174 protein-coding genes and 11 pseudogenes (1 of these 185 cut by a window edge) are annotated in these 230,686 nt (G+C 72.2%); 93 read left to right on the forward strand and 92 right to left on the reverse strand.

All coding sequences use genetic code 11. From position 1 onward, the window contains the following. Positions 1–514 precede the first annotated feature (514 nt). Positions 515–3,028 carry a DEAD/DEAH box helicase gene (locus QFZ75_RS40025; protein ID WP_307545586.1) on the forward strand — a complete coding sequence of 838 codons (2,514 nt, stop codon included), beginning with the start codon at positions 515–517 and terminating at the stop codon, positions 3,026–3,028. Positions 3,029–3,615: 587 nt separating this feature from the next. On the opposite strand, the gene QFZ75_RS40030 is transcribed toward QFZ75_RS40025, so the two are convergent. Further along, the gene (locus QFZ75_RS40030; RefSeq protein WP_307545588.1) at positions 3,616–4,080 is read right to left on the reverse strand and encodes a hypothetical protein; all 465 of its coding nucleotides are present in this window, start codon (positions 4,078–4,080) and stop codon (positions 3,616–3,618) included. 116 nt (positions 4,081–4,196) lie between these two features. Between QFZ75_RS40030 and QFZ75_RS40035 the strand changes: the two genes are divergently transcribed. Continuing rightward, positions 4,197–4,964 (forward strand): alpha/beta fold hydrolase, encoded by a 768-nt coding sequence (locus tag QFZ75_RS40035; protein WP_307545590.1) that lies wholly within the window; start codon positions 4,197–4,199, stop codon positions 4,962–4,964. Here QFZ75_RS40035 and QFZ75_RS40040 read toward each other — a convergent pair. Genes QFZ75_RS40040 through QFZ75_RS40065 form a run of 6 tightly spaced genes read right to left on the reverse strand, consistent with a single transcriptional unit; the run spans position 4,948 to position 11,599 of the window. Further along, positions 4,948–6,780 carry a hypothetical protein gene (locus QFZ75_RS40040; RefSeq protein WP_307545592.1) on the reverse strand — a complete coding sequence of 611 codons (1,833 nt, stop codon included), beginning with the start codon at positions 6,778–6,780 and terminating at the stop codon, positions 4,948–4,950. The genes QFZ75_RS40035 and QFZ75_RS40040 overlap by 17 nt on opposite strands. Next, positions 6,770–7,333: an SET domain-containing protein-lysine N-methyltransferase gene (locus tag QFZ75_RS40045; protein ID WP_307545594.1), complete on the reverse strand. Its 564-nt coding sequence runs from the start codon at positions 7,331–7,333 to the stop codon at positions 6,770–6,772. Before QFZ75_RS40045 ends, QFZ75_RS40040 begins: the two co-directional genes overlap by 11 nt. Further along, a complete protein-coding gene (locus tag QFZ75_RS40050) occupies positions 7,334–8,596 on the reverse strand; it encodes a peptide ligase PGM1-related protein (RefSeq protein ID WP_307545595.1) in 1,263 nt (420 codons plus the stop codon). Further along, the gene (locus QFZ75_RS40055) at positions 8,593–9,339 is read right to left on the reverse strand and encodes a class I SAM-dependent methyltransferase (RefSeq protein WP_307545597.1); all 747 of its coding nucleotides are present in this window, start codon (positions 9,337–9,339) and stop codon (positions 8,593–8,595) included. The genes QFZ75_RS40050 and QFZ75_RS40055 overlap by 4 nt, the downstream gene beginning before the upstream one ends. Beyond that, positions 9,336–10,508, reverse strand: coding sequence for a hypothetical protein (locus QFZ75_RS40060; protein WP_307545599.1), 1,173 nt, complete (start codon positions 10,506–10,508; stop codon positions 9,336–9,338). Before QFZ75_RS40060 ends, QFZ75_RS40055 begins: the two co-directional genes overlap by 4 nt. Further along, entirely contained in the window at positions 10,505–11,599 is a 1,095-nt protein-coding gene (locus QFZ75_RS40065) for a lysine-2,3-aminomutase-like protein (protein ID WP_307545601.1), read from the reverse strand. Before QFZ75_RS40065 ends, QFZ75_RS40060 begins: the two co-directional genes overlap by 4 nt. Positions 11,600–11,758: 159 nt before the next feature. Between QFZ75_RS40065 and QFZ75_RS40070 the strand changes: the two genes are divergently transcribed. From QFZ75_RS40070 to QFZ75_RS40085, 4 genes are read left to right on the forward strand one after another with little or no spacing between them, the layout of a single operon-like run. Continuing rightward, positions 11,759–14,743, forward strand: a complete 2,985-nt coding sequence (locus QFZ75_RS40070) for a CHAT domain-containing protein (protein WP_307545603.1) — start codon at positions 11,759–11,761, stop codon at positions 14,741–14,743. A 43-nt stretch (positions 14,744–14,786) separates the two neighbouring features. After that, positions 14,787–17,492 carry a helix-turn-helix transcriptional regulator gene (locus tag QFZ75_RS40075; protein WP_307545605.1) on the forward strand — a complete coding sequence of 902 codons (2,706 nt, stop codon included), beginning with the start codon at positions 14,787–14,789 and terminating at the stop codon, positions 17,490–17,492. Beyond that, positions 17,485–19,125 (forward strand): hypothetical protein, encoded by a 1,641-nt coding sequence (locus QFZ75_RS40080; RefSeq protein WP_307545607.1) that lies wholly within the window; start codon positions 17,485–17,487, stop codon positions 19,123–19,125. Before QFZ75_RS40075 ends, QFZ75_RS40080 begins: the two co-directional genes overlap by 8 nt. A 7-nt stretch (positions 19,126–19,132) precedes the next feature. After that, on the forward strand, positions 19,133–19,948 hold the full coding sequence (locus tag QFZ75_RS40085) for a hypothetical protein (RefSeq protein WP_307545609.1): 816 nt from the start codon (positions 19,133–19,135) through the stop codon (positions 19,946–19,948). A gap of 11 nt (positions 19,949–19,959) precedes the next feature. Here QFZ75_RS40085 and QFZ75_RS40090 read toward each other — a convergent pair whose 3' ends face one another. Beyond that, positions 19,960–20,880 carry a macrolide 2'-phosphotransferase gene (locus QFZ75_RS40090; RefSeq protein WP_307545611.1) on the reverse strand — a complete coding sequence of 307 codons (921 nt, stop codon included), beginning with the start codon at positions 20,878–20,880 and terminating at the stop codon, positions 19,960–19,962. A gap of 153 nt (positions 20,881–21,033) precedes the next feature. Here QFZ75_RS40090 and QFZ75_RS40095 point away from each other — a divergent pair, with 153 nt between their 5' ends. Beyond that, positions 21,034–21,870: a PHP domain-containing protein gene (locus QFZ75_RS40095; protein ID WP_307545613.1), complete on the forward strand. Its 837-nt coding sequence runs from the start codon at positions 21,034–21,036 to the stop codon at positions 21,868–21,870. 249 nt (positions 21,871–22,119) lie between these two features. Beyond that, the gene (locus QFZ75_RS40100; protein WP_307545615.1) at positions 22,120–22,572 is read left to right on the forward strand and encodes a GNAT family N-acetyltransferase; all 453 of its coding nucleotides are present in this window, start codon (positions 22,120–22,122) and stop codon (positions 22,570–22,572) included. Positions 22,573–22,600: 28 nt separating this feature from the next. Here QFZ75_RS40100 and QFZ75_RS40105 read toward each other — a convergent pair whose 3' ends face one another. The 3 genes and pseudogenes from QFZ75_RS40105 to QFZ75_RS40115 all read right to left on the reverse strand — a co-directional run bounded on the left by QFZ75_RS40105 (position 22,601) and on the right by QFZ75_RS40115 (position 25,245). After that, on the reverse strand, positions 22,601–23,773 hold the full coding sequence (locus QFZ75_RS40105; RefSeq protein ID WP_307545617.1) for an ISL3 family transposase: 1,173 nt from the start codon (positions 23,771–23,773) through the stop codon (positions 22,601–22,603). 226 nt (positions 23,774–23,999) lie between these two features. Next, positions 24,000–24,200: pseudogene (locus QFZ75_RS40110) on the reverse strand (ISL3 family transposase); the annotation flags it as partial. A gap of 304 nt (positions 24,201–24,504) precedes the next feature. After that, on the reverse strand, positions 24,505–25,245 hold the full coding sequence (locus QFZ75_RS40115; protein ID WP_307545619.1) for a class I SAM-dependent methyltransferase: 741 nt from the start codon (positions 25,243–25,245) through the stop codon (positions 24,505–24,507). Positions 25,246–25,336: 91 nt separating this feature from the next. Between QFZ75_RS40115 and QFZ75_RS40120 the strand changes: the two genes are divergently transcribed. The 4 genes from QFZ75_RS40120 (at position 25,337) to QFZ75_RS40135 (ending at position 27,009) form a co-directional block, all read left to right on the forward strand. Then, positions 25,337–25,672, forward strand: coding sequence for a helicase associated domain-containing protein (locus QFZ75_RS40120; RefSeq protein WP_307545621.1), 336 nt, complete (start codon positions 25,337–25,339; stop codon positions 25,670–25,672). A 184-nt stretch (positions 25,673–25,856) separates the two neighbouring features. Continuing rightward, entirely contained in the window at positions 25,857–26,207 is a 351-nt protein-coding gene (locus tag QFZ75_RS40125) for a helicase associated domain-containing protein (protein WP_307545623.1), read from the forward strand. A 57-nt stretch (positions 26,208–26,264) separates the two neighbouring features. Next, positions 26,265–26,741 (forward strand): hypothetical protein, encoded by a 477-nt coding sequence (locus QFZ75_RS40130; protein ID WP_307545625.1) that lies wholly within the window; start codon positions 26,265–26,267, stop codon positions 26,739–26,741. 85 nt (positions 26,742–26,826) lie between these two features. Continuing rightward, positions 26,827–27,009 carry a hypothetical protein gene (locus QFZ75_RS40135; RefSeq protein WP_307545627.1) on the forward strand — a complete coding sequence of 61 codons (183 nt, stop codon included), beginning with the start codon at positions 26,827–26,829 and terminating at the stop codon, positions 27,007–27,009. A gap of 106 nt (positions 27,010–27,115) precedes the next feature. On the opposite strand, the gene QFZ75_RS40140 is transcribed toward QFZ75_RS40135, so the two are convergent. From QFZ75_RS40140 to QFZ75_RS40155, 4 genes and pseudogenes are all read right to left on the reverse strand, one after another. Beyond that, complete coding sequence (locus QFZ75_RS40140) at positions 27,116–27,379, reverse strand: hypothetical protein (RefSeq protein ID WP_307545629.1); 264 nt, start codon at positions 27,377–27,379, stop codon at positions 27,116–27,118. Positions 27,380–27,473: 94 nt separating this feature from the next. Beyond that, on the reverse strand, positions 27,474–27,956 hold the full coding sequence (locus QFZ75_RS40145; RefSeq protein ID WP_307545631.1) for a hypothetical protein: 483 nt from the start codon (positions 27,954–27,956) through the stop codon (positions 27,474–27,476). A 605-nt stretch (positions 27,957–28,561) separates the two neighbouring features. Next, positions 28,562–29,956 carry a hypothetical protein gene (locus QFZ75_RS40150; RefSeq protein ID WP_307545633.1) on the reverse strand — a complete coding sequence of 465 codons (1,395 nt, stop codon included), beginning with the start codon at positions 29,954–29,956 and terminating at the stop codon, positions 28,562–28,564. 281 nt (positions 29,957–30,237) lie between these two features. Continuing rightward, positions 30,238–30,465 (reverse strand): annotated as a pseudogene (locus QFZ75_RS40155) (cation transporter); the annotation flags it as partial. Positions 30,466–30,662: 197 nt separating this feature from the next. On the opposite strand from QFZ75_RS40155, the gene QFZ75_RS40160 reads away from it, so the two are divergent. Beyond that, positions 30,663–31,571 (forward strand): replication-relaxation family protein, encoded by a 909-nt coding sequence (locus tag QFZ75_RS40160; protein ID WP_307545635.1) that lies wholly within the window; start codon positions 30,663–30,665, stop codon positions 31,569–31,571. A 572-nt stretch (positions 31,572–32,143) separates the two neighbouring features. Here QFZ75_RS40160 and QFZ75_RS40165 read toward each other — a convergent pair. After that, a complete protein-coding gene (locus tag QFZ75_RS40165) occupies positions 32,144–32,389 on the reverse strand; it encodes a hypothetical protein (RefSeq protein WP_307545637.1) in 246 nt (81 codons plus the stop codon). Positions 32,390–33,213: 824 nt separating this feature from the next. Between QFZ75_RS40165 and QFZ75_RS40170 the strand changes: the two genes are divergently transcribed. After that, positions 33,214–33,582, forward strand: coding sequence for a hypothetical protein (locus tag QFZ75_RS40170; RefSeq protein WP_307545639.1), 369 nt, complete (start codon positions 33,214–33,216; stop codon positions 33,580–33,582). A gap of 231 nt (positions 33,583–33,813) precedes the next feature. Then, complete coding sequence (locus QFZ75_RS40175; RefSeq protein WP_307545642.1) at positions 33,814–34,239, forward strand: DUF6233 domain-containing protein; 426 nt, start codon at positions 33,814–33,816, stop codon at positions 34,237–34,239. 150 nt (positions 34,240–34,389) lie between these two features. Here QFZ75_RS40175 and QFZ75_RS40180 read toward each other — a convergent pair whose 3' ends face one another. Further along, positions 34,390–34,668 carry a DUF6158 family protein gene (locus tag QFZ75_RS40180; RefSeq protein WP_307545643.1) on the reverse strand — a complete coding sequence of 93 codons (279 nt, stop codon included), beginning with the start codon at positions 34,666–34,668 and terminating at the stop codon, positions 34,390–34,392. A gap of 402 nt (positions 34,669–35,070) precedes the next feature. Here QFZ75_RS40180 and QFZ75_RS40185 point away from each other — a divergent pair, with 402 nt between their 5' ends. Next, positions 35,071–35,409, forward strand: coding sequence for an ANTAR domain-containing protein (locus QFZ75_RS40185; RefSeq protein ID WP_307545645.1), 339 nt, complete (start codon positions 35,071–35,073; stop codon positions 35,407–35,409). Positions 35,410–35,830: 421 nt separating this feature from the next. Here QFZ75_RS40185 and QFZ75_RS40190 read toward each other — a convergent pair whose 3' ends face one another. Further along, complete coding sequence (locus tag QFZ75_RS40190) at positions 35,831–36,307, reverse strand: ATP-binding protein (protein ID WP_307545647.1); 477 nt, start codon at positions 36,305–36,307, stop codon at positions 35,831–35,833. Positions 36,308–36,484: 177 nt separating this feature from the next. On the opposite strand from QFZ75_RS40190, the gene QFZ75_RS40195 reads away from it, so the two are divergent. Both QFZ75_RS40195 and QFZ75_RS40200 read left to right on the forward strand, forming a co-directional pair. Beyond that, the gene (locus tag QFZ75_RS40195) at positions 36,485–36,850 is read left to right on the forward strand and encodes an STAS domain-containing protein (RefSeq protein WP_307545649.1); all 366 of its coding nucleotides are present in this window, start codon (positions 36,485–36,487) and stop codon (positions 36,848–36,850) included. A gap of 225 nt (positions 36,851–37,075) precedes the next feature. After that, a complete protein-coding gene (locus QFZ75_RS40200; RefSeq protein ID WP_307545651.1) occupies positions 37,076–37,705 on the forward strand; it encodes a hypothetical protein in 630 nt (209 codons plus the stop codon). 696 nt (positions 37,706–38,401) lie between these two features. On the opposite strand, the gene QFZ75_RS40205 is transcribed toward QFZ75_RS40200, so the two are convergent. The 3 genes and pseudogenes from QFZ75_RS40205 to QFZ75_RS40215 form a co-directional block, all read right to left on the reverse strand. Then, entirely contained in the window at positions 38,402–38,740 is a 339-nt protein-coding gene (locus tag QFZ75_RS40205; protein WP_307545653.1) for a MerR family transcriptional regulator, read from the reverse strand. A gap of 1,000 nt (positions 38,741–39,740) precedes the next feature. After that, a pseudogene (locus QFZ75_RS40210) lies at positions 39,741–39,902 on the reverse strand (cation transporter); the annotation flags it as partial. A 275-nt stretch (positions 39,903–40,177) separates the two neighbouring features. Beyond that, on the reverse strand, positions 40,178–41,857 hold the full coding sequence (locus QFZ75_RS40215) for a CocE/NonD family hydrolase (RefSeq protein ID WP_307545655.1): 1,680 nt from the start codon (positions 41,855–41,857) through the stop codon (positions 40,178–40,180). 395 nt (positions 41,858–42,252) lie between these two features. Here QFZ75_RS40215 and QFZ75_RS40220 point away from each other — a divergent pair, with 395 nt between their 5' ends. Both QFZ75_RS40220 and QFZ75_RS40225 read left to right on the forward strand, forming a co-directional pair. Beyond that, positions 42,253–42,495: a DUF6233 domain-containing protein gene (locus QFZ75_RS40220; protein ID WP_307545937.1), complete on the forward strand. Its 243-nt coding sequence runs from the start codon at positions 42,253–42,255 to the stop codon at positions 42,493–42,495. A 47-nt stretch (positions 42,496–42,542) separates the two neighbouring features. Further along, a complete protein-coding gene (locus QFZ75_RS40225; RefSeq protein WP_307545657.1) occupies positions 42,543–42,749 on the forward strand; it encodes a hypothetical protein in 207 nt (68 codons plus the stop codon). Positions 42,750–42,767: 18 nt separating this feature from the next. On the opposite strand, the gene QFZ75_RS40230 is transcribed toward QFZ75_RS40225, so the two are convergent. Next, positions 42,768–43,430: a hypothetical protein gene (locus tag QFZ75_RS40230; protein WP_307545659.1), complete on the reverse strand. Its 663-nt coding sequence runs from the start codon at positions 43,428–43,430 to the stop codon at positions 42,768–42,770. A gap of 343 nt (positions 43,431–43,773) precedes the next feature. Between QFZ75_RS40230 and QFZ75_RS40235 the strand changes: the two genes are divergently transcribed. Then, a complete protein-coding gene (locus tag QFZ75_RS40235; RefSeq protein ID WP_307545661.1) occupies positions 43,774–44,013 on the forward strand; it encodes a hypothetical protein in 240 nt (79 codons plus the stop codon). A 53-nt stretch (positions 44,014–44,066) separates the two neighbouring features. Continuing rightward, positions 44,067–46,112 (forward strand): pentapeptide repeat-containing protein, encoded by a 2,046-nt coding sequence (locus QFZ75_RS40240; protein WP_373466088.1) that lies wholly within the window; start codon positions 44,067–44,069, stop codon positions 46,110–46,112. Between the two features lie 393 nt (positions 46,113–46,505). Here QFZ75_RS40240 and QFZ75_RS40245 read toward each other — a convergent pair whose 3' ends face one another. Beyond that, complete coding sequence (locus tag QFZ75_RS40245; RefSeq protein WP_307545665.1) at positions 46,506–47,288, reverse strand: GAF and ANTAR domain-containing protein; 783 nt, start codon at positions 47,286–47,288, stop codon at positions 46,506–46,508. 225 nt (positions 47,289–47,513) lie between these two features. On the opposite strand from QFZ75_RS40245, the gene QFZ75_RS40250 reads away from it, so the two are divergent. The 7 genes and pseudogenes from QFZ75_RS40250 (at position 47,514) to QFZ75_RS40280 (ending at position 53,679) form a co-directional block, all read left to right on the forward strand. Further along, the gene (locus QFZ75_RS40250; protein ID WP_307545667.1) at positions 47,514–47,951 is read left to right on the forward strand and encodes an STAS domain-containing protein; all 438 of its coding nucleotides are present in this window, start codon (positions 47,514–47,516) and stop codon (positions 47,949–47,951) included. Between the two features lie 290 nt (positions 47,952–48,241). Further along, on the forward strand, positions 48,242–49,030 hold the full coding sequence (locus QFZ75_RS40255) for an MEDS domain-containing protein (RefSeq protein WP_307545669.1): 789 nt from the start codon (positions 48,242–48,244) through the stop codon (positions 49,028–49,030). Continuing rightward, positions 49,027–49,995, forward strand: a complete 969-nt coding sequence (locus QFZ75_RS40260; RefSeq protein ID WP_307545671.1) for a sensor histidine kinase — start codon at positions 49,027–49,029, stop codon at positions 49,993–49,995. Before QFZ75_RS40255 ends, QFZ75_RS40260 begins: the two co-directional genes overlap by 4 nt. A 300-nt stretch (positions 49,996–50,295) precedes the next feature. Continuing rightward, entirely contained in the window at positions 50,296–50,424 is a 129-nt protein-coding gene (locus QFZ75_RS40265; protein WP_307545673.1) for a hypothetical protein, read from the forward strand. Positions 50,425–50,544: 120 nt separating this feature from the next. Further along, on the forward strand, positions 50,545–52,287 hold the full coding sequence (locus QFZ75_RS40270; RefSeq protein WP_307545675.1) for an endo-1,4-beta-xylanase: 1,743 nt from the start codon (positions 50,545–50,547) through the stop codon (positions 52,285–52,287). 347 nt (positions 52,288–52,634) lie between these two features. Further along, positions 52,635–53,012: a hypothetical protein gene (locus tag QFZ75_RS40275; RefSeq protein WP_307545677.1), complete on the forward strand. Its 378-nt coding sequence runs from the start codon at positions 52,635–52,637 to the stop codon at positions 53,010–53,012. Then, positions 53,009–53,679: pseudogene (locus tag QFZ75_RS40280) on the forward strand (nucleotidyl transferase AbiEii/AbiGii toxin family protein). The gene QFZ75_RS40275 and the pseudogene QFZ75_RS40280 overlap by 4 nt, the downstream one beginning before the upstream one ends. A 250-nt stretch (positions 53,680–53,929) precedes the next feature. Here QFZ75_RS40280 and QFZ75_RS40285 read toward each other — a convergent pair. Together QFZ75_RS40285 and QFZ75_RS40290 are read right to left on the reverse strand one after the other, a co-directional pair. Continuing rightward, positions 53,930–54,196, reverse strand: coding sequence for a hypothetical protein (locus QFZ75_RS40285; protein ID WP_307545679.1), 267 nt, complete (start codon positions 54,194–54,196; stop codon positions 53,930–53,932). A 3-nt stretch (positions 54,197–54,199) separates the two neighbouring features. Continuing rightward, a complete protein-coding gene (locus QFZ75_RS40290; RefSeq protein ID WP_307545681.1) occupies positions 54,200–54,763 on the reverse strand; it encodes a hypothetical protein in 564 nt (187 codons plus the stop codon). Between the two features lie 289 nt (positions 54,764–55,052). Here QFZ75_RS40290 and QFZ75_RS40295 point away from each other — a divergent pair, with 289 nt between their 5' ends. Then, complete coding sequence (locus tag QFZ75_RS40295; RefSeq protein ID WP_307545945.1) at positions 55,053–55,331, forward strand: hypothetical protein; 279 nt, start codon at positions 55,053–55,055, stop codon at positions 55,329–55,331. A gap of 188 nt (positions 55,332–55,519) precedes the next feature. On the opposite strand, the pseudogene QFZ75_RS40300 reads toward QFZ75_RS40295, so the two are convergent. From QFZ75_RS40300 to QFZ75_RS40310, 3 genes and pseudogenes are all read right to left on the reverse strand, one after another. Next, positions 55,520–55,992, reverse strand: a pseudogene (locus tag QFZ75_RS40300) (isochorismatase family protein); the annotation flags it as partial. Beyond that, a pseudogene (locus QFZ75_RS40305) lies at positions 55,953–56,219 on the reverse strand (hypothetical protein); the annotation flags it as partial. The pseudogenes QFZ75_RS40300 and QFZ75_RS40305, both read right to left, overlap by 40 nt. Positions 56,220–56,516: 297 nt before the next feature. Further along, the gene (locus QFZ75_RS40310; RefSeq protein WP_307545682.1) at positions 56,517–56,915 is read right to left on the reverse strand and encodes a peptidase inhibitor family I36 protein; all 399 of its coding nucleotides are present in this window, start codon (positions 56,913–56,915) and stop codon (positions 56,517–56,519) included. An 886-nt stretch (positions 56,916–57,801) separates the two neighbouring features. Here QFZ75_RS40310 and QFZ75_RS40315 point away from each other — a divergent pair. Beyond that, positions 57,802–57,996 carry a hypothetical protein gene (locus tag QFZ75_RS40315; protein ID WP_307545685.1) on the forward strand — a complete coding sequence of 65 codons (195 nt, stop codon included), beginning with the start codon at positions 57,802–57,804 and terminating at the stop codon, positions 57,994–57,996. 112 nt (positions 57,997–58,108) lie between these two features. Further along, complete coding sequence (locus QFZ75_RS40320) at positions 58,109–58,870, forward strand: ZIP family metal transporter (RefSeq protein ID WP_307545687.1); 762 nt, start codon at positions 58,109–58,111, stop codon at positions 58,868–58,870. Between the two features lie 672 nt (positions 58,871–59,542). Here the strand turns inward: QFZ75_RS40320 and QFZ75_RS40325 are convergent. After that, on the reverse strand, positions 59,543–59,983 hold the full coding sequence (locus QFZ75_RS40325; RefSeq protein WP_307545689.1) for a hypothetical protein: 441 nt from the start codon (positions 59,981–59,983) through the stop codon (positions 59,543–59,545). Positions 59,984–60,934: 951 nt separating this feature from the next. Here QFZ75_RS40325 and QFZ75_RS40330 point away from each other — a divergent pair. Continuing rightward, positions 60,935–61,077 (forward strand): annotated as a pseudogene (locus QFZ75_RS40330) (transposase); the annotation flags it as partial. 87 nt (positions 61,078–61,164) lie between these two features. On the opposite strand, the gene QFZ75_RS40335 reads toward QFZ75_RS40330, so the two are convergent. Beyond that, positions 61,165–61,320: a hypothetical protein gene (locus QFZ75_RS40335; protein ID WP_189594521.1), complete on the reverse strand. Its 156-nt coding sequence runs from the start codon at positions 61,318–61,320 to the stop codon at positions 61,165–61,167. Positions 61,321–61,882: 562 nt separating this feature from the next. After that, positions 61,883–63,037, reverse strand: coding sequence for a glycosyltransferase (locus QFZ75_RS40340; protein WP_307545692.1), 1,155 nt, complete (start codon positions 63,035–63,037; stop codon positions 61,883–61,885). 480 nt (positions 63,038–63,517) lie between these two features. Here QFZ75_RS40340 and QFZ75_RS40345 point away from each other — a divergent pair, with 480 nt between their 5' ends. After that, positions 63,518–64,087, forward strand: coding sequence for a DUF6059 family protein (locus QFZ75_RS40345; RefSeq protein ID WP_307545695.1), 570 nt, complete (start codon positions 63,518–63,520; stop codon positions 64,085–64,087). A gap of 477 nt (positions 64,088–64,564) precedes the next feature. Further along, positions 64,565–66,589 (forward strand): AfsR/SARP family transcriptional regulator, encoded by a 2,025-nt coding sequence (locus tag QFZ75_RS40350; protein WP_307545939.1) that lies wholly within the window; start codon positions 64,565–64,567, stop codon positions 66,587–66,589. 429 nt (positions 66,590–67,018) lie between these two features. Here the strand turns inward: QFZ75_RS40350 and QFZ75_RS40355 are convergent, their stop codons facing one another. The 6 genes from QFZ75_RS40355 to QFZ75_RS40380 all read right to left on the reverse strand — a co-directional run bounded on the left by QFZ75_RS40355 (position 67,019) and on the right by QFZ75_RS40380 (position 70,797). Then, entirely contained in the window at positions 67,019–67,852 is an 834-nt protein-coding gene (locus QFZ75_RS40355) for an SDR family NAD(P)-dependent oxidoreductase (protein ID WP_307545697.1), read from the reverse strand. Between the two features lie 104 nt (positions 67,853–67,956). Beyond that, on the reverse strand, positions 67,957–68,412 hold the full coding sequence (locus QFZ75_RS40360) for a DUF1772 domain-containing protein (protein WP_307545699.1): 456 nt from the start codon (positions 68,410–68,412) through the stop codon (positions 67,957–67,959). A gap of 5 nt (positions 68,413–68,417) precedes the next feature. Continuing rightward, positions 68,418–68,807 (reverse strand): SchA/CurD-like domain-containing protein, encoded by a 390-nt coding sequence (locus tag QFZ75_RS40365; protein ID WP_307545700.1) that lies wholly within the window; start codon positions 68,805–68,807, stop codon positions 68,418–68,420. Positions 68,808–68,818: 11 nt separating this feature from the next. Continuing rightward, complete coding sequence (locus QFZ75_RS40370; RefSeq protein WP_307545701.1) at positions 68,819–69,076, reverse strand: acyl carrier protein; 258 nt, start codon at positions 69,074–69,076, stop codon at positions 68,819–68,821. A 221-nt stretch (positions 69,077–69,297) separates the two neighbouring features. Further along, positions 69,298–70,071 carry a thioesterase II family protein gene (locus tag QFZ75_RS40375; RefSeq protein WP_307545703.1) on the reverse strand — a complete coding sequence of 258 codons (774 nt, stop codon included), beginning with the start codon at positions 70,069–70,071 and terminating at the stop codon, positions 69,298–69,300. 354 nt (positions 70,072–70,425) lie between these two features. Then, positions 70,426–70,797, reverse strand: coding sequence for a SchA/CurD-like domain-containing protein (locus tag QFZ75_RS40380; RefSeq protein ID WP_307545705.1), 372 nt, complete (start codon positions 70,795–70,797; stop codon positions 70,426–70,428). A 195-nt stretch (positions 70,798–70,992) separates the two neighbouring features. On the opposite strand from QFZ75_RS40380, the gene QFZ75_RS40385 reads away from it, so the two are divergent. The 11 genes from QFZ75_RS40385 (at position 70,993) to QFZ75_RS40435 (ending at position 78,463) form a co-directional block, all read left to right on the forward strand. After that, the gene (locus QFZ75_RS40385; RefSeq protein ID WP_307545707.1) at positions 70,993–71,328 is read left to right on the forward strand and encodes a TcmI family type II polyketide cyclase; all 336 of its coding nucleotides are present in this window, start codon (positions 70,993–70,995) and stop codon (positions 71,326–71,328) included. Continuing rightward, on the forward strand, positions 71,325–71,762 hold the full coding sequence (locus QFZ75_RS40390) for a cupin domain-containing protein (protein WP_307545708.1): 438 nt from the start codon (positions 71,325–71,327) through the stop codon (positions 71,760–71,762). The genes QFZ75_RS40385 and QFZ75_RS40390 overlap by 4 nt, the downstream gene beginning before the upstream one ends. Beyond that, positions 71,759–73,042, forward strand: a complete 1,284-nt coding sequence (locus tag QFZ75_RS40395; protein WP_307545710.1) for a beta-ketoacyl synthase — start codon at positions 71,759–71,761, stop codon at positions 73,040–73,042. The genes QFZ75_RS40390 and QFZ75_RS40395 overlap by 4 nt, the downstream gene beginning before the upstream one ends. 143 nt (positions 73,043–73,185) lie before the next feature. Continuing rightward, positions 73,186–74,415: a ketosynthase chain-length factor gene (locus QFZ75_RS40400; protein ID WP_307545712.1), complete on the forward strand. Its 1,230-nt coding sequence runs from the start codon at positions 73,186–73,188 to the stop codon at positions 74,413–74,415. Positions 74,416–74,463: 48 nt separating this feature from the next. Further along, entirely contained in the window at positions 74,464–74,952 is a 489-nt protein-coding gene (locus QFZ75_RS40405) for an SRPBCC family protein (RefSeq protein ID WP_307545714.1), read from the forward strand. A gap of 3 nt (positions 74,953–74,955) precedes the next feature. Further along, positions 74,956–75,417 (forward strand): anthrone oxygenase family protein, encoded by a 462-nt coding sequence (locus tag QFZ75_RS40410; RefSeq protein ID WP_307545716.1) that lies wholly within the window; start codon positions 74,956–74,958, stop codon positions 75,415–75,417. A 32-nt stretch (positions 75,418–75,449) separates the two neighbouring features. Beyond that, positions 75,450–76,211, forward strand: a complete 762-nt coding sequence (locus tag QFZ75_RS40415; protein ID WP_307545718.1) for an SDR family NAD(P)-dependent oxidoreductase — start codon at positions 75,450–75,452, stop codon at positions 76,209–76,211. Then, the gene (locus QFZ75_RS40420) at positions 76,211–76,528 is read left to right on the forward strand and encodes an antibiotic biosynthesis monooxygenase (protein WP_307545720.1); all 318 of its coding nucleotides are present in this window, start codon (positions 76,211–76,213) and stop codon (positions 76,526–76,528) included. Before QFZ75_RS40415 ends, QFZ75_RS40420 begins: the two co-directional genes overlap by 1 nt. A 7-nt stretch (positions 76,529–76,535) precedes the next feature. Then, positions 76,536–76,832, forward strand: a complete 297-nt coding sequence (locus QFZ75_RS40425; protein WP_307545722.1) for an antibiotic biosynthesis monooxygenase — start codon at positions 76,536–76,538, stop codon at positions 76,830–76,832. Positions 76,833–76,852: 20 nt separating this feature from the next. Beyond that, the gene (locus QFZ75_RS40430; protein ID WP_307545724.1) at positions 76,853–77,590 is read left to right on the forward strand and encodes an SDR family NAD(P)-dependent oxidoreductase; all 738 of its coding nucleotides are present in this window, start codon (positions 76,853–76,855) and stop codon (positions 77,588–77,590) included. A gap of 6 nt (positions 77,591–77,596) precedes the next feature. Next, positions 77,597–78,463 carry an LLM class flavin-dependent oxidoreductase gene (locus QFZ75_RS40435; RefSeq protein ID WP_307545726.1) on the forward strand — a complete coding sequence of 289 codons (867 nt, stop codon included), beginning with the start codon at positions 77,597–77,599 and terminating at the stop codon, positions 78,461–78,463. 125 nt (positions 78,464–78,588) lie between these two features. Here the strand turns inward: QFZ75_RS40435 and QFZ75_RS40440 are convergent, their stop codons facing one another. After that, positions 78,589–80,226, reverse strand: a complete 1,638-nt coding sequence (locus tag QFZ75_RS40440) for an FAD-dependent monooxygenase (RefSeq protein WP_307545727.1) — start codon at positions 80,224–80,226, stop codon at positions 78,589–78,591. A gap of 221 nt (positions 80,227–80,447) precedes the next feature. Here QFZ75_RS40440 and QFZ75_RS40445 point away from each other — a divergent pair, with 221 nt between their 5' ends. Further along, on the forward strand, positions 80,448–81,461 hold the full coding sequence (locus tag QFZ75_RS40445) for a methyltransferase (RefSeq protein ID WP_307545729.1): 1,014 nt from the start codon (positions 80,448–80,450) through the stop codon (positions 81,459–81,461). 105 nt (positions 81,462–81,566) lie between these two features. Here the strand turns inward: QFZ75_RS40445 and QFZ75_RS40450 are convergent, their stop codons facing one another. Further along, complete coding sequence (locus tag QFZ75_RS40450) at positions 81,567–82,424, reverse strand: LLM class flavin-dependent oxidoreductase (RefSeq protein ID WP_307545731.1); 858 nt, start codon at positions 82,422–82,424, stop codon at positions 81,567–81,569. A 48-nt stretch (positions 82,425–82,472) separates the two neighbouring features. Beyond that, positions 82,473–83,228, reverse strand: coding sequence for an SDR family NAD(P)-dependent oxidoreductase (locus tag QFZ75_RS40455; protein WP_307545733.1), 756 nt, complete (start codon positions 83,226–83,228; stop codon positions 82,473–82,475). A gap of 163 nt (positions 83,229–83,391) precedes the next feature. Here QFZ75_RS40455 and asnB point away from each other — a divergent pair, with 163 nt between their 5' ends. Both asnB and QFZ75_RS40465 read left to right on the forward strand, forming a co-directional pair. Then, positions 83,392–85,251, forward strand: coding sequence for an asparagine synthase (glutamine-hydrolyzing) (asnB, locus tag QFZ75_RS40460; protein WP_307545735.1), 1,860 nt, complete (start codon positions 83,392–83,394; stop codon positions 85,249–85,251). Positions 85,252–85,261: 10 nt separating this feature from the next. Then, positions 85,262–86,473, forward strand: coding sequence for a cytochrome P450 (locus tag QFZ75_RS40465; protein WP_307545738.1), 1,212 nt, complete (start codon positions 85,262–85,264; stop codon positions 86,471–86,473). A gap of 80 nt (positions 86,474–86,553) precedes the next feature. Here the strand turns inward: QFZ75_RS40465 and QFZ75_RS40470 are convergent, their stop codons facing one another. Continuing rightward, positions 86,554–87,597: a methyltransferase gene (locus QFZ75_RS40470; RefSeq protein WP_307545740.1), complete on the reverse strand. Its 1,044-nt coding sequence runs from the start codon at positions 87,595–87,597 to the stop codon at positions 86,554–86,556. A 60-nt stretch (positions 87,598–87,657) separates the two neighbouring features. Continuing rightward, positions 87,658–88,857, reverse strand: coding sequence for a cytochrome P450 (locus tag QFZ75_RS40475; RefSeq protein WP_307545742.1), 1,200 nt, complete (start codon positions 88,855–88,857; stop codon positions 87,658–87,660). A gap of 363 nt (positions 88,858–89,220) precedes the next feature. On the opposite strand from QFZ75_RS40475, the gene QFZ75_RS40480 reads away from it, so the two are divergent. Further along, positions 89,221–89,904 carry an SDR family NAD(P)-dependent oxidoreductase gene (locus tag QFZ75_RS40480; protein ID WP_307545744.1) on the forward strand — a complete coding sequence of 228 codons (684 nt, stop codon included), beginning with the start codon at positions 89,221–89,223 and terminating at the stop codon, positions 89,902–89,904. A 249-nt stretch (positions 89,905–90,153) separates the two neighbouring features. Here QFZ75_RS40480 and QFZ75_RS40485 read toward each other — a convergent pair whose 3' ends face one another. After that, positions 90,154–90,786 carry a TetR/AcrR family transcriptional regulator gene (locus QFZ75_RS40485; protein WP_307545746.1) on the reverse strand — a complete coding sequence of 211 codons (633 nt, stop codon included), beginning with the start codon at positions 90,784–90,786 and terminating at the stop codon, positions 90,154–90,156. A 129-nt stretch (positions 90,787–90,915) separates the two neighbouring features. Here QFZ75_RS40485 and QFZ75_RS40490 point away from each other — a divergent pair, with 129 nt between their 5' ends. Next, entirely contained in the window at positions 90,916–92,346 is a 1,431-nt protein-coding gene (locus QFZ75_RS40490) for an MFS transporter (RefSeq protein WP_307545748.1), read from the forward strand. A 61-nt stretch (positions 92,347–92,407) separates the two neighbouring features. Here QFZ75_RS40490 and QFZ75_RS40495 read toward each other — a convergent pair whose 3' ends face one another. Beyond that, entirely contained in the window at positions 92,408–93,331 is a 924-nt protein-coding gene (locus QFZ75_RS40495) for an NAD(P)-dependent oxidoreductase (protein ID WP_307545750.1), read from the reverse strand. After that, a complete protein-coding gene (locus QFZ75_RS40500; RefSeq protein WP_307545752.1) occupies positions 93,324–93,674 on the reverse strand; it encodes an antibiotic biosynthesis monooxygenase in 351 nt (116 codons plus the stop codon). The genes QFZ75_RS40495 and QFZ75_RS40500 overlap by 8 nt, the downstream gene beginning before the upstream one ends. Before the next feature lie 142 nt (positions 93,675–93,816). On the opposite strand from QFZ75_RS40500, the gene QFZ75_RS40505 reads away from it, so the two are divergent. After that, complete coding sequence (locus tag QFZ75_RS40505) at positions 93,817–95,016, forward strand: NAD(P)/FAD-dependent oxidoreductase (protein WP_307545754.1); 1,200 nt, start codon at positions 93,817–93,819, stop codon at positions 95,014–95,016. Between the two features lie 65 nt (positions 95,017–95,081). Here the strand turns inward: QFZ75_RS40505 and QFZ75_RS40510 are convergent, their stop codons facing one another. Further along, positions 95,082–96,284, reverse strand: a complete 1,203-nt coding sequence (locus tag QFZ75_RS40510) for an NAD(P)/FAD-dependent oxidoreductase (RefSeq protein WP_307545755.1) — start codon at positions 96,282–96,284, stop codon at positions 95,082–95,084. Positions 96,285–96,319: 35 nt separating this feature from the next. Next, positions 96,320–97,918: a right-handed parallel beta-helix repeat-containing protein gene (locus tag QFZ75_RS40515; RefSeq protein ID WP_307545757.1), complete on the reverse strand. Its 1,599-nt coding sequence runs from the start codon at positions 97,916–97,918 to the stop codon at positions 96,320–96,322. 528 nt (positions 97,919–98,446) lie between these two features. On the opposite strand from QFZ75_RS40515, the gene QFZ75_RS40520 reads away from it, so the two are divergent. The 3 genes from QFZ75_RS40520 (at position 98,447) to QFZ75_RS40530 (ending at position 106,637) form a co-directional block, all read left to right on the forward strand. Then, positions 98,447–104,479, forward strand: coding sequence for a non-ribosomal peptide synthetase (locus tag QFZ75_RS40520; protein WP_307545758.1), 6,033 nt, complete (start codon positions 98,447–98,449; stop codon positions 104,477–104,479). A gap of 409 nt (positions 104,480–104,888) precedes the next feature. Further along, positions 104,889–106,445 (forward strand): acyl-CoA carboxylase subunit beta, encoded by a 1,557-nt coding sequence (locus QFZ75_RS40525; protein WP_307545760.1) that lies wholly within the window; start codon positions 104,889–104,891, stop codon positions 106,443–106,445. Between the two features lie 12 nt (positions 106,446–106,457). After that, positions 106,458–106,637: an acyl-CoA carboxylase epsilon subunit gene (locus QFZ75_RS40530; protein WP_307545762.1), complete on the forward strand. Its 180-nt coding sequence runs from the start codon at positions 106,458–106,460 to the stop codon at positions 106,635–106,637. A gap of 249 nt (positions 106,638–106,886) precedes the next feature. Here QFZ75_RS40530 and QFZ75_RS40535 read toward each other — a convergent pair whose 3' ends face one another. From QFZ75_RS40535 to QFZ75_RS40620, 18 genes are all read right to left on the reverse strand, one after another. Continuing rightward, positions 106,887–107,180 carry a DUF6059 family protein gene (locus QFZ75_RS40535; protein ID WP_307545764.1) on the reverse strand — a complete coding sequence of 98 codons (294 nt, stop codon included), beginning with the start codon at positions 107,178–107,180 and terminating at the stop codon, positions 106,887–106,889. A gap of 270 nt (positions 107,181–107,450) precedes the next feature. Continuing rightward, positions 107,451–107,597, reverse strand: a complete 147-nt coding sequence (locus QFZ75_RS40540) for a hypothetical protein (RefSeq protein ID WP_307545765.1) — start codon at positions 107,595–107,597, stop codon at positions 107,451–107,453. 86 nt (positions 107,598–107,683) lie between these two features. Then, complete coding sequence (locus QFZ75_RS40545; RefSeq protein ID WP_307545767.1) at positions 107,684–107,962, reverse strand: hypothetical protein; 279 nt, start codon at positions 107,960–107,962, stop codon at positions 107,684–107,686. 63 nt (positions 107,963–108,025) lie between these two features. Then, complete coding sequence (locus QFZ75_RS40550; RefSeq protein ID WP_307545769.1) at positions 108,026–109,813, reverse strand: ABC transporter ATP-binding protein; 1,788 nt, start codon at positions 109,811–109,813, stop codon at positions 108,026–108,028. Beyond that, positions 109,814–110,248 carry a lasso peptide biosynthesis B2 protein gene (locus QFZ75_RS40555; protein WP_307545771.1) on the reverse strand — a complete coding sequence of 145 codons (435 nt, stop codon included), beginning with the start codon at positions 110,246–110,248 and terminating at the stop codon, positions 109,814–109,816. Then, positions 110,245–110,499 carry a lasso peptide biosynthesis PqqD family chaperone gene (locus tag QFZ75_RS40560; RefSeq protein ID WP_307545773.1) on the reverse strand — a complete coding sequence of 85 codons (255 nt, stop codon included), beginning with the start codon at positions 110,497–110,499 and terminating at the stop codon, positions 110,245–110,247. Before QFZ75_RS40560 ends, QFZ75_RS40555 begins: the two co-directional genes overlap by 4 nt. A gap of 28 nt (positions 110,500–110,527) precedes the next feature. Next, positions 110,528–112,375 carry a lasso peptide isopeptide bond-forming cyclase gene (locus QFZ75_RS40565; RefSeq protein WP_307545775.1) on the reverse strand — a complete coding sequence of 616 codons (1,848 nt, stop codon included), beginning with the start codon at positions 112,373–112,375 and terminating at the stop codon, positions 110,528–110,530. A 35-nt stretch (positions 112,376–112,410) separates the two neighbouring features. Continuing rightward, entirely contained in the window at positions 112,411–112,521 is a 111-nt protein-coding gene (locus tag QFZ75_RS40570; protein WP_104532192.1) for a keywimysin-related RiPP, read from the reverse strand. Positions 112,522–113,181: 660 nt separating this feature from the next. Beyond that, positions 113,182–113,847, reverse strand: coding sequence for a hypothetical protein (locus tag QFZ75_RS40575; RefSeq protein ID WP_307545778.1), 666 nt, complete (start codon positions 113,845–113,847; stop codon positions 113,182–113,184). A 215-nt stretch (positions 113,848–114,062) separates the two neighbouring features. Then, positions 114,063–114,701 carry a GPP34 family phosphoprotein gene (locus QFZ75_RS40580; RefSeq protein WP_307545780.1) on the reverse strand — a complete coding sequence of 213 codons (639 nt, stop codon included), beginning with the start codon at positions 114,699–114,701 and terminating at the stop codon, positions 114,063–114,065. A 114-nt stretch (positions 114,702–114,815) separates the two neighbouring features. Continuing rightward, entirely contained in the window at positions 114,816–115,475 is a 660-nt protein-coding gene (locus tag QFZ75_RS40585; RefSeq protein ID WP_307545782.1) for a response regulator transcription factor, read from the reverse strand. After that, positions 115,472–116,638 (reverse strand): sensor histidine kinase, encoded by a 1,167-nt coding sequence (locus QFZ75_RS40590; RefSeq protein WP_307545783.1) that lies wholly within the window; start codon positions 116,636–116,638, stop codon positions 115,472–115,474. Before QFZ75_RS40590 ends, QFZ75_RS40585 begins: the two co-directional genes overlap by 4 nt. Positions 116,639–116,841: 203 nt before the next feature. Then, positions 116,842–117,726 carry a PfkB family carbohydrate kinase gene (locus QFZ75_RS40595; protein ID WP_307545785.1) on the reverse strand — a complete coding sequence of 295 codons (885 nt, stop codon included), beginning with the start codon at positions 117,724–117,726 and terminating at the stop codon, positions 116,842–116,844. A gap of 135 nt (positions 117,727–117,861) precedes the next feature. After that, positions 117,862–118,872, reverse strand: a complete 1,011-nt coding sequence (locus tag QFZ75_RS40600; protein WP_307545787.1) for an SIS domain-containing protein — start codon at positions 118,870–118,872, stop codon at positions 117,862–117,864. A gap of 102 nt (positions 118,873–118,974) precedes the next feature. Continuing rightward, the gene (locus QFZ75_RS40605; protein ID WP_307545789.1) at positions 118,975–119,811 is read right to left on the reverse strand and encodes an ABC transporter permease; all 837 of its coding nucleotides are present in this window, start codon (positions 119,809–119,811) and stop codon (positions 118,975–118,977) included. Beyond that, a complete protein-coding gene (locus tag QFZ75_RS40610; RefSeq protein ID WP_307545790.1) occupies positions 119,808–120,716 on the reverse strand; it encodes an ABC transporter permease in 909 nt (302 codons plus the stop codon). Before QFZ75_RS40610 ends, QFZ75_RS40605 begins: the two co-directional genes overlap by 4 nt. After that, a complete protein-coding gene (locus tag QFZ75_RS40615) occupies positions 120,680–121,951 on the reverse strand; it encodes a spermidine/putrescine ABC transporter substrate-binding protein (protein ID WP_307545793.1) in 1,272 nt (423 codons plus the stop codon). Before QFZ75_RS40615 ends, QFZ75_RS40610 begins: the two co-directional genes overlap by 37 nt. Positions 121,952–121,967: 16 nt before the next feature. Further along, complete coding sequence (locus QFZ75_RS40620) at positions 121,968–123,140, reverse strand: ABC transporter ATP-binding protein (protein ID WP_307545795.1); 1,173 nt, start codon at positions 123,138–123,140, stop codon at positions 121,968–121,970. 314 nt (positions 123,141–123,454) lie between these two features. Here QFZ75_RS40620 and QFZ75_RS40625 point away from each other — a divergent pair, with 314 nt between their 5' ends. Beyond that, positions 123,455–124,552, forward strand: a complete 1,098-nt coding sequence (locus QFZ75_RS40625; RefSeq protein ID WP_307545797.1) for a LacI family DNA-binding transcriptional regulator — start codon at positions 123,455–123,457, stop codon at positions 124,550–124,552. 72 nt (positions 124,553–124,624) lie between these two features. Here the strand turns inward: QFZ75_RS40625 and QFZ75_RS40630 are convergent, their stop codons facing one another. Then, positions 124,625–125,458: a helix-turn-helix transcriptional regulator gene (locus tag QFZ75_RS40630; protein WP_307545799.1), complete on the reverse strand. Its 834-nt coding sequence runs from the start codon at positions 125,456–125,458 to the stop codon at positions 124,625–124,627. Between the two features lie 117 nt (positions 125,459–125,575). Here QFZ75_RS40630 and QFZ75_RS40635 point away from each other — a divergent pair, with 117 nt between their 5' ends. Both QFZ75_RS40635 and QFZ75_RS40640 read left to right on the forward strand, forming a co-directional pair. Beyond that, positions 125,576–126,640, forward strand: coding sequence for an aldo/keto reductase (locus QFZ75_RS40635; RefSeq protein WP_307545801.1), 1,065 nt, complete (start codon positions 125,576–125,578; stop codon positions 126,638–126,640). 66 nt (positions 126,641–126,706) lie between these two features. Further along, positions 126,707–127,450, forward strand: a complete 744-nt coding sequence (locus QFZ75_RS40640; protein ID WP_307545803.1) for an SDR family oxidoreductase — start codon at positions 126,707–126,709, stop codon at positions 127,448–127,450. A 230-nt stretch (positions 127,451–127,680) separates the two neighbouring features. Here the strand turns inward: QFZ75_RS40640 and QFZ75_RS40645 are convergent, their stop codons facing one another. Next, positions 127,681–128,121: a VOC family protein gene (locus QFZ75_RS40645; RefSeq protein WP_307545805.1), complete on the reverse strand. Its 441-nt coding sequence runs from the start codon at positions 128,119–128,121 to the stop codon at positions 127,681–127,683. Between the two features lie 584 nt (positions 128,122–128,705). Here QFZ75_RS40645 and QFZ75_RS40650 point away from each other — a divergent pair. After that, entirely contained in the window at positions 128,706–129,911 is a 1,206-nt protein-coding gene (locus QFZ75_RS40650) for a PP2C family protein-serine/threonine phosphatase (RefSeq protein ID WP_307545807.1), read from the forward strand. 90 nt (positions 129,912–130,001) lie between these two features. On the opposite strand, the gene QFZ75_RS40655 is transcribed toward QFZ75_RS40650, so the two are convergent. The 3 genes from QFZ75_RS40655 to pgm form a co-directional block, all read right to left on the reverse strand. Continuing rightward, positions 130,002–130,349: an STAS domain-containing protein gene (locus QFZ75_RS40655; RefSeq protein WP_307545809.1), complete on the reverse strand. Its 348-nt coding sequence runs from the start codon at positions 130,347–130,349 to the stop codon at positions 130,002–130,004. 216 nt (positions 130,350–130,565) lie between these two features. Further along, the gene (locus QFZ75_RS40660) at positions 130,566–131,069 is read right to left on the reverse strand and encodes an ATP-binding protein (RefSeq protein ID WP_307545811.1); all 504 of its coding nucleotides are present in this window, start codon (positions 131,067–131,069) and stop codon (positions 130,566–130,568) included. Positions 131,070–131,465: 396 nt separating this feature from the next. After that, positions 131,466–133,106, reverse strand: coding sequence for a phosphoglucomutase (alpha-D-glucose-1,6-bisphosphate-dependent) (pgm, locus tag QFZ75_RS40665; protein WP_307545813.1), 1,641 nt, complete (start codon positions 133,104–133,106; stop codon positions 131,466–131,468). A 994-nt stretch (positions 133,107–134,100) separates the two neighbouring features. Between pgm and QFZ75_RS40670 the strand changes: the two genes are divergently transcribed. Further along, positions 134,101–137,415 carry a GH92 family glycosyl hydrolase gene (locus QFZ75_RS40670; protein WP_307545815.1) on the forward strand — a complete coding sequence of 1,105 codons (3,315 nt, stop codon included), beginning with the start codon at positions 134,101–134,103 and terminating at the stop codon, positions 137,413–137,415. Between the two features lie 152 nt (positions 137,416–137,567). Here the strand turns inward: QFZ75_RS40670 and QFZ75_RS40675 are convergent, their stop codons facing one another. After that, positions 137,568–138,449, reverse strand: a complete 882-nt coding sequence (locus QFZ75_RS40675) for an alpha/beta hydrolase (protein ID WP_307545817.1) — start codon at positions 138,447–138,449, stop codon at positions 137,568–137,570. A 179-nt stretch (positions 138,450–138,628) separates the two neighbouring features. Between QFZ75_RS40675 and QFZ75_RS40680 the strand changes: the two genes are divergently transcribed. Together QFZ75_RS40680 and QFZ75_RS40685 are read left to right on the forward strand one after the other, a co-directional pair. Then, positions 138,629–140,725 (forward strand): AfsR/SARP family transcriptional regulator, encoded by a 2,097-nt coding sequence (locus QFZ75_RS40680; RefSeq protein WP_307545819.1) that lies wholly within the window; start codon positions 138,629–138,631, stop codon positions 140,723–140,725. 137 nt (positions 140,726–140,862) lie between these two features. Further along, positions 140,863–141,186 (forward strand): hypothetical protein, encoded by a 324-nt coding sequence (locus QFZ75_RS40685; RefSeq protein ID WP_307545821.1) that lies wholly within the window; start codon positions 140,863–140,865, stop codon positions 141,184–141,186. A gap of 156 nt (positions 141,187–141,342) precedes the next feature. On the opposite strand, the gene QFZ75_RS40690 is transcribed toward QFZ75_RS40685, so the two are convergent. Further along, positions 141,343–141,792 (reverse strand): spore-associated protein, encoded by a 450-nt coding sequence (locus QFZ75_RS40690; protein ID WP_307545823.1) that lies wholly within the window; start codon positions 141,790–141,792, stop codon positions 141,343–141,345. A 720-nt stretch (positions 141,793–142,512) separates the two neighbouring features. On the opposite strand from QFZ75_RS40690, the gene QFZ75_RS40695 reads away from it, so the two are divergent. Further along, complete coding sequence (locus QFZ75_RS40695) at positions 142,513–142,755, forward strand: hypothetical protein (protein ID WP_307545825.1); 243 nt, start codon at positions 142,513–142,515, stop codon at positions 142,753–142,755. A 463-nt stretch (positions 142,756–143,218) separates the two neighbouring features. Continuing rightward, positions 143,219–143,746: a hypothetical protein gene (locus QFZ75_RS40700; RefSeq protein WP_307545827.1), complete on the forward strand. Its 528-nt coding sequence runs from the start codon at positions 143,219–143,221 to the stop codon at positions 143,744–143,746. A 30-nt stretch (positions 143,747–143,776) separates the two neighbouring features. Here the strand turns inward: QFZ75_RS40700 and QFZ75_RS40705 are convergent, their stop codons facing one another. After that, entirely contained in the window at positions 143,777–144,022 is a 246-nt protein-coding gene (locus QFZ75_RS40705) for a hypothetical protein (RefSeq protein ID WP_307545829.1), read from the reverse strand. A gap of 527 nt (positions 144,023–144,549) precedes the next feature. On the opposite strand from QFZ75_RS40705, the gene QFZ75_RS40710 reads away from it, so the two are divergent. Genes QFZ75_RS40710 through QFZ75_RS40730 form a run of 5 tightly spaced genes read left to right on the forward strand, consistent with a single transcriptional unit; the run spans position 144,550 to position 149,740 of the window. Next, positions 144,550–145,302: a hypothetical protein gene (locus tag QFZ75_RS40710; protein WP_307545831.1), complete on the forward strand. Its 753-nt coding sequence runs from the start codon at positions 144,550–144,552 to the stop codon at positions 145,300–145,302. Further along, entirely contained in the window at positions 145,289–146,989 is a 1,701-nt protein-coding gene (locus QFZ75_RS40715) for a GH3 auxin-responsive promoter family protein (RefSeq protein ID WP_307545833.1), read from the forward strand. The genes QFZ75_RS40710 and QFZ75_RS40715 overlap by 14 nt, the downstream gene beginning before the upstream one ends. After that, on the forward strand, positions 146,986–147,849 hold the full coding sequence (locus QFZ75_RS40720; protein ID WP_307545835.1) for an SAM-dependent methyltransferase: 864 nt from the start codon (positions 146,986–146,988) through the stop codon (positions 147,847–147,849). Before QFZ75_RS40715 ends, QFZ75_RS40720 begins: the two co-directional genes overlap by 4 nt. Then, positions 147,846–149,012 (forward strand): hypothetical protein, encoded by a 1,167-nt coding sequence (locus tag QFZ75_RS40725; RefSeq protein ID WP_307545837.1) that lies wholly within the window; start codon positions 147,846–147,848, stop codon positions 149,010–149,012. The genes QFZ75_RS40720 and QFZ75_RS40725 overlap by 4 nt, the downstream gene beginning before the upstream one ends. Further along, entirely contained in the window at positions 149,012–149,740 is a 729-nt protein-coding gene (locus QFZ75_RS40730) for a DUF6182 family protein (protein ID WP_307545839.1), read from the forward strand. The genes QFZ75_RS40725 and QFZ75_RS40730 overlap by 1 nt, the downstream gene beginning before the upstream one ends. Before the next feature lie 66 nt (positions 149,741–149,806). On the opposite strand, the gene QFZ75_RS40735 is transcribed toward QFZ75_RS40730, so the two are convergent. Next, positions 149,807–150,586 (reverse strand): DUF4097 family beta strand repeat-containing protein, encoded by a 780-nt coding sequence (locus QFZ75_RS40735; RefSeq protein ID WP_307545841.1) that lies wholly within the window; start codon positions 150,584–150,586, stop codon positions 149,807–149,809. Between the two features lie 7 nt (positions 150,587–150,593). Beyond that, a complete protein-coding gene (locus QFZ75_RS40740; protein ID WP_307545843.1) occupies positions 150,594–151,061 on the reverse strand; it encodes a hypothetical protein in 468 nt (155 codons plus the stop codon). Between the two features lie 697 nt (positions 151,062–151,758). Between QFZ75_RS40740 and QFZ75_RS40745 the strand changes: the two genes are divergently transcribed. From QFZ75_RS40745 to QFZ75_RS40815, 15 genes are all read left to right on the forward strand, one after another. Next, entirely contained in the window at positions 151,759–152,838 is a 1,080-nt protein-coding gene (locus QFZ75_RS40745; protein WP_307545844.1) for an acyl-CoA desaturase, read from the forward strand. Between the two features lie 202 nt (positions 152,839–153,040). Next, positions 153,041–153,187, forward strand: coding sequence for a mycofactocin precursor MftA (gene mftA, locus QFZ75_RS40750; protein ID WP_307545847.1), 147 nt, complete (start codon positions 153,041–153,043; stop codon positions 153,185–153,187). A gap of 29 nt (positions 153,188–153,216) precedes the next feature. Further along, positions 153,217–153,480, forward strand: coding sequence for a mycofactocin biosynthesis chaperone MftB (gene mftB, locus QFZ75_RS40755; protein WP_307545849.1), 264 nt, complete (start codon positions 153,217–153,219; stop codon positions 153,478–153,480). 31 nt (positions 153,481–153,511) lie between these two features. Further along, a complete protein-coding gene (mftC, locus tag QFZ75_RS40760; RefSeq protein ID WP_307545851.1) occupies positions 153,512–154,738 on the forward strand; it encodes a mycofactocin radical SAM maturase in 1,227 nt (408 codons plus the stop codon). Further along, on the forward strand, positions 154,735–156,693 hold the full coding sequence (locus QFZ75_RS40765) for a mycofactocin system FadH/OYE family oxidoreductase 1 (RefSeq protein WP_307545853.1): 1,959 nt from the start codon (positions 154,735–154,737) through the stop codon (positions 156,691–156,693). The genes mftC and QFZ75_RS40765 overlap by 4 nt, the downstream gene beginning before the upstream one ends. After that, positions 156,690–158,645 (forward strand): mycofactocin system FadH/OYE family oxidoreductase 2, encoded by a 1,956-nt coding sequence (locus tag QFZ75_RS40770; RefSeq protein ID WP_307545855.1) that lies wholly within the window; start codon positions 156,690–156,692, stop codon positions 158,643–158,645. The genes QFZ75_RS40765 and QFZ75_RS40770 overlap by 4 nt, the downstream gene beginning before the upstream one ends. Next, a complete protein-coding gene (locus QFZ75_RS40775) occupies positions 158,642–159,571 on the forward strand; it encodes a mycofactocin-associated electron transfer flavoprotein alpha subunit (RefSeq protein WP_307545857.1) in 930 nt (309 codons plus the stop codon). Before QFZ75_RS40770 ends, QFZ75_RS40775 begins: the two co-directional genes overlap by 4 nt. Beyond that, positions 159,571–160,881, forward strand: a complete 1,311-nt coding sequence (locus tag QFZ75_RS40780; RefSeq protein ID WP_307545859.1) for an FAD-dependent oxidoreductase — start codon at positions 159,571–159,573, stop codon at positions 160,879–160,881. Before QFZ75_RS40775 ends, QFZ75_RS40780 begins: the two co-directional genes overlap by 1 nt. Beyond that, the gene (locus QFZ75_RS40785; protein ID WP_307545861.1) at positions 160,878–161,174 is read left to right on the forward strand and encodes a ferredoxin family protein; all 297 of its coding nucleotides are present in this window, start codon (positions 160,878–160,880) and stop codon (positions 161,172–161,174) included. Before QFZ75_RS40780 ends, QFZ75_RS40785 begins: the two co-directional genes overlap by 4 nt. Before the next feature lie 5 nt (positions 161,175–161,179). Further along, complete coding sequence (locus tag QFZ75_RS40790) at positions 161,180–162,028, forward strand: mycofactocin-associated electron transfer flavoprotein beta subunit (RefSeq protein WP_307545863.1); 849 nt, start codon at positions 161,180–161,182, stop codon at positions 162,026–162,028. Next, complete coding sequence (locus tag QFZ75_RS40795; protein WP_307545865.1) at positions 162,025–162,774, forward strand: SDR family oxidoreductase; 750 nt, start codon at positions 162,025–162,027, stop codon at positions 162,772–162,774. Before QFZ75_RS40790 ends, QFZ75_RS40795 begins: the two co-directional genes overlap by 4 nt. 32 nt (positions 162,775–162,806) lie before the next feature. Next, positions 162,807–164,510: a mycofactocin biosynthesis glycosyltransferase MftF gene (mftF, locus tag QFZ75_RS40800; protein ID WP_307545867.1), complete on the forward strand. Its 1,704-nt coding sequence runs from the start codon at positions 162,807–162,809 to the stop codon at positions 164,508–164,510. Further along, positions 164,507–165,214: a mycofactocin biosynthesis peptidyl-dipeptidase MftE gene (mftE, locus tag QFZ75_RS40805; RefSeq protein ID WP_307545870.1), complete on the forward strand. Its 708-nt coding sequence runs from the start codon at positions 164,507–164,509 to the stop codon at positions 165,212–165,214. Before mftF ends, mftE begins: the two co-directional genes overlap by 4 nt. A 493-nt stretch (positions 165,215–165,707) precedes the next feature. Beyond that, positions 165,708–168,503, forward strand: a complete 2,796-nt coding sequence (locus tag QFZ75_RS40810; RefSeq protein WP_307545872.1) for an AAA family ATPase — start codon at positions 165,708–165,710, stop codon at positions 168,501–168,503. 285 nt (positions 168,504–168,788) lie between these two features. Beyond that, the gene (locus QFZ75_RS40815; RefSeq protein WP_307545874.1) at positions 168,789–169,058 is read left to right on the forward strand and encodes a PqqD family protein; all 270 of its coding nucleotides are present in this window, start codon (positions 168,789–168,791) and stop codon (positions 169,056–169,058) included. Positions 169,059–169,119: 61 nt separating this feature from the next. Here QFZ75_RS40815 and QFZ75_RS40820 read toward each other — a convergent pair whose 3' ends face one another. Then, positions 169,120–169,386 carry a PqqD family protein gene (locus tag QFZ75_RS40820; protein ID WP_307545875.1) on the reverse strand — a complete coding sequence of 89 codons (267 nt, stop codon included), beginning with the start codon at positions 169,384–169,386 and terminating at the stop codon, positions 169,120–169,122. A 370-nt stretch (positions 169,387–169,756) separates the two neighbouring features. After that, a complete protein-coding gene (locus QFZ75_RS40825) occupies positions 169,757–170,527 on the reverse strand; it encodes a thioesterase II family protein (protein WP_307545877.1) in 771 nt (256 codons plus the stop codon). Positions 170,528–171,088: 561 nt separating this feature from the next. Here QFZ75_RS40825 and QFZ75_RS40830 point away from each other — a divergent pair. The 5 genes from QFZ75_RS40830 to QFZ75_RS40850 all read left to right on the forward strand — a co-directional run bounded on the left by QFZ75_RS40830 (position 171,089) and on the right by QFZ75_RS40850 (position 178,225). Continuing rightward, positions 171,089–173,860 (forward strand): AAA family ATPase, encoded by a 2,772-nt coding sequence (locus QFZ75_RS40830; protein WP_307545879.1) that lies wholly within the window; start codon positions 171,089–171,091, stop codon positions 173,858–173,860. A 45-nt stretch (positions 173,861–173,905) separates the two neighbouring features. Further along, complete coding sequence (locus QFZ75_RS40835) at positions 173,906–174,697, forward strand: ABC transporter ATP-binding protein (RefSeq protein WP_307545881.1); 792 nt, start codon at positions 173,906–173,908, stop codon at positions 174,695–174,697. Positions 174,698–174,702: 5 nt separating this feature from the next. Further along, a complete protein-coding gene (locus QFZ75_RS40840; RefSeq protein ID WP_307545941.1) occupies positions 174,703–176,058 on the forward strand; it encodes an FtsX-like permease family protein in 1,356 nt (451 codons plus the stop codon). Between the two features lie 185 nt (positions 176,059–176,243). After that, the gene (locus tag QFZ75_RS40845; RefSeq protein ID WP_307545883.1) at positions 176,244–176,663 is read left to right on the forward strand and encodes an SRPBCC family protein; all 420 of its coding nucleotides are present in this window, start codon (positions 176,244–176,246) and stop codon (positions 176,661–176,663) included. Positions 176,664–176,779: 116 nt separating this feature from the next. After that, positions 176,780–178,225 carry an MFS transporter gene (locus QFZ75_RS40850; RefSeq protein ID WP_307545885.1) on the forward strand — a complete coding sequence of 482 codons (1,446 nt, stop codon included), beginning with the start codon at positions 176,780–176,782 and terminating at the stop codon, positions 178,223–178,225. A 263-nt stretch (positions 178,226–178,488) separates the two neighbouring features. On the opposite strand, the gene QFZ75_RS40855 is transcribed toward QFZ75_RS40850, so the two are convergent. Beyond that, a complete protein-coding gene (locus QFZ75_RS40855) occupies positions 178,489–179,007 on the reverse strand; it encodes a flavin reductase family protein (RefSeq protein ID WP_307545887.1) in 519 nt (172 codons plus the stop codon). Positions 179,008–179,137: 130 nt separating this feature from the next. Next, the gene (locus tag QFZ75_RS40860; protein ID WP_307545889.1) at positions 179,138–179,989 is read right to left on the reverse strand and encodes a mycofactocin-coupled SDR family oxidoreductase; all 852 of its coding nucleotides are present in this window, start codon (positions 179,987–179,989) and stop codon (positions 179,138–179,140) included. 686 nt (positions 179,990–180,675) lie between these two features. On the opposite strand from QFZ75_RS40860, the pseudogene QFZ75_RS41315 reads away from it, so the two are divergent. Next, positions 180,676–186,799, forward strand: a pseudogene (locus QFZ75_RS41315) (type I polyketide synthase). 145 nt (positions 186,800–186,944) lie between these two features. Here QFZ75_RS41315 and QFZ75_RS40875 read toward each other — a convergent pair. The 6 genes and pseudogenes from QFZ75_RS40875 to QFZ75_RS41320 all read right to left on the reverse strand — a co-directional run bounded on the left by QFZ75_RS40875 (position 186,945) and on the right by QFZ75_RS41320 (position 210,601). Then, the gene (locus tag QFZ75_RS40875) at positions 186,945–187,151 is read right to left on the reverse strand and encodes a ferredoxin (protein WP_307545896.1); all 207 of its coding nucleotides are present in this window, start codon (positions 187,149–187,151) and stop codon (positions 186,945–186,947) included. A gap of 101 nt (positions 187,152–187,252) precedes the next feature. After that, a complete protein-coding gene (locus QFZ75_RS40880) occupies positions 187,253–188,476 on the reverse strand; it encodes a cytochrome P450 (RefSeq protein ID WP_307545898.1) in 1,224 nt (407 codons plus the stop codon). Positions 188,477–188,656: 180 nt separating this feature from the next. After that, the gene (locus QFZ75_RS40885; RefSeq protein WP_307545900.1) at positions 188,657–189,280 is read right to left on the reverse strand and encodes an acyl carrier protein; all 624 of its coding nucleotides are present in this window, start codon (positions 189,278–189,280) and stop codon (positions 188,657–188,659) included. A 75-nt stretch (positions 189,281–189,355) separates the two neighbouring features. Then, positions 189,356–189,475, reverse strand: a pseudogene (locus tag QFZ75_RS40890) (KR domain-containing protein); the annotation flags it as partial. Between the two features lie 118 nt (positions 189,476–189,593). Next, positions 189,594–193,895, reverse strand: a pseudogene (locus QFZ75_RS40895) (type I polyketide synthase); the annotation flags it as partial. Between the two features lie 88 nt (positions 193,896–193,983). After that, positions 193,984–210,601 (reverse strand): annotated as a pseudogene (locus QFZ75_RS41320) (type I polyketide synthase). A 395-nt stretch (positions 210,602–210,996) separates the two neighbouring features. On the opposite strand from QFZ75_RS41320, the gene QFZ75_RS40910 reads away from it, so the two are divergent. Further along, a complete protein-coding gene (locus QFZ75_RS40910; protein ID WP_307545903.1) occupies positions 210,997–212,586 on the forward strand; it encodes an AMP-binding protein in 1,590 nt (529 codons plus the stop codon). A 199-nt stretch (positions 212,587–212,785) separates the two neighbouring features. Continuing rightward, entirely contained in the window at positions 212,786–213,400 is a 615-nt protein-coding gene (locus QFZ75_RS40915) for a TetR/AcrR family transcriptional regulator (protein ID WP_307545905.1), read from the forward strand. A 121-nt stretch (positions 213,401–213,521) separates the two neighbouring features. Here the strand turns inward: QFZ75_RS40915 and QFZ75_RS40920 are convergent, their stop codons facing one another. Next, positions 213,522–214,460: a gluconolaconase gene (locus QFZ75_RS40920; protein ID WP_307545907.1), complete on the reverse strand. Its 939-nt coding sequence runs from the start codon at positions 214,458–214,460 to the stop codon at positions 213,522–213,524. 74 nt (positions 214,461–214,534) lie between these two features. Continuing rightward, positions 214,535–216,094: an AMP-binding protein gene (locus tag QFZ75_RS40925; protein WP_307545909.1), complete on the reverse strand. Its 1,560-nt coding sequence runs from the start codon at positions 216,092–216,094 to the stop codon at positions 214,535–214,537. Between the two features lie 120 nt (positions 216,095–216,214). On the opposite strand from QFZ75_RS40925, the gene QFZ75_RS40930 reads away from it, so the two are divergent. Continuing rightward, positions 216,215–216,466: a phosphopantetheine-binding protein gene (locus QFZ75_RS40930; protein ID WP_307545911.1), complete on the forward strand. Its 252-nt coding sequence runs from the start codon at positions 216,215–216,217 to the stop codon at positions 216,464–216,466. Positions 216,467–216,529: 63 nt separating this feature from the next. Here the strand turns inward: QFZ75_RS40930 and QFZ75_RS40935 are convergent, their stop codons facing one another. The 5 genes from QFZ75_RS40935 to QFZ75_RS40955 all read right to left on the reverse strand — a co-directional run. Further along, positions 216,530–217,486 (reverse strand): ACP S-malonyltransferase, encoded by a 957-nt coding sequence (locus tag QFZ75_RS40935; RefSeq protein ID WP_307545913.1) that lies wholly within the window; start codon positions 217,484–217,486, stop codon positions 216,530–216,532. Between the two features lie 104 nt (positions 217,487–217,590). Beyond that, positions 217,591–218,847 carry a pyridoxal phosphate-dependent aminotransferase gene (locus QFZ75_RS40940; RefSeq protein WP_307545915.1) on the reverse strand — a complete coding sequence of 419 codons (1,257 nt, stop codon included), beginning with the start codon at positions 218,845–218,847 and terminating at the stop codon, positions 217,591–217,593. A gap of 30 nt (positions 218,848–218,877) precedes the next feature. Continuing rightward, positions 218,878–220,206, reverse strand: coding sequence for a KamA family radical SAM protein (locus QFZ75_RS40945; protein WP_307545917.1), 1,329 nt, complete (start codon positions 220,204–220,206; stop codon positions 218,878–218,880). 303 nt (positions 220,207–220,509) lie between these two features. Further along, the gene (locus QFZ75_RS40950) at positions 220,510–221,421 is read right to left on the reverse strand and encodes a proline iminopeptidase-family hydrolase (RefSeq protein WP_307545919.1); all 912 of its coding nucleotides are present in this window, start codon (positions 221,419–221,421) and stop codon (positions 220,510–220,512) included. Positions 221,422–221,726: 305 nt separating this feature from the next. Then, on the reverse strand, positions 221,727–230,686 hold the 3' portion of the coding sequence (locus QFZ75_RS40955; RefSeq protein ID WP_307545921.1) for a type I polyketide synthase. The gene runs 7,297 nt beyond the window's last position; only the last 8,960 of its 16,257 coding nucleotides appear in the window; its start codon lies beyond the right edge, outside the window; the stop codon is at positions 221,727–221,729.

Genomic DNA, 230,686 nt, shown 5'->3' on the forward strand with positions numbered 1-230,686 from the left:
GCGCGCGGTCTGCTCCGCAGACACGACGCGACGACGCTACGCGTCGTTACCATCGCTTCGCGATGGAGCATTGCGCTCCGCGCAATGCGGCGGAACTCCGTTCCGCCTGCCCGGAATCGCTCCGCGATCCGGGACGGATCCGGCTACGCCGGATCCTCACCCTGTACAGGCCTGCTCCGCAGTCCGGTACAGGGTGCTGCCACGCGCTCCGCACGCGGCCAGAAAAGCGGCTGGCTACGGGAAGGGCGGAGTGGCGCAAACCGCGACGCCGACTGTCCCGTCGGAATCGATCGCTGCCGGACAGGATTCGGACGCTTCCGATCGAAGCGTGTGCGTCACTTTCAAAGCTAGCTTGCTTCTGGGATAATGGCTGAGTACCTCCCCCTCACGGTGGGGTGCACATAAGTCACAGTTGAGGGATTCTGGAATTTCGTCATTTTTAGTCCTGGATGAAATCTGGGATAGCTTCAGACCATCCCTGTTCATACCGAGAATGTGAGGCATTGTGGCTCAGATGGAATTGCGTCCGCATCAGGTTGAGGCGGTCGATAACGTCGTCCGTATTCTCGGTGTGCCGCCCAGTGGCCGTATGCCTCCGGAGGGGTTGAGGACGCAGGTAATCGCCGCTACCGGCTCCGGGAAAACCCTGATCGCTGCGGAGTCCGCGCACCGGCTTTCGGCCCGTCGTGTGCTGGTCCTGGTGCCGACGTTGGATCTGCTGACGCAGATGGCCGGCGCCTGGCGCAGGGCGGGCCGATCGGGGGCGATGGTCGGGGTGTGCTCGCTGCGGGCGGAGGAGAGCCAGGGGCTGCCGTGCACGACGGATCCGGACGAGCTGGTGGCGTGGGTGTCGGGGGTGGAGACGGTCACGGTGTTCGCCACTTATGCGTCGGTCGGGCTCGGCATCCTGCAGCGTGCGCACGCGGCCGGTCTGGGGGTGTGGAGCCTGATGGTCGTGGATGAGGCGCACAGGACCAGTGGGGACGGGTTGAAGCCGTGGGCTGCGGTGCACGATCAGGCGCAGCTGCCTGCCGAGCGGCGGCTGTATATGACGGCGACGGCGCGGGTGTGGGAGGCGGGGGGTGAGCGGCCGCGGTTGGTGGCGTCGATGGAGAGTGACTCTCCTGTTTTTGGTCCGGTGGCGTTTCGTTTGACGTTGTCGGAGGCGGTGGGTCGGGGCATCGTTGCCCCGTACCAGGTGCTGTGCCTGGATATCCGCGATCTGGACCTCTACGCGGCGCTGACGACCGAAGCTACCGGTTCGGACGCGGTGCGCGGGGCGCGGCTGGCGGCCGTGCAGGCCGGGCTGATGCACGCGGCGGTGAAGGAGCGGTTTCGGCGGGTGCTGTCGTTCCACAGCCGGGTGAGCGAGGCCGAGGCCATGGCGGCGTCGGTGCCGGCGGTCGCCGCCCGGCTTGCTGCCGAGGATCCCGAGAGCTACCCGCCCGCGGCCCAGGTCTGGGCGCAGTGGCTGTACGGGGAGCACGCTCCCGGACACCGTCGCGCCGTGCTCGATGAGTTCGCCTCCGACTTTCTTGGAGGGCCCGAATTCAAGGGCGGAAATGTGCGTGCTGAATTGCGTGTGCTTTCTTCGGTTCGTATTCTCGGTGAGGGTGTTGATACCGCAGAATGCGACTCGGTGCTTTTTGCGGATGCGCGCGGTTCGATGGTGGATATTGTGCAGATGGTCGGGCGCGCTCTGCGGTTGAATCCGAATCATGGGAAACTCGCCACGCTGATCGTTCCCGTGTTTCTGGGACCGGATGAGGGTCCGGATGAATTGCTCACTTCGGCGGCTTACGACAGCCTTAGTAAGATCTTGACTGCTCTGCGAGCTCACGATTCAGAGATGATCGACGCCCTCGCGGATCCGCGTGTGCGCAACAGCCGACCGGTCGCTGGCGGCGAGGACGGTCTGCTGGGGGTCGAGAGCGAGGACCAGGGGGGCGTCGACGGGGAGGCGGCGCGGGTGTCGGAGCGGGCGGCGGGGGTGCTGCGGTTCAGTGAGGAGCGCGATCCGGCTCTGCTGACGAGGTTCGTGCAGCTGCGTGTCATCGATCCCGAGGGCGCGTACTGGCGGCGCGGCATCCAGGTCGCCACCCGGTGGCTGCGCGAGACCGGCAACACGGAGCTGCGGGTGCCGTACACCTACGTCACCCCGGAGGACTGGGGAGCAGCCGGCGCCCATCCACTGGGGGTATGGGTGGCAGATGCACGAAAGTACTACGCGGCCGGGACGCTGGAGGCGAAGCGGGTGACCGAGCTGGAGGAGCTCGGCATGGTGTGGTCGGCCCACGCTTCCGCGTGGGACGCCGGCCTTGAGGTCGCCCGCTCGTACGCCGCGGTGCACGGACACTTCCTCCCGCCCACCGGTGCGGTGTGGGGCAGTGGGGCCGACGGTGTCGGGGGCGGGGCCGGGTCAATGGCCATCGGAGTGTGGGCCAAGAACCAGCGCGCAGCAGCCCGCAAGGCCGCGGAGAACGCCGCACGGCGCGCAGCCGGGGAAACGGGCGTCCCCTACGCCGGGGAGCTCTCAGAGGCCCGCCAGGAGGTTCTGGCAGAGGTCGATCCCGGGTGGTGCCCGGCGTGGGACGTCTCGTGGCAGCGGGCGTACCGGCTCGCTCTCGCCCACGCGAAGGCCGGCGGCGCCTTCCCGGCCGGGGCGGGCGAGCTGGTCGTGCAGGGCGAGGACCTCGGAGCGTGGATCACCGCGCAGCGGGCCGGATGGGACGGCCTGGTGGCCGCGCAGCAGTACCTGCTAGAGACGCTCGGCATCGAACCGCCCGAAGAGGGCGAAGTGCTCGTGCCGGTGCGCCGGTCGCAGGATGAACGGTGGAACACCAACCTCGCCGCAGCCCGCCAGTTCCACGCACGCGAAGGGCATCTGCGGCCGGGACGTAAGCATGTCGAGGTCGTAGACGGTGAGCCGATCAAGCTCGGAGCGTTCCTCGACAACAGCCGGCGCCGAGCCGCCAAACTCAGCCCCGGGCGGCGAGCAGCACTCGATGAACTCGGCATGCGCTGGTAGGTGGTTTGGTGCGGTTGAAGGCTGCCCGCACCCGCGATGCGGCGAGCGCGGGCAACTCTGCACGGTGAAGGAACCATCCCCGCAGGCGAGGTGTTCGGCCGACTCGAGGTCGCCAGGACCATCCCCGCAGGCGCGGAGAGCAGCTAAGGCCGACGATCGCGTGCCGGGCCATCGCGGGACCATCCTCGCGGGCCGCAGGCCGCGGGAAGCAGGACGGGCCAGGCACCGGTACGTCCGACTCGGTGGGACCATCCCCACGGGCGCGGGGAGCAGGCTTTCGGCTTCCACCTCGTCGATCCCGTCAAACACCAGCGAGTCCCAGAACGGTGCATCGGTCTGCATGACCAGCACCATCACCGTCTACAACCGACCGCAGCAGCGACCGGCGCACACCTGAGGGAGCGTCAATTGTGCTCGTTGGATGACAAGGCGTACGCGGTCTCACATGAACCGCTTCCTCACAATCGAACATCGAGGTGACGCTCCGCGACTGCTCCCCAAGATCTGTGCCAGAAACCGAATTTGTACGCGGTTCGGGCCTGCTGCCCGCTGTACGAGCCCGGCTTCCGGCTCGGGCCCGCGGTCTGTCAGCCGTGGGTGAGGTCTTGGCGCATACTGTCGCGCAGCGCCGGGAAGACCGCGTACCACTGGTCGCGACGCTGCTGGTAGGCGCCCTCCGCGAAAATTGTGCCGCGTTCTATGGCGTCGCGGAAGTCACGGAGTTCATGGAAGGCGGCGGTCGAGGCGCGCGTGACCGATTCCGGTGCGGTGAGGCCGAGTTGGTAGCGCAGTTCGTAGCAGCCGCTGGAGCGGAAGGTCTCCTTGGCCATCCGGGCCCTTTCCTGCTCCGGCATGTCGTGGCACCAGGCGGTGTCGCGTAGCACGTTGTCAGTGCGGGACAGAGCGGAGAGGTATTCGGCGTACAACTGGCGTTTTACCTCCTGGTGCCTGGTTTGCTCCTCTCGCTGCCACCGCGCGTGGTCCGCGACGAGGTTCGACAGGACGGCGATCACCGCGCCAAGGGTGGTGGTGACGATGAGTGTCCAGCTCATGGCGGAACCAACTCCATTCGCGACAGGGGGCGTTGCGCGCGTTCGAGTGAGGACGCCGGGCCGGGTGACCGCCGGTCGTACCATGGAGTTGGACTCGGCCGGGGCGGGGCGTGCGGATGGGCTTCTTGGCCTACAACGGTGGATCGATCCACTACGAGAGCGTTGGCTCGGGCACTCCCGTGGTACTGATCCACGGGTTCACGTTCGATCACCGCATGTGGCGTCACCAAGTGCGGTCACTCCGCGAGGACTTCAGGGTCGTTACCTACGACTGCCGGGGGTTCGGCCGCTCGTCGACACCGGTCGGCCCGTACAGCCACCACGACGACCTGCGTCACCTGCTCCGCCATCTCGGGATCGCCCGCCCCCATGTGGTCGGCCTGTCGATGGGCGGCCGGATCGCACTGAACCACGCGCTGGCCCGACCGGACGCGCCGCGATCGCTGGTGCTGATCGGCACCGACGTCGGCGGATTCCCGTTCGGCTTCGACTGGGACGCGGGCCTGGCCGGGGTGAGTACGGCCGCCGCAAAGGCCATGTGGCTCCGGCACGGGCTGTTCGACCCGGTCCGCGCCCGTCCGGAGGCGTGGCGGCTGGTACAGGCGATGGTCGACGGCTACTCCGGGTGGCACTGGCGTAACGGAGACATGCGTGTACCTGCGGACACCGGTGCCCTCGCGCGCCTGGCGGAGATCCGTACGCCGGTCGACGTCGCCGTCGGCGCTCTGGATCTTGCGGACTTCCACGAGATCGCCGGCGTCCTGGCGGCGCGGATCCCGCACGCCCGGCACACCGTGCTGCCGGGCGTGGGGCACCTGGCCCCCCTGGAGGACCCGCCAGCGGTGAACGCGCTGCTGCGGCGCGCGTTCACCAGCTGCTCCTGACGTATGGCGCGGCAGCGAACACCTTCCACTCGTCGTCCTCGTACCACCGGCGGTCGAACGCGGTGATCACCGGATACGGGGCCGCGGGGTCCCGGGCTGCGCCGGTGGCGATCGCCCGCCAGAAGGCGTCTATCAGGGCGCTGTAGCGGACCGCCAGCCACAGGTCGGCGCGGACAAACGGTTCATCACTCATCCGGACCACGCGCAGGTCGTGGCTGCCGCGGTAGCCGTTGTCCCCCACTGCCAGGGGCTTCTGCCACAGTTGCGCCGCGGGGGCCCGCAGTGAGTGGCGGACGCCGGCCGCGACATGGCCGCCGTGCCAGAGGTCGGCCGATTCCGCCAGGTCGGGAAGGGTAGGCGGGAAGAAGTAGTGGCGCTGGGAGGGCACGTCGGCGCGGTCGAAATTGCCCGGTACGAAGTGCCAGCGGTTGTACTGCATGCGCTGGGCCACTCGCCACAGCAGCCGGCGCAGATCCGCATCCGGTATCGCGTGCAGCCGTTCGGGGTGGGGCAGCACGCAGCAGAAGAAGTCCGGCTTGCGCAGGGCGAGCGGCCCTGCCGTGTGGTCGGCCATTGCTCCGCCCAGCCGCCGCAGGTCCCGTATGGCGCTGGTCATCCCGTAGTCGGCGTTCAGGTCGCGGACGGCGCTGTGCACGAGGGTGGCCAGCAGCTCCTCCAGCAGCCGGACGCGCCCTCCGGGCGGGCCGGCCAGGACAGTGCCGACCATTCGCGTGACCAGTTCTGGTCCCGGTAGCGGCCCGCCGTGCGGGGCAGGGCTGGCCATGTCCGTCAGGCGTTCAGCGAGCGCGGCGAGTGTCGGCGGCGGCGTGTCGTGGCGGCGCTCTCGGCGGGGCAGCGCGACGACCACCTCCCGCTTGGCGAAGGTCGCGCCGATGATGCGGCGAAAGCGTATCCAGTCGGAGGCGTCGACTTCTGCGGCGAGGTCGCCGACCTCCTTCGCCAGCGGCAGGAAGGGGCGTGCGGGCAGGTCGGCAGGGATCTCCCGGCCCAGGGCGTGGGCGTATCCGCACCAGGTGGACACCAGCCAGGCTCGCAGTGCGGTTGCGCTGAGCCGGCGGCCGTTGAACTCCTCGAACCGGATCGAGCGGCCGGTGGCGAACAGCACGTGGACGGCCATGACGAACAGTCGTTCCTCGGGACTCCAGCACGACAGGGGCCTGTCGGCGAGGTCATCCAACGGACGGTCGCGGTGCAGGGTGCTGGTGCCAGCGTCGGAGCGGGAGAAGACCTGCCGCCCGATATGGACCAGCACGGTTTCGACGTGGTCGGTCCAGTCGGCGGCCTGGCGTACCCGGGCTGGGAGGCTGCCCGCTGCTTCCCAGTGGTGCAGGGCAGTGTCCAGTTGCGCCTGCTGATGGCCTTCCGCGATGCGCCAGGCGAGGTAGGTCTCCTCCGCGCGCTCCCATACGGGCGCGGGCAGCGGCAGCCGGGCGATCACGTCGCCGGTGTCCGGGGACGCCTTCTCGGGAAGGTCGAGCAGCGACAGCCTGCCTTGCGGCGAGTAGGCGACGAGCAGTTCACGCCGGCGCGAGGCGTCGGAGCGGGCGCCCTCGTTCGGGGCCGGTGGGCGCAGCCGCAGGGCCTCGTCGCCGATGATCTGCTCCAAGACGGAGCGTTCCATGACGGTGAGGCTCTCAACGGCGTCGCCGTAGGGCACCCGCCCGCCCAGCGTGAGCAGCCCGAGCAGCGTTACATAGGCCGGCCGGTCGGCGAGCACTCCCAGCCGCGCGCGGGCGAAGAGGTCGCGGGCTGACGTGCCGGGGCAGGCTGCCGCGTGAAAGGAGTCAGTGCACACGTATCCTCCCCATCGTCCGCGGCCGGCCGTTGACGTCGCCCGCCCGTACCGTCGTCTCCTGCGGGACCAGTGCAGCCGCCTCCAGGGCTGGCCGTATCCGGGCACTCCAGGTCCGGCTCAGTTCAGCCGAGGGTGCTTTGGCGCCGGCCTCCACCGTGCCGACGCAGCAGTCGGCGGCGCAGCGGCATGGGAAGTTCCACGCGCCGTCGTACCGGAATGTGCGGTAGTCGCAGGTCACTTCCTCGCCGCATCGGATGTCCCGCACGGCGATACCCACAGCGAGGCCCAGGTCGAGCACCGAGGCCTCGCAGGAGTGGTTGAGCAGGTACGCGCCGCGGCAGGGCGCGATGAGGCTGCCGTCGGCCCGCCGGTAGCCGTACTCTGCGAGCCAGTCGGTCACGGGGGCCGGTGTCTCCCGCTGCCGGCCGAAGGGGACGACCGGGCACTTGGGGCAGGGCCACCACAGGGCGGTGCCCTTGGGGATGTCACGTAGCGCGAAGACGCCGGCGCCGTCGATCGTGCTGAAACCGGGGTGCAGGGCAGAGTGCAGCACTTAGACCAACTCCAGCAGTCCGGCGAGCTCCCGCTCGGCATCGGCGACGGACCGAGCATCGGTGCCCAGGACGAAGTAGCGCCACTTGCCGTCCGTCCGGAGGGTGTCCACCGGGAGCACGACCCTGGCGTCGGCGGCCGGGTCGGCGAGGCCGGTCCGTTCGAGGGCGGCGACCGCGGCGGCGAAGTCCAGGCGCCGGATGCCGTGGCGGACGTCTGCGCGCCAGTGCGCCGGGCGGTGGCCCGGTGCGGGCGATGGCCGCAGGCGGCGGGCGAGTTCTTCGAGGTAGGTTCCCCCGGTCCTGCGGACGTTGGCCTCGGTGACGACGTAACCGCCGTCGAAGACACCGCAGTCAACGTCGAAGATGCCGCGGTAGCCGCGGGCGTGCAGCCACCTGCCGATCCGCCGGGTGGCCTCGGTCAACGTGCCCAGCAGCGGGCCGGAGGCGGCCGGTGTGCTCATGCCTTTCCAGGCGTTGTCCACGCTGCGCTGCTCGCAGCTGTAGAACTCGGCGACCCCGTGTTCCCCCACGCTCATCTCCACGCTGGGCATGCTGGTGAAGGGCAGGAACTCCTCGTACGTCCAGCCGCAGCGCGGTGCCCCGTGGGCCGCGACCTGCCGCTGTACCTGTTGCTCTGGTGTCCCGTCCCTGTCGGCGCGCACGATGAAGGTGCCGTGTCCGTTGGACGAGCGGTCGACCTTGACGATCGCGGCCCGGTGGCCGACGAGGAAGTCTGTGAGGGCGGCCACCAGTGCTCGCGGGCCGTCTGCGTGACCGCCGTCGGCGACGGGCAGGCCGAGGCCTGCTGCGATCTGCCGGAAGCCGTGCTTGGTGTTGGCGCGGCGCACGGCCGCCAGTGTCACGTCGTTGGGGACGGTGTCATACGGCTCCAGGCGCATGCCGGTGGCGCGGGCGAAGCGGGTCGTCCGCGCGTCCGCGACGAAGGGCGCAAGGACCGGGGAGGCGGTGACCCGGGCGGTCGCCCCGAGTTCCGCGACGACGTCGAGGGCGTGGACGCCGCGGATCGTGTCCGGGGCGACGACGTCCACCTGGCCGACGTCGAGGCCGAGGGTGCGGGCGACGTAGTCGCGGAAGTGCGGTGCGCAGGGCGCCAGGGCCACGACGCAGTCGCCAGGGGACGCCAGCCACAGTTTGCGCGGCGTGACGGCAGCCATCGCCCGTGCATAGGCGGGTGGCGCCGCGTCGATCATGACGTCGTTGACGACGTTGGCGAGAAGGGTCCGGCCGGGCGACGGCGTCATCGGGCGCCCCTGTCCCGGTGCCTGCCGGTCGCGGCGATCACCATGTGCCCGGCGAGCGCCCAGCACAAGTCGGTGTCGTCGAATCCGGCCTCGTCGAGCCAGCGCAGGTGCTGCGCCAGGGTGGCGGGCTTGTCGACCAGGTCGGGGTAGCGGAAGGTGTTCCACCGGGAGTCGCGGAAGGCGCCGGCGGCGGACGGGTCGCCGGGGGGCGCGGCCGCCTGCTGGTCGACCTCGTCGTCCCAGCGGCACGCCGTCCACGCTGCCGCGGCCGCAGTGGCGGGCCGAACCAGGTCGGCCAGGACCAGCCGGCCGCCCGCCACCAGCATGGTGTGCAGGTCGCGGTAGAGCTGCGGCTTGCCATCGTCGTCGAGGTGGTGGACGGTCAGCGACGACACGATCGCCGCGTACGTTCCGTGCCGCCAGCTGCGGTCCTGCAGGGACGCCTTGACGAGCCGGGCCCGGTCGCCGAAGGGGGCGAGCCGTTCGGCGGCGGCGGCCAGCATCGTGTCGGACCCGTCGAGGCCCGTCACGCGTGCCTCGGGGTGGTTCTGCAGCAGGGCGGCAGTCAGCCTGCCCTCGCCGCAGCCGAGGTCGAGGAGGTGCGGGGCATCGCGGTCGGGGAGCGGTGCGACGAGGCCGCAGACGGTGTCGATCTGCTCGGCGCGGCGGGGGACGAACACGTCGCCGTAGCGCAGGAAGAGCTGGTCGTCGGATTCGTCCCACCTCTGGGGTGCGGTGGTCATGCTTCCTCCGGTGAGTCGAGGATTTCCTGGCGACGCAGCCAGGCGGCGAGGGCCCGGCAGGACGCGGGCACGGTGTGGGCGGCGGGGCCGGGGCAGGTCGCCCGGGCGAGCCAGTCGCGGACGTCGGGCCCGTCGTGCGCGGTGGCCACCGCGCCGAGCGCGGCGACCAGCAAGTGCCCGCCGCCGACCGGCGTCCACAGCACCGGTGCCGCGCTGCGGCAGGTGAGCGGGCCAGCCGAACGAAGGCGGGCGGCGGGCGGTCGGGCCGGCGCCGGGCACATGCCGAGCGCGGACAGCCGGGCGAGCAGGTCGGCGGGACCGCCGTGGCCGCCTGTGTGGTGGCGGTACGCGGCGAGCCAGGGTGCGGGCACTTCGCCGTGCAGGTGCTCGCCCCACAGCCGCAGGGAACCGGCTTTGCCCGTCCGCTCGTACGCGGCGAGGTTGAGGGCCAGGGCGGGTCCGTGCGTCTCGCCAACGTGCCAGGTGCCGGCCGGCCAGGTGAAGCCGCCGCCCGCGTGGGCCGTCAAGGTCGTCGCGTCGGCCCGGGCCGACGCCGGGTCGAGGCCAGGCAGGTATTCCTCGGGCGTGCCGGCGCCGGGCGCGGTGTCGGCACGCACCGGAGTGGTGCCGGGCGGCCGGAGCGGGTCCGGCCACAGGTGCATGCTCTTGGCGCCCGCCAGGACGAGGTGGACGTTGGCGCAGCGCTCGCGGTGGATGCCGCCGGGCGTGGAGGGGTAGTCGCCGAGGAAGACCTCGGCCTCGACAGGGCCGCCGGGCATGCCAAGCGCCGCGAGGCGGGGGGCGAGTGCGCCCACCAGAGCATGGAAGATCGGGCGGTGGTGGCGCTGCACGTCCCGCGCGTAGGCGAGGCAGCCGCCGTCCGCGGCGCTCCGGCCGAGGGTGGCGAGCCAGTGCCACGGGCCGGTCTCGGCTGCGGCGCCGTGGTGCGGCCACCGTGCCGGTGACGTCTCGGGTGCGCCGGCGAGCAGGAGCTTGGCCTGCTGCCGGGACGGGTGTGCGGCCTCGTCGGTGAAGGCGGCGCGGGCCGCCTGCCACGCGGCCGCGACGGTGAGGCCGGGGATCGTCCAGCGGACCGGGGAACAGTGAGGTCCCTCGCGCTCCACCAGCAGGCCGCCCACCCGGTCGGGCCGGGCCGGGGGCGCGCTCACACGGCATCACCGGAGGGCTCGCCTGCGGTGGTGCGAGGGCTGAGGGACTCAACGGTCGGCGGGTAGATGTGCTGGTCTCCGCGCGGGTCGGTCACCAGGTATCCGTCGGGGTGCTCGTCGAGGTAGCCGCGACCGATGGGTACCTTGCCGTGCCCGCCGGGGATGTCCAGCACGTACGTCGGCTGGCACAGCCCGGACACCGCCCCGCGCAGGGTGCTCGTCAGCTCTTGGCCGGCCGCCACGGTGGTGCGGAAGTGGCTGGTTCCCGGGGCGAGGTCGCCGTGATGCAGGTAGTACGGCTTGACCCGGTGCCGTACCAGGGTGCGGAAGAGGTCCTCCAGCGCTTGCGCCGTGTCGTTGACGCCCTTGAGCAGGACGCTCTGGCTGAGCAGGGGGAAGCCCCGGTCGGTCAGGCGGTGGAGGGCCGACAGAGCACCCTCGCCGAGCTCCTGGCGGTGGTTGCAGTGGATGACGGTCCACACCGGGGTGTCCGCGGTCAGGGCGTCCAGCAGCTCGTCGGTGATGCGTTCGGGTGCGACCACCGGTACGCGCGTGTGGACGCGGACCACCCCGACGTGCGCGATGGCGTCGAGTTCGGCGACGATGCGGCGCAGCCGGGCCGGGGAGAGCATGAGCGGGTCTCCGCCGGTGAGGATGACCTCCCAGATCTGCGGGTCGTCCCTGATGTACCCGAGCGCCCGGCTCAGGTCCCCTTCCCCGAGGACGCCGTGCCCGGGACCCACCATCTCGCGCCGGAAGCAGAACCGGCAGTACACCGGGCACAGATGCAGTGGCTTGAGCAGTACCCGGTCGGGATAGCGGTGGGTGATCCCGGGCAGCGGCGTGAAAGGGCCATCGCCGATGGGATCGTCGCGCTCGTGCGGTTGCGTCTCCAACTCCCGCGGGTCGGGCACGAACTGCCGGGCGACCGGGTCGTCCGCGCCGCCGGTGATCTGCTCCCGCATGGTCGCCGTCACGCTGATCGCGTATCGGCTCGCGACCCGCTCGATCCCCGCCCGCTCGTCCTGTGCCGCCAACCCCGCCTGGACCAGGCCCTTCACGGTCCGGGTGGTACGTCGTTCGTCACGCATGGGATGACCTCCTGGACGAAAGGAACGTCGAGCCGGTACGCCACGAGGCAACCCCACGGCGCCGGGGCGCCGGAAGCGGTGACGGTAAAGGCCGGACAAGGTCGGACAGCCACGTCACACTCGGACGGCTAAGGTGAATCGGTAAGGAATGGGGGCTCATTGACCGGGAACGAAGGGGCGCAGACCGGCCCCGAACTGCGCCGGCGCGCACGTGAACTAGCCGCCACCGCGATCCGCGAGCGGCAGGTCGAACCGCTGACGGAAGCCGCGGCGCTGCTGATGCAGGCCGCCGCAGCCGACCCAGAGCAGCGCGGACGCTACGTGTCCGACCTCGGGGTCGTGCTGACCCACCACTTCGAGCTGACCGGTGTCCTCGGCGCCCTGCAGGGGGCACTGGACGCGCATCGCGCGGCAGTCAGGGAGAGTCCCGATAGTACGGTCGCGCTGTCCAACCTCGGCCTGTGCCTGACCCATTGGTTCGAACAGACGGGCGAGGTCGAGCGGCTCGGTGAAGCAGTGGACGTGCTGCGCCTGGCGGCGGGCAAGATCGACGAGGACAACTCCCACTACCCCGCGCACCAGTCCAACCTGGGCCTGGCGCTGACCCGCTGGAGCGAGCGCACGGAAGACGCCGACGCGGCGCTTGAGGCGGTAGCAGCCCACACCGCGGCCATCAAGGCTGGCCGCAGCACGCCCGCAGACGCCGCGGCACGGCTGGCGAACCTCGGCATGGCGCTGATGGTGCTCTACCGCGCCACCGGCGACCGGCCGCAGCTCACTGCGGCGGTAGAGGCCTACCGCAACGCGGTCAGGACCGTGCCGCCGGGCGACGCCAACGCACCAGGCTGCTACGCCGGTCTGGGTGACGCACTGTCGGCCACAGCCGACGCGGACGGCGACATCACGCTCTGCCTCGACGCGATCGAAGAGCTGCGGACGGTGGTCGAGGGGTTGCAGGACCACGACCCGGACGCGCCACTGTTCCTCAACCAGTTCGCCACGGCGCTGCGGGCCATCTTCACCAGGACCGGCGACACGCGCGCGCTGGACGAAGCCATCCAATGCCGGCGCGCGGCGCTCACCCGTACCCCTATCGGCCATCCCCACCGGCTGTTTTTGGCCTCCAACCTGGCGACGACGCTGCGTGCCCGCTTCGAGTACACCAAGGATCTCGCGGTGCTGCGCGAGGCCGTCACGCTGCTGGAGGGAGTGCTGGAGGACGCCGACGACGACCTTCCTGAACGGGTCAAGTGGGAAGCCGATCTCGGCAACTGTCTCTCCCGGCTCGGGGAGCACGAGCGGGACGTCGACCTCCTGGACCGGGCCGCGGCGGCCCTGCGAAACGCCGCTGGAAGCGTTTGCGCGCCGCACCCGGACATGGCGCTGCACGAGGCGAACCTGGGCGCGGCGCTGATCGGCCGGATCGAGATCGAGTGGGACCCGCATCTGCAGGAGGAAGCCGTCGAAGTGCTGAACCGCTCGCTGGAAAGGCCCGGCGGTGAGGACAGCCTGCACGCGAACGTCCACTTCAGCCTGGGGCTCGCCCACCGGGCGCGGTTCATCCGCGAGGGGGCGTCCGACGCATACCGCGACGCCGTAGGCGCCTTCACCGCCGCACAGGGGCCGGCGGCGCCCGGACGCACCCGGGCCGACGCCGCCCAGCACCTCGGCCGCCTCCACATGCTGGCCCGTGACTTCGACGCGGGACTCGCGGCCCTGTCCACAGCCCTGGAGCTGCTCGACCTGGTCGCCTGGCAGGGCCTGGAGCGAGACGACCAGGAAAGGCACCTGGTCCCTTTCACCGGGCTCGGCAGCGCCGCGGCGGCCTGCGCACTCGAAATCAGCGATCCGGAGCGGGCGCTGGCGGTCCTGGAGCAGGGCCGCGGGGTCCTGCTCGGCCAGACGCTGGCCGTGCGCACCGACCATGATGAGCTGCGGGCGCGCGAACCCGCCCTCGCCGCCGAACTCGCCGCATTACACGCCGAGATCGAGTCAGCCACGCAGCAACGCCAGCGCCGGGCGGTGCGGCGGGACAACCTGCTCGACCGCATCCGCAGCTGCCCCTGCTTCGAGCGCTTCCTGCTCGCGCCGGACCCCGCCGCCCTGCGCCCGCCCGCCGGCTCGGGGCCGGTGGTGACCCTGAACGTGTCCCTGCTGCGCTGCGACGCGCTGGTGACCACCGAACGGGGCACCGAGGCCGTCCCATTGCCCGGCCTGACCGCGGGGGACGCCGCCGAGCGCGCTGGCGCCTTCGTCAGCGCGGTCAACGCCAACGCCTGGGGCACCAACGACACCGTACGAGAGGTACTGGCCTGGCTGTGGGAGGCGGTGACCGAGCCGGTGTTCACCCACCTCGGCCTGCCGGCCTCCGACAGCCGGACGTTGCCGCATCTGTGGTGGGTGCCGACCGGGCCGCTGAGCGTCCTGCCCGTGCACGCCGCCGGCCTGCACACAGCGCCGGACGGCGACCGCCACAGCGCCCTGCACCGGGTGGCCAGCTCCTACGCGCCCACCCTCAGCTTCCTGCGCCATGTACGCGACCGGCCTGCCGGCCCGGACCAGGAATCCGCGCTCGTCGTCGCCATGGGCGGCGACACCGCCCCGCTGGCCATGGCGGAGGTGGAGGCGGACCTGGTGGCGGCCGATCTGGCGGCGGACTACCCGGGCCGAGTTGTCCATCTGGTCGGCGGGCAGGCCACGCGGCAGGCGGTGCTGGAGGGCCTGTCGTCCTCCGGCTGGGCGCACTTCGCCTGCCACTGCGTCAGCGACACCGAACGCCCCTCGGACAGCTGCCTGCGATTGTCCGACGGCGATCTACGGGTGCGGGACATCGCGGCGCTGCAACTCGCCGCCGGGGGCGTCGTGTACCTGTCGGCGTGCACGACAGCGCTGAGCGGTGGGCGGCTGCCCGATGAGACGATCCACATCTCCTCGGCGTTCCAGCTCGCCGGCTTCTCCACCGCCATCGGCACGCTCTGGCGCGTCCCCGACCTGGCCTCGCAGGAGACGGCACGCATCACCTACACCGCGCTGGCCCACCACCCGCCGGCCCGCGCGGTCAACCTTGCCGCCCGCGAAATGAGGCAGAACTATCTGAGGAACCCTTACGAATGGGCCGCGTTCGTCCACAGCGGGCCCGTCTGAGAGCCGTGCGCACTGCGGCCCCCGCCGCCACGAGGAGGCAGTCATGACCGACCGCCGCGGACCAGAGGACCCGACGCGTCCGGACCCGCGCCGCGTCGCGACCCGGCAGGACTTCGGCCGCGAACTGACGCTCACCCGCCAGGCCTCCGGGCTGAGCGTACGGCAGGTGGCCAAAGCGGCGGGCGTCCCCGTGAGCACCCTCGGCGGCTACTTCGCGGGCACCCACTTGCCCGCACTCCAACCACCCGACCTGCTGGACCGCATCCTGGTAGCGGCGAAGGTGACCGACCCCGCCGCCCTGGAGGACTGGCGGCGGGCGTATTGGCGGGTCCGGCACGGAGCAAGCCGCGCCCCGGCGGCCGAACCGCAGGCCCCCGACCGCGCCCCGCTGTACACGGCCGCAGGCGTGACGCCGGTGGCGGTGTCGATCCGGCCGCCGCTGGAGAGGCTCGGCGGCGAGCCGTCCGTACGCGGCCGAGACCGACTACTGGACGCACTGGCCCGGGCAGCCCTGACGTCCGGCCACGCCCATGAGGCGCCGCGGATCCATGTGCTGCACGGGCTCGGCGGGTGCGGCAAGAGCACCGTAGCCCTCGCCGCGGTCCGCCACGCCACCGCTTCCGGGATCCGCACCTGGTGGATACCGGCGGAGGACGCCGCCACGGTCACGGCGGGCATGCTCGCCCTCGCCGTCGAACTGGGCGCCTCACCCGACCGCTTACGGGTGGGCAGCCTGCCCGACATCGTGTGGAGGCTGCTGGACGAGCTGGACGAGCCGTGGCTGCTGGTGATGGACGACGTGGACGACCCGACTGCGGCACTGGCTGTCACCGGCAGCGGACTCACCGACGGCGCCGGGTGGCTGCGGCCGGCCCGCCGCACCACCGGAACCCTCCTGCTGACCACCCGCGATGGCAGCGCAACCACATGGGGCAGGCGGCGACCGGACTGGCTGCGGCTGCACCGGATAGGCGTCCTCGCCCCCGAGTACGGCGCCGACGTCCTGCTCGAACTCGCTGGCCCGCGCGCCGGCGACCCGGCCGAGGCGCGGGCGCTGTCGGCCCGGCTCGGCGGGCTGCCGCTGGCGCTCGCCTTCGCCGGCCGCTACCTCGCCGAGTCCCAGGACATCCCACCGGGCCTCGCCTCGCCCGGCCTCCCCCGAGACTTCCACGGCTACCGCGAGGCCCTCAACCGCGGCCTGCACGACGAGCTGTTCGCACTGCCGCCCGACGGCGCCCCCGCGGCCCGACGCGCCCACGCCGCCGTCGGCCGCGCCTGGGAACTGTCCCTCGATCTGCTGGCCGAGCGGGGTTTCGCGGGAGCACGCCCCCTGCTGCAGACCCTCTCCTGCCTGGGCCAGGCCCCCATCCCCTACGAACTGCTGCTGCGTGCCGACCTGCTGGCAGCCGCCCCACCGTTCGCGGGTGTCCAGGCCAGGGGCATCTGGGACTCGCTGCGCGCTCTGGACGGTCTCGGGCTGGTCACCCTGTCGCACTCCGGCACGGCGCAGACCCTCACGCTGCACCCCCTCGTACGGGACATGTCGCGCCGCCACCCGCAGGTGCTGGGACACCTCGACGACTACCTGGCGCTCACGACAGCGCTGCTGACGCCGGTGGTGGAGGGCGCCGACCCCAAGGCGCCAAGTACGTGGGAGCGGTGGCGGCTGCTGGCCGACCACTGCGCGGCGCCGCTGGACCTCATCGGCGACCGGCCCGGCGAGACCCCCGTACCCTTCCCCGCCGCACTGCGGTTGGCGAACCGCGCGGCGAACTACCTACGGGCCGCGGGGCACTTGGCCCAGGCCGAGGCCGCCGGGCTGCGGTCACTCGCCGCGACCCGGCACCGGCTGCCTGACGGCCACCCGCTAGTACTCGGCATCCGGCACGATCTGGCCAGGACGGCATACGATCAAGGGCGGCTGGCGGCAGCGGACACACTCTTCCGCGAGGTACTAGCCAGTCGGCTCGCCGTCCTGGGCCCGGAGCACCCCGACACCCTCACCACCCAGCACTACCTGGCCAGAACACTGCGCAACCGCGGCCTGCTCGACGAGGCGGAGGCCCTCTTCGCCGCCACCCTGCGGGCCAGGACCGCGCTCCTGGGCGAACGCCACCCCGACACACTGACCAGCAGGAACGGCGTGGCGGACATGCTGCGTGCCCGAGACCGCTTCGCCGAGGCCCTGACCGCGTACAAAAGCGTCCTCGCCCTGCGCACGCAGGTGCTGGGCGAACGGCACCCGGCGACGCTGGTGACCGGGCAGTACCTCGCCGAGGTGCGCCAGGAACTCGACCAGCCCGGCGCCACCGAGGCGGAGCTGCGCCGGCTGGCCGCCATCAACCAGGAGGTGCGCGGCGCCGACCACCCCCGCACCCTGGCCGTACGGCAGTCCTTGGTAGAGGCCCTGCACGACACAGGTCGCGCGTCCGAAGCGCAGGCGTTGGCGCTTCCGCTCGTGGCCGCCTGCCGTCGGCTGCTCGGCGAAGCGCACCCAGCGACGCTGCGCGCCCGCTACCGCCTGGCGCTCCTGTGCTCGGATCTCGGCGCGAGCGACGACGCCGAGCGGGAGCTGCAGGCGGTGGTGATCGACCGCCAGCGCGTCCTCGGACCGCACCACCCGCACACCCGCATGTCCCAGGCCACTCTCGCCGCCATCCGCCAGCAAGCGGAGGGGCGAGCCAGCGCCGGGCGAGGCGACCACACCCACCCTCACAGCGATCGGCGGACCGACAGCACCCATGTATGACAACGTCGACGAAGATCTCGCGCAGGGCATCGGCCCGGCCGCAGCCCAGGCTCTCAGCGAATACGCGGCGCTCCACCACCGCCACTACCGCCTCGTCCGCTGGCTAGTCAATGGCCGCAGCCGGGCACCGGTGGCGGTGGTGCGAGAGACCGACCGACACGAGGACAAGACAACCAAGCTGATCCTCAAAGTGCCCGCACAAGACGGCGAGAAACTGCGCCTCAACGAGTTCGCCCGCCACCGCGCTGCCATCAAGCAGGCCCCAGCCTTCGCCGCCGCGCACCTGTCGAAGACCGCACACCCCCCGATCCGGGTCGGTGACGGCTCGTGGATCACGTTCCAGCGAGTAGCTGGCCGCACCCTAGAGGACACCGAGGTGCTCACCGTCCTGCTCTTCCGGATGCTGGACCGGTCGAGCACGGCGGAGTCCGGCCCCGAGCCGGTGAGCTGCGACTCCCCCACGTTCACCAATGCCTGCGCCACCGTCGTCGCCGGAGTCCTCGGCGAGTGGGCCGAGCACCCCGACATGGACGAGCACGCGCCCATGATGTCAGTGGCGGATTTCCTGACGCTGCATCTGGCAGGCCAGTTCGAGCCCGGCGGCCGGCTCCACCCATATGCGCAGCTCCACCAGGGCGACATGCTGCACAGCGAGCCCGACGGGCGTCCCCTGCCCAACCCACTGGCCATCGCACAGGGCCGCTGCTTTTCCGACGTGGGACTGATCCAACCGCTGCTCGGCAAGACACACGGCGACCTGCACACCGACAACGCGCTGATCCGCGTAAGGCCCGCAATCGACAGTCGCGACTACCACCTGATCGACAACGCGCTATACGAGGAGCGCGGCCCACTCACCCGCGACCCCGTGCATCTGCTCTTCTACATCGTGGCCCGCACCATGGACGAGCTGTCACTCCCCCAGCAAAACGCACTCATCGACCTGCTGATCGCCCCGAGCAGCGGCCCCGGACACCGGCTGCCCGGCTGGCTCACCGACGTCGTCAAGGCGGTCGACGCCGCCTGCCTGGCATGGGTCGAAGACTCGGGGCTGGCGCCCGAGTGGCGTGCGCAGACTCTGCTGTCGCTGCTGGCGTGCGCGCTGATGTTCGTCGGGCGCAAGTCCATCCGCGAGGAGGACCGGAAGTGGTTTCTGCGGCTGGCTGGCCGCGCCGCAGAACGCTTCCAGCAGCTCAACCCCGCTGTCAGCCGCGACCCGGCCCAGACCGCTCCGGACCCGGCCTTGGCCGCCGGGCGGACCGGCTGGATCGGCCGCATGTGCCGCGACCTGCCAGAAGTCGCGGCGGTCGTTTCGCGTGCATCCGCTCGGGACAGGAGCCGGGAGAACGGCGCCGCGACGCTCGCCGACCAGGTCGAGGACCTGCGCACCGCCGCGCTTGGCGGCCTGGACCGCGCCGCGGACTACCGGGACCTCACCCGCCACATCGGTGGCCCCGACGACGACACCCGCTTCGGCACCGAAGGGCGTGACGGCACGCCGGTCACCGACGAGTGGTACGTGTGCCCTATGGACCTGTGCGACCGACGCGACGGCCGCGAGCCCGGCGAACCCCTGCCGGTCTGCCACCTGTCCCGAACCCAGCCGCAACGGCTGAAGCCCGAGCGCCGGTGAGCCGGCGATGCCCTTCTACGACCTCGACGACAACCGGTGGCCCGCGTTCCTAAGCTCGGGTGCGGCTTTGTGGGCGCTGGCCGCGGTGATCGCCGACCGCGCGGGCCTGGGCGGCCGGTGGTTCGGTACGCAGCTGTGGACGGCAGGCGGCCGAGCCTGGCCCACCGCCGGTCTGCAACTGGCCGGGGCGGTGGCGCTGGCCAGTCTGATGAGCGAGCCGCTGAGCGGATGGCTGGGCGAGCTCTGGCTCGGCCGCCGGCTCCGCGCGGCGCTGGGGCCGCTGCTCAAGCGCCGCCGCCGGCGGTGGGCTGCCGCGCACGCCGCCGGGAAGTCGGGCGGCAGCCCGCAGCACCGGCTGCACCACATCGCCCTGCGCAATCGCATCGCGCTGGCCCCGCCGCAGTCCGCGACCTGGATGGGCGACCGCGTCCAGGCGCTGGAGACCCGGGTATTCAGCGAGTATGGGCTGGACTTCCCCTCCGCCTGGCCGGGGCTGTGGCTGGTCGTCCCCGAGCCGTGCCGCGCCGAACTGCGCAGCGCGGCCACGGCATGGCGGCGGGCCACCCGCCGGGGCGCCTGGGCGCTGCTCTACGGAGTGCTCACGGTGGCGTGGTGGCCGCTGCTGCTGGTCGCGGGGATGGCACTGGTGTCGGCGCTGCGCTCGGCCCGCAGGGCGATGGAGGCGCTCACCGACCTCGCCGAGGCGGCCGTCGACCTCCACGCGCGCGACCTGGCGGGGCAGTTGGGCATTGACACGGCGGACGGACAGGTCGATCCGCCGACCGGGCGCCTTGTCACCATACGGCTGCGCAAGGGCGTGTGAGGCGCCCGCCCTCATCCGTGCGTGAGCACTCCGAGACGGGCCCGTGCCGCTTCGACGTACCGCTCCTGGTCGGATGTCAGGCCCAGCACACCGAGGGTCAGCGGCGCGAAGGCGATGCCCTCGCGGACGTGCCGTGCCAGCCCCGGCCAGGTCTGGCCGCCGTGCGCGGCGTACGCGGCGAGCAGGTCATCGAGCATCGACGGCTCGAACTTCCTGGCAGCCTCGACGAACTCCGTGCCCGGGTCGCCGACTTCGGCGTCGCTCCAGTCGAGGACCCCGACCAGGTTCCCGGTGTCGTCCACCAGGGTGTGCCCGGGGTGCAGGTCGCCGTGGACCAGCACGCTGCGCGGCGACCACAGGGCGTCGTCGTCGAGCCACCGTCGGCCGCGGCCCCACCAGGTGTCGTGCATGCCCAGTTCGGCGCGTCCGAGGACGAGTTGCTCTCCGAAGCGGGCCCGTACGCCATCGAGGCGGCGTACCGGGATGCCCGTCGCGGCAGCCTCCTCGACCGGTGTGGCGTGCAGGGCGGCCATGCACCGGCCGAGCGCCTCGACGTAGGACTGCGGCGGGTTCTGCCGGTCGATGCGCCAGTGCAGCCGGAAGGTCACTACGTCCTCACTCGCCGCGGGCTCACCCGCCAGTCGCGGATAGGCAACGAGTTCACGGTCCGCGATACGCCAGTGCGGGACGGCTACGGGGAGGCGGTCGCGGACGAGGGCGAGCAGCCGCGCCTCGACGTCCACCGCCGCGGCGACATCGGGGCGCCGCGGCACGCGCAGAATCCACCGGGCGCCCCCCGTGTCGACGCCGTGCAGTACACGGAAGTCCCAGCCCGTCTCGTCCAGTACAGCGGATTCGCGCCGGAGTTCGAGGCCCCGGTCCCGTGCCGTCGTCAGCAGCGCGTCTACGAGGCGCGCAGTCGTGTCGTCCACGGCACGGGATGCTAGGGGCGGCTGCCGCGTCCACCAAGGCCGCCGGGCGGAACTGCCCGTACGAGTCCTTCCGAGGTCACCTCGTACGACGCCGGACAACTCCGGGCCGGCATCGGCCTGGTGCGCCCGGCTCACGAGAGCGAGCATCACGGCATGCTTCCGGCTGACAATCACATTCATACCCAGTGGTCATGGGACGCGCTTGCCGGCTCCATGGAGGCCACCTGTCAACAGGCGCTATCGCTCGGCCTGCGCTCGCTCGCCTTCACCGAGCACACCGACTTCACGACCTGGACGATCCCAGCGACGGCCGTGGCGACCATGCCGGACGCCTTCCAGGCGATGGTCGGAGCGGACGGACTCTTCCGGACGCCGCCTTTCGACGTCGAGGGCTATCTGGGCTCGATCGCGCGGTGCCGGGCGCTGTTCCCCAGCCTGCACATCGTCACAGGTGTCGAACTCGGCGAGCCGCACTGGTACGCGAAGGCGGTGGGCGACCTGCTGGCCGCCGCGGACTTCGGTCGTGTCGTCGGGTCGCTGCACTCCTTGGAATCGGGCGGGCGGCTGCTGGCCGTGGATCGGCTCTTCGGACTGCGCCCACCCGCCGACATCGTCCGCGACTACCTCCGCGAGGTCACCCGCATGGTCCGGACGTCGGACGCGTTCGAGATCCTCGGGCACATCGACTACCCGCTGCGGTCCTGGCCTGCGGACGCCGGCCCCTGCCGGATCAGCATGTTCGAGGACGAGTTCCGCGCGGCGCTGAGAGCTCTCGCTGCTGGCGGACGGGTCCTCGAAGTCAACACCAGCAGGATGCCGTACGGCGCCATCATTCGATGGTGGTACGAATGCGGCGGTGGGGCGTTGAGTTTCGGCAGCGACGCGCACCAGCCGGGTGAGGTCGCGCGGAACTTCCGGGAGGCGGCGTTGCTTGCGGAGTCCGAGGGCTTCCGGCCCGGGCACATGGACCACGACTTCTGGACCCGGTGATCAATCCCAGTGATCAATCCCGCGTAGGGCAGCGCACTGGTCTGAGTGGCGAGCAGATCCTGGCCCAACTCGCCGATCGAGTATGCATGGAAGACGGGTTCTGGCACAGATCTTGGGGAGCCGTCGCAGAGCGTCATCCAGCGTTCGAACGAAAGGCGGCCGGGTCCAACAGCGATCGATCTTGACGTGCCCGACGTGTGTGATGGCGAGTTGACGATGAGAAGTGGCACCAGCGCATAGGGGATCGACATGTTCATAGCAGAAGAGGGCGTTTTCGATCCTGTTGAGGTGCTGAAGCTCTACGACGCGGTCGGTTGGGAGGGCTACACCAGCGATGTCGACAAGCTCTGTCGCGGTCTCGCGAACTCTCACCTCGTCATCACGGCACGAGACGGATCGGGATCCCTCCTGGGACTGGCCCGGACCATCTCCGACGACGAGCACATCTGTTACGTCCAGGACGTCGTGGTCAATCCGGCGAACCACAGGCAGGGGGTTGGCCGGGCACTGGTCGAGCACTTGATGCGGCGCTACTCCCACTGCCGATTCTTCCTCCTGTCCACAGACCACGAGGCGTCTCCAGAGGGCAGCCGCAACCACGCGTTCTACCGGAGCCTGGGCTTCCTGTCCTACGAGGAAAAGGGGATGGCAGGCTTCGGACTGCCAAGGAACCGCCCTGACCTGCGCGATACGGCTCCATAGGAAAAAGATCTTGAGGAGTTACGGAATGCTACTGGAGCAGGATCAGCTTGCGGAGTAGATCGAATCCGGCTCGGCCGTAGAGCTGTCGCTTGATCTTCTTGATGCGGTTGACGGCGCCTTCGATGCTGCCGGAGCTCCAGTCGAGGGTGAGCCCGGCGGTCACGGCGTCGAGGTCTCGGTGCAGGTGGAGTGCGAAGCCGGTGAGGCCGGGCAGCTGGCTGGCGTCGACTGCGTCGATCCAGGTGGGGAGCGTGACGCCGAGGCGGTCGGTGAGCATCTCGCCGAAGTCGCGGACGTGTCCGGCTGCCGTGTCCAGTTCGGGGCAGCGGGCCAGGATGTCTTTCAGACCGGCCCGGTCCTTCTCGGTCAGGGTCGCAGGATGTCGGGTGAGCCAGCCGGTCACCTGCTGCACGGTCGGCGGCCGCGGCGGTGCGGCGGCCGACGCCCCGCGCAAGGTGGCGATGTGGGCACGGACCATGCCGTAGGTGACGGGAGCATGCTCGGCGACCAGCTCGCTGTGCAGCCGGGTGACGCTGGTGCATCCCTCGGCGAATCGCCGTTCCACGTAGGGCTTGTACGGGTCCAGCCTGCTGGGTCGGGGCCGGTTCTCGCGGATGGTGTCCTGCCAGCGTGCGGCGCTCGCGTACCGGAGCACGGTGTTGAGGCCCCAGCCCAGGTGCCGGCAGATCGCCCGACGTGAGTGGCCTTGGGCGAGCATCTCGTGGACCAGGGCGTGTGCGGCCTTCTTCCGCTCGGCCCGTCGGCCGACGGGCTCCGCGTCGTCCTGCGGCCGGCTGGAAGCCCCTCTGCTGGCCTCCGGCAGCACGCTGCTGGACGACGGGTTGGGCAGGCAGTCGCGGTGGGCGGCGACGCAGGTCTCCACGGCCCGGCCGAGGCCCTGCCACAGATGGAACCGGTCAGCGACCTGCAGAGCATCGGGGGCGCCGCGCCGGGCGTCCTCGGCGTAGGCGCCCGCCCGGTCCCGGCAGATGATCTCCACACCGGGATGGCCGATCAGCCACGCGGCCAGCGGCCCGGCTTCCCGGGTGGGAAGCACATCGACCACGCGATGGTCTTCGACGCTGGTCAAGACGGTGGAGTAGGTCTGGCCGCGGCGGATTGCGAAGTCGTCCACGCCCAGCACCCGCGGCGTACTGAACCGCGGATCGGGCAATGCCATGACCCTGCGTAACAGGGTCATCCGTCCCGCGCCGAAGCCGAGCTGAGCCGCCAGCCGAGCCCCGCCCCGCCAGGGCGAGCCCTACCCGTTCCAGGACGTGGTTGAGCCGTGTGGTGAACCGTGAGTGCGGGACAGTCAGCCGGGAGAACGGCTCGGCGAACGTCCGGTGCTGGCAGTCCGCCGACCCGCAGATGAAACGCCTGACCGTCAGCAGGATTACAAAGCCCTGATCAGCGAGCCGAAGGTCCTTCAGCCTGCGCTGGTAACGATCGTGGACCCGGCCCGAGAAGAGGCCGCAGCCCGGACAGGCCGCCGAGGCCGCGCGGCCTCTCGCCACCACCTCGACCGTGCCGAACGCGGCCGTGACCGCGTCGACCTCCACCTCGTCGATCCCCTCGAACACCAGCGAGTCCCAGAACAGCGTGTCGGTCTGCATGCCCAGCACCATCACCGCCCACCGCCGACCAAGGCAGCGAACGGAATGCACCTGAGGGAGCGTCACTTCCGGTCGTCAGGGAACAAGGCGTACGCCGTCTCGCACGAGCCAGGACCTCGCAATCGAACAACGATGTCACGCTCTGCGACGGCTCCCCAAGATCTGTGCCAGAACCCAACCGTCACCTACGAAGCCAGCGCATCAAGGCGGCGCAGTTCCGCGGGAGAAGTCGCTGCGCGCTGATCACTTTTGGTGCACCGCCGTGACCGGCCCTTTCTCGCAGGCTTGAGTGTGCAGTCAGACGGCTCGCCTGGTTCTACAGGTCGGCCACAAGAAGCCGGTAACCGGCATCGAGGGCTTCGCGGTCGAGCAGGTCGGCATGGTGTTGGTGCCACCGGCCGGAGGACAGGTCGTCTGACAGCCGGGCCAAGCCCGGCTGGAGGACTTCGTCGCTGGTCTGGGCGAACAACGAGATACCGGCCCGCACTTTTGGGTCGAGGTATGCCTCGGGTCGGCGCCAGAAAGCGGCGAGGAATCCGTCGGTGCAATCGTGCGGGATGGGGACGGTTTCGATGCAGGCGCCTCCCAGGAGCCTGGCCAAACGGTTGACCGCGACGGCTCGTGTGTTGTCGAACGCGGCTGCTTCGGGCAGGTACTCCTCCAGCAGCCAGAACCTGTGGTTGATGTCGGGGTCGAAGGTGAGGACGACGATCCGCTGCCGGGCGATGCGGAGGAGTTCGCCGATGCCGGCTTCCAGGTCGCTCCAATGGTGCACGGTCAGGAGAGCCATCACCGCATCGGCCGAGTCGTCGGCGAGAGGGATCGACTCCGCGGAGGCTTCCAGGGCCGGTGCGGATCCGGCTGGGCGCTGGGCGATCATCACTGAGCTGGGTTCAACAGCCAGCACCGTGTGTGACGGTTCGTAGGAGCCGGTGCCGGCTCCTACGTTGATCACAGTGGTGGCACCATTGAGGGCTTGATGGATCCTGGCGGCGATTCGGAGGTCCGGTCGCCGGGTGTCAGCGTAGGTCACACCGATGCTGTTGTAAGTCGCCATACCGTACAATATGCGCTTCCTTCTGACACCGGGAAGAGTTCGCAGCGTTGTCAGTTCTCATCGACATTTTCGAGCTGTCTGATCGCCAACTGTGACTCGAAACCGTCGACAAACGTTGCCCGCTTCCGCTGACGAAACCACCCGCAAGTACTACACGGCCGGGACGCTGGAAGCCTCGCGCGTCATCGAGCTGGAGAAGTTGGGGATGGTGTGGTCCGTGCACGCTTCTGTGTGGGACGCCGGCCTCGAGGTCGCCCGCTCGTACGCCGCGGTGCACGGACACTGCCTGCCCGGCGCGTCCGTCGTCTGGGATTCGTTTCCGCTGGGGACCTGGATGAAAAATCAGCGTGCGGCGGCCCGGAAGGCCGCGGAGAACGCCGCGCGGGCAGGGAAAAACGGATGTCTCGTATGCCGGGCAGCTCTCTGAGGCCCGGCAGGAGGCTCTGGCAGAGGTGGATCCCGGGTGGTGTCCGATGGCGTGGGAGGTCGGCTGGCAGCGGGCGTATCGGCTCGCTCTCACGCACGCGAAGACCGGCGGTGTTTTCCCGGCCGGGGCGGGCGAGCTCATCGTGCAGGGCGAGGACCTCTGAGCGTGGATCACCACGCAGTGGGTGGGGTGGGACAAGTTGGTGCCCGCGCAGCAGTACCTGCTGGAGACCCTCGGCATCGAGGCGCCCGAAGAGGGTGAGGTGCTCGTGCCGGTACGCCGGTCGCAGGATGAGCGGTGGGACACCAACCTCGCCGCAGCCCGCCAGTTCCACGCCCGCGAAGGCCACCTCAGCGTTCCCCGCAAGCACGTCGGGGTGATCGACGTGGACGGCGGTGGGGAGGGTGTGCAGCAGGCGGTGAAGTTGGGGGCATGGCTCGACAACACCCGGCGTTGGGTGGGGAAGCTGGGTGCGCAGCGTCGTGCGCAGTTGGCCGGGTTCGGCCTGCAGTGGGCGCGGGAGGGGAGTGTGTGATGTGGAGTGCTGAGGACGTGGCCCGGGCCGCGGTGCGGCGCCAGGGCGAGGGCTTGAGTGTGGAGCAGGTCGCGGAAGGTCGCGGAAGCCGAGCGGCGTGAGCACGAGACCGGACAGCAGCTGGAGGACGTGCCCGCTTCTGGCCGTGGCCCGTACGAGGAGGATCCGCAGGATCTTGCCGAGCAGTGGGTGGCCCGGCATGCCGAGTGGCGGCGCGTCGCCGCCCTGATGGGCGAGCAGGGGTGGCCGCTCTACCGTCCCGAGCAGGATGTGCAGGGCAGTACGTGGGCGCGCGAGCGCGAGGACCGGCGCCAGGAGGCCCTCGCCCGTCAGGCCGCGTGGCAGAAGGAACGGCAGGATGCGCGCGATGAGCTGACGGCGCGGGTGTGGCTGTCGGCCGACGTGAGCCGCCGGCTGCGCGCCATCGCCGCCCGTACCGGCCTGCAGCCGGAGCAGGTCCTGGCCCAACTAGCCGACCGGGTCCGCATGGACGACACCGGCGCCCTGACGGTGAGCACCTTCACCCCGCACTGAGTGCCTCGGCTTGACAACGACATTGGGAAATTTCTGAACCTCCGGCCGCCGTCGGCTCGGTACGCTCGTACCGACGAGGGAGACGATGACGATCGTGACTGTCGAGCCCATCGCGGACCTGCGGGCCGCGCTCCAGCAGGCCGTGGCTGAACTGAGCTTCGAGGCGGGGCGGCAGGTGACCACCGACCCGGAGCGGGCGGAGCACCTGATGGCTGCCACCTCCGCCATGGAGGAGACCTTGCGGCGCACTGCCTCCGCCCGGCCGTAGCAGGTGAGCCGTGGGCCAAGTACGACAAACGCCGCTACGTCTACCTCGGCACCACGACCGTGGCAGCCATCGCCGTCTGGCTCCGAACCTGACGGCAAAACACACCTCAGTGGCCGCCCTCCGCCGGCCGCTGATGCCCGCACGGGACCAGGTCGCCGTTCTTGTCGAAGACTTCGGCGTCGCTGCCCGAATTCACCCACACCGTGATGCCCTGATCATGCACGACCACGTTGAACGGAGAGTGCTCCGGGTCCGTCTCGGTCACGACGGTGAACTCTTCGCCCGGGCCCATCCAGTGATCAGTTCCCCACGGTTCAACCCACAGACAGACCACGCTGTCGGTCTCGTTGCTCACGCTCGTCTTGGCCACGCTCGCACCCTAACCAGCAACATGATCGGCCGGACAGGTCCTAAGCGAAGGTGCCGATCGGGACCCTACCCACGGCACGGTGCAAGGTAGAAGGTCATTCCCAGAGCCTGAGTTCCCGGTTGGCCACGTTCAGGTGGCGGGTCTCCGGCGGGTAGCTGGTCGGGGCCTGAAGTCCGAGAGCCCAGAGTGTCACCGCGTACTCGTACCCGTGCCGGTGACGGTGGTAGTCGCCCGCGGCACCCTTGAGGAAGCGGCGGACGGCGGGGCTGTAGGGCTCCTGGTCGTCGCCGGTGTTCTTGAGCCGAAGGTCGGTGAGGAGCCGGTTGAGGGCCTCGTGCCAGCAGGTCAGTTTCTCGGCCCGTCGGCGGAAGGCGCCGGCGATGTCGTCGGGGTCGTCGGCGTCGGCGTCGGCGTCGGCGTCGGCGTCGGCGAGCAGGGTCTCCAGCTCGAAGTACGCGAGGTGGGGGACCTGGTCGTCGTACTCCTCGATGGCGTCGATCTCGGGGTGGGTGAAGGGCCGTACGTGGTATTGGCACAGGCTCATGGTGTTCTGCATCGACTCGCGGAAGTAGCGCATCAGTTGCTGGCCTCCATCTGGCGGGGAACACCTGCGCCCCGCTGTTCACTGTGGCCGGCCGCCGTTGCTCGCACCGGTCCTGGTGCGGGATGTGCAGTGCGGAGGCGGAAGCCGACGCACAGTTGATCAAGCGTGGGCACCGGTCCCTGGGGGCTTCTCCTTGCCTCTCACCCCTCCCGTCTCCCCTTTTCTCGGGAGGGGTGAGAGGCAAGGAGAAGTACATAGGGATGTCAGACCTCGGGTAAGGCCTGATCAGGCGGGTGGACCTGGCCGACACGTATCTGCACGTCTCGTGAGACGCATCAGATGGTGCGTCCGATACCGCGTCAGACAGGGCGTCACGTGGTGCGTCAGTTGTCGCCACCCTGTCCAGGTGATCATCCGTGCCGGTCCGTCGGCGCCCGGGTGCCGGTCCGTCAACGTCCCCGGCCGCCGCTTCTGCCGGGCGCCAGGCCCGGCAAGGGCCTGCTCGCGCGCGGCCCGGCCGACGCGCGCGAACCACCGGCCGGCGCCCCGATCCCCCGGCCGCGCACCCGGCCCCGCTTCTCTCCTGCCTTTTTCCTTCCTTTTTCCAGGTGGGTGAACGTGGGGCGCTGAGGGGGATGTCAGCACCCCGACCACGCCCGCACAGGCATGGTGACCTGCGCAAAGGCCCGGTCGGGAGGGGAGGTGGGATCAGTGGTTGCGGAATGGTTCCCAGGGGTCGGGGAGGGGGCGCTGGGGTCCTCGCCTTCGGTGGACAGGCCGACGTAGGTGCGTAGGGCGGGTCGGGTGCCGGGGAGGCCGTAGTGGGTGAACTGCTTGTGGAGGTCTGAGCCGAACGGTACGGGCTGGAAGTCCTCGGCGGTCAGCAGCTCGGCCAGGACCTTCAGCAGCTTCTGGCGTCCGGGGGAGAGTTCGGTGAACACCTTTGCGGTATCCGTGGGTTCGAACAGGGCTTCCAGCAGGTTCTCGGCGCGGGCTCCCAGCGGGTGGGGCACGGCTCCGGTCTTCTCGAGATGGGGCAGGGCGTGGACGATTCCCAGGAGGATCCCGTCCGGGTCCTCGGTGGCGCCCATCAGGTGCAGCAGGCTTCGGACGGTGTAGCTGTGCAGGTCACCGGCGTGGTGAGCGGTGGCGGATTCGGGGGCCGGTCCGGCGCCGAAGGCCGCCAGTTCTGCGGCGATGCGCTCGGCCGGCGGCAGGCCGGGCGCGGCGGCCGAATGCGTGACCAGTATGCGGGTCAGGGCGGTGGCGGCGGCCCAACGCGGCAAGGAGTGCTCGTGGTCGAGATGATGTCGGACCCGGCCCTCCGGGTCGTGGTCGGCGAGCAGCCCGACCGCGACGAGGACCGTGGCGACGCAGACCGGTTCCCGCTCGCCGTCGAGGCAGGCCAGCAACGGGTGCAGGGTGGCGTCGGCCTCCTCGGGGAACCAGCCGAGGAGGTACGCGGTCTTGGTGCGGATCTCCAGGTCCCGGTCGCCGAGCAGTTCGAGCAGGACAGGAAGCTGGGCGCGGACCGCGTCATAGGAGCGCAGTGCGCCTTCGCGGGCGTCGACGGGGTGCCCGGCCGCACAGTACGCCCGTCCCTCGCGCAAGTTCTTCAGCTGCTCCTCGTCGGTCTCGGCGGTGATCTGCTCGTCGTACCAGCGCAGATTTTCTTCGGGGCTGATGACTGCGGCCCGCCACGCGGCGGTGTTGATGCCGAGCGGGAGGTCGTACTCGTCGTGCCAGTCAACGGCCAGACGGGTCAGCAGCAGTGCGTCGGCCCGGGCGCCGGCCGGGCCTGCGACAGCGATTCGGGCGAGGAACGGTACGGCGTACGGAGAGGCCGAGTACCGGGTGCCCTGGTGAAAGATGTTGCTGAACAGGCTGCGGAAGGCGTTCTCCCGGGCCTCCTGGTCCGGCCCGCACACCGTCCGGAGCTGGCCAGGCACGTCCTCGGCGCTGCCGTAGGCGTGCCCCAGGACTGCCCAGTCGATATCGTCCAGCCCTGCCAGGAGATCATCGGATCGTTTCATGATCCGTATGCTCGCAGGACCGCTGACACCGATCCCGCAGACGAACTGTCTCCTTGAGCCCAGCGGCCAAACTCACCCGTCAATCGGTCAAGAGCGCCTGCCAAAGGACACACCGGCGCGAGCCCTGTCTCACAGCCTCACAGCTCAGCGCGCCTACCTGGGGAAATGCCCTGTGAGGCTTATAGACCTCACAGGGCGGAGCTGTGCGTGACACCGGTGTCGGCTGGACAGCAGCAGACCCCGACCATGTGCTCGTCGGGGTCTGCTGCTGCGGCTTCGGTTCAGCCGCAGCAGTCGCAGCCGGGGCGGCAACCGCATGCGTCGCTCTCCTTGGCACCGGTGGGCAGCACTGCTGCGGCCGGGGTCGCGCAGCAGCCTTTGCCCTGCCAGGCGTCGCGGCCTTCCTTGGCGGCGATGACGAGGGCGGCGATGGGGTCGGCCCAGGACCAGCCGAGGGTGGCGTTGAGGACCAGGCCCACCAGGAGGACGGCGGACAGGTAGGTGCACAGCTGTCTGCTGCCGGGGTGAGTGGAGACAGTTGTCGGACCGGTTGGCGGTGGGGTTGTGGGCCTGGTCGGGGGCGGTGTTGTCGGATCGTGACCGTGGTCGGGCCTTTTTGGTAAGAGAACCGGTCGGGGTCGGCTGCTGCCGTGGAACGAGGCGCAGCGCCCGCCCAAGAGGGTGCTGCTGTGTCACGAAGGCAGCGATGGTGAACATGGATGGGAGCGACGGGGACCGGCTGGCGTTGGCGGTGCTGGCGCAGTACCGCATCGCGACGACCGAGCAGGTGCATCTGCTGACCGCGCCGGGGGTGCGGATCGAGCAGACGCGGCGCCGGCTGATGAAGCTGCGGGGCGAGGGGCTGGTGGATCGGATCACGTTGGCGCGGGCGGGGCGGATGCGGGTGTGGGTGTGGTTCGCCACTGGGTACGGGGCGCGGATCGCGGCCACGTGGCCGGAGTTACGGAATCTGCCGACGCGGCGGTATGCCGGTGACCGGACCGCGGTGCGGCTGAAGACCGGGCACGGGCTGGCGGTGACCGAGGTCGGGCTGGCCTTCGTCCAGGACGCCCGACGCCGCGGGGAGATATGCCGGCCGCTGGACTGGATTCCCGAGGTCCACCATCCGCTCGGCAGCGGGGAAGCGGTAATCCCTGATGCGCTGGTGTACTACCGCACCCGCGAGGCCGGCGGGGCGATGGTGCGCGCGTTCGTGGAGGTCGACCGCGCCACCATGGGGCCTGAGCGCCTGGCCGCCAAGGTCGCCGCCTACGCCCGGCTCCACCGCTACGTCCCCGTGCCGGGCGGGCGCCACCGCGGCTACGGGACGCAACTGGCCACGCAGCAGGGGCCGGAGGCCTGGCGCAAGCGGTACCCGGTCTTCTCGCGGGTGCTGTTCGTCCTGGACCACGTCGGGCCCGCCGGCGTCGAGCACCGGGGGCGAGCCCTGCGGGCAACCACCCAGGAAACCGTCCCGGACCGCTTCCTGCGCAACGTTCCCGTCCTGTCGGTGCCCATGGCCGACCTGCTGCGCGAAGGGCCCTCAGCGCCCGTGTGGAGGCCCGCACACGACCCCGACCGGAAGGTGAGCTGGCTCAACCCCTGGAAGACCTGAGCCAGATACACCGTCCTACCCGTTAGGGGCCCACCGAGTAGGACGGTCGGCCCCTAACGGGCGTGGTCGCCCTGACCATGGCCATGACCGCAGCCCCGACCATGACCCCGACCACGGCAGGTCACGCCCATGGTCAGGGCTCAGCAGACGAGGGCACATGGTGGCTGCGGGCAGGCCGTGACCGGAGCGCACGCGACGTCGTTGGAGTCGACGAAGTGTGTTTCCCGTCCTCCGCGAAATATGTGAGCGAGCCCTCGGTGACGATGCCCCCCGGGCGTTCGCTGCTTCCACCACCCGGTCGCGTGCTGGCACAGCCGGCCAGCTACGACACCGCTCCGACCACGGCCCGCCGCAGTCGTACCCGCCAGGGCGACCGTGCAAGCCGCCCGGTTGCGCGGCCGCGCTGCATAAAATGTCCTGGCGGTAAACCCTTACCACCGGTCTTACCGGCCCCTTGCCGACGTTTATCACGACGCTCCCCACCGCAGGTCACAGCCTCGCGCCCGGGCGGGGCAGATTCGGCCCGGGTACGTGCAGGACAGAGCCTGACAGAGCCTGCACGTGCTCGCCACTCACCACCTGCGCGCACCGATTGCGCAGCCTGCACACTCGATGCGCAGCCGGTGCGCAATGTCCGAGAGCCGGTTGCGCACAGCGGGCCGGGTCTTGTGCAAACAGGCCGCCACCTGCACGGCAGGCCCGCAGGCGCGCCAGCCATACCCGTCACGCACCAGGACGCCGCGCCCTTCGAGGCGGCGTAGGTCGTAGGCGATCGTGCTCTTGCTGCGCAGCCCCATGACTACACCGACCTGCGCCACGGTCAGCTCTTCACCGTCAGGTCCTGGCGTCATCGGTGTGGCCGGGCGGTGGGGGGAGGGCCACGGTTTCTTCAACGACGGCGCGGGCCAGGACCGCAATACGGATCCGGTGCCGGCGGGCATGAGCGCGCAACTGCTGGAAGGCGGCATCGGGGGTGACAGGTGGGGCGCCAATCCGGTGACAGCCAGGGTGCTTTGCCCGATCGAAGTTGCAGGTCAGCGGACGCCGGGGGTGACAACTATCGTGCCCCGGCTCAGCGGGGTAGCGGACGACGTACTGGCAGTTTCCGTGCGACCTTGACCGGCTGGAAAGCCGATCACCTTCACTCACCGGTACGTCAGGACATTGGGCATGCACGGATATCGTTCGCCAGTACGTATGTGAACAGTGCGAGTTCGAGGGTGGGGACCTGAAGATGCGAAAGAGCGGGCGAAGACTGGTGCCGGCGGTGGCGCTCCTGTCGGCGATAGGACTGACCGCAGGGTGCGGGGACAGTGCCGAGCCCGTCGAAGCCGGGAGAAAGCCGGGACCAGCGACGAGCACGGCAGCGGGTAAGGCGGCGGAGCACTCCGAACCGCTGACCGCTGCCAAACTGAAGGCCGCGCTGCTCACCGCGGACCAGGCCGTCGGTTTCGAGATCACGGGTAGCAGTTCTCGGGACGGGGCTGAACCGGACTCCTCCCCCGACCTCAAGGAGACCGTCTCCCCGGAGGTCTGCCGGCATGTGAGGGAAGCCACCGGGGGTGATGGTCAGGAGGCTGCCGCAGCCTCGTCGATCATGTATCGGGTTGGGACCTCCATAGCTCCCAGGAGCACCACCCTGATGAGTTATCCGGAAAGGGCTGCACGGGCCCGCATGAAGCAGTTGCACGAGGCCGTCGGGGCATGCAGCCGGTTCAGCTTCAGCAACACGATCGGAAAGGCGTCCGTCACGACCGAGGCGCTGGACGTCCCGGCCCTCGGGGAGAACGCACTGCGCTACCGGACCCTGTCCCGGTTGGACAACGGAGGCTTCGCCTGGACCCTGGTGACCGCCGTACGGGTCGGAGGCGTCATCGCGACGATGCACGTCCTGGACACCACCGGGCCGGTGTCAGCCGAGAAGCTCGCCACGTTCAAGCCGGATCCGGGCCCCGACGAGACGGCCATCACCGCTCTCGTCGAGAACGTCACCACAGCCCAGAGCCCCTGAACTTGACCACGGCCCGCCGCACTCCTGGGCTCGTTGTACGCATCAACGTTCTCTCGGTCCGGCTCCAGCTACCCCCGGGCACGCTTTCTCGCCCGTAAGACACCTTCGCCTCGGCGGACTGGGAACTCTGACCAGCACGCCATCGTCCATGCCCGAAGCTGTGTCCCGCGCGTGCACGTAGTTGGCCTGTCTGGCCAACTACGCCGCTCAGTCACAATGGGGAGAGCGCATATGTTCGACCGTCTACCTGACGATCTGGCACGACTGATCACGTTGAGGACCTGGCACGCCATGTGGTTGGAACGCATCGACGCGAAGATCGCCGCTGTCCGCCAGCATGAAGCCGAACGGGAACGCGCCCGCCGCGCCCGGCCGCCCCGGCCGGAATGGGTCGTGGAACTCGGCATCGGGGATGGGCGCCCGCCCCTCGAGGTCCACGCCGGTCACTGCTACGCCATCGGCACACGCCGCCTGGCCGTCAGCCACAACGAAGCCCGCCAGCTCCTCGCCGACGGCGTGCGCGCCTGCAGCCACTGCACACCCGACACCACACTCGAGATCCCGTTGTCCAGCCGCCCGGCCCTTGCCACCACGGCACGCCGACGGTCCCTTGCTGGTCACCAACAGCAAGCCGGACGACCTGAAGGCGTTCCGTGAGACGTACCTGGAGGTATTCGGCCAGGAGAGCGCCTGACGGACCCGCCGGCCGGCCGGTCACCCACCCGGTGGGCCCGGGCCGGCCGCAGCGGCGAGCCGGGGCACTCGCCAGGCGCGTACCCCCGCTCGCCGCCAACCGGCCGCATTCACCTAAGAACGGGGAGTCGTCGACTCCCCGCTCACGCGTTCCCGCGCCCCCTCACGGGTGCGGCCCGCGGCGACCGGGCGGTCCGGGTTGCGCCGCAGGTACTCGCCCTCCAGCTGTGCCATGCGCTCGCCGTGGGCCCGCAGCGCGTCGTTCGAGGCGTAGAGCAGCGTGTCGTGACGCGTGCGGTGGATGGTCTCCAGCTCCTTCATGAGCTGCTGACCATCCAGCCGGGCGACGTCGACTCCGGTCGCGGTCAGGTCCCGCTCCTCATGTTCGTTCATGGCCCCCGGGTACCCACCCCACACGCACTCCCACCGAACGACATCAGAAGATCACCGGACTCCCGCCCTCCAGCCCGCCCGGCCAGACATCCGCAGGCGCCTGGCGGCCTGAGCACACGGGCACCGGACGTAGACCCGCCCGGCCTGCCGACCCCACTGCCCCGCAGCGGCGGGCTACCGCTGTGCCAGTGGCGCCTTGCCGACGCCCGCGAGAGCTGAGGGCCGGCCGTACGCTTCACCGACACCCGCCGCCAGGCAGGCTGACGGGCACCGGTCCACCCGCAGCCCGCCGGTGGAGCCGATCCTGAAGACCACCGCTCCTTGGTCCGGCAAGCGGTTGCACCCGCCGGATGCGGGACAGACGCTCAGCAGATGAGGAGGGCACAAGGAGGGGAGTCGCCGGTGACAGCCGACGCCATATCCGCTGCCGGTCTTTCAGCTGAGCCATCTGCACAGGAGCAGTTGGAGGAACTGCGCGAGGAGAACACGCAGCTTCAACGGGCGGTGCACGCACACGCGGTGGTGGACCAGGCCATCGGGGTCGTCGTCGCCGTGGGCCGGCTGACACCCGAGCAGGGCTGGCACGTCCTGCGGAAGGTCTCCCAGCACACCAACATCAAACTGCGGCACATCGCGGAACACCTCGTCGCATGGGCCCACACCCAGGAGCTGCCCGAGTGCATCAGCGCCCAGCTGCAGCACCAGCTGGAGAGCGCGCACATCCTGCACATCAAAGAATGAGCAGGACGGGACAGGACTGGTGCAGGAAGAAATGGTGACCCGGTCGGTCACGGCGGGGTTTGGACAAAAGCCCCGGCAGAGTCCTCCGGGCGCGCTCCGGGGGACTTTGTGTGCCACACCAGCCAGTGCTTGACGCCCTCGCACGGATGGCGGAGCAGAACGTATCCCCTGGATCAGAGCTGTCGTTGAGGGGGTAGCGCGCTCCGGCTCCGCCTCTTGGCCGGATGCGTTGTTGCCGAGGGCCCGGCGTAGCGCAGTCGCCGCCGGGCCCTCTCTCACCATTCGGCGCAGGCAGCGCGCCGTGGGCGAAGACGCCGACCATATCCGTCCCCTCGTGCGAGAGGGCCGGCACCTGAACGCAGCCGGCCCCGTGTCGGCTCGATCTTCGGGTGCGGCAGCTACGACTGTGCGCGACGCCCTCTCAGGCCAGGGCGCGCGCCGCAGCCTCGCCGGGCGGATCGGGCAGGGCGATGTGCGCCGTGATCCGTTTGCCCGCCGCATCCGGCCGCACCACGAGGTATGCGCTCACCGCTTTGACGATCTCCAGACCGTGCTGGCTGATCCGGCCCGGATCGGATCTCCGCGCCACCGGCAGGACGGACGCGCTGTCCCACAGGGTGACCTCCACCCGCTCCGGAGTGATCCCCAACTTCATCATCACCGGCCCCGGCGCATATTTGAGCGCGTTGGTGACCAGCTCGCTGACGACCAGTTGCGTGAGATCCCTGGCCCGCGCCGGCACCACTACAAGGTGTTCGGTGACCGCCCGGTCCAGAAAGGCAAGAGCGTGCCGGCGGGCCTGGGCGATGCAGCCGTTGCCCGCATCCAGCGCGTAACTGGCCTGCATCAGACCCGCTGACGGCGTCACCCGGCCAGCATGGTCGCCGTCGGAGTCCAACTGCCCTCGCCCCTCTTCACGTGGTCAACATTCCCGTGTACCCGCCATGTGGCCACCCGCACCGCCAAGAACGGCCATCACCCAGGACCGGTGTGTGGTGACTTTCCCGTAGGGCAGAATCGCCCTGCACCCCCGGCACTCTGAGCCGGTGCAACAGCCGAGGAGGCCGAAGAGGCGGTGACCACTATCCACCAGGCCAGCCCGCAAGACCGGCTCTCCATCGAATGTCACACCCATCACGGCATCCGCGTCGTGACCGTGCAAGGCGAGATCGACGCCGACGTCTGCCCGATGCTCGAAGCTGCCCTGCACACCGAGCCCAGCACATCCTCACCGCGCATCGTCCTTGACCTCAGCGGCGTGACCTTCATGGACTCCAGCGGCGTCAACCTCTTCGCCAACACCTACCAGACAGTCAACAAGGCCGGCGGATGGCTGCGCATCGCCGCCGCCATACCTGCCGTCGAACGCGTCCTGAACCTGGTCGGTCTCGACACCGTCATCGCCTGTCACCTCACCCTCGAAGATGCCCTCACCGGCTGACCACGGCCTCACCCCGACCGGCCAGGACCCTTCGGCGCCGTATGTGCTTGGTGCCGGACCTGAGCCGACCATGGGCGGGAGTGGGAGATCACCGGTCTTGAGCCCGGTGGCAGGACGGTGACAATCGGGACGGATCCGTAGCGGACGTACAGGGCAACGCTCACGGGTGGTGGCGGGTCGTACGGGGGGCAAGGGCACAAGCCCGCGCATTCAACGGGGGAACCAATGGGGGAAACCATGCAGATCCGTACCCGAGGCATCCGTACCACCGTGGCCGCGCTGGCGGCCGTGGCCGGTGTCGCCGCAGCCGTCGTCCCGGCCGCCGCCGCCACGCCGACTTCCGACACACCCCGGTTCCTGGAGCCGGCCGACCTGCCGCCCCACCCGTCCTCGCCGTGGTACGCCGCAGCGGTCACGGCCGGCCAGCCCGACCCGCTGCCGATGTGCGTGGGCGACGCGCTGCCGTCCACCACCACGCACCGGGAGTACTGGACGGAGTACGACACGAACGCCCAGCAGCTCACGGTCGAAGGGCGCAGCGAACAGTGGGCGAAGGACTTCGCGGCGCTGCTGCGCAAGGACCTGGCCGGCTGCGCGAAGAAGCTCATGCAGCAGGACCCGGACATCACGGCGACGCAGAAGTACTACGGCCGGCTGAACGTCGAGGAGGGCGCCGACGTCTACGGCATCCACACAGTCTCCGCCTGGGGCTCCTCCGACATCGGCCTCTTCTCGGTCGGCCGCGACGGCGCCACCGTGACGGTCGTGCGGTGGGGCCAGATGGGCACCTTCCAGCACGCCCAGGTGGCCGACTTCAAGGCCACGACCGTCACAGCGGTGAACAAACTGTACTGAGCGCCGGCCCTGAACCCTGAACCAGCAGGCCAAGGGCCATCAGCCCGACAGGGGACTTTGCGCAAGCGTTCGGGGAACGATCACAGCGACCGTTCCCCGAACGGAAGCCGGCGGGCTCACGGATGCGAGCGGCAGACGTGGCGTACGCCGTGGCGCTGCTCATCAGCAGCGCCACCCACAGGCCCCGGGGACTCCCGCAGTTTGATCAATCTCAAGTTGGCCGCGACCCACTTGGTCCGTGGGCCACCTGCTACCAGGCTACCGAACCCCTCGCTCCGTGGGTTCAGAAACTTCCCAATGTCGTTGTTAAGCCGAGGCACTTCAGCCCCTCGCCGTCAGGTCCTGGCGTCATCGGTGTTGCCGGGCGGTGGGGGGAGGGTCACGGTTTCTTCGACGACGGCGCGGGCCAGGTCCGCGATGCGGATCCGGTGCCGGAGGATCATGGCCACCACCGGGCCGTTGCCGCACTCGACGGCGTCGCACAGCGAACCGATGGTCAGCCCCGCTGCTTACAGGCCCGTGCGGCCGGCGACGCCTCCGTCCTGCCCATCGGTTCAGAGCAATCACCGCTGTGAAGCGTTTGCCCACCGCCTCCCGGCGTGCCCCATAGGCCCGTGACGGCCAAGTCGTCCCGGAACAACTGCCTCCCAGTCGGCAGCCGCGGACATCCTTGGCACGTTGCGGGCCGCAGCGTTTTCAAGCAGCGGCTGTCTGCTTCGCCGATTCGGTGGCGCGGCGGTAGGCGGCGTTGATGCGCTGGGCTTCTTCGAGCTGGTCCTCGAGGATGATGATGCGGCAGGCGGCCTCGACGGGGGTGCCGCGGTCGACGAGCTCGCGGGCGCGCGCGGCGATGCGCAGCTGGTAGCGGGAGTAGCGACGGTGTCCGCCGGCGGAGCGCAGCGGGGTGATCAGGCGGGCTTCGCCGATGGCGCGCAGAAAGCCCTGCGTGGTGCCGAGCATCTCGGCGGCCCGGCCCATCGTGTAAGCGGGATAGTCATCGTCATCAAGACGGGTGTACGCGTCGTCTGCTGTCACTTGCACCTCTCTGCACTGTTCGGGGAACACGCTTGAGGGGCCCCGGCGCCGTACGGCACCAGGGCCCCGAAGGAACTGCTACACCATCTGCCGGCCTCAGCGCTGCGCCGGCCCTCTGTGTCCGCAGACCCGACCGAAACACTGTCGGAACTGCTGGGATCGCGGTTGCTTGACCGGAGACCACCTCACTATCGATGTCCTGCGGTACCCGGACTCAGCTTTCCGCCCGGGCGATCCTGATGGCGTTCCGCTCCTCCGTTCATCCCTCTGGATCAATCACTTGCCAAACCGGTACTGCGTCCTGCTGGTACTTCCCTACTGCGTACTGCTGGTGATGCGAACTACTGGTGGCCTGGAAAAGCGCCACACTTCCGGCAGCCAGCCCCGTCGCCCGTCCTGCGTCTGCTCCGGCTTGGAACCCCACTGCCGAACCTCCCGGTACGCGCGCCCGCAGCCGGCGCCTTTACCGAGGTGCTGCTCTCCTACCGCACTGCTGGATCCTGCGAACTGCTGGTACTGCACTTGCGGGTACTGCAATCTGCGTCAACTACGGTCCTGCTCGCGGCGGCCCCTGATCACTGCGGGCCACCCGGTCCGGCCGTCAGCCCCGTCACCGTCCTGCAACCGCTCTGGCTCCGGAACTCCACCGCCGCACCGTCCTGCACACTGCAACTGCGTACTACTGCCCGGCAGTTCATTTCTGCCGGGCCCTTCTCGATCTCGGCTACAAGAGAAACCATACTCACAGCCACGACCCAATGTCTACTCTCGCCAACACAGATTTTCATGGTTGACGGTGAGGCGATCCCCTCGAAGCCACCACGGCAGCACGTCGGCCGCCTCTGAGTGCGTCCGGCACGGCAGGCACGATGCCGGACAGACCCGACACCCTCCACCGGCCCCGTGCAGAGACCCTCGCGCCCCGCGTTGCAGAAAGCGGGCCAGAGCCGCAGCCTCGGACGTGCATGTTCATGAGTTGCGGCGGCCGCAGAGCCGCTGATCATGTGCAGCAGTCGTGTCCAGGACGGCAACCGCACGCGTTGGCCTCGGCTTCGGCCGGTGTCGGGCCGGAGCCTGTCGCGGCGGTGACGGACGGTGCGCAGCAGCCTTTGCCCTGCCAGGCGTCGCGGCCTTCCTTGATGGCGATGGCGGCGATGACGAGCCCGATGCACGCCAAGATCTGCTCCTCGCTCTCCGTCAGATGCGCAGGCCGCCGGCTCACCACCGTGCAGCCCCCTGCGGTGTGCGCACCTGACGGCGCAGCTGCGCACGCGTGGCCGGTGCCGGCCCGGGCCCGGCCGGAACGGGTGCCTCACAGGCGCACCGACAGCAGCACCGGGCGGCGCCGGAGCTCCGCCGTCCCCGCGACGGGGATGGGGCACGGGTGCGGCGAGGGCGGCGTAGGTGGGTGTGAGTGCCTGCCGGGGCGTGCGGGTGTTACGTCAGGGTGGCGAGCGGGATGTCGATGTAGGACTCGTTGTCCTTGGGCGAGGTGATCTCGAGAGCGGCGGGGATGGTGTTGTCGTCCGCGAAGAACGGGTCGTAGCTGTCGATGATCAGCTGCAGCCGGCGTCCCTTGGCGAGGACGTAGTGGGCGGGCTGCAGGCGGAAGGTCACCGTGGCGGCCTGCAGGTCGGTCAGGGTGTAGGGGGCGTGGGTGATGATTGCGGCCCGGCCGGTGGACGGGTCGCAGTCCAGCAGGTAGGCGATGAAGGTTGCGTTTTTCGTCTGCGGCCTGACGGTGAGCCGGGCCTGCAGGTCGCCCTGGAGGCGCATCGGCTGCTCCAGCGGTGGCGTGGTCCACACGGCGGCGACGTCGCGCTTGATCTCGGCGGTCTTGTAGACGTGCGGGAGTCCCACGCGCTCGGCCAGGCCGGTCTTGACGAGATTGGGCGCGACGACGATGCCAGTGTCCGGGCCCGCGGCCTGCACGGAGCGGGTCCAGCCCGGCTGCGGCCGGCCCTGGGCCATCGGCGCGTCCTGCTGCCCGGCGGGCACGGCGCCGAGGTGGAAGCGCTGCTTGGGCAGGGCGTAGCTTGCCCAGTCGTCGTGGGGGAGGTCGGACAGCAGGTTGTGCATGTACTCCGAGCGGATGCCGAACTGTGGCGCGGCGCCGTCGCCGGCGCTGCCGCCGAGGTGGTGGTCCATCCAGCGGTAGGTCATCTCGGTGGGCTTGGAGATGCCGCCGAACAGGCCGGGCAGTTCGCCGTTGCCGTGGTCGCCGATCTGCACCAGGAGAGACTTGGGGCCGGTCAGGTTGGTGAAGAGGTCGACGACGGCGGGCACGGAGAAGATCGTCTCGTGCCAGTAGGTGGTCATCAGGATCGGCAGCTGGCGGTCGTTGTAGGCGTGCAGCTGCTGCGTCGGCGAGCGCAGGCTCGCGAACTGCACGACGGTGTCGTCGACGACACCGTCGCGGATCTTCTGGATGATCTCCTTGAACTCCGCCGAGCAGCGCTCCTCGTGGAACAGGGCCACGAGCGCCTCGAACGCCTTGATGTGCCGGGTGCCGTTCTCGAAGAGTGAGGCGAACAGGTCGCCCCAGGCGCTGGCGCCCGCCACGGCCTTGACCCGCGGGTCGCGCGCCGCCAGCAGCAGGCTGCACCCGGCGCCGTAGGAGGCGCCGAAGCACCCGATCCGCTCCGCGTCGACGCCTTCCACGCCGGTGAGGAAGTCGAGGATCTCGATGCCGTCGGCGACGTCCTGGGGACCGGCGACCTGGATCTCACCCTCGGATTTGGCCAGACCTCGCTGGCTGTAGGTCAGGACGGCATAGCCGCCCTGTGTCCAGCGCGGGATCGTGCCGAGGTAGGCCAGCCGGCCGAGGTCGTTCAACGGGGCGGGCATGACGATGGCGGGGCAGGTCTGCCCGGGCACGAGGTTGCGCGGCACGCTCAGCCCGGCGTCGATCCCGGTCCCGTCCGCCATGGTGATCCGGGCCTCGCGGTACTCGGCGATCTCCGCCTGCGCCTCGTAGGTGTCCGCAAGGCCCCACTGGTCGAGCGTGGCGATCCTGCGCGTCGACGGGTCGAGCAGCGCCTCGCGGATCGCCTCCAGCTTGGCGACGTCGTCAGGGCTGGCAGCGAACGGGTTCTCCGGGGATCCGTTGACCGGCATGGATGTGGCCGCCTTCCGTGGCAGGGACGCTGACGAGATGTCATAGAAATGCTCGCCCTTCCCTGATCACCCCTGAGGGCGTACCTCGCGCCGACCACTCAAACGAGTAGAGGGTGGCCTTCAAACCTCCCAGAGCAAACGAGGCGGGCCCCCGCCCCACATGACTCTGCCGGTCCCTCAGCCGGCCAACGCTCAACTCGACAGCCAAAACACCCAGCCACAGGAGCGCGAGTACGTTCGAGGACCTGCCTCCCGATCTGGCACCACTGACCACCTCGAGGACCTGGCACGCCGTGTGGCCCAAGCGCATCGACGCCCAAATCACCGCCGTGCAACGGCGCGACGCCGCGCAGGCGCGCGCCCATCGAGTCCGGCCGGCACAGCCGGAGCCGATCGTGGGACTGGGCATCGGTGCCGGGCTCCCGGCCGTTGAGATCCGCGCCGGCCACTGCTACGCCATCGGCACACGCCGCCAGGCCGTCCACCGCGGCGAAGCCCGCCGGCCCCTCGCCGACGGCGTACGCACCTGCAGCCACCGCACCCCGACACCACTCTGGAGATCCCGTTATCCAGCCACCCCGCCCCTGCCACCGCAGCGCGCTGACGGCCCCTCCACTCCTGAAGGCCTTCCACGCTGAACTGCGGTGATCCCCCACCCCCATCACCTCGGACAGGACAGCCAGCGGTGATCAGCACTCCCCCGCCGCCGATCAGCGAACCGGACCCTTCCTTCACCACCTCCAGCAGTTACGTCGGAGCGTGCGCCGGCTGCCAGCGGCCCATCCACCGCTACGGCAGCGGCGGACTGCCGCTGTGCCAGTGGTGCCTGGCCACCGCCCGCGAGAACTGGGGACCGGCCGTGCGCTTCACCAGCGCTCGCGCACAGAGCTGACACCTGCACGCGCAGCACTCACGAGCGGCCCGCGCCCGGGTGCCACTGGTCGACGAACGCTTCGAGCCGGCGGCGCTGGCGTTCTTCCTCCGTGATGCGGTCGGCGAGCACGGCTTCGTCGACGTACGGGGCGACGGCGGCCAGGACCAGGCGCTGGAGTTCCGCAGGGTCGAGCGCTTCCATCTCCCACTGCACCGGCCGCCGCTCGTCGAACCCGTACCGGCGGGCGAAGCCCGGCCACCGCGGGTCACCGGCCTTGCCCTCGACTGCGGGCAGGTCGTACGCGCGCACCTGCTCGTACGTGAACAGGATCCGTTCCACCCGGCTCCAGCAGTCTGTGCGGGTGACCCGGTCGCGCTCGATGTCCGCACCGGAGGCGTCGAAGTCCCCGACGGACAGCAGCACCGCCGGCCGCAGGTCACCGGCGGTGCGCTCGCGTACAACCTGCACATAGCTCTGGCTGCCGAAGCCCCGCACGATCAGCACCGGAATACCGGTGCGTTCGAGCCAGCCCGTCAGCTGCGCGGACAGATGCCGACAGGCGGGCGGGGTGTGCGGGAGCAGACCCTCGGCAACGAGCTGGTGGTAGGCCTGGCGCAGGGTGCAGCCGCCGACGTCGCCGTACCCGGACACGATGCCGGCCGCCCGTTCCACGATGTGCGCCCACCGGAGCCTGGCCACACCGGTACTTGTACCGCTTACGCAGCATCCCGTCAGGTCGTTTCGTCGCCGTACGCGTCCTGGCCAAGGCCGAAGTCGGAGAGCCGGCTGCGCAGCAGTACGCACATGGCCGCGGCCCGGGAACGAAGTCCCGGGCTGCGGCCGTGATGAAAAATGTGGTCATGGAGGGCGGTCGCCTACGCGGCGAAAGGCTCCATGAGGCTCTCATCTGCGACCACCGCAGCCTTGTGCTGCTGGTCATGGTCACCCCCGCCGACGCCCAGGACTCGCCGGCTGCACGAGAGTTGCTGTTCCGCCTTGCCCTGATACACCCCGAGATGAGCGAAGTACTTATCACCTGGGCGTGCATAACGCTCATGGGCAGAAGGAACGGCAGGATGCGCGTGATGAGCTGACGGCGCGGGTGTGGCTGAACGCTGATGTCAGTCGTCGGCTGCGTGCGATCGCTGCCCGTACCGGCCTGCAGCCGGAGCAGGTCCTGGCTCAGCTCGCCGACCGGGTCCGCATGGACGACACCGGCGCCCTGACGGTCGACACCTTCACTCCAAGCGGAGAACCCGTTCATGAACCGGTGTCACAGTGAAGCGGCCCGGGAAGTGCCGGCAACCGGCGCCTTGATACGTCCGTCCTTTGGGTATGACCATCCCGACACCTTCACTGCCTGTCCCCGGTCCACCGTCCTGGCCGCACTGCAGCCGGGGCGTGACGGAGCAGGATCCGGTCGGCTGCCGTGGCATTCACGTCCCCGGCCACAGCGTCTGCCTCGTTCACCTGGATCCCACCGAGCGCAGCGCCTACCTCGCCGGTCTGGCCCCTGGCGCGGACATCGACCACCGCGGCACCACGTTCACCCAGCCAATCCTGACTGACCTCCTCCACGCCCTCACCGACCCTGACACCGGCCGCCCTCGCATCGGACGGACTCAGTTCGAGTCGGCGACGTTCGAGGGCGATGCCCGATTCGGCTCGGTGACGTTCGAGGGCGACGCCGAGTTCGAGTTGGTGAGGTTCGAGGGCGTCGCCGGGTTCGGGTCGGCGACGTTCAAGGGCGTCGCCGGGTTCGACTCGGTGACGTTCGGGGGCGTCGCCCAGTTCGGGTCAGCGATGTTCGAAGGCGTCGCCGGGTTCTGGTTGGTGAGGTTCGAGGGCGACGCCCAGTTCGACTCGGTGACGTTCGAGGGCGACGCCTGGTTCAAGTCGGCGACGTTCGAGGGTGACGCCGGGTTCGAGTCGGTGGCGGTCAAGGGTGACGCCTGGTTCGGGTCGGCGACGTTCCAGGACGACGCCTGGTTCAAGTCGGCGACGTTCGGGGGCGACGCCTGGTTCGACTCGGCGACGGTCAGGGGCGTCGCCCAGTTCAAGTCGGCAGCGTTCAAGGGCGATGCCTGGTTCGAGTCGGCGACGTTCCAGGACGACGCCAGATTCGGGTCGGCGACGTTCGAAGGCGTCGCCCATTTCGGATGGGTGACGTTCGAAGGCGACGCCGAGTTCGGGCTGGTGAGGTTCGAGGACATCGCCGGGTTCGGGTCGGCAGCGTTCAAGGGCGACGCCGAGTTCGGGTCGGCGGTTTTCGAGCGTGCGGATGTCGTGGGGCCGTTGGTGTGTGTGGGGGATTTGGTTTTGTCGGGGGCGGTGTTCGGTGGTCCGGTGACGGTACTGGCTGCCGCAGGCCGGGTGGTTTGCAGGCGGACGCGTTGGTCGGCGACGGCGGAGTTGCGGTTGCGGTACGCGAGTGTGGACTTCGCGGGTGCGGTCTTCGAGTACCCCCTCACCATTGCCGCCGAGCCCGTCCCCCTCGTCCGATTCGACGGGAGCGCAGTGCCGGAACAGGCGTTCGCGTCCCTGCCCGGCGCGGGGATACGGCTGGTGTCGCTGCGCGGAGTGGACGCCGCGCATCTGGTCGTGTCCGACGTCGACCTGTCCGGGTGCCTGTTCACCGGAACCGTGCACCTGGACCAGCTGCGTATCGAGGGCCGGTGCCCCTTCGCCACGACGCCGGAGCGGACACACTGGCGGCACGGGCGCCCCGTGCGCTTCACCCGGCGTCGCACCCTGGCCGAAGAACACCACTGGCGCGCCGCCCAGCCCCGGGCCGTTTCCGGCTGGACAGGGGCGGGGCCGGACGGGACGCATGCGGGGCCTGCGCAGCTGGCGCCGGTGTACCGGGCGCTGCGCAAGGCGCTGGAGGACCAGAAGGACGAGCCGGGAGCGGCGGACTTCTACTACGGCGAGACAGAGATGCGCCGGCACGACCGTGAAGGCACCACGCTAGCCGAGCGGGGGCTGCTGCACGGGTACTGGCTGTTGTCCGGCTACGGACTGCGTGCCTCCCGGGCGCTGGGCTGGCTGGCGGCCGCCATGCTGGCCACGGTCCTGTTGCTGATGGGCTTCGGTCTCGCGCAGGAGGATCCCAGGCAGCAGGCGACCGGCGCTGTTCCCCCGGGCGGGGGGAGGGCCGTTTTCACCATCGACCAGGCCGATCCGGTCAACCCCACCGGCGACCGCTTCACCGGCGACCGTTTCGAGAAAGCCCTGAACACCACCCTCAACTCGGTGGTGTTCCGTTCCTCCGGCCAGGACCTGACCACGGCGGGCACCTACATCGAGATGGCCTCCCGCCTGACCGAACCAATCCTCCTGGGCCTTGCGGTCCTCGCCGTCCGCAACCGCGTCAAACGCTGACCACACCCCACCCGCCCGGCGTCAGCGCAAAGCACTGCCCCCGGGCGCGGGCAGCAGCCCACCACGAGCACGTTTTGAGGATCGTTCATGGCAGTGGCGGTCCTGCCGGGGGCCTGATCGTATGTCGCCATCTCGAGCGGCCTGGCCGTCGTCGCTGCCGCGCAGCTGCTTTCGTCCCATCGGCGGCCGAGCCGGTCATCCCGCGTACCGATGGCGCAGGCTGCGCAGTCGGTGCGCAGCGCACGAGGGCTGATTGCGCACAGCGGGCCGGGCATTGCGCACTCAACCGGCTGCCGGCGCGGCAGGCCGCTCTGGCGCAGGCGGCTGGCGGCCGTGTCCTTGTTGCGCAGTCCTGTCGCCGCACCGGTCTGCGCCGCGGTCGGCCCCTCACCGTCAGGTCCTGGCGTCATCGGTGTTGCCGGGCGGTGGGGGGAGGGTCACGGTTTCTTCGACGACGGCGCGGGCCAGGTCCGCGATGCGGATCCGGTGCCGGCGGGCGTAAGCGCGCAGCTGCTGGAAGGCGGCGTCGGGAGTGATCCGGTGGCGGGCGATGAGGAATCCTTTGGCCCGTTCGATGAAGACGCGGGTGTCCAGGGCCTGCTGGAGCTGGTCGTGCACGGCACGGTGCTGGTCCAGGGTGGTCTGCTGGAGCAGGGAGATGGCGGTCGCATCAGCCAGGGCCCGGGCCAGAGCCCGGTCGGGTTCGGGCAGGCTGCCCGGGGTGCGGCGGAAGAGGTTCAGCACGCCGATCGTCTGGCCGCGAAGGAGGATCGGCGCGGCGTGGACGGAGGTGTAGCCGGAGCGGCGGGCGCGGGCGCTGAAGCGAGGCCAGCGCGGTGTCGGAGCGGCGGCGAGCGGGTGGTCGACGGGGGTGGCGGTGTGGAAGGCGGTGAAGCAGGGGCCTTCGCTGGCGTCGAGTTCGAAGAGCTCCACCAGGCGCACGGCCTCAGACGTCGAGGCAGCCAGGCGCAGGGGGCCGGCGTGGGCGAAGAGCATCACGCCGGCGTCGTCGATGTCCAGAAGACTCATGCAGTGTTCGGCGACGCGGTAGAGGAAGTCGTCGGGGTCGAAGTCGGCCGCCAGGGTGTCGGCGAGGTCGATGAACGCGGCAGTGACCCTGGCCTCGCGCGAAGGCTCCTCCGCACCGCTGTGCCCAGACGGTGTCGACGGTGACATGAGGCGGCCTCCGGCGGGATGAGAATCCTGGACCGGAACCGGCAGCACGCTACGGGGACTGGGTGGAACACCACCCGGACACGGCCTGAAGCCTTGCAGCGTACTGCGCCTCACCGGTTGGAGTCCGGCTCGGCAGCCCGATTCTGACACCAGTTGAAGATGGGTATGGTCGGGTTGTCGGTATCCGCTTCGGCAGTGAGGCGGATCGTCAGGCACGGGGAATTCATGCCCGAACCTCTCGAGCTCCGCCTGCTGATCACACAGCATCAGCCGGCCGGGACTGTCGCCGCGGTCGCCCTCACCGGCGAACTGGACGCCTCCACCTCCAGCGACCTGGGCGAGACCGTCTCTCGCCTCGCTGCGCAGCCCGCCCGGCCACTGCGCCTGTGCCTGTGCCTGTGCCTGTGCCTGGATCTGACCGGCGTCACCCACTGTGACAGCGCCAGCCTTTACACCCTGCTCGGCATCTGCCAGGCCCTCGACCTGACCGGCATCACCGTCACCATCACCGCCGCCGGACCGGCCGTCCTGAGCGCCGTCGACCGCCACACCCTCGAGAAACGCCTCCCCCTCCAGGCAGTCCTGAAAAGAACCTGGCCTTCCGTTCAGGAACATGCCGGGACGGACCCCGTCGGGGACGGGCCGGACAACGCTCACCGCTGACGCTGACGATGCACGCAGCCGCCCCAGGATCACGCGGCCGATCGCGGTGCATCGGGGGGCGGATTGGTGGTGCAGCGATCACGGCGTTACGCGCAGGATCGCGACGCGGGCCGGTGACGGCCCGCGGTGGGCAGGAGCGCAGGAGCGCAGGAGCGCAGGAGCGCAGGCAGGTGGGACCGTATACCGGGCGATCTTCGTCCGGCTCGGCGATCGCCTGGGCGGCCCCTTATTCTGTATGCGTCAAGATGGTGGAAGGTCGGGAAGGGGACCGGGTGAGAGCGGCTCGGACGTTGGCTACGTTCGACGACGTCGAGCTGGGGGACCACGTCTGCTGGCGCTCGGACTCCGCGGCCGTGTCCCCTGCGGGTGTGCTCGCCTACGTGGCCGACGGCGCCCTGTACGGCGACAAGATCGTGGTGGTCGGCTCCGCCGGCGCCGTCTCCGGCCTTCCCCGTGCGGCAGTACCCACGGCCTCGGTGATCCTCGATCTGCCACGCACCGCGGACCCCGACTCCGTCCTGGCCGCGGTGCGCCGGGAGGCCCGCACCGCGGCCAGGGAGGGTTACCGCTCGGTGCGTGTCCTCACCGAACGGGTGCCGTCGGCGGCACCCGGCGCGACCGAGGAACTGGTGGCCCAGGAGCTTCGGCTCGATGAGTTCGCCTCGGAGAGCAACGCCATCGTGGTGTGCGCCTTCAGGCCGTCGCAGTGGAACGTGCCTACCCTGGACCATGTGGCAGGTGTGCACCCGCACGAGATGGGCATACGCGCTGAACGTCCGGCCTTCCGGATGTACAGCACGGGCGCCGACAGCTGGAGCGTTGACGGAGTGATCGACTCGGAGTGCGCGGACGCGTTCAACGCCGCCGTACGCGCGACGATCCGGTATTCCCCCAGGGTGAAGCTGCGCTTCGACACTCTGGACATGATCGACGCCGCCGGAATGCAGGCGCTCGTCGACGCCGCCCGTCACCTGCCGGACCGCCACATCCTGGTGGAAGGCGCCAACGAGACCGTGCGCCTGTGCTGGGAGCTCGCGGGCTACGCGGCCACGGATCTGCCGGTGGTGATGGCCGCATGAACGCCCTCCCACCCTCGACGGCGTCCGGCCGCAGCGAGCCTGCGTTCCGCCACGAGCTCTACCCCTACCGCAACAACGCGCAATTCCTGTCCGGGACCCTGGAGTACATCCACGAGGCACTGGAAGGCGGTGAAGCCGTCGTCGTCGCCGTCCCCTCCGACAAGGCATCCCTGCTGCGCGGCGAACTCGCCGACGAACCCGCCGTCACCTTCATCGACACCAGGACGCTCGGGCCCAACCCCGGCCGGCTCGTCAACGCCTGGACGACCTGGATGGAGGAGCAGGGCGCGGGCGACAGGCCGGTACGGGGCATCGGCGAGACAGCATGGCGCGAGGCCCGCAACGCCGCGCACCTGTCCGAGCTGCGCTATCACGAATGGCTCCTGAACCGGGCCTTCGCCCGCAGTTCCGCCTGGTCGATGCTGTGCCCCTACGACGACGCCGACGAGGACCCAAGCGCCCTGCAGTCCCTGTCCCGCTGCCACCCACTGATCCGCCAGGACGGCCACCACATCCGCAGCGAGGCATACCTCACCACCGGCGAATACCCCTTCGATGCCCTCAGCCCCGCGTGCGACCCCTTCCAGGAACTGCACTACACCCACGGTGACCTGACCGCGATCCGCTCGAAGGTCTCCCAGTGCGCCTCGGACGCAGGCGTCCCCCAGGACCAGCTCCAGAAACTGGCCGTCGCCGTCACAGAGATCGCCACCAACAGCATCCGGCACGGCGGCGGCCACGGCATCCTGCGCACCTGGACCCAGGACTCGACGTTTCTGTGCGAGTTCCGCGACACCGGCTACATCCCTGACGTGATGGCCGGCCGCACCCGCCCCGCTCCCGACCAGATCGGCGGCCGTGGCCTCTGGCTCGTCCACCAGCTCTGCGACCTGGTCGAGATCCGCTCCACCCCCGACCAGGGCACCATCATCCGCCTCCACACCGACCTTCCCCCGCCCAACTGACCTGGCGGACGGCGGCCACCAGCAGACCCTGCGTCCCCACGTCGAAATCTCCGCCGTGCAGTACGACTCGCCAGGCTTCGACAACCGCTCCGACCGCTCCGACACCGCCGCCCTCCGAGGCGACAACAACCGCCGCATCGACACCGAGTCCTGAGGTCGCGGTCACGGCGGCGGTCACCACCGCCGCTGAAAAAACTCGTTCAAATCACGCCCCCGTGATCGCTACCTGGGGCCACAGGACTCGTTCCTCCGGGGCCAACAGACACGTTCGAAGCCAGGCATGCGCTGGTAGGTGGTTTGGTGCGGGTGCGGCTGGCGGCCGATCCCAGCCGTCGGCTGCGCGCCATCGCCGCCCGTACCGGCCTGAACCCCGAGCAGTCCTGGCCCAACTGGCCGGACGGGTACGCATGGACGACACCGGCGCCCTGACCGTCACCACCTTCACCCTGCACGGACCGATCGTGGGCATCGGGACGGTGTCCTGTGTGATGAACTGTGGCCCGGTTTCGAGACGTTGATCTCGTCTCGGACAAGAGAGTGGGAGGGACCGTGGACCTTGGTGGGGGGATGTGGCAGCGACTGACCGCCGTGGTGCTCGTCATGGCGGTGGCGGCCGGGTGTACGGGGCAGGGCGAAGGCGCGGGCGGCGGAAACGACGAAGACCTGCTGCGGAACCACGACTGGACGCAGATGCCGGGCACCACCGCGCGGAACGACATCCTGCGGGTCAGCGCATTGGATCGGCACATCGTGGAGCAGGACTCCTCCGGCGGCCAGCCCAACCCCCCGCTGAACCTGGCCGGCCCGCATCTTAGGTCCGACGGCGACTTCACCGTCACCGCGCGCATGTCCGGTGTGGGTGACGATGACGGCGACTCATGGCTGCGGCTGTACGGACGGGTACCGGTCATCTACGACGAGTGGCGCCAGGAGCGGCCCTCACTCCGCGTCGGCGTGACCGCCGACGGACAAGTGAAGGTACAGATATGGGACGGCGAGGGCGATGAGCCGGCCATCTCCAAGGATTTCGACTGCGGCTGCTCCGGGACGGTGACGCTCGCCGTGTCGAGCATCGGTGACACCTTCCGCGTGAAAGCCGACGGGCGGCGGCTGGGAACCGTGCGGGACCCGGGGGTGTTCGCCGAAGGCACTGTCTGGTTCGGTCTGGAGGCGGACGCGGGCGAGGACGAGCGCCGCGAGGGATGGCGTCTGACGCAGCTGATCGCGCGGGCAGAGAGCGGCGACTCACTCCGCGTGATCAAGGCGCCGCAACTACGCCAGGAGCAGTCCGACGACTCGCTGCGTGCGCGGGCCGCAGACGTGGGGCGGCCGTTCGACGTCGGCGCCGCCCTGACCGAGAACCCGCTGCTCACCGACTCACGCTACCGGGCGCTCGCGGGGAGCCAGTTCTCCATGCTCACTCCGGAGAACGCGTTCAAGCCACAGTTCCTCCACCCACGCCGGGGCGTCTACGACTTCCGCGACGCGGACCTACTCGTACGCTTCGCCCGCGCAAACGACATGAAGGTGCACGCGCACACCCTCGTCTGGCACGAGGCTCTGCCCAACTGGATGCGGGAGAACGACGACCCCGAGGAGGTGCGCCGGACCATGCTCCGGCACATCGCCATGGTCGCCGGGCACTTCAAGGGAAAGGTCGCGGAATGGGATGTGGTCAACGAGCCCATGTCCGACGACGAGAAGAGCTACACCAATGGGGATCTCGGTCTGCGCTCCGAGCAGAGCCCGTGGTTCGAGGCCATGGGCGAGGAGTACATCGACGAGGCGTTCAGGGCCGCCCACCGGGCCGATCCGAAGGCACGGCTGTTCCTCAACGAGTACGGGGTCGAGGAGGAAGGCGAGCGGTGGGACGCCCTTTACGATCTGGTCACGCGGCTCAAGGAACGCGGCGTACCGATCGACGGCGTGGGTTTCCAGAACCATGAGTACGCACCCGGCGACCGCATCGACCCGGAGACCTTCCGCAGCCATGTGCGGGATCTGGCGGAACTCGGGGTTCAGGCGCGGGTGTCGGAGATGGACGTCCCCATAGGTGAGGACGAGGAGGACGGGCGGCAGACCCAGGCTGATGAGATGGCGGGCAAGTTGCGGGTCTGCCTGGAGGAGCCGAACTGCACATCGTTCTCCACATGGGGATTCACCGACCGGTACGGTTCCACCGCCGACACCGAGATCTATCCTCCGCGCACGGCCGATTCCCTGCCGTGGGACGCGGCCCTGCGGCCGAAGCCGGCGTACGAGCGCCTGCTCGAGGCCTTTATGAGCGGGTGAGGGCGGACGCCGTTGGGACCATCCCCGCGGGCGCGGGGATGGCTCCGAGAACAGGCGGTCGCCAAACGCGGGACCGCCCCGCTCCCCCGCACCCGCGGGGATGGTCCCGTGGCCGCACCGCCACCCCCTGCTCCCCGCATCCGCGGGGATGGTCCCCGGCTTGAGCAGCACTTCGGTGCAGGAGGCCAGCCGCTCTCGGCCCCCTACCGAACCGGAGAGCGAGGCAAAGTTCCGCACAACGGCAGGCGGCCCGTTCGGCCGGACCCGGCCGGTCGCCGCGACCTCGTTCTTCGCCAGGTCCCCACACCCTGCCCCGCGGCTGCCGCGACAGCCGTCATGATGAAGGCATGGCAGTCAGCAGGCAGTCCCCGTGGTCCGGTCCGGACCTGGCGGAGGATCTTGCGCTCTACCGGGAGAAGTTCCAGCGACGGCTGCCGGCCGCCCTGGAGGATCTGCAGGGTCCGGCGGTGGGCGTGGTCGAGCTGCCGATCCACGTGGCGTGGTCGGGGATGAGCGCCTACGACCTGGGCAAGCCGCGTCAGCGCATGGGGCTCTACCGCACCGTCCTGCACGAAGGCCTGCGCGAGGATCTGCCCCTCTACCTCAACCACCAGCTCCTGTTGCAGCTGTGGCCCACCCTGCGCTCCCTCGTGGGACGCACCGTGCGCACCGTGTGGGAGGACGCCTTCCCGCAACTGGCCGCCCGGGGCCGGTCGGTGGCGTGAGGGATCTGCCGGAGCTGCATGCGCGGCTGCTGGCCGACGTGATCGCCCTCGGCGCCCCCTACCCCCTGGTCCTCACCGGCGGCTACGCGGTTCGGGCGCACCGGCTGGTGTCCCGGCCCAGCCAGGACCTGGACGTCGCGACCGAGAACCCGGCGCCCATGGCCGAGATCGCGTCCGCCGTCGGGGACGGGCTGGTGCAGCGCGAGGGTGGCGGGTGCGGTCGCTGGAGACGGCGCCGCTGTCCGCCCGCTGCCCCGTGACCGACCGGGCCACGGGGCAGGAGTGCGAGGTCGACATCCTCAAAGAGATCTTCTGGAATCTCATAGCCCACACCGCCTACGGGCCCGTCCTCGCCGAAGAGGACGTGATCGGCACGAAGGTCCGTGCGCTGGCCGACCGCGGCGCACCGCGGGATCTGATCGACGTGTTCGCCGCCTCACTGCACTGGACCACCAGCGACCTCGAGGAGTTCGGCCGCCGCCACGCCCGCGGACGCTTCGAACGAGAAGACCCCCAGGCCAGCCTCGCCGGCGCCGAGTGGACCGACAACGACGCGATCGCCGCCCTGCGCGCCTGGGCCCTGCGGTGGGCCGACGGCCTCGCAGCCCTGACGTACACCGCACTCGGCTGCGCAACGCAGCGAGTCCCTCACCACGGACCGCGGTGAGGGACTCGCTGTATGTGTGAGCGCCGGGCAGGCCTTGCACCTGCATCTCCCCGCAGGAAGCGGGACGTCTTTCCTTGGACCACCAACGCGCGAACCAGCACCCGGAATTCAGGTGCAGTGCTCAAGATCAATGATAGCGGATCTTTTCCGGCGGGCGCGGCCGGGTAAGCGGCGCCCTCGATGACGGCGGTCAGTGCGGGTCAGGGCGGCACACATATGCAGGACGGTGTGCCGGGGCCGGGGTTTTCGCTCATGAGAGGTGCGGTGCGACCGGAGGGCGGACGCGGCGGCTGTCGGGCCGTTGGCCGATCTCGCGGTCGGCAGCTTCGCGGCGGGCGCGGGCGTTGCCCAGGGCGAGCAGCAGTGCGTCCTCCTCCAGACCGTCGCACTGGGCCTCGAGGGCGGATGCCTCGGTGGTGCGGGCCTGTTCGGCCTGTTCGCGGGCGTCGGGGTAGAGCCTCTTGCGGCGTGACGTTGCCGGGCAGCGGCAGCGGGATACGGATGGCTGTGATGTCACCGATCAAATCCATAAAGGGGCGGGTAAGCAGGTGCGCGGCCAAAAGCAGGCGTCGCTCTCGAACAGGTGGGCGGCGGCGCGTGCGGCGATGTCGTCGCCATGGGTCTGCCCCCAGGATGCGGGCGGCGCTGCGCCGGGCCAGCGCAGCCACACCTCGTCCGGGACGGCGGCGTCGGCGAAGTCCGCGGCGTCGGCGAGCGTGCCGGGCGACAGGTCGGCGTCCGGCATTGTGGTCCACCACCGTGCTGCCGCCTCCAGCGCGATACGGGCGGTCGGCTCCAGCGGGGCGTCGTCGGGGCCCGGCCGACGCGGAGTGTGAGCGGTGAGCGCGGCCAGGAGCCGACAGGCCGCGGCCGCGCCATCGGAGCTGGCGGCCAATTGTGTCCAAGCGACTACCGGATCGCCCAGCAGGTCACCGGCATGACCGGCGCCGGTCAACAGGCCGGGGGCCAGGGCGTGCAGCCGGGAGTGGGCTGCGGTGAACACGCCGGTGTGGCGGTGCCAGAGCGGCAGGTGCATGCCGGTCGCAGTGTCGACCGGCTCATCGCCGGCGTGCGCGACCAGCACGTCGGCGACCAGATCCAGGACGTCGCCGGGCAGTGCGGCGCCGGTGCGGGTCCGGGCGACGGCGTGCTCCGCACTACCCGGACAAGGTCACGTCCGGCCGGACCACCGCAGAGCATCACGCGTAGCTGGTCGGGTCCGGTGTGGGTGCCAGGAGGCCCGGTAACGGGCTGGCGGCGTCAGGGAGATGCCCGGCGTCGAAGTCCGGCATCGAAAGCCCTCTGTCCGTCCTGCTCGCAGCGGCCACGGCGAGCGTCCTGGCCGGTGCCCGCTCACTGACCGCGATCATGGAATGGGGCACAGATGTCCCGGCCTGGCCTGCCGGGCCCTCTGCTTCCCCGTCGACCGGCTGACCGGCACCGTGTCGGTCCCGCATCCCCCCACCCCGCACCGCCTCCTGGTCCAGTTCGACGACCACGCCCTGGACCGGGTGATCGGCGCGTTCCTCGCAGCCCGGGCCACGTCTGTCGAACCCGGGTTGCGGGCGATCGTCGTCGACGGCAGAGCACTGCGCGGCTTGCGCACCGCGGTCCTCACCACCAGCGCTCCGAGGAGATGCGCTGGTTCCTGAAAGTCGGTCCGTACGAAATCACCGGCTGAAGCGACTCGGAAGGCACGAACCTGAGCGCTTTCCCAGGCGGTCACCTGGTTCACACATCCAACGACCACACCGCCGGAGTGGCCCCTACCAGGGAAGCCCGTTGTCGTGTCGTGCCCGTCTCCTTGGCGGACAGTGGACCACTGGGGCGAGACCGGCACCTCACCGGAGATGGCAACGCCTGCACGGCGGAAGTCCTCCGGAGTCGACGCTGTGGTGTCCGGGGCGACGCCGACCGAGTAGTCCAGGAGTACCCGGGCCCGGAGCCCGGCCTTGACCGCGTCAAGGGCCGTCGCGCGGACGCAGTGGTCGGTGGCGATGCCTACTACGTCGGCCTCTTCCACCGCCCGCGAGCGCAGCCAGTCCGCCAGGGGTGTGCCGTGTTCGCCGGCGCCTTCGAAGCCGCTCTTGGAAGCGCTATGGGCACCCTTGAAGAAGACGGCATCCACCTTGCCCCCCGGCGGCTGTGGGAGCGAAGTTCGGACTGATCGTCAGTTCCCGCACCGCGCTCCACCAGATCGGCGGCAGCAGTCGCGATCCGCGTCCCGCCCGAGACCGGGACACTGCTTCCCTCACACGGGCTGAGCAGGCCGGTTATGCGGCTGGCTCGTACGTCACGGTCCGGTCCGGGCATTCGGCCGCCGCCTCGCGCAGCGCCGTCACCTCTGCCTCATCCGCTGTGAGGCTCCAGTCTGCCTCGTCCGCTGTGAGGCTCCAGCGGATCTTCGTTGCGACCCACTCCGCGACGTAGCGGCAGTGCACCTCGGCAGCCGGCGGCCACTGGGCGTGATCCTGGTCTGCCTTGGACCTGTTCGAGCGGGCCGTGACAGGAACCGGGCTGGTGGCCGCACCCTGGTCGTTGCACGTCCGTCCCGGTCTCCCAGCTCACCGACCCCGCCGTGCGCACTCTGCGCACCGCACTGAATGCCAACACCCCCCCAGGCTTTCCGGGCGGCGCCGACTCCGGACGCCACCATGTCCGACGACGGCTCCGAGCGCGACCTCGACGACCGGAACGAGCGGAAGATCTTCTCCTCCAACGAGCAGCTCGGCGCGGAAAGCGAGCATGACGGCGGCCCCCCCTTCCGGCGAAGGACCGGCTTGGCGAACTCGGGCAGGGCGCCTGTGCGCGGGCGCCCTGCGGTCCTGCCGGATTCCCTACTGAGGCCTGAAGGAACGGATCTGGTAGCTGCCCTGCAGGTTGCCGCCGGCGTCGGTGGGGGTGGACCCGACGCGTGCGTGGTAGTTGGTCTGCGTGTAGTACTGCACGCGGTGCCCTGTCCTGTTCCAGACGGAGCGGACGTTCTGTCCCCGCTGGATGAAGGAACAGTCGTCGGCGGTGTTCGCCTTACTGGCCTGCGACCACTGACAGCGGGTTCCCCCGCCGTTCCAGTCGCTGTAGATGCAGAAGTATCCGGGGGCGCAGTTGTAGGCCGCCCGGCTGCTGAGCACCGCGGGGGCCTCAGCCGCGGCGGGGGCGACGGCCGCGGCGGGTACCGCCCCGAAGGCCGTGACCAGGGCGGCTGCGGCGACGGCGAGCGAGTGGATCCGACGCATGGCAGGGTCTCCTTTTTCTCGTCGGCGGTGTGGAACAGCCACGCCGCCGTGGACGGACTGAGCCGCTCAGGTGGCAGCTCAGTCACCGGGCAGGCCAACGAGGCGCCCCCGATCAAGAAACGGGAGAGGGCCGGCTGTGGCTCTGCCCGCTGATTCTTCGTCCGGTATCCGCAGCACAGCGGATCCCGGCCCTTTTCCTGGATTCAGGTCACAGCACGGCGAGGTGGAAGGCGGTGGCCCTGCCGCCGCCGGTGGGGTTGTAGGTGGCAACCGAGATGCCGTTGCCGCCCGCGCAGCCGCCCGGGATGACCCGAACGGTGTGGAGCCCGGGGTGTCGCGAGGTGTTGCCGTGACGACGGCCCGGGACAGGTCGATGTCTTCGTTGCCGATCTCGACGCAGCAGCCGTGGCCCGAGGCGGTGACCGCACCCACCCCCTTGGAGTGCGTGAGCGTGCCGTCCGCCTCGACCGGCGCGCCGGCCTGCGCGTAGGGGGGCCTGGGAGGTACTCGCGTCCGGGGCCGCGACAGCCACCCCGGCCAGCACCGTCGCCACCACCGCGAGCTCCGCGCCCGTCAGCGCCGTGACGCGCCTGTTCCTGGTCTTGAACATGACGTTCCCCTATCTCCACCAGGATGCCGCCGACTCCCCGGACAGCGACACACACAACGCTATCCACGCCCTTCATACGCATTGCCAACTTTCTCGGGCAAACCACCAGTTGGAGGGGAATCGCAGCTCACCGACGAACGGTCCCTCCCCCAGCGCACGCCGGACCCACCCGCACGGAGCACGCCCCCGGCCATCAGCCCTTTTGCGCCCGGGATCCCACGCCGTCCCTGGCAGCAGTCGAGAACGACGACGAAGCGCCGGGCTGCGCGGTCCGTGATGATCTCGCGCAGCGCCTGGCAGGTGACGGTCACCGCCACCGAACTGCTGCGCTTCGGGCACTCCTGGGCCGCCGTCCACGCCATCCACGCCGCCCGCCCCTCCCCCGCCCACCCCACCGGGCGGTGCCTGCTCACCCTCACCCCCAAGGCGTATGCAGGCACCGGCGTCCAGGCCGTCCACCCCGGCCGGTAGCCACCGCGCCCGCGGCAGGAGACGGGGTGGAAGCATCTGTGTGCAGAATCATGAGGAGGGCTTTTGGCGCCACCGGCTGATGACCTGATCGGCGCCGGGTACCCATAGGCTCATGACAGAAGTGGTTCAGGCGGGTCTGTGGGGGCTGGTGGCAGGTTCTGCGCTGCTCCTCGGGGCAGTGGCGGGTTTCGGGCTGCGGGTGCCGCAGAAGGTGATCGCGGCAGTGATGGCCTTCGGAGCCGGCGTGCTGCTGTCGGCGGTCAGCTTCGAGCTGGTCGGGGAAGCCTACGAGCAGGCGGGACTGGCGCCGGCGGTCATCGGCACGCTGGCCGGCGCCGTGGCCTACACGGCGGGCAACATGTGGCTGGCCCACCGCGGCGCCCGCCACCGCAAGCGCTCCGGCCACCACCAGGACCAGAGACAGCCCTCCGAGGACCAGCAGAACGGTTCGGGACTCGCGCTGGCCTTCGGTGCCCTGCTCGACGGCGTTCCGGAGTCGGCGGTCATCGGCGTGAGCCTGCTCGACGGCGGGGCAGTGAGTCTGGTGACCGTGGCGGCGGTGTTCATCAGCAACGTTCCCGAAGGGCTGTCCAGCTCGGCGGGGATGAAGAAGGCAGGCCGCAGCAAGGCGTACGTCTTCGGGGTGTGGGGTGCCATCGCCGCGGCGAGCACTCTCTCGGCGGTCCTCGGCTACACCGTGGTCGGCGGTTTCTCCCCCGCCGTGATCGCCGCCGTGACCGCGGTGGCGGCCGGAGCGATCCTCGCGATGGTCGCCGACACGATGATCCCCGAGGCGTTCGAGGACGCCCACCTGGCCATCGGGCTGATCACGGTCAGCGGCTTCCTGGTCTCCTTCGCCCTCTCCCACACCTGACGGACCCGGTCACCGTCGCAGACGGGGACGGCCTCCCGCCCGCTGAGGGTCCAAGCAGACGCGGAGGGGGACGCGGCGTCGTCCGTGAGGGGTGCGGGCCAGGCGCCGGTGCCGTCCGGCGCGAGGAGCCAGGAGCGGCCCTCGGTGGCGTGGTAGTGGACGGTTACCGCCTCGGCGCTCGTGAGCGAGTCCGAGTTCATCACCGGCTCGGCGGTGCTCTGTCAGTGTGTGATCTTGTGGTTCTGTGCCTGCGTGAGCCCCCGGTGGGCTGTCTCCGGGGGCTCGACTGCAGGCGCGGCGGCCGGGGTCCTGGTCTTCGAAGGGCGCCTACCGGCAGGGGCGGCAAGGGTGCGAAGACAACCTGGTCCCGACAGTACGGCGGCACAACTGCGCTGCAGTTGTCCGCTGGGCACTCCGGCTGCGACCGCAGGGAAGGAAGGAGCAGGCCCGGCCGGGCCCGGCCGGCACCGGGGGTCGATCCGCCTCGCACTCGGTGACATCCACATCCACCCTGTTCCCGCATGGGCCGACAGCCTGTGCTCCAAGGCGCCCCGGCAACTGGACCGGGTCCGTTCGGCTCGGTCCTGGTGTCGGCGGGTTGTCGCTCGCCGCATGTACGGATGAGTGCCGGCGTGGCCGATTTGGTGGTCGGCCACGCCAACTGTCGTTGGGTCAGGGGCACAGGCCAACGTCGGAGTTGTAGTAGATGTCGATCGCGCCGCTCCAGGCCATGCACTGGCCGGCATGGGGGAGGTCCTTGTAGACGGGGCCGGCGAAGGTCGTGTAGGAGCCGGCGTCCCTGGCCGGGGTGGTGCTGGCCGGCCAGGTGTCCAGGGTGACCTCCATGAAGACGCGGGCGCCGGGCTTGTTGCGCACCGTAACGGCGCACCACTGCTCATCTGCCGCGCTGTAGGCCACGTACGTGGTCGCGGCCACGGTGGTCTGCGAGGAATTGACCGGAGTCTCCATGAAGACCTCGTACCCCGTGCCGCACGCCCCGTTGTACGCGCCGGCAGTGGCGGCCGAGGCCGGCGTGGTCGCGGCGAGCGTGCCGCCCAGGGCCAAAACGGCAAGGGCTCCGGCGGTGGCTGTCTTGCGGCGGATCGACTTCATGATGCTCCCCCTAGTGGTTCCATGACGGGACGGCCGGTCATCGCCGTCCACGCACAGTCAGACCAGGCAGACCTGCTGACAGTTGCAGACTTTTTTGTCGTGGTCCTGTCACCGGTGTCACAAGGACTGTTACGCCCATGTGCATGGCGTGCCCGTACGTATGGCCGTCGCCGGATTCATCTCTCACCACCGCCGGCGTCTTGAGCACCGGAGCCCTGCGCGCCCATCGGCTGACCGCCGAGCCCAGCCGCCGCCTGCGCGCCATCACCGCCCCCGCCGGCCTGAGTTGTGAGCAGGTCCTGGCCCAGGCCGTGCCTGTCAGGGCGGTCTTCTGTGCTTGCGGTCCCGTGCGGGTGCAGGGCACCGCCGTGCCGCCCGGCGTCGGTGATCGTCCGTCGGGGCCGGTCTCCGGGTTCCTCGGGCGACGGGGCTGGCCATTCCGTAGGTTCCGCGGCGGCGGGGACATGGACGACGCACGTGCTGACGTGGACGATCGAGCCGCGGATCGAGCTGGTGGATCGGGCCGGGCCGCTCCGCAGGGAACCGGCCGGGATCAGCCTGGGGTTGCCGGTCCGGAGCGGGTGCGGGAGCGGGTGGGCGGCCCCGGGCGGGGAGGGACAGGTCCCACCGGGCGATGGAGAGGCGGTAGCCGGACTCCGGAGCGCGCACGGTCTTCGGCTCGCTGATGACTGATGTCCGGGCAGTGGGGAAAGGGCGGCGGCACTCGTTGAAGTGGTGGATCACGTCACGGACGGTGCCCTCGTCGGCCTGGACCAGTTGCGCGATCGTGGGTGTCCTTGACGGCGGTGGTGACGATCTTTCCGGCATGTCGTGGGTCGAGCTCGACGATCTGCCCGTTCATCAATGAGGCGGTCGCTCGCGTGGACCTTGCGCCTGGCCCAGACGGCCCCGGCCGGCAGGGCGGTGGAGGCGGCGGGGATGCCGCCGTCCACCGTCCGCGACGGCACCGGCTTCACCACCGCCGCCCCCTGGCCTCCTACGCCGGCCTCGCCCCGGCCACGAAGTCATCCCAGACGTCGAGCCACGGCGAACACACACCCAGAGGCGGCAACCGGCAGCTCGAACGCGCGATCCGTCAGCTCCTCACGATGTTGGCCCTCCCCTTGAGGAGGAAGCCACGGACAGTGACTCGTCGCGGCCATCGGGTGAGGCGTCCCGACTCAGAAGAAGTGCTTGCGTCCACCGACCGCGCGGCCGGTCGCACCCAGGATCCACAGGATGGCGCCCACCAGAATGAGGATGCCGCCGATCGTTGTGAGCAGCCCCATGCCGACGAGCAAGCCGATGAGCAGCAGAATAAGACCAAGAATAATCATTTCAATTTCCTGTCGTCAGGTGCGACTCAGACGCGTGTGCGTATGAGCTTCACAGCGGCCCGAATTCCCCTTGCCCGGTAGGTCCTGGCTCCGAATTACGCCAGGACCTCGGTGCGATAGCCCTTGTGCCCGGCGACACGGCATCCACGCACGTCCTCGAAAATTTGTTGGGCACTGTTCTCGGATCTGCTGACATGCGTGCGGTGTCGGGTCAGGGTGGCAGCGCAGCACAGGGTGGAGCTCTCCCCTGTGCAGGCTGGCGGCGCCGGCTGCTGCTGCTGCGGCACTGTCGGTGCTGGCAGCGGCCCGCCCGGCGCGCGATCGAACGCGCCGACGACGCGGCCGAGTTGTGGAGGCAGGAGGTCCGGCCGCGGGTAGGAGCACCGCGACGGTGAACAGCGCCTGGGTGGTCTTCGAGGAGGAAGCTGGCCAGTCGATGATGCCGCCGCTTGCCGGGGCCTGAGGCCGCCAGGGCAGCACCCCGGTCGTCCGCGCGGGCGCCTGGCACATACCGTCGCGTCCCGTCCATTCCGTCGTCCCTTGTGTGTGGGGCGCGAAGCGGTCACGGGGCGGTGTCGTCTCGGGTGACCAGGATTTCCAGGTGTCGCACGAGTTGGGCCGGGGAGGGCTGTTCGCGCATCTCACGTCCCAGCCGCTGGGCCGCCTGGCGGTAGCGGTGGGCCCTCAGCATCTCGCCGAGCCGCTCCCGGACCGATTCCCTCGTCCATTCCGTCGCGGGGATCACCGCAGCGGCCCCGGTCTCGGCGAGCCGCCCGGCGTGCCGGATGTGATCGGGCAGGCGCGGCAGGAGAAGTTGCGGGAGGTCGTAGCGCAGGGCCGTGAGCAGCGATCCCGCGCCGCCGTGGGCAATCATCAGGTCGCATTCCGGGAGCAGCAGGTGCAGGGGGGTGTCCACCATGACGCGTACGTCCCTCGGGACCCGGCCCAGTGTGTCCCGCTGCCGCGCGCTCACCGCGGCGACCGGCTCCACGTCCAGGTCCGCGATGGTGCGGACGATCTCGCCGGTGAGGTCGTAGCCGGGGTCGAGGCGGCCCATGGTGTGGCCCCAGGTGACGCACACCCGCGGGGACTGCGAGCGGGGCGGCAGGGCGGGCAGCACCCCGGGACCGTTGTAGGGGACGGAGCCCATCGGCAGGCGCGGGGAGCCGGTAGCGCCCTGCAGGGCGCCGGGGCACGGATCCAGCGTCGCGACGCCGAAGGGGTTCACCCCGCTCACACCGGCCCTGCGGCAGAGCGGGGCCAGTGCCTCGCTCAGGAGGTCGCCGGCGGCACCGAGCAGGTCGGTCCCGTACAGGTGGCGAACGGCGGGGATGCCGGATGCGGCGGCAGCGAGCGGGCCGGCGAAGGTGGTCGGCTCGAACACGATCGCGTCGGCGTGCCAGCGGGCGGTCAGTTCGGTCAGGTCGTCGACCATGGCCTCCGCGAGGGAGGTGAACAGACCCAGCACCCGGGGCCCCCTGCCCGTACCGGAGGCCCGGGTGCCACCGGCCGTTCCCGCGATCTCGCGGAAGACCGCCACCGCGTCGACGTCGTGGCCGACCGGTGCCGCGTTCAGGCCGGTCCGCAGCGTGAGGTCGGTGAGCCGCGGTTGGCTCGCGACGAGCACGTCATGGCCGGAGGCACGACATGCCCAGGCGAGCGGGACCATCGCGTAGAGGTGGGAGGGCCAGGCCCAGGTGGTGAACAGGATCCGCATGCGCGGCACCCCATCATGGGGCGCTGCACGCATGCTCCACGACCGCTCGACGTCCCGGGGCGTTGACCGGAATTCGAGCGGTCACCCCAACAGTGACACCATGTCGTTCCATGTGATCGTTACCGGGGCGGGTACGGGTGGCGGATTTCCGGCCCCTTGGCTGAAACGGGCCGGGGTCCAGGCGACTGCCCACCCACATGACCGGATTCGTTCCGGCAGCTTCCACGGACACCGCACCGGTACCGGGAAGGTGAGGAACAGCGTCACGGCAGGTGCGCAATTCGCCGATGATGTCGGCTTCCGGGTGCGGCGACCGCGCCTTCCTGCTGCAGGTATCACCGATTTCGGTCTCCTTTCCATGACCGTGAGAGTTCCGGTCACCCCGGGGTGCGCGGACTGCGCCCGTGCGAGGCCTTGCATGGGATATCGATCCTCTTCGCCCTCGGGGGAGCTTTGGGAATTTTGCCGGGAATCCGGCATGTGGAGGAGTTCACGCGGCCGCAAGACGCCACGGTCGAGTACAGCACCGGCAACAGCACGGGGCCGGCCGGGAATGGGACCGGCTTGTTCCAGGGCAGCGCGCGCGACCGCGTCAACCGGAATCCCAGTGGCCGATTTCCGCCGGGCGCCGCGCAGCCGCGCGGCGCGGCGCGGGCGAAGTCCGTCGGCGTCCTCCCCACCCGTCGGGGAGCCGAGGATGCCGCGCTTTCTGCCGTCGCGCCGGGCGACCTGCCGCGGTGCGGAGGGGAGGGCGAAATGCGTCAGCGGCTCAGCCGGTGGTTGACAGCTCTTGCCAAGACGCTGCAGCAGGGCCTCATCGCCCTCGCGGAGTGGAACGGGTGCACACCGGCGTTCCGGCATCTGCTCGAGCAGGACACGAGCCAAGAGGAGCAGCTGCCGGATCCGGCCGCCACTCCCCCGGGGCATCCGGAGCGGCTGCTGCCGCACGTGCCGCCCACCGCGAAGGAAAGGCTGCTCTGGGAGGGGCTGGAACTCGATATCGGTCGCACCGAACAGGCACGCAATCAAGTGGAAGATCCCGGTCAGTGATCCGGGGGCGGTGAAATCCCTGGATCCTCCGGGCCGACCACGGACCCGCCCGGAGTAGTTGACATGTTCAAGTAATACACATGCGTAGCAAAAATCGAGTCCATATCGAGCCATGAGCTGTTGAATCGATCACATCTGATCAGCCAAGGTATACACGGGGGTGTTGCTGGTGCGTGGGACAGGTGCGCATCAGAAAAGCGTCAATTCCGGACCGAATCGATGGCCCCCACGAGCGCGGCCGTCGAGTGAACGTCCGTTGAAGGTCGTCGCCGACTCGAAGATTCCACCCTAGGGCGCCGACGGCGCGTGGGATCACTCATGTCCGGGGACAGCGGTGGTGAATCGCTGTGCGTGGTCTCGCGGCACCTTTTCGTGTGCCGCGCCGCCAGACAAGACGCTGCATGTCGCAGTGACGTAGTTGACCAGCCTGCACCCTAGGGGGAGGCTATGTTGGTATTCTCGATTCTTGGACCGTTGATGATTCGCAGCTGTGGGCGCGAAATCACCCCCACGGCGCCGAAGGTCCGGCAAATGATCTCATTACTCCTGGTAAGACGGAACCAGGTCGTGCAAGTGAGTGAGATCATCGACGAGTTATGGGCGAACAACCCACCGCCCAGTGCCATGACCACTCTGCAGACCTACATCTACAAACTCCGCAAGGACGTGCTGGAGCCGTCCGGGCTGGCCCAGCTAATCACCCAGCCCTCCGGATACCTGCTGGAGGTGGCGGACGACACCGTCGACGCCAGCTCCTTCGAACGCCTGACGGCGGAGGGCCGACAGGCGCTGGGGCGCAATGACTTCCGGCACGCCGCCGACCTGCTCAGCCGCGCCCTGGCGCACTGGCGGGGCCAGGCGCTGACCGGCGTCAGGGCGGGTGAGATCCTGTCCGGGCACGTCATCCGGCTGGAGGAGATCCGGCTGCGCGCACTGGAGATGCGCATCGACGCCGAAATGCGGCTCGGCCGCCACCAGGACCTGATCGGCGAACTCAAGCAGTTGGCACTCACCTACCCGCTGCACGAGGGCTTCCACCGGGACCTCATGACGGCCCTCGAACTGTCCGGCCGGCGCTTCGACGCCCTGGACGTCTTCCGCCAGCTGCGCACGACCCTCATCAACGAGCTGGGCCTTGAGCCCTCCGTCCAGCTCCAGGAGCTCCACCAGGGCCTGCTCAGCACGGGCGCGAGCGCGGCGGGACAGGGTGCGGGGCCGGGTGCGGGGCCGGGCTCCGCACCGGTGTTGGACCGTTCCGCGGGTCCGCAGCCGAGAGCTCTTGTCCGGCAGTTGGCGACCGCCCCCGGCACTCCCCGTCACGCGCCGCAGCCGGTCCCGCGCAAGGTGAACCGGGCCGACCAGCCCCTGGGGGGATGGCATACGCCCGAGCCGGTGCCCGCTCAACTCCCCGCCGACATCCCCGACTTCGTCGGCCGAGTCGAACTGGTGTTCCAGATCCGGCGTTGGCTTGCCATGGCGGTCGACAACTCCCACGGCCGGCCGGTCGCCCGCGCGCTCGCGGTCCTGGGGGCGGCCGGCCTCGGCAAGACGACGCTGACCGTCCACGCCGCGCACCTGGAGAAGTCCCGCTTCCCGGACGGGCAGTTCTTCGGCGACCTGCGCGGCAGTTCCCCGAAACCCGCCGATCCCGGTGAAGTGCTGCACGGTTTCCTCAACGCGGCCCGGATCCGCCCGCAGGACATCCCGCAGCGCATCGAGGACCGTTCGCGGCTGTTCCGCACCTGGTGCCGCGGGCGCAGGGTGCTCATCGTCCTGGACGACGCGCGCTCGTACGCGCAGGCCGCCCAGCTCATCCCGGCGACTCCGCACTCCGTGGTCCTCATCAGCAGCAGAGGGACGGCCGACGGTCATTCCGGTGTCATGGTCTCCGAGCTGAGACCGATGACCCCGGACGAGGGGCTGGCCCTGCTCAGCCAGGTGGTGGGCGCCGACCGGGTCGCTGCCGAGCCGGCGGCGGCACGGGCCGTTGTCGAGCTGTGCGGCCGTCTCCCGCTGGCGATCCGGTCGGTGGGCGCGAACCTGGCATCGATTCCCGGGTGCAGCATACGGAAGGTCGCGGCCCAGCTCGAAGCCGACGCCGTGCCGCTCGCCGAGTTCCAGCATGACGGACATGACCTCCGGGATCGCTACGAGGGCAGTTACCAGAGCCTCGAACCGAACGACCGCAGCACCCTGCGGCTGCTCAGCCTGCTGCCGCCCGGTCCCTTCTCCGGCGGCACGGCGGCGGACCTCCTGGGAGTCTCGCCGAACGACGTGACGCGCCGGCTGAACCGGCTGGTCGACTGTCGTCTCCTGAAGAGCACCACCGCGACCGGCGCGACCAGCGACGCCTGCTACGAGCTCGACCGGCTGTGCCGGCTCTACGCCCAGGAACGGCTGAGCACGGAGTACCTCCAGCCGCAGGTCCAGCGGGGTGGATCCGGCGCACGCACGCCGTTGCAGAACAGCGGCGGCCGCACTCCCTCGGCGGCGTCGGGATAGGCACAGACAGCCGGGGAGAAGGACCGTGGCTGCCACGGCCCGGACCACCGGCGTCGTCACGAGGCAGGAGGCCGAGCAGCCGGGCAGCGCGTGGGCGTGGTCAGGGCCGGTACAGCGGCGGCCGTGTGATCCGCCGTCGCAGGCCGGGGTCCGTGTCCTGGCGGCGATGTGCCTGTTCCCCGGGGCCGGCCGTCGTCTCGTCCGGGACGGGCCGGCCGCCGGGCCGTCCGGGCTGCCGGCCCGGCCGACGGCACCAGGGACGCGGTCCGGCCCCGGGCGGAGGGCGTCGTTCGACGGCAGCGGTTCGCCGGCAGGGCCCGGCTCCGGACGGAACCGGGCCCTGCCGGACAGGACTTCGCGTCACGGCTGTCCGACACCGAACCGCGGAACGCAATCGGCCCGGGCCCGGGCCCGGGCCCGGCGCCGGGGTCAGTCGTGCGCGGTGGCCAGCGACCGGTCCCGCCAGGGAGCGAGGGCAGCCGGGTCGTCGACGGCACGCCGTTCGATCACCTCGACGGCGTCCCGGCCCATCGGCAGCCGCGGCGGCATGGTGTCCGCGGTGGCGACCTCGTAGATGAGCCGGGCGCCCTTGACCGGATCGCCGAGCTGGGCGTGGTTGTTCTGCTCGATCCGTTCGCGGTAGGCGCGGCCGGCCGGGCCGTCCTCGTAGTCGGTGATCGTCTCGCGGGTCAGTTCCAGGGAGGACGGGTCGAGGAAGTCGGTGCGGAAGACGCCGGGTTCGACGATGGTGACCTGGATGCCGAGCGGGGCGACTTCGAGGGCGAGCGCCCCGGTGAGTCCTTCGAGCGCGTGCTTGGTCGCGTCGTAGACGGAGGACCCGGCATTGGGGCCGAGCCCTGTGCGGGAGCCGATGTTGACGATCCGGCCGGAGCGCTGGGCCCGCATGACGGGCAGGACCGCGCGGGTGAGGTTGACCACGGCCAGGACGTTGAGGTCGAACAGGGCGCGGACCTGTTCCTCGGTGGTCTCCTCCATGGGTCCGAGCAGCCCGCGGCCGGCGTTGTTGACCAACACGTCGATGGTGCCGAAGCGCTGTACCGCCGCGTCGACGGCGGGCTGGATCCTCGTGGTGTCGGTGACGTCGAGCGGCTGGGCGAGCAGCCGCGGGGACGTGCCGAGGCCGGCGGCGATCCGCTCGGGGTCGCGGGCGGTCGCCACGACATTGTGGCCCTCTTCCAGCGCGACCCCGGCGATCTGCGCGCCGAAGCCACGGGACGTTCCGGTGATGAACCAGGTGGACATGCGTCCTTGCCTTTCTCGGACTGCGGGAGGAACGCCGCTGCGGCCCCGGCGGGAAGCTGCGCGGTACCCGCGCGCGGTCGGTGGGTGCCCGGAGCACCGGATCGTCAATGCACGGTGGCGGCACCGGCGTTCACCAGCAGGGCGGCCACGGCCAGCGTGGTGCGCAGCAGGTGCCAGCGCCGCCACAGCGGCCGGGGGTCCATCCAGTCGGCAGGCAGCCGGCCGGGGTCCCTGATCGCCTTCACCTGCCGGTTCAGCGGCACGTTGCACAGGTGCGAGATGCCCGAGACACCCAGGAGCACCGCTGCCGCCGCCACGTACCAGCCACGGACGCCGGCCGGTCCGAGGCCGGCCAGCAGCGCGTCGGTGGCGGTGGTGGAGAGCACGATGATCGGCATCAGCGGGTCCCAGTAGCGCCCGAGCAGCTGGTGGGCGTAGACGTAGGTGCCGGGCTCCATGGCGACGAGGGCCGGCAGCGTGCTCACCGCCACCGCGAACAACACGCCGGCGGTCAGACCGCTGCCGAGGAGACTCAGCACGCGCAGCAGGTCGACAGCCACCGCGGTCACTCCTTGAGGGCGGCGGGGTGCGTGTCCACGGTCAGCTCGGCGATACAGCGCATCGTGGCGTCCTTGAAGTAGGCCGCGAAGCTCTCCGGTGCCGAGGTGTCACGCTCCTCGGCGAGGTAGGGCTGCAGCTTCTCCTCCAGCAGGTGGACACCCTTCTGGGCACCGATGTGCCGTCCGACGGCGGCGAAGTCGCCCTCGTAGTGGATGACGCGTACCAGCACGTCGTCCTTGATGAACACGGCGGTGCCCAGCAGGCGGCCCGTGCTCTCCCCCGGCGCGTCGCCGGGCAGGTCGGGTGTGTCCACTCGGCGGAAGTGCGCGAACAGCCCGGCGATCTCCTCCTGGTGTCCGGGTTTGATGCGGTAGGTGACGGCGGCATAGGGCATGAGTTGCCTCCTCAATCGCTCTGGCGGGGAACGGAGTTGATGACTTTCAGCAGCATCCGGGGGGTCTGTGCCTCGATCGCCGCGTCGTCGTCGATGACGATCGACCGTTCCCTGCTGATCACAGCGGTGACCTGGAGCAGGGCGAGGGAGTCGTAGCCCAGTTCGACGAAGGGGGTGTCCAGGGTGTCGCCGTCCAGGTCCGCTCCGTCGATGTCGCCCGCGCATTCGCGCAGCCTGGCCCGCAAGTCTTCGATGGTGAAGTCGGTCATGGCTGTTCCCTATCCGTTGGGTCCGAGTGGGGTGGCGAGCAGGTCAGCTCGCTTGGAGCAGGTCGAGGACGCGGATCCGGCCGCCGCAGCCGGCCGCGGCGCAGGACGAGCGGCGCCGGGCCCGGCGCCGCTCGATCGCGGCCGGCACCACCAGGACGCCCGGCCCGGGTCACGCACAAGGCCCAGCACCTCGATGTCCATCGTTCCCTCTCCGTTTCGTGTCAGGGAGCGGCCACCGGGTTCAGCCCCGCCAGCGTGCTGCGCAGCAGCCGCGGGAGGTCGGAGCCGCGGACGAAGAAATGGTCGCCGTCGATCTCGGCCGTCGCGAATTCCCCGTGGGTGTAGCGGCGCCATGCCTCCACCGCCCTCCGGGGGGCGATGGTGTCCTGCCTGCCGGCCACCGCGAATATCGGGCAGGGCAGGGTGCCGTGCGGGCCGGTCCGCAGGGCACGGGCCAGCGCCAGGTCGCCGCGGATCACTTCGAGGAGGGAGCGGAGCCACAGCGGGCGCCCGGCCACGCGGGCGTCGAGGCCCCCGGTGTGGCGCAGGAAGCGCATGATGTCCGCGTCACCGGGGCCGACGGTGTCGATGAGGGAGGTGCGCACGTGTGGCGCGCCGCAGCCGCCCACGGCGACCAGTTGCGGGGCGTCGCCGCCCCGTTGGAGGTGGTGGACGGCGAAGGCGTGGGCGACGAGCGCCCCGAGGCTGTGGCCGTAGAAGGCGTAGGGAGCGTCGAGGAACGGCGCGAGTTCGTCGTGGAGGTCCTCCAGCAGGCGGCCGGGGTCGGTGACGCACGGTTGGCGCAGCCGGCTCTCGCGGCCCGGGAGCCGCACCGGCACGACACTGATGTCGGGCGCGAACCCGTAGGCCCGCAGCCAGCCTGCGTAGGCGAGCGCGCCCGCCCCCGCGTGGGGGAAGCAGAACAGCCTCACTCTCGCCCGGCTCGCCGGCGTCACCGCGAGGTAGCCGAGGGCCTTGCGGGCCGCTGGCGCCATGTCTGTCTCCTTCCCCCGAACGCGCGCACAGGCGTCGCTCATGCCGCGTGACGTGATTCCCGTCAGATCGCGGAGCCGCGCCGACCGCATCGAAAAGATGCTCCACAGAGCTGCTGGAATCCAGCTCAACGCCGGATGGAGAGGGCGAGCGCGCCGGAACCGGAGGCGTCCGCCTCCGTCCGGGCCCGGACCTGCCGAGGTCGGCGGCCGGCCGTCGGACGCATCCCCTGGAGCCGCTGTGCAGCAACCGCCCGGCGAGGAAGCCGGCCTCGCAGGTCTTTTCCTTCAGCCGCTGAACAGGTCCGACGGCGCCGGCTCGTGCGTTCGAAGCAGCCGGTCCCGACACCGGCCGGCTCAGGCGCGGTCGTGTGTCGACATCTGGGCGATGCACGGCAGCAGGCTCCGGGTGAAGGTCGCCACGAAGCCCTCCGGGGTATCGGTGTCCCGCGGGCGCGTCAGATACGGCTTCAGCCTGCGTTCCACGTCCCGCACGCCCGGCTGTGCGGCCATGTGGCGGGCCACCGCCTCCAGATCTCCCTCGTACTCGATCACCCGCACCAGTGCGGCGCCGCGCAGGAAGACCGCGGTGGCGAGGATGCGGGTCGTCTCCTTCCCGTCCGGGTCGGGCACGGACGCCGAGGGGACGCGTCGGAAGGAGCCGAAGATCTCCTTGAGCTCCTCCTCGCAGCCGTCCTTGATGTCGTAGGTGAGGGCGGCGAGCGGCATGGCGGCCTCCAGGCTTCGTGGACCGGAACGGACCGCAGGATCCCACCGGGGCGTTGTGCCGTCCTCGAGTCCCGCTGAGCGCGGCCGCGGTACAGCTTGTTTCGAGGGGGGATCGAGCCTGCTGCCCAACCCTGCTGTCCTGCACCGCCGGTGACGCCGGCCGTGCTCCCACCCGTGCAGTCAAGGAGGTAGCCGGTGCATCGGACGCTCATCGTGGCTCGGATGGACCCGAAGGACTCCGAGTCCGTCGCCACGGTCTTCGAGGAGTCGGATTCCACCGATCTGCCGCACGTGATCGGTGTGGCGCGGCGGACCCTGTTCTCCTTCCACGATCTCTACTTCCACCTCGTCGAGGCGGACCAGGACATCTCACCCAATCTCTACCGGGCCCGCAGCCATCCCCTCTACCGGCGCATCAACACCGGCCTGGGGGAATGGATCTCGCCCTACGACCCGAACTGGCAGGAGCCCAAGGACGCCATGGCCTCGCCGTTCTACGTGTGGACCCCGGAGGGGGGACGGATCCGATGACGGCGCCCACCGACGCCCGGCGGCTGCGCGTCAACGAGGCCGACGCCAGGCCCAACCGCCGGCGCGGCGGGGACATCCGGGTCACCCTCTCCCCGGTGACGGTCGGTTCGACCTCCGGGTTCGGCGGCATCCTCAGCCTGGAGCCGGGCGAGTTCGTGACCGAGCACTACCACCCCTACTCCGAGGAGTTCCTGCACGTCGTCACCGGGGCCCTGGAGATCGCGGTGGACGGCACGAAGGTGTCCCTGGGGCCCGGTGACTCGCTGCTGGTCCCGATCGGCGCGCGGCACCGGCTGGTCAACACCGGTGCCGGCCGGGCGCGCTGTGTCTTCCATCTGTCCCCGCTGGCGCCACGGCCCGAGCTGGGCCATGTGGACACCGAGGACCCCGTGGACCGGACGGCGCCGCAGCCGCAGGTCGGGGGGACACCGTGACCGCTCAGGGCGCCGGCGGCGGGCGGGCGGTGATCACCGGGATCGGGATGGTCGCCCCCGGCGGCATCGGCCGCAAGGCCGCCTGGGAGTTGCTGGCGGCGGGCCGCACCGCCACCCGCCGGATCACCCTCTTCGACCCTGCCCCCTTCCGCTCCCAGGTCGCCGCCGAGGTCGACTTCGACCCGGTGGCGAACGGCCTGACGGTCCGCGAAGCGCGCCGCATGGACCGGGCCGCGCAGTTCGCCGTGGTCTGCGCCCGTGAGGCGCTGTCCGACAGCGGCGTCGACCTGCCCGGCACGGAGCCGGACCGCGTCGCCGTGTCCCTGGGCAGCGCGGTGGGCTGCACCATGGGCCTGGAGGAGGAGTACGCCGTGCTCAGCGACGGCGGCCGGCAGTGGCTGGTGGACCACCGCTACGGCGTCCCCCAGTTGTACGGCTACATGGCGCCCAGCACGCTGGCCGTCGAGGTGGCCCGCGAGGTCGGCGCCGAGGGTCCCGTCGCCCTGATCTCCACCGGCTGCACGTCCGGCCTGGACGCCATCGGCCACGGCGCGCGGCTCATCGAGGAGGGCGGCGCGGATGTCGTCGTCGCGGGCGCCACCGAGGCTCCGCTCTCCCCCATCACCTCCGCCTGTTTCGACGCCATCCGTGCCACGACCTCCAACAACGCCGACCCCGAGCACGCCTCCCGCCCTTTCGACCGGGAGCGGGACGGCTTCGTGCTCGGTGAGGGCGCCGCCGTGCTGGTGCTGGAGGACAAGAGGGCCGCCGAACGGCGCGGCGCCCATGTCTACGCCGAGATCGTCGGCTTCGCGGCCCGCAGCAACGCCTTCCACATGACCGGGCTGCGCCCGGACGGCCGCGAGATGGCCGAGGCCATCACCCGCGCACTGGAGCGTGCCCGGCTGGACGCGACCGCCGTGGACTACATCAACGCCCACGGCTCGGGGACCAAGCAGAACGACCGGCACGAGACCGCCGCCTTCAAACGGAGCCTCGGCGAGCACGCCCGGGCCGTCCCGGTCAGCTCCATCAAGTCGATGATCGGGCACTCGCTGGGCGCCATCGGCTCGCTGGAGGTCGCGGCGTGCGCCCTGGCCCTGGAACACCAGGTCGTGCCGCCGACCGCGAACCTGCTCACCCCCGACCCGCAGTGCGACCTGGACTACGTGCCCCGGGTCGCCCGGGAGCACCGGATGGACGTGGTGCTCAGCGTCGGCAGCGGCTTCGGCGGCTTCCAGAGCGCGATGGTGCTGGCCGGTCCCGGCGCCGTGCGGTGAAAGACGTCCCCCCTGTCCTGGGAGGCCGAGCCCGCGGGGATGCGTCCGGCGCCCGCGCGGCCACGGCCGGCCCCGCCGCACCCGTCCGGGAACCCCCGGCGTGGTTGTCCTGAAACCGCCTACCCACTTGTTAGGAGCGCGCGTTGAGCAGCGCCGCCACCGCACCGTTGATCACGGGGATCGGGATCACCGCGCCGACCGGCCTGGGGGCCGGCCGGCACTGGGAGTCGGTGCTCGCCGGTAAGTCCGGCATCGCCCGGATCAGCCACTTCGATCCGTCCGGCTACCCGGTTCGCTTCGCCGGGGAGGTGGACGCCTTCGAGACCGCCGGGAAGGTGCCCGGCCGGGTCGCGAAGGAGACCGACCGGTGGACCCACCTCGCCCTGGTCGCCGCCGACGAAGCCCTGGCCGACGCCGGCGCCGACCCGGCGGCGTTTCCCGAGTACGGCATGGCGGTGGTGACCTCGTCCTCCTCCGGCGGTACCGCGTTCGGCCAGCACGAGATGGAGAACCTCTACCTGCACGACTCCGGCTGGGTGAGCGCCTACCAGTCGATCGCCTGGTTCTACGCCGCCACCAGCGGGCAGATCTCCATCCGGCACGGTATGCGCGGCTCCTCCGGGGTGCTCTGCTGCGAGCAGGCCGGCGGGCTGGACGCCCTCGCCCAGGCGCGGCGCCTGCTGCGGGACGGCGCGGCCCTGGTGGTCAGCGGCGGCACCGACGCGTCGCTGTGCCCGTACGGCCTGACCGCGCAGCTGAGCACCGGCCTGCTGTCCACAGTGGCCGATCCCTACCGCGCCTACCTGCCCTTCGACGCGGCCGCCTGTGGCTTCCTGCCCGGCGAGGGCGGGGCGATCCTGACCCTGGAGGATCCGCGGGACGCCGCGGCCCGCGGGCACCGCGGTGGCTACGCCCAGGTGCTCGGTCACGCCGCGGGGTTCGATCCCGTGCCGGGGACCGGCCGTCCGCCCGCGCTGCGCCGCACCATCGAACGTGCCCTGACGGACGCCGGTCTGGCACCGCGGGACATCGACGCCGTGTTCGCCGACGCCGCCGGTGTACCCGAGCTGGACGCGATCGAGGCCCGGGCGCTGGGCGAGGTCTTCCGTCCGTACGGTGTGCCCGTGACCGCGCCCAAGGTCCTGACCGGGCGGCTGTACGGCGGTGGCGCGCCGTTGGACGTGGCCACCGCCGCGATCTCGCTGCGCGAACAGGTCCTGCCGCACACCCCGGCCCCGATCACCCCCGACCCCGCCCACCGCCTCGACCTGGTGCGGGACGAGCCGCGCCGGATCGCGCTGGGTGCCGTGCTCGTGCTCGCCCGTGGGCACGGCGGCTTCAACTCCGCGCTGGTGCTGGGCCGCTGGACGTGATCCGGGCCGTCCCGACAACCGCCGTCCCCGAACGAGAAAGGCAATGCCATGGCCGGTCACACCGACAACGCGGTCGTCATCGACGCGCCGATGGACCTCCTCTGGTCGATGACCAACGACGTCCCCTCCTGGCCGGAGCTGTTCAGCGAATACGCCGCCGCCGAGATCACCGCCCGGGACGGGGAGACGGTGACCTTCCGTCTCACCACACACCCCGACGAGGACGGAAACGTCTGGAGCTGGGTCTCGCGGCGCACCCCGGACCCCGAGACCCGCGTCGTGCGGGCGCAGCGCGTGGAGACCGGCCCGTTCGAATACATGAACATCCGCTGGGAGTACGCCCAGCAGCGGGACGGTGTCCGGATGCGCTGGATACAGGACTTCCACATGAAGCCGCAGGCGCCCGTCGACGACGCGGGCATGACCGCCTATCTGAACCGCAACACCGTGGTGCAGATGAAGCTGATCAGGACAAAGGTCGAGGCAGCCGCCCGGGCTCTGGCCGGTGCTGAGCCCGGTGCCCCGAACGGGCGGTGAGTCGTGGTCAGCTGGCTGCTGCCGCTGGTCCTGCTGCTCAACGGGCTGTCGGCCGGCGTGCTGCTCGGCACGCTGCTCGGCGGGTTCCCGCTGCTGGCATCGCTGCCGGAGGACCAGTACGTGCAGGCCCATGCCTTCTTCGCCGGGCGCTACGACCCCTGGATGCCGGCCTGTCTGATGGGTGCGCTGGCCGGCGACGTCCTGCTGGCCACCGATGTGCGCCGCGGCGTCGCCGCCGGGCTGCTGGCACTGGCCGCGCTGCTCTGCACCGCCACCCTGGTGATCTCGCTCACCCAGAACGTGCCCACCAACAGGTGGGTGCGCAGCGTCGACCCCGCCGACCTGCCGCACGACGTGGACATCCCCGCCCTGCGGGAGCGCTGGGGGCGATGGAACCGGCTGCGCGGAACCCTGACCATCCTCGCGCTGGCCGCCAACTGTACGGCCCTGGCCACCTTGCTGTGACCATCGCCCGGACCCCATTCGAGGAGCGACCCATGCAACCGAACGACCTTGGCCTGTCCGGTAAGAAAGCCGTCGTCACCGGGGGCGTGCGCGGCATCGGCCGCGGCATCGTCCTCGCCCTGGCCCGGGCGGGGGTGTCCGTGGCCACCAACCACCGCCAGGACAGCGCCTTCGCGGACAGCCTCCAGCACGAGCTGAAGGAGATCGGCGGTGACCACCTGCTGCGGCGGGCCGACCTGGCCGACGCGGACCAGGCCACCGCGTTCGTCCGGGAGGCCGGGGAGCACTACGGCCGCATCGACCTGATCGTCAACAACGCCGGTGCCATCAGCCACATCCCGTACGGCGACCTGCCGGTGGAGGAGTGGAAACGCATCATCGACATCAACCTCACCGGCCCTCATCTGATCATCCAGGGTGCGCTGGACCATCTCGGCGAGGGTTCCTCGGTGGTCAACATCGGTTCCAAGGCCGCCGAGGCCGGCGTGCCCAACCGCGCCCACTACACCGCCACCAAGTCCGCGCAACTGGGCCTGACGCGCTCGTTGTGCAAGGAACTGGGCCCGCGCGGCATCCGCGTCAACACCCTGCTCCTCGGCGTCATCCAGACCGAGGCCTTCGACGACAAGCCGGCCGAGCAGCGCGAGCAGGCCCTGGCGATGTACAGCCGCAAGACGGCGCTGGGCCGGCTGGGCCGGCCGGACGAGGTGGCCGGGGCCGTGCTGTGGCTGGCCAGTGACCTCTCCAGCTATGTCACCGGCGCCGCCATCGGCGTGGACGGGGGCATCTCCTGATGACCTTCCGGGTGATGCTGCGCATGGAGATCAGACCAGGCACGGAGGACGCCTTCGAACGGGAGTGGCACGAGGGCACCGCGGCCGTCACCGGTCATCCCGCCAACCTGGGTCAGTGGCTGGCGCGGAGCACCGCGGCGCCCTGCGCCTACTACATCGTCAGCGACTGGGTGGACGAGAGCGGCTTCCGCGCCTTCGAGTCCGGCACGGCGCATGTCGCGCACCGCGAGCGGCTGCACGTCTTCCGGGCCGGTGCCACCTTCGACACCATGCGCGTGGTGTCGCACATCCCGGGGAGGGCGTCCGATGCCGGGTGAGGTGCTGGTGATCATCCATCACCAGGCCCGCGACGAGGACGAATGGGCGGCCATCCAGCAGGCGTATCGGCAAGTCAGCAGTCGGCTGGCGGGCGTGCCCGGACTGCTCGGCAACGAGCTGATGCGCTCTGCCGCCGACCCCAGCTCCGTGGCCGTGGTCAGCCGCTGGCGTGATCTGGCGGCGTTCCAGGAGTGGGAGCAGGGCGGTGCGCACCGCGAGACCACCGCCTCCCTGCGGCCCTACCGGGACAGCCGGCTGCCGGTGCCGTTCGGCGTCTACCGAATCGAGGCCGCTTACCACTAGCGGCGAAGGAGGACCACATCATGGAACAGGGACTGGCGGGCAAACGGGTCCTGGTCACCGGCGGCACCCGCGGCATCGGCAGGGCCACCGTGCTCGGCTTCGCCCGGGCCGGCGCGCGGCTGGCGGTGGTGGCGCGCGGGACCGGCGAGGACGCCGAGCGCCTGGAACGCGAGTTGAAGGAGATCGGCGCGCACCACACGCTGCTGCGTGCCGACGTGACCGACTCCGCGCAGGTCGCCGCGGCGCTTGCGCAGTGCCGCGAGCAGTTGGGCGGGCTGGACGTGCTGGTCAACAATGTCGGGGTGGACGGCGCGGTGTGGTTCGCCGACCTGGACGAGAACGAGTGGCACCGGGTGCTGGACCACAACCTCACCAGCGCCTACCTGGTCACCCAGGCGGCGCTGGAGCTCCTGGCCGACGGCTCGTCGATCATCAACATCGGTTCCTCGGTGGCGATGCGCGGGCGGGTGCGCGGTGTGCACTACACCGCCGCCAAGGCCGCCCTGGTGGGTCTGACACGCGCGCTGTGCAAGGAGCTGGGTCCGCGCGCCATCCGCGTCAACACGGTGGCCCCCGGGCTGACCGAGACGGAACCGGGCGCCGGGCTGCCCCCCGAGGCGGTGGAACACATCGTCGGCATGACCGCGCTCGGCCGGATCTGCCAGCCCCAGGACGTGGCCGGGGCCGTGCTGTTCCTGGCCGGCGACACCTCCCGCTACATCAGCGGGGTGACCTTGAACGTCGACGGCGGGGTGTGAGCGGCGGTGGCAGGGATCGAGATCGGGGTGGCGCTGCCCACCACCGTCCCCGACAAGGACGCGCCCGCGCTGCCGCAGTGGGCGCGGCGGGCCGAGGAACTCGGCTTCGCGAGCCTCGGCGTGCTGGACCGGCTGGTGTACGACAACTTCGAGCCGCTGACCGCGCTCGCCGCGGCGGCGGCGGTCACCAGCCGTATCCGGCTGGCCAGCACCATCCTGATCGCGGCCTGCCGCGGTGCCGCCGCGCCGCTGGCCAAGCAGGCGGCCACCGTGGACGCGCTCAGCGGCGGACGGCTGGTGCTCGGCCTGGCGGCCGGGGGCAGGGAGGACGACTACCGGGCGGCCGGTGTCGCCTACGGCGGTCGAGGTGCCCGGCTGGACGCCCTGGTCGGCGAGATGCGGGAGATCTGGGCGGGACACGGACCCGAACCCGGGATCGGCCCGCGCCCCCACCGGGGCACGATCCCGCTGCTGTTCGGAGGGCACGCGCCCACCGCGATGCGGCGCGCCGCCCGTTACGGCACCGGCTGGATCGCCGGCGGCAGCTCCGTCACCGCGTACGCCGACCTGGTGGGGCGGGTCCGTCAGGAGTGGGCGCTGCAGGGCCGGACCGACCGGCCGCGGATGGTCGCGCTGGTGTACGCCTGTCTGGGGCAGGATGCCGAGCGGCGTGCGGCGGACTATCTGCGCGGCTACTACTCGTTCATCGGGGCCAAGGCGGACCGGGCGGCTTCCGGCGTGCTGGTGGACGCCGGGGCGCTGGGCGAGGCCATCGCCGGCTACGCCGAGAGCGGCTGCGACGAGTTGATCGTGCTGCCGTGCACCGCGGATCCGCTTCAGCTGGACCTGCTGGCGAAGGCCGCGCTGGGCTGAGGGGGGGTGGGGTCGGGGCGGCAGCACCACGGAAAGGGCGGGGCGTGAGGGGGGGCGGGACCTGAAGGTCCCGCCCCCCCCTCACGTGTGTGCGGCGGTGCCGGCGGTCCGCTGCGGGCGCGGTGTCACCGGCCGGCGGGGGCAGGGGCGTGACCCGCGGCGCGCGCCAGTGACGTGCGGATCCGCGCCAGGGCCTGCGCCAGGTCGCCGGCCGGATGCGGGGACCGCCAGGCGACCATGGCGTCCGGACGCACCAGGACCGCGCCGCCCTCGTGGACGCCGAAGGCCTGTGCCCAGTCGCGGTCCTGCGGCACCAGTTCCCCGTCGGGGCCCAGCACATGGGTGCGCAGCGACAGGCCCAGCTCGTCGGCCACCGACCGCGCGGCCTGCGCCCAGTGCCGGGCCGCCGGTGAGGAGTCCGTCAGCAGCACGTGGTCGTCCCAGAACAGGTCGATGGTCGAGATCCGCTCGCCGTCGCGTTCCAGCCACACATGCGGGGCCCGGGTCCCCGGCTCGCCCTCCAGCCGCAACTCGGGGGTGAGCACCGGGCGGTCGGCCGGCGCCGAGACGGACGAGGAGGAGTACCGGTAGCCGAGGGTGACGATGATGTCGTCCACCATCGACCGCTTGTCCTCGTCGGTGGCGTAGCCGTGCCGGATGCGGTTGCGCACCAGGGCCTGTGCGGCCATGGCGCTGCCCACCGCGTGCCGCTCCTCGTGGTAGGTGTCCAGCAGGGCCGCGCCGCCCCGGCCCTGCAGCACGGCGGCCAGCTTCCAGGACAGGTTGTGCGCGTCGTGGATGCCGGTGTTGGCTCCGAAGCCGCCGGCCGGCGGGTGCACGTGCGCGGCGTCCCCGGCCAGGAAGACCCGGTCGACGCGAAAGCGCTCGGCCACCAGCTGGGCCCCCTCCCAGGGGATCTTCGCGACGATCTCCACGTCCAGGTCCGCCCTGCCCGCTGCGGTGCGGATGATCTGCGCACACCGTTCGTCGGTGAAGTCCTCGGGCTTCTCCCCCTGGTGCGGGTGGTACAGCGGTGCGGCGAGCCAGGGGCTGCACCCGTGCAGCCGGGACAGGCCCGTCAGCGTCCCGGAGGCCGAGGCGTAGAACAGGATGAACCGGTGGTCCTTCAGGAGCATCTCCAGGTCGTTCGAGTGGAAGTAGATGCTCAGTGCGTCGAACACCGTGCCGCGGCCGTGGCGGGGAACGCCGAGCAGAGCGCGCACGGTGCTGTTGGTGCCGTCCGCCGCGACCACGTAGTCGGCGCGCACGGTGATCCGCCTGCCGCTGTGCTGTTCCTCGGCGACGGCCGTGACCCCGTCCGGGTCCTGGCGCAGTTCCACCAGCTTCGTTCCGAAGCGGATGTCCGCGCCCAGGGCGCCGGCCTTCTCGGCGAGCACCCGCTCGTAGCGGTCCTGGCCGCAGCCCATCACCCGCTCCGGGCTGATGGAGGGTCCGTCGAGGGAGGGCCGTTCCACCGTGACCGCCTCAGCGACCTGGGCGAAGGTCTCCGCCTGGATGATGCCGCCCTCGAAGTCGGGGTGCGAGTCCCCGATCTCCAGGGCGCGGATGTCCGGTCCCAGGCCGGCGGAGCGGAACATCTCCAGGGTCCGCGCCTGCAGACCCGGGGCACGCGGCAGCGTCGACGTACCGTCCCGCTTCTCCACAAGCATCGTGCCGACCCCGTGTCGTTGGCTGAACAGTGCGGTGGACAGCCCCACGGGGCCGCCTCCCACGATCAGCACCGGGACTCTCACGTCGTGCATCCGTATCCCCTCGTCGCCGATTCCGTCGATGAAGTGCGTGGAGCCGTGCCAGGTGGGCCGCGGCACTACATGACAGGGGTAGGAGGGCGGACTCGAGCGATCGTGGCGCAGGGCTCGGGGCCCGGCGCGGCCGGTGCCCGGCCGGGCCGCTCCAGCGCTTTGCGAGCCCTGCTCGAAGGGAGGTTGGGAGGTTCGGGCGACCGATGCGGAAAGGAGCTCCCATGGCCAGCACGGCCCCGGATGCCAGTACCTCAGCCGGCATCCTCCGGCTCGGCAATGCGTTCTGCGATGCCAGGGCGGTACAGACCGCCGTTGAGCTGGATCTGTTCACCACCCTGCACGACTTCCCGGGCGGGGCCCAGGCGCAGGACGTCCGCCGCGTCCTGAAGCTGCACGGCCGGGGGCTGACGGATTTCCTCGACCTGCTGGCCGCGCTCGGGCTGCTGGTGCGCGAGGACGGACGCTACCGCAACGCCCCGGGCGCCGAACGGCACCTGGTGCGCGGCGCCAAGGAGTACGTGGGCGGTTTCGTCTTCCGCTCCAGCCGCAACCTCTACCCGGCGTGGGGCCGGCTGGAGGAGGCGCTGCGGACGGGGAAACAGCAGTCCGGCAGCGACTTCGACGCCGTTGTGAAGAACCCCGGGATCCTGCGTCAGTTCATCGGCAGCATGGACGCCCTGACCAATGTGCTGGGCGATCAGCTGACCGGGGCGTTCGACTTCGCCGCCCACGGCCTCGTCGCCGACATCGGCGGGGCCCGCGGCAACCTGGCCGCCCAGATCCTCGGCGCGGCGGGGCACCTCAAGGGCATCGTCTTCGACCTGCCGGAGATGGAGCCGTTCGCCAAGGAGCTGATCGCCGAACGCGGTCTGGAGGGCCGCCTCGCCTTCCACGGCGGCAGCTTCTTCACCGACCCGCTGCCGGAGGCGGACGTGCTCGTCCTCGGCCATGTGCTGCACGACTGGGCGCCGGACATCCGCCGCACCCTCACCCTGAAGGCGTGGGAGGCCGTCCGTCCCGGCGGGGCGCTGCTGGTCTACGACCGGATGCTGGACGACGCTGCGGACCATGTGGAGAACCTCGTCATCAGCCTGGACATGCTCCTGGTGACCGACGGCGGCTCGGAGTACCCGGCGTCGGAAATCACCGGCTACGCCGCGGAGGTCGGCGCCTCGGCGGAGGTCCGGCCGCTCGGCGACTACGACACCCTGGTCGTCGTACGCAAGCCGAGGTAGCGCGGCCACGCGCCCGGACGGCGTGCCAGGGGCCCGCGGGAGGAATGGAATCCTCTCCCGCGGGCCCCTGGCACGCCGTCCGGGCCGCGTCGGTGCGGTGGCCTGTCAGTGCAGCACGGCCTTCGCGATCAGATCGAGCTGCTCCGGGTCGGCGGTCACCGGCAGGACGAACAACTCGTCGCAGCCGGCCGCGTCGTACGCCTCGGCCGCCGCGCGCAGTGCCTTCGGTTCGGTGATGGCCCCGGACGCCAGGCGTCCGGCGAGGGGACCCATGTAGGCGTAGTAGTCGAGCAGGTAGGGCTCGGCCTGCTCGGCGGCGTGCGGGCCGAGTGCCGCGTAGCAGTTCAGGCCGATCCGTGGAGTGCCGCTGCGGCCCTGTTCGGCCCACAGCTCACGGAACGCGCAGACCTGTCCGGCGACTCTCTGCGGCGGCCCGCCCGGGGAGATCCAGCCGATGGTGTGTGCTGCGGCGCGCCGCAGCGCGGCCGGGGAGTGCCCGCCTCCCCACAGGGGGATGTCGTCGGCGACCGGTCGCGGGCCGATCCCGGGGACCGGTCCGTCACCGCGCCAGATGGCGCGCATCTCCTCGATCATCGCGTCCAGCCGGCGGCCTCGGTCGCCGAACCCGGCGCCGGTCGCGGTGTAGTCGTCCTCACGCATTCCGGAGCCCAGACCGACCACCAGGCGGCCGTGGCTGAGCCGGTCGAGGCTGGCGAGCTGCTTGGCCAGGACTGCGGTGCCCGGGCGGGCGGCGGGCAGCAGGATGGCGGTGACCAGTCTGACGCGGGTGGTGGCCGCCGCCGCGGCGGCGAGTGCGACGATGCTGTCGTAGCAGTCGTAGACGACCCGGTCGGTGACGGTCAGGCTGCTGAAGCCGAGCTGGTCGGCGCGGCGGGCGTACTCGACGAGCTGGCCTCCGTCGGCGCCGGGGACGCCGGCCGGCAGGCAGACTCCGATCTCCACGGGTTCCTCCTGGCTTGGTTGTCACTGGGTGGATGTTCCGGCTGCCCCTCACGCCGCGATGCCGCCGTCGACCGGGATCACGGCCCCGGTCACATAGCGGGAGAGGTCGCTGGCCAGCCACAGCACGGCGCCGGCGACGTCGTCCGGGGTGCCGAGCCTGGCCAGCGGGCTCATCGCCCGGTAGCGCTCGATCGTCGCCTCGCGCTCCCCGTCGGGCAGCGCGTCCATCGCCTCGGTGTGGACCATGCCGAGGGACAGGACGTTGCAGCGGATACCGCGTGGGCCCAGTTCTCGGGCGAGCGAGCGGTGCAGGCCGTGCAGCGCTGCCTTCGTGGCGGTGTAGTGGACCCGCCGGGGCACGCCGGTCTCGATGGACTTGGAGCTCAGGGCGACGAGCGAACTGCCCTGGCCGAGCAGCGGCAGGGCGCCCTGGACGATCAGGTGGACGGCGGTGAGGTTGACCGCGAGGGTGTGCCGCCAGTGTTCCGGTGCCAGTTCGGCGTACGGGACGGCGTCGATGACGGCGGCGTTGTTGACCACCAGGTCCAGGCGGTCGAACCGGCGGGCGCATTCCCGGTGCAGGCGGGCGATCCCGGCCGGATCGGCGAGGTCGGCCCGCAGCACGCGGTGGGTGCCGCCGGTCTCCCCCAGCGCGCGCTCCAGCGAGGCGGCGGCCTCACGGTCCTGGCGGTGGCAGGTGATCACGTCGACGCCGCTGCGTGCCAGCGCGAGCGCGATGCCGCGGCCCACGCCCCGCGTGCCCCCTGTCACGAGTGCCTTCTTGCCCGCCAGCCCGAGATCCACCGCTGTCCTCCGTCGTCCGTGTCGGCTCCCGACCCTGGACCCGGCGACTCGGTGCCTGCTCGAGCGCCGATCGGGTGGCCTGGGCTGTCGAGAGGGCGTCAAGACGCGTTTGAGGCAGCGCCGCGACCCTCGGTCCCAGACCGACAACCAGAGGAGACCGAACATGTGCGGAATCGCCGGGTGGGTGGACTTCGCGGCTGATCTTTCCGGGGAGCACACGACGATCGGTGCGATGAACGAGGCCCAGCAGCATCGCGGCGTGGACTCGCAGGGTGTCTGGTGCGACCGCCACGTGGCCCTGGGGCATGTGAGGACGTCGGTGATCGACCTGGCCGGCGGAGCCCAGCCCATGAAGGCGGAGGAGGACGGCCGCACGCTGGCCGTGCTCAGCTTCAACGGCGAGGTGTTCAACTTCCGTGAGCTGCGCACCGAACTCGAGGCGTACGGCCACCGTTTCCGCACCCGCAGCGACACGGAGGTGCTGCTGCGCTCCTACCTGCAGTGGGGTGCGGACTGCCTCGGCCGTCTGGAGGGCATGTTCGCCTTCGCCGTGTGGGACCTGCGCACCCAGAGCCTGCTGCTGGCGCGCGACCGGTTCGGGCTCAAACCGCTGTACTACCGCCGGCTCCCGAACGGGGTGGTGTTCGCCTCCGAGCCCAAGGCGCTGCTGACCCACCCGCTCCTGCGTGCCGCGGTGGACATCGACGGCCTCCGGGAGGTCTTCTCCACGGCCAAGGTCCCGGGCCGGGCGGTCTTCCGCGACCAGCAGACGCTGCTGCCCGGCCGCACCCTGACACTCAGCCGGGGCGGAACCGTCGAGCGTGAATACTGGTCGCTGCGGGCGCAGCCGCACACCGAGGACCTGCCGGGCACCATCAAGCACGTACGGGCGCTGCTGGAGGACATCGTGCCCGGGCAGCTCACCGCGGACGTGCCGCTGTGCACCCTGCTGTCCGGCGGCGTCGACTCCAGTGCGATCACCGCGCTGGCCGCGCGGTGGATGCGCCGCAACACCGGGCAGCGCCTGCGCACCGTCACCACGACGTACGACGGCTACAGCGAGAACTTCCAGCCGGACGACACCCGTGACACCGCCGACCTGCCGTTCGCCGATGCCATGGCGGAGCATGTCGGCTCCGACCACACCCGCATCGTCCTGGACACCGGCGATCTGATGGATCCCGGGATCCGGATGGCCGCGCTCATGGCCCAGGACCAGCCGTCCTACGCCGGCGACATGGACGCCTCGCAGTTCCTGATGCTCAAGGCCACCAAGAGCCACTCCACGGTGGCGCTCACCGGCGAGGTCGGCGACGAGCTCTTCGGCGGCTTCCGGTGGATGCACGACGAAGAGCTGGTGCGTTCGGGCACCTTCCCGTGGATCGCCAACGAGAAACGGGTGCCCGGCTGCCGCAAGGGCCAGGGGCGCGGCCTGCTGAGCGACGAGCTGCAGGCCAAGCTGGACATGGACAGCTATTACGCCGACAACTTCTCCCAGGCCCGCAAGGAGACGCCGCACCAGCCGGGCGAGAGCGAGTACGAGAGCCTGATGCGCACGGTCCGCTACGTCAAGCTCACCCGGTGGCTGCCGATGCTGCTGGAGCGCGGCGACCGGCTCGCGGCCGCCTGGGCGCTGGAGACGCGGCTGCCGTTCATGGACCACCGGCTGGTGGAGTACGCCTACAACATCCCGTGGGAGTTCCACACCTTCGACGGACGGGACAAGAGTCTGCTGCGGGCCGCGGTGGAGGATCTGCTGCCGGCCTCGGTCCTCGAACGGCGCAAGAGCCCCTACCCGGTCACCCAGGACCCGTCCTACACCGAGGCCCTGCACGCGGAGCTGGCCGCGACCTTCGCGGACCCGGACGCCCCCGTGCTGCCCCTGCTGGACCCGGCCGCCGTCAAGGAGGTCCTCGCCCACCCCAAGGGGGTCTCCCAGGACTGGCCGAGCCGGATGAACGTGGAGATGGCGCTGGGGCTCAACGCCTGGCTCAAGCACTACAGCATCAGCCTCGAGTTCTAGGAGAGACACGATGCCCCAGACCCAACCGCAGCCCCTGGACCTGGCGCGCGGCTGCCCGCTGGCGCAACCGGAGCCGTACGCCCGGTTGCGTTCCGAGGCGCCGGTCAGCCCGGTCAGGCTGCCGGACGGCGGCACCGGCTGGCTGGTGACGAGTTTCAGGGACGTCACCGCCGCCCTGGCACACCCCCAGGTGAGCGCGCAGCGGCACTTCCAGACCTCGGTCAACTCGGTCACCCTCACCCCCGAGGAGTATCTCGCCTCCGGATTCGGCACCTCCTTCATCGGGATGGACCCGCCGGAGCACACCCGTTACCGACGGCTGCTGACCGGGCAGTTCACGGTCCGCAGGCTCAAGTCGCTGGCTCCGAGCATCGAACGGATCGTGGACGAGTGCCTGGACGCCCTGGAGGCCGCGGGTCCGCCGGCGGACCTGGTGACGGACTTCGCGCAGCCCGTCCCCTCCCAGGTGATCTGCGCGCTGTTCGGCATGCCCTACCGGGACAGCGCGCTGTTCCAGGAGCGCTCTCACGTGATCTTTCGGATGGAGCGGGGCAAGGAGGAGCTGCTGGACGCGATGACCGGCATGGCGGACGACATGCGCGCCCTGGTGCGAAAGAAGCGCGAGAGTCCGGACACGAGTCTGCTGAGCGGCCTCATCGAGGCGGTGCCCGAGGACGGGACGCCGCTGACGGACGACGAGCTGGTGGCCGTCGGCAATCTGATGATGATCGCGGGCTACGAGACCACCGCCAATGTGATCGGGCTGGGCGTACTGGCCCTGATGTCCTTCCGGTCGCAGTGGGAGACGTTGCGGGAGCAGCCGGAGCTGGTCGACCGTGCGGTGGAGGAGATCCTGCGCTACACCACGGTCGGTCCCTTCTGCCTGCCGCGCACGGCAAAGGCCGATCTCGAGCTCGGCGGGCAGCAGATCAGGGCGGGCGATCCGCTCCTGCTGGCGACCGAGTCGGCCAACTGGGACCCCGCGCAGTTCCCCCGCCCGGAAGAGTTCGACGTGACCCGCCGCCCCAAGCGGCATGTGGCCTTCGCCTACGGCCTGCACCAGTGCCTGGGGCAGGAGCTGGCCCGTATGGAGATGCGGATCGCGTTCGGCAAGCTGGTGCGGCGGTTCCCGGAGCTGAGCCTGACCGTCCCGGCCGACCAGGTGCCGATGCGCACCGACATGCAGATCTACGGCGCGCACACGCTGCCGGTCACCTGGTGACGCCGGTCGCCCGGTGACGTGCGAAAGCCCGGGCCGGAAGGGTCGAAACCCTTCCGGCCCGGGCTTTCGCCCGCCGGGGTTCAGCCGGCCTTGTGCGCGATGACCGCCGTCTCCAAGCCGTCGAACAGGGGCAGCGTCGACGTCGAGGCGAAACCGGCGTCCGCGGCGTAGCGGCGGCAGTCGGCGACGGTGTACTCCGAGCCGCCCGGCGTCACGACCAGCAGGTTCAGGCAGCCCAGCAGGCCGGTCGCGTGGTGCCTGCGGTCGTCGTCGATCATCCGGTCGTAGAAGATCGCGACACCACCGGGCTCGACCGCTTCGAAGGCCCGGCGGACCAGGGTCTCCCGCTGGCCGTCGTCCCAGTCGTGCAGGATGTGACCGAAGATCAGCACATCGGCCGGCGGGATCGGTTCGTTGAAGAAGTCGCCGGTCGTGAAGCCGATGCGGCCGGTGGTACCGCGGCGCCGCATGTGCTCCTCGAACAGCTCGGCGAGTTCCGGCCGGTCCAGGACCGTGCCCTGCAGGTGCGGCTGTGCCTTGAGCAACGTGGCCGCCAGGTTGCCCCGGGCGCCGCCGACGTCGACGAACGTCCCGTGCCGGGTCCAGTCCAGGCCGGCCGCCAGCTCGGCGGCGATGTGGGTGTTCCAGGCGTCCATCGCGGCGATGAAGCTGCGCCGCTCGTCGATGTCCTCGTAGAGCCGCTCGAAGAAGTCCTCGCTGTCCCAGCCGATGTACGGCTTGCCGGTGCGCAGGCTCTCGGTGAGCCCTTCCCAGGCCCTGAACAGGTGTTTGCTGGCCTGCCGCATCCAGCCGCCGATGTAGCTCTCGCGGTTCTCGTCCAGGAAGTACGCGGTCGTCGGAGTGTTGCGGTACCTCCCGTCCTCCCGCTCCAGTACCCCGAGCGCCACCAGGGCGTCCAGGAAGTCCCGCGAGGAGCGGGGGTGCAGGTCCAGCGTCGCGCGCAGCTGTTCCTCGCCCGCCTCGCCGTCGCCCAGCACGGTGAACAGGCCGATCTCGACGGCCGTCAGCAGGGTCTTGGCACCCCAGAAACCGGTGCCCAGTTCGATGAGCGGCCGGGCGTTGAACGGGACGGCGGGGCTGTGGTCGTCAGTGGAGGCGGTCATCTTGGAGGGATCCTTCCCTGGGTGCGAGGACGGTGGTGGCCGGGGCAGGGCGCATGGGGCTCACCAGGTGAGCGGGAGGGTGTCCGGGCGGGTGAACGCGCGGTTCGCGCTCCAGCTCAGTTCGTCGTGGGCCACGGCGAGCCGGAAGGCACCGAGCTGGGTGAACAGCTCGTCCAGTACGACGGTGAGTTCGATCCGGCCCAGGTGCGCGCCGAGGCAGTGGTGTATGCCGTGCCCGAAGGCCAGATGCGGGTTGTGTGTCCGGGTCAGGTCCAGCTCCGCGGCGTCGGTGAAGACCTGTTCGTCGCGGTTGGCGGAGTTGATGCAGGGCAGCACCGCTTCGCCCGCCCTGACCTGCACCCCGCCGATCTCCATGTCCTCCAACGCGATCCGGATCGGGCCGACACCGCCGCCGGCCTGCGAGAAGCGGAGCAGCTCGTCGACGGCGGCGGGCAGTTCGCCACGCCGCTCGAGCAGTCTGCGCACGGTCTGTGGCCGTTCGGTCAGGGTGAGCACGCCGTGCGCGATCTCGGAGGTGGTGGCGTGGTAGCCCGCCATCAGCATGGTTTCCGCGAACGCCACCAGTTCCTCGGTGCTCAGCGAGTCGTTCTCGTCCCGGGCGGCGATCAGGACGGTCAGCAGGTCGTCCGCGGACTCGCGCTGCTTGGCGGCGATGAGCTCACCCAGGTAGCGGCGCAGTTCGGCGGCGGCGGCGCCGACCTCGGCCATGGAGTGGGCGCTGACGCTGAGCATCACGTCCGTCCAGCCCTGGAAGAGCGTGTGGTCCTGCGGCGGCACGCCCAGCATCTCGCAGATCACCGTGAGGGGCAGCGGCTGCGCGAGGTGCTCGACGAGATCCGCCGGCGGGCCGAGCTCGACCATCCGGCCCACCATCTGCCGGGTCAGTTCCGTCACCCGCGGCCGGAGCGTCTCGACCTGACGGGTCGTGAACACCCGGCCCACCAGGGCGCGCAGCCGGGTGTGCTCCGGCGGGTCCATCACGAAGATCGACTTGGAGCCGGAGGCCACCGGAAGGAGCCTGGGCGCGTCCGGCCGGGTGATCGCCTCGCGGCTGAACCGTGGATCGGACAGCACCTTGCGCACCTCCGCGTGCCGGGTCACCAGCCACACCTGGTGGCCGTTGGCCAAGGTGGCCCGGGCGACCGGGCATTCGGCGCGCAGCCGGCCGAACTCGTCCGGCGGAAGCATCGGATGCTTGCTGGTGAACGGGAAGCGGAGCGGTTCGTCGGTTCGTGTCATCGGTCCTCGCCTTTCTCCGGGGGCCCGGCCCGGGTCCCGCGCGCGAAACGGGGGGTCCGGGGGTACCGGGGGCTGACAGGTGGCGGACGGCCCGGAGCGGGCCGCGGACCGCGGCGGCCCGGGGACGGCCGTCCCGCGCCGGCAGCATCACCGGGAATCCTCCCGGGCTCGGTGATCCCGGGTGGAGGCTCACACCCGGGGCTCGGAGCCGGCTCGACCTCGGCTGGACACGCCGCCGCCGGAGGGCGGGCGCGCACCGGGGGCGGGGCGGGCGGTGGGGACTCCATCGCGACGCGAGCACGGCTCGGGCGCGGAGCTGGAGCATCACACGTCATCCACCGTTCGGGAGCCCTGGGGGACGTCGTGGCCGAACACCGTACCGCCCTGATCACGGGGGCCAACCGAGGCCTTGGCCGGGCCGTCGCCGCCGAACTCGCCGATCGTGGCCTGCGCGTCCTTGCGACCGCGCGCGACGGCCGGGCCGCCGTGCGCACGGCCGAGGAGCTGGGGCCGCGGGTCAGCGGCCACGAACTGGACGTGAGCGACCCGCGCAGCGTGCGCCGGGCGGCCGGGCGGCTGCCCGCGGTGGATGTGCTCGTCTGCAACGCCGGAGTGCTGCTCGACGGCGGCCGGGACGTGCTCACCGAGCCCCTGGAGCTCGTGCGGGACACCTTGGAGGTGAACCTGCTGGGCGGCTGGCGCGTCGTGCAGGCGTTCGTTCCGGGGATGGTCCGGCGCGGCTGGGGCCGCGTGGTGTTCGTCTCCAGCGGCACCGGCTCCTTCCGGCTGGGCCTGTGGGCCGGCGCACCCGCCTATTCGCTGTCCAAGGCCGCCGTGAACGCGCTCACCACGATGCTGGCCGACCGGACGGCGGACACCGGAGTGCTGGTGAACGCGGTCAACCCCGGCCGGGTGCGGACGCGGATGGTGCCCGATGCCGAACGCACGGCCCAGGAGGCGGCGGTGGACATCGCGGATGCCGCCACGCTGCCGGACGGCGGCCCCACCGGGGCCTTCCTGCGCGACGGGGAGCACCTCGGATGGTGACGGGCGCGTGCGGCGGCCGGGCGGAGCGATCCGGCCGGGTCGGTTCCGTGTCCCCTGCGGCCGGCTTGATCGGCCGGACCCGGCCCCGGGGCGTTTCTTTCGGATCGGGTCGGATCGGGCCGCGGTGTCCGGTGCGGTGCGTCGCGAGGCGGAGCGTGATCCGCGTACCGGGCGTACCCGGGTCGTGCGACGACGCCGTGAGGCGCCGTGCCGGGCGCCGCGGACCCGGGTCGGTCCGAAAGAAAGGCCCTAGCCGGCGCCGAGTCCGAGCTGTCGGACCAGGAGGGCGAGTTGGTCGGCGAAGCGTTCGATGAATTCCGGGGATTGCGGGTCCTCCCCGCACACGCCCGCGATGACGTGCGGAAGGGTGACGGGGGCCATCGCCGCCGCCATCAGCATGACGGTCAGGCAGGCCGGGTCCATCTCCTTGGGCAGAGCCCCGGCCTTCTGCCGTTCACGGATGTCGGACACGGAATCCGCGAGGCGCTCGGTGCGGGGCGCGTGGTCCGGGTCCGCCTCGGGGCCGGTGTACTCCAGGCCGCCCCAGGCCAGCAGCCGCATGCCGTCCCGGTTCTCGAGCGCCTCCAGCACATAGCGGCGCAGTTGCTCGGGCAGCGAGGTGCCGGGTTCGACGAGTGTGCTCGCCCGCTCGCCCCAGCTGTCCGACATGGCCCGGAACAGGCCTTCCTTGCCGTCGAAGTAGTAGGAGATCAACTGCTGGTTGACGCCCGCCCGCTTGGCGATCGCCGCGATGCGGGCGCCCGCGTAGCCGTGTGCGGCGAACTCCGCCACCGCTGCGTCGAGCACAAGCCTGCGTGTGCGCTCCGGGTCACGTTGCCGCTCCGACGGCTTCGGGGATCGGCGGGGCTTCGACACAGTCATGTCCGAACGATACACACAAGTAGCCGAATCAATCGACAGAACAGCTTAATCAAACAACTGGTTGACACAGTCGATTCGATCATTGATTGTGAGTTGCGGGATTCCGCTGTCCGAGCGAAGGAGTAACTGATGGAGAAGCACCCGCTGCGGTGGTGGGCGCTGGTGGTATGTGTCCTGGCCGTGCTGGTCGACATGATCGACAACCAGATCGTGGCCGTGGCGCTGCCCGCCATCCACCGTGACCTGGACGCGGGAGAGGCCGCGATGCAGTGGATCTCCGCCGGCTACGCCCTCGGGTTCGCCCTCACCCTGATCCTCGGCGGCCGGCTGGGCGACCAGTACGGCGTCAAGAGGATGTTCCTGACCGGCATGAGCGTCTTCACCCTGGCCTCGCTGTCCGCCGGGCTGGCCCCGGAACCGGGCCTGCTGATCGCCTCCCGGGTGGTGCAGGGCATCGCCTCCGGGCTGATGGTGCCGCAGGTGCTGTCGTTCATCCACACCGAGTTCGACGAGACCGAGCGCCCCAAGGCCATGGGCCTGTACGCCGGTGCCTTCCCGCTCGGCGGGCTCCTCGGGCCGCTCCTGGGCGGTGTCCTGACCGAGGCCGACCTGTTCGGGTCGGGCTGGCGCGCCATCTTCCTGGTCAACATCCCGATCGGGGTGGCGGGTCTGCTCGGCGCCCTGGTGACCATGCCGACCCGGCCGGGTTTCCTGCGCCACCGGCTGGACTTCGGCGGTCTGGCGCTGCTGACCGTCACCGGGTTCGCCGTGTTCTATCCGCTGGTGCAGGGCCGTGAGCTGGGCTGGCCACTGTGGTCGATCGCGCTGATGGTCGCGGCCGTGCCGCTGGCCGGCCTGTTCGTGCTGCACCAGCGCCGCCAGGAGGCGCGCGGCGGCGAGCCGATGGTCCCGCCGTCCATGATCCGGGTGCGCAGCCTGTCGTCCAGTCTGGTCGTGATGCTCACCACCCAGATGGCGATCGGGGTGTTCTTCATGCTGACCCTCTACCTGCAGCTCGGGCTCGACTTCTCACCGGTCCAGGCCGCGCTGTCCTTCGCCCCGGGGGTCATCGGCATCGTCCTCGGCAACGCCCTGTCCATGAATCTGGCCGCCAGGATCGGCCGCTCCTTCGTCACGGTCATGGTCGCGGTGCTGGCGGCGAGCCTGGCCTCCATCGCCCTGGTGATCCACGCCGCGGGGGACGGTCTGAACGTGTGGCACATGCTCGGCCCGATCATCTTCTTCAGCTTCGGCATCGGCGGCGTGCTCAACGCGCTGTTCGGCACGGCGTTCGCGCAGATCCAGCCGCAGCAGGCCGGTGCCGCCTCCGGTCTGGTCAACACCACCGCCCAGGTCGGCCAGGCCTCGGGCATCGCGCTGTTCGGCACGGTGTTCTTCTCCCTGCTGCCCGATCACGGATACGAGACCGCCACCGTCAGGACGTTCATGGTGAGCATCGGGGTGACGCTGGTGGCCCTGGTGCTGACGGCGACGCTGCCCAGGCGGCAGCCGGCCGAGGACAAGGCGGCCGCACCCGATCCGTCGTCCGCCCCGGCCTGACCGAAAGCCGTGGACACACGCAGGCGGCCGCCCCGGACCGGGGCGGCCGCCTGCGGCGCTGCTACGCCGTGCGGCGCCGCGGACCGGAAGGGACGGGGGAATCCGCTTCTCCGGTGGTGTCCGCGCCGACCGCGTGGTCGATCAGGACGGCCGCGTCCTTGTCCCCGTCGCCCGCCGCCACGACCGCCTCGAACCGCTCCCGCACCGCCTCGAGCACGGGGAGCCCGGCCCCGGCGTCCTGGGCCGTCGCCAGGGCGATCCGCAGGTCCTTCGCCATCAGGGCGGAGCGGAAGAAGGCCGGTTCGAAGGAGCCGGACCGCATCAGCCCGGCGCGAAAGCGCAGCACCGGGGAGCTGAAGCCGGTGCCGGCCACGATCTCCAGCAGCCGGTCGCGCTCCATCCCGTCCCGCACCCCGTAGGCCACGGCCTCGGAGAGCGCGGCGACCTGCGCGCCGAGCATCAGGTTGAGGATGAGCTTGAGGGTGGTGGCGGAGCCGGGGGCGCCCATGTGGACGACCTCGGAGCCGAGGTCGTCCAGAAGCGCGCCGACCCGCTGGACGGTGCTCTCCTCACCGGCGGTGTAGATGCGCAGTTCGCCGGCGCGAGCCTGGAGGGGGTTGCCGACCACGCATGCCTCCACCCGGTGCAGGCCGAGTGCGGCCAGCCGGGACGCCGCGGCGCGGGCATAGCCCGGGGACACGGTGGAGGTGTCGACCACCACCGTGCCCGGGTCCAGCTCCGGCACGAGCTGCCCGAACAGCACCTCCTCCACGGCCTGTTCGTCGGCCAGGCTGAGCAGGAGCAGTTCCGCGCCGCGCGCCGCCTCGGCGGGGGTGGCCTCGGCGCGCGCCCCGAGTGCGACGAGCGGGGCGGCCTTGTCCGCGGTGCGGTTGTGCACGGTCAGGGCGTGCCCGGTCTCCAGCAGGCGGCGGGCCATGCCACCGCCCATGTTGCCCAGGCCGATCACGGCGAGCCGGTCAGTCATGATGCTCCTCGGTCGAAGGTGCGGCCTGCGCGGGCAGGTCGTGCACCACGCGCGTGACGGTCATGCCGCCGCCGGTGCGGAACGGGGCGAGGCGGCGGCGGTGGGTGACGTGGGCGTCGCTGCGCTCGAAGGCGCGGAAGCCCGCCTCGTCCTCCCAGTCGGTGATCACGTAGTAGACGTCGTGCTCGTCCTGGCTGCGGACCAGGTTCTGGCCCCGGTTGGCCGGTTCCCCTGCGATGAGACGGCCGACCTCCAGCCAGGTGCGCTCGAAGGAGCCGGCGGCCTCGGGGCGGATCTCCATGCGCAGGATGACCCGGCAGCCGCCGGTCTGGGTCTGGGTCATGCCGGGCAGCCTTGCGGCACCGCTTCGAGACTCGCTCGGGCCCCGGCCAAGGGGGGCCGCCGCTCGACCGCGCCGCGAGGGGGAGGCCGCAGGGTGGACGGCGTCCACGGAAGCGTGACACGGCATTCGAGTGGGGGCGGGCATGAAGGTCCTGATCATCGGCGGGGGCGTCGGCGGTCTCTGCCTGGCGCACAGCCTGCTGCGTGCCGGCGTTCCGGTCGAGGTCCACGAACGGGACACGACCCCGGAGGGCCGCCGGCAGGGGTATCGGCTGCGGATCAGCCCGGAGGGAGAGCAGGGCCTGCGCGCCTGTCTGCCGCAGGAGCTGCAGGATCTGCTGGTGGCCACCGCCAACCGGCGGGAGCACGGCGGGCTGGCCGCCTACGACGAACGGCTCGAACCGCAGTGGGCACCGACGGTCCCGGATTCGAGGGGCGAGGCCCCCGACAGGATCGACGCGGTGGACCGGGTGACGCTGCGCCGGATCCTGCTGACCGGGCTGGAGCGGGTGGTGCGTTTCGGCCGCGACTGCCGGGACGTGGAGTTCCTGCCCGACGGGCGGGTGCGCGCACATTTCGCACAGGGCGACCCGGCCGAGGGCGACCTGCTGGTCGCGGCGGACGGCGCCGGTTCGCGCATCCGCGCCCGGCTGCGGCCGCAGGACCGGCCGAAGGACCTGGGCGTGCGCACGGTCTTCTCCCGGATCCCGCGCGCCGCGGCGCACAGCGCAGGCCTTCCGGAGGTGCTGCGGGACCGGTTCTCCTATGTGATCGGCTCGGACGGACACCACCTGGGGCTGATGCCGATGGTGTTCCGCGAGGCCCCGACCGCGGCGGCGCGGCGGCTGGCCCCGGCGGCGCGTCTGACGGACCCCGAGGACTACTACATGGCCGTGTTCAATGTGCATCGCGGCGATCTCGCCCTCCCGGACGAGGAGTTCTTCGCGCTGTCCGGGAAGCAGCTGAACGCGTTGGTGACGCAACGGACCGCGGGGTGGCACCCGGCGCTGCGCGGGGTGTTCGACCACGCCGACACCGAGCAGTCCTTCGCCGTGGCGCTGCGGGCGACCGTCCCCGTCGAGCCCTGGGAGCCGGGGCCGGTGGTGCCGCTGGGGGACGCGGCGCACACCATGCCGCCGTCCGGCGGAGTGGGTGCGAACACGGCGCTGCGCGATGCCGCGGGGCTCGGCCGGGCACTGTCCGAGGCCGCGGCCGGCCGGGAGGATCTCGCCGCGGCGCTGGCGTCCTACCAGCAGGCCATGGCCGAGTACGCCGAAGAAGGGGTGCAGCTGTCGCTGCGGATCGCCAAGTGGTCGATCCCGGCGACAGAGGTACCGGCCTGAGCCGGGCACACGCGAAGGGACCGCGCCGTGCCGGCGCGGTCCCTTCGCGTGTGCCACGGTGGTGCTCAGGGACTCCAGTCGATGTCCGTGGAGCCCTTCGCCATCTGCAGCGACATGGTCACCGCCGCCGCCGCGTACGAGGCCATGGCCGTGCCGTAGGCGCGGGCCGCCTCGGTGACGGTCTGCGCGCGGCGGTCCACCTTGCCCAGTTCGCGGCACAGCAGTGCGGCGTCCTGGACCGCGGTGTTCGCCCCGACCCCGCCGGAGGGCGGCATCGCGTGCACCGCGTCGCCCAGCGGGATGACACGGCCCGGCTCCCAGGGGCGCACCGGCACCGCGGCGCGCAGGGCGATCGGGTGCGTGTCGGGGGCCGCCGCGTGGTCCAGCAGGGCACGCAGGTCCGGGTGCCAGCCGGCGGTGCGCGCCCGCAGCAGGGCGAGCAGCTGCTCGCCGGTCATGGCGAAGAACGCCTCGTCGGACACGTCCAGGGCATCGCGGTGCAGGTTCAGCACCGTCGTGTAGTAGTCCTCGGTGTCCACCGCCACGGGCGCCCCCGGGGGCCGCGAGGTGCGGAACGTCATCGGCAGCAGGCCGAAGCTCACACCGTCGCAGGCGGTGACGGCGCTGAACCGGTCCTGCAGGAAGTCCGGGAGACCGCTCTTGACCACGGCCTCCCTCGGGACGCGCGAGACGATCGACCGCACCTTCAGGTCCCGGGGGCGGTCCTCGTCCCCGGGCCGGCACCGGGCGCGCACCGCGGAGTCCACCCCGTCGGCGGCCACCAGCACGTCGCCGGTGTCGGTGGTGCCGTTGGCGAAGTAGGCCCGGACCCGGCCGTCCTGCGTCTGCTCGAGGCGTTCGAAGGAGCTGTCGAGGACGACCGTGTCCTCCAGGCCGGTGAAGAGGATCGCGCGCAGGGCGGCCCGGTCGACCGCGTCCACCCGGCGGTCCTCGGCGACGTCCGGCTCGTTCATCTCCCACACCGGGGACAGGTGCTCGTCGAAACCGGCGATGCCCTTGTCGTACGTCATCGAGGTGGCGACGAGCAGTTCGTGCAGGTGGTTCGGCAGGCACGCGCGCAAGGCCTCGTCGCCCTCCGGGGTGATGCGCAGCCGGTAGCGGTCGGCGGAGCCGGGGACGTGGGCGTCCCGCTCGTGCACGGCGACGTCGATCCCTTCCCGCCGCAGCCCCTGGGCGAGGCTCAACCCGCCGATACCGGCACCGATGACCAGCACCCGCAGGCGTTGGCCCGGGTCCCGTCGGGTCATGCTGTTCTCCCTTGTCTCGTCGGGGGTGTGTCCGGCTACCGGACCGGGGGTCCGGTGTAGGCGCCGATGTTGGGGGCGGTGTCGGGGATCGGGTTGCCGAAGAAGTCCCGGCCGCCGTCGCCGGCCACGGGGACCCCGGCGCGGAGCGCGGGCGAGCCGGCGCGGAGCCGGTATCCACGGGTGTCGGACAGGCCGGTCGCCGTGCCGGGCGCGACCAGGCGCGGGTCACCGGTGCGGGCCTGGGAGTCGCCGGAGGGCGGTGTGGTGATGTTCTGGTACAGGTTGTGGTCGTAGACGCCGTGGGGGTCGTTCCAGCCCGCGCCGGCGGACCGGCCGACGAAGATGTTGTCGGTGAAGTTCAGCTTGTTGTCCGTGTAGTTGGCCACCATGCGCTCGGCGACATCGCTGTAGACCGTGTTGCCGTAGAAGTCGACGCCGCCGGACTCCAGGCAGATGGTCGTGATGACGCCGACGTAGTCCCGGCCCCCTTCCTCGAAGAAGTCGGGGAACCAGCCGTTGGAGTTGTCGTTCTGGCTGATGTTGTAGCGGACCACGGTGTTGTCGCTGGGACGCCCGGCGTCGGAGCACACGACGAGCATGCCGCCCTGGTTGTTCGCGCTGAAGTTGTACTCGAAGACCGTGTCCGAGTTGGCGTGTTCGGTCATGAACGCGGCGGACGGCAGCGCGTCGTGGCCCGCGCCGTCGGTGACCACGTTGTGGCTGAAGACGGTGCCGTCGGAGTTGAACGCGCTCATGGCCGCGGTGTAGGACGGGGCCCGCTCGGCCCATCCCCTGACGGTGTTCCGGGCGACCAGTGCGTCCTTGCCGTTCTGCACGCCGACGGCGTCGCCACCCAGGTCGGACATGTGGTTGCCGACGATCCGGAGCCGGGTCATGGGCAGGTAGGTGGTGCCTCGGCCGTCCGGGTACCGGGCGCGGCGCTCCCAGTCGGAGTAGGTCATGACGCCCTGCCGGTCGACGTGCCTGACCGTGTTGCCGGTGATGGTGACGTCGTCGAAGGCCGTCGGGGTCCGCGTCCCGCCGGCCTTGAGGATGATTCCGCCGCTGACGTCGGGTGAGTGCGGACTGGCGCAGTCGCACCCGTTGACGTCGTGGACGTGGTTGTCGGCGATGACGATGTGCCGTGCCGTGCCGAAGTCGGTCAGCCGGACGTAGATGCCGATCCGCAGCTCGTCCGCGGCCGGCGGGGTCGTACCCCAGTTGGACACGTCGAGGTCGCGCACCTCCCAGTACTCGACGTTGTCCAGCAGGACCGCGGCGAGCGCCCCCTGCCCGGCGATCGCCGGCTTGGCCCCCTTGCCGTAGGCGTCCGTGGCGATGGGCCGGGCCGCGGTGCCCGAGCCGTGCGGGGCGAAGGTGCCCTCGCACCGGGTTCCGCGCTTGAACAGGATGCGGCTGCCGGGCGTGAAGGTCACCGAGTTGGCCTTCCGCAGGGTCCGCCAGGCCTGTGCGGGGCCGTGCCCCGAGGCCGAGTCGCTGCCGCCGGCGCAGTCGAGGTAGTACCGGTTCCCGGAACGCTCCGGCGCGGACGCCGTGGCCGCCGGAGCGCTGAGCGCCGTGACCGCGATCAGCGCTGCCGGCAGGCAGATCCTGCGTATCCAGCCGGATCTCATGGTGTGTTTCCTTCCTCCACGAGCTGGGGTGCAGCCCGCGGCACGGGCCGGGCAGGATGCTGGCAACGCCGGCTCGCACCGGACTCGGGACACCCTCGAAGCCGCGGGCACGGCACTCCCGCGTTCCCCCTTGCGCGAGCCGCCCCGGCGTCCTGGTCCGCCCGCCCGGTGCCGGGGTGCGCCGTCCGCAACCGTCGCGGCCACGGCTCCAGGACGTTTTGAGCCCGGCGCGAGCGGGCGTTGCCAGCATCTGCCCGGGCCGTGCCACCGGCCGTGGCACGGCCCGCCGCGCGGGAGGAAGAACACCATGACAGCGGTGCACCCCATGCCGGCAGCCGCGTCCTGTGCGCCCCCGGCCCCCGGTGCACCGGCGTCTTCGGCCCCGACGGATCGAGGACCGCGGCCCGCGCCGGGCGGACCCCGGCCCCGGACGCGGGTGGTCGCGCCGCGGTTCCGGCCTCCGCCGCGCCGGCCTCGTACGACGCCGCGTCCGTGCTGGAATCCCCGCCGAGAAAACCCGGAGTGAGCATGACTGCGAGTCCCGCATCACCCACCATCGGCCACGTCTTCGCCACGGTGGCCAAGGAGCGCGCCGACCATGCCGCGGTGGTCGCCGACGGCGTCCGGCTGAGCTACCGTCACCTGGCCGACTGGGCCGGCTCGGTCGCCGCCCGGCTGTCGGACCGGCTCGCGCCCGAGGAACTGGTCGCGATCTGCGCCCCGCGCTCGGCGGCGACGGTGGCCACGATGCTCGGCGTGGCGCTCGCCGGGGGCGCCTGCCTGCCGCTGGACCCCAACGCCCCGGAGCACCGGCTGCGCGCGCTGGTCGAGCAGAGCGGCACCCGCACGCTCTTCGCCGCACCGCAGGCGGCGGCCCGGTTACGCGCCGTCCTCCCCGCGGACGTGAGAGTGCTGGAGACGGACGCGGCGCCCCCCGCGCCGGTGGCCGCGTGGACGCCCCGCGACCGCCCCGACGGCCTGGCCTACGTCGTCTACACCTCGGGCAGCACCGGGCGGCCCAAGGGTGTGATGGTCGAGCACCGCTCGCTGCTGCATCTGGTGCGCGGCGCCACTGTGCGGCTGTCCCCCGACGATGTGGTGCTGCAGCTGGCGCCGCTGTACGTCGACCCGTCGATGCTGGAGGTCTGGGGCGCCCTGCTCAACGGGGCGACCCTGGTCCTGCCCGAGCAGGCGCAACCCAGTGTGCACGAGATCGGCCACGCGGTACGCGTGCACAAGGTGACCGTGCTCCGGCTGGCCGCACCGCTGTTCCGGCTGGCCGTCGAGCATGTCCTGGACGATCTGCGCGGACTGCGCCTGCTCATCTCCGGCGGTGACCGCGCCCACGTGCAGGCGGTGCGCACCGCGCTGCGCGCCCTGCCCGGCTGCCGCGTCGTCAACGGCTACGGGCCGACCGAGACCACGGTCTACGCCTGCTGGCTCGAACTGGACTCCGCGCTCCAGTACGACCGGAGCTGGCCGTCGGTGCCCATCGGCCGTCCGGTGGCCGGCGCCGTCGCCCATGTCCTCGGCCCCGACCGGCGGCCGGTGGCGCCGGGGCAGGACGGCGAGTTGTGCATCGGCGGGCCCGGGGTGGCCCGCGGCTACCTGGGCCGGCCGGAGCTGACGGCCCGGCAGTTCATCCCCGAGCCCGGACATCCGCAGCGCAGGGCGTACCTGACCGGGGACCGGGTGAAACTGCTGCCGGACGGCAACCTCGCCTTCCTGGGGCGTCTGGACGACCAGGTCAAGATCCGCGGCCACCGGGTGGAACCGGGCGAGACCGAACACGTCCTCCTGCTGCACCCGGCCGTGCGCGGGGCGGCCGTGGTCGCGCACGGCGACGAGCAGGCCCGGCAGCTCACCGCGTACGCCTGCCTGGCCGACGACGCCCGCATCACCCCCGACGACCTGCGCGCCCACCTTGCCGCACGGCTGCCCGACCCGCTGGTCCCCGCCACGGTCGAGGTCCTGGCCGCCCTGCCGACCACCCCCAACGGCAAGGTGGACCGCAAGCTGCTGGCCGAGCGCGGCGCACGGCAGCAGGCGCCCGCCGCACGGTCCGGACCGCGGCCGCCCGCCCCGGACACCACCGCCACCGAGCGGTTCGCGGCGGCACTGTGGCACGACGTGCTCGGCGTGCCCGTCGACGCCGACACCGACTACTTCGCCGCGGGCGGCGACTCGCTGGCCGCGATGACCCTCCTGGCCCGCCTGGAGCGCGAACGCGGCGTGCGCATGTCGGTGGCGGAGTTCTTCGACGCCGCCACCGTGCGCGCCTTCGCCGCCCGTGTCGACGCGGCCCGCCCGGCCGGCCCGGCCGCCCCCCGCACCGGCCGCCGGCGTCTCCCCCTGCTGCCGGGCCAGCAGGGCATCTGGTTCGAACAGCAGGCCGTCCCGGGCGGGCGGTACACCATCTCCCGCACCTTGCTGGTCCGCGGCCCGATCGACGTTCCCGCGCTGCGGACCGCGCTGACCCGGCTGGGCGAGCGGCAGCAGGCCCTGCAGATGACGGTCGAGGAGGACGTGGACGGCTGGTGGCAGTGCGCGACCGCCGACCCGGGCTCCGGGGTGCGCCACGTGGACCTCGGCGCACTTCACGAGGCCGGCCGCGACGACCGGGCCCGCGAGCTGATCGCCCGGTCCGCGGGCGCCGACGCCGTCCTCGGCGCGCCCCTGCTGCGCACCCTGGTCGTCACGCTCGCCCCCTCGCGCACGCTCCTGCACTTCGACCTCCACCACGTCATCTCCGACGACTGGTCGCTGGACGTCTTCCTCTGCGAGCTGTCCGCCCTGTACACCGCGCAGCTCACCGGCCGGTCCTGCGGACTCGCCCCGTTGTGGCTGCCGTACGCCGACTACGTGCTGAGCGCGCTGGAACCGCAGCCGCGGCGGCTTGCCGAGGCCTGCCGGTTCTGGAAGGAGTCCCTGGCCGACGGTGCCGCCTCGATCGACCTGGTCGCCGACCGGACCCGGCCCGCCGTGCTCAGCGGCGAGGGCGACCGGGTGCGGGTGCGGATCGGCGAGCGGCAGGCCGCCCGGCACGCGGCGACCGCCCGGCGGCACGGCATGAGCCGCTACATGTTCTGCCTGGCCGGGGTGTACGCCGTGCTGCTGGCGTACACCGAACGTGACGAACTGTGCCTGGGCAGCCTGGCCACCGTGCGCGGCCAGGCGGGCACCGAGCAACTCCTCGGTTACTTCGTCAATCTGCTTCCGGTGCGTGTCGACGCCGGCGGCGACGTCACGGTGGACGAACTGTTCCAGCGGGTCAAGGACGCCTGCCTCGCGGCCCACCGGCACCAGGAGGTGCCGTTCCAGGACGTCTGCCGGACGCTGGGGCTGCCGGGAGCCGCACGTGGCTCGACGCCCTTCCAGGCCGTGGTCAACTACCAGCAGCGGCAGCCCGACGCGCTGGACCTGGCGGGCAGCCCGGTCGAGCCCTGGCCCGTGGACACGCCCGGCACGGCCAAGTTCGAGCTCTCCTTCGCCTTCCGCGAGTCGGGCGCCGGTGTCGATCTGGAGCTGGAGTTCAGCACCGACCTGTTCGGCCGCTCCCGGATCAGCCACCTCGCCGACCAGCTCGCCACCGTGCTCGACCGGCTCTGCGAGGACGACGGGCCGCTGAGCGGGCTGGACATCGAGCCGCCCGCGGCGGTCCGGCCGCTGCCCCTGCCCCGGCGGCCGGCCGGCGGCACGCTGCACACCCTCTTCGCCCGGCAGGCCGCGGCCCACCCGGACAGGACGGCCGTGATCGGTGACGACATCACCCTCGACTACGCCGCGCTGGACCGGCTCAGCGACCGGGCCGCCACCCGGCTGACCGACCACGGGGTGCGGCCGGGAGACCGGGTGGCCATCCTGCTGGAACGCTCCCCGAAGCTGATCACGGCGATCCTCGGGGTGCTCAAGGCCGGCGCGACGTACGTCCCGCTCGACCCGTCCTACCCGGACGAGCGGCTCGCCCACACGGTGCGCGACGCCGAGGTGCGGGCCCTGGTCAGCAGCGGCAGGACCGGCGGGCGCGCCCTCACCGGCGTCCTGGCGCCGGTCCTCGACATCGACCGGCTCACCGCCGGTGACGGCGAGGTCTCCCTGCCCGTGAGCGGCGCGCACGACCCGGCGTACATCATCTACACCTCGGGCAGCACCGGCCGGCCCAAGGGCGTCGTCGTCTCCCACGGCGCGGTGGCCAACACCCTGCAGGCCTGCCTCGCCCGTCACCCCTTCCGCCAGGACGACGTATGGCTGCAGCTCACCTCTCCGGGGTTCGACGTGGCCGCCTTCGAACAGTTCATGCCGCTGATCTCCGGCGGCACCCTGGTCTACTGCGACGACGCGACCCGCGGCGACCGGAGCGCCCTGACCCGGATACTGCGCGAACGCGGGGTGACCGTCATGGTCACCGTGCCCTCGCTGCTGCGCGCTCTGGACCGGCCCGACCTGGCGGGCGTGCGGATCCTGGTGGTGGCCGGGGAACCGGCCGACATCCACGACACCCGGCACTACGCCCACGACCGGATCGTGATCAACGGCTACGGCCCCACGGAGGCCGCGGTCCTGGCCACCACCTACCAGGCCGCGCCCGGCGACCGGCTGGCCCGGGTACCGATCGGCACCCCGCTGGCCGGCACCAGCGGGCACATCCTCGACCGGCACGGGCGGCCCGCCGCCGTCGGCGTGCCCGGAGAACTGTGGCTCGGCGGCGCCGGGCTGGCCCACGGTTACTGGAACCGCCCGCAGGAGACCCAAGAACGCTTCACCACCGTCCCCGCGTTGGCCGGCGGCGAACGGCTCTACCGCACCGGCGACCGGGTGCGCCGGCTCCCCGACGGCGGCATCGACTACCTGGGGCGGCTCGACGGACAGATCAAACTGCGCGGCTTCCGTATCGAACTCGGCGAGATCGAGGCCGTCCTGGCCACGGTGTCCGGGGTGAACGAGGCGGTCGCCGTGCTCCTGGGCGCCGCCGACGACGCCGAACTGGCCGCCGCCTACGTCGGCACCGCCTCGCCCGAGCAGGCGCGTTCGCACCTGGCGCGGCTGCTGCCCGCCTACATGGTGCCCACGATCCTGACGCCCGTGCCCGTCCTGCCCACCAACAGCCACGGCAAGGCGGACCGCCGGGCACTCACCGCCCTGCTGGAACAGCACCGACACCTCGAGGCCGACGCGGCACACCCCGCCGAGACGGCCGACGACACCGAGCGCGGCGTCCTCGAACTGTGGACCCAGGTCGCCGGGGAACGGGTGCGCTCCCTGGACGACGACTTCTTCACGACCGGAGGCGACTCCCTGCGCGCCGTCCGGTTGCTCGGCGCGATCGAGCGCCGGTACGGCCGGCGCGTCGCCCTCCGCGACTTCCTGGAGACGCCGACCGTGCGCGCCCTCGCCCGGCAGCTGTCCACACCCTCGGACACCGGACCGAGCGCCCCGGTGGGCCCGCAGGACGCCCGGCTCGCTCCGGCGATCGTCTTTCCCGTCCCCGCCCCCGCTCCCGCGCCGGGCGAACCGCTGCTGCTGACCGGGGCCACCGGATTCGTCGGCGCCCATGTGCTGTACGAACTGCTGCAGCGCACCGACGCGCCGGTGCTGTGCCTGGTACGGCAGGACCCGTCCCGCATCGGCAAGGCCCTGGACCAGTACGGCCTGGACGTCACCTCCCACAGCCGGCGGATCATCCCGGTCCCGGGAGACCTGACCCTTCCGGGCCTGGGGCTCGACGGAACCCCCTGGGAGCGGGAGATACGCCAGGCCGCCGCGATCTTCCACCTCGGCGCCCGGGTCCACCACGTATCCGGCTACCACCACCTCGTGGCAGCCAATGTCAACGGGACCGCCGAACTGCTGCGCATCGCCGCCGAGGGGCGGCCCTCGCGCTTCCACCACATCTCCACCCTGGGCGTCTTCCGTGACGACCGCGCGATCCGCACCATCGGCGAAACCACCTCGACCGCGGACGAGAACCATCCCCGCGGCCGCGGCTACGCGGCCAGCAAGTGGTCCGCCGAACGACTCGTCACCCAGGCCGTCGCCAAGGGCGCGCACGCCCGCCTCTACCGGCTCGGCCGGGCCCTGGGCAGCACCACGACCGGGATGTGGAACCAGGACGACATGCTCACCCGGCTGGCGATGACCTCCGCCGAACTGGGCTGCTATCCGGACGACACCCGTCTGTCCTCCGCCGCCCTGGCCGTGGACACCATGGCACGCGCGCTGGTCGCCCTCGCCCTCGCCGAGGACCATCCCGGCGCCGTCTACCACCTGCACCACCCGCGCCCCACCGGACTCCGGCAGCTCCTCGCCCCCTACGAACGGCGCTCCGGCCGCCGTGTCCGCCCCGTCACCCTCCCCGCATGGGTGCACACCCTGGCCGACCACCCCGAACTGCCCGCCTACGTCTACCTCGAACACCTACGCGACCCGGGCTCCGGCACCCTCCACTACACCAACGACTCCACCGTCACGCACCTGAGCGGACTCGGCGTCACCCTGCCCGACCTGGACCCGGAACTCGTCGAACGGTGGTGGACGGGCGGGGGGACCGTCACGGGTTCATGACACTCCCGGGTTTCGGCACTTCCCGCGTCCGCGGAGCCCGGCTCGGGCGGTTCATGGCTCAGCGCTCGGAGCAGGACGAGTCCACCGGACACAGCGGTGGCTCCCTGCGCTCCCCGAACACCCAGGACGGCACCTGCCCGGTGGGCCCGCCCGATCCACGCTGTGCGCGCGGTGGCCACGTCCTGGGCCGATGTGCCGCCTGGCGCGCTTTCCGGCACCGAGCGGTAGTGGACCTGGCGTCGAGCGTTCTCGCGGACGCTCGGTCTCCTCAGCTTGATCGGCGCCGTCGACCTCTACGGTGCCGGCCGCAACGAGGAGCCGGTGGCGGGTCCTCGGGTTGCGGTGTGCCGCTGAGCCCCGCGGTGTGGTGCGCAAGTCCGTCGGCCGAGGCGAGAAGGAGCTCTGGACCATGGCGAACGATGTCGTCGGCCGGGTGGTCGAACTGCGGGCGATCCGTGCGCAGGCCCTTCGCGGCCCCGGTGACAAGGCGACCGCGGCGCAGCACGCCAAGGGGAAGCTCTCGGTACGGGAGCGGATCGGGCTGCTGCTGGACGAGGGCTCGTTCAACGAGGTCGAGCAGTTGCGCCGGCACCGGGCGAGCGGCTTCGGTCTGGAGGCCAAGCGGCCGTACACCGACGGTGTCGTGACCGGCTGGGGCACGGTCGAGGGCCGCACGGTCTTCGTGTACGCGCACGACTTCCGGATCTTCGGCGGCGCGCTGGGCGAGGCCCACGCCACGAAGATCCACAAGATCATGGACATGGCCATCGCGGCCGGGGCGCCGCTGGTCTCCCTCAACGACGGCGCGGGCGCCCGCATCCAGGAGGGCGTCTGCGCGCTCGCCGGCTACGGCGGCATCTTCCGGCGCAACACCCGCGCCTCCGGCGTCATCCCGCAGATCAGCGTCATGCTCGGCCCGTGTGCGGGCGGCGCGGCCTACAGCCCCGCGCTGACCGACTTCGTCTTCATGGTCCGCGAGACCTCGCAGATGTTCATCACCGGCCCCGACGTCGTCAAGGCGGTCACCGGCGAGGAGATCACCCAGAACGGCCTCGGCGGCGCCGACGTCCACGCCGAGACGAGCGGCGTGGCGCACTTCGCGTACGACGACGAGGAGACCTGCATCGCGGAGGTCCGCTACCTGCTGTCGATGCTGCCGCAGAACAACCGCGAGAACCCGCCGCAGATACCGTGCACCGATCCGGCCGCACGCCGCGGCGAAGCCCTGCTGGACCTGGTCCCCGCGGACGGCAGCCGCCCCTACGACATGACCGAGGTCATCGAGGAGCTCGTCGACGACGGCGACCACCTGGAGATCCACGAACGCTGGGCCCGCAACATCATCTGCGCCCTGGCACGGCTCGACGGCCAGGTCGTCGGCATCGTCGCCAACCAACCACAGGTGCTGGCCGGGGTCCTGGACATCGAGGCCTCGGAGAAGGCCGCACGCTTCGTCCAGCTGTGCGACGCGTACAGCATCCCCCTCGTCACGCTGCTGGACGTCCCGGGCTTCCTGCCCGGCGTCGACCAGGAGCACGGCGGAATCATCCGCCACGGCGCCAAACTCCTCTACGCCTACTGCAACGCCACCGTGCCGCGCATCAGCGTCGTCCTGCGCAAGGCCTACGGCGGCGCGTACATCGTCATGGACTCCCACTCCATCGGCGCCGACCTCACCTACGCCTGGCCCACCAACGAGATCGCCGTGATGGGCGCCGAGGGCGCCGCCAACGTCATCTTCCGCCGCCGGATCGCCGCGGCACAGGACCCCGAGGCAATACGGACCCGCATGGTCAAGGAGTACAAGGCCGAACTGATGCACCCCTACTACGCGGCCGAACGCGGCCTGATCGACGACGTCATCGACCCCGCCGACACCCGCGAGGTCCTGATCCGCTCGCTGGCGATGCTGCGGGCCAAGCACGCGAGCCTGCCGTCGCGCAAGCACGGCAACCCCCCGCAGTGAGGAGAGTCATCCGTGACCACCCTCGGCCTACGGATCGAGAAGGGCGAGGCCACCGACGAGGACCTCGCCGCCCTCACGGTCCTGCTCCTGACCCGTGCCGCGCGTACCGCCCCCGGCGGCGCGTACCGCGCCCGGAGCACCACCAGTTGGCGCCCTCACCATTTCCGTGCTCCGAACTCCTGGCAGGGCTGACGCACGACCACGCCGAAGGCGCTCGTACCGTGAGGAATTGCGCGAGGCCGTCGGCGACGGCTCCCGGCGTCGCGGAACTCGACGCGGAGGGCCAAGCGGCCGCCCTGAGGGAGAGCCCGCACCGGTGTCGACGTCACCCATCGGCCTCGGTTTCCGGCCGTCCCTGCGCGGACACAGCGGACACAGCGGGACGGGGCAGCGGTGACGTCCACCGCTGCCCCGTCCCGCTGCGCCTGTGCAGGCCGGGCATCACTCCCACTCGGTCTTCGGGAGGGCTGCCGGCGACGCCGCCAGATCGCTCAGCAGTCCGAGCTCGACCGCGGTCAACGGCAGATCCGTGCGCACGTGCTCCGGATGGCTCGGTCCGGGCCCGCTCAGCGGCCGTACCGACAGCCCGCTCGGCGCGCCCCGCCCCGTCGTCCTGGAGAGCAACTCCCGTACCTCCGGCACCGCGAGATACAGCGAGCCCGCCCCCACCAGAGCCCGTGCCACCCCCTTCGAGAGCCTTCGCGGAATCCGCCACCACGAGCCGAATTCGGGCATCCCCTGCCTCCCGGCGACCGGTGAACCGATACGGCCCAGCGTGGACAGCGGCGCTCGGCGAACGCTGGACGCCCGCATGTGGATGGATTGAGGCGGCCGGCCGGCGCACAGCCGCCGAGCCGGCGGTCTTCTCGGCGGTGCTGGGCGACGAGCCACGGCTGCGGCTGCCGAAAGCCGTCCGTGAGCAGCTTCTCACCCTGACCCGCGGCCGGTACGAGACGGGCGCGGCCGAGCAGTTGCGGCGGCGGACCGGGACGTCGGGTCCTGCCGTCACCGCTCCTGCACAGGACGGCGCATACGCCTGGGAGTCGGCTCGGGTCCTTCGAGTTCGGCCTGCCGGACCCTCCAGCCTTCGGAGTCGGCCTCGAAGTGGAACCAGGTGTCTTCCTTTTCCTGGTGCTGGTCGCCGGTGCTCACAGCTCGATGCTGCGGCTGGAGGGCAGGAGGGTGACTTCGACGCCGGGCGCCCGCGACGGCCACGACGCGGACCCCGATCCCGGCCGTCAGGAAGCCGTGGAGCCCGGGGCTTTCGTGCACGACACCCGGACGTGCCCGCTGTCGGCCGTGGCCCATGTGAGGAAGATCCGCAGGATCTTGCCGGGCAGCGGACGGCCCGGCATGCCCGGTGCCGGTGCGTCGCCGCCCTGATGGGCGTCGCGTTGTTCTTCGGTGGGCGGGGTGCCGTCGGGCAGGCCGGAGGGGAAGGGGAGGCGGAGGCGGGCGCACCGGACGTCGATGCCGAGAGGTGAGGCGAGGCCGGCTCCTGTCTCCGGGTGAGGCACGTGGCGCGATGACGCCTGCTGAACACCACCTGGGGACGCGCGCTGCGTTGACCGCTCCGTGGATCAACGCTCGCCGTTCTCCGGGGCACGACTGAGCAGGACGTGTGTGGCGGCCAGTTCACGGTATGCCGGGCTGGTGGCGAGAAGTTGGTCGTGCCGTCCGGAGGCCACCGTGCGGCCGTCTTCGAGGACGACGATCCGGTCGGCGTGCTGAACGGTGGACAGGCGGTGTGCGATGACGAGGACCGCGCAGTCGCGGGCGACGGCGCTGAGCGCCCGGGTCAGAGCCCTCTCGTTGACGGTGTCCAGATGCGAGGTGTGCTCGTCGAGCAGGAGCAGCCTCGGACGGGCGAGCAGGGCGCGGGCCAGGGCCACACGCTGGCGTTCTCCCGCGGAGAGAGTGCCGCCGCGATCGCCCAGCCTGCCGTCCAGACCCCCGGTCAATCGCTGCACCACGTGGTCGAGCCGGGTCAGTCGTACCACGCGGAGGATGTCGTCGTCCGTGGCGTCGGGGGCCGCGTAGGTGATGTTCTCCCGGAGCGTGCCCTCCAGTACGTGGGTGTTCTGATCCACGAGAGCGATACCCGCCCGGCACTGTTGGCGGCTCAGGCCCGTGGTCGGACGGCCGTCGAGCCGGATGGTTCCGGTGTCGGGGTCGTAGAGGCGCGCGACCAGGGAGAAGAGTGTGCTTTTGCCGGCTCCTGAGCGGCCGACGAGAGCCACGAGTCCATGGCGCGGCACGGTGAAGGTCGCCCCGCGAAGGACTGGCCGGTCCGGGACGTAGGCGAAATGGATGTCGGTCAGTTCGAGCGCGGGGGTCGCGGAGAGCGGGGTGGTCGACGGTGCGCCGGGGCCCGCGTGGCCGGGCCGCTGCGCGGGTTCCTCGGGGAGGTCGAGGACCTCGTCGATCCTCAGGTACGCGCCCGCCCCACGCTGGATCAGGCCGATGGCGCGGAACACCGACGACAGGGGCATGACCAGGTACGACGCGTACAGCAGGAAGGCGACCAGGTCTCCCAGCGAGTCCGCTCCACCACTCCCGACCCGCATGCCGCCGATGACCAGAACGAGCAGGAAGGAGCCCTGGACCGCGAGTTCGACGGCGCTGCTCATGACCGCGGCCAGTTTCGCCGTTTGTACGCCGGACCGGTAGGCCGAGTCCACCCGCTCGCCGATGCGGTGCGCTTCGCGTTCCTCGGCCCGGTACACCCGGACCACCGGCAGGGCGCCGAGGGCGCGTTCCAGTTCCGCGGCGACGGCGCCCAGGGAAGTCTGCACGTGCTCCGAGGCCACTCGCATGCCTTTCAGGAGCGTGGTGACGACGGCTGCGGCCAGGGCCACCGTCGCCACGACGAGGAGCAGCAGCAGCGGGTCCAGCCACAGCATCAGCAGCAGTGCCCCGGCCGAGACGAGGCAGCCGGTGAGGAGATCGACCAGGGCCTGGGAGACGACGTCCCGCAGCAGAGTGGTGTCGGCGGTGACGCGGGAGACGAGGTCGCCGCGGCGGTGCCGGTCCACTTCCCGCATCTCCAACCGCAGCAGCCGCGAGACGAGTCCGTGGCGCACCGTGCGGATCACGCCCTCGCCCATGCGGTCCAGCAGGAACCGGCCGGTCGCTCCGGCGGCGGCCTCCGCGGCGAAGAGCACGGACAGGAGCAGCAGGAAGGGCCACAGCGCCTCGCCGCGGGCGCTGGAATTCACGACGTGCTTGGCGACGAGCGGCTGGGCGAGTCCGAGGGCCGACGCGGCCAGGGTCAGCCCGGTCGCTGTGGCGATACTGGAGCGGTGCCCGGACGTCAGACGGAACAGGGCGGCGACGGAACCTCCCGTCGTCTGCGACGGCCGTGTCATTCACGTCCCCGCACGCCGCACCGGAGCCACGGTCACCAGTCGTGCGAAGTAGTCGTCCGGGACCCCCTCGCCGATGGGGCGGCCGTCGGCCTCGATCCAGGCGTGGGCGCTGAACGGCGGCACCTTGCGCACTCCGGTGCACCAGGTGGGCCAGGCGCCGTGGATCCGGCACAGCAGGGCCGCCCCGAGCGACCGGGGGAGGCAGCCGCGTGGCCCCGCGCAGCGCAGGCTCACCGCGCACAGCGCCTCACGGGCCGCCGCGGCCTGCGCGAGGGTGGCGGGCCGCGCGCCACGACGGACCCGCTCCAGTACGGCGCGGATATGACGCGGCGGCAGGAAGGACAGCATCAACGCGGGGACCAGGACGAGGCGAGCGGCCAGTCGCCGGGCGAGGGGGACTCCGGTGGGCCGGTCCAGGGCGCTGGGAGTGGTCATGAGACCAGCCCCGCGGACCGGAGGTCGCGTACCAGTGCCGACACGTCCTGCTCCGCGTGATCGCGGTCGATGTCGAACCGGGCGACGAGCGCCGTGACGGCGGCCGCCTCGTCGCCCTCGGTCATGAGCATCCTCACCACCAGTGCGCCCGTGGGGTTGAGTTCCCAGTACTCACCGGTGCGCTGGTCGAGGAGCACCGTTCCGTACTCGGTCTCCGCGGTGGAGACGTCGGTGCCGAATCGGAGCGTCACGGGATCGGTCCCTTTCTGCTGTCTTCCGTCATCCGACGGCGGATCCGGGACGCGGGGCGCGGTCCCGGGAGCGCAGCCACACCTCGCACGCGACGGTCGAGTAGAGGATCGCGTCGCGCAGACCAGGCGCGGAGGGCCGCTGCGCGAGCCGGCGCAGTTCCCCGCCGTCCACCAGGCCGAGGCTTTCCAGCCTGGAGTCGGTCCACAGAGTCATCAGGTCGCCCCGGTGGCGGCGCAGTCCGTCCGACGCGTCCATCGAGGCCTCCGCCTTGTTGGCACGCCGCAGGCACTCCTCCGGAACGACACCGCGCATCGCCTCGCTGAGCAGCGGTTTGTACCGCCATGGCGTGACGCGTTCGTCCGGCCGTACCGCCAGGCACGCCTCGATCACGCGGTCGTCCAGGTACGGCGACGCCATCGGAAGTCCCGCTCGGGTCGCCATCCGCTCCCACTGGCGGAGGATGCGCGTGCAGGTGCGGATCAGCTCCAGGTCAGTGTGCATGCCGCGGTCCGCGTGCAGCGGCTCGGCCTGTGCGGCCGAGTCCAGCAGGGCTCGGCGGGCGAGCCGTTCCGTCTCGGAGGTCATCCAGGGAAACAAGCGGGGTGACATCCCCCAACCGAGGCTTGCGGTCACCGAGGACTGCGGCATCGGAGCGCGTAGCCGACGGACGGAGTCGGCCAGCCAGCCGGAGTACGTGCGGGAGTCGGCGAGGGCACGCGCCGTCCCACCGAGCGGCCAGTTCCACAGGGCGCGAAAGCCGCGCAACTGGCGCAGCGCGAACAGCGGGCGGGTGCGCAGCAGTCCGTGGTAGTACGCCTCCGAGCACCAGGCGACGTGGTCGCCGCCGATGCCGGTGAGGTGCACCCGGCTGCGGCGTGCGGCCAGCCACGGCAGGTGCTGCAGGACGCGCGAGCGGTCCATCACGCCGATGGTCGGCTCGTCGAGCAGGTCGTCGATGCCCAGCAGGTCCGAGTAGACCAGGGCCGAGGCGTCCGGGTCCCAGACGGCGTGGTCCACCTTCGGCAGGTGCTGTGCCGCCTGCCGGGCCCACGCCAGGTCGGTGTCCGCGGGATCCCGGCCGGGCCAGGTCGCCGCCACCACGGAGGCGGTGGAGCGGGCGGCCAGGAAGCAGACGGAGGTGGAGTCCAGTCCGCCGGACAGGTCGCAGCTGACCACACCGCCCGGCCGGGTCCGGACGTCCACGGCCTCGGCCAGCGCCGTGCGGACGGCCGGCGCGCCCTGTGCGAGGGTGCGGGTCGGCTCCGGTGGCCGCCACCAGCGTGAACTGCGGACCCGGTGTCCGTCCGCGGAGATGAACAGGGCCTCCTCCGGGGAGACCGCGTCGACCCCCTGCCAGACCGAGGTCTCGTACAGCGGATGCGGCACGGGCCACAGGAGCCGGGCGGCCAGTCGGCCGGTGTCCGGCCTGCTCCCCAAGGCCTCGGCGAGCAGGTCCGCGCTCGTCGCCGCCACGCGGACGCCACCGATCCGGGCGTGGAAGACCAGCCGCAGCCCGGAGGCCGTGCCCTGCATCCTGAGCTGCCCGTCGTGGGTGGCCACCAGATGGAAACTGCCCGGCACGGACCGGGCCAGGGCGTCGAGTTCAGTGAGGTCGCGCATGCGTGCGGCCTGGCGTTCGAGCTGTTGCCGGTCGGCTGCACACCAGCCGACGGCGGCCAGGGCCGTTGTGCCGGCCCGGGCCGAGATGATCTCCGTGCCGGACCAGCGGCCGATCAGCCAGGGCCGGCCCGAGGCATGGGTGAGGACACACGTACCGGGGTGGCGGAAGAACCGGACCGCGGCGGCCGCCTCCTCGCAGTCGGGAAAGACAGCGAAGTGGGCGTCGCCGCGCTCCGGTTCCGCACTCTCATGCATGGGGGACATGGAGTTGCTTTACGTACCGGCCGCCGTCAGTTCTTGCTGAGGATCAGGCGGTCGTTGCCGCTGCGCTGCAGCAGCCCGGTCTTGCGGCGGAACGACCCCAGCCGGACGAGCGTGGGGGCCTCGTAGGCCTTCTTCATGTCATCACCTCGGTGTGAGCGGTGCCGTCGGCCTTCCTCGCGTCCAACGGCGGTGTCATCAGCTAGCGGGGCGGCACGAGGCACACACAAGACGCGCGATATAAGTCGTATTAGACGACTTGAGATGTTTGATCTGCGCCCCGTTCACCCCCGCCGGTCGGCTCCCTCGGATTCAAAGGGGGTGGCGCAGGGAGGCGATCGCACAGCAGATACTTCATCACCTGCACGAACGGCCGGAGCGCCGGCCAGGAGGGACGACCGGACGGTGTACGCGAGGGGCCAGGGCGCCGCCTGGCGCACTGCACGCCGCCAACGCAACCACCCGTACCGGTCGCGGGTGCGGTGTGCCGGCCCCGCCGAACGACTTCCTTACCTGCAGTTCGTCAAGACCGTGTCCTGCACGGTCTGAAGAGGCAGGCGGCAGGCGCCTCGGAACTTGCTCCACGAGGTCCTGCCAGGAGGAAATTCCTGTTCCGTCAGCCCCTCCGGATTGCCCGGCGGCCGCCCCATGCGCTCCCCCGCGGATCGCGCAGAGCAGGACGCAGACGCGCCGGACCCGTCGCGGACAGGTCCCGCGGTCCGGGGCGCGCCTGCACCCGCCCCTTCCCGTCTCCGTTCTTTTCTCCGACCTGGTGGGGTGTGGGGGTGTGCAGGGGGATGTCAGCCCTCGTGGTGTGCTCCTCCCCGGGGTGCGTGCCGTGTGGCGCTGCGGTAGGTGCAGATGCCCAGGGCGAGCATCCAGTAGCTGAAGACGGCGCCCATGAGGGCGGTCGTGCCCCAGCCGTTCGCCGCGTAGAAGTGCGCGGGGGTGTTGCCGAAGAACAGGGACGGTACGAAGAGCAGGTTGGCCCCCGCCAGGACGAAGGCGGAGCGGCCGGTCCAGGGCGGCAGCAGCTTCGTACGGGTGATTCCGTAGCCCACGGCGGTCAGGAGGAGCGCGAGCACGAGGCGGCCGATCGTCCCGTAGAGGAGGTAGGTGCCGCTGACCGTGATGGTCGGGTCGACCGGGTGGTCGGCGACGATGACCGCGCCGGCTTCGAGCCCGCTGGAGACCAGGGTGATCGTCGCGTAGACCAGTCCGGCGGCAAGGGCCAGCGTGCCGGCCCATTCGTGGTCGGGGGCCGCCTGTCCGAGCAGTTCGCGGAAGACCGTCACCCACACGATCAGGAAAACCAGCGCGAAGATTCCGATCAGCAGTCTGGCCAGGACGTTGGAGTCCGGTGGCGGGCCGGAGTGGACGAAGTACAGGGGTACCTCGACGATGAAGGCGGTCGCGGTGGCGATGCCGGCAAGGCCCGTCAGGCGCCTGGCGGTGGTTTCGTTCATGGCTGTCCCCCTGGGGTGTCCGTGCGGTGGGTGCCTCGTTGGTTCGAGGGCGACGGCGACGGCGTGCGCTCCTGCTGCCGTCGTCCCTGTGATCACCCGAAGGTGTTCGGAACGTGCCGGGGCGGCGGGCCTGCGCCGTGCGGGCGGGGGCATGTGGTCCGGCGCCGGGGACAGGGCCGTGTGTGCGTGGTCGTCGTCTCCCCGTTCGCGTGCGGTCAGCCGCCGCCCATGCCGCCCTGCGCGGCGATCATGGTCGTCGGCAGCGCGCGTACGGCTGTCTCCAGGCCGGGCGCGAGGGTGGCGAGGCATCCCGTGCAGGCGTCGATACGGGCCCGGAAGGTCCTGTGGTCCTGCCGTGACACGACCGAGCGGATGCCGCCCGCCGCGGCCAGCGCCAGCAGCGCGGCGTCGGCGGCGGGGATCTCCCGCACGGGACCGTCCGCGTGCAGCACCGCGGACACGCGGGCGCGGAGCGCGGCGGGCACCGCGCGGTCCCGCACGACCGGCCGCCGTGCGCCGAAACGGGTGCGGGGCGCCTTCACCGTGAGGACCCCCGCCGCGGCGAGCCGGTCCTCCACCTGTGTCAGGGTCCGCTTCCGGTGGCGGCGCACGAGGTACTTCCAGCCGTGCCCGGCGGCGGCGTCGCGCAGAACGCCGTCCAGCACGGGGTCGCCGACGGGTTGCGTGCCGGACACGGTGACCGTGCCGTCCACCTCCCCCAGCCGTCCGCGCAGGGCGAGGTCGACCAGGGCCGCGGCACGGACCAGCAACTGCGTGCGGGAACGGTCGTAAGGGCCTTCGGCCCTGTCGTCGTGGGCGAGCAGATACATGAGGCAGGCCAGGTCGTCGATCACACCTCGACGTTATGGCCGGCCACCCCGGCCGCGGATCGGCCCGGGGAAGGGGCCGGCACTGGGAACACGGGAGGACGGCGGCCCGGCCTCCTCCTTGAGGAGGAGAGCGGGCCGTCAGGGCCGGCGCACCCGCACGAGGCCGTGGTCGTAGGCGGCGACGACGGCCTGCACGCGGTCGCGCAGGCCCAGTTTGCGCAGCACCGCGGTGACATGGTTCTTGACGGTGGCCTCCGACAGGCGTAGCCGTCCGGCGATCTCCGCGTTCGACAGCGCCTGCCCGATCAGGGTGAGCACCTCCCGCTCGCGGCCGGACAGGTCCCGCAGGGAGGGCGGCGGCGCCGGGTCGGGCGTGGTGCGCAGGAACCGGTCCAGGACGCGGCTGAGCACGGTCGGCGCCAGCAGCGCGTCGCCGCGCGCGGTCAGGCGGATCGCGTCGACGAGTTCGCCCGGGCGGATGTCCTTGAGCAGGAAGCCGCTCGCCCCGGCCCGCAGGGCGGCGACCACATGCGCGTCCACGTCCCAGGTGGTCAGCACGAGCACCCGGGCCCGGGCGCCCGACTCCGCGATCCGCCGGGTCGCCTCGATGCCGTCCAGGACGGGCATGCGTACGTCCATCAGCACCACGTCGGGCGCCAGTTCCCGCGTCAGCCGCACCGCCTCCTGCCCGTCGGACGCCTCGCCCACCACCTCGAGGTCGTCCCGGGCGTCGATGATCATGCGGAATCCGGTACGGACCAGGGCCTGGTCGTCGGCCACCACCACGCGCAGCGTCATGACGCGCCCCGCGCCGGCAGGTGCGCCGCCACCTCGAACCCGCCTCCGGGCAGCGGACCGGCGCGCAGGCTGCCGCCCACCAGCCGTGCGCGTTCCTTCATCCCCACAAGGCCGCGTTCCGCTCCGGCCGCGGCCGGAGCGCCGTGCGGTGTACGGCCGTTGTCGGCCACCGTGATCTTCACGCACTCCCCGTGGGCCGTGACGCGCACGCTCACCTCGTCCGCGCCGGCCGCGTGGCGCAGCGTGTTGGTGAGGGCCTCCTGGACGATCCGGTACGCCGCCAGATCCACCGCGGCCGGCAGTCCGTCCGCGGCGCCCTCCCGGTGCACGTGCACCGTCATCCCGGTCGCGCGCACCGTGTCGGCCAGCTCGTCCAGACGCGTGAGCGAGGGCCCCGGCTCCCGCTGCTCCCCGGCTCCCTGCGTCCCCGCCTCGGGTGCGAACGCGCGCAGCAGCAGGCGTAGTTCACCGAGCGCCGAGCGGGCGCCCGTCTCGATGGCCCGCAGCGCCCGACGGGCCTGCTCGGGCCGTTCGGCGAACACGTCGTCGGCCGCGCCCGCCTGAACGACCATCACCGACAGGGTGTGCGCCACGACGTCGTGCACCTCACGCGCGATCCGCGCACGCTCCTCCACCACGGCCCGGCGCATCTCCGCCCTGATCCGTTCCTGCTGCGCCCTGCGCCACTGTCCCGCGGTCCAGGCCAGGAGCACCGTCAGCAGGAGGACCGCCGCACCCGCAGGGCCGCCCGCCCCGAACGCCAGCGGCGCCGGCAGGCACATCGCGGCGAGCGCCCGCACCGAGACCCGCCGCGGCCTGGTGGCCGACAGCACGCACAACGCGACCTGCGCCGCCAGCAGTGCCCCCGTCAAGGTCACCGCGGGCAGCAGCGCCCACACCGCGAGCCCCGCCGCCGCGGTCACGGCCAGTACGACGGCCGGGGCGCGCGTCTGCCACCTCAGGGCCCAGGCCTGCGCGAGGACCAGGGCCAGGGCCACGGGCAGTCGCCGGCCGTGGTCCGTGCCGGCAACGAGCACCGAGGTGCCCAGGACGGTGAGCACCAGGCCGGCCGACCCCCACCACAGCGCCCGGGCCGTCCGGGGCGGCAGCGCGCCCTGCGCCTGCCCTGCGAACGCGTCGTGGGGCTGTCTGCTGCGGTCCACGCCCCGATCCTATCGGCGCGGAGCGGGCCGGGCCGTGGGAGGAAGCGGCCGCCCGCGGGTTCGAGGGAGTCGTCAGGGTGTGCGGGCGACCACGGGTGCGGGCCGCTCTCGCGGTGCCGGGCGTACAGCCGCGTGCGGCGGACGGTGCCGGATCACGCGGGCGGTGGCTCGGATGCGGCCCGGGCGGCGGCTTCGCGCGCCGTTCACCGTTCGGCGGCCACCGGTGCGGGCGCCGGTGTCGGGCGGCCGCAGCCGAAGGCCGCCTCCACGAAGCACTGGTCGTACGCCGCCTGCGCACCGTGCCGCAGGGCGCCGTCCAGAGCCGCCCGGGCCGGCGGGAGCCCCCGGGCCCAGCCCTCGCGCAGGAGCGAGACGACGAACCCGGCGAGGAAGGCGTCGCCGCAGCCCATCGTGTCGGACATGGAGGCGGGGTCCGCGGGGCGGGAGGGCGCGGTGGCCGTGACCGCACCGTCGTAGGCGATCGCCCCCTCGAGGCCGCGCGTGGCCAGCGCCATGCCCGCCCCCCGCCGCACGGCTTCGGTGAGCAGCGCACGCGTGGCGGTCTCGTCCAGGCCGGAGCACGACAGCAGCGCCAGGTCGACGTGGGGGCAGACGCGGTCCAGGTAGGCGGGGGTGCGGTACTCCTCCTCGTCGGAGAAGTCGAAGCTGACCAGCGGACCGGCCGCGGCCAGCCCGGGGAGCTGGGCCTCGGTGCGGGAGTAGACGCTGGAGTGCACGAGCGCGAACGACGCCGCGTACGCCGTCAGGCCGTCGTCCAGGGCGGGCCGCTCGCGGACGGTGCCGTCGTCGTAGCCGAGGAACAGCCGGTCGCCGTCGCGTACGTGCAGGGTGGAGACCGAGGTCCGGCCGGGGCGCACCGTGCTGCGGTCCACGGCGACGCCCTGCGCCGCCACGGACGTGCGCACGAAGGTGCCGAGGTCGTCGTCGCCGAACACTCCCAGGTAGGCGGCGTCCAGGCCCAGCCGGTGGGCGTAGACGGCGACGTTGACGCAGTTGCCGCCGGGGTAGTCGGTGCCGCGGTCCACGAAGCGGTCGACGGTGTTGTCACCGAAGCCGAGGACGTTCATCAGGGTCTCCCGAGGCGCGGGCGCGGCGTGCGGGGACGCCGCGCCCGCCGTGGGCGCGCCGGTACCGGCGCGCAGGGGTGGGGCGGGGTGGGGTGGGGACAGGTGGGCTGGTCGGCCGGTGGAGGCGGTCCGGCCTCAGTAGTCCATGACGCGGTAGTAGCGGCGCAGGTCGAGCGAGTGGTCGCGGGCCCGCTCCAGGTGCTTGCTGACCCGGTCCATCACGGTGTCCAGCACCAGCGGCGCGAGCAGCCCGCGGAACTCGGCGCTGATGCCCTCCAGGGCGTAGTCGCGGGTGTCGAAGACGGTGACGTCCTTGGAGACGCGCTTGGCGAACGCCTCGGCCCGGTCGGTCAGGGCCCGCGTCTCGTCCTCCCCCTGGAAGACGATCACGCTGGTGTCCGCCTCCAGCAGTTCCAGCGAACCGTGGAAGAACTCCGCGCTGTGCACCCGGGTGGTGCGCAGCCACTGCATCTCCTCCAGGATGCACATGGAGTACAGGTAGGTGAATCCCCACAGGTTCCCGCCGCCGATGAGGAAGTGGTAGTCGTTGTCCTTGTGGGCGTCGGCGAAGGCCCGTGCCACCGGCTCGGCCTGGCGGGCGACGTCCACCAGGATGCGCGGCAGGCCCGCGAGTTCGCCGGCCAGGCGCTCGTAGCCCTCGAACTCGCCGCGGCGGGACAGCAGCCGGCCCAGGAACAGCAGCAACTGGACGTCGAACGGCCAGGCCTTGGGCTCGGAGAGCAGCGTGACGTCGGCGCTCTGGGCGATCGGGGAGTCGGCGATGCCGGTGAAGGCGATCGTGTGGGCGCCCCGGGACCTGCAGTACTCGATGGCGCTGAGGCTGTCCTCGGTGGTGCCGGAGACGGAGGTGAAGACGGCGGCGGTGCGCTCACCGATGCGGGCGTCGCCGGAGACGACGAGTTCCGCGGCGACGGCGGCCCGGACGGGGAGCAGCGAGGTGCGCCGCGCGAGGTGCTCGTAGGGCCACATCTGCGCGTACGTCCCGCCCGCTCCCACCAGCAGGACGTTGTCGTACCCCTCGTCGACGAGCCGGTCGGCGACCTTCTCGATCTGGGGGCGCAGCGCCAGGAGGCTTTCCGTCTGGGAGACGAACTCGGCTTCGTTGAAGGACAGCAAAGAGTGCACGGTGATGATTTCCTTTGGGGGTTGTTCCGCACCGGCCGGCGTGTGCCGTGAGCCGGTGTCCGAGGGGCGCGGGGAACTCGGCCGGGTCGGGACCGGGCCGAATCAGGCCGCGCGGCGCCGGGAGAACAGGACGTTCGCTCCGGCGATGAGGAGGCCGCCGACGAAGATCAGCGTCCCCATGACGTTGACCTGCGGGGGCACGCCGGTACGGCTGGCGCTGTAGACCCACAGCGGGAAGGTGACCGTACGGCCGGCGTTGAAGCTGGTGATGACGTAGTCGTCGATGGACAGGGCGAAGCACAGCAGGGCGCCGGAGGCCACGCCGGGCAGCAGCATCGGCAGGGTGACCAGCCGGAACGCCGTCCAGGGACCCGCCCCCAGGTCGCGGGCGGCTTCCTCCAGCGTCGGGTCGTGCCCCGCCATGCGCGCCCGTACGGTGATGGCGACGTAGGGGATGCAGAACGCCACGTGCGCGATGACGACCGTCCAGTAGCCGCGGGGCACGCCCATGACGATGAACAGCGACAGCAGGGCGGCGCCGAGGGCGATCTCGGGGGCCGCGATGGCCGCGAACATCAGCAGGTCCACCGAACCGCGGCCGCGGAAGCGGTAGCGGCCCAGCGCCAGTCCGATCGGGGTGCCCAGCAAGGTGGCGACCACGGCGACGATCAGGGCGATGGTGAGGCTGTTGACCAGCGCGGAGGTCAGGTTGGGGATGGCGAACAGGTGCCGGTACCAGTTCAGGGTGAAGCCCTGCCAGGTGAAGTTCACCTTGCTGCCGGTGTCGTTGAAGCCGAACAGGACCATGACGGCGATCGGCAGCAGCAGCCAGGCCAGTACCAGGAACGTGTACACGCTCAGGGTGGGCCGGCGGCGGGCCCTGCGCGGCCGTGGTGCGGCGGGCGCTTCGGGCGCCGCGGGGACGGTGTGTGTGGTCATCGCGCGGCCGCCTCCAGCACGTCGTCGGTGCCCAGGGCCCGGGCGTAGGTGAACACGGCCAGCAGCAGCGCGCCCATGAGGACGAACGACAGGGCGGCGGCGCCGGGGTAGTCGAGGTTGGTGAAGTACTCGGTCTGGATGATGTTGCCGATCATCGTGGTGGAGGGGCCGCCGAGGATGCCGGCGTTGACGTAGTCGGCCGAGGCGGGCACGAAGGTCAGCAGCACCCCGGCGAAGACGCCGGGCAGCGACAGCGGCAGCACCACACGCAGGAAGGTCCCCGTCCGGGAGGCGTACAGGTCGGTGGATGCCTCGACCACCTTGGGGTCCACCCGCTCCAGGGCGACGTACACGGGCAGCACCATGAACGGCAGGAAGTTGTAGGTCAGTCCGCCGATCACCGCGTAGGGCGTGGCCAGCAGGTGGAAGTCGGCGGAGAGCAGGCCCCAGTCCTTGAGCGGGCCGAGCAGGACGCCGTTGTCGGCCAGCACGACGTTCCAGGACTGGGTGCGGATGACGAAGGAGACGAAGAACGGCAGCAGGAGCAGGAAGAGGAACACCGACTTGTGCCGGCCGGCCCGGAAGGCGATCCAGTACGCCACCGGGTAGCCGATGAGCGCGCACGCGACGGTGGCGGCGGCGCCGTAGACCAGGGACCGCACGAGCTGCACATGGTAAGTGCGCACCACGTCGGCGTAGGTGGAGAAGTGGAAGGTCTGGCGGAAGCCGTCGATGAAGTCGCCGGTCTGCAGGGACAGCGACACCATCACGATCACGGGGGTGACGAAGAAGGCGGCCAGCCACAGCCAGCCCGGCAGGATCATCCAGTAGGGGGCCAGCGCGGCACCGGGACGGCGCCGTCGCCGCTTCAGGCCTGGTAGATCGGTTCGAACAGCGCGTTCCACTGCTTCTCCTCCTCCTCGTCGAGCACCCGCAGGTGGCGCAGTTTCGATTCGTCGGCCTCGGTCGGGAAGACCAGGGGGCTGGTGCTCAGGGCGTCGAGCACGGTGTGCTGCTTGCCGGTGGCGGCGGCCGCGTCGCGTGCGACGACCTTCTGCGCGGCGGGGACGGGGCAGACGAACTGCACGGTCTCGCTGATCCGCGCGGCGACCTCGGGCCGGTAGACGTAGTCCATGTAGGTGAGCGCGTCGACGGGGTGGGCGGCCGTCGAGGGGATGCAGAGGTTGTCGGTCCACAGCAGACCGCCCTCGTCGGGGATGACGAACTCCAGCTGCGAACCGCTCTGGTTGGCCTGGAAGACGTCGCCCGAGTACACCAGCGACGCCGCCAGGTCGCCGCGCTGCAGGGAGGACTGGTAGGTGGCGGTGGAGTAGGAGCGGACCATGCCGGCGTCACGCTGCTTGCGCAGCCAGGCCGCCGCCTTGCGCCAGTCGGCGTGGGTGGAGGTCTCCGGGTCGACGCCGACGGCCAGCAGGGCGACGTTGCCCATCTGCACCGCGTCGTTCCACATGCCGACCTTGCCGTGCAGCTTGGGGTCGAGCAGGTCCTGCCAGCTGGTGATCTTCCGGCCGACCCTGGCCGGGTCGTAGCCGATGCCGGTCATGCCGGACTGCCAGGGCACGGTGTAGACGTTGCCGGGGTCGAAGGAGGAGTTCTTGAACGCGGCGCCGCCGTACTGCGCGAAGGTGGGCAGCCGGCTGTGGTCGAGCGGGGCGAGGTAGCCGAGCTGGATGTACTTGGTCAGGTAGCTGTCGCCGCCGACGACCATCAGGTCGTAGCCGATGCCCTGGCCGGAGGCGAACTCGGGCTGGATCTTGCCGAACCAGGAGGCGCTGTCGTCGATCAGCTCGTCGTAGGCGACCTCGATGCCGCTCCGGCGGGTGAAGGCGTCGAGGGTGGGGTGCCTGCTCTGGTCGGTGGGGTCGACGTCGATGTACTGGGTGTAGTTGACGAAGTCCAGCTTTCCGGAGCCCTTCTTGCCGGTCCAGAAGTCGCTGACGGCCGCGGCGATCTCCGCCTTGCCGGTGGGGACGTGGACGCGGGCGCCGGGAACGCTGCACGCGGCGAGCGGGGCCAGCGCGGCGGCGCCGAGCGCGGCGCGCAGCAGACCGCGCCGGGTCAGGCGGCGCTCGGCCGGCCCGCGCAGCCGGGGCGCGGCGGGTGTGGAGTACTCGGACATGGTGGTCTGCCTGTCGTCAGCGCGGGGCGGGGGATGCCGCGTCCGCGGCGGCCGCCGTGGGTGCGGGTGCGGTGGTGAGCAGGTAGGAGTGAGCGGTGGCCCAGGAGAGCCAGACGGTGTCGCCGCGGGCCGGATCGACCGCGGCGGTGCCGTCGTTGGGCTGGAAGACGGTCATCTGCGCGCCGGTGGCGGTGTCCACCGTGTAGCTGGTGGAGGTGCCGAGGTAGACCACCTCCCGGACGGTGCCGCGGAGACGGCTGGCGGTGTCGGCCGGCCCGGTGGTCAGCGTGATCTTCTCCGGGCGCACGGTGAGCTCGACGCCGGCTCCCACGCGGTGGGAGCCGTGCAGCGGGACGGTGACGCGCTGGCCGTCGCCGAGGTCGAGCACCCCGGTGCCGGCGTCGGCGGAGGTCAGGTGCCCGCTGATCAGGTTGGAGGTGCCGATGAACCCGGCGACGAACGCGGTGGCGGGCCGTTCGTACACCTCCTGGGGCGGGGCGACCTGCTCGACCAGGCCGTTGTTCATCACCGCGATCCGGTCGGACATGGTCAGGGCCTCGGCCTGGTCGTGCGTGACGTAGATGAAGGTGATGCCGACCTCGCGCTGGATCCGCTTGAGTTCCAGCTGCATGGACTGGCGCAGCTTCAGGTCGAGGGCGCCGAGCGGTTCGTCGAGGAGCAGGGCGCGCGGGCGGTTGACCAGGGCGCGGGCGAGGGCGACGCGTTGCTGCTGGCCGCCGGAGAGTTCACGGGGGCGGCGGTCGGCCTTGTCGGTGAGTTCGACGGTGCGCAGGATCTTCTCGACCCGGTCGCGGATCTCGTCCCTGGGTACGCGCTTGCGGCGCAGTCCGAACGCCACGTTGTCGGCGACGCTCAGGTGCGGGAAGAGGGCGTAGGACTGGAACACCATGTTGATGTCGCGTTTGTTGGCCGGTACGCCGACCATGTCGCGGCCGTGCAGCAGGATCTGTCCGCCGGTCGGCTCCTCGAACCCGGCGATCATCCGCAAGGTGGTGGTCTTGCCGCAGCCGGACGGGCCCAGCAGCGAGAAGAACTCGCCCTCGCCGATGGAGAGGTCGACGCCGCGGACCGCTGCCGCGTCCCGGGCGCCGCCGAAGTCCTTGACCACGTCGACGAGGGTGATGGCCGGGCCTGTGGCCGATGGCGGCGAGAGGGTGTCGGTTGCCATCCGTGGGACCTCCGGTGTTCGGGACGGGAGCGCGGAGCGTGGGTTCGAAACGGGAGCTTCGAAACGGGAGCGCGGAGCATGGGTTCGGGACGACCGTGCGGCTGGGCGTGCCGTGGTCGGCCCGGTAGAGGCAGGCGGGCAGGCGGGCAGGCAAGTGGGTGGATGCCGGTGCCGTCGGCAGATTTTGATAACGTTACCAACGAGCTCGTACCTTACCCACCGCCAGCCGCTGTCCGTCAATGGTTGAATGGCGCCGGATTTCATCGACCCGTCCCTCGGTGTCCGCCGAGCCGTCACCCGTGAAGAGACCGCCCATGCCGAACACGCCACGGCCGCCGCGTCGCGTCACCCTCCCCGACGTCGCCCGGCACGCCGGCGTGGGGCAGGCCACCGCCGCCCGGGTCCTGGGCGGGTACGGGTCGGCGAGCGCGGCCACCCGCGAACGCGTGCTGGCCGCCGCCGCCGAACTCGGCTACAGCACCAACGCGGTGGCCCGCAGCATGATCAGCGGACGCACCCACACCCTCGGCGTGGTCGTCGCCGACGTGGAGAACGCCTACTTCGCCCGGGCGGTGCGCGGGGTCACCGACGTCGCGGCCAAGGCCGGCCTCCAGGTCGTCCTCGCCAACAGCGACGAGGACGGTGCCACGGAGCGGTCCGCGGTTCAGCTGTTCATCGAGCGGCGCGTGGACGGTCTGGTCGTGGCGCCCGCCGCCGCCGACCACGAGCATCTGGACCGGGCCGTGGCCTCGGGCGTTCCCGTGGTCCTGCTGGACCGGGCGCTGAGCGGTGCCGCGCTGGACACGGTCGTGGTGGACAACCGCGGTGCCGCCAAGGCCGCGGTGAGCAGGTTCACCGACGAGGGACACACCCGCATCGCGGTCATCACCTCGGCCTCCCCCGACGAGAACACGGCCCTGCTGGCACCGGGCGCGGACATCTGGACCACCACCGAGCGGCTCACCGGCTACCGGCAGGCCCTGCGCGCCGCCGGTGTCCCGCGCGAGGCGGAGCTGATCCGGCACACCGGATACGACCGGGCCTGGGCCCGCTCCGCCGTCCTGGAACTGATGACCTGCGAGGGCCGGCCCACCGCGCTGTTCACCACCGACAACGTGGCCACGCTCGGCACCCTGGACGCCCTGCTCGACCTCGACGCCCGCATTCCCGCCGACGTCTCCGTCATCGGCTTCGACGACGCCGAGTGGGCCACGCTCGTGCGGCCCCGGCTGAGCGTGGTCGGCCAGCCGGTGCAGGAACTGGGCGGGCTCGCGGCCGACATCCTGGTGCGCCGCATCAACGGCTCCACGGCCAGGCCGCGCCGCCACACCCTGCGCACCACCTACGTGCCGCGCGAGTCGACCGGTCCCGCCCCGGTGCGGGTACGGCGGCTGCGGGCGCCGGGAGAGTGAGGGCGTACCCCTCCCCCGCCCATGCCCCGGGGCCGGACCGTCGCGGGCGGGCGCGGATCACCGGCCGCGTGATCACCGTGCGTACAACCGGTCCAGTGCCGACCGGCTCTCGTCGTCCGCGGCGCGGCAGATCATCAACCGCTGGTCCGGATCCTGGAGCGGCACGAGCACTTCGAAACGCACCGCGATCACACCGGCGCCGGGGTGCCGCATCACCTTGCTTCCGCGGCCGTTGGGCTTGATGTCCCGCTCGGCCCACAGTCGCGCGAACTCCTCGTCGTGCGTGGTGAATTCGGCGATGAGGTCGGTCAACGTCCGGTCCTCCGGATGCGCGGCCCACGCGGCGCGCAGGTGGGCGATCCCCTCCCGTACGACGCGTTCGCGGTCGACGTAGAACTCGCGTATCTGCGGATGCATCAGGCACAGCCACATCGCGTTGCGCTGCAGCGGCGGCAGGGTGTCGAAATCCACCAGCAGCCCCGCCATCTCGGCGTTCCAGGCCAGGATGTCGTAGCGGTGGTTCATCAGCATGGCAGGCAGCGGCGACAAATCGGCGACCAGCCCCGCCAGTGGTGGCGCCGCGGTGGTGACGGGCTTGTCGGCGTTGCGGGGACGCTGCCGGGTCAGGTCGAAGAGGTAGGTGCGTTCGTGGGGGGCCAGCCGCAGCGCCCGGGACAGCGCCTCCACCACGTCCGCCGAGGGCCGCAGCCCGCGGGCCTGCTCCAGCCGCACGATGTAGTCGACGCTGACCCCGGCCAGTTCGGCGACCTCTTCGCGGCGCAGTCCCGGGGTCCGCCGGAACTGCCGGCGCGAGGGCAGGCCGACGTCGCGCGGGTCCAGGCGTTCGCGTCGGGTGCGCAGGAACGCGGCCAGCTCCTGTGTCGCGTTCACGGTGCGGGTCGTCATGCTTGATCCAACAGACAGGGTAGGAGCGGTGTTCCCAGGAACCTCTTTCCCTTACCCCTGGCCCGTGGCGGTCGCAGTCTTGCTCCCGACGACGGATCACAGGCACAGGAGGACACGATGTCACTCACCCTTGACACCTACCGGCTGCTGGGCCGCTCCGGGCTGCGGGTCTCACCGCTGGCACTGGGCACGGCGACCTTCGGCACCGAATGGGGCTGGGGCGCCGAGCGGGACGAGGCGCGCAAGCTGCTCGACCTCTACCTCGAGCGCGGCGGCAATTTCGTCGACACCGCGAACACCTACACCAACGGCAGTTCCGAGCGGCTGCTGGGCGAATTCGTCCGCGACAGCCGCGAGAGCCTGGTGCTGGCGACGAAGTACTCGACGCTGCGCCGGCCCGGCGACCCGAATTCCGGGGGCCCTCACCGCAAGAACCTGTTCGCGTCGGTGGAATCCAGTCTGCGGCAGCTGGACACGGACTACATCGACCTGCTCTACCTGCACGTGTGGGATTTCAGCACACCGGTCGAGGAGATCCTGCGCGGCCTGGACGATCTGGTCCGGCAGGGCAAGGTCCTGTACGTGGCGATCTCCAGCGCTCCGGCCTGGCAGGTGTCGCGCATGCAGGCGATCGCCGACCTGCGCGGCTGGTCGCCGCTGGTCGCGCTGCAGATCGAGTACAACCTGATCGAGCGCACCGGGGAACGTGACCTGATTCCCATGGCACGCGAGATGGGGCTGGGTGTGGTCCCGTTCTCACCGCTGGCCGGCGGGGTGCTCACCGGCAAGTACAGCCGAGACGACCTGACCGCGACGGACGCCGCCTCCGGCGACAGCGCCCGGAAGAGCTTCAACGCCGCCCTGGGAATGGTCACCGAGCGCAACCTCGCCATCGCCGACGTCGTGAAGGAGGTCGCCGCGGAGCTGGGCCGCACGCCCGCCCAGGTCGGGCTGGCCTGGACCCTGCGGAACCCGGGCGTGACGGCACCGATCATCGGCGCCCGCACCCCCGCGCAGCTGGAGGACAACCTGGGCGCCCTGGGGGTCGACTTCTCCGCCGTCCAGCTGGCCCGCCTCGACGAGGCCAGCGCGATCGATCCCGGTTTCCCGCACGCCATGCTCGCCAGTGACCACATCCGCAAGGCGACCGCGGGCGACCTGAAGATCCGGACCCGACGCTGAATGCGTGACGGCCACGATTTTCGAGACGAAGAACGAAAGAACGAAAGAACGAAGGAAGGACAGCGCGTGGGTAAGTACAGCGAAAAGAACGCAGTGATCACGGGCGGCGGCACCGGCATGGGGTTCGCGCTGGCGAAGCTGCTGGTGGACGGCGGGGCGCGCGTGGTGATCACCGGCCGCTCCCGGGCCACGCTCGACACCGCGCGGGAGCGGCTCGGCGAGAACGCGGTGGCCGTCCGGGGCGATGTGGCCTCGCTGTCCGACCTGGATGCCCTGGCCGGCCGCGTGAAGGACGAACTCGGCACGGTCGACGCCCTGTTCGTCAACGCCGGCATCGCGCCCCTCACGCCTTTCGGGTCGACGACCGAGGAGGCGTACGACGAGCTGTTCGCGATCAACGTCAAGGGCGCCTACTTCACCGTGCAAAAGCTCGCCCCGCTGCTGAGCACGGGCGCCGGTGTCGTCCTGACCACCTCGGCCGCGAACGTCATCGGCATGCTGGACACCAGTGTCTACGCGGCCGGTAAGGCGGCGCTGCGCTCGATGGCCCGCAGCCTCTCCCGTGAACTGCTTCCGCGCGGAATCCGTGTGAACGCGGTCAGTCCCGGTCCCATCGACACGGGAATCCTGAACAGTACGATGACCGAAGAGGCCGCCGAGCAGTTCAAGGCGCAGCGGGTCGCCGACAATCCCATGCGGCGTTTCGGCACTCCCGGCGAGGTCGCCGGGGCGGCCGCGTTCCTCGCCTTCGATGCCACGTACACCACCGGCGCCGAGTTCGCCGTGGACGGAGGCGCCACCCAGCTCTGAGCTCGCCCTGCCGTTCCACCACAGGCTCAGGCGACGGGCTTCAGGCCCGACCACGACCGGGCCCGGCCACGACCGACCGAGAGCCCCCGCCGGTGCCGTCGTTCCAGAGCCTGTGCGCGGGGGCCGCCACGGAAGTTCGGGCGCGTCCTTCGTCGTACACGCGCCGCTGTGCGCGACCCGTTCCAGGTCAAGGCGATCGGATCGGTACGTTGCGCGGGGTTCCGTCCTTGTCAGCGCAGTTGCTCGGCCAGCCCGACGATGATGCCCTCCGGGCCGCGGACGTAACAGAGCAGATAGCTGTCCTCGAACCGGGCGATCTCGCCGAGGAGTTCGGCGCCGTGGGGGCGCAGGCGGGCAACGGTGTCCTTGAGGTCGTCGACGGCGAACATGACACGGTGGGTGCCCAGAACGTTGTGCGGCCGGTCGCGCGGCCCGGCGCTGGTCGCCGCGGGGCTGCGGTACTTCGCCAGCTCGAGCCGGCTGTGACCGTCCGGGGTCCGGACCATCGCGATGTCGCAGCGGACGCCGTCGAGTCCGGTGCACTGGTCGGCGACGAGGCCTTCGACCTGCGCCCTGCCCTCCAGTTCCATACCGAGTTCCACGAAGAACGCGATCGCGGCATCCATGTCCTCGACGACGATGCCGACGTTGTCCATCCGCTGAATCGCCATGCTGGTTTCTCCTTCTTCCTGGTGCGGCCGGTGGCGGCCGCTGACACCCCTGGGACGGAGCGGGCGGCACGTTCTCGACATCCCCGGACCGCCGGACTCCGAAAAAAATCAGGATCGACCCCGGCGGTGACACGGGCACCGTCGCCGCGGTGACCGGAGGCCTCGCGGGGGCGTACGGAGGCATTCGTCGACGCCGCGGGGCGCCCGGGGAGTGGGGGCGGCCGGCCTTCGCCCTGTACGCCGACGTCCGCTGCGGTGCCCTGAACCCGCTCACCGGCGATCTGGAGAAGGCGCTGGGCCGCCCGCCACGGGATTTCGCCGACCACGCCCGCACCGCCGCCGCACGGGGCGCCCGGGGCCTCGGCGGATGTCCGTCCGCAACCGGCTGCGGCGATGCGTCCGGGGTCCTGAGCGCAGCGCTTCGCCACATATCGGCGTGGTCGTCTGTCAGTAATCGGATCACAGGGGTAGACGGGAGGGGACACGGATCGGAACGGCGGAGAGGTGAGGAGGTGTGTGGTGTGACACGACGTGATCGTGCGGTGCGACGCATGCTGACAGGGCTTTTGGACGATAGCCATCTGATGTCGTTCGAGTGCCTGCCGTCACGGGTGGCCGAGCACGCCGCACCGGCCGGCCTCCAGGACGTCCTCATCTACCTCGGTGACCTGCAGCGCGACGTGCTGCGGCTGCTTACCGGCCAGGGCCTGGACGCGGCCCGGGGCGCGCCGGAGGGCAGGGGGGAGCTGTCGGTGGAGGGCAGCGTCGCCGGCCTCGCCTACCAGTACGGGCGCATCGTGCCCGACCCCGGCGGCGGACCGGGCGTCCACGGATGGTGGGTGCCCCTGCTGGACGGCACCGAACGGCTGGGCGTGCTGTACGTGACGACCGCCGAGGACAGCCAGGACGTGCGTGAGGACATGCTGGCGCTGGCCTCCCTGGTCGCGATGCTCGTCGTCGGCAGCCGGGACACCAGTGACGCGCACGCCCGCCTGACCCGTGCCCGGCGCATGAACGTCGCCGCGGAGATGCAGTGGACGCTGATGGCGCCGCGCACCTACGCCGACGACCGGGTGGTCATCGGCGCCGTGATGGAGCCCGCGTACGAGGTCAGCGGTGACGCCTACGACTACGCCACGGCCGACGACATCGTGCACGTGTCGGTCTTCGACGCCATGGGACACGACACCTCCGCGGGGCTTACCGCCAACCTCGCCATGGGTGCCTGCCGCAACCACCGCAGACAGGGCACCGCCCTGGCCGATCTCGGCGACGCCATCGAGGCGGTTCTGCTGGAACAGTTCGGTTCCACACGATACGTCACCGGCATCCTCGCCGATCTCGACACCTCCACCGGGATGCTGACCTGGGTCAACCGCGGGCATCTGCCGCCCGTCCTCATCCGTGACGGGCGCTGGACCACCCTGCTGCACTGTCCGCCCGCCCATCCCATGGGCAGCGATCTGCATCTGTCGACCACCGTCTGCCGCGAGCAGCTCCGGCCCGGCGACCGTCTCGTCTTCTACACCGACGGCATCACCGAAGCCCGTACCCGCCGCGGTGAGGAGTTCGGCCTCAAGCGCTTCATCGACTTCCTGGTACGCCACCATTCCGACGAACTGCCCGTCCCCGAGACGCTGCGCCGGCTCATCCGCGCGCACCTGCACCACCACGACGGTCAGCTGCAGGACGACGCCACCATCGTGCTCTGCGAATGGCTGGGCCCCCAGCCCCGCCCGGCCGCCGCCGGACCCCGGGCAGGGGTTCCCGGCCCCGTGCCCCGAGACTGAAACGCCCCGCCTGCCGCTACGGGCCGGCGTCTGCGGTACGGGGCTGCGGTACGGGGCCGTCGTGGCCGTCGCCGCGGACCGGGTCGGGGATCAGGAAGCGGCCGCCGAGCAGGCGCGGGTCAGGGTCGGGCTGATGTGGACGACCTTGTCGGCGCCCGTGATCTTCAGCAGGCGTACGAGCTGGGGCGACGGGGCGACGATGCGCAACGTGGTGGACCGGTGGAAGTGCAGGAGCAGGTTCAGCGCGCTGGAGTCGACGAAGGTGACCCCGCTGGCGTCCAGGACGACGGCCGGATGTGCTGCGGCGGCCTCCTCCATGGCCTGTCGCAGCGGAGGAAGGGAGTCCACGTCGACGTCCCCCTTCGCGGCCACGACCGAGCAGTTGTGCAACGCGTACTGCTCCAACTGGAGTTCAGGACGGCCGGCATGATCGTGCATGTGGGAACTCCTCGTGTGCGGGGTCTGGGCACGCACTCATTATCAAGCCGTCAACCACAGGCGCACCAGCCTCTCCACCTCTCCATGGGCTGCGGGCGGAGCGGGGAGCGAAGCAGGAGAAGGACGCGGCCGCGTCCAGGCCTCGGGCAGGTGGCCGCAGCCGGCCGCCGTGGCCTGGAGCCGTCGGCCGGTAGGCCCGGCCGGCGGACCCGGCCTTCATTCCCCTCCCGGCGGGCGGGGGGCCAGGGGGCGGTGTCCGGTGACGTCGCCGCCGGGGTCGTCGGCGAGCATGACCGAGGCGGTGGTGCGTTTGCCGACCGGTTCGCGGTGCACCTCGAAGCTCTGGGACACGGCCATGACGATCTCCAGCCCGTGCTGGCCCACCCGGCCCGGATCCGCGTTGCGGCCCACGAAGAGCACCGAGGCGCTGTCCCAGACCGTGATGGTGATGCTGCCGCGCAGCAGGGCCAGATCGAGCAGGCACGGTCCGGGAGCGTGTCTGATCGCGTTGGTCAGCAGCTCGCTGACCACCAGCTGCACCGTGCCCAGCGCGCGGGCCGAGACCGGCAGGCCGTGGACGGCCTGGAGGCGCTCGAGGAAGTCACGGGCCAGGGCGCGGCCCTGGGCGATGTCGGCGGAATCGCCCTCGTACGCGGCGGACACCGCCACCAGCTCGCTGTCCCCCGGTCGCGAGTCCTGCTTTCGGGCAGCCTCGTCCATGCCAACGACCGCCCTCTTCCTGAGCGTGCAGTTACGTCTGCGCGCATACCCCCGTTTTCGGGCCGCACCGGAAAATGTCGGCACCGGTCGAGAACCGCCCCGTACATGATCTTCAGATCGGTGCGGGCGCGCGGTCCGGCCGGCCGCCGGCGCGGGCCGTGGACCGCTGTACGTCCTGCGGCCCAGCGCGGCGCCGGCGGCGAAGCCGTCCTCCGCCCGCAGGACGGCACGCCGCACGGAACGGGCCGGCCGGCGAGCCGTCCCTCGGCGTACGGCACCGGGCGGCCCGGGCCGAACCAGCCGCCCTTACGACCGCATGAAGCGGCCACGGCGGCCGGCATGGTGCCGGAGCGCCCCTGCGTCGCGGCCGGTCCGCGCGGGGCGGATCCGCCGAGGTCAGGTGTTCAGGGCCGCCAGCACCGTCGACCTGGCCTCCTCCTGGACGCGGTGGAGGTGGTCGGGGCCGAGGAAGGACTCCGCGTAGATCTTGTAGACGTCCTCGGTGCCCGAGGGGCGGGCCGCGAACCAGGCGTTGGCGGTGGAGACCTTGACGCCGCCGAGGGCGGCGCCGTTGCCGGGGGCCTCGGTGAGGACCGAGGTGACCGGCTCGCCGGCGAGGGTGTCGGCGGTGACCTGGCGCGGGGACAGCTTCGCCAGCAGCGCCTTCTCCTCGCGGGAGGCGGGGGCGTCGATGCGCGCGTAGGCGGGGGCACCGAAGCGGTCGGTGAGCTGCGCGTAGTGCTGCGAGGGCGTCCTGCCGGTGACGGCCGTGATCTCGGAGGCGAGCAGGGCCAGGATGATGCCGTCCTTGTCGGTGGTCCACACCGAGCCGTCGCGGCGCAGGAAGGAGGCGCCGGCCGACTCCTCGCCGCCGAAGCCGAGCGTCCCGTCGGACAGACCGTCCACGAACCACTTGAACCCGACCGGGACCTCGACCAGCTGCCGGCCGACGTCCGCCGCGACCCGGTCGATCATGCCGGACGACACCAGGGTCTTGCCGATCCCGGCCCCGGCGGGCCACTGCTCGCGGTGCGAGAACAGGTAGGAGATCGCGACGGCCAAGTAGTGGTTGGGGTTCATCAGGCCGCCGTCCGGGGTGACGATGCCGTGCCGGTCGGCGTCGGCGTCGTTGCCGGTGGCGATGTCGAACCGGTCGCGCTGCTCGATGAGCGAGGCCATGGCGTACGGCGAGGAGCAGTCCATACGGATCTTGCCGTCCCAGTCCAGCGTCATGAAGCGCCAGGTGGGGTCGGCGAGCGGGTTGACCACCGTCAGGTCGAGGCGGTGCTGTTCGGCGATGCGGCCCCAGTAGGCGACCGAGGCGCCGCCCAGCGGATCGGCGCCGATGCGCACGCCGGCCCCCCGGATCGCGTCCAGGTCCAGCACGCCGGGCAGGTCGGCGACGTAGCTGCCGAGGAAGTCGTGGCGGCCGGTGCCGGGGGCGGCCAGGGCACGGGTGTAGGGGATGCGGCGTACGTCCTTGAGGCCCGCGGTGATGATCTCGTTGGCGCGGTCCTGGATCCAGGAGGTCGCCTCGGAGCCGGCGGGGCCGCCGTTGGGGGGGTTGTACTTGAAGCCGCCGTCGGCGGGCGGGTTGTGCGAGGGGGTGACGACCACGCCGTCGGCGAGACCGGTGGTGCGGGCGCGGTTGTGGGTGAGGATGGCGTGCGAGACGGCCGGGGTGGGCGTGTAGCCGTCGCCCTGGTCGATGAGGACGCTCACGTCGTTGGCGGCGAACACCTCCAGGGCCGTGATCCGCGCGGGCTCCGACAGGGCGTGGGTGTCGGCGCCGAGGAAGAGGGGGCCGTCGGTGCCCTGGGCGGTGCGGTACTCGCAGATGGCCTGGCTGGTGGCCGCGATGTGGTCCTCGTTGAACGCCGCCGCAAGGGACGAGCCGCGGTGTCCGGAGGTGCCGAACGCCACCCGCTGGCCGGGCTCGGCCGGGTCGGGGTGCAGCGCGTAGTACGCCGTGACCAGGCGTGCCACATCGACGAGGTCCCCGGGTCCGGCGACCTGTCCCGCTCGCGCGTCCTGCATGTCCCGCTCCTTCATCAAGGCCGGCCGTTGCATACCGGCTCATTCTCCCTGCCCGGCCTGCCGGGTCGCACACCGGGCGCGGCGCCCCGGAACGGGGTCCCGGGGCGCCGCGTATCGGTTCTCCTCCCGGGTGCGCGGCCGGGTGTACGGCTTGCGGGGCGGCCGGGCGGGCACGGTCCGCCCCGCGGGGGTCCCGGAGCCCTCCGGGGGGGGCGGCTGCCCGCGGGTCCTGCCGGACTCCGGCTCCGGCTCCGGCTCCGGCTCCGGCTCCGGCTCCGGCTCCGGGCCGACGCCACACCGGTGGCGCGCCGGTGGCGCCCGGGACGGGACGCAGCCGCACGGCCGCACGGCCGCACCGAGGGGGCCGCCCCGGGCGCCTGCCGGCCCGTGCCCTGGGAGCCGTCCACGGCCAGGTCCAGGAGCTCCGGGCTCCGCCCGGTCCTTCCCGCCGTCCGCCCGGCGGGCGTCTGCCGCCGAAAAGCCTCCGCCTGCCGCCCGCGGCGCTCACTGCGCGCCCGGCCGGCCAAAGGGCGGATCCCCCCTCGCGGTGCCGCCCGTCCCGCGCGTCGGACGGCAGGGCGGCAGGCGGGGGCGTCGCGGCCGTCGCGGCGAGTAAGGCGTGCGCGCGCGCGGGCGCGATGACGGGCCGCCGCCTGTCCGTGCCAGAAGTATTGACAACGATGTCAGGCGCGTGATCTAGTCCGCTTCCGTCCAGCTGGGTGCCGTTGACTGTGCTGTGAAGGGGGCTCACCGCGATGACCTGCGCGTCGTCTCCCTTCCGTGCGGAAGCCGTGTCCGCGGCGTACGCGGGGCGAACTCCCGCACACGGGCCGGCCGGTCGGCCCGCATCCCTCCGTATCCCTCCCCATCCCTGCAGCCCCCGTCCGAGCCCTGCACGTGCGGCCGACCGAACGCGGCCTCCGTGTCCGTCACTTGGAGATTCGCCCCTCATGGCGCGCAGCGCACGAGAGGCGAGGAACAGGAGACCGCCTCCATGCACAGCCCCCTGCGCAGACCCCTCCACCGATGGCGCGAGCGCGCCTCGACCGTCCTCGCCGCACTGGCGCTGCTCGTCGCCGGCAGCGCCCTGGGGCCGGCGTCGGCCGCCGACCGGGCCCCCGCCCGGGCATCCGGGGCCGCCGCCCAACTGACGTCCCTGGTCAACCCGTTCATCGGCACCCAGAACTTCGGCAACACCTTTCCCGGCGCCAGTGCCCCCTTCGGCATGGTCCAGGTCAGCCCGGACACCGGCGGGCAGGGCGGCTACGACTACCAGCAGGACAAGATCCACGGGTTCAGCCAGACCCATCTCTCCGGCGTCGGCTGCTCCGTCATGGGTGAGCTGCCGATCATGCCGACGACCGGGGCGGTCGACAGTGTCGATCCCGATGCCTACCGCTCGTCCTACTCGCACGAGGACGAGGACGCCGAACCCGGTTACTACCGCGTCGGGTTGAAGACGTACGGCATCGACGCCGAGCTGACCGCCACGGCCCGCACCGGATGGCAGCGCTACACCTTCCCCTCGACCGACCGCGCCAACGTCCTGTTCAACACGGGCCGGGCCAACCAGAAGGTGTACGACTCGGAGGTGCACGTCGTCGGCGACCGTACCGTCGAGGGCCGTGTCGAGGCGGGCAACTTCTGTGCGGGCAAGGACAAGCACACCGTCTACTTCACCGCGACCTTCGACCGGCCCTTCACCGCGCACGGCACCTGGCGCGGGAACACCCCCTCCCCCGGCGGGCGGGACGCGGCCGGCGAGGGCGCAAACGGCGGCTGGGTGACCTTCGACGCCGCCTCCGACCGTGACGTGGTCGTCAAGGTGGGGCTCTCCTACACGGGCGTCGAGGGCGCCAGGGCCAACCTGACGGCGGAGACGGACGACTCGTACGACTTCGACGCCACGCGCGCGGCGCTGCACGCGACCTGGGAGCGGCAGCTGGAGGCCGTGAAGATCGGCGGCGGGTCGGACGAGCGGCAGCGCGCGTTCTATTCGGCGCTCTACCACGCGCAGCTGCATCCGAACCTGGCCGGGGACGTCGACGGCCGGTATGCGGGCTTCGACGGGAAGACGCATCAGGCGTCGGGGTTCACGCCGTACCAGAACCTGTCGTTGTGGGACACCCACCGGCCGCAGAACCAGCTGCTGCAGATGCTGCAGCCGAAGGTCGCCCGTGACGTGGCGTTGTCGGTCGTCGCGATCGGGCGCGACGGCGGCTGGCTGCCGCGCTGGTCGCTGGCCAACAGCGAGACCAACATCATGACCGGTGACCCGGTGACGCCCTTCCTGGTCGAGGCGTGGTCCAAGGGCCTGCTGGCGGGTCACGAGAAGGAGGCGTACGCGCTCCTTCGCAAGAACGCCCTGAGCACGCCGCCGGAGGACTCCCCCTACAACGGCCGTGCGGGGGTCGCCGCCTACCAGGAGCGCGGCTACGTGCCGAGCGGGCTGGAGCCGGGGAAGGACTGCCCGGACAAGGGCGGCGACAACGACTGCCGTCACCCCGCTTCGGCGACCCTGGAGTACGCGGCGGCGGACGCGTCGCTGGCGCTGATGGCCAAGGGGCTGGGGCACACCGCGGACGCCCGCGTGTTCGCAGCACGCGGGCAGTGGTACCGCAACCTGTGGGACTCCTCCATCCAGCAGTTCCGGCCGCGTACGGGTGAGGGCACCTGGCTGACGCCCTACGACCCCGTCGAGGCGGGTCATCAGTTCCACGAGGGCGGCGCCTACCAGTACCAGTGGCTGGTGCCCCAGGACCCGGCCGGGCTCGTCTCCCTGATGGGCGGCAAGCGGGAGACCGAGAAGCGGCTCGACTCCTTCTTCGCCTACGACAAGCTCCTCGCGGACCCCGCCAAGACGGCTCGCGAGGACTGGATCTCGGCGCCGTACGACTACTACGGCAAGCCGACCTACAACCCGAACAACGAACCCGACCTGCACTCCCCGTACATGTACCTGTGGGCCGGCGCGCCGGCCAAGACCGCCACCGTGGTGCGCGCCGCGATGACGCTCTTCACGGACGGGCCCGACGGCATGACCGGCAACGACGACCTGGGCACCATGTCGGCCTGGTACGTCTTCTCCTCGCTGGGCCTGTACCCGACGACCAGCGGGGGCGACTTCCTGGCCGTCTCCAGCCCGCAGTTCCCCTCCGCGGTCATCCGCATCGGCGCCTACGGCAAGAAGCAGGGCGGCACCCTGACCGTCAGGGCACCGGGCGCCAGCGACACCCGACGCTATGTGAAGCAGGCACGGTTCGGCGGGAAGAACCTGCGGGCCACCTGGCTGGACTGGGACGCGGTCGCCCACGGGGGAGGCCTCGCCTTCGAGATGGCCGCCGAGCCGTCGGCATGGGGTACGGGCAAGGGCGCCGAGCCGCCGTCCGTGAACCGTGCGGCGGCCGATTCGCGCCGCCACCTCGATGCCTCGCTGCGCACCGGCTCCGACGTCCTGCCGACGGCCGACAGCGCGCAGAGCGTCCCTCTGAAGCTGGACGTGCTGGGCCAGTCCCCCGGCACGCTGCGGGTGGGCGTCGGCGTGAAGGCTCCCGAGGGCTGGAGCGCGAAGGCCTCCGCGCCCTTCTCGCTCACGTCCCACCGGCTTCCGGTCCAGCGGACCGCGACGGTGGACGTGAGGGTGCCGGCGGGCACCGCGCCGGGTTCGTACACCGTGCGGATCACGGCGAGCGCGAAGGGGGTCAAGCCCGTGGAACGGGTCGCGGCCATCGAGGTGCGCGCCGCGGCCCGCTGCGCGGCAGGTGCCGAGGAGCAGTGTGCCGTCGACCTCGGCAAGGAGGTCAACCACGACGGAACCGCGACCGTCGCGGCCTCCGGCGAGGGCGACTTCGACGGAGGGGGATGGAGCTTCGACGCTGATCTGCTGCCCGCGGCGGGCCCGGTCGTCTGGGACGGCGTGCCGTACGACGCCCCCGATCCGTCCGGGACGGCCCCCAACTTCGTCGAGGCCCGCGGTCAGTCCATGCTGCTGCCGGCCGGGTCCTACCGTGCGCTGCGGCTGGTCGCCGTGGCCCACCACGGCCCGGTGACGACCATGCTCACCGTCCGCTACACCGACGGGAGCACCGACGAAGTGCCGGTCCCGGTGGGCGACTGGGCGGGGTCGGCGCCGCAGGGAAGTTCCGTGGCGCTGGAGATGCCGCACCGGATCAAGCGCGGGCAGGGCGTGGACGGTCCGCCGGTGCGTCTGTTCGGTGCCTCGGCGGACCTCGACGCGTCGAAGACGGTGCGTTCCGTCGGTCTGCAGAACGATCCCCGGGTGCAGCTCTACGCGATCACTCTGCGGTAGGGCTGTTCCGTACGTCCGCCGGCCCCGGCCCGGCGGCCCCGGTCTGTCGATCGGGGCCGCTCGGGCCGGGGCCGCTGGGGGGGGGCGGTGCGACCGTGGCGGTCGTGCTGCCCCCTTTCGGCAGCCGGGGGGGTGTGCGGGAGCGGGGGATCTCAGCGGCCGGTGAGGGCCCGGATCTCGTCGGTGATCAGCCGGGGGTCCTCCTCGGCCATGAAGTGGCCGCAGGAGACCGTGCGGTGGCGGAGGTCGTCGGCCCAGGCGCTCCACAGGCCCTGGGCGTGGTAGCCCAGGGCCGCGCCCCAGTCCTGCTGGAGGACGGTGACCGGCATGGCCAGCCGGCTGCCGGCCTTCCGGTCGGCGGTGTCGTGGTCCATGTCCACGCCGGCGGAGGCGCGGTAGTCGGCGACGATGGACGGCACCGCCGCCGCGGACGCGGCGAGGTAGTGGGCGCGGACGTCGGCGGGGATGGCGGCCGGATCGTTGGTCCATGCGTCGAGGAAATGGGCGAAGAAGGTGTCGGCGGACGCCTGGATCAGCTGTTCCGGCAGGCCCGGCGGCTGGGCCATCAGATAGAGGTGGAAGCCGACCGCGCCGGACACCCCGTGCAGGGCGTTCCACATGTCGGGGGTCGTCAGGACGTCGAGGAACAGCGCGCGGGAGACCGCCTCCGGGTGGTCCATCGCGGCCCGGAAGGCGACCAGGGCGCCGCGGTCGTGACCGGCCAGGGTGAAGGAGCCGTGCCCCAGCGCGGCGGCGAGGCGGACGACGTCGCGGGCCATGGTCCGCTTGGAGTAGACGTCGGGGCCGGTCTCGGCGGGCTTGTCGCTGGCGCCGTAACCGCGAAGGTCGGGGCAGATGACGGTGTGGTCGGCGGCGAGGTCGGCGGCGACGTGCCGCCACATGAGGCGGGTCTGCGGGAAACCGTGCAGCAGGACGACCGGGCTGCCGGTGCCGCCGACGGCGGCGTTCAGGGTGACGCCGTCGTCGACCCGCACGCGGTGCTCGGTGAAACCGGGGATGTTCGGATGGGTCACAGCGGCTCCTGTGGCTCGTGGCAGAGTGGACGTCCCGGGTCCGGCGGTCCGGCGGTCCGGCAGTCCGGGACGTCCGGGACGTTCGGGGACGTCCGCCCAGGCTGGAGGCCCCGGATCAGCGATCGATGAGTGACCGTGCGCCGCCTCGCGGGCGGCGCCGCCCGCGAAGGGAACATGCCGTGGGCGTGGAGTTCGGACTGCTGGGGCCGGTCGGCGCCTGGGACGCGGAGGGCGCGGCGCTGCCGCTCGGCGCGCCCCGCCACCGGGAGGTGCTCGGCCGGCTGCTGATCGCCCGGGGCCGGGTCGTACCGGTGGGGCGGCTGGTGGCCGACCTGTGGGAGGGCCCTGCGCCGGCCGGTGCCGTCGGCGCCGTCCGCACCTTCGTCGCGGCGCTGCGGCGCGCCCTGGAACCCGGCCGCGTACCCCGGCAGCCGTCCCGGCTGCTGGTCACCGACGGTCCCGGCTACGCCCTGCGTGCCCCTCGTGAGGCGGTCGACGCCTGGCGTTTCGAGGACACCGCCGCGCGGGCCGGCCGGGCCGCGCCCCACGCGGCCCTCGCCCTGTGGGACGAGGCGCTCGCCCGCTGGCGCGGGCCCGTGCTGGCCGACTTCCCGCACGCCGCGTGGGCCGCCGCCGAACAGGTCCGGCTGGAGGCCCTGCGCCTGGACGCCGTCGAGCGGCGCGCCGACACCCTGCTGGCCACCGGCGCCGCCCGGGACGCCGTCGCGGACCTGCGCGCCCACCTCGCCGCGCACCCGGGCCGCGAGGAGGGCTGGGTGCTGCTGGCGACCGCCCTGGAGCGGTCCGGGCGGCGCGGCGAGGCCCTGGACACCCTGCGGCGGGCCCGCCGGGCCCTCGCCGGCGCCTACGGGCCGGGCGCCCGGCCCGCCCTGGCCCGCAGCGAAGCCCGCATCCTCGGCGCCACCGGATCCGCGACCGAGCCGGCCGGGACGGCGGACAGCGTGTGGGAGCGCACCGCCGCCGCGTGGGACCGCTCGGTGCCCGCCCGGTCCCGGGCACGGCTGCACGCCACCGCCGGCCTGCTGCGCGATCTCGCGGTGACCGGTGCCGACGGCCTGCGGGAGGCGCGCACGCACCGCCGGGACCTGGTCGCGGCGGCGGAGACGACCGGGGACACCGAGCTGGCCGCCAGGATCATCGGCTCCTACGACGTACCGGCGCTGTGGACGCGCGCCGACGATCCCGAGGGAGCCGGCGAACTCGTCCGGGCGGCGGCCCGGGCCGCCGCCCGGCTCGGCCCGCAGGGCCCGCCCGCGCTGCGGGCCCGGCTGCTGTCGGTCGTCGCGGTCGAGTCACGTGGCGACGCCGCCGCCGATGCGCCGCCGTCCCGGGCGGCCGGGGCCCCCGCGGCCGAGGGGTGGCGGCTGCGTGCCGAACGCGCCGCCGAGGAAGCCGTCCGGCTGGCCCGGCGCCTGGGCGACCCCGCGCTGCTCGCGTTCGCCCTCAACGGCGCCTTCATGCAGTCCTTCGCCACCTGCGGGTCGGCCGCCCGCCGCGATGTTCTGGGGGCCGGCCTGACCCGGCTGGCCGTCGAGCACCAGCTGCCCGGACACGAGGTCCTGGGACGCCTGATCCGTCTGCAGGCGCTCGCCGGCCTCGGCGATCTCACGGCGGCGGACGCGCAGGCCGAGGAGATCGACCGCCTGGCACAGCGCAACGAGCGGCCGCTCGCCGCGGTGTTCACCGCCTGGTACCGGGCCCTGCGCACCTGTGAGACCGACGGCTGGCCGGCCGCCCGCCCCCGGTACGCCCGGGTCCTTCAGGAGACCGCCGTCTGCGGCATGCCCGGGCTCGGCCGGGGAGCGGCCGCGCTGGTCGCGCTGGTCCCGGTGATGCGCGGGGACGGCCTGCCCGGTCCCGACGACTTCGCCGGCCTCGACGCCGGCCCCTACCGGCCCTGGCTGGAGCCCTTGCTGCTGGCCGCTTCCGGTGCCGGCGAACAGGCCCGCCGGGCGCTCACGGCGGTGGCCCGGCCACCGCACGACCATCTGCAGGAGGCGCTGTGGTGCGTGCTCGCCCGCGCGGCGGCGGCCGTCGGGCACGTGCCGGTCCTGCGCCGTGCCCGTGACGAGCTCGCCGCCGCCGGGGCCGAGTCGGCCGGCGCCGGCAGCGGTCTGGTCTCCTTCGGCCCCCTGACCCACCACCTGCTGGCCGTCGACGCCGCGCTCGGCGTGCACGCCCCCTGCGCGGGGCCGGCCGGCGACGGAGCGGGCGGGCGCTCACCGCTCGCGGCAGGAGAGACCGAGCAGGACTGAACAGCCCCGGGCACCGAACCGATCACGGCGCGGGACGGGGCGGGGCGGGGCGGATCATGGAGTGGCGCGGGGCAGGGCGGCGCGGATCATGGAGTGGCGCGGGGCAGGGCGGCGCGGATCATGGAGTGGCGCGGGGCATGCGCGCGACGACTCGCACGACGCCGGCGGCCACGACCGCTCCTGCGGCGGCGTCCGACTTCGTCGAGGCCCGCGGCGCCGTCCGGCACGAGAAGCTGCGGCGGGGAGACCGTCCGGCCGGGACCCGCGCCGACAAGGGACAGGGCTTCTGCTTCGACCGGACCGCCCTCCACCGCATGCGCCGTGAACCGGGCGCCGGCCCCGCCGTCACCGTGCACGCCTGCTCCCCGGCGCTGGAGCACACCGGGCACCAGGGGTCGCCGGGCGGCCGTGAAGAGTGTGGTCGTGGAGGGCGGTCGCCTACGCGGCGAAAGGCTCCATGAGGCTTCAGCCGAACGATCGTCCTCATGGGCAATAGGTGAGGCCCGGGGACACTGTCCCCTCCACAACCACACCCCTTCCAACCAGCCCGTCCCGGCGGATGTTCCCGGCACGGGCGACTCGCCGGCCGGACCCGGGGCCGGCCGGCGAGCGGCGGATCAGCGGGTGAAGGTCACCCGGTGCTCCTGGCGGGCGGCGCAGTTGGAGTCGTTCACCTGTACGTACGTGTTCTTGATGCCGCCGCCCCAGCTGACGCAGTGGGCCTTGCCGTAGACGTAGGACGGGCCCGCGTACGAGGTGTACCGCCCGTAGTCCTCGTCGTACTCATCGGTGTCGGGGACGTAGATGAAGGTGGACATGTCCACGGCGGTGCCGGGGGTGTTGCGGATGGTGGTGACGCAGTTCTTGCCGTTCGCCGCGTTGTAGGTCAGGTAGACGGTGCCCAGGGAGCCGATGGGCGCCGAGTTCACGGTCTTGTAGGCGCTTCCGCAGACCTTCTGCGGCGTGGTGTTGGGCGCGGCGGAGGCGGGCGCCGCCAGCGCGGTCGTGGCCCCCACCGCCAGGGCGGCGAACGCGGCGGCGCTCAGGACAGAACGGTTCAATCTCATATTTCCCCCTTGTGGTCTTAGGAGTTGGTTGCTCCTGCCTGGTGTGACACGCGGGTCGGCCCGAGGGTTGTGCGCAGGTTCGGTGGAAGCAGAAGAAAGGCGGCCGTCGGGACCGCCGATGCCCTCGCGTGCGGCGGCCGGGCCGGTCCGCCGCTCGCCGCTCACGTGCGGGAGCGCCGCCGCCGTGGAACTCACAGCGGCGCGAGGACCATGGGGAGGACTGCGGACGTGCCGCAGTTCACACACCGTGCGGCGGCAACAGCGGAACACTCCGGGGGAGTTGGCCGTTCATCCTCATGTGGCTGCGGAGGGGACAGTGTCCCCGGGCCTCACCTACAGCCCATGGGGACGATCGTCCGGCTGAAGCCCCATGGAGCACCCCGCCGAGAGGCGACCGCCCTCCGCAGCCACCACCCACCACCCCGGCCGGTCTCCCCCGTCCGGCCGGGGTCCTCCCACATCCGGCAGCGGCGTCCGGCTCGCGGCCCGGGGCAGGCCGCCCCGGCCCCGGTCAGGCCGCGCCGGCGCATCCGGGTGCGTACGCCGCCCGGTTCCACGACGGCCGCCCGTACCCCCTCGGAAGGGCGGGTTCACGGCGCGGGGAGCCGCCGACGGCCTCCATGGCGAACCTCGGTCCCTCCCCGCGGGCGGGCGACGCCCGCACCGCCGGTGCGGGGAGCCGCCGGGCATTCGAACGGCACCGGCGGGAACACGCACTCCATGACGAACTCTCCTGACCAACCGCACACGCCCCACGCACCGGGTTCCCAGCCGAGCGTCCAGCCGGGATCCGACGAACCGCAGACGATCACGGCGCCGACACCGCCCGTGGCGTGGGACGGCGACTCCCCCGACCAGGCCGACCTGACCGACGACCGCGCCGGCGGTCAGGCCGGTGAAGAAGACGAGCGGGAGCAGGACCGCAGCCGCGAAGTACCAGGGACGACGCCCCAGGGCGGCTGAGCTCCACCGCGGCCCGCCCCTCTCCCCCATCCGGCCCCCGCCCCCCGGCCCCTTGCCGGGGGGCGGGGGCCGTCTGCCACGCCGGCCTGCTCAGCGCGCCGGGCGTGCGGCTGCCTGACCGCCCGGGCTCCGAGGACGCGTCCGGGCCGGACGGGCCTTCCCCGGCGGTGCACGCCCCGGCCGTCATCCCCGACGGCCGCACGCTCGCCCCCGCCGGCTCCCGGCACGACGTCGCGCTCCGGGACATGCGCGACCCCGGGCGCCCGGTCCGGCCTCCGGGCAGCCTCCGCGCGTCCCGCACGTGTCCCGCAGGATCCGGCCGGACAGGGCGTCCGCCGGCTGCGTCACGGCGGCGGCCCTCCCGCACGACCCCACGCCACGTGATGTACGTCACAGGCGGGTGGGGCGGGGTGGGCGGTGCCGTGTTCTTCCGCCGGCCCCGCCCGTCCTGGACGATCCACGCATGACTCAGCAGCAGACCGATGGGGCACCGCCGGCCGACGCGGCCGACGCCTACCTGCGGGCACTCCGCGAACGGCTGACCGCCGACGGATGCCGGGCGACCACCACGACCTGGCGCGACCACGAGGTGACGATCGGCAGCCGCGCGGACCGCAAGGCGCGGTGGTTCGGCACCAGGACGGAACTGTTCGTCCTGGCCGCCGCCGTCCCCGCGGCCGACGACGCCGTGCTCGCCCGGTTCACCGGATGGGCCCTGGAGTACGCCAAGGGCCTGCGCGGCGGCCTGCCCGGCGCCCGTAACGCGGTGATGGTCCTGCCCGCGCTGATCAGCGACGACATCCAGCCGTCCGCGAGCAGGTGGGCGGCCCAGGACGCCCGCATCCTGGGGACGTCCGTGATCGGCCGGCCCGTCACGGTGCAGACGTCCCCCTCGGGGGCCACCCGGACCACCCTGTACCGGGGCGGGGTCGTGGTGGGCGGGCTGTTCACCCGCCACGTCCTGCAGAAGGCGTCGCTGTACTTCCCCTGACCCCGAGGCGTTCAGTCGGCTTTGAGGCGCTCAGTCGGGGGCGGTGCGGCCGAGCGCCGTGAGCATGGAGAGCACCGCGCTCTCCGACGCCCTGACCATCAGCGTGACCGCTGTGCCGTTGTCGCTGACGCGGGCGCCCGCCAGGGTGCAGTCGCCCGCGATGCGGTGTCCGGCGAGGCTGATGGGGACGGTCTTGCCGATCCGGCGTGCGAAGGCGGCCGCGGCGAACCGCGTACCCGGCACGGCGCGTTGCTCGATGCGGATGAGCTGCGCCACGTGTCCTCCTGGGCTTGTCGGGCGAGCCGGCGTGCTGCTCGCGTCTGTTCGCGGGGCCGGTCCGGTGGCCGGCTCCCGTGTTCGGTGCCCGCCGCGGGCGTCCTCGTCCTGCCGGGGGCGGGGAGCCGGCAGGGCCGCGGGGCGCCGCGGGAGCGGACCGTGGAAGGCGGGTGCTGAGCGTAGGCGGCGTGCAGTGCCGAGAAAGTGACGGCCGCCGCGTCGGCGGGGCGGGCCGGCGCCCGTACGGTAACCGACGCGGCGTGAACCGCTCAATGCGGCTGGCCGCGGCCTTTCCTGACGGTGCGTCAGGCCGGTCCTCGGTCCGGACCCCCCTCAATCGCGGACCGCGGTGAACGGCAGGGGTAGGGGTCGCTACGGGTTGAGGGGGCGGCTGCGGGGCTGCCACTAATAGTGGGTGCGGGTCTCACCGGCCCGCGCGCCGGGGCGGCCCGCAGCAGGCGGGCCGTGCGGCCGGCCCGCTGCACCAGCCCGAGCCCCGGTTCCGAGAGAAAGTCGGTGGTCGTCGTATGACTGCACCCCCCACTGCGCGCGGCGTGCGGGTGAGTCCGCCGCGCGAGGCCGCCGAGGCGCTCCGTGGCCGGCCGGCGGCCGGTGCGGGCCCGGCCGGTGCGGCGGCCGGACCGATGCCGCCGTTCTGTGTGCTGCTGGGCTCGGACTACGCCGGCAAGTCCGCCACGCTGACGGAAGTGGCCCGGATCGCTCCCGAGGTGCGGATCATCTCCGCCGACGAGGAACTGCTGGGCCCGGGGCACTCGCTGATCGGGCGGCTGCGCCGGGGGCTGGTGGGCGATGTGATGCCGGCCCTGCACCGCGACTACTCCGCCGACTTCATGCTGACGATGCTGCAGACGGCGGTGCTGCACCTGCGCGACAGCATCGCGCGCAGCCCGGCGGGCGCTCCGGTGCTGGTGGACTCCTACTACTACAAGATGCTCGCCAAGTGCCGTCTCACCGGGCAGGACCGGCACCCGCTGTTCGACTGGTGGCGTTCCTTCCCCCAGCCCCGGCAGGTCATCTTCCTGGAGGTGTCGGCCGGGACGGCGTGGCGGCGCTGCGGTGCGGGCCGGGACCTCAATGCGCTCGAGCACTACGGTCCGCGGGCCGACTACGCGTCGTTCGCCCGCTTCCAGGGCGATCTGAACGCGGCGATGCGGGAGGAAGTGCGCTCGCTGCCCGTCTCATTCATCGCCGAGGGGGACCAGGTGTCCACCGTCGCGCAGGAGATTCGAGAGGTGCTCGGCGCACATGAACTTGTCTGAACAGTGGGCGGACGGCGAGCGGGTGCGCCGCTACCGGCGGCGGGTCTTCGGCGAGCGGGAGTCGCTCACCGCCGCGCTGGCCGACGCGCGCGGGCAGCAGCAGCGGGTGCTGGACGAGCTGACGGAGTTCAACGCGGACACCGAGTACGGGCGTGCCCACGGTTTCGGCGGCGTCCGTGACCTGGACGACTTCCGCAAGGCCGTCCCGATCAACGACTACGCCGCCCTGTCGTCGTCCGTCGAGCGGATGGCGGCCGGGGAGAGCAACGTGCTCAGCGCCGACGACCCGGCGGTGTACTTCACCAGCAGCGGGACGACGGGCGCGCACAAGAAGATCCCGGTCACGCCGAGTTTCATGCGGCGGACCTTCTTCCCGTTCTACTACGCGGCCTGGGCGCCGCTCGTCGAGCACTTCCCCGACGTGCTGGCGCGTCCCGACGCGGTACTGAACCTGAAGCACGACCCGCTGACCGCCCCGCCCACCACGGCGTCCGGCCGCCCCCATGTCGGGGCCAGCCAGGTCGACTTCGGGGCCAGGTTCGGCGAGCCGCTGTCGGCGGAGCCCGGCACGGGCGCGCCGTGGGGCAGCCTGCCGGTGCCGGTCGGGGCGGGCGAGCACCTGGAGAAGGCCTATCTGCGGCTGCGGCTGGCGGTGGCCAGCGACGTGCGCTGCGTCATCGGGATCAACCCGGCGATGGTCGCGGCGCTGCCCTACCAACTGCGCCTGTGGTGGCCGCGGTTGGTCAAGGAGATCCACGAGGGCACCCTGGGCGGCCTGCCGTACACGGACCCCGATCCGGGGCGGGCGCGGGAACTGGAGCGGCTGGCCGGCCACTTCGGCACGATCCGCCCGGCCCATGTGTGGCCGCGGATGCGGGCCCTGTTCTGCTGGACCACCGGTATGGCCTCGCTCTACCTGCCGCGGCTGCGGGAGGAGTTCGGGCCCGGGGTGGCGACGCTGCCGGCGCCGGTCGCCGCGTCGGAGGGGCCCGTGGGGGTGGCGCTGGACCGGCACACGTCGGCCTGCTCCCTGACCGTGGGCGCCTCGGTGTACGAGTTCCTGGACGCCGAGGAGGACGTGCGCCCGGACTCCGCGACGCTGTCCTTCGACGAGCTGGAGGCGGGGCGCGACTACCACGTCGTGTTCAGCCACATCGGCGGCCTGTACCGCTACGCGGTGGGTGACGTGGTGCGGGTGCTGGACCGCTTCGAGGGCGTGCCGCGGGTGGAGTACGCCGGGCGCGCCACCCGCTCGGACGCGGCCGGGGAGCGGCTGCGGGACGCTCAGGTCGTCCGGGCGCTGGCCGCGGTGGCCGGCCGCACGGGACTGGACGTGCGCAACGCCGCCTGCCGGGTCACCGGCGCGGACGGGGCGGCGCCGTCCTACGAGTTCGCGCTCGCACCGCACGGGGCCTGGTCGGCGGCGGAGACCACACGTTTCGCCGCGCTGCTGGACCGTGCGATCGGCGACGAGGCGGCCGGCTACCGGGCGGCGCGCGGCGCGGGGCGGCTGGGCGCGGCGACGGTGGGCCTGCTCGACGAGGAGGCCTTCGTGCGGGACTGGCACACCGCGGTCGCCGCCGGGGTGCGGCCCACCCAGGTCAAGGACCGGCTCTTCCGTCAGGACCCGGCCCTGTGGGAGCGGCTGACCGGTGCCGCGCGGCCCGGTGGGGAAGGACAGGCATGAGCGGCGCACTGGACCCGGTCGAGCGCACGTCCCTGCTGACGGCGGCGCTGCGGGCGGCGGAGAGCGGCCGCGAGGACCGGCTCTTCGAGGACCCCCACGCCGCCCGGCTGGCCGGGGAGGCGGGGTTCGCGCTGCTGCGCGAGATCCGGGAGGCGACGTTCCCGCCCGGCGGCGGGCGCAGCGCGCCGAGCACCCCCGACTACAACGCCATCCGCACCCGTTTCCTGGACGACTACCTGCAGCGCGCGGCCCGCCGCGACGGCGCCCCGCAGATCGTCCTGGCGCCGGCCGGCATGGACTCGCGGGCCTACCGCCTGCGGTGGCCCGCCGGCACCCGCTGGTTCGAGCTCGACCGGCCCGCCGTGCTGGCCCACAAGCAGCAGCACCTGGCCTCGGTGCAGCCGCGGGCGGAGCGGCGTGCCGTCGCGCTCGACCTCACCTCGCCCGCCTGGGAGGAGGACCTGCTGGCGGCCGGATACGAGCCGGAGCGCCCCTCGGTCTGGCTGCTGGAGGGGCTGCTGTACTACCTGGGCGGCCCGGACGCGCACCGGCTGCTGGCGCGGGTGGCGGCCCTGATGGCGCCCGGCAGCCGCATCGCCGCCGACCTGGTCAACGCGGCGGCCCTGACCCTGCCCGACGTACAGGTCCTGCTGGACGTCTTCGCCCGCTGGGGCTGTCCGTGGGTCTTCGGCACGGACGAGCCCGAGGAGCTGTTCGGCGCGCACGGCTTCAAGGTGGAGGCGCTGCAGCCGGGTGATCCGCAGGCCGGCTACGGCCGGTGGCCCGACCCGGTGCCGCCGCGCTCCGCGGCGGGCGTGCGGCGGGTGTTCTTCGTGCACGGCAAGAAGCAGCCGGCATGAGCGCCCCGGCCGTGCAGGAGGATGCCGTCACCGGCCGCGCACCGCGGCCGGCGGGCACCGCGCGCGTGCTGCTGGCGCCGATCACCGTCACCCCGTCGAAGCCGCTGACGCCCAGCCACCTCAAGGGCCTGCTGTGGACGGACGTGATGTACCGGGCCAGCAGCGTGCTGGCCGACGTCACCTACCGCTACAGTCCCACCACCTACCATCTCACCGAGCAGACCCTGGGGTTCTGGGAGTACCTGGACCGCACGGTCGGCGACGCCGACTACTCGGGGCTGTCGGAGGAGCAGATCGGCCAGCTGTACGTCGGCTACCGGGCCCAGGAGCAGAAGGCGGGCGCCGGGGCGCTGCGTCCCTACGCGCAGGCGGTGGAGGAGCAGGGCTGGGTGCATCCGGCCGGTGCCCGGGTGCTGGAGCTGTGGACGTCGCACTATGCGCGCCTGGGCCTGCACGACCCGGGGCTGACGGTCCATCAGCCGCCCGCGCTGGGGGCCGAGGAGTCCGTCGAGCGGCTGGCCGCGCTGGGGTTCTGCCTGGACCTGCGGGCCTGCGGGGGGCCGGTGTACCTGGACGCCACGCGCCACGGTCTGCCGCTGCGCCAGATCGTCGACCCGCACGGCCGGCCCAACTACCTGGCCTGCATGATGCGTGAACTGCTGTCGCTGGCGCCGTCGTTCGACGAGGTGGTGCTGCTGTACGACCGTGAGCTGGAGGCCGACTACCACCTGGTGGAGCGGGTGCTGGCCGCGAGCGGCACCCGGGTGCGCCGGGTGGTGCTGGGCCGGGTCCCGATCGACGGGCAGGTGCGCTCCGCGCGCCACGGCGGCTGGCAGGGCAACACGGTGGGCGCGCTGCTCGACGAGGCGGGCGCGCAGGGCGATCAGGCGGTGCTGCGGCTGGGGATGCGCCTGTACTTCATCGCGGTGCTCGGCGCCGGCCAGCAGCAGTCGCTGCGCCGTGAGGTGCTGCACCAGAGCCTGGCGCGGGCCGCGAAACTGCTCGCGCCGGGGCGGGCGGCGGAGGCGGCACCGGTGGCCGAGGTGCTGGCCCGCCACCGCAAGGACCACCTGCACGTCAATCCGTACCGTCTGACGTCGAGTCTGCTGGCCCGCCACCGCCCCGCTCCCGCCCGCGAACTCCTGGAAGCGGTCTATCTGTGATGATCTCCCAGCAGCTGCTGCGCGCCGAGAACGCCCGGCGCATCCGTGCGGTGCGGCCCGAACTGGCCGCGCGTCTGGACCTGCTGAGCGACGCCGGCCTGGCGGCCGCCCGGGCGGAGGTGGCGGCGGCGGGCGCGGAGCCGGTGGTGCCGGCGGTGTGCGTGCTGCGCGGTTTCGAGCTGTCCGCCTGGCTCCGGGAGACGTATGTGTTCGCCCGCGGGATCGGCGGCGAGGAGGCGGCCGCCTGGCGCCAGGACTTCACCCGCACCGTGTTCCTGGCCGGCAACCCGGCCCAGCTGCGCGAGCGGTTCGTCTTCAGCCATGTCGCCGCCGACGGGGCGAGCGCCTGGCTGGGCCCGGCGCCGGCCGAGCAGAGCACCGCGCTGCGCCGTCTGCTCAAGCTGTTCCCCGCCACCGCGTCGCTGCCCACCGCGGCGGGCACGGTCGTGGACCTGCCCGCCGACGGGCCGGTCGGGCGGCGGCCGGTGCGCCACGAACTGCACCTGGCCACCGCGGGCCTCACGCTCGCCCAGGCCCTGGTGCACCTGCACCATCTGCTGAGTGAGGCGGTCCTGGACCGCGTCCTGGGCCCGGGCGACCGGCTGGTCCTGCGGCCGGTGCCGCACCTGGTCGGGGTCAGCGGCCCGTTCGAGGCCCTGCGGATCGGCGCCGCGCCCCGGCAGCCGCAGCTCCTGCGCGCCCACGCCGCCCTCACCGCCTGCCCGTGAACCACCGGCGGGTGAGCGCGGCGGGCCGCCCCGGCGGCAGCCGCGGGCGGCGGGCACGGGGCGGGGTCAGGCGCGGCGCACGGTGATGTCGCCGCTGGTCGTGGTGATCTTCAAAACGACGTCGGGGCCGCCGTCCGAGGGGGCGCCCTGGGCGAGGTCGCCGCGCTGGTCCCCGCTGTTGGTCTGCAGGCTCGACTGCACGCCCAGGCCCTTGTCGACGCCGACGGACACGTCGCCGGAGGAGGTGGTGGCGTAGACGGCGCCGCCGTGGACGGCGGCGATGCGCACGTCGCCGGAGGACGTCTCGAGGCGGACGTCGCCGCCGGTGGTGCCCAGGCGCAGATCGCCGCTGCTCGACCTGGCGCTGACGGTTCCGGCGGCGTGGTCCACGCGCAGTCCCCCGGAGCGGGCGGCGAATTCCAGGAAGCCGCCGACGGTGCCCAGCTGGCTGTCCGAGGAGGACACGTCCAGGCGTACGTCGCCGGTGACGTGCTCGGCCTCCACGCCGCCGGAGCCGGTGTCGACGGCGAGGGAGGCGAGCCGGCCGTGGACCTCGAGGTCGGCGGAGTCGGAGGCGAACTCCAGGACCGAGCCGGCCGGCAGGGCGACGTCCACCCGGACCCGTCCCTTGAGCCAGCCGCCGCGCTCGCCGGTGAGCACGCTCAGGACCCCGTCCGCGTAGTACACGGCCGTGCTCTCGGCGGCCTTGCGGTCTCCGGAGCGCCACGCGGTCGCCGGGGCCACCTCGACGCTGACGCCGTGGCCGTCACCGGTCCGCACGGCGCAGGTGCCGCCGGGGATCCGTACGGACGCGGCGATGGGGCCGTTCGCGGGGAATTGGTACATCGCACCTTCACCAATCGTGTCGGGCGGACCGCGGGGTCCGCTCTGTGGGGGGTGTGCGTGCGCCGCGTGCCGGCGCTGTCCGGGCCGCGGTGCCGTCGGGGGCGGGCAGGGGGCGCAGCATGCTGTCGTCGAGGCCGATCATGCGGCCGACCATCGGGAACCAGGTCAGGCGGACGCTCTCCTTGGCGCTGTCGACCAGTGCGTCCCACGGCACGGGCGGCTGCGGGGCGGCCGGCGCGGGTGCCCGCGGGGGCGGGGCGGCCGAGGTCGCGAAGGGGTGCGGGGTGGGCAGGGGCGGCAGGCCGGCCCGGGCGAGCGCGGTGCGCGCGCAGCCGCGTACCGCCTCCAGCTGCCGCTGCCTGCTGTCCTGCAAGGGGCGCGGTGCGCGCTGTTCACCGGAGAGGCGGGGGGCGGGCCCGCCGTACGACGCCTCGGCGCTCCTGCCGGGCGGTGACGGCCGGCGGCGGGTCACCATGTCCCGTCGCCGGCCTCGGTCACACAGGTCATCGACATGGCGCAAGGCTAGGCGCGGTGCCGGCCGGGCCGACACCCCGACGGACCCCTGAGCGGGCAGTGAGGGGGCCGGGGCCCGCCGGCACGCGCCGCGGCGGCCCGGGCGGCCGGCCACCGGCGCGGTGGCGGCCCGAGGTGCCGCGCGCCTTTGCGCCGTACGGCACAGAACGCCTGGTGGCGGCGGCAGTTGACGCCGTGTGCCGCCCGGCGCGGCGGTGCGCGCGCCCGGTAGGGCGGCGCCCGTGGGCACTGCTCCCCCAGGCCCTAGGGGTGGCGCCGCGGCGGCCTGGAACCCGTACGCCCCGAGCAGGCGCACCGGTGCGTGCCGTGGCAGGAGGAGGGGCTCGGCGAACGCCATGCGCAGGTCCTTCCCCTCGTACCAACAGCGGTGCGGGCGGCGGGTGTTGACAGCGCCATGGGCCGGCGCGGCCACCCGCTTCCGCGACCGTGATCGTATCGTCGCGGGATGTGCGCCCCCTGACCACCGCCGCCGCGGCGGGTGGCGCCGGGGCCCGCGGCAGGCCGTGGGCCGGCGGAAGGGGCAGGCCGGGGGCGTAGGGGTGGTGGAAACCCCCTGGGGTCGCGTGGGGGCAGCACCCGCCGGGATGTGGGGCCCAGCCCGCTGTCGCCGCCGCACCCGGATCCGCAGACTCGGCGACATGACGATCCCCACTGACGCCCTCACCGCGGCCGGGACGCCCGCCGCCCGGATCCGCAGGCCCGCCGCCGCCCAGGCCGGCAGCGACTTCGCCCGGCTCGCCCAGCGCATCGCCGACGCGGGCCTGCTCAGGCGGCGCCACGGCTACTACGCGGTGCGCCTGACCCTGGTGGTGGTGATGCTGGCGGCGGGCTGGACGGCCTTCTTCGCGCTCGGCGACAGCTGGTGGCAGCTGGCGGTCGCCGCCTACCTGACCGTGGTGTTCGGCCAGATCGCGCTGGCCGCCCACGACCTGGCGCACCGGCAGGTCTTCCGGACCCGCCGGCCCAGCGAGATCGGCGGGCGGCTGTTCGCCAACCTGGGCATCGGGATGAGCTACGGCTGGTGGATGAACAAGCACACCCGTCACCACGCCAACCCCAACCACGAGGACCTGGATCCCGACGTCTCCCCGGACCTTTTGGTGTGGTCCACCGACCAGGCCCGTGCCAGCCGCGGGCTGGCGAACTTCTTCGGCGGCCACCAGGCGTACCTGTTCTTCCCGCTGCTGATGCTGGAGGGCTTCAACCTGCAGGTGTCGAGCGTGCGGGCGCTGCGCTCGCGGCAGCTGAAGCACCGGCTGCTGGAGGGCGCCCTGCTGTTCGCGCACGCGGCGGCGTTCCTGTCCGCGCTGTTCCTGGTGCTGTCGCCGGGCAAGGCGGTGGCGTTCCTGCTGGTCAACCAGTGCCTGTTCGGTGTCTATCTGGGATGCGTCTTCGCCCCGAACCACAAGGGCATGCCGACCCTGACCGGCGGTGAGCGGCCCGACTTCCTGCGCCGCCAGGTGCTGACCTCGCGCAATGTGCGCGGCGGGCCGGTCCGGGACGTGCTGCTGGGCGGGCTGAACTACCAGATCGAGCACCACCTGTTCCCGAGCATGCCCACGGTGCACCTGCGCCGCGCCCAGGGCATCGTGCGCGAGTACTGCGCGGAGCTGGGTGTGCCCTACCACGAGACCGGGCTGATCGAGTCCTACCGGGAGGCGCTGACGCACCTGCACCGGGTGGGCGAGCCGATCCGGCGGCGGCGCGCGGCGGCCTGACCCGCAGGCACGGCACGGGCACGGCGTGCGGACGGCACGGGCACAGGTCCATGCACAGGTACATGCACGGACCCCTATCCGGGCGGCGGCCGGGAACATAGGGGTCCGTGCGCCTTCTGGCGCCGGGGCACCGCAGTTAGGTTTGTCGCAGCTCAGCCGACTGCTGTGCGTCCTCACCCGCCGTCCCACTCCAGGAGTGCCGATGTCCGAGACCGCGCACAGCCCTGAGCCCGCCGCCGGCAGCGGCACGGAGCAGGTCCCGGCGGACCGGGCCGGCCAGGAGCTGCTGGTCGAGGACGACCTGCTGGTCGAGGAGGTCTCCATCGACGGTATGTGCGGCGTCTACTGACCGGAGCGCCGCGAAGAGGAGGAGCAGTCGTGTTCGATGCCGGGCAACCCTACCGCTGCTCCCCCCAGGTGGCCCTGCGCCCCGAGCCCTTCGGCGCGCTGGTGTACCACTTCGGGACGCGGCAGCTGTCGTTTCTGAAGACACCCGAACTCCTGGACATCGTGCGGTCGTTGGAGCACCACGAGGACGTGGGCGCGGCGGTGGACGGTGCGGGGGTCCCGCCGCGGCGGCGCGCGGCCTATCTGCAGGCCATGGCCGGCCTCGCCGCCGCAGGCACCATCGAACCGCGCTGAGCCGCGCCCCAGACGTGCCGGGAGAGACCGCATGAAGCTCGTCGACCACATGTCGCGGGGGCTGGACGCCCCGATCTGCCTGACCTGGGAACTGACCTACGCGTGCAACCTGTCGTGCGTGCACTGCCTGTCCTCCTCGGGCCGCCGCGACCCGCGGGAGCTGGACACCGCCCAGTGCCGGGCCGTCATCGACGAGTTGCAGCGCATGCAGGTGTTCTACGTGAACATCGGCGGCGGTGAGCCGACCGTGCGGCCCGACTTCTGGGACCTCGTCGACTACGCGACCGACCACCAGGTGGGGGTGAAGTTCTCCACCAACGGGGTGCGCATCACCCAGGAGCGGGCCCGCCGGCTGGCCGCCGGTGACTACGTCGATGTGCAGATCTCCCTGGACGGGGCGAGCGCGGCGGTCAACGACGCGGTGCGCGGCGCGGGTTCCTACGCCACCGCCACCACCGCCATGCGGCGGCTGGCCGACGCCGGCTTCGCCGACTTCAAGATCAGTGTCGTGGTGACGCGGCAGAACGTGGGACAGCTCGACGACTTCGCCGCCATGGCGCAGGAGTTCGGGGCGCAGCTGCGGCTGACGCGGCTGCGTCCCTCGGGACGCGGCGCCGACGTGTGGGACAGCCTGCACCTGGGCGCCGACCAGCAGCGGATGCTCTACGACTGGCTCGTCGAGCACGGTGAAGGGGTGCTGACGGGGGACTCGTTCTTCCACCTCAACGCGCTGGGCGACACCGCGCTGCCGGGGCTGAACCTGTGCGGGGCGGGCCGGGTGGTGTGCCTGATCGACCCCGTAGGCGATGTGTACGCGTGCCCGTTCGCCATCCACGAGGAGTTCCTGGCGGGCAGCGTGCTGTCGCCGGGCGGGTTCGCCGGGGTGTGGCGCGATGCGCCGCTGTTCGCGTCGCTGCGCGAGCCGCAGGGCGCCGGGGCGTGCTCCTCGTGCTCGGCGTTCGACGCGTGCCGCGGCGGCTGCATGGCGGCGAAGTTCTTCACCGGGCTGCCGCTGGACGGCCCGGACCCCGAGTGCGTGCGCGGGCACGGGGAGCGGGCGCTGGAGCTGGTGGCGGCGGGATCCGCGCCGCGCCCCGGCGCGGACCACTCCCACCGCACCCGCCCGGCCGCGAAGGCCGGCCCGGTGCCGGTCACCCTGGGCCGGCGGCCGCCCGCGCCCGCCGCGGTGGACCGGGCGTGCGACGTCGACCCGCTGGCCGGGTTCCGCCCGCCGCGGCCGGCCGGCAGCCTTTCATGACGCTCCTCGAGCCGCTCGTGCTGGCGGGCCGCACCGCGCCGAGCCGGGTGGTGTTCGGGCCGCACGAGACCAACCTCGGCACCGGCCGCGCCCTGTCGGCGCGGCACGTGGCCTACTACGAGCGGCGGGCGGCCGGCGGCGCGGGACTGATCGTCACCGAGGGCGCCAGCGTCGACGACTCCGACTGGCCCTACGAGCGGGCGCCGCTGGCGGCGCAGTGCCCGCCCGGCTGGCGTGCGGTCGCCGCCGCCTGCCGGCCGCACGGCTCGCTCGTCGTGGCCGGCCTGGGGCACAGCGGCTCGCAGGGCTCCTCGGCGCACGCCCAGACGGCTCTGTGGGCGCCGTCGCGGGTCGCCGACGTCGTCACCCGCGAGATGCCCATGGAGATGGAAGGCGCCCAGATCGACCGGCTGGTGGCGGGTTTCGCGTCGGCGGCCCGCGGCGCGGCGGAGGCCGGCCTGGACGGTGTCGAGGTCGACGCGGGCCAGTTCAGCCTGGTGCGGCAGTTCCTGTCGGGGCTGACCAATGTGCGCGAGGACGCCTACGGGCAGGACCGGACCCTGCTGCTGCGCTCGGTGTTGTCGGCGGTGCGCGCGCAGCTGGGCCCGGGGCGGATCATGGGCCTGCGGCTGTCCTGCGACGAGCTCGCGCCCTGGGCCGGCATCACCGGCGAGCAGGCCGCGGACATCGCCAGGAAGGTCGCGCGGCAGGTCGACTACCTGGTCGTGGTGCGCGGTTCGGCGATGAACCTCGCCGCGACCCGCCCGGACCTGCACACGCCGCCCGGCTTCAACACCGACCTGTGCCGTGCGGTGCGCACCGCGGTGGACGGCGCCACCGCGGTGGTGCTGCAGGGCTCGGTCGTCGACCCGGCGCAGGCCCAGCGGGCGCTGGAGGACCACAGCGCGGACCTGGTGGAGATGACGCGGGCCCAGATCGCCGATCCCGCGCTGGTGGCGCTGTGGCGGGCCGGGCACGGCGAGCGGATCAGGCCGTGTGTGCTGTGCAACCAGAAGTGCCGGGTACGCGACAGCCGCAACCCCCTGGTGAGCTGTGTCGGGGAGCCGCGCAGCGGCCACGAGAGCACCGACGCGCCGGTGGAGGGCACCGACGGGGCCGTCCTGGACGTGCTGGTCGTCGGCGGCGGCCCGGCCGGCCTGGAGGCGGCCCGGGTGCTGGCGGGGCGCGGGCACCGGGTGGAGGTCGTTGAGCGGGAGCCGGTGCTGGGCGGCGCCCTGCGGTGGGCCGCCGCGGTGGGCGGCCGGGCCGGGCTGGGCCGGCTCGCCGGCTGGTGGGAGGCGGAGCTGCGGCGGCTGGGGGTCACGGTGACGCTGGGCCGCTGTGTCGGGGCGCAGGACCTCGACGCCGCCGGGGCGGCCGGCCGCAGTGTGCTGCTGGCCACCGGTTCGCTGCCCGGGCCGCGCGGCTACGAGGTGCGGGGGGCCACCGTCGTGGAGGCGGCCGACCTGCTCGCCCGGGGCCCGGCGCGGGCGCTGCCCGAGGGTGCGGTCGTGGTGGTGGACCCGGTGGGCGACGCGGTCGGCGCGGGCATCGCCGAGCAGCTCGCGCGAAGCGGGCGCACCACCGCCGTCGTCACGCAGGACCTGGTGGTGGGCACCCAGCTGGCCCTGACCGGTGACCTGGCGGACGCCAACACCCGCCTGCAGCTGGCCGGGGTGGAACTGGTCAAGCGCAGCGTGCCGCGGCTGGCCCGCGCGGGTGAACTCCTCGTCGAGGACGTGATGACCGGCAGGCGGCGCACCCTGGCGTGCGCGGCCGTCGTGCACTGCGGGCACCGGCTGCCCGACGAGCGGCTGTCCCTGGCGCGCCCGGGCCTGCTGCGGGCGGGCGACTGCGTGGCGCCCCGGACGCTGCACGAGGCGGTCCTGGAGGGGCGGCGGGCGGCCCTGGCGCTGGCCGGCGACGCCAAACCGGGAAGCGGGCCGGTGTCATGACGTACCGTCATCTGTTCTCCCCGCTGCGGGTGGGCCCGCTGGTGCTGGCCAACCGGGTGGTGTTCTCGGCGCATCTGACGAACTTCGCCGAGGACGGGCTGCCCGGTGAGCGGCATGCCGCCTACTACGCGGCGCGGGCGGCCGGCGGAGCGGGCCTGGTGATCACCGAGGAACACTCGACGCATCCCACCGACTGGCCCTACGAGAAACTCATCCACGGCTTCCGGCCGGAGGTCGTGCCGGGCTACCGGCGCATCACCGAGGCGGTGCACGCGCACGGGGTGCCGGTGCTGGCGCAGCTCAACCACAACGGCGGCCAGGCGTCCGGCATGTACTCGCGCCGCCCGGTGTGGGCGCCCTCGCCGGTGCCGGACCCGCTGTTCCGGGAGGTGCCCAAGGCGGTCGACCTCGCCGAGATCGCCGAGATCACGGCCGGCTACGCGCAGGTCGCCGGGCACTGCGCCGAGGGCGGTTTCGACGGGGTGGAGCTGCAGTGCTCGCACTCCTCGGTGGTGCGCGGCTTCCTGTCCCCGGCGACCAACCGCCGCGGCGACGCCTACGGCGGCACCCTGGCCAACCGGGCCCGGCTGCTGCTGGAGATCATCGACGCGGTCCGTGAGGCGATCGGCCCCGGGCGGGCGCTGGGCGTGCGGCTGTGCGGCGACGAGCTGATCGACGGCGGCACCACCCTGGAGGAGGCCGTCGAGGTGGCCCGCATGGTGGAGGGGACCGGGCAGGTCGACTACATCAACACCTCCATCGGTGTGGCCACCTCGACGCTGTACATGATCGAGGCGTCGATGGCGGTGCGGCCGGGGTATGCGCTGTTCGTCTCCAACGCGATCCGCCGCGCGGTACGGCTGCCGGTGATCGGGGTGGGACGCATCAAGGACCCGGTGCAGGCCGAACGGGCGCTGGCCGAGGGCCACTGCGACCTGGTGGGCGTGGTGCGCGGGCAGATCGCCGATCCCGACTTCCTCGCCAAGGCGCGCACCGGGCACGGCGCGCAGATCCGCACCTGTCTGTCCTGCAACCAGGAGTGCGTGGGCCGGATGGGCCTCAACCACCGGCTGGGCTGCATCGAGAACCCGGCGGTGGGCCAGGAGTCCGTCGTGCTGCCCCCGCCGCGCCTGGGCACCCGGCGGGTGCTGGTGGTCGGCGGCGGTCCCGGCGGGCTGCAGTGCGCCGCCACCGCGGCCCGGCGCGGGCACCGGGTGACCCTCTACGAGCGCGAGCCGGCGACCGGGGGGCAGGTGACGTCCGCGGCCGTCGTGCCGGGACGGGCGGAGTTCGCGGACCTGGTGCGCAATCTGCTGGCCGAGTGCCGCCGCCACGGTGTGGAGATCCGCACGGGGGTGGAGGCGACCGGGGAGCTGCTGCGCGCGCAGCGCCCGGACACGGTGGTGCTGGCCACCGGCGCCCGCCCGCAGCCGCCGCACTGGGCGGGCGCGCTGGAGCGGGTGGTGGACGTCCGGGACGTCCTGGAGGGCCGGGCCGCCCCCTTCGGGGAGGTGCTGGTGGTCGACGAACTGGGCTTCCACCAGGCGACGTCGGTGGCGGAGCTGCTGGCCGACCGGGGCTGCCGGGTGGAGATCTGCACGCCCGCCATGGTGGTCGGCCAGGACCTCGGCATCACCTTGGACATGGAGACGTTCTGCGCGCGGGCGGACGCCAAGGACATCACGTTCGCCACGGACCGGGTGGTGCTGTCCGCGGAGGCCGAACGAGACGGTGCGGGAGTGAGTCTTCAGGTGCTGACGCACACCACCGGCCAGATGTCCCCGGTGCGCGCCGACTGGGTGGTGTGCGCGGTGCACCAGGCGCCGCGGGACGAGCTGTGGCAGGACCTGCGGGAGGCTGCGTTCGAGGTGCACCGGGTGGGTGACTGCCTCGCGCCGCGCCGCGCGAACGCCGCGGTCCTCGAGGGCCACCGCGTGGCGGTGGCGCTGTGAGCGGCGGGGCGCTGCCCGCGCGGGACGCGGTCGCGGTGATCGTGGTGCGCGGCGGTGAACTGCCGCAGGGGGCGGCCGAGTCGGCGGCGGAGGCCGGCGCCGGCGCCCTGCTGGTGGGCGACGGCGTCCAGGAGGCCCGCGGCCGGCTGGACAGCGCCCGCACGGTGTGGGCGCTGGAGGCCGCCTCCCTGCCCGACCCGGGGGTGCTGGCCGCGGTGCTCGCCCCGCTGCTGGCCCGGGTGCACACGGTGGTGCTGCCCGCCTCGCCGGACGGCCGCGACCTCGCGCCCCGGCTGGCGGCGGCCCTGGGGCGGGTGCTGCTCGCCGGCGCGCTGACGGTGACCCGGCACGGCGCGCAGGTGCTGCGGCACGAGGGCCGGCAGCTGGCCGAACTGGCCGTGGAGGGGCCCTTCGTGGCCACGCTGGTGCCCGGGGTGCGCGGTGCGGGCCCGGCCGGCGGGACGCCGGTGACCCATCTCGTCGAGGCGTCCTGGCCCGGTGCGCCGGCCGGGACCCGCGCTCTGGGCACCGCCGCGCCGGGGCCGGGCGGGGCCCCGCTGGAGCAGGCCTCCCGGGTGCTGGGCGCGGGCGCCGGGCTGGGGGACGGCGCGGCGGTGGCGGTGCTGGCCGGCGTGGGCCGGGCGCTGGGCGCCGCGGTGGGCGCGACGCGCGCGGTGACCGACCAGGGCTGGCTGGGCCACGACCGGCAGATCGGCACCACCGGAGTGGTCCTGGACCCCGACCTGTACGTGGCGTTCGGTGTCTCCGGTGCCTCCCAGCACGTCGGCGGGCTGGGCAGGCCGCGCCATGTGGTCAGTGTGAACACCGACCCGCACTGTCCGATGACCGCGATGGCCGATCTGGGCATCGTGGCCGACGCGCCGGCCGTGCTGGCCGAGCTCGCCCGGCGGCTGGAGGACGTGTGATGAGCGATCCGATGTTCGACGTGGTCGTGGTCGGGGCGGGGCCGGCGGGCAGTGCGGCCGCCCTCACCGCGGCCCGGGCCGGCCGGTCGGTGGCGCTGGTGGAACGCGGCCCCCATCCGGGCTCCAAGAACGTGTACGGCGGTGTCGTCTACGGCCGGGTGCTGGACGAGCTGGTGCCCCGGTGGTGGGAGCAGATGCCGGTGCAGCGCTGGGTCACCCGCCGCTCCACCATGGTCATGACCGACCGGCAGGCCCTCACGGTGGACGTGCGCGCCCAGGCCTGGGGCGGTCCGCCGTACAACGGGGCCACCGCCCTGCGGGCCGACCTGGACGGCTGGCTGGCCGATCTGGCCCAGGAGGCGGGCGCGGTGCTGGTGCCGTCCACGGTGGCCACCGGTCTGCTGCGGGCGGCCGACGGAACGGTGCGCGGTGTGCGTACGGACCGCCCGGACGGCGAGCTGAGCGCCGGCGTGGTCATCGCCTGCGACGGGGTGAACTCCTTCCTCGCCAAGGAGGCCGGCCTGTTCGGCGGCCGGACCGGCGCCCGGCACACCTCGCTGGGTGTCAAGGAGACCCTGGCGCTGCCGCGCGAGGTGATCGAGGAGCGGTTCGCGCTGCGCGGCCGCGACGGCCTGGACATGGAGATCCTCGGCTGCACCCGCGGCATCCCCGGCGGCGGTTTCCTCTACACCAACCTCGACTCCCTCAGCGTGGGCGTGGTCGTCGGCCTGGACGGGCTGGCCGCCTGCGGGGTGCGGCCCGAGGAGCTCCTCGCCGACCTCAAGGCGCACCCCTCGATCGCGCCGCTGGTGCGCGGGGCGGAGCTGAAGGAGTACAGCGCGCACCTGCTGCCGGAGGGCGGCTACGACACCATGCCCGAACTGGCCGGGGACGGGATCCTGGTGGCCGGGGACGCCGCGGCGATGTGCCTGGCGGCCGGGGTGTGGCTGGAGGGCGTGAACTTCGCGATCGGCGCGGGCATGTACGCGGGCCGGGCGGCCGCCGAGGCCCTGGCCCGCGGTGACACCTCCCGCTCGGGGCTGGCCGGCTACCGGCGTCTGCTGGAGGACTCCTTCGTCCTGGCCGACCACCGCAAACTGCGCCGGGCTCCGGGGCTGGTGTTCTCCGAGCGGATGCAGCAGCGCTACCCGGCTCTGCTGTGCGACCTGGCCGAGGAGTTCTTCCGGGTCGACAACCCGCGGCCCAAGCCGGGCCTGCGCCGCCTGCTGCGCCGTGGTGCGGCCGCGCACGGCGTGCGGCTGCACCATCTGCTGTCCGACGCACTGACGGCTTGGAGGTCGTTCGGATGAACGCCGAGTACCGCGGCATCGACTTCGAGGACCGGATGTCCACGGTGGACTTCCGGCTCTCGGAGCGTGCCCACATCAGCGTGGACGCGGCCGTGTGCCGCTCCTGCACCGCCCAGGTGTGCGTGCACGCCTGTCCGGCGAAACTGTTCGTGCCGACCTCCGACGGCGGCATCCTGTTCAACTACGAGCAGTGCTTCGAGTGCGGCACCTGCTACGAGGTGTGCGACGCCGAGGGCGCGATCACCTGGACCTACCCCGACGGCGGGCACGGCGTCGTCTTCCGGCAGGGGTGAGCGGCGTGCTGGTGGCGGCCGCACTGCGCTGCTTCGATCCGCACACGGCGGTGGACCCGCTCACCGGCGTGGTGCGCGAGGACCCGCACGCCGGGCGGGCGAGCGAGGCGGACCTGGCGGCGCTGGAGCACGCGCTGCGGCTGGCCGAGGCGCTGGGCGGGCGGTGCGTGGCCGTCACCGTGGGCGGGGCGCGGGCCGACGGCATGCTGCGCGAGGCGCTGGCGGCCGGCGCGCACGCGGTGCTGCGCGCCGAGGGCCCCGGCCACGACGGCGCGGCGACCGCACGGACCTTGCACCGGGCCCTGCTGGCCCGGCACGGCGCGCCGGACGTGGTGGTGTGCGGGGACCGCTCCCCCGACCACGGCACCGGCTCCACCCCGGCGTTCCTCGCGGCGCGGCTGGGCGCGGCGCAGGCGCTGGGACTGCTGGAACTGTCGCCGGGACGGCAGGGCACGCTGCACGCGGTGCGCCGCCTGGACGGCGGGCGGCGCGAGAGGCTGCGGGTGCCGCTGCCGGCGGTGTGCTCGGTGGAGGCCGGCGGCGTACGACTGCGGCGGGCCGCGCTGCCCGCGGTGCTCGCCGCGCGCCGGGCCGGCGTGCCGGTGCTGGCCGTCGCCCCGCCCGCCGGCGCGCAGCAGGTGCGCACGGTGGCCGTGCGGCCCTACCGGCCGCGGCCCAAGGAGCTGCCCGCGGTGGCCGGCGGCACGGCGCGGGAGCGGATGCTGGAGCTGACCGGCACGTTCGTGCCGCCCGCCGTGGCCCGCGTGGTACGCGCCGAGGACCCGGTGCTGGCCGTCGATGAACTGCTGGCGTTCCTGCGCACCCACGGCTATCTGAAGGAGGGCGGCCGGTGAGCGCCCGGGTGGCGGTGGTGACCGGCGCGGCCCGCGGGGTCGGGGCGGCGGTGGTGGGGCAGCTGGCGCGGGAGGGCTGGCGGGTCGTCGCCGTCGACACCTGCGCGGACCTGGCGGACCTGCCCGCGGCGGACCGCCGTCCGGGCAGCGAAGGGCAGCCGGCGGCGCTCGCCGCCCGGTGGCCCGGCACGGTGGTGGACGTGGTGGCCGACGTGCGCGACGCCGGGGCGCTGGCGGAGGCGGTCGCGCTGGCCGAGCGGGAGTTCGGCGCGCTGGACGCGGCGGTGGCGGCCGCGCCGGTGACCGCCGGCGGGCAGGGCCTGCGGGAGAGCGGCGAGGAGCGGCAGGCGCTGTCCGACATCGGCGTGCGCGCGGTGGCCGGCCTGGCGCGGGCCTGCGTTCCCGCGCTGCTGCGCCGGCCCGGCCCGGGCCCGGGCCGGTTCGTGGCGCTGGCGTCGGCCGCCGGCCACCGCGGGCCGTACCGCCTGGCCGGCTGCGACGCCGGCACGCACACCGTGGCCGGCCTGGTGCAGAGCCTGGCGAGCGACCTGCGCGGCACCGGCCTGCCGGACTCCGGCGCGGCGCTCCACGGGCCGGCGGACGCCCCGGACCTCGCCCGGCACCAGCTGGTGGGGCACCTGCTCTCGCCGCAGGAGGTGGCCGCCGCGGTGTGCTGGCTGTGCCACGAGCAGTCGGCCCCCCTGACCGGCACGGTCGCGCACACCGGCGGGGGCCTCACCGCATGAAGGACCGGCAGGACGGGAAGGGGGGCGCCGCGATGACGCCACTGCACGTGAGCGCCGACGCCGGTCTGCGGCGCCTGGACGGCGGACGGCTGCTGCTGGGCGGCTCGCCCTACCGGGTGCTGCGGCTGTCCGCGGCCGCCGCCCGGCTGCTCGACACCTGGCTGGCGGGCACGCCCGTCGCCGCGCTGCCCGCCCACCGGCGGCTGGCCGCCCGGCTGGTGCGCGCCGGTGTCGTGCACCCGGTGTACACGAGCGCCCGCCTGAGCGTGCGGGACGTCACGGTGGTGGTGCCGGTGCGCGACCACGCCCAGGCCCTGGCCGGGCTGCTGCCCGCGGTACGGGAGGTGGCCGAGGTCGTCGTCGTCGACGACGGCTCGCTCAGGCCGCTGCCGCAGGCCGCCGTGCGCCACCCCGTCTGCCGGGGGCCGGCGGCGGCCCGCAACACCGGCTGGCGGCTCGCGGGCACCGACCTGGTCGCGTTCCTGGACGCCGATGTCGTCCCGGACGCCGGCTGGCTGGACGTGCTGCTGCCCCACTTCGAGGACCCGGACGTCGCGGCCGTCGCCCCGCGGGTGCTCAGCGTCGCGGGCACCTCGCTGCTGGCCCGCTACGAGCAGGTGCGCTCCTCGCTGGATCTGGGCGGCGCGCCCGCGCCGGTGCGGCCGGGCGGCCGGGTGTCCTACGTGCCCTCGGCGGCCCTGGTCGTGCGCGTGTCGGCCCTGCGCGCGAGCGGCGGCTTCGAGGAGGAAATGCGTTTCGGCGAGGACGTGGACCTGGTGTGGCGGCTGGCGGCCGCGGGGTCGCTGGTGCGCTACGAGCCCGCCTCGACGGTGCGGCACGCCCCGCGCCCGCGGTGGCGGGGGTGGGCCCGCCAGCGTTTCGAGTACGGCACCTCGGCGGCTCCCCTGGCGCTGCGCCACGGCCGGGCCGTGGCCCCGCTAAAGATGTCCGCGTGGAGCGTCGCGGCCTGGGCGGGGCCGGCCGTGGGCCGTCCGCTGGCGGGCCTGGCGGTGGCGGGGGTGACCGCCGCGCTGCTGCCGCGCAAGCTGGAGGCGGTGGGCGTGCCGGCCGCCGAGTCGCTGAAGCTGGCCCTGCACGGCCACCTCGGCGCCGGGCGGCTGCTGGCCGACGCGCTCACCCGCTCCTGGTGGCCGGTGGCGGTGCCCGCGCTGGCGGCCACGCGCCGCGGCCGGTGGCTGCTGGCCGCGGCCTACGGCTGCCATGTGCAGGAGTGGTACCGGCGGCGGCCGCCGATCGATCCGCTGCGCTGGACGGCGCTGCGTGCGCTGGACGACCTGTGCTACGGCTCCGGAGTCTGGTGGGGCGCGGTGCGGCACCGCACCCTGGCCCCGCTGCTGCCGGACCTGGCCGAGTGGCCGGGCTGCGACGGCGTCCACACGGACACCGGCACCGGCCCCGGTGCCGATCCCAGCCCCGATGTCGGTGCCGATCCCGATCCCGGTGCCGCGGCTGGCCCCGATCCCGATCCCGGCCCCGGTGCCGATTCCGATCCCGATCCCGGTGCCGATCCCGGTGCCGGTGCCGATCCCGGTGCTGGTGCCGATCCCGGGGACGCGTCCCCGCCCGCCGCTCCCCCGGTCCCCGGCGCCGTCGGCGACAGCGGTCTGCCCCGCACCACCACCGGCGGCGCCGGTGCTCTTGACCCCGCCGGCGAGGAGGACGGTCCAGCCGCCCTCGCCGGCGGCGACACCTCCCCCGGCGTGCGGGCGCAATGAGGCGTCCGTACCGGCTGGACCAGCTGACCTGGCCGCAGCTCGAGGCCGCCGCCGGCCGCAGTCTGCTGGCCGTGCCGGTCGGCTCGACCGAACAGCACGGCCCGCACCTGCCGCTGACGGTGGACACGGACATCGCCGCCGCCCTGGCCGGCCGGCTCGCCCGCGGGCGCGAGGACGTGCTCCTGGCCCCGGCCGTGTCCTACGGATCGAGCGGCGAGCACGCCGCTTTCCCCGGCACGCTGTCGATCGGCCAGGAGGCTGTCGAGTCGCTGCTGCTGGAACTGGTGCGCTCGGCCGACGCGTTCGCCGGGGTGGTCCTGGTCTCCGGCCACGGCGGCAATGCGGCGCCCCTGGCCCGGGCGGTGGCCCGGCTGCGCCGCGAGGGCCGCCGGGTGCTGCCCTGGTCGCCCTCCGGCTCCCCCACCGACAGCCACGCCGGCCGCACGGAGACGTCCGTCATGCTGGAGCTGCGCCCCGAGAGCGTGCGCATGCACCGGGCCCGGCCCGGTGACGTCCGGGCGCTGGCCCAGGTGCTGCCGATCCTGCGCGCCTCGGGGGTGCGCGCGGTCAGCGGCAACGGCGTCCTGGGCGACCCCACCGGCGCCACGGCCGCGCAGGGCCGGCGCATCCTGGCCGCCTGGAGCGCGGACCTGCTGGCCGCCGTGGAGCGCTGGAGCGCCGCCACGGACCACGCCGGCGGCTGAGCCGGGGAAACCCGCCCGCACCGCCGCAGCCCTCCCCCGGCGGCCCCCTGATGACTCCCGGCGGCTCCCGGCGGCTCCCGGCTGCCTTCAGGGGCATACACCCGCGTGCTCGCCGTGGCCCGTTCCCGTATGCCGCTGGGGGTTGTCAGCGCACACCCGCACATGTACGGTTGTTCCATACGTAAGTACGTATAGATCAACTGTTCGGCATGCGACTCCCGAGTCGCCCAGCGACCGCCACGCCCGTTGCCTCCCCCGTCAACGAGGCGCGGCCAGGCCGGGGCCTCCGCAACCGCGGGGGCCCCGGCCTATTTCCGCGCACTCGCAAGGCGAGGGGCTCCCTCCGGTAAAACCACCCTCCGCGTTTGGCCGGTAGCCATGCGCGAACATTCGGCAACCCCTGCAAAGGGGGCCCCGGGTTGAGCTATATTCGGTCATACGTCTTAGTCATACGTCCTTGCCACACACCCGTATAGCGGGGAGGTCCGGCGACATGACACTCGTCGAACGTGATCGGCCCATCGAACTTCTGGAACAACTGCTCTCCCAAAGCTCCACCGGCCGCGGTCAGGTAGCCCTGATCAGCGGCGGTCTGGCAAGCGGCAAGACCGCGTTGCTCGACGCGTTCACCGACCACGCCGCGGCGTCGGGGGCCCTGGTCCTCAGCGCCACCGGCTCACGGGCCGAACGCACCCTGCAGATGGGGGTGCTGGACCAGCTGTTCCGCAGCCCGGGGCTGCCGCCGCAGGTCGCCGAGCACGCGGCCGCCATGGTGACGGTCTCCGCGCAGGTCCCCGACGAAGAGGACCTGGACCCCGTCACGATCCGCCAGTCGCACGTGACCCGGGTGCACGGCATCTGCTCGGTGCTGCTCGACCTGGCACGCGAACGCCCCCTGGTGATCGCCGTGGACGACCTCCAGTTCGTGGACGGCGTCTCGCTGCAGGTGCTGCTGTACCTGCAGCGCCGGATCCGGGCGGCGCGCGTGATGATGGTCTTCAGCGAGTGGGACCACCGGCACACCTCGCTGCCGCGCTCCCACGCGGAGCTCACCCGGCGCCCGCACTACCTGGTCAAACTCCCCCTGCTCAGCGAGGAGGGGGTGGCGCAGCTGGCCGCCGGGCACCTGGAGCCGGCCGTGGCGCTGCAGGCCGCGCCGCGGCTGCACCAGTGGAGCGGCGGCAACCCGCTGCTGGTGCGCGCCCTGCTGCAGGACGGATCCGCGTACGCCGCCGAGGGCCCCGCCCCGGGCAGCGCCTTCGGGCGGGCGGTGCTCAGCTGCCTGCACCGCTGGGAGCCGCTGCTGCCGGAGGTGGCGCGGGCGCTGGCGGTCCTGGGCGACTACTCCTCGCCCTCGATGGTGCGCCGGCTGATCGGCGTCGGGCGTGACACCGCGGCGCAGGTCGTGGGCGTGCTCCAGGAGGCGGGGCTGCTCCAGGGGCATCTCTTCCGCCATCCGGCGGCCCGCACGGCGGTGCTCAACAGCCTCAAGCCGGCCGACCGGGCGCTGCTGCACCTGCGGGCCGCCTCGATCCTGCACGAGCACGGCATCGCGGCGTCCGAGGTGGCGCAGCACCTGGTCGCGGCGGACAGCGGCGAGGGCCAGTGGGCCGCGGACACCCTGCGGGAGGCCGCCCAGGAGGCGCTGGCGGTCAACCGGCCCGAGTTCGCGGTGCAGTGCCTGACGCTCGCGCTGGGCGCGTGCTGCGACGAGCAGTCCCGTACGGCCGTGCGCAGGGCGCTGATGCGCATCGAGTGGCGTGCCAATCCCAGCGCCGCCGCCCGGCACCTGGCGCCCCTGCACAAGGCGCTGCGCGCCGGGGACCTGCCCGGCCGGGACGCGGTCCTGCTGGTGCGTCACCTGCTGTGGCAGGGCAGCCCGGAGGCGGAGACCGTGGCCGGGGACGTGCTGCGCGACGCGAACGAGCAGACCGACACCGAGGCGACGGCCGAGCTGCGGCTGGCGCACGAGTGGATCCACGGCGGCCAGCGCAGGCTGCCCCCCGACAGCGGTCCCGCCGCCCTGCCGACGCTGAGCAGGAAACCGGGCAAGGCCCACGGGAACCTGTGGATGCAGGCGGGCGCGACCCTCACCACGGCGCTGTCCGCACGCGGCAGCAGCAGCCGGGTCGTGGACAACGCCGAGCACATCCTGCGCAGCTGCCAGCTGACCGACCGGACCCTGGAAGCGGTCGCCAGCTCGCTGTCCGCCCTGCTCTACGCGGGAAGACCCGACCTGGCGGCCACCTGGTGCGACTCCCTGTCGCAGGATGCCGAGCGGCACGGGGCGACCACCTGGCAGGCGGTGCTGACCGCGCTGCGCGCGGAGATCCACCTGCTGCAGGGCAATGCGGCCGAGGCGGCCGCGCTGGCCCGCGGCGCACTGGACCAACTGCCGGTGCAGGGCTGGGGCGTGGTGATCGGGCTGCCGCTGTCGACGGCCATCCTGGCGGACGTGGCGACGGGCCAGCACACGCCGCTGCCCGAGCGTGCCGTGCCGCCCGCGATGTTCGACACGGTGTTCGGGCTGCGCTATCTGCACGCCCGCGGTCACCGGCACCTGGCCGGCGACCGGCTGCTGGCCGCGGTCAACGACTTCCAGCGGTGCGGCGACCTGATGCAGGAGCGCGGCACCGACCTGCCGACCGTGGTGCCCTGGCGCAGCGACCTGGCCGAGGCGCACCTGCGGATGAACCAGACGCAGACGGCCCGGCAGCTGGTGGAGGAGGAGCTGCGCCGGCCGGGGGCCGACAACGCCCGGGTGCAGGGTCACGCGCTGCGGGTGCTCGCCGCCGCCAGCGATCCCAAGCTGCGGTCCGCGCTGCTGCGCAGGGCCGTGGACGCGCTGCAGGAGTCGGGCGACCGGCTGGAGCTGGCGGGCGCGCTCGACGAGCTGAGCCAGGTGCACCACAAGCAGGGCCACTACCGCCGGGCGCGGGTGGTGGCACGTCAGGCGGCGCAGGAGGCGCGCGCCCACCATGTGCAGGAGCTGCTGACCCGCGGTCCGCTGCACGCGGAGCCGGCCGGTGATACGGAATCGGCCGTTTCTGTCTCCGAGTCGGTGCTGAGCGACGCCGAGCGCAGGGTCGCCACCCTGGCCGCGCTGGGTCACACCAACCGGGAGATCAGCCGCCGGCTGTTCATCACGATCAGCACCGTCGAGCAGCATCTGACGCGGGTGTACCGCAAACTCAACGTCAACGGCCGGGCCGATCTCCCCGCCGGCCTGACGCTGCACCGCGAACACACCTCCGTCAGCGCCGGTCCGCAGAATTCGCAGGCATGCTGATCACGGCGCCGGCCGGCCCCGGTGGCTCGGGGACCTTCGCAGGTCCGGCGCCGTGCCGCGGTCGCGCCCCGGAAGGCGGTGCCTCTTCGCTGCCGGTAATCAGCCAGATGCGCCGCCGGGGTGCTCGGTACACCCCAACAGTGAATCCAGACCCCTCTCCAACGTCGGCCGGGCCTGCCACCATGGAGGCATGTCGTCGTCCGAGCCGTGCCGGATGGTCGTGGGGGCGGCCACCTGTCAAAGACATGGAACGGCGGACTGCGCGGGGTCCGCGGGGAGGCAATCGTGGCCATTCGACCCGAGCCGGGCGTGACGGCGGTCGTCCTGGAGAACGGGTACCTGGAGTTGTACTCACAGCACTCGGGGACCCGGATCTGCTGGGGGCCGGTGAACACGGCGATGTGGCTCGCCATCCGCCAGCACGACGGACAGCTGGACGCGGCGGCCGATCTGCTGGCGACGCTGTGGGACGTGGACCCGCTGTACATGCGCTCGGATCTCGATGTGTGGGTGAGTGAGCTCGGCGATGCCGGGCTGGTGCGCAACGAGCCCTGAGCGGGCACGGCGGACAGGTGCCCCGGCGGCGGGGCCGGGGCGCGGATCAGGCGGCGCGGGGTCAGGGCTCGGTGCGCACCAGCCCGGCGGCGCCCAGTTCGTCCGCCCACATCTCCAGTTCCGCGTGAATGAGAACGGATTCCGAATTCCACAGCACGGACAGGGCGTCGGCGGCCTCGCCCAGGTTTCCGTCGTGCTGGCGCAATGCGATCCACATGGCGGCGGCGAGCGGCGCGAACTTGTGTGTCTCGCCGCTGCTCGTGAGCAGGAGGAGTTCCCCGCTTTCCAGCACGGTGGCCGTCACCCCCGGCTCGGGTCGAACTCGCATGGATCCCCCCTCCTTGCGGCAATCCACGCGCCCGGCTAGCCGAGGGGGTGCAAAAACGCAAGAGGCCGAAAAAGGCCGCTTCGGCGGCGACACCACGGACAGTTACTTTAATCGGGAACAGACCCTGAGACGTCGGTGAACCGTGGGATGCTCGGCCGACCGGGTGCGCGGGGCGCCTGTCGCGCAAGAGTGCGCCCGCGACGGTCGGGAGACAGTCTGGACCGACATTCTTATTTTATCTGCAGTTTACAGAGACGTAAAGAGCAGTAGCGGAGAGTTCCGGCGGAAGTGAACTGCGTTCGGGGAATCGGGGAGAAAACGGCAGGGGCACCGCGACCGCGCGGTGCCCCTGCCGTGCTTCGGCCGGCGGCTAGCGGTGTCCGGAGGCGGGCGTCTGCGACAGGTGACCGGAGATCTCGGACATCACGGCGGCGGCGTGGGAGTTGAGGAAGAAGTGCCCGCCGGTGAAGCGGCTCACCCGGAACGGCCCGTTCGTGTGCTCCTGCCAGGCGTCCGCCTCCTCGGGGGTCACCTGCGGGTCCTCCTCGCCGACGAGGGCGAGCACCGGGCAGTTCAGCCGCGGTCCGCCGGTGAAGCGGTAGGTCTCCGCGGCGCGGTAGTCGTTGCGGACGGCCGGCAGGATCATGCGCAGGATCTCCGGGTCGCCCAGCACCTGGGTGTCGGTGCCGCTGAGCTTCTTCAGCTCCTCGATGAGGGTGTCGTCGCCGGCCAGGTGGACGGCTTCGTCCCGGAAGCGCGAGGGGGCGCGCCGGCCCGAGGCGAACAGTCCCCGCAGGACCACGCCCCGGCTCTCGAGCCGCAGGGCGACCTCGAAGGCCAGGGACGCGCCCATGCTGTGGCCGAAGAGGGCCAGCGGGCGGTCCGCCCACGGCAGCAGTTCCTCCACCACGGCGTCGGCGAGCCCGGCGACGGTGTCGATGCAGGGCTCGCCGCGGCGGTCCTGGCGGCCCGGGTACTGCACGGACAGCACGTCGACGTGCGGCGACATGGCCCGTGAGACCGGGAAGTAGAAGGTGGCCGAGCCTCCCGCGTGGGGGAAGCAGACCAGCCGCACGGGCGCTTCGGGCGCCGGATGGAACCGGCGGATCCACGCGCCGGTGCCGGCGGATGATCCAGTCATGGCTTCTCGGCTTCCTCTCGGGTGCTGCCGTCCGGACCCCGCCGGCCCGGTGCCCGGACGGCTCCACGGCCGCGGGCCGCGGGGCCGCCGCGCCGCAATTGCGGGTTCACCGAAAGGAGCGGGCGTGTTCCGATTCCCGACACCGACGTGTGTGCGGAGCCGCGGGTTTCATGACCTTCGTAAAAGAAAGGCAAAAAAACGGCAAGGGTGTTCCGGGTTGTCCCGGCATCTCATTCAATCTGTCTGTGCATGAACGCCACCAGAGGGGGGAACCCCCTACTCTGCGGATGAATCCCCCTACGCGTGCACCGATTCGCGTGAAGGCAGCTTCCGGGAATCCGTCAAGCATGTGGAAGTTCATGGCGGTTCGGTACGCATCGGCATCCGAAAATGGCGTGAATTCTTCCCGGCACTTAATGCCCTGCAGGTTCTGGCCACTGCGCTCGAGTTGGAGTAGACCTAGTCTCGAATCGTTCACATGTACCGTCCATTCTTCATCCACCGGTGCCGCGCGAGCGGCCGGCGGGTGGCGGACGGTTTCCATGACATTCGGGGGCTTCGGTGACGCTGGTCGGTCGCGACTCGGTACTGCACACACTGCACGACGCACTGGAGAGATGCGTGCCGGGGGAGGCGCACACCGTTCTGGTGGAGGGGGCGGCGGGGTGCGGCAAGAGCGAGCTGCTGGACACCTTCGCCGAGCGGGCGTCGGGACAGGGGGCGCTGGTGCTGCAGGCCGTCGGATCGGCGGCCGAGCGCACGCTGGCGCTGGGGGTGATGCACCAGCTGGCCTCCTGCGCCTCGCCCGGTTCGCTGCCGGTGCCCGCGGCGGCCGGCAGTGAGCTGTCGCGGACCGCGGCCATGCACGCGTTCTGCGCGGCCCTGCGGACCCTGACCGCCCGGACGCCGGTGGTGGCCTGCGTGGACGACCTGCACCACGTGGACGACGCCTCGCTGCGCTTCTTGGCCCACATCCTGCGCCACGCGCGGTCGGCGGCGTTCCTGCTGGTCGTCGCCGGGCCCGTGCACGACAGCCGGCGCCACCGCGACTTCCGTACGGAGCTGCTGCGGCGTACGAACGTCACCCTCACCCGCCTGGAGCTGTTCACCCTGGCGCAGACGGGTTCCGCGCTGGCCGGCCGCGGCCGGACCGGGCGCGACGCGAAGCTCGTGGGCGCCCTGCACGCGCACAGCGGCGGCAATCCGCTGCTGCTGCGGGCGCTGGCGGAGGAGTACGAGTGGGCGGCCCCGCAGGCCGCCGCCGCGGCCGCCGGCGGCGGGCCGCACCGCCCCTTCCCGGCCGTGGACGGCCTGTTCGTGGCGGCGGTCGACAGCTGCCTGCGCCGCAGCGGCGCCGGGGCGCCGCAGGTCGCGCAGGCCCTGGCGGTCCTCGACGGCGAGGGCAGCGACCAGGAGCTGGGCCGGCTGGTGGAGCTGCCGGCCGCGGACGTGGCCCGCGCGCTGGCCTCGATCACCGCCGCGGGCATCGTGGAGCAGCGGCGTTTTCGCCACCCGGTCGTCGCGGCGGCGCTGCTGGACCGGATGGATCCGGCCGAGCGCGCGCTGCTGCACCGGCGGGCCGGGGAGGTCCTGCACGCCGGCGGGCAGCCCAGCGGCAAGGTGGCCCGGCACCTGGTGGCGGCCCAGCACGAGGGCGGCCGGCTGCCCGGGGCCGCCTGGGTGAGTGACGTGCTGCGCGAGGCCGCCGAGCAGCTGGTCGCCGCGGACGACATACGCCAGGCCGCAGCCGTCCTCGAACTGGCCCACGCGGGCAGCGCCGACGAACAGCAGCGCGCGGAGATCAAGACCCGGCTGGCGTCGGTCACCTGGCGGTTCAACCCCTCGGCGGCCGAGCAGCACCTGTCGGCGCCGCTGGGCATGCTGCGCGAGGGCGGGCTGGGGGTCGAGCGGATGGAGCCGCTGGCCGCGGCCCTGGCCACGCAGGGCCGGGTGGCGGAGGCCAACGAGGTGGGCGCGCACATCAGCGCGGCGCTGGGCACCGAGTACGGCTCGCGCGCCGAGAGCGGCGAGCGGCAGCTGTCCGACGGCCCGCAGGACCGCGAGGCGGCCCGCAGCGAAAGGATTCTGCAGAGCACGGTGCTGCAGGACTCCACGCTGCTGGCGCTGGTGCGGGCCATCCGCACGCTGGTGCACTGCGAGCAGCCCGAGCGGGCCGCGACCTGGTGCGGTCAGCGGCTGGAGGAGGCGGCCCGCTGCAACGCCCCCACCTGGCAGGCGACGTTCGCCACGCTGCACGCCGAGGCGCTGCTGCGCCTGGGCGACCTGCCCGGGGCCAAGGAGTACGCGCTGCTGGCGCTGGAGTTCCTGCCCCAGCGCAGCGGCAACGCCTTCGCGGGCAGTCCCACCGCCCATCTGATCCGGGCGCACACGGGCATGGGCCGGCACGCGGAGGCGGCCGCCCAGCTCGAACAGCCGGTGCCCGACACGCTCTTTCGCAGTGTGCACGGACTGGCCTACCTGCGCGCCCGCGGTCTGCACTGGCTGGCCACCGGCCAACTGCGCGCCGCACTGGCCGACTTCCTGGAGGTGGGCCGGCTGGCCCGGGAGTGGGGCATGGACCGGCCCGCCGTGCTGGCCTGGCGCGGCGACGCCGCGGAGGCCCTGCTGCAGCTCGGGGACCAGGAGCGGGCGGAGAAGCTGATCATGCAGCAGCTGGCCGGTCCCGACGCCCGCAGGTCCTGGGTGCGCGGGACGTCGCTGCGGCTGCGGGCGGCCCTGCAGCCCCCGCAGGCCCGCGTCCCCGTGCTCCACCAGGCGGTGGAGGAGCTGCGCAAGTCCGGGGACCGGGTGGAACTGGCCAGGGCGCTGGCCGATCTCGGCCAGGTGCTCCAGGAGCTCGGCGACGCCGCCCAGGCCGGGGTGTTCTCCCGGCAGGCGTGGGGGCTGGCCGAGAACTGCGGTGCGCGCCCGCTGCGCGAGCGGATCCTGCCGGGCGCCGTGGGCGAGCGGGCGCCGGCGGGCCGCGCGCCGCGGACGCCGGCGGCGGGCGAGAGCGAGTACCGGCTGAGCGAGTCCGAGCGGCGGGTGGCCACCCTGGCGGCCCGCGGCTACACCAACCGCCAGATCTCGCGCGAGCTGTACATCACCGTCAGCACCGTGGAGCAGCACCTGACCCGGGTCTACCGCAAGCTGAGCATCACCAGGCGCCAGGACCTGCCGGCCGATCTGCAGCTCGCCGCGCGCGAGGCCGCCTCCCGCGAGAGCGCCCCGGCGGCGCCGGGTGCCACCCCTATCCCGGCGCGTAGGGGTGTGCTGGGTACACCCGCGCACTCGGGTGCTGCGCCCATCGCGGCGCCCGCGCGCCGTCCGTAGCGTCTTTCCCGAAGGCGCACCGGGCGCCGTTGGAGGAGACTGCAGATGTCCAGGTTGAAGCACCGGGCGCCCGCCGGGAGCAGCGATGCGCTGCGCCTCGAATCGGTCAGCAGGGTCTACGGCACGGGTGCCGGTGCCGTGCGGGCCCTGGACGACGTGTCGCTGACGCTGGCGCCCGGCACGTTCACCGCGGTGATGGGGCCCTCCGGTTCGGGCAAGAGCACGCTGCTGCAGTGCGCGGCGGGCCTGGACCGTCCCACCTCCGGCCGGGTGTTCGTGGACGGCGGGGAGATGGCCGCCGGCAGCGAGGCCCGGCTGACGAGGTTCCGCCGCGAGCGGATCGGCTTCGTCTTCCAGCACTTCAACCTGCTGCCCATGCTGACGGTCCTGCAGAACGTGACGCTCCCGCTGCGGCTGGCCGGCAAGCGCATCGACCGGGCGCGCTGCCGTGCGGTGCTGGAGCGGGTGGGGCTGGGCGACCGGCTGGACCACCTGCCCTCGCAGCTGTCCGGCGGCCAGCAGCAGCGGGTGGCCATCGCCCGCGCCCTGGTCACCGAACCGCGTGTGGTCTTCGCCGACGAGCCGACCGGCGCGCTGGACACCCGCAGCGCCCGGGACGTGCTGGGGCTGCTGCAGGAGGCCGTGCGCTCCTACGGGCAGGCCGTCGTGATGGTCACCCACGACCCGGTGGCCGCCTCCTACGCGGACAGCGTGCTCTTCCTCGCCGACGGCCAGCTGGTGGGCATGATGGAGCGCCCGGGCGCCGAGGCGATCGCCGAGCGGATGACCCACCTGGGCGACGAAGTGGCCCGGCGCCGTGTGACGGCGGGTGCATGACGATGATGTCCTTGGCCCTTCGGTCGCTGCGCCACCGCGCGGGCGGCTTCCTGGCGAGCTTCCTCGTCATGTTCCTCGGCGCCACCATGCTGATGTCGTTCGCGTCGATGCTGGACACCGCGCAGGACAAGGCGGTCGACGCGAACAGCGAGGAGACCCTCACGACGCTGGCCGGTGTGGTCGGCGGCTGGGGTCTGCTGCTGGTCGTCTTCGCCGTGACCTCGACGCTGACCCTGTCCGTGCAGCAGCGCAGCAGCGACATGGCCCTGCTGCGCAGCGCGGGCGCCACCCCCGGACAGGTCACCCGGATGATCATGAGTGAGGCGGCGGTGCTGTCCGTGCTGGCCTCACTGCTGGCCGTGCCGTCGGCGATCTTCAGCGGGCGGGCCCTGCTGGAGGTGCTCATCGACACCGACCAGGTGCTGCCCGCCGTGTCCTACCACTTCGGCCCGATCGCCCTGGGCATGGGCGTGGGCATCACCTTCGTGGCCGCCACCCTGGCCGCCACGCTGGCGGCCCGCCGCACGGCCCGGATGCGGGTGGCGCAGGCGGCCGCCGAGGCCGCCACCGGCACCCGTCGGCTGGGCCGGATCAGGATCGCCGCGGCGGTGCTGTTCCTGGCCGGCGGCATCAACCTGGGCGTGATGACCGTGGTGCTGGAGCACAAGAAGACGGCGGAGATCATGCAGACCGCCGGCTCCGCGTCGATCCTCGTCGCGATCGGCCTGGCGCTGCTGTCCCCGCTGCTCCTGCGCGCGGTCACCGCCGTGCTCGGCGCCCCGCTGCAGCGGCTCACCGGGGTCAGCGGCTATCTGACGGTGCAGAACGTGCGCCGCCGCGCGGACCGGTTGGGCACGGTCCTCATGCCGATCATCCTGTTCGTCGGCATCGGCACCGGCACCTTCTACATGCAGGCCATCGAGAACGCGGCGACCACCGCCGAGGGCATCACCAAGACCACCGAGCAGCGCAACATCGAGACGCTGAACTTCGTCGTCATCGGGACCGTCGTGCTGTTCGCCTGCATCATGCTGGTGAACGTCCTGATCGCCGCCACCACCCACCGCGGCCGCGAGTTCGGCCAGCAGCGGCTGGTGGGGGCGACACCGCGCCAGGTGCTGCGGATGGTGGGCGCCGAAGGCGTCCTGCTGGCCCTGACCGGTGTGCTGTTCGGCTCGATCGCCGCGCTCGCCACCGTGCTGCCCTTCACGGTGGCCCGGACCGAGGACGTCGTGCCCGACACCTCCCTGGCCATCTACCTGACGATCGTGGCGATCGCGGCCGGTGTGACCCTGCTGGCGAGCACCGCCACCGCACGGCGCCGGCTGCGCACCCCGGCCGTCGAGGCCGTCGCCGCCTGACCTGGAGAACCGCCGCCCCCACGGGCGGGTCCCGGCACCTCACCGAGGTGCCGGGACCCGCCCTTTTCCCGTGCCCGCGAGGGAAGTTGGGCCGGTTCACGGTTAACGGTTGCGGCCACCCGAGGCCATCTGTACATTTGTCTTAAGCGTAAGTACGTATAGAACAAATGACAGGAGTCACCGTCATGTGGGAGACCACCCAGAGCGCCGAGACCACCGCGGGCCCCGAGGCCGTGTGGAGCCGTTACGAGGACCCCACGACGTGGCCGGCCTGGAACCCCGACCTGGTCACCCTGGACCGCAGCGGCCCCTTCGTCACCGGCGCCACCGGCACCGTCACCAACGAGGGCCGCCCGCCGGCGCCGTTCACCTTCACCGCCGTCGAGACGGGCAAGGCCTTCACGATGGAGACCCGGCCGGGCGGCGACCTGATCGCGCAGTCCGTCTGCGAGCTCACCGCGCTGGACAACGGCGGCACCTTGATCACCCACACGATGCGCCTGGAAGGCCCCTCGGCCGACCAGGTCGGCGCGGCGCAGGGATCGGTGCTCAGCGCCGGCCTGTCGACCGGCGTCCTGGAGCTCGCGGAGCTCGCGGCCCGCTAGGCCCGAGGCCGCACACGCTTTTCGCGGGCCCCGCCAGCGGTGGCCCGCACGGCAGTTGACCAGGCGCGCGGGACTGCGACCCCGTCCGCCGACACCTTGAGTAAGGAGAGTCCGTCATGAAGAAACGGACGATCGCGATCACCGTTCTTGTCACCGCGCAGTTCATCGACCTGGTCGACACCACGATCACCAACGTCGCCCTGCCCTCCATCCAGAAGGACCTGCACGCCACCGACGCCCACCTCGAATGGATCATGGCCGGCTATCTGCTGGCCTTCGCCGTCCTGCTGATCACCGGCGGGCGCATGGGCGACATCTTCGGCCGGCGCACCATGTTCCTCATCGGCGTCGCCGGATTCGGCGTCTCCTCGCTGTGGGCGTCCGCGGCGGACACCGGACAGGCGCTGGTGGCGGCACGCGTGATCCAGGGCGCCTTCGCGGGCGTGATGGTCCCCCAGGTCCTGTCCTCGGTACAGGTGATGTACGAACCCGCCGAGCGCGGCAAGATCTACGGGCTGATCGGTGCCATGAGCGCCCTGGGCTCCGTGGTCGGCCTGATCGTCGGCGGCTGGATGGTCGACGCCGACCTCTTCGGTCTCGGCTGGCGGTCCGTGTTCATCGTCAACGTGCCCATCTGCCTGGCCCTGCTGGCCATGGCGAGCCTGTTCGTGCCCAACAGCCGCTCCGAACACCCCCTCAAGCTCGACATCGTCGGAGTGGTCCTGGCGGCCTCCACCGTCTTCCTCGTGGAGTTCCCGCTGATCGACGGCCGGATGGCCGACTGGGCCCCGTGGATCTGGGGCATGCTGGCCGCCTCCCCCGTCGTCCTGGTGCTGTTCATCCTCCAGCAGCGCGCCAAGCAGCGGCGCGACGGCTCCGCGCTGCTGCCCCTGAGCCTCTTCTCCGACCACGGCTTCAACAGCGGCCTGATCGTGCAGGTCCTGTTCTGGACGGCCAACGGCTGCTACATCCTCACGCTGGGCTACTACCTGCAGATCGCCCTGTCCTTCTCCCCGCTGGCCACCGGCCTGACGATCTTCGCCATGTCGGTCGGCTCCATCGTCGTGTCACCGGCCGGCGACCCGCTGGCGAAGAAGTTCGGCAAGTACGTCATCTTCGTCGGCGGACTCATCCAGGCCGCCGCCTTCGTCTGGGTGATCTACAACATCCACGACAAGGGTCAGAGCCTGTCCGGCTGGGACCTGGCCCTGGGCCTGGGCGTCTCCGGCGCCGGCATGGTGCTGCTCATCGTGCCGCTGCTGGACGAGTCCCTGCGCACCGTCCCCACCGCCGCGGCCGGCGCCGCCTCCGGCGCCTTCGCCACCTTCCAGCAGGTCGGCTACTCCTTCGGCGTGGCCATCGGCGGTGTCGTCTTCTTCAACACGGCCGGCGACCGCCCGACCTTCGACACCCTCAACGACGGTGTCACCAAGGCCCTGTGGATCACCGTGGCCGCCTTCGCGCTGTCGGGCATCTGCGCCCTGTTCATGCCCAAGCCCGCCCCGCACGCCGAAACCACCCGGCACCCCGACGACGCCCCGGCGGTGGCCGCCGGCCACTGACCCCACCGTCACCCGCCCCCGAACACAGGGCAGGGGCCCGGACCGCACCCGGTCCGGGCCCCTGCCCTGCCGCGGCACACACCCCGTGCCGCCCTGCGCCACCCCGCACCGCCCGCCACCGCACCGCCCGCGCGGCATCCCGCCACCGCCCGCTCCCGGGCACACCGACGGGCCGGCGGTGGCGGGATCCCCCGTTCCCGGGAGGGTCCCGCCACCGCCGGCCCGCGGCCGTACACCTGCTGCGCCTGCTGCTTGAGGGGGCCTCAGTCGGGCAGGGCGTGAAAACCCCGGCGGAAGTACACCGCCGGCGCGACCTCACGCACCCGCACATCCCTCACCCGGCCGACCAGGATGGTGTGGTCGGCGACGTCGTACCTGACGTAGGACTCGCATTCCATCACCGCGGCGGCCTCCTCGAACACCGGATGGCCCGCCGCGGTGACCGTGAAGTCACCCCCGCCGAACTTGTCCACCCCGCGGGTGGCGAACCGCGTCGCGAGGTCCGCACGCCGGTGCGGCACGACCTGCACGACCCACGAGTCGGCCTTCGCGAACGCCGTATGGCACTGGGCGGTGCGCGCCAGACAGACCAGGACCAGCGGCGGATCCACCGACAGCGAACAGAACGACGTGGCGGTGAAGCCGCGCCACGCCCCCTGGTCGTCGGTGGTGGTCACGACGGTCACACCACTGGGGTACGAGGCCATCGCCTCCCGGAACCGCGTCGACAGCTCTTCGGCGAAGGGCGCCGGCGCTGCCGCGTGCGGCAGGGCGTGCGTCATCCGAAATACCTCCTTCGGTGCCCGGCCGGGCCCAGGGCCGCGCCGGGGGGCCGCCCGCCGCGGCCACGGATCGGGATCACCGCCGCTCCCCCGGCGCACCGGGAGAGCGACGCAGTGCTGAACTCACCGCTCACTTGCCGTTCTTGACCACCGCGCCGCCGTCCACCCGCAGCTGTGTGCCGGTGACGAAGCGGGACTCGTCGGACGCGAGGTAGGTGACCGCGTGCGAGACGTCGATCGGCTCCACGTACGGGATCGGCTGGGCCTGCACCATGGCGAAGCCCGGCTCCGCGTCCTCGCGCACCGGGTGCTCCAGGTCGGGGCGGAACACCTTGTACATGGCCTCGTTGTGCAGCATCGGCGTGTTGACGTTGGTGGGGTGCACCACGTTGATCCGCAGACCCTGGGGCGCCAGGAACGGCGCGAACCAGTTCACGTAGTGACCCAGCATCTGCTTGGTGAAGGCATAGCCGATACCGCCGGGACCCATGCCGCCCGGGTCACCGCCGTAGGAGGCGAAATAGGCCGCGGCCGAACCGATGAGGATGACCGAGGCACCCTCCTGCAGATGCGGCAGCGCGGCATGGACCGTGTTCAGCGTGCCGCTGAGGTTCACGTCCACGGCCTCGGCGAACGCGGTGAGCGGACGGCCGGCACCGACCGGGCCGATGGCGGCGTTCGCCACCACGACGTCCAGCCGGCCGAGCTCGGCGACCCCCTCGTCGATCGCCTTGCGCAGCGCGGCACGGTCGCGGATGTCGGCCACCTTGGTGACGACCCGGCGGCCGGTCTTCTCCACCAGCCGGGCCGTCTCGGCCAGTTCCTCGACGGTACCCAGCGGATACCCGACGACCTCGATGTCCTCACCGAGGTCGATCGCGATGATGTCGGCACCTTCCTCGGCCAGACGCACAGCATGGCTGCGCCCCTGCCCGCGTGCCGCACCGGTGATGACGACGACCTTGCCTTCTACCCGGCCCATAGGGCCCTCCAGACGCTCTGCTGCAGTGACATGACGGACGGCGGGCCCGGAAACGCGGGCCGGGCAGGCATGGGGCTGCCGAAAGGACGCGGAAAGGAGCACGCGGAACATCTCGAGTGCCCCGGCAACGCGCCATGTGCCGACTCGAAATCTTTGTACCGTCCCCACCCCGCCGAAAGGCGGGCCGCCGTCCCCCTATTCACGCGCGAAGCGACGACTTAGGGGGCCGCCGGACCCCGCGCACCGCCCGGCGCCGGCGCCACCGCCGCGCGGCACACCCCCGGCACATCCCCGGCACATCCCTGCTCGGACCGGCCCGCCCGGCCCACCCGCCCGGCAGGCCGGCCACCACCGCCCGCCCCGCGGCCCCGCCGCACGGGCAACTTCCCCAAGGGGCCTGTTAAGGGGACTTCTTAGGGGTTACGGCCGTACCGCACTGCCCTACCGTGAGCTGACCGTTCCTTTCGCGCGGGCCCGCGGCATCCGGCGCCCCGCACGAACACCCCCGCCCGGTTCTGGGACACGGCAACCGGAATTCCCGGGACGACCGCCGGGCCGTTCCGAGCCGGTGTTCCGCGTCGCGGCACCCGCCCGCCGGCGCTTCGACGCCTGTCCAATATCCACCACGTGACACGGGAAGTGGGAAGACCGAGATGGCGAACTCCGACCAGCGTCTTGTCGAGGCACTGCGGGCATCCCTCAAGGAGACCGAGCGGCTGCGCGGCCAGAACCGCAAGATGTCGGCCGCGCAACGGGAGCCGATCGCGATCGTCGCGATGGCGTGCCGCTACCCGGGCGGCGTCACCTCGCCCGAAGAGCTGTGGCAGCTGGTCGCCGACGGCCGCGACGCCGTCTCCGCCTTCCCCGCCGACCGCGGCTGGGACGCGGACGTCTTCGACCCCCAGCCCGGACGGACCGGCAAGACCTACGCCCGCGAGGGCGGCTTCCTGCACGACGCCGCCGACTTCGACGCCGCGTTCTTCGGCATCAGCCCCAACGAGGCCCTGGTGATGGACCCCCAGCAGCGCCTGCTGCTGGAAACCGCCTGGGAGGCCCTCGAACGCGCCGGCATCGACCCCGCCACCCTCAAGGGCAGCCGCACCGGCGTCTTCGCCGGAACCATGTACCACGACTACCCCTACAGCAGCGCCGCCGGATCGATCACCTCCGGCCGCATCTCCTACACCCTGGGCCTGGAGGGACCGGCCGTCTCCGTCGACACCGCCTGCTCCTCCTCCCTGGTCGCCCTGCACCTGGCCGCCCAGGCCCTGCGGTCCGGGGAATGCTCCCTGGCCCTGGTGGGCGGCGTCGCCACCATGGCGACCCCCGAGGTCTTCGTGGAGTTCAGCCGCCAGCGCGGCCTGGCCCCCGACGGCCGCTGCAAGTCCTTCGCCGACTCCGCCGACGGCGTCGGCTGGGGTGAGGGCGCCGGCATCCTGCTGGTGGAACGCCTCGCCGACGCCCGCCGCAACAACCACCCCGTCCTCGCGGTGGTACGCGCCAGCGCCGTCAACCAGGACGGCGCCTCCAACGGCCTCACCGCCCCCAACGGCCCCTCCCAGCAACGCGTCATCCGCCAGGCCCTGGCCGGCGCCGCCCTGTCACCGGACGACGTGGACGTGGTCGAGGCCCACGGCACCGGCACCACCCTCGGCGACCCCATCGAGGCCCAGGCGTTGCTGGCCACCTACGGCCAGGACCGCCCCGCCGACCGGCCCCTGTGGCTGGGCTCCATCAAATCCAACATCGGCCACACCCAGGCCGCCGCCGGCGTGGCCGGCATCATCAAGATGGTCATGGCCATGCGCCACGACGTCCTGCCCAAGTCCCTGTACGCCGACCAGCCCTCCAGCAAGGTCGACTGGGAGGCAGGGGCGGTGGAACTGCTCACCGAGCCGCGTCCCTGGCCGGCCACCGACGACGGCCGCCCGCGCCGCGCCGGCATCTCCTCCTTCGGCATCAGCGGCACCAACGCCCACGTCATCGTGGAAGAACCCCCGCCGGCGGAACCCCCGGCCGATCCGGTCGACGCCGCCGCCCCGGTCGCGAGTTCGCCAGGTTCGACGGGTTCGACGGGTTCGGTGAGTTCGTCGGTGGTGCCGTGGGTGATCTCCGCGCGTGGCGCCGATGCGCTGCCCGCGCAGGCCGAGCGCCTGGCGCAGTGGGTGAGGGACCATCCCGGCCTGGCCCCCGCCGACATCGGCTTCTCCCTCGTGTCCTCGCGGGCCGTGCTGGAGCACCGGGCGGTGGTGGTGGGCCGCAGCCGCGAAGAGCTGCTGGCCGCGCTCACCGCCTCGACCGGGACGCCGGTACGCGCACGGACCTCGGGCCGCACCGCCGTCCTCTTCACCGGCCAGGGCAGTCAGCGTCTGTCCATGGGCCGGGAGTTGTACGAGGCGTTCCCGGTGTACGCATCTGCTTTCGACGCGGTGTGCGAAGCGTTGCAGGGCCGGCTGGAGCGGCCGTTGCGGGAGGTGGTGTGGGGCCAGGACGCTGATGTCCTCAACCGCACCGTGTTCGCGCAGGCCGCGCTGTTCGCCGTGGAGACCGCGTTGTTCCGTCTGCTCGAATCGTGGGGGGTGCGGCCGGACTTCGTGGCCGGGCATTCCATCGGTGAGATCACCGCCGCCCACGTCGCCGGTGTCCTGTCCCTGGAGGATGCAGCGACGCTGGTGGCGGCGCGGGGCCGTTTGATGGACGCGCTGCCCTCCGGCGGCGCGATGCTCGCCGTCGAAGCCACCGAGGACGAGGTCCTGCCGCTGCTGAATGGTGTGGTGGGGATTGCTGCGGTCAACGGGCCCACTTCCGTGGTGGTTTCCGGCGCCGAAGCCGACGTGGAGACGGTTGACGAGCACTTCCGTGCGCTGGGTCGTAAGAGCACCCGGCTGCGGGTCTCGCACGCCTTCCATTCGCCGTTGATGGAGCCGATGCTCGATGAGTTCCGCACGGTGGCCGCCTCGTTGACGTATGCGGAGCCGAAGCTGGCCGTCGTATCGAACGTGAGCGGCGTCCTGGCGACGGCCGGGCAGTTGACCGACCCCGAGTACTGGGTGAGTCATGTGCGTGAGGCGGTGCGCTTCGCGGACGCGGTGAAGGCCCTGCACGGTGCGGGCGTGACCCGGTTCGTGGAGTGCGGTCCCGATGCCGTGCTGACGGGCCTGGCCCGCCAGGTCCTTGACGGCGTCGACGAGGTGACCTACCTGCCGGTGCTGCGCAAGGACCGGCCCGAGGACGTCACCACGCTCACCGCGCTCGGTGGGCTGTTCGCCTCCGGCGCAGTCGTGGACTGGGACGCCTTCTACGCCGGACACGGCGCCACCCGCGTGGACCTGCCGACGTACGCCTTCCAACGCGAACGCTACTGGCTCGACGCACTGGACGGTGGCGCCGATGTCGCTTCGGCCGGACTCGACACCGCCGAACACCCCCTGCTCGGCGCCACGATCACCCTCGCCGACGACGACGGCGTGGTCCTCACCGGACGGCTGTCCACCGACACCCAGCCCTGGCTCGCTGACCACGTCGTCAGCGAGGTGATCCTCTTTCCCGGTACGGGGTTTGTGGAGTTGGCGTTGTATGCGGGTGAGCAGGTGGGGTGTGGGGTGTTGGAGGAGTTGACGCTCCAGGCGCCGCTGGTCCTGCCGCGGGGCGGGGGTGTGCAGATCCAGGTGGCGGTCGGCGGTGCCGATGAGTTGGGTGCGCGGACGCTGACGGTGCATTCGCGTCCGCAGCGGGAGCAGGATCTGCAGGCCGCGCCGTGGCTGCTGCATGCGCAGGGCACCGTCCACAACGATGCGGGCGCGGTGGTGGCGGGTGAGGATCTGGCGGTGTGGCCGCCGGCCGGTGCCCGGCGGGTGGAGGTCGCGGACGCCTACGCGATGCTGCTGCGTCAGGGGTATGCCTACGGTCCCGTCTTCCAGGGCTTGAAAGCGGCCTGGCGGCGTGGTGACGAGGTGTTCGCCGAGGTCGAACTTCCCCAGGAAGAACATGACCAGGCCCGGCAGTTCGGCGCTGCACCCGGCCCTTTTGGACGCGGCCATGCATGCCGCGCTGGTCGACGACAGCGGTGAGCGCGACGGTGAACCCGTCCTGCCGTTCGTGTGGAACCAGGTCCAGCTCCAGGCCACCGGCGCCACCAACCTGCGCGTCCACATCACGCCGGACGGTGAGAACAGTGTCAGCGTGCGCGTGGCCGACAGCGCGGGCGGCTCGGTGCTGTCGGTGGGCTCGGTGGTCGGACGTCCCGTATCGGTCGGGCAGTTGGAGTCGGCCGGCGCGGTACTGGAGCGGTCGTTGTGGCGGGTGGACTGGACTCCGGCAGCCACCACTGAAACTGCCCCCCTGCCGCTGTGGGACGACGTGCAGGATGCGCAGGATCTGCCGCCTGTTGTGGTGTGGGAGGTGCCGCGCACGGAGGGCTCGGTTTTGGAGCGGACCCGGTCGGTGACCGGTGCCGTGCTGGAGCGGGTGCGGCAGTGGCTGGACGATTCGCGTGCGGCTTCCTCGCGGCTGGTGGTGGTGACCCGCAACGCGGTCAGCATCCCCACCGACACCAGCACCGACACGGCCGATGTGGATGTGGCGGTGGCGGGTGTGTGGGGTGTGCTGCGGGCCGCCGCTGCGGAGAACCCGGGCCGTTTCACCGTCGTCGACCTCGACGCCGACGCGGACGTCGCTGTCGTGGCGGGTGCCGTGCAGGCGGGGGAGAGCGAACTGGCCGTCCGCGCAAGCCGGGTGCTGCTGCCCCGGCTGGTACGCGCTCTGGCTCCCGGTGAGGGCACGGTGGCGGACACGGCGGACGTACCGGATGCGGTTGGTGTGTCGGGTGTGGGGTGGGGTTCGGGGACGGTGCTGGTGACCGGTGGCACCGGGGGTCTGGGTGCGTTGGTGGCCCGGCATCTGGTGCGTGAGCGCGGGGTGCAGGATCTGCTGCTGACCAGCCGCCGCGGCCTCGAAGCGGCCGGCGCAAGTGACCTGGTGGCGGAACTGGAGACGCTGGGGGCGCGGGTGCGGGTGGCCGCGTGTGATGTGGCCGACCGTGGTGCACTGGCCCGTCTCCTGGCCGGCATCGACCCGCAGTACCCGCTGTCGGGTGTGGTGCACGCAGCCGGTGTGATGGACAACGCCCTGGTACAGGACGTGGACCAGGAGCGTCTGGAGCGGGTGCTGGCGCCCAAGGCGGACGCGGCCTGGCATCTGCACGAGCTGACCGCGCACCTGGAATTGTCGGCGTTCGTGCTGTTCTCCTCCGCGGGCGGCATGGTACTGGCCGCGGGGCAGGCCAACTACGCGGCCGCCAACACGTTCCTGGACGCGCTGGCCGCCCACCGCCACCACCTGGGCCTGCCCGCGACCTCCCTGGCCTGGGGCCTGTGGAGCGCCGCCACCGGCATGAACCGCGCCCAGGCGGACGCGGAGACGCGGATGGCGCGGCTGGGCCTGCCCGCCCTGCCCGTCGAGGAGGCGCTGGGTCTGCTGGATCGCGCCGTGGACCGGCCCGGGCAGCCGCTGCTGATCCCGCTGCGGATCGACACCACCGCACTGCGCGGCCAGACGACGCTGCCCGCCCTCCTCAAGGGACTGGTCCCGGTGGCGCGTCGTACGGCCTCCGGTGCCGCGTCGGCGGACTCCCTGCGCGAGCGGCTGCTCGGGCTGGAGGAGGCCGAGCAGACCCGGGTGCTGACGGAGGCGGTCCTGAAGTATTCCGCCTCGCTGCTGGGTCACGGCACGGTGGACGCGGTGGATCCGGAGCGCGACTTCCTGGAGGCGGGCTTCGACTCGCTGAGCGCCATGGAGCTGCGCAACAGTCTCAACGCGGCCACCGGGCTGCGGCTTGCGGCGATGGTGGTCTTCGACAACAAGAACCCCGCCGCGCTCGCCCGGTTCGTACAGGGCGAGTTCGCGGTGTCGGCGGCCGGATCGCCGGGCGGCGGGCCGCACGGCGCGGGCCCGGCGCAGGACGACGACGCCGCGTCGGACACGCTGAGCGCACTGTTTCGCAGGGCCGTCCTGTCGGGGCCGATGGCGAAGGCGTTCGACCTGCTGGCCGCGGTCGCCAATGTGCGGCCCAGCTTCTCCTCGGTGCAGGACCTCGGTGCGCCGCCGCCGCCGGTGAAGCTGGCCGAGGGGCCCGGCAGTCCCCGGCTGATCTGTGTCAGTACGCCGATGGCGACCGGCGGGGTCTACCAGCAGGCGCGGCTGGCCTCGCATTTCCGCGGGGTGCGGCAGGTGTCGGCGGTGCCGGTGTCGGGCTTCGGTTCCCAGGAGAGCCTGCCCGCCACCGCCGGGGCGGCCATCGAGGCCCTGGCGGAGAGTGTGCTGGTGGCGGCGGACGGCGAGCCGTTCGTCGTGCTGGGGTATTCCGCGGGCGGGCTGCTGGCCCACGTCACCGCGCAGTACCTGGAGAAGGTGCGGGGCACCGCGCCGGCCGCGGTGGTGCTGCTGGACAGCTACCGGGCCGACAGCGGCCGCAACGACCTGGACGAGGGGATGGTGCTGAGCATGCTGGAGAAGGAGTCGACCCTGGGCAGGTTCGACAGCTACCGGCTGTCCACCATGGGGCGTTACGTGGAGCTCGTACCGAAGCTGGTGACGGAGCCGATCGGGGCGCCGGTGCTGTTCGTGCAGTGCACCGAGTCGTTCTCCCCGGCCGGCGCCGAGGACACGGCCGTGCACGGGGACGACTGGCAGGCGAAGCCGTGGGATCCCTCGCACACCGTGCGGACGGTGGCGGCCAATCACTTCAGCATCCTGGAGGAAGCGGCCGGGGACACCGCGCGGATCATCGAGGAGTGGATCAGCACGTTGTGACGGCGCCCGGCACGGCGCGGCGCGGGCCCGCACCGTCACGGTGCGGGCCCGTCGTGGTGAGAGGGGGGCGGGCTGTCCCGCTCCCCCGGTGCCGCGCCGCGGGGGTGCTGCCCGGTGCGGTGCGCCGGGCAGCACCTCCCTGCGGTCAGCGGCGTTTGCCGCGCTCCAGGAAGATCGCCGAGACGGGGCACAGGAGCACCGCGCGTTCGACGGACGCCAGGTCGTGCGTGTCCGGGACGTCCTGGAGGAGGACGACCCGGCCGTCCTCCTCGTCCTGGGTGAATACGGCGGGCTGTGTGAAGACACACGCGCCCGAGCCGATGCAGCGGTCGTGCTCGACGGTGATGCGCACCGCTCTCTGCCTCCTTCGCTTCCGCGTCCCTCGTCCCTCGTCCCGCATGCCGCATGCCTCGTCCCGCGTCCCGCGGGGGTGTGCGGTGGGGTCCCGGCGTGTCACCAGGTGACGGGAAGCGCGTCCAGTCCCTGGATCAGCGTGGACTTCTTGAAGGGCAGCTCGTGCGCGGGCACCGCGAGGCGCAGGGTCGGGATGCGGGCGAAGAGGGTGTTGTAGACGATCTCCAGCTCGACCCGGACGAGGCTGGATCCGGGGCACTGGTGGATGCCGTGGCCGAAGGCGGAGTGCAGGCCGATCTCGCGGAAGATGTCGAGGGTGTCGGGGTTCTCGAAGGCCCGTTCGTCGCGGTTGGCCGACCCGTTCAGGGCGATGATCCCCTCGCCCTTGCGGATGAGGACGCCCGCGATCTCGATGTCCTCGGTGGCGGTGCGGGAGGTCGCGGAGTCGGCGATGCTCAGGTAGCGCAGGAGTTCCTCGATGGCGTTCCTGGTGAGGGAGGGGTCCCGTTTGAGGTGCGCCAGCTGGTCGGGGTGCTCCAGCAGCACCCCGACCCCCAGGACGATCATGTTGGTGAGGGTGTCGAAGCCGCCGGAGATGAGCATCCGGGCGAGGGCGACGATCTCACGGTGGGTCAGGGTGTTGCTCTCGCTGTTCTTCGTCACGACCCGGCCCAGCAGGTCGTCGGCCGGCTCGTTCTCCTTGGAGGTGACCAGCTTGCCGAGGTAGGCGTCCATCTCCTCCATCGCCAGGGCGATGTCCTGGGGTGTGACGTCGTTGCGGACGGTGCGCTCGGCGAAGTCACGGAAGTAGGGGATGTCCGCGGCCGGCACGCCCAGCAGTTCGCACAGGATGAGCGAGGGCACGGGGATGGCCAGCTCGGTGAGCAGGTCCAGGGGTCCGCCCTTGTCCAGCATGGCCGTGACGTGCTCGTCCACCACTTCCTGGATGCGCTCGCGCAGTGCCTGGACGCGTTTGACGGTCAGCTCGGGGATGATCGCCCGCCGGTGCAGGGCGTGCTGGGGCAGGTCCATCGCCACCAGCGGGGTCTCCATCGCCGCGAGGGCTTCCGGGGGGACGGGGACCTGCAGCGGGTAGCCGGGGTTGACGAAGCTCGAACTCATGTGGGGCTCGGTCAGGACCTGCCGTACGTGCTCCTGGCGGGCCACGACCCAGACCTCCTTGCCGGAGACCGCGAGCTTCACCCGGGAGACGGGCTGGTCCGCGCGCAGGCCGGCGTACTGGTCCGGGGGCTGGAAGGGGCACTTGCGTTCCATGGGGAAAAGCGGCGGGGCGTCCTGCGGCTGTCTTGGGCCTTCGCTCATCACACACACTCCTGAGGGCTCCTGGGGGATGGCTCCTCCTTCTGTGCGCGCAGTATGTTGCCGTTCCCGGCGGCCGGGACATCCCCTACCGCCCCCTATAAATCAAGCCACCGCGCCTTACGGGTTTCGGCCCGGGCGCGGTGGCGGTCGCGGCGGGGTGGCGGGGCGCCACCCCGCCGCTCACTTGAAGACTTCCAGTTCGCTGTCGAGGATGTCGAAGAGCTCGTCGGCGGAGGCCGCCACGAGGTCCGCGTCCACGCTGGGCGCGTCGGTCTCGAACAGCAGCTCCGTCAGGTAGGCGGCCAGGTCACTGGCTGAGGGGTGGTCGAAGACCAGCATCGGGGGCAGGTTGCGGTCGGCCAGGGTGACCATCCGGTTGCGCAGTTCCAGGGCGCTGAGCGAGTCGAAGCCGATGTCCAGGAACCCCCGGTCGGGGTCGATGGCCTCGAAGTGGCTGTGGCCCAGGACGTCGGCGGCCCTGGCCCGCACCATTTCCAGCATGCGGCGGTCGCGCTCGGCGGCGGGCAGTGCGGACAACAGCTCCACCGCGGTGGCACCGGCCCCGGTGCCCGCCTCGGCGCGCGCCGCCCTGCGGGCGGGGCCGCGCACCAGTGCGCGCAGCAGCGCCGGCACCTCACCGGTGCGGGTGCGCAGCACGGCGGTGTCGATCCGCATCGGGACGACGACGCTCTCGCCGCTCGCCAGCGCGGCGTCGAACAGGGCCAGGCCCTCCTCCGCGGTGAACGCGGGCAGTCCCTGGCGGCGCATGCGCTCCAGGTCGGCCTCGCTCAGTTCCCGGCTCATGCCGGAGTCGATGCCCCAGGCGCCCCAGGCCAGCGAGACGGCGGGCAGTCCCTCGGCGCGGCGGCGTACCGCCAGCGCGTCGAGGAAGACGTTGGCGGCCGCGTAGCCGGCCTGTCCCTGGGCGAGGACCAGGCCGCCGGCCGAGGAGTACAGCACGAACATCGACAGGTCGCTGTCCCGGGTCAGTTCGTGCAGGTGCCAGGCGGCGTCCGCCTTGGGGGCCGAAGCCCTCGTCGAGCCAGTGCGGCGGCCAGGTGGCGACCAGGCCGTTGTGGACCACGCCCGCCACGTGCACCACGCCGGTCAGCGGGTGCTGGGCGGGTACCGAGGCCAGCAGGTCCCGCAGGGCCCGGCGGTCGGAGACGTCGCAGGCGGCGACGGTGGCCTGGGCGCCCAGTGCGGCGAGTTCGGCGACCAGTTCGTCGGCGCCGGGGGCCTGCTGTCCGCGCCGGCTGGTCAGCAGCAGGTGGCGTACGCCCCGCTCGGTGACCAGGTGGCGGGCCAGCAGCGCGCCCAGGCCGCCGGTGCCGCCGGTGATCAGGACCGTGCCCTGCGGGTCCAGTGCCCGTTCGGCGGGCGGCGGTTGCACGGCCGTGGCCTTCGCCAGCCGGGGCACGAGCACCTCGCCCGCCCGGATCGCGGCCTCGGTCTCCCCCGAGGCGACCACGCCGGCCAGGCTCTTGAGGGATTCCGGCGTGCCGTCCGTGTCGACGAGGACGAACCGGCCGGGATGTTCGGCCTGCGCCGCGCGCACCAGTCCCCACACGGGGGCCTGGACGAGGTCGGCGACCTCGTCCTCGCGGGCATGGACCGCGTTGCGGGTCACCACCACGAGCCGGGCGTCGGCGAACCGCTCCTCGCCCAGCCACTCCTGCACCCGGCCCAGTACGTCACGGCTGGTCGTGTGCACGGCGTCGAGGAGGCCCGCCGTCGGCGCGGGGCAGTCGTAGAGCACGGCGTCGGGCACGGACCGGGCGGTGAGCGCGTCCTCCCAGGAGAGCAGGGCGGCGCTGCCCGCGGTGTCGGTGAAGGCGTTCCATTCGACGCGGAAGAGCGACTGGCCGACGGAGCCGCCCGACGCCCTGAGCTGCTCCGGTGAGACGGGCCGGAAGGCCAGCGCCTGCACCGAGGCCACCGGGGCCCCGGTGGCGTCGGCCAGCTCCATGGCCACCGTGCCGGGGCTTTCGCGCAGCAGGGCCACCCGCAGCGCGGTGGCGCCCACCGCGTGCAGGGTGATGCCGCCCCAGGAGAACGGCAGCAGGGTCTGCTCCTCGCCGCTGTCGCCCAGGCTCAGGGCGTGCATGGCCGCGTCCAGGAGGGCCGGGTGCAGGCCGAACCGCTGCGCCTCGGCGTGCTCGCTCTCGGGCAGGGACACCTCGGCGAACACGTCGTCGCCGCGCGTCCAGGCCGCCTTGAGGCCCTGGAAGGCGGGCCCGTAGGCGTAGCCCTGACGGAACAGCAGGTCGTACATGCCGCTGACGTCCATAGGGGTGGCGCCCTGTGGCGGCCACTGGGTGAGGTCGGCGGCGGGTGTCACGGTGCCCTCGGCGAGGGCGCCGACGCCGTGCAGGGTCCAGGGCACGTCGGCCGCGGCGGCCGGGTCGCGCGAGTAGATGTGCAGGGTGCGCCGGCCCTCCGCGTCCGGGGTCCCGATGGACACCTGGACCTGGAGTCCCCCGCGTTCGGGCAGGATCAGCGGTGCCTGCAGGATCAGCTCCTCCAGTACGCCGCAGCCCACCCGCTCCCCCGCGCGGACCGCCAGCTCCACGAAGCCGGTGCCGGGCAGCAGGAGGCTGCCCAGGACGTCGTGGTCGGCGATCCAGCGCTGTGAGTCCAGTGCCAGCCGGCCGGTCAGCACCACACCGTCGGTGTCGGCGAGTCCCACCGAGGCGCCGAGCATCGGGTGGTCCACGTCGTGCTGGCCCACGGCCGACACGCCCAGGCTCACCCCGGCGTGCGCGTCGACCCAGTAGCGCTGGTGCTGGAAGGCGTACGTGGGCAGGTCCACGCGCTCGGCCGCGTGGGCGGCGTAGAAGGCGTCCCAGTCGACTGCCGCACCGGAGGCGAACAGCCCGCCCAGCGCGGTCAGTACGGTGACGTCCTCGGGCCGGTCCTTGCGCAGCACCGGGGCGAAGGTGATCTCGTCGACGCCGTCGAGGATCTGACGGGCCAGACCTGTCAGGACGGCGTCGGGGCCGCACTCGACGAAGCGGGTGACGCCTTGGCCGTGCAGGGCCTTGATCCCGTCGGCGAAGCGCACCGCCTCACGCACGTGACCGACCCAGTACTCGGGGTCAGTCAGCTGCCCGGCCGTCGCCAGAGCACCCGTCACGTTCGACACCACGGCCAGCTTCGGCTCCACATACGTCAGCGAGGCCGCCACTGTGCGGAACTCGTCGAGCATCGGCTCCATCAACGGCGAGTGGAAGGCGTGCGAGACCCGCAGGCGGCTCACCCGGCGGCCCAGCGCACGGAAGTGTTCGTCAACCGTCTTCACGTCGGCTTCGGCGCCGGAGACCACCACGGAGGTCGGCCCGTTGACCGCGGCGATCCCCACCACACCGTCGAGCAGCGGCAGGACTTCGTCCTCGGTGGCTTCGACGGCGAGCATCGCGCCGCCGGAGGGCAGCGCGTCCATCAACCGGCCCCGCGCCGCCACCAGCGCAGCCGCATCCTCCAGCGACAGGACACCGGCGACGTGGGCGGCGGTGATCTCACCGATGGAATGCCCAGCCACGAAGTCCGGCCGCACACCCCACGACTCCAGCAGACGGAACAGCGCCGTCTCCACGGCGAACAGCGCGGCCTGCGCGAACACGGTGCGGTTGAGCAGGTCGGCGTCCTCACCGAACACCACCTCCCGCAACGGCCGCTCCAGCCGGCCCTGCAACGCTTCGCACACCGCGTCGAAAGCAGATGCGTACACCGGGAACGCCTCGTACAACTCCCGGCCCATGGACAGACGCTGGCTGCCCTGGCCGGTGAAGAGCACGGCGGTGCGGCCCGAGGGACGCGACCGGGTCACCGCGTCGTCGCCGAGCCCGGTGAGCGCGGCCAGGAGGTCCTCGCGGGTGCGGCCCACCACCACCGCCCGGTGTTCGAGGGCGGCACGGGAGGAGAGCAGGGAGAAGCCGATGTCGGCCGGGGTGAGGTGGGGGCGTTCCTCCACCCAGCGGGCCAGTTGCTCGGCCTGGGCGGGCAGTGCGCCGGCGCCGCGCGCGGAGATCACCCACGGCACCGCCGGTGAGCCGGTGGTCGTGGTGTGGGGGGTCGCCGGGGCCTGGGTGTCGGCCGGTGTCCGGGGTGTGGTCGGGGGTTCTTCGATGATGACGTGGGCGTTGGTGCCGGAGAGGCCGAAGGAGGAGATGCCGGCGCGGCGCGGGCGGCCGTCGTCGGTGGCCGGCCAGGGACGCGGCTCGGTGAGGAGCTCCACCGCCCCGGCGTCCCAGTCGACCTTGGTGGAGGGCTGGTCGGCGTACAGGGACTTGGGCATGGTGGCGTGGCGCATGGCCATGACCGTCTTGATGATGCCGGCCACGCCGGCGGCGGCCTGGGTGTGGCCCATGTTGGATTTGATGGAGCCCAGCCACAGCGGCCGGTCGGCGGGGCGTGCGCGGCCGTAGGTGGCAAGGAGGGCCTGGGCCTCGATGGGGTCGCCCAGGGTGGTGCCGGTGCCGTGGGCCTCGATCAGGTCGACCTGGTCGGGGGTGAGCTGGGCGCTGGCCAGGGCTTGTTTGATGACGCGCTGCTGGGAGGGGCCGTTGGGCGTGGTGAGGCCGCTGGAGGCGCCGTCCTGGTTGACGGCGCTGCCGCGGACGACGGCCAGGACGGGGTGGTTGTTGCGGCGGGCGTCGGACAGGCGCTCGACCAGGAGCATGCCGACGCCCTCGGAGCAGCCGACGCCGTCGGCGGACTCGGCGAAGGACTTGCAGCGGCCGTCGGGGGCCAGGCCGCGCTGGGTGCTGAAGTAGACGAACATGTCGGGGTTGGTCATCACGGTCACCCCGCCGGCCAGGGCCAGGGTGCACTCCCCCGCCCGCAGGGCCTGTACCGCCAGGTGCAGGGCGACCAGGGAGGAGGAGCAGGCGGTGTCGACGGTGACGGCCGGGCCCTCCAGGCCCAGGGTGTAGGCGACGCGGCCGGTGACCAGGCTGCCGTCGCTGCTGCCGAAGCCGTAGTCGTGGTACATGACGCCGGCGAAGACGCCGGTGCGGCTGCCCTTGAGGGACAGCGGGTCGATGCCGGCGCGTTCGACGGCCTCCCAGGACGATTCCAGCAGCAGGCGCTGCTGGGGGTCCATGCCGAGGCTTTCGTTGGGGCTGATGCCGAAGAAGGCGGGGTCGAAGTCGGCGGCGTCGTGCAGGAAGCCGCCCTCGCGGGAGACGGTGCGGCCGTTCTTGCCCGGTTCGGGGTCGTAGACGCCCTCGATGTCCCAGCCGCGGTCGGCGGGGAAGGCGGAGACGGCGTCGCGGCCGTCGGCGACCAGCTGCCACAGCTGGTCGGGGGAGGTGACGCCGCCGGGGAAGCGGCAGGCCATGCCCACCACGGCGATCGGCTCGCTGGTGGCGGCTGCGAGGTCGGCGTTCTGCCGGCGCAGGCGTTCGTTGTCCAGCATGGACTTTCTGAGCGCCTCGACGATCTGCTCGACGGATGCGTCCACGGTGAAGGTAAGCCTCTCGGTCGGTGGGGCCGGCAGACGGCACTCAGTTGGTTTCGTCGGCGGACAGGGCGGCGCGGACCAGGTCTTCGACCGCCATGCTCTTGATGGCGTCGCTGCGGTCCTCGGGTGCTTCGCCGGGTGCCGCGTGGGGGGAGGTGTCGGTGTCCCGGGCGGCGGTGGCGAGGGTGAGCAGGGCGTCCAGCAGGCCGGCCTCGCGGAGGTCGGCCAGGGACAGGGACTGCAGGGCGCCGCGGACGGCTGCCTCGTCCGCCGTGCCGGTGGAGGCGGTGGTGTCCTGTTCGCCGGCGTCCGGCAGGCCGGGGGCCAGTTCTTCCAGCAGGAACACGGCCAGGGCGGCCGGGTTGGGGTAGTCGAACATCAAGGTGGCGGGCAGGCGCAGTCCTGTCGCGCTCTGCAGCCGGTTGCGCAGTTCGATGGCGGCCAGGGAGTCCAGGCCCAGTTCGGTGAAGCCCTTGGTGATGTCGATCGACTGCGGGTCGTCGTGGCGTACGGCGGCCACGTGGGTGCGCACCACGTCGCTGAGGGTGCGTTCGCGTTCGGTGTGGCTCAGCGGGGCGAGGCGTTCCTCCAGGGTGCCCGCGCCGGTGGCGGCCGTGGTGGCGGGGGTGGGCGGTGCGGTGCGGGCGGGGGTGGGGGTGGGCCTGGCGGCGTCGCGGCGGGCGGTGCGGACGATCTCGCGGAACAGCGGCGAGAGTTCCTCGTCGGCGGCCTGGGCGAGGGCGTCGGCCTGGATGCGGATGGGGACCAGCAGGGCTTCGTCGAGGGCCAGGGCCTCGTCGAAGAGGGCCAGTCCCTGTTCGGTGGTCAGGGCGGGCATGCCCAGGCGGTCCATGCGGTGCAGGTCGGCGTCGGTGACGCCGCCGCCCAGGCCGGTCCTGGCCTCCCACAGGCCGAAGGGCAGTGCGGTGGCGGGCAGTCCGCTGTGCCTGCGGTGCAGGGCCAGGGCGTCGACGAAGCGGTTGGCCGCCCCGTAGTTGCCCTGGCCGACGCCGACGAGGAGTCCGGCGCACGAGGACAGCAGGACGAACGCGGTCAGGTCGAGGTCGTGGGTGAGTTCGTGCAGGTTCCATGCCGCGTCGACCTTGGGCCGCAGGACGGCTTCCAGCTGGGCCGGGGTGAGGGCGGCGAGCAGGGCGTTGTCCATGACGCCCGCGGCGTGCACGACCGCGCGCAGCGGGCGGTCGGCGGGGATGGCGGTGAGGAGGTCGGCCAGGGCGGTGCGGTCGGCCACGTCGCAGGCGACGGCGGTGGCCTGGGCGCCCAGTGCGGCGAGTTCGGTGAGCAGTTCGCGGGCGCCGGGGGCCTGCTCCCCGCGGCGGCTGGTCAGGAGCAGGTGGCGTACGCCGTGCTCGGTGACCAGGTGGCGGGCCAGCAGTGCGCCCAGGCCGCTGGTGCCGCCGGTGATCAGGACGGTGCCGGCCGGGTCCCAGGGGGCGGGCCGCTCGGTGTCGTCGAGGGGGATGCCGGTCAGGCGCGGGACGCGGACGTCGCTGCCGCGCACGGCGAACTCGGGTTCGCCCAGGGCCGCGAGCGGTGCGGTGATGCGGCTGTCCTCGCCGAGGTCGGCGAGCAGGATGCGGCCGGGCATCTCCTGCTGGGCGGAGCGCACCAGTCCCCATACGGGGGCCTGGACGACATCGACGCTCTCCCCGGCACCGGTGGCGGTGTCGGTGTCGACGACGACGGCGCCGCGGGTGACGACCATCAGGCGGGTGTCGGCCAGGCGGGTGTCGGCCGTCCAGGTCCGCAGGACCTCGAGCAGCTCCTCCAGTACGGTGCGGACGGCCGCCGGGGTGTCGCCGGTGGCCCGGGGCACGGGGTACAGCACCAGTTCGGGTGCGGGGGCGCCGGCGTCCAGGGCCGCGGTGAAGGCGGCGGGGCCGGTGTGGACGGGGACGTCCTCGGGTACTCCGGCGTCGGCCGGGGTGCCGCCCAGGACGGCCCAGTCGCCCGCGGCGGTGGCGCCCGCGGTGCCCAGCGGGAGGTGGCTCCAGCCGACCCGGTGCAGGGCCTCGCGCTGCTGGGTGCCGGTGGAGGCGGCGGCCGCGGCGGCCACCCGGTCCGGGGTGACGGCGCGCACCACGAGGGACTCCACGGTGGCCACCGGCAGGCCGGTGGCGTCCGCGAGTTCCAGGCGTACGGCGTCCGGGCCGATCGAGTTGAGTTTGACGCGCATGCGGGCCGCTCCCCCGGCGTGCAGGGAGACACCGGTCCAGGCGAACGGCAGGTGGGAGGCGCCGACGTCCTGGGGCCGGTAGCCGCCCAGGAAGTCGGTGGCGCTCAGGGCCGCGTCCAGCAGCGCGGGGTGCACCCGGTAGCCGGCGGCCTCCTGGCGTGCCTCCTCGGGCAGGGCGACCTCGGCGTAGACGTCCTCGCCGTGGCGCCAGACGGCCTTGAGGCCGCGGAAGGTGGGGCCGTAGTAGTAGCCCTGGCTGGTGAGGTAGTCGTAGACGTCGCTGATGTCGACCTGTTCGGCGCCGGGCGGCGGCCAGGCGGCGGTGCCCAGGGGGGCGGGCGCCGTGGCCAGGGGGTCGGAGGGGGCGAGGAATCCGGAGACGTGCCGGGTCCAGCCGACGTGGTCGGGGGCGTTCTCGGCCCGTGAGTACACCGCCAGGGAGCGTCGTCGCTCGGCGTCCGCGGCGCCGACGAGCACCTGCACGGCGGTGCCGCCGGTGGCCGTCAGCGGCATGATCGCCTCGATGGTGAGTTCCTCCACGAGGTCGCAGCCGACCTCCTCGCCCGCGCGCAGGGCCAGTTCGACGTAGCCGGTGCCGGGCAGCAGCAGGGTGCCGAGCACGTTGTGGTCGGCCAGCCAGCGCTGGGTGTCCATGGCGAGCCGGCCGGTGAGCACCACTCCGCCGGACTCCGGGGAGACGACGACGGCGCTCAGCAGGGGGTGCGCGGCGGGCTGCTGGCCGATGTCCTCGGCGGAGCCGGAGCCGGCCGCGGGGATCGCGTCCAGCCAGTAGCGGCGCTTTTCGAAGGGGTAGGTGGGCAGGTCCAGGCGCTGCGCGCCGCGGCCGGCGAACAGGGCCGCCCAGCGGGGGCCCGCGCCGTGCACGTGCAGGCGGGCCAGGGCGCCCAGCAGGGACTGCGGTTCGGGGGTGTCCTTGCGCAGGGCGGGCAGGACGGCGTGGTCCTGCGCGTCGAGGCAGGCGGCGGCCAGGGCGCTCAGGACGCCGTCGGGGCCGATCTCGAGGTAGCGGGTGACGCCGTCGGCCTCCAGGGTGCGGACGCCGTCGGCGAAGCGCACGGCCTGGCGGACGTGGCGCACCCAGTAGTCGGCGCAGGCCAGTTCCTCGGGGCGGGCCTCGCGGCCGGTGACGTTGGAGACGATCCGCAGGGCCGGGGCGCGGTAGGTGAGGCTGTCGGCGATCTGCCGGAACTCCTGGAGCATCGGTTCCATCAGCGGGGAGTGGAAGGCGTGCGAGACCCGCAGCCGGGTGGTCTTGCGGCCCAGCCGGGCGAAGTGGGCGGCCAGGGCCAGGACGGCGTCCTCGTCGCCGGAGACGACCACGGAGGTGGGGCTGTTGAGGGCGGCGATGCCGCTGTGCGCGTCCAGCAGCGGCAGCACCTCCTCCTCGGTGGCCTGCAGCGCCATCATGGTCCCGCCGGCCGGCAGGGCCTGCATGAGGCGGCCGCGGGCGGCGACCAGGGTGGCGGCGTCGGCGAGGGACAGGACGCCGGCCACGTGGGCGGCGGCCAGTTCGCCCACCGAGTGGCCCATCAGGACGTCGGGGACCGTGCCCCACGACTCCAGCAGCCGGTACAGGGCCACTTCGAAGGCGAACAGGGCGCTTTGCGTGTAGAGGGTCCGGTCCAGCTCACGGGTGCCCGCGGCCGTGCCCGTGCCGTCGGCCGTGCCCGTGGTGTCGGGGGCGTCGGGGGTGAACATCACTTCGCGCAGCGGGCGCGGCAGGTGCGGGTCCAGGTGCTCGCACACGGCGTCGAGGGCGGCGGCGAAGGCCGGGAACGCGGCGTACAGGCCGCTGCCCATGCCGGGGCGCTGGGTGCCCTGGCCGGAGAAGAGGAAGGCCAGCGGGGCGCCGGGGGCGGTGGTGCCGGTGACGGCGGCGGGGTGTTCGCGCTGTCCGGCGAGCGCTTCGAGCGCCTCGAGCGCGCCGGCCCGGTCGGCGGCGAGCACGACGGCCCGGTGCTCGAGTGCGGAGCGGGTCGTCGCCAGGGAGAACGCGGTGTCCAGCAGGGTGCGTCCGGCATCCGCCGCCAGCCAGGACGTCAGCTCCTGGGCCTGCCGGAGCAGACCGGAGGCGCTGCGGGCGCTCAGCAGCAGCGGCAGCGGCAGCGCGGGCAGCGGCGCCGGCTGCGGCGCTCCCGGTCCGGCGGCCGGCCCGGAAGCGGACTCGGGAGCGGACTCGGGGACAGGCTCGGGGGCCGGGGCCTCCTCGATGATCATGTGGGCGTTGGTGCCGCTGAGGCCGAAGGAGGAGACACCGGCGCGGCGCGGCCGCTCGGAGCGCGGCCACGGGCGCTGCTCGGTCAGCAGGCGTACGTTGCCGTCCGACCAGTCGACCTGCGGTGAGGGCTCGTCCACGTGCAGGGTGCGCGGCATGGCCTGGTGGCGCAGCGCCATGATGGCCTTGATGACGCCGCTGACGCCGGCCGCGGCCTGGGCGTGGCCCATGTTGGACTTGATGGAGCCCAGCCACAGCGGTTCGTCCGCGGGGCGGTCCTGGCCGTAGGTGGCCAGGAGTGCCTGGGCCTCGATGGGATCGCCGAGGCGGGTGCCGGTGCCGTGTCCCTCGACGAGGTCGATGTCGGCCGCGCTCAGACCGGAGACCTCCAGGGCCTGGCGGATGACGCGCTGCTGGGAGGGGCCGTTGGGGGCGGTGAGGCCGTTGGAGGCGCCGTCCTGGTTGATGGCGCTGCCGCGGATGACGGCCAGGACGGGGTGGTTGTTGCGGCGGGCGTCGGAGAGGCGCTCCACCAGCAGCAGGCCGATGCCCTCGGACCAGCCGGTGCCGTCGGCGGAGGAGGCGAAGGCCTTGCAGCGGCCGTCCGCGGACAGTCCGCGCTGCTGGCTGAAGTCGATGAACAGTTCCGGGGTCGCCATCACGGTGACGCCGCCGGCCAGCGCCATGGTGATCTCGCCCTGGCGCAGGGCCTGGCAGGCCATGTGCAGGGCGACCAGCGAGGAGGAGCAGGCGGTGTCGACGGTGACGGCCGGGCCCTCCAGGCCCAGGGTGTAGGCGACGCGGCCGGAGGCGATGCTGGCGGCGCTGCCGTTGCCGATGTAGCCGGTCAGGTCCTCGGGGACCTCGGGGAGCCTGCTGCGGTAGTCGTGGTACATGACGCCCGCGTAGACGCCGGTGCGGCTGCCGCGCACGGACTGCGGGTCGATGCCTGCGCGTTCGAAGGCCTCCCAGGCGCCCTGGAGCAGCAGGCGCTGCTGGGGGTCCATGGCCATCGCCTCGCGCGGCATGATGCCGAAGAACTCGGGGTCGAACTCGGTCGCGTCGTGCAGGAAGCCGCCGTGGCGGGTGTAGGTGTGGCCGGCGACGCCCGGTTCGGGGTTGTAGAGGCTCTCCAGCGGCCAGCCGCGGTCGTCGGGGAAGCCGGAGACGACGTCGCGTCCGTCGGCGACCATCTGCCACACGTCCTCGGCGGAGCGCAGTCCGCCGGGGAAGCGGCAGCTGATGCCCACGACGGCGATCGGCTCGTCGGTGTCCGCCGCCGGGGCCGGGGCGGCTGCGGCGGGCAGGGGTTCGGCGGGGGTGATACGGCTCTTGAGGTATCCGGCGGCGGCCCGTGCCGTGGGGTAGTCGAAGACGAGGGTGGCGGGCAGGCGTACGCCTGCCGCGGCGCCGAGTGCGTTGCGCAGTTCGACGGCGGCCAGGGAGTCGAAGCCGAGGTCCTTGAAGGCCCGGTCGGCTTCGACCGCGTCGATGGTGGAGTGGCCGAGCACTGTGGCGACGTGCTTGCGGACCAGGTCCAGCAGCAGGCGTTCGCGCTGTCCCTCGTCGAGCGGGGCCAGCCGCTGGGCCAGGGCGTTCGCCTCGGCGGCGTCGGCGGGGCGGGCGCTCCTGCGGGTGGTGCCCCGGGCCAGGCCCTTGAGGAGGGCGGGCAGTTCCTCGCCCCGTGCGGCCAGTGCGGTGGTGTCGATCCGCAGCGGGATCAACAACGGCTGCCCGGGCCGGTCCACGGCGCCATCCAGCAGACCCAGCGCCTCCTCGACCGGCAGGGCGGGCAGGCCCAGCCGCGCCATCCGCGTCTCCGCGTCCGCCTGCGAGGACACACCCCCCAGCCCCGTGTCATACGCCCACAGACCCCAGGCCAGGGAGGTCGCGGGCAGGCCCAGGTGGTGACGGTGGGCGGCCAGCGCGTCCAGGAACGTGTTGGCAGCCGCGTAGTTGGCCTGCCCCGCGGCCAGCACCATGCCGCCCGCGGAGGAGAACAGCACGAACGCCGACAACTCCAGGTGCGCGGTCAGCTCGTGCAGATGCCAGGCCGCGTCCGCCTTGGGCGCCAGCACCCGCTCCAGACGCTCCCGGTCCACATCCTGCACCAGGGCGTTGTCCATCACACCGGCCGCATGCACCACACCCGACAGCGGGTACTGCGGGTCGATGCCGGCCAGGAGACGGGCCAGCGCACCACGGTCGGCCACATCACACGCGGCCACCCGCACCCGCGCCCCCAGTCCTTCCAGCTCCGCCACCAGGTCACTTGCACCGGCCGCTTCGAGGCCGCGCCGGCTGGTCAGCAGCAGATCCTGCACCCCGCGCTCACGCACCAGATGCCGGGCCACCAACGCACCCAGACCACCGGTACCACCGGTCACCAGCACCGTCCCCGAACCCCACCCCACACCAGCCGCATCCGGTACGTCCGCCGTGTCGATCGTGTCGATCATGTCCGGAAGGAGTGGTTCCTTTGGAGCCAGAGCACGTACCAGCCGGGGCAGCAGCACCCGGCTTGCGCGGACCGCCAGTTCGCTCTCCCCCGCCTGCACGGCGGCAGACGCGACAGCGACGTCCGCACCGGCGTCGAGGTCCACGACGGTGAAGCGGCCCGGGTTCTCCGCAGCTGCGGCCCGCAGCACACCCCACACACCCGCCACCGCCACATCAACATCGGCAGCAGCAGCAGCAGCGTCAGCAGTAGCCGTGCCGGTGCTGGTGTCGGTGGGGATGCTGACCGCGTTGCGGGTCACCACCACCAGCCGCGAGGAACCCGCACGCGAATCCTCCAGCCACTGCCGCACCCGCTCCAGCACGGCACCAGTCACCGACCGGGTCCGCTCCAAGACCGAGCCCTCCGTGCGCGGCACCTCCCACACCACAACGGCAGGCAGACTCTGCGCATCCTGCACGTCGTCCCAGTAGGGCAGCGTGTGGGTGCCGGAGGTCTCGCCGTCCGCCGGTTTCCAGGCGAGCTGCCACAGTGACCGCTCCGATGCGGCGGCGGTCGCCTGTTCCAGCTGTTCGGCCGAAACCGGCCGGGAGACGAGGGAGTCGACGGTCGCGACGAGCCGGCCGGTGGCGTCGGCGACGCCGATGGCGGAGACCTCCTCGCCGCGTACGCGGCGGATGTGGACGCGCAGGGCGCCGGCGCCGGCCGCGTGCAGTGTGACCCCGTTCCAGGAGAAGGGCAGCAGGGTCTCGCCCTCGTCCTCCTCCGTGCCGTCCAGCAGGAGGTCGACGTGCATGGCCGTGTCCAGGAGGGCCGGGTGCAGGCCGAAGCGGGCGGCCTCGGCCTGGGACTGCTCGGGCAGTTCGACCTCGGCGAACACGTCGTCGCCGCGCCGCCAGGCCGCCTTGAGGCCCTGGAAGACGGGGCCGTAGCCGTAACCGCGCTGGGCCAGCCGCTCGTAGGCGCCCTCGACGGTCAGGCTCCGGGCGCCGGGCGGGGGCCAGGCGGTGAGGTCGAACTCGGGAACGGCCGTGCTGCGGGCAAGCAGGCCTGCCGCGTGCCGGGTCCACGGCGCGTCGCCGGTCTCGGCCCGCGAGTACACCTCCACCGGTCGCAGACCGGTCCCGTCGGGGGCGCCGACCACCACCTGCACGGCGACGCCGCCGTCGGCGGGCAGCACCAGGGGGGCTTCCAGGGTCAGTTCCTCGACGGCGCCGCAGTCGACCTGGTCGCCGGCGCGGACGGCCAGTTCCACGAAGCCGGTGCCGGGCAGCAGGAGGCTGCCCAGGACGTCGTGGTCGGCGATCCACGGGTGGGTGTCCAGGGCCAGCCGGCCGGTGAGAACCACCGCGTCGGAGTCGGGTGAGACGACCACGGCGCTCAGCAGCGGGTGGGTGATGCCCTCCAGTCCGGCCGAGCCCATGTCACCGGCTCCGGCGGCCGGGACGTCCAGCCAGTAGCGCTCACGCTGGAAGGCGTACGTGGGCAACTCCACGCGCTCGGCGCCGTGTCCGGCGTAGAAGACGTCCCAGTCCACGACTGCGCCGGAGGCGAACAGCCCGCCCAGCGCGGTGAGCGTGGTGACGTCCTCGGGCCGATCCTTGCGCAGCACCGGCAGATAGGTCACCTCGTCGACGCCGTCGAGAATCTGGCGGGCCAGGCCCGTCAGGGACGGCGTCGGGGCCGCACTCCACGAAGCGGGTCACGCCCGCGCCGTGCAGGGTCTTCACCGCGTCCGCGAAGCGCACCGCCTCACGCACATGACTCACCCAGTACTCGGGGTCGGTCAGCTGCCCGGCCGTCGCCAGGACGCCGCTCACGTTCGACACGACGGCCAGCTTCGGCTGCGTGTAGGTCAACGAGGTGGCCACCGTGCGGAACTCGTCGAGCATCGGCTCCATCAACGGCGAGTGGAAGGCGTGCGAGACCCGCAGCCGGCTCACCCGGCGGCCCAGCGCACGGAAGTGTTCGTCAACCGTGTCGACGTCGGCCTCGGCGCCGGAGACCACCACAGAGGTGGGCCCGTTGACCGCGGCGATCCCCACCACGCCGCTGAGCAGCGGCAGGACCTCGTCCTCGGTGGCTTCGACGGCGAGCATCGCGCCGCCGGAGGGCAGCGCGTCCATCAGCCGGCCCCGCGCCGCCACCAGCGTCGCCGCATCCTCCAACGACAGAACACCTGCGACGTGGGCGGCGGTGATCTCACCGATGGAGTGCCCGGCCACGAAGTCCGGGCGTACCCCCCACGATTCGAGGAGACGGAACAGCGCGGTTTCGACGGCGAACAGGGCGGCCTGCGCGAACACGGTGCGGTTGAGGGCATCGGCGTCGTCACCGAACACCACCTCCCGCAGCGGGCGCTCCAGCCGGCCCTGCAGCGCTTCGCACACCGCGTCGAAAGCGGCCGCGTACACCGGGAACGCCTCGTACAGCTCGCGGCCCATGGACAGGCGCTGGCTGCCCTGGCCGGTGAAGAGGACGGCGGTGCGGCCGTCGTGGGCCTCGCCCACGGCGGCGGCGGTGAGGGGGGTTTCGGTGCTGAGGGTGTCCAGGGCCTGGGCCAGGGAGTGGCGTCCGTCGCCGATGACCACGGCCCGGTGTTCGAGGGCGGCGCGGGTGGTGGCCAGGGCGTGGCCGGCCGGGCGCAGTTCGTCGTCGGTGAGGGTGTCGAGGTGGGTGCGCAGGCGGGTGGCCTGGGCGTGCAGGGCCTGTGGGGTGCGGGCGGAGATCACCCAGGGCAGGAGGGGGCTGGTGTGCCGGCCGGCGGGCGGGGCGGGGGCGGTGGCCGGGGTGGCGGGGTCGGTGGTGGGGGCCTGTTCGACGATGACGTGGGCGTTGGTGCCGCTGATGCCGAAGGAGGAGATGCCGGCGCGGCGCGGGCGCGGGTCGGGGGCGGTGGGCCAGTCGCGGGCCTCGGTCAGGAGGCGGACGGCTCCTTCGCTCCAGTCGACCTGGGGGCTGGGTTCGTCGGCGTGCAGGGTCTTGGGGAGCTGTCCGTGGCGCATGGCCATGACCATCTTGATGATGCCGGCGACGCCGGCGGCGGCCTGGGTGTGGCCCATGTTGGATTTGATGGAGCCCAGCCACAGGGGCTGGTCGGCGGGGCGGTCCTGGCCGTAGGTGGCAAGGAGGGCTTGGGCCTCGATGGGGTCGCCGAGGGTGGTGCCGGTGCCGTGGCCCTCGACGGCGTCGACGTCGGCGGGGGTCAGGCCGGCGGTGGCCAGGGCCTGGCGGATGACGCGTTGCTGGGAGGGGCCGTTGGGGGCGGTGAGGCCGTTGGAGGCGCCGTCGGAGTTGACGGCGCTGCCGCGCAGGAGGGCGAGGACGGGGTGGTTGTTGCGGCGGGCGTCGGAGAGGCGTTCGACCAGGAGCAGGCCGGCGCCTTCGCCCCAGCCGGTGCCGTCGGCGTCGGCGCCGAAGGACTTGCAGCGGCCGTCGGCGGACAGTCCGCCCTGGCGGCTCATGTCGATGAAGGTGTCCGGGGTGGACATGACGGTGACGCCGCCGGCCAGGGCCAGGGAGCATTCGCCGGAGCGCAGGGCCTGGGCGGCCATGTGCAGGGCGACCAGGGAGGAGGAGCAGGCGGTGTCGACGGAGACGGCCGGTCCTTCCAGGCCCAGGGTGTAGGCGACGCGGCCGGAGACGACGCTGGCGAGGCTGCCGTTGCCGTGGTAGCCGGCCACGTCCTCGGGCAGCGGGCCCAGGCGCAGGCCCCAGTCGTGGTACATGACGCCGGCGAAGACGCCGGTGTCGCTGCCCTTGAGGCTGTGCGGGTCGATGCCGGCGCGTTCCAGGGTCTCCCAGGCGACTTCGAGGAGGAGGCGCTGCTGGGGGTCCATGGCCTGGGCTTCGCGGGGGCTGATGCCGAAGAACGCGGCGTCGAAGTGGGCGGCGTCGTGGAGGAAGCCGCCTTCGCCCGCGGAGCTCTTGCCCGTGGCGTCGGGCCGGGGGTCGTGGAGGTCGCGGGCCCAGCCGCGGTCGGTGGGGAAGGGGGAGATGACGTCGGTGCCGGTGGTGACGGTGTGCCAGAGGTCTTCGGGGGAGGTGATGTCGCCGGGGTAGCGGCAGGCCATGGCGACGATGGCGAGGGGTTCGTCGGTGGTGGCCACGACGGCGGGGCGGCCGGGGCGGGCGTCGGCGACGGGTTTGCGGACCTTGGTGGCGAGGTGGTCGGCGAGGGTGCGCGGGGTGGGGTAGTCGAAGGTGAGGGTGGCGCTCAGGCGCAGGCCGGTGGCGGAGTTGAGGCGGTTGCGCAGTTCGACGGCGCCCAGGGAGTCGAAGCCCATGTCGGTGAAGGCGCGCTGGGCGTTGACGGCGTCGGCGGAGTCGTGGCCCAGGACGTCGGCGACCTGTTCGCGGACCAGGTCCAGCAGGTGCTGGGTGAGTTCGGTGTCGTCCAGGCCGGCCCAGCGGCTGATGGTCTGGGAGGCGTGGGGGGCGGTGGTGTGGGCGGCGGTGCGGCGGGCGGGTACGCGTACCAGGTCCTGCAGGAGGGCGGGGATGCCGTCGTTCCTGGCGCGCAGGGCGTCGACGTCGATGCGCAGCGGGGCCAGGGTGGGGGCGTGGGTGGCCAGGGCCTGGTCGAAGAGGGTGAGGTTGTCGGCGGCGGAGAGGCCTTCCATGCCCAGGCGGCGGGCGCGTTGCAGGGCGGCGGCGTCGAGGTGGGCGCCCATGCCGGCGTCGCCGGTCCACAGGCCCCAGGTGATCGAGGTGGCCGGCAGGCCGGTGGCGTGGCGCTGGTGGGCGAGGGCGTCGAGGAAGACGTTGGCGGCGGCGTAGTTGCCCTGGCCGGCGCCGTCGAGGAGGCCGGCCATGGAGGAGTACAGGACGAAGGCCGACAGGTTCAGGTCGCGGGTGAGTTCGTGCAGGTGCCAGGCGGCGTCGGCCTTGGGGCGCAGGACGGCGTCGAGGCGGTCGGGGGTGAGGGCGCCGGTGAGGGCGTCGTCGACGATGCCGGCGGTGTGCACGACGGCGCCGAGGGGGTGGGCGGCGGGCAGGCTGTCCAGGAGTGCGGCCAGTTCCTGGCGGTCGGCGACGTCGCAGGCGGTGACCTGGACGTGGGCGCCGGCGGCGGTGAGGTGGGCGGTGAGGTCGTGGGCGCCGGGTGCGTCGGGGCCGCGGCGGCTGGTGAGCAGCAGGTGGCGTACGCCGTGGTGGGTGACGAGGTGGCGGGCGAGGTGGCCGCCGAGGCCGCCGGTGCCGCCGGTGATCAGTACGGTGCGCTCCGGGTCCCAGGGCTGGGGGGCGGGGTCGGTGCCGGGGTGGGGCAGCAGGCGCGGGATGTGCAGGGCGTCGCCGCGCAGGGCGGTCTCGGGTTCGCCGGTGGTCAGGACGACGGCGGCCACGGCGGCGTCGGGGGCCGGGGTGTCGGTGTCGAGCAGGACGATGCGTCCGGGGTTCTCGGCCTGGGCGGAGCGGATCAGTCCCCAGGCGGCGGCCAGGTGGGGCTGGGGTGTTTCGCCGGGGGTGACGGCGACGGCGCCGCGGGTGCGGATCAAAAGGGTGCTGTCGGCGAGGCGTTCGTCGCCGAGCCAGGTGTGCAGGGTGTGCAGGGCGGTGGCGGTGGTGGCGCGTGTGCGGGCGGGCAGGTCGGTGCCGGGCGGGGGGTGGGGCAGGTCCAGGACGACGGCGGCGGGGACGCCGGTGGCGTCGGCGGCGAGTTGGTGGAGCTGTTCGGGGCTGCCGTCCCAGGGGGTGGGTTCGCCGGTGGGGGCGGCGGCCGGGACCAGGGGGCGCCAGGTGACGTGGTGCAGGGCGCCGCCGTGGCCGGTGCGTGCGGCGCGCAGTTGTTCGGCGGAGACGGGGCGCAGGAGGAGGGAGGCGATGTCGGCGACGGGTGCTGCGGCCGGGTCGGTGAGGGTCAGGGCGAGGGTGTCGGGGCCGGTGGCGGTGATGCGGACGCGGACGGCGCAGGCGCCGGTGGCGTGGAGGGTGACGCCGTTCCAGGAGAAGGGGATGCGTACCTGGTCGGTGGGAGTGTGGGGGGAGGCGTGGTCGGCGGTGTGCAGGGCGGCGTCGAGGAGGGCGGGGTGCAGGGCGAAGGCGGCGGCGGTGGTGCGCTGGTCCTGGGGCAGGGCGACGTCGGCGTAGACGTCGCCGTCGTGGCGCCAGGCGGCGCGTACGGCTTGGAAGACGGGGCCGTAGCCGTAGCCGTCGCGGGCCATGTCGGGGTAGAGGGTGGTCAGGTCGAGGGGTTCGGCGCCGGTGGGGGGCCAGGGGGCGAGGTCGGCGGCGGGTGGGGCGGGGGTGGCGGCGGTGCGGGCCAGGAGGCCGGTGGCGTGGCGGGTCCAGGGGGTGTCGCCGTCCTGGGGGCGGGAGAAGATCTCCAGGGGGCGCAGTCCGGTTTCGTCGGCGGCGCCGACGACGACCTGGACGGCGACGGCGCCCTCGTCGGGCAGGACGAGGGGGGTCTGCAGGGTGAGTTCTTCCAGCAGGGCGCAGTCGACCTGGTCGCCGGCGCGGACGGCGAGTTCGACGAAGGCGGTGCCGGGCAGCAGGGTGACGCCGGAGATGACGTGGTCGGCGAGCCAGGGCTGGGTGCGCAGGGACAGGCGTCCGGTGAGGACGGCGGTGTCGGCGCCGGCGAGGGTGACGGCGGCGGCCAGCAGCGGGTGGTCGACGGCGCTCTGGCCCAGTCCGGGGGCGTCGCCGGTGGCGGGCGGGGCGGTCAGCCAGTAGCGGCGGTGCTGGAAGGCGTAGGTGGGCAGGTCCAGGCGGCGGGTGTCGTGGTCGGCGAAGAGGGCGGTGCCGTCCAGGGGGGCGCCGTGGGCGTGGGCGCGGGCGAGCGCGGTCAGCAGGGTGGTCTGCTCGTCGTGGCCGCGGCGCAGGGCGGGCAGGAAGAGGGCCTCGTCGTGGTCGAGGGTCTGCTGGGCCAGGGCGCTCAGGACGCTGTCGGGGCCCAGTTCGAGGAAGGTGGTGACGCCGCTGTCGGCGAGGTGGCGGATGCCGTCGGCGAAGCGGACCGCCCGGCGGACGTGGTCGACCCAGTACTGGGGGGAGCACAGCTGTTCGGCGGTGGCCAGGCGTCCGGTGACGTTGGAGACGACGGGGATGGTGGGGGCGCAGTAGGTGAGGATCTGCGCGATGCGTTCGAACTCGTCGAGCATCGGTTCCATCAGCGGGGAGTGGAAGGCGTGCGAGACGCGTAGCCGGCTGTTCTTGCGGCCCAGGGCGCGGAAGTGGTCCTGGAGGGCGTCGACGGCCTCGGTGGTGCCGGAGACGACGACGGCGTCGGGGGCGTTGACGGCCGCGAGGCCCGCCGATTCGCCGAGCAGGGGCAGTACTTCGTCCTCGGTGGCCTGCAGGGCCAGCATGGCGCCGCCGGCGGGCAGGGCCTGCATGAGGCGGCCGCGGGCGGCGACCAGGGTGGCGGCGTCGTCGAGGGACAGGACGCCGGCGACGTGGGCGGCGGTGAGTTCGCCGATGGAGTGTCCGGCGAGGAAGTCGGGGCGCAGGCCCCAGGACTCCAGGAGCCGGAACAGGGCGGTCTCGACGGCGAAGAGGGCGGCCTGGGCGAAGACGGTGTCGTCGAGCAGGGCGGCTTCGGGGGTGCCTGCTTCGGCGAACAGGATGTCGCGCAGGGGGCGTTCGAGCTGGAGGTCGAGGTAGCCGGCGGCCTGGTCGAGGGCTTTGGCGAAGACGGGGAAGGTGTCGTAGAGGCCGCGGCCCATGTTCAGGCGCTGGCTGCCCTGGCCGGTGAACAGGAAGGCCAGGGCGTGGTGGTGTGCGGTGCCGCGCTGCAGGCGGGGGCTGGGGGCCGCTTCGGTGAGGGCGGTGAGGGCCTCGGTGAGCTGGGTGCGGTCGGCGGCGATGAGGACGGCGCGTTCCTCGAGGGCGGCGCGGGTGGTGGCCAGGGCGTGGCCGAGGTCGGCGGGGGTGATGCTCGTGTCGGTGTCCAGGAGGGCCAGGAGGCGGGCGGCCTGTTCGCGCAGGGCCGGTTCGGTGCGGGCGGACAGCGGCACCAGGCAGGCGCCGGGGCCGTCCGGGGTCAGGGGTGTGCCGTCCTGGGGGTGGGGGGTGATGTGCTGGGGGTGGGGTGCGGCGTCCTGGGGGTGGGGTTCTTCGAGGATGACGTGGGCGTTGGTGCCGGAGACGCCGAAGGCGGAGACGCCCGCGCGGCGGGGGGTGTCGTTGGCGGGCCAGTCGACGGGTTCGGTGAGCAGGCGTACCTCGCCGGCCGACCAGTCGACGTTCGGGGAGGGTTCGTCGACGTGCAGGGTGGGGGGCAGCACGCCGTGGCGCATCGCCTCGATCATCTTGATGATGCCGGCGACGCCGGCGGCGGCCTGGGTGTGGCCGATGTTGGACTTGACCGAGCCCAGCCACAGCGGGTGTCCCTCGGTGCGGTTCTGGCCGTAGGTGGCGACCAGGGCCTGGGCCTCGATGGGGTCGCCCAGGGTGGTGCCGGTGCCGTGGGCCTCGACGGCGTCGACCTGGTCGGCGACCAGGCCGGCGCGGGCCAGGGTGTGGCGGATGAGGCGGCGCTGTGCGGCGCCGTTGGGGGCGGTGAGGCCGTTGGAGGCGCCGTCCTGGTTGATGGCGCTGGCGCGGATGACGGCCAGGACGGTGTGGCCGTTGCGGCGGGCGTCGCTGAGGCGTTCGACGACCAGGACGCCGACGCCTTCGGCGAAGCCGGTGCCGTCGGCGGCGCGGGCGAAGGCCTTGCAGTGGCCGTCGGGGGCCAGGCCGCGCTGGCGGCTGAACTCGGTGAACGTGGCGGGGCTGGCCATGACGGTGGCGCCGCCGGCCAGGGCCAGGGTGCATTCGCCGCGGCGCAGGGACTCGGCGGCCAGGTGCAGGGCGACCAGGGAGGAGGAGCAGGCGGTGTCGATGGTCAGGGCGGGGCCTTCGAGGCCCAGGGCGTAGGCGACGCGGCCGGAGGCGATGCTCAGGGCGGTGCCGGTGAGGAGGTAGCCGTCGGTGCCCTGGGAGTCCTCGTGGGAGCGCACGCCGTACTCGTGGGCGCCGGCGCCGATGAACACGCCGGCCCGGCTGCCGCGCAGGGAGGTGGGGTCGATGCCGGCGCGTTCGACGGCTTCCCAGGCGGTCTCCAGCAGCAGGCGCTGCTGGGGGTCCATGGCCAGGGCCTCGCGGGGGCTGATGCCGAAGAACTCCGCGTCGAAGTCGGCGACGCCGGTGAGGAAGCCGCCCTTGCGGACGTAGCTGCGGCCGGGGGCGTCGGGGTCCTCGTCGAAGATGCCTTCCAGGTCCCAGCCGCGGTTGTCGGGGAAGTCGCCGACGACGCTGTGCTGGGCGGTGACGGTGCGCCACAGGTCGGTCGGGGAGGAGATGTCGCCGGGGAAGCGGCAGCCGATGCCGACGATGACGATCGGCTCGTCGTCGTCGGCGGCGGGCGCCTCGGGTTCGGGCAGGTCCTCGCCCAGGCCCAGGACCTGGGCGCGCAGGTGGTCGGCGAGCAGGGCGGGGGTGGGGTGCTCGAAGGCGACGGTGACCGGCAGCGCGAGGCCGGTGGCGGCGTTGAGGCGGGCGTGCATCTCGACCAGGCCCAGTGAGTCCAGGCCGAGTTCCTTGAAGGGGCGCGCGACGTCGACGCCGGTGTCGGTGTCCTCGTCGGGGCGGACTTTCCGGAGCATGATCCGGGTCTGTTCCCGTACCAGATCGAGCAGCATTCGGCGCTGTTCGGAAATGGGAAGTACAGCCAGCTCGCGCGTGATGCGCGAGCGGTCCACCGGCGTGTCCTCGTCGCCGGCGGAAAGGAAAATCCCAGACTCGCTCATCGAGGCACACTCCACGTTATCGATTAAAATCATGCAGGCGGTCCGCACCTGGGTCACCACCCAAACGCACGGTACGGCAGGTAAAAGGCGGGCCGTCACCCCTAGCCACCCCTAGGCGGCACCCCGGGTCCGTGGGCCCTTATATGTAAGGGGAGTTCGGGTTCGCGGGCGGGGTGCGGGCACTGCCCCAGAGTGCGGCGGAAAACCTTGCCCGCGGCCGGGGGCCGTGATAGGAATCCGGTCGAGAGTCCGAGAATTGCGTGTTACCGGACGCAGAATTCAGCGTCTGTCCGCGCATCCGGCCGGCCCGCGAAAACTTTGCATTCGACAGTTCAGGGCCGTCTGCGTGTACGCCCCGCCGCCGGAGCATGGATCCGGTGAATACCGGGCCCGCCATAACCCGCCGCCAGTGATGGGGGAATATTCACGTGAGCTTGCGCCAAGAGATGTCGGTGTCGGTTTCCGCGCCGATCGACAGAATGCACGACTTCATGCTGGCCTGGGCCAGGGTGACCCCGGATGCGCCGGCGGTGATCGAGGACGGGCCGCAGGGCGCTCCGGCCATGGTCAGCTACCGGCAGCTGGAGCAGCGGGTCCACGACTACGTGTCCGTGCTGGACGGTCTGGGCCTGGACATGGGTGAGCGGGTGATCCTGGAGTCGGACACCTGCGCCTCGGCAATCGCGATGTTCCTGGCCTGTTCGACGCTGGGTCTGGCTTTCGTGCCGGTGAGTCCCGAGACGCCGCTGCAACGGCTGCTGACCATCGTCGACACCACGGGGCCGGGCCTGTACGTGCAGGCGGCGGACGGTCTGCGGGAGGGGCTGCCGCGGGGGCTGGGGCTGGGGCGGTTCGGGCCGCAGGGGCTGATGGTGGAGCGGCGGCCCGCGCCGCGGGTGCGCCACCGCCGCGAGCCGGTGGGCACCGACACCGCCTACATGATCTTCACGTCGGGGACGACGGGCCGCCCCAAGGGGGTGGTGATGAGCCACCGGGCGGTGGTGTCGTTCTACCGCGGGATGCTCCAGCACGCCCTGGTGGGCAGCGGCGACCGGGTCGCCACCACCTCGCCGCTGCAGTTCGACTTCTCGCTGCTGGACATCGGTCTGGCGCTGGGCAGCGGGGCGGCCGTGGTGCCCGTGCCGCGCGACACGCTGCGCTGGCCGCGGCGGTTCGTGCGTTTCCTGCGGGACATGGAGGTCACCCAGGTCGACGGGGTGCCCTCGATCTGGCGCTCGGTGCTGCGCCACGAGAGCGAGCAGCTGGCCGCGCTGGACAAGCTGCGCGGTGTGCTGTTCTGCGGCGAGGACTTCCCGCTGCCGGAGCTGCGGCTGCTGCAGCAGCTGCTGCCGGCCGCCCGGCTGGTCAACTGCTACGGCGCCACCGAGTCCATGGCGTGCTCGTTCACCGACGTGCCCAACCCGCTGCCGCCGGACCTGGAGAAGCTGTCCATCGGCTTCGCCCACCCGGGCGCGGAGATGATGATCGTCGACTCCTCGGGGCGGGTGGTCGAGGAGGCGGGCGTGCAGGGCGAGATCCACCTGCGCACCCCGGCGCTGTTCACCGGCTACTGGGACGACGCGCAGGCCACCCGGCGCGCCCAGGTGCCCGACCCGCTGGATCCGCGTTCGGGGCAGCTGGTGCTGCGCACCGGTGACCTCGCCTACCGGGGCCGCGGCGGCGAGATGTACTTCTGCGGGCGGGTCGACTCCCAGGTGCAGATCCGCGGCAACCGGGTGGAGACCGGCGAGGTGGAGCGCAGGATCCTGGAGTTCCCGGGGATCACCGCGGCCGCCGTGCTGGTGGTGCAGCGCCCGGGCCGGGAGGCCGTGCTGGGGGCGTTCGTGTCGATGGCGCCGGGCGCTACGGCGCCCAAGGGCACCGAGCTGAGCGCGTTCTGCACGCAGAGCCTGCCGGCCTACATGGCGCCCAAGGAACTGCACGTGGTCGCGGAGTGGCCGGTGACCGCGCACGGCAAGACCGACCGCAGCGCGCTGGCGGCGGTGGCCGGCGTCTGATCCGTGCCTGCGCACCCCCGGGGGGTGCGGGTCCGCCGCGCGGCGGGTCCGCACCCCCTTGCCGCCCCCCGGGGCCGTGGACCCGTAGGTCCACGAGGCTGTGGACCCGTAGGTCCGCGGGGTCGTGGGCCTTGCCCGGGGGTGAACGGGAAGCGCAGTGTATGGAACGTATGTATAGGACGTCGACTAAGGTTGAAGCATGGGACATCGTGAGGACTTGCTCATCGGCGCCAAGCGCTGCTTGATCGAAAAGGGCTACGGCCGTACCACCACGCGGGACATCGTCGCCGCCTCCGGTGCGAACCTTGCCTCCATCGGCTACCACTACGGTTCGAAGGAGGCGCTGCTGAACGCGGCGCTGCTGGAGGCGCTGGACGAGAGCGGCAAGGAGATCTCGCCGACCGAGGTCCCCGACGTCGATCCGCAGGCGACGCCGGTGGAGCGGTTCGAGGCGGTCTGGTCGCAGATCGTCGACAAGTACACCACCAACCGGCAGCTGCTGCTGGCGAGTTTCGAGGTCTTCGCGCAGGTGGACCGGGTGCCGGAGCTGAAGCCGGCGCTCGCCGACGGTGTCGAGCAGGGCCGGCAGTCGATGACCGAGCTGTTCAAGAGCATCGCGGGCGAGAGCGCCGAGGACCTGGACGAGGAGTCGCTGCGGGCGATGGGCGCCTTCTTCCAGGCGATGGCCACCGGGGTGATGGCGCAGTGGCTGGTCGATCCCGAGCGGGCGCCCACCGGCGCCGACCTCACGCTCGCGCTGCGGGCCATGCTGCGCTGGTCCGGGGCCAAGGCCCCCGAGTCCGTCCAGAGCTGAGCGGGCGGCCCCTGCCGCGGGCACACGCCGCCGGCCGGCCCCCCTTGTGGTGCAAAGGGGGGCCGGCCGGCGGCGTGTGCGAGGGGATACGGGGCGTGTGCGCGGGGGTGCGGGGCGGGGGTCAGATGCGGCGCAGGACGAAGTCGTCGGCCGTCTCGCCGCGGAAGAGGTACTCGGGGCGGCCGCTGAGCACGTAGTCGCCGTGCGGGGTGGGCAGGACGTCGGTGGGGTTCGCCTCGGGCCACGCCTGCTCGTGCAGGGTCTTGGCGCTGGACCAGTCCTCCTCCTGCGGGCTCAGGACGATCACCGCGTCGCGGCCGTGGTCGGTGGCGAGCTTGTTGCTGACCACGACCGCGGTGCCGTCGGGGCGCAGCGCGAACGCGTCACCGCCGACGATGGGCCCGCCCGAGAGCGTGACCTGGTGGACCTGTCCGCTGCGCGGGCAGATGCGCAGCAGTTGGCCGGTGGTGTAGTGCAGGGCCAGCAGGAAGCCGGCCGGGTGCACGCGCAGGCCGATCACCCCGGCGCCGGTGCCCAGTTCCCAGCCCGGTGACAGGGCCCGGCTGTCCACGAGGACCTCGGCCGTGCCGTCCACGCCCACCCGGTAGATCTTGTTGGCGGCCGGGTCGCTGACGTAGGCGGTGCCCTCGAGGTCCAGGGCGATGCGGTCGGCGGCGTGCATGGGCTCCTCGCCCAGCGCCAGGTCGACCAGGTGCTGCTCCTCGCCGGTGGTCAGGTCGTAGATCGCCAGGCCCGATTCCTTGAGGTTGGTCTCGGGGGTGGAGCGGGCGCCGATGCCCAGGTCGTGGTAGCCCAGCAGCAGGCGGTTGCGGGGCACGTCGACGGTGATGCCCACGCTCGAGACGATCCGCGGGTCGGGGTCGCTCACCAGCGCACTGACGCGGCCGTGGCCGTCGACGACCGAGGCGGTGCCGTGCCGGGTCGAGCTGACCACGAAGGCCTGCCGGCCGGGGTCCCAGTCGACGCCTTCGGGGTGCAGGGCATCGGCGTGCCCGGTGATGACGTCACCGAAGGGGGCGGCGCTGCCGGCGTGGGACATGGTGGTCTCCTGGAGGTCGTGAGGTCGTGAGGCCGTACGGGCGGGGCGGATCGGCAAGAGGCGGGCGGGGCGGGTCAGGAGGGGGCGGGCAGGACGGCGGCCTGTTCGCGCAGGGCCTTGCGGTCGACCTTGCGGTTGGAGTTCAGGGGGAAGTCCTCCACGTGCCGGTAGTGCTTGGGGACCATGCCCTGCGGCAGCAGGGCGCGCAGGGCGGCGGCCAGGGCGGCGGCGGGGGTGGGCCGGCCGGTGTAGAAGACGACCAGTTCGGTGCCGGCGTCGCCGGTGCGGGCGACGGCGACCGCGTCCTGCACGGAGGGGCAGGTGCGCACGGCGTGTTCGACCTCGGCCAGTTCCACGCGCCAGCCCTGGATCTGCACCTGGGCGTCGAGGCGGCCGAGGTAGACCAGTTCCCCGCCGGCCAGCCGCCGCACCCGGTCGCCGGTGCGGTACCAGGTGCGTCCCTCGTGCTGGAGGAAGCGTCCGCGGTCGTGCTCGGGGTCGAGGTAGCCGCTCGTCATCTGTGGTCCGGTGATGAGCAGTTCGCCCTCGGCGTCGGTGGGCCGGCCGTCCTGGTCGAGCAGCAGGTGCTCGTGTCCTTCGTGGACGGTGCCGATGGGCACCAGGCCGTTCACGCACAGGGCGGGCGAGGTGCGCGGGGACCAGCGGTGGCCGGTGACGGTGACGGTCAGTTCGGTGGGCCCGTAGATGTTCTCCAGGGTGGAGGCGGGGGCCGCGGCCTGCCAGTCGGCGGCGTCCTGGTCGCGCAGGGCCTCTCCCGCGAACAGGCTCCAGCGCAGGCCGGGCAGGGCGCCGGGGGCCAGGGAGCCCGTGCGGCGCAGCAGGGAGATGGTGCTGGGGGTGGAGAACCAGACTGTCATGCGGCGTTCGGCGACGAAGGCGGGCAGGTCGCGGTAGGCCTGCAGCGGCACCGGGTGCACGGCGCCGCCGGCGCCCCAGGCGCTGAACATGTCGAACATCGCGCAGTCGAAGTTGACGTCGAAGGTCTGGGAGAAGACGTCGTCGGCGTCGAAGCGGTAGCGCTCGTCGATGAGGCGGAAGTAGTGGGTGGTGCTGCCGTGCGCGATGGGCACGCCCTTGGGCCGGCCGGTGGAGCCGGAGGTGAACAGGATGTAGGCGCGGTCGCCGGGGGCGACGGGCCGCGGCTCGCGCAGGGCGTCGCGGGGCGCCGCCTGAAGGCGCCGCGCGGTGCCGGCGCCCCGGGCGGCGAAGGGCGCCAGGACCGGCAGGCCGACGCCGTCGCCGTCGCCCAGGGCCTGCTCCAGGGCGGCAAGGCCCGCGTCGTCGGCGAGGACCGCCGAGACGCCCGCGTCCTGCAGCATGCTGCGGGTACGGGCCGCGGGGAAGGCCGGGTGCAGGGGCACCACGGTGGCTCCCGTGTACAGGCCGGCGAGGATGCCGGCGTACGCCTCCAGGCCCTTGGCGGCCAGCACGCCGATCGCCGCGGGCGGTCCGGCGGGTGAGGCGAGCAGGGTTCCGGCCCACTGCAGGGCCAGTTCGTGCAGTTCCTCGTAGCTGACCGTCCGCTCCCCCAGGTGCAGGGCCGGGCGCTGCCCGGAGGTGGCGAGCCCGCGCAGGAACCGCGCGTGCAGCGCGTCCTCGATCGTCTTCAACATTCTTTCTCCGAATAAGGGGCGTCGCTGCGTGATTAGGGGGGTGAGGGAGCGGTTTTCCGGCGGCTTCCCGGAATATATTCGTAGGCCAGTGGACCTATTTTCCCCGGGAAGGAACTGACGATGTGGGACGAGAAGTTCGAGGAGACCCTGCGGAAACATCTTCCGTTTCTCGGCGACGGTGAGGAGCTGAATGCGGGGGCCGATCTGCGTGATCTGGGTCTGGACTCGCTGGGAACGGTCGAACTGCTGGCCGCTTTGGAAAGCGCGTACGACGTGCGTTTCGTGGACGACGCTTTGACGATGGACAATTTCGCGACGCCCGGCACGCTGTGGAACGCGCTGTCGCAGGTGGCCGGCCACCTGGGCGGCTGAGACCGGCCGGGTGCGGCGCGCCCTTCGGTGACGAGCTGTCGCCGAAGGGCGCGCCGCCTGCTGTCAGGCGGCGACCGCGGTGCGGCGCGGGAGCATGGCCGTGCGGGGGCTGGCCTGCACGACGTCGAAGGCGCGGGTGGTCACGCCGACCCGCCCGAAGAGGCTGTCGGGGCCGCACACGTACATCCGGCCGATGTCGAGCCGGTCCTTGAGCGTGGCCACCACCTGCGGCCAGCGCACCGGCAGCACGTAGCCGTCCAGGAGCATGCGGCGCACCTGCTCACCGGTGCTCAGCACGGCGCCGTCCTGGTCGGCGACGACGGGCAGGGTGGGGTCGGCGAAGGTCAGGCCGGCCAGCACCTCGGTGTCGATGCGCTCGCGCAGCGCGCCGAAGGCGCTGCAGTGCATGGGCGGGCGCATGGTGTAGAGCGGCATGCCGCCCAGCGAGCGCAGCTGCTTCTCCATCCACTCCACGCTGCCGGCGTCGAGGGAGACCATGTAGAAGTCGTCGTCGATGTGGCAGGACAGGTCGTGCCACTCGCCGCGGTCGGTGAGTTCGGCGAGCACCTCGTCCAGGCGGGCGCGCGGGGTGCGGGTGAAGGAGAGGGTGACGGCGTTCTGGTACTCGCGGGAGAAGTAGTCGTTCTCGCAGCGGGCCATCTGCGCGGTCATCCGCACGGCGTCGCTGAAGCCGAGCACGCCGGAGAAGACGGCGGCCGCCTTGCTGCCGAAGCTGGGTCCGGCGACCGCGTCGGGGCGGATGCCGTACTCCTGCTCGGCCCAGTGCGCCAGCGCGAAGCAGTTGACGAAGAAGGCGACCTGGGCGTACTCGGTGTAGTCGCCGTCGGCCTCGCGGTAGCGGTCGAACAGGGAGTAGCCCAGCGCCTCGTCCGCGCTCTGCAGGAGGCGGCGGGCGTGCGGGTTGATCAGCATGAACTTCGCCACGTCCGCGAAGCGGACGGGCGCCATGCCGGGAAAGACGAGCGCGCTGCCAATGTCGGGTTCGGGCTGTGTGGTCATCTGTGCGGTTCACTCCTCGGCAGAAGGCAGGCGGCAGGAGGCAGGCGGCGGCCGGCGGCCGGGCGCTCGGGCTCAGGACCTCCGGGGCTCAGGACCTGCGGGGCTCAGGGGACGAGCTTGGTGAAGGTCTCCTCGATACGGGTCATGACGTTGCGCACGTGCGGCAGGGCGAGCGGGTCGGCCGCGGCCAGTGACTGCTCCTGCTGCTGGGCCGTGTCGCCGTAGAGCATGCTGGTGGCGGCCTTGAAGCGCAGGGCGTGCTCGTCGTCGCCCAGGTGGTGGCCGGCCAGCACGACGAGGCCGAACTCGTCCAGCAGGTGCTGGTGCAGGGAGAGCGAGTCGTGAACGCCGCGCTGGGCGAGCTCCTCGCGCAGCGGCTCGAAGTCGGGGTAGACGTAGAAGGCGCCGGTCGGCGGCCGGCACACGGCGCCGTTGGCCACCAGGATGCGGTGCACGTCGCGGGCGATGACGCCGTGCAGCCGGGCGGCCGCGGCCAGGCGTGCGCGGATCTCGGGGGGTTCGGCGAACGCGTAGGCGGCGACCTCCTGCATGGGGCCGGCCAGGGTGGACCACACCTCGCTGGCCGCGGAGACCACCCCCTCGCGGATGCGGCGGCCCCAGGCGTTGGCGGGGAAGCGGGCGCCGCCGATGCGCCAGCCGCCCAGGGCCAGGCTCTTGCTCAGCCCGGTGGTCACGACGGTGCGCTCGGGGGCCACCTCGGCCGGGCTGAGCACCTCGGTGGCGGGGTCGTGGACGACGTCGCGGTAGATCTCGTCGGAGACGATCAGCAGGTCCTCCTCCCGTGCGACGGCGCAGATCTCGCGGATCAGCGCGGGCGGGGCGAGGGTGCCGGTGGGGTTGTCGGGCAGGGTCAGCACCACGATCCGCGGATCGTGGCCCAGCACCCGGGCGGCGTGGACCGCCTCGCGCAGCGCGGCCGGCTCGGGCACCCCGCCGCACTCCTGGGGGATGTCCACCCCGATGACCTGCTTGCCCAGGTAGCGGGCCTGGGGGGCGTAGGAGTTCCAGCAGGGCCGCGGCAGCAGCACGTCGCCCTCGACGCTCAGGTGCAGGGCCATCAGCAGCGGCTTGCTGCCGGGGGCCAGGACCACCTGGTCGGCGTCGGTGGGCATCCGGCGGCGCGAGAAGTAGCCGGCCAGCGCCTCGCGTGCATCCTTGCCGCCCGCGACGGGGCCGTAGGCGTTGCGGTGCGCTCCCGCCGCCAGCCGCTCCAGCAGGGGGGCGAACGCGGGCAGCCGCGCCTCGCCGAAGCCCAGGTGCACGAGGGACTCCCCCGCGGCGGTGCGCTCGGCCACCAGCTGGTTGAGCGCGAGATTGGGGGACACGTTCCGGCCTGACATGGCCGTCTCCTTTCGGATCCTGCCCGCCGCTCAGGACCTGGGCGGGCCGCCGTTGATCGCGGCCGCCAGGTCCGGCGGGGTGTCGGGATCCAGCTCGAGGTCGTCCACCCACGCGGCGTCGGGCGAGTAGCGGGCCCTGAAGGCCCGGCCGACCAGTTCGGGGTTGCGCGCCTGCAGCATCCGCAGCTGGAAGAAGCTCCCCTGCGGGGTGTGCGACACACCGTCCACGGCGACCTTGCCGGGGGTGGCGGACATGACCGGTCCGCGCACGGTGCGGGCCAGCCCGGGCAGTGCCCGGTAGGCGCTCTGGAAGATCTCCACGGCGTTGGCCAGCGGGACCTTGAAGTAGCCGTAGGGGCCCGTGTCGCGTTCGACGAACATGTAGTAGGGCACCGAGCCGGCGGCCAGTTCGGCGCGCCACATCTCGTTCCAGGTCGCGGCGTCGTCGTTGACGTGCGCGATGAGCGGGGCCTGGCAGTAGACCAGGGCGCCGGAGGCGCGGATGCGCGACAGCGCCCGGCGGGCGAGGTCCGTCTCCAGTTCGCGGGGGTGGCTGAAGTGCGCCATCACCGCCAGGTTGCGGCCGGAGTCCACGACCTTCTCGAACAGTGCCAGCACGTCGTCGGCGTCCTGGTCGGTGACGAAGCGGTGGGGCCAGTAGGCCACGGACTTGGTGCCGATACGGATGGTGCGCACGCTCTCCACCGCCAGCAGCGGCTCCAGGTGCGAGCGCAGCCGCTCGGTGGTCATCACCATCGGGTCGCCGCCGGTGACCAGGACGTCGCTGACCTCCGGGTGCCGGCGCAGGTAGCCGATCAGCTCGTCCGGGCTGGAGGCCGCGAACCGCAGGTCGGCGTCGCCCACGAACTGCGCCCAGCGGAAGCAGTAGGTGCAGTAGCTGTGGCAGGTCTGGCCGTGGCCGGGGAAGTAGAGCACCGTCTCGCGGTACTTGTGCTGCATGCCCGCCAGCGAGACGCCTTCCTCGCTGGGCACGTTGAGCTCCCGCTGGCCCGAGGGGTGCGGGTTGAGCTGCGAGCGGATCTGCGCGACGACCGCCTTCAGCTGCGGTCTCGACTTGCTCGCCAGCGCCTGCGCCACCAGGTTCTCGTCCTCGGCGGTGAGCATGCCCCGCTGCGGGAAGACCAGCTGGAAGATCGGGTCGTCGGGGATGTTCTGCCAGTCGACGAGCTGGGACAGCACGTACTCGTTCACCCGGAACGGCAGGACCTCGGACACCACGCGCACCGTCTCGCGCAGGTCCGCCGGCAGCCCGTACCGCTTGGCGATCTCGTCGATCTGGCGTGGTCCGTGGGCACGGAAACGCACTGTCTCGAATGGGCTGAGAGTCAGCTGGGACATCCGATATTTCCTCCGGTCTTCTGGACCACGGACAATTCCGAAAGCACGGAAAAGTGCCAGAGCTGATGAATTGCTGGAATGACCGGAACAGCCCGGTCGGAACGGCCCGGTCGGAACGGGGCGTTCACCCTCCGCGCGACTGCGGTCCGAATGTCACTGAATTCCCCGGGTATTCGAGGAGCGCGCCCTGAAGCTGGAAACAACGGTAGTTCATGCAGGGCCGCAGGAACCCCTAAGGCCACCCCTGCCCTGCCCTTAACCTCCCCTTTCCGCACCGCAGGGGTCCGGCCCCCGCGCCGCGGGTCACGAACCCTGCTCCCCCAGCGCGTCCAGGTGGGCGCGCAGCACCTGCAGGAACCGCTCGGGCTCCTCCAGGTGGGGCATATGGCTGGACTCCTCAAGGACCTCCCAGCGCACGTCGGGGATCAGGTCCAGGAAGGGGCGCACCGTCGCCGGGGTGGCCTCGTCGTGCCCGCCGGTCAGCACCAGGGTGGGCACCGCCACGTCCGCGCAGTGCTCCACCACCGACCAGTCGCGCAGGGTGCCGATCACATGGAACTCGTTGGGGCCGTTCATCGTGTAGTAGACGGTGGGGTCGTTGTAGACCTCCATGAACGAGGCCATGAAGTCCCGCGGCCACGGCGTGAGCCGGCACACGTGCCGCTCGTAGTAGGGCCGCATGGCATCGAAGTACTCCTGGCTGTCGGTGGTCCCGGCGGCCTCGTGGCGCAGCAGCGTGTCGTTGACGCCCGGCGGCAGCAGGTCGCGCAGCACCTTCGCCTCCTGCAGCCACAGCGGGTACGACGCCGGCGCGTTCGCCACCACCAGGCCGCGCAGCCCGGCGGGCCGGCGGGCGGCGTGCGCCACGCCGAGCAGACCGCCCCAGGACTGGCCGAACAGGAGGTAGTCGTCGGCGATTCCCAGGTGCCGCAGCAGGTTGTCGAGCTCGTCCAGGAAGAGGTCCACGGTCCAGAAGTCGGCGCCGCGGTCGGGCAGATGGGTGGAACCGCCGTTGCCGATCTGGTCGTAGTGCACGACCGGCCGGCCGTCCTGGGCCAGTGCGGTGAGGTTGAGCAGGTAGTCGTGCGTGCTGCCCGGGCCGCCGTGCACCACCACCAGGGGGGTCCGGCCGCCGTGCAGGTCGCCGGTGACGCGGAACCAGGTCTGGTGCTCGCCGAACGGCGCCGTGCCCTTGGCGCTGGGTGCCACATGCATGTCAGCCACTCCCGGTGGTCGCGGTGAAGATCGGACAAAAGATCAAAGAGAAGACCAAAGAGAAGATCAAGAGGGGGCACGGGCCCCGGCGGTACGGGTGTGCGGGCGGTACGGGTGTGCGGGTGGTACGGGCAAGTACGGGTGTACGGGCGGTGCGGGTGGTGGCAGGGGCTGCGGCGTGGTGCGCGGCGGCGGGCCCCGCGCACCGCACGGCGGGGCACGGCCCGCCGTGGGCCGTGCCGGGCCGCGGGTCCGTGGCGGGCCGGGGGTCCGTGGCGGGCCGGGGCCGCGCACGCGCCGCCGGATCACACGTGGTCGTCGGCGAGTCCGTCCAGGGCCATGCTGATGAGGGACTCGGTGTCCATCTCGTCGATGGCCTCCTCCTCGTCCGGCACGCCCGCCCCGGCCTCCGTACCGTCCTGCGTGCCGCCCAGTTCCAGCAGCAGCTCCATCAGGCCGGCCTCGCGCAGCCGGCTGAACGGGATGGCCTGCAGGATGCGCCGCACCTGCGCCTCCTGCCCGTCCCCGCCCTCGCCGTTGCCGTGGGCACCGTCGCCGTGGGCGGTCCGGTGTGCGGGCATCAGCTCCTCGTGCAGCCGCTCGGCGAGCACCCGGGCGTTGGGGTAGTCGAACACGAGCGTCGCCGGCAGGCGCAGCCCGGTCGCGGAGTTGACCTGGTTGCGGAATTCCACCGCGCTCAGCGAGTCGAACCCGAGGTCCTTGAACGCCCGGTCCGCCTCCACCTCCTGCGCACTCGCATACCCCAGCACCGTGGCGGCCTGCCGGCACACCACCTCCAGCAGCTCGGCCAACCGCTCCTGCGGAGCCAGCGCGAGGAGCCGCTCGCGCAGCGCCACCGGCGCCGCGCCGGCTTCCGGCCGGGCGGCCGCCGCCGCCGACCTGCGCACCATGGGACGCACCAGCGCCCGGTAGAGCGCGGGCAGCTGGTCGCCGGCCTCGGCCAGCACCGCGGTGTCCAGGTCGATGGGCACCAGCGCCGCCCGCTCCAGCGCCACGGCCGCATCGAACAGCGCCAGGCCCTGCTCGGCGCTCAGCGCACCGATACCGACCCGGCTCATGCGCCTGCGGTCCGCCTCGGCCAGCTCGCCGGCCATGCCGGTGTCGCTGCCCCACAGCCCCCAGGCCAGCGACTGCCCGGCCAGACCCCGGGCCCGGCGGTGCTGGGCCAGGGCATCCAAGAACGCGTTGGCCGCCGCGTAGTTGCCCTGTCCGGCATTGCCCAGGGTGCCCGCGGCCGAGGAGAACACCACGAACGCCGACAGGTCCATGCCCGCGGTCAGCTCGTGCAGGTGCAGCGCCGCGTCCGCCTTGGGCCGCAGCACCGCGTCCATCCGCTCCGGGGTCAGGGAGGCCAGGGCGCCGTCGTCCAGCACGCCCGCCAGGTGCACGACCCCGGCGAGCCTGCGTCCTTCGAGCAGTGCCTGCACGGCGGTGCGGTCAGCCACGTCACAGGCGGCGACCTCGACCCGGGCGCCCAGCGCGGTCAGTTCCTCCCGCAGCCGCACCAGCTCCGGCGCCGCCTCGCCGCGCCGGCTGGTCAGCAGCAGTTCGTCCACCCCGTAACGGGTCACCAGGTGGCGGGAGAAGAGCCGTCCGAGCATGCCGCCCGCGCCGGTGACCAGCACCGGGGCGCCGGCGCCGAAGCGGGTGGCCGGCGCCCCGCTCTCGCCCCGGCCGGCCCGCACCCGGGTCAGCCGGGCGGCCCGCAGCGCGCCGCCGCGCACCACGGTCTGCGGTTCCGCGCAGGCCAGGACCCCGGCGAGCGCCTGGGCCGTGGCCGCGTCGCCGTCCGCGGCCCGTGCGTCGAGGTCGACCAGCACGATGCGTCCCGGATGGGCCAGCTGGGCGGCACGGGTCAGCCCCCACACCGCGGCCCCGGCCAGATCGGTGACGTCCTCGCCCTCGGGTGCGACCGCGCCCCGGGTCACGACGGCCAGCGTCGCGTCCGAGGAGGTGAAGCGCTCGTCCCCCGTCCAGGCCTGCAGCACCCCCAGCGCCCGTGCGGTGGCCCGGCGGACCGCGTCGGCCTCCACCGGCGCACCGTCCACCGCCGCGCCGTCCGCCGGGGCGCCCTTCGCCGGGGCGCCGGGGCTCTCCTCGCAGCGCAGCACCACGACCTGCGGCACGTCCGGCAGAGTGCCGTCGTCCGCGGCGTGCACGACGTCCTCCCAGCGGGCCCAGGCCGGCGGCTGCACACCGGCGGGCACCGTCACCGGCGTCCACTCCAGGGCGAACAGCGCCTCGTGGACCGCCGAGGGCGCCACCAGCTGCTCCTCGCCGACCGGCCGCGACAGCAGCGACCCCACGGTGGCCACCGGCAGGCCCGCCGGGTCCGTCAGGGTCAGCGACACCGTGTCCCGCTCCCCCGTCACCAGCCGGACCCGCACCGCCGAGGCACCGGCGGCGTGCAGCGCGACACCCGACCAGGCGAACGGCAGCAGCCTGCGCCCCCGCGACCCGCCGCCCTCGCCACCCGGGGCGTCCTGGTCGTTCTGGTCGTTCTGGCTCTCCTGTGCGGCGCCGTGCAGCAGGGCCACGTGCAGCGCCGCGTCCAGCAGCGCCGGGTGCACCCCGAAACGCTGCGCCTGGGCGTGTTCCTCCTGCGGCAGCTCGATGTCGGCGAACAGCTCCTCGCCGTCCCGCCAGGCCGCCTTCAGCCCCTGGAAGACGGGCCCGTAGACGTAGCCGTGGCTCCGCAGCACCTCGTACGCGTCCCGGACGTCGACCGGCGTGGCACCGGCCGGCGGCCACGGCGCCCCCGGCTGCTGCGGCGCGGCGGGTGCGGCGGGTGCGGTGGGGCTGACCGTGCCCTGCGCGTGCAGCAGCCAGGGCACGCTCTCGTGCCCCGGCTGCTGCGGACGCGAGTGGACAGTCAGCGTGCGGGCGCCGGACCCGTCGGGTCCGCCGAGGACGACCTGCACCTGGACGCCACCGTCCTGGGGCAGGATCAGCGGGGCCTGCAGGGTGAGTTCGTCGAGATACGTGCAGCCGACCTGGTCGGCGGCGTGCAGGGCCAGTTCGACGAACCCGGTACCGGGGAAGAGGACGCTGTCACCGACCACGTGGTCGGCCAGCCAGGGCTGCGTCCTGGGCGACAGACGCCCGCTCAGCAGCAGCCCGCCGCTGTCGGCCAGGGCGATCGTGGCGCCGAGCAGGGGGTGTTCGGCGCCATCCAGCCCGGCCGAGGCGAAATCGGCCCCGCCGACCTGCGCGTCGACCCAGTAACGGCGGCGCTGGAAGGCGTACGTGGGCAGGTCCACGCGCTCGGCGCCGTGTCCGGCGTAGAAGGCGTCCCAGTCCACGACTGCACCGGAGGCGAACAGCCCGCCCAGCGCGGTGAGCGTGGTGACGTCTTCGGGCCGGTCCTTGCGCAGCACCGGCAGGTAGGTCACCTCGTCGACGCCGTCGAGGACCTGGCGGGCCAGGCCTGTCAGGACGGCGTCGGGACCGCACTCGACGAAGCGGGTGACGCCCGCGCCGTGCAGGGTCTTCACCGCGTCGGCGAAGCGCACCGCCTGGCGGACGTGGCTGACCCAGTACTCGGGGTCGGTCAGCTCCTCGGCCGTGGCCAGGACGCCGCTCACGTTCGACACGACGGCCAGCTTCGGCTCCGTATACGTCAACGAGGCGGCCACTGTGCGGAACTCGTCGAGCATCGGCTCCATCAACGGGGAATGGAAGGCGTGCGAGACCCGCAGGCGGCTTACCCGGCGGCCCAGCGCACGGAAGTGCTCATCGATCATGTCGACGTCGGTCTCGGCGCCGGAGACCACCACGGAAGTAGGCCCGTTGACCGCAGCAATCCCCACCACACCGTCCAGCAACGGCAGGACCTCCTCCTCGGTGGCCTCCACCGCCAGCATCGCTCCCCCGGAAGGCAGCGCGTCCATCAAACGGCCCCGCGCCGCCACCAGCGTCGCCGCATCCTCCAACGACAGGACGCCGGCGACGTGGGCGGCGGTGATCTCACCGATGGAATGCCCGGCCACGAAGTCCGGCCGCACACCCCACGACTCGAGGAGACGGAACAGGGCGGTCTCTACGGCGAACAGGGCGGCCTGGGCGAACACGGTGCGGTTGAGGGCATCGGCGTCGTCACCGAACACCACCTCTTGCAGAGGGCGTTCGAGCTGTCCCTGCAGTGCTTCGCAGACGGCGTCGAAGGCGGCTGTGTACACCGGGAACGCCTCGTACAGCTCCCGGCCCATGGACAGGCGCTGGCTGCCCTGGCCGGTGAAGAGCACGGCGGTGCGGCCCGAGGAACGCGACCGGGTCACCGCGTCGTCGCCGAGCCCGGTGAGCGCGGCCAGGAGGTCCTCGCGGCTGCGGCCCACCACGACCGCCCGGTGTTCGAGGGCGGCACGTGAAGTGGCCAGGGAGAAGCCGATGTCGGCCGGGGTGAGGTGAGGGCGCTTTTCCATCCAGTGGGCCAGTTGTTCGGCCTGGGCGGGCAGCGCGTCGGCGCCGCGGGCGGAGATCACCCACGGCACGACGGATGAACCGGTGGCCGCGGTCTCGGTGTTGGCCGGGGCCGGGGTCTGGGCCGTCGCCTGTACCGGGGTCTGCACGGGGGTGGGCTCTTCGACGATGATGTGCGCGTTGGTGCCGCTGATGCCGAAGGAGGAGATACCGGCACGGCGCGGCCGGCCGTCCTTGAGCGCCGGCCACTCGCGGGCCTCCGTCAGCAGCTGGACCGCCCCGGCCTCCCAGTCCACGTTCGAACTGGGGGCGTCCACGTGCAGGGTCTTGGGCATCACGGCGTGCTGCATCGCCATGACGGCCTTGATGATGCCGCCCACGCCGGCGGCGGCCTGGGCGTGGCCGATGTTGGACTTGATGGAGCCCAGCCACAGCGGCCGGTCTTCGGGACGGTCCTGGCCGTAGGTGGCCAGCAACGCCTGGGCTTCGATGGGATCGCCCAGGGTGGTGCCGGTGCCGTGGGCCTCCACGAGGTCCACGTCGCCCGACGACAGCCCGGCGCCGGCCAGGGCCTGGCGGATGACGCGCTGCTGGGAGGGACCGTTGGGGGCGGTCATCCCGTTGCTGGCGCCGTCCTGGTTGACGGCGCTGGCACGGATGACGGCCAGGACGGGGTGGTTGTTGCGGCGGGCGTCGGACAGACGCTCCACCAGCAGCATGCCCGCGCCCTCGGCCCAGCCGACACCGTCGGCGGACTCGGCGAAGGACTTGCAGCGGCCGTCGGCCGCCAGACCGCGCTGGCGGCTGAACTCGATGAACATGCCGGGCGTCGACATCACGGCGACGCCGCCGGCCAGGGCCAGCGAGCACTCCCCCGAGCGCAGCGCCTGCACTGCCAGGTGCAGGGCGACCAGGGAGGAGGAGCAGGCGGTGTCGACGGTGACGGCCGGGCCCTCCAGGCCCAGGGTGTAGGAGACACGGCCCGTCACCAGGCTGCCTCCGCTGGTGGTGGCGGCTTCGTCACCGAGGCCGTAGTCGTGGTACATCACGCCGGCGAACACACCGGTCGCGCTGCCCTTGAGGACGCCGGGGTCGACCCCGGCACGCTCGAGGGTCTCCCACGCCGTCTCCAGCAGCAGGCGCTGCTGGGGGTCCATCACCAGGGCCTCGTTGGGGCTGATGTTGAAGAACCCGGGGTCGAAGTCGGCCGCGTCGTAAAGGAATCCGCCCTCACGTGCGTACGTCTTGCCGGCCCGTCCGGGCTCCGGGTCGAAGACGCCCGCGTCCCAGCCGCGGTCGCCGGGGAACTCCGAGACCGCGTCCACACCGTCCGCCACCAGCTGCCACAGGTCCTCGGGCGAGGTCACCCCGCCCGGGAAGCGGCACGCCATCCCCACGATCGCGATCGGGTCGTCGTCCTCGCCGCGCGCGACGGCGGCCACCGGGGCCGCCGTCGCCTGCTCGGCCCCGCCCAGTGCGGTGTCGACGTACTCGACGACCGCCTGTGCGCTGGGGTAGTCGAAGACGAGGGTGGCGGGCAGTCGCAGTCCGGTCGCCTCGTTGAGCCGGTTGCGCAGTTCGACGGCGGCCAGGGAGTCGAAGCCGAGGTCCTTGAAGGCCCGGTCCGGTTCCACCGCGTCGATCGACGTGTGCCCCAGCACTCCGGCGACCTCGCCGCGTACGACGTTCATGAGCTCGCGCAGCCGCTCGGCGGCGGTGAGCGGGGCCAGCCTCTGCTGCAGGGTCGAGCTGCCGGACCGGGCGCCGGCCGCCTGCCGGACGCGGGTCCTGACCAGGCCCTTGAGGAGGGCGGGCAGTTCCTCGCCCCGTGCGGCCAGTGCGGTGGTGTCGATCCGCAGCGGGATCAGCAGCGGCTGCCCGGGCCGGTCCACAGCACCATCCAGCAGACCCAGCGCCTCCTCGACGGGCAGGGCGGGCAGGCCCAGCCGCGCCATCCGCGTCTCCGCGTCCGCCTGCGAGGACACACCCCCCAGCCCCGTGTCATACGCCCACAGGCCCCAGGCCAGGGAGGTGGCGGGCAGGCCCAGGTGGTGGCGGTGGGCGGCCAGCGCGTCCAGGAACGTGTTGGCGGCCGCATAGTTGGCCTGCCCCGCCGCCAGCACCATGCCGCCCGCGGAGGAGAACAGCACGAACGCCGACAGCTCCAGGTGCGCGGTCAGCTCGTGCAGATGCCAGGCCGCGTCCGCCTTGGGCGCCAGCACCCGCTCCAGACGCTCCCGGTCCACGTCCTGCACCAGGGCGTTGTCCATCACACCGGCCGCATGCACCACACCCGACAGCGGGTACTGCGGGTCGATGCCGGCCAGGAGACGGGCCAGCGCACCACGGTCGGCCACATCACACGCGGCCACCCGCACCCGCGCCCCCAGTCCTTCCAGCTCCGCCACCAGGTCACTTGCACCGGCCGCCTCAAGGCCGCGCCGGCTGGTCAGCAGCAGATCCTGCACCCCCCGCTCACGCACCAGATGCCGGGCCACCAACGCACCCAGACCCCCGGTACCACCGGTCACCAGCACCGTCCCCGAACCCCACCCCACACCCGACACACCAACCGCATCCGGTACGTCCGCCGTGTCGATCGTGTCCGGGAGGAGTGGTTCCTTTGGAGCCAGAGCACGTACCAGCCGGGGCAGCAGCACCCGGCTTGCGCGGACCGCCAGTTCGCTCTCCCCCGCCTGCACGGCGGCAGACGCGACAGCGACGTCCGCACCGGCGTCGAGGTCGACGACGGTGAAGCGGCCCGGGTTCTCGGCAGCCGCGGCCCGCAGCACACCCCACACACCCGCCACCGCCACATCAACATCGGCAGCAGTAACAGCAGCGTCAGCAGTACCGGTGCTGGTGTCGGTGGGGATGCTGACCGCGTTGCGGGTCACCACCACCAGCCGCGAGGAACCCGCACGCGAATCGTCCAGCCACTGCCGCACCCGCTCCAGCACGGCACCGGTCACCGACCGGGTCCGCTCCAAAACCGAGCCCTCCGTGCGCGGCACCTCCCACACCACAACAGGCGGCAGACCCTGCGCATCCTGCACGTCGTCCCACAGCGGCAGGGGCAGGGGGTCAGCTGCGGTGGTGGCTGCCGGAGTCCAGTCCACCTGCCACAACGACCGTTCCAGTGCCGCGTCGGACGACTCCAACTGGCCTGCGGATACGGGCCGTCCGACCACCGAGCCGACCGACAGCACCGGACGGCCCTCCGCGTCGGCGACGTTCAGACTGAGGTTGTTGTCGGCTGCCGATCCACTCTGGGCGATGTGGACGCGCAGGTTGGTGGCGCCGGTGGCCTGGAGCTGGACCTGGTTCCACACGAACGGCAGGACGGGTTCACCGTCGCGCTCACCGCTGTCATCGACCAGCGCGGCATGCATGGCCGCATCCAAAAGCGCCGGGTGCAGGCCGAACTGCCGGGCCTGGTCATGTTCTTCCTGGGGAAGTTCGACCTCGGCGAACACCTCGTCACCACGCCGCCAGGCCGCTTTCAAGCCCTGGAAGACGGGACCGTAGGCATACCCCTGACGCAGCAGCATCACGTAGGCGTCCGCGACCTCCACCCGCCGGGCACCGGCCGGCGGCCACACCGCCAGATCCTCACCCGCCACCACCGCGCCCGCATCGTTGTGGACGGTGCCCTGCGCATGCAGCAGCCACGGCGCGGCCTGCAGATCCTGCTCCCGCTGCGGACGCGAATGCACCGTCAGCGTCCGCGCACCCAACTCATCGGCACCGCCGACCGCCACCTGGATCTGCACACCCCCGCCCCGCGGCAGGACCAGCGGCGCCTGGAGCGTCAACTCCTCCAACACCCCACACCCCACCTGCTCACCCGCATACAACGCCAACTCCACAAACCCCGTACCGGGCAGCAGGACGCTGCCCAGGACGTCGTGGTCGGCGATCCACGGGTGGGTGTCCAGAGCCAGCCGGCCGGTCAGCAGCACGCCGTCCGTGTCGGCGAGGCTGACGGCTGCGCCCAGGAGGGGGTGCCCGGCGGCCTGCAGACCGGCGGCCGAGATACCGACGGTCTCGCCTCCGTACCAGGAGTCCGCCATGTACTCGCGCGTTCCCAGCCAGTAGCGTTCGCGCTGGAAGGCGTACGTCGGCAACTCCACGCGGGTGGCGCCGTGTCCGGCGTAGAAGGCGTCCCAGTCCACGACTGCACCGGAGGCGAACAGCCCACCGAGCGCGGTCAGTACGGTGACGTCCTCGGGCCGGTCCTTGCGCAGCACCGGCAGGTAGGTCACCTCGTCGACGCCGTCAAGGACCTGGCGGGCCAGGCCCGTCAGCACGGCATCGGGACCGCACTCCACGAACCGGGTCACGCCCGCACCGTGCAGGGTCTTCACCGCGTCGGCGAAGCGCACCGCCTCACGCACGTGACCGACCCAGTACTCGGGGTCGGTCAACTGCCCGGCCGTCGCCAGGACGCCGCTCACGTTCGACACGACGGCCAGCTTCGGCTCCGCATACGTCAACGAGGCCGCCACCGTGCGGAACTCATCGAGCATCGGCTCCATCAACGGGGAGTGGAAGGCGTGCGAGACCCGCAGGCGGCTCACCCGGCGGCCCAGCGCACGGAAGTGCTCATCGATCATGTCGACGTCGGTCTCGGCGCCGGAGACCACCACGGAGGTGGGACCGTTGACCGCGGCGATCCCCAACACACCGTCCAGCAGCGGCAGGACCTCCTCCTCGGTGGCCTCCACCGCCAGCATCGCTCCCCCGGAAGGCAGCGCGTCCATCAAACGGCCCCGCGCCGCCACCAGCGCAGCCGCATCCTCCAGCGACAGAACCCCTGCCACAT

The organism is Streptomyces sp. V3I8 (assembly GCF_030817535.1).
Classification (GTDB): domain Bacteria; phylum Actinomycetota; class Actinomycetes; order Streptomycetales; family Streptomycetaceae; genus Streptomyces.

Bases quoted from the DNA above. Each gene is read 5' to 3' on its own strand.
- QFZ75_RS40275 (WP_307545677.1), top strand. From the start codon at position 52,635: ATGGCAGTCAGCAGGCAGTCCCCGTGGTCCGGTCCGGACCTGGCGGAG.
- QFZ75_RS40565 (WP_307545775.1), bottom strand. From the start codon at position 112,375: ATGCATGAGAGTGCGGAACCGGAGCGCGGCGACGCCCACTTCGCTGTC.
- QFZ75_RS40945 (WP_307545917.1), bottom strand. From the start codon at position 220,206: ATGTCCCAGCTGACTCTCAGCCCATTCGAGACAGTGCGTTTCCGTGCC.
- QFZ75_RS40710 (WP_307545831.1), top strand. From the start codon at position 144,550: ATGACTGCACCCCCCACTGCGCGCGGCGTGCGGGTGAGTCCGCCGCGC.
- QFZ75_RS40200 (WP_307545651.1), top strand. From the start codon at position 37,076: ATGGGGGAAACCATGCAGATCCGTACCCGAGGCATCCGTACCACCGTG.
- QFZ75_RS40650 (WP_307545807.1), top strand. From the start codon at position 128,706: ATGTCGTTCGAGTGCCTGCCGTCACGGGTGGCCGAGCACGCCGCACCG.
- mftF (WP_307545867.1), top strand. From the start codon at position 162,807: ATGACGCCACTGCACGTGAGCGCCGACGCCGGTCTGCGGCGCCTGGAC.
- QFZ75_RS40575 (WP_307545778.1), bottom strand. From the start codon at position 113,847: ATGAACGAAACCACCGCCAGGCGCCTGACGGGCCTTGCCGGCATCGCC.
- QFZ75_RS40405 (WP_307545714.1), top strand. From the start codon at position 74,464: ATGGCCGGTCACACCGACAACGCGGTCGTCATCGACGCGCCGATGGAC.
- QFZ75_RS40320 (WP_307545687.1), top strand. From the start codon at position 58,109: ATGACAGAAGTGGTTCAGGCGGGTCTGTGGGGGCTGGTGGCAGGTTCT.
- QFZ75_RS40780 (WP_307545859.1), top strand. From the start codon at position 159,571: ATGAGCGATCCGATGTTCGACGTGGTCGTGGTCGGGGCGGGGCCGGCG.
- QFZ75_RS40080 (WP_307545607.1), top strand. From the start codon at position 17,485: ATGTATGACAACGTCGACGAAGATCTCGCGCAGGGCATCGGCCCGGCC.
- QFZ75_RS40730 (WP_307545839.1), top strand. From the start codon at position 149,012: ATGATCTCCCAGCAGCTGCTGCGCGCCGAGAACGCCCGGCGCATCCGT.
- QFZ75_RS40430 (WP_307545724.1), top strand. From the start codon at position 76,853: ATGGAACAGGGACTGGCGGGCAAACGGGTCCTGGTCACCGGCGGCACC.
- QFZ75_RS40695 (WP_307545825.1), top strand. From the start codon at position 142,513: ATGACGAACTCTCCTGACCAACCGCACACGCCCCACGCACCGGGTTCC.
- QFZ75_RS40595 (WP_307545785.1), bottom strand. From the start codon at position 117,726: ATGAACGTCCTCGGCTTCGGTGACAACACCGTCGACCGCTTCGTGGAC.
- QFZ75_RS40025 (WP_307545586.1), top strand. From the start codon at position 515: ATGGAATTGCGTCCGCATCAGGTTGAGGCGGTCGATAACGTCGTCCGT.
- QFZ75_RS40475 (WP_307545742.1), bottom strand. From the start codon at position 88,857: ATGACACGAACCGACGAACCGCTCCGCTTCCCGTTCACCAGCAAGCAT.
- QFZ75_RS40490 (WP_307545748.1), top strand. From the start codon at position 90,916: ATGGAGAAGCACCCGCTGCGGTGGTGGGCGCTGGTGGTATGTGTCCTG.
- QFZ75_RS40105 (WP_307545617.1), bottom strand. From the start codon at position 23,773: ATGACCCTGTTACGCAGGGTCATGGCATTGCCCGATCCGCGGTTCAGT.
- QFZ75_RS40315 (WP_307545685.1), top strand. From the start codon at position 57,802: ATGATCTCGCGCAGCGCCTGGCAGGTGACGGTCACCGCCACCGAACTG.
- QFZ75_RS40175 (WP_307545642.1), top strand. From the start codon at position 33,814: ATGTTCGACCGTCTACCTGACGATCTGGCACGACTGATCACGTTGAGG.
- QFZ75_RS40325 (WP_307545689.1), bottom strand. From the start codon at position 59,983: ATGAAGTCGATCCGCCGCAAGACAGCCACCGCCGGAGCCCTTGCCGTT.
- QFZ75_RS40920 (WP_307545907.1), bottom strand. From the start codon at position 214,460: ATGTCCCACGCCGGCAGCGCCGCCCCCTTCGGTGACGTCATCACCGGG.
- QFZ75_RS40570 (WP_104532192.1), bottom strand. From the start codon at position 112,521: ATGAAGAAGGCCTACGAGGCCCCCACGCTCGTCCGGCTGGGGTCGTTC.
- QFZ75_RS40630 (WP_307545799.1), bottom strand. From the start codon at position 125,458: ATGACGACCCGCACCGTGAACGCGACACAGGAGCTGGCCGCGTTCCTG.
- QFZ75_RS40030 (WP_307545588.1), bottom strand. From the start codon at position 4,080: ATGAGCTGGACACTCATCGTCACCACCACCCTTGGCGCGGTGATCGCC.
- QFZ75_RS40925 (WP_307545909.1), bottom strand. From the start codon at position 216,094: ATGTTGAAGACGATCGAGGACGCGCTGCACGCGCGGTTCCTGCGCGGG.
- QFZ75_RS40855 (WP_307545887.1), bottom strand. From the start codon at position 179,007: ATGACGCACGCCCTGCCGCACGCGGCAGCGCCGGCGCCCTTCGCCGAA.
- mftC (WP_307545851.1), top strand. From the start codon at position 153,512: ATGAAGCTCGTCGACCACATGTCGCGGGGGCTGGACGCCCCGATCTGC.
- QFZ75_RS40655 (WP_307545809.1), bottom strand. From the start codon at position 130,349: ATGCACGATCATGCCGGCCGTCCTGAACTCCAGTTGGAGCAGTACGCG.
- QFZ75_RS40520 (WP_307545758.1), top strand. From the start codon at position 98,447: ATGACTGCGAGTCCCGCATCACCCACCATCGGCCACGTCTTCGCCACG.
- QFZ75_RS40085 (WP_307545609.1), top strand. From the start codon at position 19,133: ATGCCCTTCTACGACCTCGACGACAACCGGTGGCCCGCGTTCCTAAGC.
- mftE (WP_307545870.1), top strand. From the start codon at position 164,507: ATGAGGCGTCCGTACCGGCTGGACCAGCTGACCTGGCCGCAGCTCGAG.
- QFZ75_RS40740 (WP_307545843.1), bottom strand. From the start codon at position 151,061: ATGGTGACCCGCCGCCGGCCGTCACCGCCCGGCAGGAGCGCCGAGGCG.
- QFZ75_RS40615 (WP_307545793.1), bottom strand. From the start codon at position 121,951: ATGTCCGAGTACTCCACACCCGCCGCGCCCCGGCTGCGCGGGCCGGCC.
- QFZ75_RS40215 (WP_307545655.1), bottom strand. From the start codon at position 41,857: ATGCCGGTCAACGGATCCCCGGAGAACCCGTTCGCTGCCAGCCCTGAC.
- pgm (WP_307545813.1), bottom strand. From the start codon at position 133,106: ATGCAGGACGCGCGAGCGGGACAGGTCGCCGGACCCGGGGACCTCGTC.
- QFZ75_RS40725 (WP_307545837.1), top strand. From the start codon at position 147,846: ATGAGCGCCCCGGCCGTGCAGGAGGATGCCGTCACCGGCCGCGCACCG.
- QFZ75_RS40510 (WP_307545755.1), bottom strand. From the start codon at position 96,284: ATGACCCGACGGGACCCGGGCCAACGCCTGCGGGTGCTGGTCATCGGT.
- QFZ75_RS40065 (WP_307545601.1), bottom strand. From the start codon at position 11,599: ATGCGTGACGAACGACGTACCACCCGGACCGTGAAGGGCCTGGTCCAG.
- QFZ75_RS40370 (WP_307545701.1), bottom strand. From the start codon at position 69,076: ATGACCGACTTCACCATCGAAGACTTGCGGGCCAGGCTGCGCGAATGC.
- QFZ75_RS40660 (WP_307545811.1), bottom strand. From the start codon at position 131,069: ATGGACGAGGCTGCCCGAAAGCAGGACTCGCGACCGGGGGACAGCGAG.
- QFZ75_RS40835 (WP_307545881.1), top strand. From the start codon at position 173,906: ATGTCCAGGTTGAAGCACCGGGCGCCCGCCGGGAGCAGCGATGCGCTG.
- QFZ75_RS40885 (WP_307545900.1), bottom strand. From the start codon at position 189,280: ATGAGCCGGGAACTGAGCGAGGCCGACCTGGAGCGCATGCGCCGCCAG.
- QFZ75_RS40555 (WP_307545771.1), bottom strand. From the start codon at position 110,248: ATGACCACTCCCAGCGCCCTGGACCGGCCCACCGGAGTCCCCCTCGCC.
- QFZ75_RS40355 (WP_307545697.1), bottom strand. From the start codon at position 67,852: ATGTCCACCTGGTTCATCACCGGAACGTCCCGTGGCTTCGGCGCGCAG.
- QFZ75_RS40150 (WP_307545633.1), bottom strand. From the start codon at position 29,956: ATGAAACGATCCGATGATCTCCTGGCAGGGCTGGACGATATCGACTGG.
- QFZ75_RS40375 (WP_307545703.1), bottom strand. From the start codon at position 70,071: ATGGCGCCAGCGGCCCGCAAGGCCCTCGGCTACCTCGCGGTGACGCCG.
- QFZ75_RS40145 (WP_307545631.1), bottom strand. From the start codon at position 27,956: ATGCGCTACTTCCGCGAGTCGATGCAGAACACCATGAGCCTGTGCCAA.
- QFZ75_RS40860 (WP_307545889.1), bottom strand. From the start codon at position 179,989: ATGGGCCGGGTAGAAGGCAAGGTCGTCGTCATCACCGGTGCGGCACGC.
- QFZ75_RS40260 (WP_307545671.1), top strand. From the start codon at position 49,027: ATGAACGCCCTCCCACCCTCGACGGCGTCCGGCCGCAGCGAGCCTGCG.
- QFZ75_RS40715 (WP_307545833.1), top strand. From the start codon at position 145,289: ATGAACTTGTCTGAACAGTGGGCGGACGGCGAGCGGGTGCGCCGCTAC.
- QFZ75_RS40245 (WP_307545665.1), bottom strand. From the start codon at position 47,288: ATGTCACCGTCGACACCGTCTGGGCACAGCGGTGCGGAGGAGCCTTCG.
- QFZ75_RS40390 (WP_307545708.1), top strand. From the start codon at position 71,325: ATGACGGCGCCCACCGACGCCCGGCGGCTGCGCGTCAACGAGGCCGAC.
- QFZ75_RS40825 (WP_307545877.1), bottom strand. From the start codon at position 170,527: ATGACTGGATCATCCGCCGGCACCGGCGCGTGGATCCGCCGGTTCCAT.
- QFZ75_RS40950 (WP_307545919.1), bottom strand. From the start codon at position 221,421: ATGCATGTGGCACCCAGCGCCAAGGGCACGGCGCCGTTCGGCGAGCAC.
- QFZ75_RS40335 (WP_189594521.1), bottom strand. From the start codon at position 61,320: ATGATTATTCTTGGTCTTATTCTGCTGCTCATCGGCTTGCTCGTCGGC.
- QFZ75_RS40470 (WP_307545740.1), bottom strand. From the start codon at position 87,597: ATGACCGCCTCCACTGACGACCACAGCCCCGCCGTCCCGTTCAACGCC.
- QFZ75_RS40840 (WP_307545941.1), top strand. From the start codon at position 174,703: ATGTCCTTGGCCCTTCGGTCGCTGCGCCACCGCGCGGGCGGCTTCCTG.
- QFZ75_RS40735 (WP_307545841.1), bottom strand. From the start codon at position 150,586: ATGTACCAATTCCCCGCGAACGGCCCCATCGCCGCGTCCGTACGGATC.
- QFZ75_RS40095 (WP_307545613.1), top strand. From the start codon at position 21,034: ATGCTTCCGGCTGACAATCACATTCATACCCAGTGGTCATGGGACGCG.
- QFZ75_RS40770 (WP_307545855.1), top strand. From the start codon at position 156,690: ATGACGTACCGTCATCTGTTCTCCCCGCTGCGGGTGGGCCCGCTGGTG.
- QFZ75_RS40380 (WP_307545705.1), bottom strand. From the start codon at position 70,797: ATGCCGCTCGCCGCCCTCACCTACGACATCAAGGACGGCTGCGAGGAG.
- QFZ75_RS40845 (WP_307545883.1), top strand. From the start codon at position 176,244: ATGTGGGAGACCACCCAGAGCGCCGAGACCACCGCGGGCCCCGAGGCC.
- QFZ75_RS40935 (WP_307545913.1), bottom strand. From the start codon at position 217,486: ATGACCACACAGCCCGAACCCGACATTGGCAGCGCGCTCGTCTTTCCC.
- QFZ75_RS40685 (WP_307545821.1), top strand. From the start codon at position 140,863: ATGCGCGCGACGACTCGCACGACGCCGGCGGCCACGACCGCTCCTGCG.
- QFZ75_RS40880 (WP_307545898.1), bottom strand. From the start codon at position 188,476: ATGAGCGAAGGCCCAAGACAGCCGCAGGACGCCCCGCCGCTTTTCCCC.
- asnB (WP_307545735.1), top strand. From the start codon at position 83,392: ATGTGCGGAATCGCCGGGTGGGTGGACTTCGCGGCTGATCTTTCCGGG.
- QFZ75_RS40485 (WP_307545746.1), bottom strand. From the start codon at position 90,786: ATGACTGTGTCGAAGCCCCGCCGATCCCCGAAGCCGTCGGAGCGGCAA.
- QFZ75_RS40365 (WP_307545700.1), bottom strand. From the start codon at position 68,807: ATGCCCTATGCCGCCGTCACCTACCGCATCAAACCCGGACACCAGGAG.
- QFZ75_RS40440 (WP_307545727.1), bottom strand. From the start codon at position 80,226: ATGCACGACGTGAGAGTCCCGGTGCTGATCGTGGGAGGCGGCCCCGTG.
- QFZ75_RS40420 (WP_307545720.1), top strand. From the start codon at position 76,211: ATGACCTTCCGGGTGATGCTGCGCATGGAGATCAGACCAGGCACGGAG.
- QFZ75_RS40635 (WP_307545801.1), top strand. From the start codon at position 125,576: ATGTCACTCACCCTTGACACCTACCGGCTGCTGGGCCGCTCCGGGCTG.
- QFZ75_RS40465 (WP_307545738.1), top strand. From the start codon at position 85,262: ATGCCCCAGACCCAACCGCAGCCCCTGGACCTGGCGCGCGGCTGCCCG.
- QFZ75_RS40495 (WP_307545750.1), bottom strand. From the start codon at position 93,331: ATGACTGACCGGCTCGCCGTGATCGGCCTGGGCAACATGGGCGGTGGC.
- QFZ75_RS40585 (WP_307545782.1), bottom strand. From the start codon at position 115,475: ATGACGCTGCGCGTGGTGGTGGCCGACGACCAGGCCCTGGTCCGTACC.
- QFZ75_RS40645 (WP_307545805.1), bottom strand. From the start codon at position 128,121: ATGGCGATTCAGCGGATGGACAACGTCGGCATCGTCGTCGAGGACATG.
- QFZ75_RS40310 (WP_307545682.1), bottom strand. From the start codon at position 56,915: ATGCGTCGGATCCACTCGCTCGCCGTCGCCGCAGCCGCCCTGGTCACG.
- QFZ75_RS40820 (WP_307545875.1), bottom strand. From the start codon at position 169,386: ATGCGAGTTCGACCCGAGCCGGGGGTGACGGCCACCGTGCTGGAAAGC.
- QFZ75_RS40055 (WP_307545597.1), bottom strand. From the start codon at position 9,339: ATGACCACCGCACCCCAGAGGTGGGACGAATCCGACGACCAGCTCTTC.
- QFZ75_RS40765 (WP_307545853.1), top strand. From the start codon at position 154,735: ATGACGCTCCTCGAGCCGCTCGTGCTGGCGGGCCGCACCGCGCCGAGC.
- QFZ75_RS40050 (WP_307545595.1), bottom strand. From the start codon at position 8,596: ATGACGCCGTCGCCCGGCCGGACCCTTCTCGCCAACGTCGTCAACGAC.
- QFZ75_RS40525 (WP_307545760.1), top strand. From the start codon at position 104,889: ATGGCGAACGATGTCGTCGGCCGGGTGGTCGAACTGCGGGCGATCCGT.
- QFZ75_RS40500 (WP_307545752.1), bottom strand. From the start codon at position 93,674: ATGACCCAGACCCAGACCGGCGGCTGCCGGGTCATCCTGCGCATGGAG.
- QFZ75_RS40550 (WP_307545769.1), bottom strand. From the start codon at position 109,813: ATGACACGGCCGTCGCAGACGACGGGAGGTTCCGTCGCCGCCCTGTTC.
- QFZ75_RS40930 (WP_307545911.1), top strand. From the start codon at position 216,215: ATGTGGGACGAGAAGTTCGAGGAGACCCTGCGGAAACATCTTCCGTTT.
- QFZ75_RS40240 (WP_373466088.1), top strand. From the start codon at position 44,067: ATGACCATCCCGACACCTTCACTGCCTGTCCCCGGTCCACCGTCCTGG.
- QFZ75_RS40850 (WP_307545885.1), top strand. From the start codon at position 176,780: ATGAAGAAACGGACGATCGCGATCACCGTTCTTGTCACCGCGCAGTTC.
- mftA (WP_307545847.1), top strand. From the start codon at position 153,041: ATGTCCGAGACCGCGCACAGCCCTGAGCCCGCCGCCGGCAGCGGCACG.
- QFZ75_RS40350 (WP_307545939.1), top strand. From the start codon at position 64,565: ATGATTCGCAGCTGTGGGCGCGAAATCACCCCCACGGCGCCGAAGGTC.
- QFZ75_RS40720 (WP_307545835.1), top strand. From the start codon at position 146,986: ATGAGCGGCGCACTGGACCCGGTCGAGCGCACGTCCCTGCTGACGGCG.
- QFZ75_RS40115 (WP_307545619.1), bottom strand. From the start codon at position 25,245: ATGGCGACTTACAACAGCATCGGTGTGACCTACGCTGACACCCGGCGA.
- QFZ75_RS40160 (WP_307545635.1), top strand. From the start codon at position 30,663: ATGGTGAACATGGATGGGAGCGACGGGGACCGGCTGGCGTTGGCGGTG.
- QFZ75_RS40075 (WP_307545605.1), top strand. From the start codon at position 14,787: ATGACCGACCGCCGCGGACCAGAGGACCCGACGCGTCCGGACCCGCGC.
- QFZ75_RS40690 (WP_307545823.1), bottom strand. From the start codon at position 141,792: ATGAGATTGAACCGTTCTGTCCTGAGCGCCGCCGCGTTCGCCGCCCTG.
- QFZ75_RS40170 (WP_307545639.1), top strand. From the start codon at position 33,214: ATGAGTTATCCGGAAAGGGCTGCACGGGCCCGCATGAAGCAGTTGCAC.
- QFZ75_RS40180 (WP_307545643.1), bottom strand. From the start codon at position 34,668: ATGAACGAACATGAGGAGCGGGACCTGACCGCGACCGGAGTCGACGTC.
- QFZ75_RS40810 (WP_307545872.1), top strand. From the start codon at position 165,708: ATGACACTCGTCGAACGTGATCGGCCCATCGAACTTCTGGAACAACTG.
- QFZ75_RS40625 (WP_307545797.1), top strand. From the start codon at position 123,455: ATGCCGAACACGCCACGGCCGCCGCGTCGCGTCACCCTCCCCGACGTC.
- QFZ75_RS40620 (WP_307545795.1), bottom strand. From the start codon at position 123,140: ATGGCAACCGACACCCTCTCGCCGCCATCGGCCACAGGCCCGGCCATC.
- QFZ75_RS40605 (WP_307545789.1), bottom strand. From the start codon at position 119,811: ATGACCACACACACCGTCCCCGCGGCGCCCGAAGCGCCCGCCGCACCA.
- QFZ75_RS40700 (WP_307545827.1), top strand. From the start codon at position 143,219: ATGACTCAGCAGCAGACCGATGGGGCACCGCCGGCCGACGCGGCCGAC.
- QFZ75_RS40445 (WP_307545729.1), top strand. From the start codon at position 80,448: ATGGCCAGCACGGCCCCGGATGCCAGTACCTCAGCCGGCATCCTCCGG.
- QFZ75_RS40340 (WP_307545692.1), bottom strand. From the start codon at position 63,037: ATGCGGATCCTGTTCACCACCTGGGCCTGGCCCTCCCACCTCTACGCG.
- QFZ75_RS40100 (WP_307545615.1), top strand. From the start codon at position 22,120: ATGTTCATAGCAGAAGAGGGCGTTTTCGATCCTGTTGAGGTGCTGAAG.
- QFZ75_RS40415 (WP_307545718.1), top strand. From the start codon at position 75,450: ATGCAACCGAACGACCTTGGCCTGTCCGGTAAGAAAGCCGTCGTCACC.
- QFZ75_RS40505 (WP_307545754.1), top strand. From the start codon at position 93,817: ATGAAGGTCCTGATCATCGGCGGGGGCGTCGGCGGTCTCTGCCTGGCG.
- QFZ75_RS40670 (WP_307545815.1), top strand. From the start codon at position 134,101: ATGCACAGCCCCCTGCGCAGACCCCTCCACCGATGGCGCGAGCGCGCC.
- QFZ75_RS40940 (WP_307545915.1), bottom strand. From the start codon at position 218,847: ATGTCAGGCCGGAACGTGTCCCCCAATCTCGCGCTCAACCAGCTGGTG.
- QFZ75_RS40535 (WP_307545764.1), bottom strand. From the start codon at position 107,180: ATGCCCGAATTCGGCTCGTGGTGGCGGATTCCGCGAAGGCTCTCGAAG.
- QFZ75_RS40295 (WP_307545945.1), top strand. From the start codon at position 55,053: ATGGGGCACAGATGTCCCGGCCTGGCCTGCCGGGCCCTCTGCTTCCCC.
- QFZ75_RS40515 (WP_307545757.1), bottom strand. From the start codon at position 97,918: ATGAGATCCGGCTGGATACGCAGGATCTGCCTGCCGGCAGCGCTGATC.
- QFZ75_RS40785 (WP_307545861.1), top strand. From the start codon at position 160,878: ATGAACGCCGAGTACCGCGGCATCGACTTCGAGGACCGGATGTCCACG.
- QFZ75_RS40745 (WP_307545844.1), top strand. From the start codon at position 151,759: ATGACGATCCCCACTGACGCCCTCACCGCGGCCGGGACGCCCGCCGCC.
- QFZ75_RS40135 (WP_307545627.1), top strand. From the start codon at position 26,827: ATGACGATCGTGACTGTCGAGCCCATCGCGGACCTGCGGGCCGCGCTC.
- QFZ75_RS40035 (WP_307545590.1), top strand. From the start codon at position 4,197: ATGGGCTTCTTGGCCTACAACGGTGGATCGATCCACTACGAGAGCGTT.
- QFZ75_RS40250 (WP_307545667.1), top strand. From the start codon at position 47,514: ATGCCCGAACCTCTCGAGCTCCGCCTGCTGATCACACAGCATCAGCCG.
- QFZ75_RS40915 (WP_307545905.1), top strand. From the start codon at position 212,786: ATGGGACATCGTGAGGACTTGCTCATCGGCGCCAAGCGCTGCTTGATC.